The following is a 230686-nucleotide window of genomic DNA, read 5'->3' as shown; positions in this document are numbered from 1 at the left end:
AAGGCTCTCATGATTTAACTTTTTTCCAGACTTCGGTTCTACCGATAATTGATATGCCAATATATCCACGGATGTTGAGATCACCGTTTCCTTTCTGGCTGATGTTGCAGCTATAGGTCTTGCCAGACTTTGGATCATAGATTTTGCCATCGCTCCATTTGCCATCCTCATAGACGAAGTCCTTTAAGATCTCAAGGCCTATCACAGATTTTGTGCGCAGGCTTTCGTCGGGATTCCGAAGGTCCGTTTTAGTATTCCCTTTTTCATCCTTAGGATTTTTAAGCCAGACGATCTTGCCATAGAATTTCTCATTTTTTTTGTAGATGTCGACATGGGCTTCACCGGAGGAGTTCACCCAGCGACCAACAATGGCATCCTTAGCCTGCGCAAAGCAGGACAGCGTGATGGTAACGAATAACAATAGGAGCGTAATCTTTTTCATGTAATTGATCTAAAGCGTTTAGTTGGATGTAATATAAATTAAAGAAAGATATGAAAAAAAATATTATGGTCAATTTGGTACCGGCAGCGCAAACCAAAAGGTTGAACCCATTCCAAGCACACTTTCCACATCAATCTCGCCGCCATGCACATTAATGATCTCAGCACAGATGTACAATCCAAGCCCAAGACCTGGCAACTTGTTCATATCAGGAGATTTAACACGAACAAAACGGGTGAATACCGACTTCTTCATATCATCAGGTATGCCCATGCCCTGATCCTTTATCCTGATGTACACACGGCTATCGATTTGTTCACAGCTTACATGAACGCTGGCTTTTCCTGGTGAATACTTCACCGCATTACTTAAGAGATTTAAGATTACCTGTTCTATACGGGATTCATCCCCGTTGACCATTACTTTACCTGACGGTAAACTACAATCTAGGAAAGCTTCAGGTTCTGCAGCTTTAAATCCTTCAACACAATCGTGCAAACAACGGACAATATCAAAAGGCTCCATGTGGCAATTTAGTGCACCTGCCTTAATCCGCGTGGATTCCAGGAGATCATTGATCAAGGATACCAATTTATCCAGTTGAAAGTTCATCTTCGACACCAGGGCCATAAACTCTGGCAGCGCCTTTCCTTCAGGCTCAGCTGAGGCAATTTCCGGCATCTTGATTTTCATCTCCGCGAGTTGGAGGTAGGCTTTTAGCACCGTCACTGGAGCTTTAAGCTCATGAGTTGCCATATGTACAAAATCTTCATGGATCTTCTCACGTTCCTGAATTTCCTGCTTAGCTTTCAATGCTTCATTATACTGAATGGCACAGCGCTGTTCATTTCGGTGAAAACGATGCAACAAAGCAGTGAGAAAGATACACTGACAGAAGTAAAGCAGCACCTGTAAAAAGCTGAACACCCGGATCAACTCCTCTCCTTTCATCCAGAAGAAGTGCAGTAGCAAGGCGAAGGCAGTTGTTATTACCGTACCAATGAATGCGCCACGGATACCACCATAACAAGTTGTGAGGGTAAGAATTACGAAAAATACCAGAAAGGGCGGAGAACCGGAATCGAGCACACTGACCTTAAACCAGGTACCCAAGGCACACAAAATTATCGGCATAAGCCAGATCAGCCAGACAGGCCGTTTAGCTATTCTACCGTTATCCCAGATCTTTTGATATGAATATGCAAGCCATCTTTCAAGAGCTTTAGTGATATTCATAATCTTTTCCCTTTGGGAGTAGGTTATTGATGTGATAAACCAGCGTTGAGAATTCAATTGGTTTGGCCACGAACAGGTCACAGCCATAATCTCCTAAAGACTGTATGATGCGGTCATAGGCTGACAGCAGGATCACCGGTATATGTTGGGTGGTCAGGTCATTCTTTAACACGGAACACAATTCACCACCATTAACATCATTCATCAGGTAATCCATGATGATCAGGTCAGGGTGATGAATTGTTATCAATTCATTGATGTCGTAAGTTGGCGCTGAGGTTACAACCTCAAACCCATTGAGGGATAGGATTTCTTTCATGACGCCAAGAAGATCCTTGTCGTCATCAAGAACTAAGATTCTACTCATAGATTAGATTTCTAGAATAATTATATTACAAAATTACGGCTGTTGCGGTTAAGACTTAACAGTAATTGTACGATAATATAAAGCGGTATTTACTTGAAATCAGCCATTTAATTAATTATACCATTCAGAACAGCATAGCGGATTAGCGCAGCAGTGTTTTTTGAACCGGTTTTCTCAATCAAACTTTGTCTGTGACCTTCTATGGTACGTTTACTTAGAAATAGTTTTTCAGACATTTCACTATTGGTAAGTCCGTCGGCAATAAGATGTAAAACTTCAATCTCACGCATAGAGAACTCAATATTGGAAACATTTTCGGAAACTGAGTTAACACTCTTCTGGCTCAGTTTTTCGAGCATCTTAATGGAGAGCTCGGAGCATAGATACTTCCCTCCTGCTTTTACATGTTTCAGTGAGAAGATCATTTCGTCTGCACTGACACTTTTCAGCAGGTAACCTGATGCACCTTCCTGGAAGGCCTGGGACACATACTTGTCGTTGTCATGCATCGACAAAATCACCACCTTGATGTCTGGTTTTAAATTGTGAGCTTCTTTAATCAGTGAAATGCCATCAAGCTCCGGCATATTAATATCAGCAAGAATCACATCAATTCCTTCGTTACCGGAAATAAAGTCTAAAGCTTCCTTTCCATTGGTGGCCTCGCCGGCTACATGGATCTCTTTATCGGAACCCAGTAACATCTTAATGCCGTTACGAACTATGTTGTGATCTTCTGCTAATAAAACTTGTATCATTCTTTGTTTAATTTATTCTTTTTTTCCTGCGGAGCGCTAATTAACCTCTCTATAACAAAGAAAGTTATTAATTGTGCGGTAAATTATCATATTTTATTCTAATTTCTATAATTGTTCCCAAACTTGAGCTCTGAAGTTCCATTTCACCATTTAAAAGAAAGATCCTGTTTTTAATACTTCTAAGTCCGGAACCGTTTAACAATGAGCGCTCTACTTTGACACCAAAACCCTTCCCATTATCTTTAAAGGTCAAATTTAGCCAACCGTCTTTTTCAAACATTTTTATTTCTGCCAGGCTCGCCTCTGCATGTTTCATGCAATTATTAATCAACTCCTGAATAATACGGAAAAGGTAAAGTTGCTTCTCGTCGTTAAGGCTGCTGAAATCCGCATTGATGTCTGTGACAATCTTAAATCCTGGAATACTTAGCCGGTTTCCGAGCTCCTGTATACCGGCAGCGAAGCCGAAATCGCGAAGTACAGAGGGGGTAAGCTCATAGGACATTTCCCGGGTTTCGCGAATGACCTGGTCCAACAGCAGGTTCACATTTTTAAACTCTGTGTTCATATTGTGGCTGCGCTGAATGTTTTGCAGGTTGATCTTTATACCATAAAGAATCTGACAGATACTGTCGTGCAAGGCGCTGCTGATCTGCAGGCGTTCCTTCTCCTGGGCATTGAATGTAGCCGATAGGATGTTTCGCTGATTTTCTTCCTGCAGCCTTACCGCCTCCTTAGCAAGATTTGTTTTTTCTGTGATATCCATGATGATACCTGCGAAATAAGACTGTTCATCTAACCCTTGGATTTCGTTACCCTGAGCGTAAATGACCTTATGTTTCCCATTTCTGGTGATAATTTCAAATTCGATATCCAGTTTGCCAAACGGGGCCGCCGTAAAATCAAAAACCTGGGTGACCCGGCTCCGATCTTTTGGATGAATAAAGGAGAGGAAATTTCGAATGCGGCCATCGAAAGTACCTGGTTCGATTTCAAAGATGGAATTGCTGTATTCATCCAGGAAAATGCGTTGGCGTTTGAAGTTCATAGTCCATGTACCCGTGTCTGAAGCATTCAGGGTCATGGCTAAACGGTGACTTGTATCTAAAAGCTTTTGCTGGGCCTCCCGGCTTTCAGTATTATCGGCCACTGTGATGTAGAACTGCAGTTTTTCCGTAACAGGGTCTAGAATTGCCACCCCTTCAAGGCGTGCATAGAATGCATACTTTTGCTCTGGAAACAGGCTGAGTTCAACGTATTGTCGCTGCTGGGAATTGGCAACTTTATCCAGGAACTTGCTGAATGCACTGAGGTTGTTGCCCTCGAAAAAACTATGAAAACGTCTATTGAATAATGCTTTTCGCTGAACCTTAAGCAGGTCCGCCCCAGTTTGATTGGCCTCGGATATAAAGCCGATACTATCCAGAATGAAAAAGCCCACTGGCGCGTGGTTAAAGAAGCCCGCAAGTTTTGCCCGTTCGGCTTCAAGTAGCTGGTACGACACTTTTAGCTCTTCGTTCTGCATCTCCAGCTCCAGCTGAAATATCTGTAGTTCATTGAGTAATACAGAAATTTCATAATCGGAAATGTTGGTGTCTGCACCCTCAGGTGTGCCTTTAGAAGTTTCAATCCGCTTATTTAAAAGTTCAATAACCTGTTCCCTGTTATTTATAGTCCTATCCAATGTGATGGTATTAAATTTTAAATAGATCCCCCGTCATGTTAATCTAAATTTATACTATAAAACGCAATCCAACAAATGGATGTAGTATTTGCCTTTTTTTTGAGAAATTAAACATTCGATTCAGCGAATAAATCTTCCCACAAATTTACACCTTACTTTTGGAAGGACTTAATATACAGTGCGTAAACACGTATTTCACCATTGAAATGCTGTATTTTCACCAAGATTTCTAAGGCCTGCTATGGATTTCCTTTTTCCATATCTTTACCCATCTTATGCCCGGATCAGATTTAATAACATTTCAGCATTGCAGTGTTGATCACTGTGAAATACTTCATAGCATAGCGGTACAATCTTATCATGAACATTATTCAGACATCTGGGAAGATCAGGGTCAAGCATATTTAGCACGTTTTTACACCAGGGACATCTTTGAGAATGAACTCCAAAAATCCACTGCGGCTTACTATCTTATTTATCATTTAGCAACGCCGGTTGGCTATCTTAAGCTCCGGGAGAATCGACTTGCACCCTACAGTCCCGAAGATTGCCTTGAATTGAACAAGATCTATTTGTTACAGGCACATACCGGAAAAGGTATTGGCCACCATGCCCTTCAATTCGTCTTTGATCAGGCCAAGGCCAAAAGCAAGCGTATAATCTGGATGAACGTTATGGCGGAGAGTAAGGCTAGAAAGTTTTATGAGCATTACGGTTTTAAATGTAGCCATCAGGTTTCGTTAGACTACCCACACATGAAGGCTGGGCGAAATGTGCTTTCCACCTTTAAGTTGGAGATCGCAAAATTTTAAATAAATAACACAGAATCCTGTAAAACTGGCACCGCCGATATACTTAATTTTGGGGAAATATAATTGTTATGGGATCAACGAAAGACATCAATACGCTGAATTTACCAGTACTTGGTATGTCCTGTGCAGGCTGCGCACAGAGTGTAGAACAAAGCCTGACCAAGTTGGCAGGTGTGGAGGAAGCTGCTGTAAACTATGCCAACCAGAGTCTTAAAGTCACCTACAACCCTAAATACATTGAGCCTGAATTGCTGCAAAAGGCGGTTCAGGATGCCGGATATGACCTCATACTGGATGATCATAATGGCGCAGTGAAACAAGAGGAGCTACAGCAACAAAATTACAGAGACCTTAAACGACGATTGATTTATGCTGCGGCACTTACCTTGCCGATTGTCATCATCGGTATGTTTATGATGAATTTGGCCTATGCCAATTACATTATGTTTGTGCTTAGTACACCGGTACTGTTCCTTTTCGGGCAGTCATTCTTTAGCAACGCCTATAAACAGGCGCTGCATGGGCGGGCAAATATGGACACTTTAGTTGCTTTAAGTACTGGAACCGCCTATATCTTCAGTACTTTCAACACCTTCTACCCTTCCTTCTGGCATGAACGAGGTCTACATCCGCACGTCTATTTTGAAGCTGCAGCGGTCGTAATCGTATTTATCATGCTGGGCAAAGTACTGGAATCTGGCGCAAAAGCCAACACCTCCACGGCAATCAAGAAGCTGATGGGTCTACAGCCAAAAACATTGATACTGATAGAAGCAGGTGCGGAACGGGAAATCAATATTGATCAGGTAAAACCAGGCGACGTTGTGCTGGTTCGCCCCGGACAGCAGGTTCCGGTAGACGGACAGCTGCTTGAGGGCAGTTCCTATGTTGATGAGAGTATGATCACTGGGGAGCCTGTCGCGGTGGCCAAGCGGAAAGATGATCGTGTATTCGCTGGCACCATCAACCAGAAGGGCAGCTTCCGTATGATCGCTGCTAAAGTGGGTTCAGAAACCATGTTGGCACAGATTATCAGGCTTGTGCAGGAAGCACAAGGTTCAAAGGCACCAATCCAGAAACTTGTCGACAAAATAGCGGGTATCTTCGTCCCCGTTGTTTTGGGAATCGCCTTACTTACCCTGTTTTTGTGGATGATCCTCGGTGGAGACAATGCCCTAACCCAAGGCATACTTGCTATGGTAACGGTGTTGGTAATTGCCTGTCCTTGCGCACTCGGACTAGCCACGCCTACAGCGCTGATGGTTGGAATTGGTAAAGGTGCTGAACATGGCATCCTGATCAAAAATGCTGAAGCGCTGGAACTCGGACTCAAAGTGAATGCGTTAATTTTCGACAAGACCGGAACAATTACGCAGGGTACTCCGGAGGTTTCCAAGCTATACTATCTTGAACATGCCAAGGGACAGGAGGCCGAACTCAATGAAGTGCTGCTTGCCCTCGAAAAGCAATCAGAGCACCCGCTTGCAGGTGCCATTGTGCAGTTCCTGCAACCTTTAAGTACAGAAAACATCCGCATTGAAGATTTTCAGAGTGTTACCGGAAAAGGGGTTTTTGGAAGCTACCATGGGACAAAATATTTCGTTGGAAACCGCAAGCTGCTGCAGGAAAATAATATTTCGCTGGACGACGTACTGGTTGAACAAGAAACTTCGCTACAAGAAGCTGCTCAAACGCTGATTTATTTTGCAGATGCGCAGCAACTGCTAGGTTTTGCCTGTATTGCGGACCAGATTAAGCCAAATTCAGCAGCGGCAATTGCAGCCTTGAAGCGTCAGCATATTGAGCTGTACATGCTGACGGGAGATAACGAACAAACTGCCGCCGCGGTAGCCCGAGAAGTTGGTTTGGAGCACTTCAAAGCAAATATGCTCCCGGAAGATAAGGCAAGCTTTGTGCAGGTACTGCAAGGCCAGGGTAAGACCGTGGCAATGATTGGTGATGGTATAAATGACAGTCAGGCGCTGGCATTGGCCGACTTTTCCATTGCCATGGGCAAAGGATCAGACATCGCCATTGATGTAGCAAATATTACCTTGGTGCGGTCAGATTTAATGCAGGTGCCACGTGCGCTACAACTATCTAAACAGACGGTTAAAACCATCCGGCAGAACTTGTTCTGGGCATTTATCTACAATCTTATTGGCATCCCAATTGCGGCCGGAATACTTTACCCCGCATACGGCTTTTTACTGAACCCAATGATTGCAGGAGCTGCAATGGCGCTAAGCTCGGTATCTGTAGTTGCCAATAGCCTTCGACTTAAACTCGTTAAATTATAACTTTAATTCTAACAACATGGAAACATATAAATTTAAAACAAACATCAAATGTGGTAATTGTGTAGCAACAGTAACTCCTTTCCTTAATGGAATTACAGAAGTGGAAGATTGGGAAGTTGACACAAAGAATCCTGATAAAACATTAACCATAAAAAGCAGCACCGCGGTTGATACTTCGAAGGTTATTGCTGAGCTGAACAAAGCTGGCTACCAGGCTGAGACAATCCTATTAGCGATTATGATCTTACACATCAAAAATATGGTTTGTGACCGATGTATCATGGTTGTTCGACAGCAACTTGAACAACTGGGATTTGAGGTTCTGAACATTTCACTTGGCCAGGTTCAAATTGAGCCGGAGCCAAGTGAAAAACAATTGCTGGATATAGGCGCATCGCTTGATCTTTTAGGCTTTGAACTTATCGATAGCGAGAAAAACAAGCTTGTTGCTCAGATACGAAACATCATTATTGAAATTGTGCACCATAATAGTGATGGAGCTGAAATCAACATGAACTATTCGGCGCTACTCAGCGAGCGACTTCACAAAGATTATAGCTACCTGAGTCGTTTATTCTCTGAGCATGAAAACAGAACAATTGAAAAGTTTATCATCCAGCAAAAAATTGAAAAGGTAAAAGAACTCCTGGAGTATGGTGAACTGAACATGAATGAAATCGCACTGCAAATGGGCTATAGCAGTAGCGCACACTTATCCACACAATTTAAGAATGTGACCGGTATGTCTCCCAGCACTTACAAACAGGAACGCAAAGTAGAGCGTCAGGCGCTGGATAAAATTTAGAAATCAAAGATATCACCTAAGAATGACTTCTTTTTATATCCATGACGTTTCTCATAATCGCTGTCCCTACCGCCCCGCTGATACTTGTCGTAATCTTTGTCATAGTTCTCCTTTTTAGAATAATGATCCGCAGAACGATCAATGATCTTTTCTAGTTCTCCACGGTCGAGCCAAATGCCTCGACAGTTCGGACAATAATCGATCTCTATACCGGTTTTCTCGCTCATTAACAAAGTTTCACTACAGGAAGGGCATTTCATAGGCTTGTATCTTATGTTTCCTAAATAACTAAAAATTCTTGGATTTATTGTCTATAAACAAACCTTTGCCAGTTTTTTTCAGCGATTAAGCTGGCAGTTTAAAGCTGAACGAAGTCTGTTCATCTGTGGAATCTACGCTCAGTATACCACCATGGGCAATTGCAATTTGCGAGGCGATATAAAGTCCAAGACCTAGCCCCTGCTGATCCTTTTTTACCTTTCCTCGGGAAAAAGGCTGGAAGAGTTGTTTAAGCGCGGCATCGGGGATTTTCGATCCACGGTTGGTAACGGACAGCATAAACGATCCCTCTCTGCTATCAGCCAGAACATCTATCGGAGCAGTTTTATCACCGTGTGTCAGGGCATTCCCCAGAAGATTGGAGAATAGCTGTGAGATGCGTCTGGCGTCACAATTTACAGGAGTTTTCAGGTGTGCCTCAAAGTTTATCTGACATTCAGGCCAGCTGGTCTGTAGTTCGGTGATCACCTGATTTAATGGATCTTCAAGGTACTCCATTTGCATTTCTAAAGTAATGCCCTCTCCGAGCCTTCCTCGGGCAAAGTCAAGCACATTTTCAATCAGACCATTAATCCGATAGGAGCTGTTTTTAACAATCCTGGCAAGCTTGGTTAATCTATCATCAAGCGGCATCTTTAGCATGAGCTGTGCGCTGCTGGTTATTGCGCCAAGGGGATTCCTTAAATCATGGCCCAGAATCGCAATGAATTGATCTCGCAATTCGGCGATCTTTCTTTCCTCGGCAAGCTCTTTCTGCGAGGTATCGACCTGTTGGGCGGCACTTAAGTAGAAGGATATCAAGTCTGCATAGAGGCTGAACATTTCAAATACCTGCGTTTTGTCTAACTGTGCAGGTTTAGGATCTATGGCACAAAGAGTGCCGAAGAAAGCGCCGTCTTTCCGGTAAATGGGTATGGAAACGTAACTTTCAAATCCATACATCTTCGGCGTATGATGGTTGCAAAACTCCGCGTCCTGCGAAACATGATTAATGATAATGGCCTTATCATTCTGCCGGATCTCATTGCAGATTGTCGTTTCAGGTACCAGTTGTCCTCCAGGTTGCAGACCGAAATTGATCTTATCGTTCACACTACAGGCAATCCATTGCTCTGAGGTCACCCGCGCCACAGCAGCAAAGCCCATACCCGTGCTTTTACAAATTACTTCAAGAATGTTGGGAATTGCAGGGATATTCTGCACGGCATTGATATCTGCGAGGAGGTCTGGCCGGAGGTTGTTCATATTTCAACTTATTTCCCACAAATATAAGGTATGTGGTTAAATGCGAATATAATATCTCAGTTACGTAAAGGAAGTTAGTGGTTTAAAAACGCTAAAACACCAAAAGCCACCAACTTGGCGGCTCTTGGTGTCGGCTTATTTTATTGACTGATTTTAGCGGCGAAACCGCCGTTTCTTACCATTTTGATATGGATGGTTTCACCCGCTTTTACAGGACGCTCCTGTTTTCTGTAGTCCATTGCTTGTCGGCCGGCATTGATGCCGTCCTCAAACGAAATCATGTTAAAGGTTTGGTTTGCTTTCAGAAAGTCAAGTTTAAGGTCAAACTCGCGTGTAGCTTGCTGGTTATTGGTCATACCCCCGATATACCACTGCGCTCCTTTTCGTTTGGCTACAATGGCATATTGCCCTGCTGCTGCTGCGAGTACACGAGTTTCATCCCAGGTCACCGGCACGTCCGTAATAAAGCTGGTACAATCTGCATTTTTGTAATATAAGGTTGGGTTATCCGCCAACATCTGCAATCCACTTTCGAAGATCACAAACAGGGCCATCTGATAAGCCCGTGTGCCGATGCTTGCGGCGTTGGGCCTTTTTGCGCTGTAAACTTCAGGCTGCATGCTCAGCATGGCACCAGGCGTATAATCCATTGGTCCAACGGCATTGCGCATAAACGGGAAATAGACACTATTGTCAGGTTTGGCCCCACCCATCTGTTCCATGCCCCTTACGCCCTCATAGGAAAGTACGTTTGGGTACTTGTATTCCAGCCCTGCGGGTTTGAATGACCCGTGGAAGTCCACAAACAGCTTATGTTTCGCCGCTTCTTTGGCCACCCGTTCATAATAATTTACCATCCACTGATCGCTGCGATCCATAAAGTCTATCTTCAGCCCTTTTACCCCCCAATCGCTGAAGGTCTTAAATAGATCAAAGTTGTTTTCAACCGTAAGCCAGGTCAGCCATAAAATGATGCCTACATTCTTTTGTTTACCATAGGCTAATAATTCCTGCAGATCCACCTCCGGATTAGGTTCAAAAGGATTTTTGGTATCCTTAGCCCAACCTTCATCCATAATGATGTATTTGATGCCATACTTTGCTGCAAAATCAATGTAGTACTTGTAGGTTGCCAGATTATACCCCGACACAAAGTTGACGTCCGGCCCGTAAGGCGAGGCATCATTCCACCACTCCCAGCTTACCTGTCCGGGCTCGATCCAGGCTGGGTCTTTGATCAGGCTTGCTGCGGCAAGCTTGTTCGTCATGGTATTGGTAATGAGCTGTCCATCGTTCTCCGTAACAACCAAATAGCGCCAGGGAAAACTTCTTGTACCAGTTGTTTTGGCAATGTAATCTGCTTCCTTCAAGATCTTCTGACTGCGGTCTCCCTCCGCTTCAACTTCAAGCGGCACCTTCGGAAAGGTTGACTGCATGCCGTTGTGGCCAGTGCCTTTCAGAAACATCGCAGGATAATCTTCCAGATCGGATTCTGATATTAGAACCTTATGCTTGTTTCGGGTATCAATAAGCACGGGTAAAGTTGACATCTTGTCTGTTGCTTTCCATTCGGTTGATGTGAGGTGGGTATAGGATTCTTCGTACGCAGTTTTAAATCCGCTTGCTTGCTGTAAATGCAACTGATAAGCTGCAGGGAACTGCACCGACAGTTCCTCGTCCATGACTTCAACCATGCCTTTTTTCCTGGTAATGAACCGGTAAGCGATCCCCTCATCATAGGCGCGGAATTCTACAGAATAGTCGTTCGCAAAATCTAATCTAAGCAGATTATACTGATCACTTATGGTAGAGGATTTCAGGGGCACTACAGGTCTCAAGGCCTTCTTCACCGAAGTGGTACTTTGCTTCCGGAGCTTTGGTTTAACGCCCAAGGTTGCACCTTTCAACTGAAGTGCTATCCTGGCTGCAGAAATCAATGGCTTACCGGCATAAGATACCGCATAAGAAATGTCATTTGTAAGTTCAATTTCTGCACTGAGCTTACCATTCGGGGATTTGAGCTCAAGTTTTTGAGCTACCGACAGCTTACAGACGAGCATCAGCATCGTAAATAGGAAGGGTTTCATTCTTTTGTTATTCATAGTTGTTGTTTAAATATATTCAATTGATTAAGACCAAACACTCGCTACCAACCAGGATTTTGTACAAGAAGGCTGTTTTTTAGGATCTCATCATTTGGAATTGGCCAGAGATAATCACGTTGTCTGAAGGTTCGGTCAGCGACCGTGGTGAGCTGATAGAAAGCCGATCCATCAGCATACATGTTCATCCCTCGGACTGGCTCATTGTCAGTTTCCATCGCAATTTTCCACCTATGGCAATCGAAGTAACGCACACTTTCAAAGGATAGTTCTACCTGACGCTCTCTGCGGATGATACTGCGCATAATAGACTGGTCTGTGGATACCGGGATCTGTCCTGATGCATTTCCGTAGGCAGGCACTCCGGCACGTTTTCTGATCAGATTCAGATAAGTAAGGATGTCCGGATTTCCAGGTTCATATTCATTCAGCGCTTCCGCATAATCCAGATAAATTTGCCCAAGCCGAAGCAACATGGATCCACGGGAGTTTGCATTGTTAGTTACGTCCTTACGAGCTGTATAACCCGTAGGTGAAATGTCTGATGAACTTTGACTTCTGCCGGAGTTTCCTGAAAATTCCATATTTGTAACTACCTCGCGATTGTTACTGCCTTGGTACAACCAGTAGCTATTGTTATAAGTAATGCCAACGTAGAACCGTGGCTCCCGGTTAGCCCATTGTGCAAAGGTACTGCGGGCTTTGATATCAAACGGAGCTTTAAATTCTACAAAACCAGCTTGTTGGTAACCCGAGCCGGGTACGTCAATCGCAAGCCCATTGCCCATAAAATATGCATCAACCATCTTTTGAGTCGCCCCAAGTGCACCAAAGCCCTGGACCTCAGTCGTGTAACCTTTATGCAGCGGCGTCTTATCGTGCCAGCTATACACGCCAGAATTTGAACGCCCGAAAATCCACTCTTTGTTCCAGTTCAGTAAGGAAATATCTCTGCATGAAAGATATGCAGCAATAAAGGGATCACCATTCTGAACAGAATATAGATCATAAGTACTGGGTACGAATTCATCTATAAAGGCCTTTGCAGCATCAGCTGCAAGCTTCCATTTATTCGGTTCGTAAGTTTGACTGATCAAAGGAATACCAGCTTTGTTTACCAGTGAAGCCATGTCCGTATTGCCATTGAACAATGGGCTGGCAGCTAGCAGCAATGCCTGTTCTTTATAGGCCTTCACAATGCCTTTTGTCATTCGTCCATATTCATCATTGATGGGTTGCAATGGCAAATCCGCATATGCGGCATCCAGTTCCATTACCACAAAATTTACGCATTCCTCAAAGGTATTGCGCTCCACAAGCAACTCAGACAAAGGTGCGTCCGGACTTGTCACTTTATTGATCAGCGGAACGGGCCCGTACATCCTAATTAACCAGAAGTAATACAAAGCTCGAAGAGCCTTGGCCTCGGCCTTGTACCTTGTCTTCAAAGCATCATTCACCTCTACCGGGTTAGCAGCATCTATTTTGTCGATGAAATCTGTTGCACTCCGTATGGATTTATAATAATCTGTCCAGAAATCTGAAACAGGGCCATCGGTCGATGCCCAGGTACTCTGATTCATATTCCTTGAATAATTGAAATCCCAGTTATACATCGCTTCATCCGAAGAAGCAATCCATGGCCCGGAGTGGTCACTGTTGATGTAGCGTTGCATCAACTCGTTGGGAATATTGGAATAAATGCTGGCAAGATACTCATCGACATACTTCTTTGAAGTAAAGATATCGTCCATGGTCAACCGATCATCTGGCACCTGATCCAGGTATTTTTTACAGGATGGGGAGACAGTCACGCCGATGACCATCAAAATCATTACTAATATTTTTTTCATACTAAATGTAAATTTTAGATAAGCTCAAATCACAATAATTAAAAGTTCGCCTGAACACCGAGTGATAGGGTTCTGGTGTTCGGATACGAAGCACCATTGCCGGTGTTTAACTCCGGATCCCAAAGCTTAAACTTACTCCAATAGAGGACGTTCACGCCTTGCGCATAGATCCTTGCTGTTTTTACGCCGATACTCTTCAGAGTTCCGGAGGCCAGGTTATACCCGAAGTCCAATGTTTTCAACCTTAAGAAATCTACATCCTTGATCCACCAACTGCTGGTTGCAGCATTATTCCGGTTAGCTGAATTACCGAACGCTAAGCGTGGATACAGCGGGCTCTGCAGCGGATTTGCTTCTGTCCAGCGGTCTGTCGCTGCTGCGAACAAGTTGCTGCGCTCACCACCATTGCTGTTGTTGAATGGAATTATGCCATCACCCGTGAGGAGGCGCTGTGCCCCGGCTGTGCCCTGAAAGAATGCACCAAAGTAAAACCCTTTGTAGGAAACATTAAATCCGAGCCCATACACCCAGTTGGGAACATCACCATTGCCAATCTTAGTGATGTCGTTGGCATCTACTTTACCGTCTCCGTTTAAATCCTTATACCTGATATCTCCTACACGCTGTGTGCCTAGTACCGCCTGGCTCGCGTGATTATCAATTTCCTCCTGAGATTGAAACAAACCATCCGCTACATAACCAAAAGTTGCCAGGTAGTTCTTGCCTCGTCTCTCCATGTATGGGAAAGGCTGTACTGGATCATCATTCTCAATAACTTTGTCTTTGTTGTATGAAAATGTACCGTTTAAGGTCCAGCTGGTTTGGCCAATCTGAAAAGGTGCAAGATCAACGGTTCCGTCGAAGCCACGGTTTTCAATCACACCCAAGTTTCCGTAAGGATAATTTTGTAGGCCCAGATAATTTGGTAAACTTCTCCTTTGCAGGAATACCCCTTTGCGGTGCTCTTTAAAGTAATCTACTGTAATGGAAAGCTTAGATTTCAAGGTTTTAAACTCCAATCCAAGATCCTGCTTGTGTGACTCTGACCATACCACGTTCGCACCATAGTCCTGAACAATCACACCGGCGTAATTTGTATTGTTCTGGCCATTACCGAAGTTATAGCCATAATCGCCGTTTTCATTGATGATCGTAAGATACCCGAAGCGGCGTCCGCCACTTCCGGAACCTACCCAGCCGTTTGAATAGCGTAGTTTGAAAAAGGGCAGTACACCAGTGAGGGGTTTAAAGAACGATTCATTAGATACTACCCAGCCAATACCCAGCGAGGGGAAAAAGCCATATCGCTCCTCAGGCGCAAAATTTTCCGAGCCGTTGTAGCCAAAATTGAACTCACCAAAATACTTCTCTTTCCAGGAATAAGTTGATCTTCCCGCTATTCCCTGTGTTCTAATCGGTAATGAAGAGGTAAGATCACCTGCGAAAGCAGTTGTATTGCTGGTTTGATTATAAAGCAACATTCCACTAACATTATGCTCCCCAAAAGCTCGATCATAGCTAATAGCACCTTCAACATAGTATTTTCTGTCACCACTATTCGAGCGAGTATAATTGAGTTGGTCCGAACCATTTGCAAGCACAACAGTTCTAAGGTTTCCATCCTCATCATACGGGTCGCCCTTATCTATGCCGTAAAGTGTCCTGTTTCTGGTCCTGCCAATAGTATGTGCGTTCCAGGTATCAAATGAGAATAAAGCTCGTGCAGAGAGTCCTTTCAGCACAAACCCAAGATCCTGATTGATGGCTGCATTGGAATATAGCTGGCTTTGAAAAGTATTGGTATAACCGGTCTGGGTTATTTGGGCATAAGGATTCGGCTGATAGTCGCGGGATGAATTAATTCCTGGAACAAGGTTCCCAGGTAACATCACCGGGTACAATACCGGATTGGTCTGCATGATGCTGTTGAATGCGGTTTGCGGCCCCACACCTGGCATATTGGTGTTGGTAATATAGCCTTGTATGCCCAGGGAGAACTTGGTGGTTTTGGTCCAGTTCATGTCGACATTTGACGTGAAGTTATACCTCCTGAAACGGGCATCGGCCTTGTAACGCTGAAGGTTGTCCGTTTCCAGCAAACTGGTTTCATCGTAATATGCCAACGAGGAATAATATTGTGTGCTTTCAGAACCACCACGCGCGCTAAAATTGAAGCGTCTATTTACCGACTGATCTTTGAAAATCGTGTTCATCCAGTCTACGTTAGGATATAGGTTCGGATCTACTCCGTTTAGGGTGTTGGCAATGTATTCAGCTGAATAATCCGGCTGTGAACCAGAAGCGATCAACGCTTCATTACGCAACGTCATATATTGCTCAGCATTTGCCAGTTCCGGTGTTTTCGTAAAAGAAACAAAGCCTTGATTGTAGTTGAATGACAGGGATGTCGCTCCTGTGCGGCCTTTTTTAGTAGTAATCAAAATCACGCCATTTGCACCCAGCGCACCGTAAACGGCTGTAGCAGAAGCATCTTTTAACACAGTAAAAGATGCGATATCCTCTGGATCAAAGGCATTAAGGTTCCTGCCTTGCACGCCGTCTACAATGATTAATGGACCGGCGGCGTTTAAAGAATTAAAGGTTGAAATACCGCGAATCCAAACATCTGCAGTATTACTTCCTGGTAAACCTGTACGTTGTACACCCACTACGCCAGCAATCCGCCCAGCTAAAGAGGCGCTAAGGTTTGCGACCGGCGACTTTAGGTTTTCAACATTAACGGATGACTGTGCACCCACCAAGCTCACCTTCTTTTGCTGACCATATCCGACAATTGCAACTTCGTTCAAGCTGTTGTCAGCAGCCTTTAGTACAACATTAAAATCTATTATGTTGTTAATTTTAAGTAAATGATCCAGGTAACCTACATAACTTATCCGAACTGAATCGCCTCGGCTGGCAAGCACGCTGAATTTACCATCACTATTCGTCACTGCGGTTGCACTCGTTTGTAGGTTTTTGACACTTACTCCGGGAAGGGGGAGATTTAATTCGTCTTTGACGGTACCGGTGATCTTGATCTGACCTTCCTGAGCCCGACCGGCATTTGCTGCTATGAAAAGCATCAGGAATAAAAATGCGGTCTTGAAATTTCTTTTTTTAGTAGTTGACTTGTCTGGAACAGGAGCGCTACACTTCATGGCTTTTAGTTAGAATTTTAAACATCTTGTTGATTGGTTAAGTATTTAATTGACTGTAGCTGATAAAATTATGGGGATACTATATCGATTTTGTTAATGAAAACTTAACGGATTGTTAATAGGATCAAACAGTTGCTGGATTTCAGTAATTTTAGGCGATGACTGATTTGAAAAAGCACCAGATTGTTGCTTTGTTAAGCTTTATTACACTTGTGGCAGTATTATTCTACCTGACATACAACACCTATGTACTGGAAGACCAGCAATACCGCTCATATGAGAAGACATTCCTGTCTGAAGAATTCAAGGAGTTAACCAGCCACGAAAACATATATCCTGGAGGGTATAAGATTGTAAGTACGCATTTGGAGAAAAACATGCGCGATTTAGAGCGCCAATATCAGAAACATCATTCGCTACGCAATCCATTTACCGACTCCGTATTGAAGAGTTTGTTCTTCCAACTACAAACGCATAGTCCAATGGATTCCATTTTCAAGGCTGTGAAAAAGAAATATCAGCTCCATGACAATCTTGAATATCTACTCATAATCAACGGCATCAAACTTCGATTTGGCCCAGGAGTGGTCACAACCTTATATGAACCTAAAGCTGAATACCCCTTTCTTGACGATCAAAGGCAATTAGATTTAGGCTATATGTTAGATGGAGCCCTGGCAAGCCCTTTACCTCAGAATAGATGTTTTAGCATTTCTCTGGGTTCCTCCCTGCAGTACTCCTATGATTTAAGCTTCGCGATTTATGTCGATAGTAATAATCGGCAGCTTGAAATTTTAAAGTCAGCCTCGCCTATTCTGCTGCTTACGCTCTTTGCGCTTTCGGCAGTAATCTTTATCTATTATGTCACTTTTAAAAACTGGATCCAACAGAAAAAGCTAACGGAAATGAAGTCCGATTTCATTAACAGCATTACCCATGAATTTCATACACCAATCGCTACCATCATGGTGGCAAATAAGAGCTTGGAGAATGAGCGGGTACTTGCCAATAAAACCAGCGTTAAAGAACTTACTGAAGTAATCTCCCGCCAGTCTAAGCGTCTTGAAATGCTCTTTGGACAAGTACTTGACATCACCAAAATCGACAGTATGACCATTGAAAAAGAAAAAACCGATGTCGTGGTACTACTTAAGGAGGTTCTCCAGAGTTATAAGTTGAAAGTTTCTCAGGAACAGGCCAATATCAAACTGTTGGATATCACTGAAGAAGCACAGGTGGTATGCTTGAATGAGTTCTGGTTTACCACCATGTTGTTTAACATATTTGACAATGCAATAAAATACAACGATAAAGCTGAAAAAACAATCTATATTCAACTGACTAAAAATGACGGTGGTCTCCAGCTCATGATTGCCGACAATGGCATCGGAATGGAAAAATCGGCAGTAAACAATATCTTCGATAAGTTTTACCGAGCAAACAAAAAAGAAATGATGCATGTAAGCGGGCTCGGCTTAGGACTCTATTACGCGCAGCAATGTATTCGTATTCATAACTGGAAAATGCTTGTAAATAGCCAGGTTGGCACCGGAAGTGAATTTATAATATTTATCCCTGATGAATTCAGAACAGAAGACTAAACTCTTATACATCGAGGATGAAGTCGATCTAGGCAACGTCACCCGGAGATACCTTGAACTCATGAATTTCGAGGTAGAATGGTGTACAACGGCGAAAAAGGCCTTAGAGCTATACAACACTGCGCCCATGGCTTATCAGTTAATGATTATTGATATTCAATTACCCGACATGGATGGCTTTGAACTTGCAGAAAAATGCATCCCCATAAACGAGGATGCCTATTTTCTGTTTTTAACTGCCCGCAAAGAGAAGTCAGACCGGCTAAAAGGATTACAAATTGGTGCTATGGATTATATTACGAAGCCATTCGACGTGGACGAGCTTGTTTTACGTATTCAGAATATCGTACGCCGCCAACAGCAGCATTCCAGGCAAAAGATGGAAAGAACGCTGTCTAACGCTCATGTTCGTATTGGAGATATGCTCTTGAACAAAGATCTACTCACTTTATCCATAAAAGAAGCAAACTCAATACAACTAACACAAAGAGAAGCCGAACTTCTAGAGTACCTGAATAATCACCAGAACATGATTATAAAAAGATCAGATATTCTGATGCAGGTTTGGGGAGAAAATGACTATTTCCGTGGCCGCAGTTTGGATGTCTTTATTTCTAGATTAAGAAAGCTGCTTCGTTCCTCCCGCGGTGTGAGGATTGAAAACGTCTACGGAATAGGCTTTATCTTTTCGGTGAAAGCTTGATGCTGCCAAGGAAGGTAGATCTGGCAAAGGAGAAGTTGTACCCGGAAGCAGAGTACGCACCCACTATAATCTCAACTAAACTCAACTAACGTTGTCTGACAAAAACCGGTCTAACGGCTTGTATACGGCATTTCAGGACAAAACTAAATTATCTCAAGGTATTGGAATAAACAAAAAAGTGTCCTCATATTTGTACCCACAAAAAGCTGATCTACCATGGCAACTCCAAAATTTCACTTGAGAACATCAGGTGATAAAAACATCAAGTCCGAAACATCAAAGGATGTAGCTAAGTATCCCATCGACATGCTTTACTCATTTGGTGGTCTAAGATTGAAATACTACACCAAGGTAAGCATTGAAAAAAAGTTCTTCAGACCCGAGTGCAATACTAGTGACAAAATAAAGCCAGTCAAAACCAACGCCCCCTACGCAGACCTTCTGAATACACGCCTACTAAGTATGGCGTTAGATGCAGTTAAGATTGTAAATGAAACAAGGGGGAGCGATTTAAGCAAAGAGTATGTACGTGATCAGCTTGACCTAATTTACAAACCAAAGCAGGCAGAACTAAAGACAGACACCGGGATGTCAGATGACTTCATATCCTATTTTGAGCAGTTCATTGATGATTGTAAAACAGGGAGAAGACTTATTACTAAAGCAGGCAGGGAAAATGGCAAAAGATACAAACATAATGCGATTAAAAACTATGGAGTGACCCTATCAGCCATCAGAAGATACATGCACGCTCATCGCATAAAAACAATGACTTTCAATGACATAAATAGGAGTTTCTATGAAAAGTTCCGAAGTTATTGCTACACTGTTGAAAACAAGGAAGTCAGCACCTTTGGTGGCTACATCAAAGATATCAAGTCACTGATGAATGAACTTAAACCCGAAAAATATAGGGCTCAGGACTTCGTAATTCCAAGTTATGAAAGTGATACAATCTACTTGAGTTTTGATCAAATTAGGCTTATAGAAGAGCTTGATTTATCTGACAGATCCAAGTATATATCCAGAAACATTATAGCACGGGATAAGCAGGGTAAAGCGATCATAGATGAAAAGGGTAACCGAAGTCTGACAACAGAAAAGATCTCGTACAGCGTTTTAGAGAAAACAAGAGATTTGTTTCTTGTAGGTTGTTATACAGGACTAAGGTTCGGTAACTTTTCCGACCTTCGAAATGAAAACATTGAGAGGAACGTAATCAGAGTTGAACAAAAGAAAACCGGAGCGAAAGTGACCATTCCGATTATGAAAGGTCTCAAGCCCATCTTAGCAAAATATCCTGAGGGTCTTCCGACCTTATCGAACCAGAAATTCAACGAATACATCAAGTTTGTCGCTCAGCAAGCAGGACTTACCGATATGACAAAAGTCAAGAGCACCAAAGGTAACCAAGATAGCTGGGATAAGTACCCACTTCACAGTTTGATTTCCAGCCATACCTGCAGACGCAGCTATGCTACCAATCTATTCAAAGCCGGAGTTCCTCCAATGCTGATCATGTCTGCAACTGGACATAGTTCAGAAAAGAGCTTTCTCAAGTATATACGAGCAACAAACGAAGAAAGGGCTCACCTGCTTGCGAACTTTTTGGATAACATAGGACTATAAATCTTCCATTTGTTTTCTTTATAAACTAAGAAATCATGTTGCCACGATGATCACCTTAACGCAGGCTTGAAGTGCAGACAGTTGTTTGAGTTCCCAATCGATAAAGGAAAAAATGAGGTGCATCGATCGTGGTCAGCAGGTACATCGAACCTGTTGCTCCTGAAACGGCGTTCTTAGTGAGCATATTGATAAGACATGTAATCCTTTGTACCGGCTAGGACTGCAGAGACCGGGTTATTCAGATGGATTTTCAAGCTGCCTCAATGATTCGAAGGTGTTCACGGTAATTACCGTTTATGCTTTTAAAAGTTCTTATAACGTACGCCAAGCTAAAGACATATTTGTAGACCTATTCTACGTATAAAAGTTTTACCTATACAAGATAATCAATAATCTACTTCGACCGTCTTTGGACCGATCTTGATTAACAACGGCTTTCCTGTAATCGAAATTTTAGTTCCGTTAACGATGAATGTCGGCAAGTCATCGCCTTCAGCAACGTTTTCATCCTTTGTTGGACGTTGACCTCTAAAATCTGGAAAGGAAGTGCCTTCCCGCTTCATAATACCTTTATAATGATGAACAGTTGAGACAGAAATTTTTAAAGCTGTCGCTACATCTTGAGGAAGAACTCCGTTAATCGACATCTCTTTGATACTTCTTACTACCTCTTCAGGAAGACCTTTTTTGCTCATTTCATACTTAATTATAGATAGTGCAAATATAAGCATTTACATGAAATAACATCCAGTACACTAATTTACCTCGTTAAAACACAGACCAATACATTCATCAACTCAAAAAACAACCTCTATTTTTATAGAACTCACATAATAAAGATCTATATTTGTACATCAAAAAACAACAAGATGTACAATCCATTCACTACAATCACCGACAGATTAGATGCAATAGAGTTGAAATTAGACCAACTAATATCAAATATGCATTTACACCATGAGAATAGTCACCCTATCTCTCAAGATGAACTACTCTTTAACACAAAAGAGCTTTCTGAGTACCTGCGTTGCAGTATTCAAACTATTCACAACTTAAAAGATCAAGGTTACCTCCCCTACTACAAACTTTCTCGAATCATCTACTTTAAAAAATCAGAGATCGACAAAGTGGCTCAAGTCAAAATAAGACCGAGTGTTAAATCTAAGTCCTCGGAACATACTTTTTACAAGAACTAGTTACTAAATCAACTTATTCGAAAATCCATTAAAATCACCACAGCACTTATTATGATTAAGATTAAACCCCTATTAACAATAGATGTATCCTATATAGGAACTTTGCCAATTCCTCGTGAGCAAGTGAATAACGCCTACCCAGTTCAGTTGCTCTTTGACAAAGACACGGATAATCTTCTTGATCCAGGCAGTTCATTAAAAAAATGCCTGATCTACGCAACTGACGACCATCTGGTTTATAAGGAGATAGGATCTACAATGGCCATCGAAATTCCACTCGAGGCTTTCGACGCACAAAGTTTTTTAACCGGCGGGATTGAAGTATCGTTTTGGCTCCAAATGATGGAAGTTGAATCATTGGACTTCCCCTCAAGGATGTATCATTTAGCCGATCTATTAACAAAAGAGCGACCCAATTTTGAGTGGAATTTATACTTCCAGTTGGAACAGTTTGAGAAAAAAAGAGCAGAATTTAAACTCCGGCAAACGCTCCATAGCGGCGGTCAGTGGACATCAGCGTGCGAAAGGATTGTCCAAAGCCACCTTCTCAGAGGTGAAATTGATGTCACCTTTGAATCAACAGTTCAAAGTAAATTGGAGTATTGGGATCAGAGTTCCCTTGCTTCTTACCTCGCCCAGAACCAAGGACCTCTTACTTGATGTCCAAATTGGAGCTGAGATATACAAACAAAGCTAAGCGATGTTTTAGCTTTGTTTGCTCGAAACATACCACATATTTTGAGCTTGAACTTCATTCTCAAACTCCCACACAATCTTGTAGTTCACACAAGTAACTAGAAAAATTCCCTGTTTCCTAACACTGGAAGCATTCTCCCTTCTTTCAATGTTACTTAAAGCCACGAAGATTCATAGTAATGAAATCCCGAGTCTCTTCATAACGAATCGTAAGCAGGTAGCAACCCAGGGCGGGGAACAGCATTTTTGATACAAGCTAAGATTAGACACCATCAAGAAATGAACGACCAGACAACCATCTACATGATGTTGATGGAACATTTTTTAAAGACGTTTTAAATAGAACTGTGTAGTGTCCAGGTTGAAGAGTAAAACTGGAGAACAACCGTTTTGTACTCACTCTTTTGACAACACAATTCCTTACACTAAATGCTAGTCTCCGTACTGCAACGTCGAAACAGAACATCTGCATTTTCCGGTAGAATTCGAACTACAATTTCAACCGCTCAACGAAAACCTTTTAAATCACGCCAGGCAAGTTCAACACCAGCATATCTTCTCTTCCAAGGCTTAATTCAGGTCGATACAGCCGCATAAAAGTCTTCTAATAGTTCAGCCAACAACCCCCGCGAAGACGACGCAAAAGCTTTACCGGTGTACTTTTTTCCTAAGCCATAACCAAATCCAATTTAAGTATCTGCTCCACTCAACAATCCTTTTAAAGTTCCAAATAACACTGCAGCTATGAATCTGCTATTGGATTCAACTGCCAGCTAAACAGTATACGAACCTTTCTATATTTCAATCTACAGCATGTCCTGTTCTAAAGTCAGTTTAGGATTAAACGTCAAAATTGTAAGGTTTTCTAGAAAGAAACAGCGGGCCACCTGCATTGGTGATGCTGGTCCAGTCATATCAGTATACCAGCCAATAAAACGGTATTCAACAAGCCGTAAGCTTACCAGGATCTCCAGGATCTTGTACCCACCTACCAGAAAAGCACTTAAACAATCCGGGTTTACTTACCTAGGTATTTGGGAACACTATCGCAAGAAGTATCCTGATGAATATGGCCACACGCAATTCAAAGAACATCTTCAAAAAGCATTCGCTTTTCAGCATACCTCTTTTCAAATGAAGAAGATCATGAGAGAGAAATTACTTATTGACTATGCAGGAGACAGGTTATTGCTCACTGACAAACAGGAGCAACCAGGCCAGCAGAACTGTTCATCGCTGTGCTTGCTGGAAGTGGCTACACCTCTATGTGGAGGCAAGCGAAAATCAGCAAAAAGTACCCCTTCTAAACAGTGTTCGCCGTAGCCTGAAGTTCAGTGGGCGTACCCAAGCTGATTGTAACATTCAATCTAAAGTCAGCCGTAACACGAGCATACCGATGTCATCACCAGACCCACTGAGTGGGCAAAAGCTTCATCGCTTCAGCGCTTGGTCATCAGACTTTCGCAACAGACTCTAAGATAGCCTATTATAATACATCAAAGCTCTTTACATTCTTGCATGATGCAAAGGCAACCGACTCCTTATATAAAGAAATTGCTCGCATAGAAAAGCAGGATCTACTCATCCTGGATGACAACGGGTTGCAGAATCTAATCAAGCTACAAACAGACTTCAATTATAAAGCGATCTCAAAGGTATTTCCTCGGTCAGCGATGTGAACAAGAAATATTGTACATGCACCGATCCAAGTTAGCCCCTGAGATTTACAAGAGTACAAAAACTTTAAAGTTCCTCCTTAGAAGTCATAGAGAGCCTCTCTGAGCGGTCTTTACACGTTGGATGAATAATTCTGATTTCTGATTAAGAAACAAATCTGATGTACAGCAAGATCAGAGAATCTCACACATACCATAAAATGTTAGTAACTTATGACTAAAATAAAGACGAAATGTGAAAAATTTCAACTAACTTTGATTAGCTAGACTAACGTAGTTTTCGAAACGAGCGTTTCTAACGACGGTCTCTCCTCTCGAAAACCTCTGATTACAACGAGAGATTACAAACGAGAGTACAATCCTTTACAGCAGTTTCAGACCCTGTATAAGGTAGCTCACACGGAAGATTCTCTCAATTTCAACCTCGAAGATACGCGCGAGAGAAAGACACAATCGTTGAGGCTGTCAAACTTGCCGGTCGGACGCTCTGTGAAGCTCCCTCCTTCTCTCTGAAGCGTACCTCCTCTTTGAAGGGCCCTCAACGAATACCATTGCATTTCGTTATAAAACTTCTTTTCCATCTTTGTCATTTCTGAATAAGGTACTTAGCGTTTACAATCACTGGAGCGTTAATGGATAGCAATAGATGAGGGATGAACGCGTGTACTTTGAAGGTAAGAGACTAAGTCCGCACACACCTGGAAGATTGAAAAATCTTGGTAACGACTAACATTCTAGAAGGGAAGATCCTCGTTATCTCTGAGTACATCTGGATTGTCCGCTACTGCGCTATTTGGTAAAGGAAGATTATTGACAATAAACAAATTCAGTATGTCGTTCCTATCCATGAACATGATTTGACTTCTTTTTGAAGCATCAAGCTTCCCTCCCAGCCAATTTCGCGCGGACTTGGTAATCTCCCCACCTGCGACGATGAATGCATGGTCCACCAGCACCTTTTTGCCTAATTCGGGATCAAAAATTTCATGGCCAAGCATCATACAAACTTGATTGTGTACCTCTGCTACATTATTGTTTGATCCTTTGCTTACTCCAGATGCATCTAGCTTTCCCTTTTTTACTTGTACGCCAAAATACAAAATGTGCTGTGTAGGTAGCGTAAACCTCATCCAGATATACTTCCCGTACTCGAGGGCCTTGTCTTTATGTCCTGCGAAGGAAATCCTATGAAATCCCACCTGTCTAAATAAAGGAATTAATATCTCCTCAATGAGTTCATCTTCGGTACTCCTTTCTAGATAAGTTATTAGCAATTCCTGTTTTTTCTGCTCTGACTTCGATAAAGGGCGATGAGGATTTGACTCAGGTGAAAAATTCAAACCCACTTTCGGAATAATACTTATCTTGGATATGCCCTGGTAATCCAGGTGACGAATAGGCAACGAGAATCTTACATCCAACATTTGCTCCCATCGATCAAGGCTTGGCTTTATCTCCACAAATTTAGGCACATCCAACCTGACGTATATTGTATAATAGTAAACTCCCCCATTCCAATTGTCGTAACCCGTCTGTTCAACCGATAGATCCGCTGAATTCAAGAGTGATACGACGTCGTCGTCTCCTTCGGCCCTGGCGAGCTGCTTGACAGTCTCGATGAGCGATTTAAAATCCTGGCTATTGTCTAAATTCATAAGGTAGATTGATAACCCATTTAAGTGCCTCCTGTACTTTTGTTTTTATAGTCGGTAAATAAACATTTACAGCCAACCACAAGAAACCGCCAGCCTTTACTTCGATCTTTAACTTGAGCTGTAGGTAAGACATTGTTCAATATACAACATTCTTTATATTCGCATGTAAAACCGTTATATGAACGCGCTAATAGAAGGAACTACTATAAATCACATTGTATGCGAGAACTTTCATGACAAGAGTGCGGGAAGAATACGTGTAAGGCCAATTCATGGTCAAAATTTACCATTAGACCTAATGATTGAATGTAGCGAAGAAGAAAGGAAAAAGCACCCATTAGGAACTCGCTTTAATGCCTACGATTTACGTGTCTGTAGAAAGCCAAGTGGAAAGCTTTACCTTCGAGCTAAAGGTCAAATGATCTACAAAGTATAGTTTAACTGATGTCTCTCATGCCTTGAAGATGTGACAAACATCGTAGCCAGTAATTCTTTGTAGAACTTTGAATTCCCTAATATTGCCTGATTAAATTTTTGTACTATAACAATCAATGTCTGAAGATCAAAAGAAACAACTGGAGCAGCAGCTCTGGAATATAGCTAATACCCTACGTGGCAAGATGGATGCCGATGAATTCCGGGATTACATATTAGGATTCATCTTTTATAAATATCTCAGTGAGAAGATGCTCATCTATGCGGATGAGATTCTTGAAGAAGATGGCATCAAATACACCAGCCTGGATGAAAGTACAGAAGACGGCAAAGCCTACTTGCAAGCCGTTCATGATGAAGCAATAGATAAGTTAGGATACTTCTTGAAGCCATCGGAGCTATTCAGTGAAGTTGCCAGACGTGGTAATGCCAAGGCAGCGGACGAGGATGGGAATGGCCGAAGTAACTTCATCCTTGAAGATCTCACCAGAATCCTCCACAACATTGAACAAAGTACCATGGGTACCGACAGCGAGGATGATTTCGACAACCTGTTTGAAGATCTCGACCTTACTTCAACCAAGCTAGGTCGTACAGAGAGCGCTAAGAACGAACTGATCTCTAAAGTGCTTGCTCACTTAGATAAGATTGACTTCAAGCTTGAAGATGCGAACTCTGATGTACTTGGGGATGCGTACGAATACCTTATTGGGCAGTTTGCTAGTGGAGCTGGAAAGAAAGCCGGTGAATTCTATACGCCTCAACAGGTATCTACAGTGCTTGCTAAGATCGTTGCAACAGGTAAGACAAGACTAAAATCAGTGTACGATCCTACTTGCGGATCGGGTTCGTTGCTTCTACGAGTAGCTAAGGAAGTAGAGCAAGTCTCCAGCTTTTATGGACAGGAGCTAAACAGAACTACGTATAACCTTGCCAGGATGAACATGATCTTGCATGATGTTCATTATAGAAAGTTCAATATTAAACAAGAAGATACGCTGGTACATCCCCAGCACCTTGATCTTCGTTTTGAGGCGATCGTAGCCAATCCACCGTTCTCGGCCCAATGGAGTGCGAGCACGCTGTTCATGAGCGATGACCGGTTTAGCCAGTATGGTAAGTTAGCGCCTTCAAGCAAGGCGGACTTCGCGTTTGTACAGCACATGATTCACCATTTAGCTGAGAATGGAACAATGGCTGTTGTATTACCGCATGGGGTTCTATTCAGAGGCGGAGCAGAAGGACATATCCGTAAGTTCCTGATCAAAGACAGAAACTATCTTGATGCAGTGATTGGCTTGCCTGCAAACATCTTTTATGGTACTAGTATTCCAACCTGTATTCTGGTGTTCAAGAAATGCCGTAAAGTGGACGATGACATCTTGTTTATCGATGCTAGTCAGCAGTTTGGCAAGGCAGGGAACCAGAATGTGTTGCGTACTGAGGACATTGACCAGATCATAAGCACTTATCGCGACCGAGCAGTTACACCAAAATACAGCTATGCAGGAACACTGAAGGAAGTTGAAGAGAATGATTATAACTTGAACATCCCCAGGTATGTGGATACTTTTGAAGCGCACGAGGCGATCGATCTCGAACAGATTGCAGCAAAGTTGAAGGCCGTTGAAACCGAAGTGCGAGTCGCTGATAGTGTGATTGCAGCCTATTGTAAGGAGTTGGGTATTAGTAATCCGTGTTAGATGAATAACAAAATAGAAGACGTGCCGAAACTCAGGTTTCCAGGCTTTGAAGAGAAGTGGAAAATAGATAATATTGGTGCACATGTAGAGATTATCTCCGGAGTTCCGATCAAAGGCGAAGATATCTCCGAGAACCCTAGCGGAACTCCGATCTTAAGAGGTGTTAACATCACAGAGGGATATATACGGCATAGTAGAGATATCGACAGGTTCTACATGGAAAGCATTGACCCAATTAACAAGTTTATTGTGCAAGAAGGTGATTTAGTTATCCCCATGGATGGATCCAAGGTAGGAAGAAATTATGCGATGGTGTCCAAAGGAGAAGAAAATGCCGTTTTGATACAGCGGGTTGCTAGATTACGATCGAAATCCATGTCCTGCTTGCCATTCATTTATCAACATATCAGTTCTGCCGAGTTTCAAAAGTATGTCGACGAGGTAAACACCAGTTCCGGAATTCCTCACATTAGCTTAAAGCAGCTACAACAGTTTAAAGTTGCGTTTCCAACGCTTTTTGAACAACAAAAAATAGCTACTTTCCTAACTTCAGTAGACGATAAGATTCAGCAGCTCAGCAAGAAGAAAGCGTTGCTGGAGCAATACAAAAAAGGTGTGATGCAGCAGATATTCAATCAGGAGATTCGGTTTAAGGATGAGAATGGTGCGGAGTACCCCGAATGGGTGGAAAAACAGATTGGGGACTTATTGACTTTCAGATATGGTAAGGATCAGAAACGAGTGGCGAACGTTAACGGTATTTACCCGATATTTGGCACAGGTGGTGAAATTGGAAGAAGCAATCGTTTCTTATATAGTAAGCCCTCTGTGTTGCTTGGTCGAAAAGGGACGATTGACAAACCCAGATATATAAATACTCCTTTTTGGACAGTTGATACGTTATTCTATACTGAGATTAAAGATGATGTCGAGCCAAAGTGGGTATTCTACATGTTTGAAACAATAAACTGGTATCAATACAATGAAGCTTCGGGCGTTCCAAGTCTAAGTGTCTCTACGATTAGCAAGATTAAATTCAATGTACCATGTCATGAAGAACAAACCAAAATAGCGAACTTTTTGTCCTCTTTGGATGATAAAATCAAGCACGTTGACCAGCAGGTTGAATTCACTAAACAGTACAAGAAAGGACTTTTACAGCAAATGTTTGTTTAACTTATTCCCTGAAGTGACACAAAGCTTGAAATTAGAGATGGAAAACAGCTTTCTAAGCGTTACGTTTGTATTAACAGTACCCGCTTGCACACCATTAGAACTGCAAGCGGGTCATTCTTTGTAATGCTATGGCCGACAAACCCGCATACGCCGTAGCAGATCAGATATTATTGCTCGATCACAGAGCGATCCTTAGCAATTTGTCCATCTGGCTTGAAGTACTTAACTACCTCAGAAATATCATCACTGACTACTCCGGGCTTTGGAACAGGATCATAATTTCGACCAAATATCCAACCGTCCCGATTTACAAGCCCGGCTTCTTAAATGGTTGGGACAAGCAACCCCTTAAAAGATAATGACGACGCAATCAGAACAGGTCCTTGAAGAAAACCTATTAAAACAGCTTGCGGCTTTGGGTCATGAGCGGGTTACCATCAAGGATGAACCAGCCCTAACGGCAAATCTACAATCACAGCTACAGAAACACAATCGTACCACCTTTTCATCTGCAGAGTTCGCAAAGGTGCTAAACCATTTAAACAAGTACACCAGTGTGTTTGAGCGGGCAAAGATACTAAGAGACAAGTATGCGCTACCTAAGGACGATGGAACGATAGCATATATTGAGTTTATAAATCAGGATCATTGGTGTAAGAACGAGTTCCAGGTTACGAACCAGGTAACCGTAGAAGGGACTTACAAGAACCGGTACGATGTTACCATTCTAATTAATGGGTTGCCGATTGTTCAAATCGAACTTAAACGGCGTGGACTTGAACTAAAAGAAGCTTTCAACCAGGTAAACCGTTATCACCGCCATTCCTACGGTGCTTCTAATGGCCTATTCCTTTACGTGCAGTTGTTCGTGATCAGTAATGGTGTGAATACCAAGTACTATGCAAACAACCGGGTGCAGGACCTTAGCTTCAAGCAGACATTCTACTGGGCAGATCCCGATAACCGCAACATCACCCAGCTTGAAGCATTTACCCAGGTGTTCCTCGAGCCTTGTCATTTGGCTAAGATGGTGACCAGGTATATGGTGCTTAATGAGACTTACAAGGTATTGATGGCACTTCGTCCATACCAATACTATGCGGTAGAAGCCTTAGTTGACCGGGTAATGCACAGTAAGAAGAACGGCTACATCTGGCATACTACCGGATCCGGTAAAACGCTGACTTCTTTCAAAACGAGCCAGTTGCTAATGAATATTCCCAAGGTGCATAAAGTTGTATTTGTCGTGGATCGTAGGGATCTGGATTATCAGACCAATAAAGAGTTCAATAGCTTTAGCAAGGGTAGCGTTGACGAAACGGACGATACGCAGTCGCTCGTTACTAAGTTCACTGACGAGACCAAGCTCATCATCACGACCATTCAAAAACTGAACAATGCAGTGTTTAACAAACGCTATTTAAGTAGGATGGAGCCGCTGAAGGACAAGCGTATAATCTTCATCTTCGATGAGTGTCATAGAAGTCAATTCGGGGATACCCACAAACGCATCAAGGCTTTCTTCAACAATCACCAGATGTTTGGATTTACTGGCACCCCAATCTTTGCTGACAACGCGATGTCCAATGGTGCTGGCAAAAGGACTACTCGTGATCTATTTGAAGAATGCCTGCATAAATATGTCATCACTGACGCCATTAAGGACGACAACGTGTTAAAGTTCTCCATAGAATATGTTGGGCGATACAAGGACAAGCTGGATAAACCCACCTATGTAGATATTCCTGTAGAGGACATTGACACGCAGGAATTACTGGAAAGTCCGAAGCGGCTGGAAAAGATCGCAGATTACATTATCAATAATCATAACCGTAAAACCCACAGCAGGGCCTTTACCGCGATGTTCTGTGTAAGTAGCATAGATGCGCTCATCAAGTATTATGACTTATTTAAAGCCAGCAAACAGCAGGGGAAACATAACTTGCGCATTGCCACGATCTTCTCATACGGCGCAAACGAAAATGATAAAGATGCGGAGGGCTTGCTGGTTGAAGAGGATTTGTTTCCCATGGCTGCAGAACCTTCTGGTTCCTATAAGTCTCTTCATAGTCGTGATGCATTGGAAAGCTACATCGCCGACTACAACACCATGTTTGAGACAAGCTTTAGTACAAGGGACAGTCACTCCTTCTACCTGTACTACAACGATATTGCTAAACGTGTAAAAGAGCGGCAAGTAGACTTGTTGCTGGTTGTAAACATGTTCCTTACCGGATTTGATAGTAAGACGCTAAATACGCTTTATGTAGATAAGAACTTGAAGCACCATGGACTTATTCAAGCTTTCTCCCGGACCAATCGGATTCTCAACGAGCTGAAGTCACAGGGCAATATTGTATGTTTCCGAAACCTAAAGGGCGCGACGGATGATGCCATAGCCTTATTTTCCAATAAAGATGCAAAAGACATCATCATCATGGAGCCGTATGAGGACTATGTGGCTAAGTTCAATGAGGCATACGCTAAACTGTTAAAGATAGCGCCAACGGTTGACAGTGTAACGGATCTGATTAGTGAGCGTGATAAATTGGCCTTCGTACAAGCCTTCCGTGAACTAATGCGAGTTAACAATGTGCTGACCAGCTTTGCGGACTTTAATCCGGAGCACATTGAGATGGAGCACCAAGAGTTTGAAGATTACAAGAGTAAATACCTGGATCTCTATGAAGCATCCAAGGGGCCTGGCAAGGAAAAGGTCTCTATACTTGATGATGTAGACTTTGAGCTAGAGCTAATTCATCGTGATGAAATCAATGTGGATTACATACTTGCGCTGCTTGCCAAGCTTCCAGAAGCTGATGACGATACAAAGAAGCAGCGTCAGAAACAAATCACGGATATCATAGAAGGAAGTGTTCAATTACGAAGTAAGAAGGAGCTGATCCAGAAGTTTATCGCGGAGAACATGCCTCATATTACAAACGCTTACGATGTGACACCAACATTTGCCGCCTTCTGGGACAAAGAGCGTGTTGATGCATTTGAACAGCTTGTAGCAGAGGAACGCTTGAAGCCAAACGAACTTCAGGGTGTTATTGAGAACTACCTCTACACCGAGCAGGAGCCACTAGGTGACGAGATTGTGAATATGCTTGAAGAAAAGCCTAAGATCCTGACAAGGAGAAACACGATAGACCGAGTGCTAGAGAAAGTTAAGAAGTTTGTTAACACTTTCTTTGACGGTGTAAATAATAAGGCTGCTTAGGATAAAATTGATGTAAGTGTTATAACCTTTAAACTCGCTCTCATGAACAAACTCTTAGTTACCATCTGCCTTGCTATCGTCCTTTTAGCTTGCAAGTCCAACTCCAAGTCTGGTGAAGGCTCATCTGCTGCCTCATGGCACAGTATTGACGAGGAAGCACCAAGTAGTGGCTATCCGGATGGGGAATATTGCGCTACGGTTGAATATTACAATTCGGAAACAGGAACATCCTCCACTTATAACTTAACGGTTCATGTTGAAGATGGTGAGCTAACACAAATTGATTGGCCCAATGGTGGATGGTTAGACAGTTCACATTTCGCTCCGCCGGATGTTGAGGAAGATGGATCCTGTAGTTTCAGTACCTATGATGGTAAAGATTACTCTATCCAAATCAATGAAGAAGGTGGCTGTTCTGGAAACTTCGGATCTCCAGAGGATGATGAGGAAGCGGAAGCACAGCGTCTTGAAGAGGAAGAACAGCGCCAGCAGGATCAGGATGATGAAGAGGAACGTTTAGAGGAGGAGCGACAAGAGGACGCCGAGCGCCAGAGAGAACTTGAAGAGGAACGGCAAAAAGAGGAAGAAGAGCGCAACACTGAAGAGAATCTGGCGTTCTCTCCAGCCGCAACCCGGCGTATAAACACTGCTCCGGTTCAGTATTGAAGATTGACTTATTCTAGCGAGCAAATGACATATAAGCTGGTGGCTTGAAGGAAAAGAGATGCCTGAATTGGCTTGCAAGTATTCGTGAGTTGAAACAAGAGTCACCGAGCTGCAGTTCTCTGTCGATCGTCCTAACTTTTAATTTCGTCTTCAATTATAATTTTCATTACCATCGCGTGCCCAAGTAAGAATGGACACTGTTGAGACATTAGGATAAACCTACAATGTTTAACATACCCCAGCCAAACTTTAAAGGTGTAAAGATGGGGACTTCTTGAGCCCCCAACCCTACTAAAGTTTGATGGTCAACCCTTCTGGAGGAATAACTAAACCTTCTCCGGAAATCAGAAGACCGGCTTTTGGACTTGCTGCGAATCCGACATCGATGAAAACCTTTACACACCCATCTTCACCCCGAGTGATCTTAGCGTACTTATCAGTTTCAGAAAACTCGTAAACATACTTAAAGATCCTCTCCTCTCCTGGAGTCCATTTGCGGATCTTAACTACTAATGTTAAAGGTTCTGACTCTGACGGTAATTTAATCAATTGTTTTTTACGGTGTTGATCATCTTCGAATTGTTTTTTTTTCATTCTCTTAAGTTTACAGGACTTAGACCACCTAAATTCTGACTTTAAGGGGGGTACCGGAGGTTCTCGGGAGGGATGGGGGTTCGATGGAGGGTGTTCATCACTACCTCGAACACAACCAAAAAATTTGAGGTAAAAAAAATTAAGCGGCCGTCTAGTAAAGGTTCTGAAACTTTGATTTTATGCGAGAAAGAGGTGATTGCATGGTATGTTTTAGGGGATAAAATGAGATATTAAATCCTACCAAGTTCTATTTCTCCGGCAATCATAGCCATTTATTATACTAGCGCAGCTAAAGACATTTTCACTGAACGGAACTAGCTAAGTACCTATATTGTCGTACCTGTCACTGACACTCCCACATGAATAACTAAAGTCCGTAGAGTTTGTATTTATCATTTGACGTAATCCTTTTTGTTTAAGTTCACTATTAAACTCAGAATCAGAACGAACCATCTTTTCTACGATGAGATCGGCGACTGAACACACCATGCCGAAATCGATTGAATCCTATGTGTTGTTAAAAGCAACCACTTTTGAAATATCACCTCCATGCGGCTATCAATTTTTTTTAGTAAGTGTCACTTTTTGCGCTTTCTGGTCATCTGTTCATCGAGCACAATCTTAGTAATGACCTTCGGTCGTTCGAGCTTTCTGAAATTTCCGCGGAATAGCTCGGAATCCTCTCTTTTCTCTTCCTGCAATACCTCCGGTTCAATCGGCTCTACAATCTCCTGTTCACCCAGCTCCTCCTGCTCCGAAATCGGAGACATAGAACCAGCTTCATTCTTAGATACTCGCCTTACATCGAATGCAACTAGACCTTCTGGCCGAAAGCCTATCCTACAGGTTACATCGGAGGTCTCATCTTTCATCTGAGTATAGTTACCTTCTTTGGGAACGAAAAATGCCTCTAACCCACATTCGAGGGTGATCGTTCCTTCCTGTCTGGCATTGATCGTCGCAACCGTTCCTTTTACGCGCTGAAACATATCTTCATCAGTATCCCTCACGTCCCTGTGGTTTATCAGCGCATCCAGTCCCTGGCCGTAGCCTAGGTGTTCAAACACGAATTTCTTATTGAACGAGTTGTTGCGGCTCTGTTCATTGTAGTATTCGCAATTAGCACGAACCGCCGGGCTGAAAGAATCTCCAGCCGAAATCAACTCCATGGCATAGAGTATATAGAGATAAAAGGCAGCTTCGGTTCGCAAGATTCTCGACTCTCCGGCTCTTTCGTGCCATTCTCTGAATCTTGCGATGAGTTCGTCCCGGTTTGTATCAGTATTCGAAAATCTTACCAGTTTAAACCATAGCTTAAAGCTCAACACATGTGACGGATCCTGGAGAATATTATCACTGAGCATTTTTTTGATGGTCAGCTCCTCCTCTGTCTTCAGTCTACTCCATGCCTCATCGATCTTCCGTTTGTTACCCTGAACCTTGGCCATCAGAATCGCATAGATTACCATAATGCGCATATGGGGCCGATATCCACGTTCGACAGTGTCGATCATGGATTTGTATACCTCGATTGATCCACGGAAGTTACCGAGCAGCTCCAATGCCCTCGCCTCACCTTTGCGAAGGTGCTGCCTAGTTTTGATGATCCGGTTGGAGAGCCCAAGGGTCTCCTCGTTTTCCATTAGCGACTTGGTCATCTCGATTAGTCGCTGAATTTCGGAATACTGTTCCATATACCATCGCTTTTCGGGCGAATTAAGAAAGTTCCACCTATTGTCGATGCCCGACAGGTCACGGCCGTAATCAATCACTTCCATAAGCATCTGAAGGTGAGCGACATAACCATGTACATTGGAGTTATTTATGCGCACACTTTCATTAAAATGTCGCGAACCAATTTCGGCTAGCTCCTTAAGGCGGCTTTCGATAATCAACGACGACCCGTTTTGTTTGAAGTGCCTGAACAGAAATTTTATCTCTCTACTTTTACACATACCTGCAATGTGGTGAAGGTTGTAGTCTGTCCTGCCGTCTGATGTATCCAATGCATCACTAATCAGCTCTTCAGCTTTTCGGAATTCACTCCATTCTTCGGCCTTCTCAAAGATGAAACGTCCCAACTGTCCCTGGAAGTGGCTTTCATCCGGATAGGCTTCCAAGAGCGCATTCAGTACTTCGAGCTGAAGATCCTTAGCCCCGATGTCAGACATCAACCTAGAGAACTTCTCCTGTCCGTTTCCGGGCTGCTCTCCATGGTCCGGCATGTCATCTCCACGATTGAAAAAGACAGATTTGAGAAGATCCCTCGTCTCGTCAACAAGATACTCGTTGCTCGCTCTGATATCCTCTATGAACTTCTTAGCGTATGAATTGATGTAGTCTTTCCATTGGTCTTTCTTTCCCATGCCAAGGACTTGGGAAAGTACAATCTCAGCAAATTTGGAAAATCTCGGGCGCCAATATTCACCTGGTTCCTGGCGCTGGAGGTCAATCTGCTGTACCAGCATCTTCTGAATATACCTTTTTTCCTTTGGCAGATGTTTTAACTCGGATAAAAGCCCTGACTTGAAAAGCGAACGGAACACATGGTGAGAAAGCCCCTTTTGTGAATAATAGTAAACAAAACAGACATATACCAGAAATGTTACGTGACTTTCTGGCATCTCTTCTATATATGAGTCAACATATTGACCAAGCCGTTCACTGTTGAACTCTTCCTGGTTAATGGAAAGTGTGAACTCGATGACTTCTAGCTCCGATGGCTGCCGCTTCCCCTGCATTAACAGACTTGCCTCTCCCTCAGGCCCAAATAGTCTGACCAGATTGATAAACTGATCCATTTCAAGCTTGTCAGCCATTGAATCGTTCACAAAAAAGGTAAAGTCCCTAGTTCTGTCTACCTGCAGGGATCTTCTGATGTAAAGAAATACAACATTGAGCTTCCTTGAATTACATTCCCTAATCAGCTCGTCCATAGTCACCTGATCAATCACCGAAGCCTCAACAATAGCTAAAACGGTCTGGTTAACCTTGTCCAAAAAAGTCGAAAGCGACTGAAAAATTCTTGCGCTGCTCCTAGAAATCATCACGACAGGGAACTGACCTCGAAAATCGAATGCGACACGATGCGCCAGAACAGTTCCACCAGCACCGGGTTTATGCACCAGATCATATCTGCGGGAACGTTTTGTGGATCCGAGCAATGATCGGATAGAGTTAGAGAGCTCCTGGTAGCGATGGCGCTTAACGTCGGTTCCAACGGCAAGCTCATGCCAGTTGATATCCTCTCCTTTTAAAAAAGCAGGCATCTTGTTGGCGTCATTGAAGGGCTTTTCGTTGTATATGGACTGATAGATCACGTTAATGCCATCGTCAGCCAATCGGTGAAAGATATCGGTAACGTCGATCGTATCCTGCTCCTGCTCCTTTGTCCTGCCGGGAACCATAAAACGCTGATCATCGGCTTGCGGCTGTTCGAGAAACTCCTGCAGTCTTCCAACAAATGCCTGGGCGCTCATCTGGGCTACTGTCACGTTAAATCCCAACTCAGAATAACTTCGAAATTCATCGGCCGCGTTTTCATCTGCCGTGATAAATATATGTCTTGCCAAGTCGAGCGGCAGACCGACATTGTCCCAAATCTTTATCAGTTCTTGGATATAGCTCAGGTCGTCCCACAAGTAAATAAACACATATGGGTGCACTTCCCTTGAAAAAAACTCCTTCATCATTTCCTGCATGAACTTGTGGTACTGAAGCGTGCGCCACCCTGCTTTGTTCCGGCTGATAATCTCTGGGATAGTCGAGATCCCATTCGCAAACATCCAGTTTGTACTTCCAGGACCGCCATTGCCTACCATATTCCGCTGTCCCCTGTTCTTTAGGGTAAGGTTGACAATACTTTTATTTTCTAGGTTCTCATAGCATGACTGAAGGCCATTGATCTTAGTGGAGGAGTCAAAGTCAAGTACTACCGACCAGTCTACCCGCAAAAGTGGGCCTAGCCAAGTATTGTCAGCACCTGTAATTTGCGGCGGTGAAACGAGGATATACCGGTTTATTCTATCGAAGTTATCGGTAAGTCGGCATACCTCTGCCCATGGATCATCCTCTAAGCCAACACCGCTTCCCGCTGCAGTGTCCCCATCGAAGGCGGCTTGGAGTTCAACACTTTCCGCCTGGCCAAACTTGGCCGAAAGAAATCGGGAAAGCAGCCTGATATCAGCTATACAGGAGTTTGAAATACCCGGGTAGTCAATCGGGTCATTGGGATTATGCGCGGCCGGGTGTGTACGCCTTAACCGATTAATCGCAGCTCTTATGCTGTTGTCGGCCAACGATCGTCGGTTCATAAGAGAGAACATCTCCGAATATGACATATTCTCTCCTGTGCCAGGCTCATTTCCATCTTGGTCCAAAATCCCCTTTATCATGCCATGCCCAATCTCTTCACCGTATTCCTCCAGAATGAATATTTTCATGAATGCCTCAACCGCACTACGGAAGTCGAAAATGGCGTATTTATGATTGTTGTTGTTATGGCAACCTAGCCCTGAAAGGAGGGACTCCTTGAACTCGCGGTATTTTCTGGCAATTAATAGGCTCATCGGCGATTATATCTTTACTTTAAAAATCAACAGGTAAAAATACCATGGTTATTCGGGAATGTCTAACAATTTCACGGTCTTTTAAGAAGAATAGCAACTTCAAACCCCTCATTGCTAGTCAACCCGATTAACAAGCTGCGCAAATGAAACTGCAGGAATTTCCTAGGCTCAATGTTTATCATATATTGTTTGAATTTATGGAAAAATGTCAATGAGTATAGTGAGTTAATACTAGATTGTACAAAAGCAATGTTGCTCCTTTATCACTATTCCCTCAATTTTGATCAGGAAAAAGACTAAGAGTAAAAGCTGTGTACTCTCCTCCACCCAACCAATGCTACCTTTCGTCACTATCAAGAACTCATTCCATTAAGCAAAAAGTAATCTTTTAATTTTAGATAATGAGTGAATGATAATTCAAAATGGTAATCCATAACTTTAAGATCGATGATTAAAATGCTGGATTTTAATAGCTAATCGTCAACTGCTGTAATGATTGGATACGGTCTACCCTAAAGTTTCTGTTTGCTTGACGCAGTAGGCAAAATCCCGAGAGGTAGTTAACTTCCAGAGCTCCTTCTTTAATCTGGACAAGTTGAAAGTTAGTAATGGTACGATAGCTAATCTGATCATTGCGGCTCTTATATTTTATCCGTATACAGCCCCTATCTTTTGCGGCATCATTTATCGCCATACCAATTTCGTTCAAAATATATTCAGGTGTCGCCGAGGAAGGATTCTTGAGGATATCAAAAGTTGGAACCTGATTTACAAAGGGCTTTAGGGCTATTTTAAGATCGCTTTCGTTGACTATTGGAAACTCCTCTATCCTATTCAATAGGTAATCATACCCGCGGAGAAAATATTTTCCTGCCCTATTATTAACGTTAACTGGCTTTACAAGTGAGAGTTTTCCCCGAGACAGAAGTGTTAAATATGCTTCATTTTCAATAGTAGTACTTACAAGATCAATCAAATCTACGTCCACATCAGGTATGAGTTCAAATGCTTCGAGTGGGAAAGTAGATTCAGAAACCTTATCAGAGGAAGGATCGAAATACGATAAAGTGAGATCCCAAAAAGGTACCTGACGAATTTCCTTTCCTGTTTTGGTCCGCAACGGGCTCTTGCTCGTGTGTTTCCCGATATTAACAACTTGCATTACTGGACTTAGGTACGATAAGAGCGCATTGATTGTTGTACTGGACTTGCTAACGCCGAAATCATCTTGATAATTTAACGAGGACTTTCTTTTCCCCATTTCCAATGGAGCGCACTTTAAGGCTATGATGTCGCCTCTCTTCAATGTTGGTGCACAAATGGTTGAGACGGTGCCGACAATTAGCTTCAGATCACCTTCAATGACAGATAGTTCAACAAATCTGTACTGCTTTACCGAAAAATATAGGCACTTATATTTGAACGTTTCGAGGTGGCACTCTTTTCCGATAGCTTTCTGCTTTTCCCGGTAAATCTCTGTAACGACCAATAATGGAGGGACGGTAAGATGGTCCCCACTAATCACAATATCGGTAGAATTTTGCAGGTAGGGATGGGTCTTGAGCGCAACAATATCTCCAATGCTAAATAATTTAGATTCCATCTCTAAACATAAAAAATTATTGAAACATATTTCCTATATTCGTGATAGTCTTGCAACGAGAGGGCTGTAAACATTTAGTTAGGTTACAAAATTACAAATTTGGATAAAATTTGAGATTTACTGTCTATCTGAAACAGGGTAGCAGGTAAGAGATTGCCATGAATGAGCTCTATTTGACCAGATAGGGTCTTCACGACTTCACATACTCTCCAGAGTAGCAGAAGAAATGAATGAACTATTACCTGTTCAGGAGTGCTTATTAAGCATACCTCTAATATACGCAGAATAATTGAGATTATCAATACCATCTTATGTGTTGTTGTTACTTTGTTAATTGCCTTGTATATTACATTGGAAAAATTAAGTGACTCAGTTATTGGGTGCTGGCCTTAACAATCATTAAGTATGTTTATCATTAGAAAACCCGTTACACTACGTTGCAAGACTATTTTATGATCCCTCCTTTCAAAGAGCGGCCTGCTTGGATGAAAAGCAGGGGCTACCTACACATTACCCCAAAAATTGACGTCTTTAAGAAATACATAGAGATATACGAAAAGGTTCAGAGTGACTACTTTGTTGCAAGGCACGGCTTTTTTCCGCTAATCCACTCTGTGATTAAGGAAAGAAAATATAAGAAGCTGCCAGGAAATACCAGCTTGAGGGGGCATAAGTATTTGAAGGATGGAAAGTGGCTAAGTACAGCTAAATCAAGACCACTTCATTATGCCACCCACATCGATAGCATGATCTTTGGCTATTATGCTGAAATGCTTCTAAAATTGTACGAAGAGGAGTTAGAAACAGTTCCAGGCCTCTCGGATTGCATTATTGCTTATCGGAAGATTCCGGTAGAGAGTGACTCTGAGGATGAGGTCGAAGAAGAGGGTAAGAGTACTGCGCACTTTGCAAGTGAAGCCTTTCAGGAAATCCAAAGGCGAGCGCTCAACGACTGTGTTGTTTTAATGTTCGATATTAAGAGCTTTTTTAGCCAGTTGAACCATGATAAATTAAAACAGGCATGGTGCAGGCTGCTAAAGGTCGACCGGCTGAACTCGGCGCACTTCAATGTTTTCAATGCGGCAACAGATTTCAGATACATACTAAAGGATGATTTACGCTTGAAATCGAATGTGCGGGGTCGCCGGAATGGATTTGATGAAAAAAAACTTGCGGCAATCAGGAAAATACATGGTAAGGAAGCTTTTTTTGCTAATGAGCTGGATTTTCGTGAGTCAATCAAGAACAGGGAATTTAAAATATTCAAGCACCCCTTCGTTAAAGACAAAGTTCCAGTTGGTATACCCCAAGGTCTTCCGATCAGCGCGGTGCTGGCCAACCTCTACCTTTTTGAATTTGACAAGTTAATTTTGCAGATGGTAGTAAATACCCGTAGTGGATTCTACCGCAGATATTCTGATGATATCTTGATTATCTGCTCACCTGAGCAGGCTGAGGAGATTGAGCAACTTGTTCTAAGGGAAATTTTGGAAAGCAAGGTAGAGATCAGTACAGACAAAACTGAAAAGTTCCTGTTTAAGCGCTTCCAACGAAGCCCTAATAAAAACAGGACGACCTCAATTTTAATGACAGCGCAAAAATCAACAATTGGTAAGCCGCTGACCTATCTTGGATTTGAGTTCTATGGGGACAAGACCCTAATAAAGTCTGCCAATTTAGCCAAATTCTATCGACGGATGGTTTACGCCGTGAAAAAGAAGGCATCTCGGGCGATCAGGATAAGTTCCAAAAATGGCACGGATCCGATTATATTCAGGAATCGACTGAAAAGGGTTTACAGCGAGCTCGGACTTGATTCACCAAAGAGACAAATCACTAGAAAACAGCTGATTAGAAATCGTCAAGGTTTTTATACCTTAAAAGTTAAGAAGAAGGTCAAAAAAAATAATAGCAACTACTTCTCCTACGTTGAACGTTCTGGAGTAACAATGGGGGAGCAAGCTGCAATGAGCCATCAGTTGAGAAACTATAAAAAGATTTTCAACAGTGCAATTTTCAAGCACCTTACCCAGAAATCTTCTTGAAAAACCACAATAAGCTTTGAGGCCTACAGGATTCGTGAATTGTGATTAACTTGATAATGAAAAGATGCACATAGTTACCTAAAAACACGAAAACTGTACCCATATCTGTCCCCAACAAAGAAAAATCCCGCCTAAAACACGATCAAGCGGGATAGTTGTACCCGGAAGCAGATTCGAACTGCCACGCCTTTTCAAGCGCCACCCCCTCAAGATGGTGCGTCTACCAATTTCGCCACCCGGGTATATGGCCGCAAATATAAATCTTTGTACGGGTTTTCAAAATTCTTTCTACGGCTAAACGCTGCGCAATACTGGACGACATACCAGCACACAGAACGATAATGGTTTCAACTTCCCAGTTTCGTACTAAACATCTTCTTAGATATAAGCCTCCAAGCACCTAAAAATGTATGTATTTATACGCAATCACTTGACAATTTCTCAGTGATGAACTATTTTACACAATATTCTCTAATTTTGCCACTGCTAAATATAAACCATGAACGATGCTCTTAATTCTCCAGTATGTCTTAGAAACAATGTAAAGGTTGTCGGAAAAGGTTCCCGGGTACTCATGTTTGGACATGGATTTGGATGCGACCAGAACACCTGGAGATTAATCACCCCTGCTTTCGAAGCGGAATACAAGATTGTGCTCTTCGACTACGTTGGTGCAGGACATTCAGACCTTAGTGCCTACGATGACAAACGTTACAGCAGCCTTGAAGGCTACGCTACAGACGTATTGGAGATCTGTGAAGCCTTAAACCTCCAAAATGTGGTTTTCATCGGCCATTCTGTGAGCAGTATGATCGGCTTGCTTGCCGTTAATATGGCACCGGCGAAGTTTAGCAAACTCGTATTTATCGGTCCTTCACCAAGGTACTTAAACGATGTAAACTATCCGGGAGGCTTAGAACGCGACGAACTCGAAGAGCTGCTCGACATCATGGACAGTAACTACCTCGGCTGGTCCAGCACCCTAGCTGGCCATATTATGGGCAACCCGGACCGCCCGGAGCTTGCCGACGGCCTGGCAACCAGCTTCTGCAGCACAAATCCGGAGATCGCTAAAAAGTTCGCCAGAGTAACCTTCCTCTCCGATAACCGCGAAGATCTTGCAAACCTGAAAGTACCGAGTCTTACCATACAATGCCGGGAAGATTTCCTGACCAATGATGATATTGCCAGCTATATTCAAAAGATTACCCCTGGGAACCAGATTACCTTCCTAGAGTCCAGTGGGCACTGCCCACACTTAAGTGATCCAGATAGCGTGATTCGTGCATTGAAATCATTTCTTCAAAGCTCCTAAGCTTAACATCAGTACCATGACCCAGTTTGACAACTTTGTTAACCCAGAATTTATCTTTAATGAAGCGCCAATAGGGTTCATCTCCTTTGAACCAAGTGGCAATATTGTTAAAGGGAATGGTACATTTTACAGCTGGTTTCAGAAAACAGAAGCAGAACTATCTTCTGAAAACTTCTTCAAACTCTTGACCAAGGGAAGCGCGCTGTACTTTCAAATGGTAATCAACCCATTATTGAACCTCCGAAGTTATAGCAACGAAATCAACCTGACTTTTATCTCAAATGAAGAAAATTTTGATGCGCTATTCAATGGCAAAGCGTATAAGGATGAACAAGGAAAGATAATCCTGATCAATGCTTACCTGTTAAAGATCATTGATCGCAAAAAATACGAAGCAGAGTTGTTGCTGGCTAAACGCATGGCCGAAGAAAGCCTGAACTCTGCTAAAAAAATCATTGATGACAATAATGAGCAGTTCCTTAAAATTGCCATGAACCAGTCGCATATGATAAGGAGGCCCTTAGCAAATATGCTAGGCCTCCTGGCCATTCTTAAAGACGTTAAAATGCCCGACGAGGGCGAAAACCTCATCAAGTTACTCGAATTAAGTGCGGAGGATTTAGACACCCTCATTAAAGAAGTGGTAAAACAAACCCGCACGCCTGAATAACCTACCAAAAGGCAGAATACAGGGCTACAATTAAAGCAAAGATAATTAATGAACCAACCGCAAAAGAGGTGGAGACTTTAAACATCTTAGCATCAATCTCCAGACCCTTCGTTACTACGCCTTTTTTGTGCTCGTAAATACTTATCAGGTACATGCCCAGGATACACAACGCAAACACAATGGCCATCCTGTCCATAAAAGGGATCTCATAAACACCACTTGCATTCGCTACTGCCCAACCGATGCTGTACAAGGGGGACAGGTCCATCCATCCCGGTAAAAACTTGAGCACTACGGAGAAGATAAACCCACCTATGGTCGCAAATAAAGCGGCATTGGATGTGGTCTTCTTCCAGAAGAAACCTAGAATAAACATCGCGAAAATACCCGGAGACACGAATCCGGTGTACTCTTGTATGTATTGGAATCCTTGTTTCCCCTCTCCCATCAACGCGTCACCAACGATCAATGAAAGTACAACCGCCAGCAGCATCGAAACCACCACAGCAACTTTGCCGACATTCACAAGGTTACGCTCAGAGGCAGCTTTATTGAAGGCCTTTTGATAAATATCCAATGTAAAAATAGTTGCAATACTGTTTGCCTTGCCTGCCAGGGAAGCCACAATTGCAGCGGTAAGGGCGGCGAAAGACAAACCTTTAAGGCCGACTGGCAGCAAGCCCAACAGGGCCGGGTACGCTTTATTAGGATCCTGAACCCCTGAAGCGGTTAGCAGGTTTTCACCGCTGATCCCCCCGAGGTCTTCTTTAACAATGTAGTAAACTGCGATACCAGGAATAACTACAATAACCGGCATCAGCATTTTTAGAAATGCCGCAAACAAAAGTCCCGAACGTGCAACAGGCAACGAAGCACCTAAGGCACGCTGGGTGATATACTGATTACAGCCCCAATAGCTGAGATTCGCAATCCACATCCCGCCAATAAGCACGCTTAAACCAGGCAGGTCCATATAGTTCGGGTTGTCTTTGTCAAAGATCAAATGGAAGTGTTCTGAAGCGCCATCGGTCAGCATTGCAAATCCTTTGGTAATGCCCTGATTATCGGAGATCAGGTTTAAAGCCAGGTAAGTTGCTACCAAACCACCAAGTATCAGGAAAAACACCTGGATCACATCTGTATAGCCAATAACTTTCATCCCTCCCAGCGTAATGAAGATCGCGAAGACGGCTAAGGCCAAGATACATAAGGTGATGTTCAGGCCGGAAATCCCACTCACCGCGAGTGCACCCAGGTACAAGATTGACATCAGGTTCACAACAATGTACAACATCAGCCAGAAAACCGCCATGATCATGGCCACCTTTTCATTATACCGCTGACTTAAAAACTGCGGCATGGTGAAGATCTTGTTCTTCAGATAAACTGGCATAAAGAAAATGGCTACAATAATCAGCGTTGCTGCTGCCATCCACTCATACGCAGAAATTGCCAGCCCCAGCTTAAATCCGGAGCCACTCATCCCGATCATCTGCTCGGCCGAAATGTTAGAGGCGATCAAAGAAGCGCCTATCGCCCACCAGGTTAGTGAACCTTCCGCTAGAAAATAGTCTTTGGAATCTTTAGACGCTGATTTCTTTTTGTAGTAGATCCAGAAGCCATAACTGGAAACAATAAGAAAGTAAATGAGAAATACGATGTAATCGTATGTATGTAATCCGCTCATCAATTTAGGAGTATATATTTGAAAATTTGAATATAGCAGGTTTTTTCAAAAATACTTTTGAATTCGATGTACAATTTGGGCAACAAAATATCCGTCAAGAAATCAGACGATATCTTCCTGATCCGGTGGTTTAATGATCATGCGTAATGATTGATCGCGGGAAAGATAAGCTACCGTCCAATTCCAGAAGGTTCGTGCACGATTGCGGTACGTGATCAAAGACATCAAGTGAATAAACAGCCAGACCAGCCATGCGACCAAACCATTCATATGTATCTTCGGCTTCGGCAAATCTACAACAGCTTTTGCACTGCCAATGATCGCCATGGAGCCCTGATCTTTGTACCTGAACACTTCCGGACTCTTCCCGGAAGCCATATTCTTAAAGTTCTTTGCCAGCAGCTTTCCTTGTTGTATTGCCGCCTGTGCAACCTGCGGATGCCCATTCGGGAATTCCGGGTCGGAGAGCATCAGCGCAGTATCTCCAATCGCATAGATATTTTCCGAACCAATCACCTTGTTATATTCATCCACAAGCAATCTTTTTCCACGTCCATACCAGCTCGCCGGTATGCCATCAAAGATCTTTGCCGTCACACCCGCAGCCCAGATAAGGTTTTTCGACTGAATTTGCATACCGTCCGATAAGGTCACCGTATCGCCGTCAAAATCATTTACATGGGTGCTCATAATCAGCTTTACCCCTAACCTGGTAAGTACCTCCATCGTGTCGGTCTGCGACTTTTCGCTCATTGGCGATAGTACGGATTTCCCGCCATCCACCAAATAGACCAGTCCGTTACTGCCGATAAGCTCAGGATAATCTTTGCGAAGTATCCCTTTCTTCATCTCGGCAAACATCCCCGAAATCTCCACCCCGGTTGGTCCACCACCTGCAATAACCATGGTCAGCAATCTGTTCGCCTCCTGTGGATTCTTGCATATAGAAGCCTGCTCCATACGCATCAGCAGTACATTCCGCATGGCGATCGCATCACTCAACGTCTTCATTGGGATTGCGTGCTTCTTGATATTTTCATTCCCAAAGAAGTTGGTTTCCGCTCCGGTCGCAAAAACCAGGTAGTCATAACTCAGTTCGCCATTGTCTAAAACTATTTTATTTTCCTCAGGCAGCACCTGCTTTAACCTTCCAAGCCTAAAAAACAGGTTCTTTTTACCTGCAAACAGCTTGCGAAAAGGATAACTTATACTGGAGGGCTCCAGAAATGCCGTAGCCACCTGATAAACAAGTGGAGGAAAAAAATTATAATTGTTCTTGTCTACTAACGTTACTTTGAAGTTGGGATGCCGGCCTAAACTTTTTGCCAGATTTATGCCAGCAAACCCGCCACCAACTACCACTATATGTTTCTGCATAATTTAATTCTGATTATAATTAAACATTGTTAAAGGTAGATAGTTTACATTTCAGACAATAAGCAAAGCCGGTTCCATGAAAAGCAAAAATCCTCTTATCCCTTTTTTACTCTTTCTCCTGATATTCTTCTTCCTAAACACCTACACATTATCCGGCTTACAATTCTTCAGCGGAAATCCCCTGCTGCCCCTTCTCTTCTGGACATTTGTACTGCTGCTATGCGCTTCCTTAATTATCGCATTCAGGAGGATTCCCAGGCGAGGTATGGATGGCTTCTTCAAGATCATTTCACATGCCTTTTTAATCCTGCTGGTGAGTGAGTTCATCTTTGTACTTTCACTTGCTCCAGGAGATATTTACCGGCTGATCCTGCATCAACCGCGAAATTACGCCTGGGTGGTGTTCGCTTCAGCCATGCTCGCGCTCAGCATACTAACTTTCATATATGGTATGGTACGTGGGAAATATGCCTATCGGGTAATCCGGCATGTACTGGAGTTTGAAGATCTCCCGGAAGCATTTGACGGTTTCACCATTACACAGATCTCAGATGTGCATGCCGGAAGTTTCCAAAACCGTAAGGCCGTAAGTAGAGGCATTGACCTGATCAACAAACAACAAGCTGATCTTTTTGTATTTACAGGTGATCTGGTGAACAACAAGGCTTCGGAAATTGTACCCTGGGTAGACTTGTTTTCAACGATCAGAGCACCCTATGGTCAATTTTCAGTACTTGGTAACCATGACTATGGCGACTATGTAAAGTGGGAAACAGAAGCGAATAAACGAACGAACCTGGAACAGTTGAAGTCATTGCACAAACAGATGGGCTATCGCTTACTGCTGGATGAACATGTGGTCATTGAGAAAGGCGGTCAACGAATTATCCTTGCCGGCGTGGAAAACTGGGGATTGGGCTTCGGCCAGCGGGGCGACCTGAAAAAAGCACTGCAGGGCACACAACCAGATGATTTCAAAATCCTTTTGTCGCATGATCCGACGCATTGGGAATCCGAAATAAAAGTATTACCAGCGAAGATACACCTCACTTTGGCTGGCCATACCCACGGTATGCAGTTCGGACTAGAGGCCTTTGGCATCAAGTGGAGCCCGGTGAAATATCGCTATGCGCATTGGGCAGGTATCAAGGAAGAAAATGGACGCTACTTGAACATCAACCGGGGATTTGGCTTTCTTGGCTTTTCCGGACGTGTTGGAATCTGGCCTGAAATTACGGTGATTGAACTCCGGAAAAAACCCTAACTGCTACGCTTTTCCTCCAGCAACAAGTCTAATGCGTGTTGCATGGTGCCTGCACGAACAAGTTCACCGGAGTTCACGAAAAAGATCTCATCCGCATTTTCAATGGTATTCAGTCGATGCGCAATGATGACCACGGTTGTTTCCTTCGACAGGTTACTTAATATCGCCCCTAACAGTTGCTCGGTGATGGTATCGATGTTTGCAGTAGCTTCATCCAGAATCAGTAACTGTGGATTTCTTAGTACCGCACGCATAAAGGCGATCAATTGCTTTTGTCCCAGGCTGATGTTGTCTGAGCCAGAAGTAACCGCAGTTTCCAAGCCTTCATCGAAAAGGTTCAACAAGGTCTCTAGTCCAGATTGCTTGATCACCTCCTCCAAAGCAGCATTATCAAAATCCTTGTATTTTGGATTGCCGTAAAGAATGTTGTCCCTGACAGAGCCGGTAAACAAAAATGGTTCTTGTAAAATAAACCCGATCTGGCTTGTCCGTTCCGCTGCTGAATAGGTACGGATATCACGGCCATTCAGTAAAACTGTGCCTTGTGTAGGATCGTACAACCTGGCAATTAAAGAAGCGGTAGTCGTCTTCCCCCCACCTGTGGGGCCGATAAGCGCATAAGTCTTGCCCTTTTCCAGCTTAAAGTTAATGTCGTGCAAAATTTCCTTTCCCGACTCATAACCAAAGTGAACATGTTTAAATTCCAGAAGGCTGCATTCCGCAGCAGCTGTTCCCTGGGGTAAGACGGCAAGATCATTTTCCAGGTTTAAAATGGCGGAGATACGATCCCATCCAGCCATGGCCACTTGGAAGTTTGCCCATAGTGCAGCCAACTGCCGCAGCGGATTGTAGAAGTTCGTCGCATAGGAGAAATAACTGACCAACAGTCCTACCGTGAATTCACCATTGCTGATCAGGTAAATGCCATAGGCGAGTACCACAAGCTGTGCCATACCGGAAAACAGGCCATAAACCGGTACAAACACGTTATTGGCCAGGCCCGCCCCAATCGCAGACTTGTAGTTATCCTGATTAGCCTCGTCAAACTTTTTCCTGAAGTAATCGCGGCGGTTGAAGGCAATGATCACTTTGAAATTGTTCAGGCTTTCCTGAATCTCTGCACTCAGGCCACCGACACTCTTCAAATTTTTAGCATTTTTTCTTCTAACCCAGGGCGACACAATGCCTGTAAAAACCAAGATTAGCACTGCAGGTCCTAATGCTGCAGCCCCTAGCCGGGTATTAATCGAAAGCAGAAAAGCCCCGGCACCGATCATGGTCACCATGCTCCCTAAAAACTGCATGAGCGATTGAGAGAAAAACTGATTGATCTTGTCTGTATCATTATTCACCCTGGAGATCAGATCACCAGCTTTGTTCTGGTTAAAGAATGCAACCGGGAGCTCCTGGATCTTGTTGAAAATCGCATTTCGAAGGGTGTATAACATGCGCTGTGCCACACCTCCCATTAACTTAGACTGGAAGTATCCCGTAACAAGCGCTATCAGGTACATCCCCAGTAGCAATCCCGAATAACGGAGTACTCCCTCGAAGTCTTTGGTACGCACATAATGATCGATGGTATAACCGATGATCAAAGGACCGACCAGCAATAACCCGGAATTAACGAGTATGGTGACCAGCGCAAGCACTAAGGTCTTATGCTCTGCGGAGATAAGTTGTAATAGTTTCCTCAGGGCAGCAACTGTAGAGCCTTTCGCCGGTTTGTTGTTGTCCTGATTAAGATTGTAATTCATAATTACTTGTACTCTGTTGTGAAGTATGGATCTGGACGTATTCAGGACTGCTCTTCAATAGCTCCTTGTGGGTTCCTTGTGCAATAATCTCCCCCTGCATCATCACAATGACCTTATCATAGTTTTCTACAGAAGCCACTTTTTGGGTCACAGACAACAAGGTCAGTCCGGGATAGTTCCTGGCGATATTATCCAGGATCTTCTTTTCCGTCAAGGTATCCACCCTCGCCGTAAAATCGTCCAGCAGCAATATCCTGGGGTTGATCGCCAAAGCCCGTGCAAGCATGATGCGCTGCTTTTGCCCGCCGGAAAGGCTTGAACCTCTTTCAGAAACGATGTTATCGAGCTTTTGCGGCAGGGCATCTATGAAGTCCTGCAACTCTGCAGTTTCTATCGCGAGCTTCAATGACTCATCGGTTACGGTGTCGCTAAAGGCTATATTTTCCCGAAGGCTCATATTGAAGATGATACTGTCCTGGAAAACAAAACCTACCTGACGGTAAAATTCTTCCTGGTTGTAGCTTGCAAGTTCATGGTTGTCGAACAATATCCTGCCGGAGCCAGGCTTGATCAAACCTGTCAAGAGATAAAGTAATTGACTTTTGCCCGCAGCGGTAGGTCCGATTATGGCCGTTCTAGACCCCGCTGGAAGCAGAAAGCTGATATGCTCAAGTGCTGGCTTCTGCCCGAAATACAAACTAATATCCTGCATTTCTACGGTGCCGAGCATATCGCCGCTAATCGTACCCTGCACGGGTTCTTCTACACTGTTCAAAACCGCTTCTATCCTACCGTAAGATGCGGTTGCCTGAGCGATAACATTGCTCATAAAGCCAATAACCAGGATTGGAAAGATAAGGATGGCCAGATAACTGTTGAATGCGGCAAATTCTCCGAGGCTCATTGAACCGTTAATTACAAAGTGGCCGCCCAGAACAAGTATGGTTAAGCCAGCAAGATTGGCTACAAAGATGATCAATGGAATAAGCCAGGCAAAAAGTGCCAGAATGGAAAGGGAGATATCGCGTGCCCGGGCATTCGCCTCTACAAATTTATAAGCCTCCAGCTGCTGGGAATTGATGACCCGGATAATTGCCGAGCCCAGAATACTCTCATTAATTACTTTATTCAGCCAGTCAATAACCTCTCTGCTCAGCTTGAATAACACCTTGACCTTACGCAAAACCAGGTAAAATGTAATGCCGATCACTGGAATGATCGTAACGATGGCAAGCCCTAGTTTCCAGTTAATCGACAGCAATAACGCACTTGCCCCAATAATCAGAAAGGCAGAGGAAACCATTGAAACGATGGCCTGTGAAACAAACAACTTAATAGAGTCTACATCAGCCGTGAGGTTTGTCAGCAACTTAGAAGGATTGGTTCTTAAAACAAATGCATGGCTTTGCCGGGAAATTTGATCGGAAAGCCGCGTCCGGAGATCGCGCGCCACGCGCTCAGAAGCATACGTCTGAACAATGCTTTGTGCGTAGGTAAAAACAAAGATCAGGACAATAGCCAGCAGGAACAACAACACGGTACGTTCCATATCAAATGTTCCTGAGGTATAGGTATCTATGCCCTGGGAAATCAGCGTTGGTAAAAGCAGGTTCACCCCGTTGCTGATCAACGCGAACAGCACCAGGCATATAATCAGGTTTCTATAAGGCCCTAAGAGGCTAAAAATATTTGGCTTTTTAACCACTGTCGATTTCTCCATTTGGTCCGTATGCTTTCGTGGTATGATGACCAAAAATACACGAATATTTAACAATAAGAAGAAGATACGGGAACTAAAGGACCCGGAAGAGCGTGTTTAAACAACAGTTTTATATATTAGTGACCGAAACCAAATATAATTGCATGCGTAAACCCTATATTGTTGGAATTGACATCGGTACAGGCAGCACCAAAGCTGTTTCCATGGATTTGGAAGGAAATGTATTGAATGTGTCACAATGTGGATATCCCACCCTAAACCCCGAACCAGGCTATAGTGAACAAAATCCGGAAGATATCTGGAAAGGTTTTAGGGGCTGTATCAAAGACACCATGCAAAAAATGGGCTATGCACCTGAAGCATTCAGCTTAAGTAGTGCCATGCATAGCTTCATACCGGTGGACCAAAATGGAGGGGCGCTGCACAACATGATCACCTGGGCTGATGCCAGAAGTGAAGCGCTGGCGGAAATACTTCGTGAAAGTGCTGAAGCGGAGTTCATTTATAATACCTCCGGAACCCCGATCCATGCCATGTCTCCCTTGAGTAAACTGCTCTGGCTAAAAGGCAGCAACAAGGATCTCTTCGAGCAAAGCCATAAATTTATCTCTATCAAAGAATACATTTGGTTCAAGCTCTTTCGCACCTTCGAAATAGATTATGGTATTGCTTCTGCAACCGGGCTGTTTGATATCATCAAACTGCAATGGAGTCCGGAGATCATGGAGATTGCAAGCATTACAGCCGACAGGCTTTCCACTCCGGTAAACACCAATTTCTCTAGGAAAATTGACGATCCTGAAGTTTTAAGCAGCCTTGGGCTGGATCAGGGAATTTCCGTGGTTATAGGCTCCAGTGATGGCTGCTGCGCCAACCTGGGCAGCGCCGTGACGGACGATTACAAAGCTGCTTTGACTATAGGCACCAGTGCAGCCGTCCGCGTTACGGCAAATGCACCGGTATACAATTTCAAAGCAATGACCTTTAACTACCTGCTCGACGAGCAAACCTACGTCTGCGGTGGTCCGCTGAACAATGGAGGTATTGCCATTGATTGGGCAATAGAGAAATTCCTGAATAAAGTAGAGCCAGACGAAGCGGATTATGAATACTTTTTCAAACAGATAGAGGCGACAGCGGCAGGTTCGGGCGGACTGATCTTTGTCCCCTACCTCACCGGGGAAAGGGCACCAATCTGGGACACTGCCGTAACCGCGAATTTTGTGGGTCTGCAACTGCACCACGGTCAGCAGCACTTTTTCAGGGCTGTACTCGAAGGTGTTTGCATGGCTATCAATGAGGTACTTCTTGCGGTTGAACAGGCCACCATGCCGATCAAACAACTTAATATCAGCGGCGGCTTCCTCAATGCGCCCGTGTGGATGCAGGTACTTGCCAATGTAACCGGCAAAAAGCTGGTTGTGGTTCAGGCCGACGATGCCTCCGCTATTGGCGCAATCATACTTGCGGCCCGGGTGCTACATCCAAATTCGGAATTGGAGGAGAAGCTCTCCCAGGAAACACAAACCATCATGCCCGACTACAGCCAGCATGAGGTGTACAAGAAACTTCAGCCTGTTTACGGCAGGCTTTACGACGACCTGAAAACAGTTATGCATACCCTTAAAAGCTTAGCCCTCTAATATGGATTTCCTTTACGTTCTTGCAGGCATCATCATCTTGCTTATCCTGATCATCAAAAAGATCAACCCCATGCTTGCCCTCCTTATTGCCTCCATTGCGACCGGACTAATGCTAGGCATGCCAATACTTAAGGTGATGACCTCGGTAAACAATGGCATCGGCAGTACGCTGGGCAGTATGACCATGGTCCTTGCACTTGGAGCCATGATTGGTAAACTTGCTGAAGATAGTGGTGCCGCGAAGAGCATCGTGGTGGTTTTAATCAGATTGTTTGGCGCCAAACATATTCAATGGGCTGTATTGATTACCGGGATCCTGGTCGGCATTCCGCTTTTCTACAATGCCGGTTTCGTGGTGCTCATCCCACTCGTATTTGCAATCGCTGGTGCCGCAAAGCTGCCGAAGCTCTACGTCGGTATTCCAATGGCGGCGGCACTTTCTGTTACCCATGGCTATTTACCGCCGCACCCTGGTCCGGTAGCACTTGCCGGTATCTTCCATGCCGACATTGGGAAATTGCTGATTTATGGATTTATCCTCAGCATCCCCATCGCTATAGCAGCTGGAATTTTCTTTCCGCGAATGATCATCAAGAGGGATAAAACCGCCGATCAAGATCAGCTCATTACCTTTGATGACCTGCATCTGCTGCCGCCGGCTTTTAAAAGCTTTATCATTGCGCTGTCACCCATAGTGTTGATCACCGCAGGTACATTGGGTACACTAGCCTTTGCAGATGGACCTGCCAGGGCCTTCTTCATCTTTATATCCGACCCTACCATTGCATTATTGATTGCCTTGTTCATCACCTTGCTGATGCTAAACCTTCCTATCGCTAAAGCAATGGACTCCTGCACCGAAGGGGTTAAAGGCGTTGCGATGATCCTACTGATCATTGCGGCCGGCGGTGCATTTAAACAGATATTGGTAGACAGCGGTATCGGAGACGATGTAAAGACCCTTGCGAACAGCATCAATGCTTCACCACTCTTCCTGGGATGGCTAATCGCTGCATTACTGCGGGTAACACTTGGCTCGGCGACGGTTGCCGCACTTACAGCCTCTGGCATGGTGGTGCCGTTGGTTGTTGCAGGTGCATCACCAGAGCTGATGGTGTTGGCTGTAGGTGCGGGTAGTCTGATGTTTTCACACGTCAATGATACGGGTTTCTGGATGTTTAAAGAGTATTTCGGACTCAGTCTTAAGGAAACATTTAAAACTTGGACCCTTATGGAAACCATCGTTTCGGTACTCGGCATTGTCGGTGTTCTGATCTTGAACTACTTCATTTACTAACGTATCAAACTGAATAGATTGGCCGATTTGGCCTTAAAATTGCTCAATAACAGCCGTAAAGCGCAAAAACAGCCTTTATCTATATCAAAGATGAAAGACAACTCAAAAGTGATTGTAAATCTTTTAGCGGGAGTGGCTGTAGGTGCAGCCTTAGGAATTTTGTTCGCGCCAACGAAAGGCAGAAATTCACGCCGTAAGATAGATCTCTTTTTTACCAACTTCAGCGATACCCTGATCGACAATGCAGAAAACCAGTACAACCTGCTGGATAACTTCAAGGATGGACTGAAATACGCCGTTCGTGAACGTCTTGAACAACAACGCGCCAAGCTTATTGGCAAATAGCCTATGAACCTTTCTTTACTAAACAAAACTGCTGTTATCTGTGGAAGCTCACAAGGAATCGGTTTTGCCGCCGCAGTTGAACTCGCCGAACTTGGTGCAAACTGCATATTGATCGCCAGGAATGAGGCAAGCCTCCAGCAAGCGTTAACAAAAATCCCAGCAGCATCAGGTCAGCAACACCAATATAAGGTGGCGGAATTTTCAAATACGCATGCCGTGCAGAAAGTCATTGAAGAAATCGTAAGCGACCAGCCTGTTCATATACTGGTGAACAATTCCGGAGGACCGAAGGCAGGTCCGATAGAAAACGCCGCCTTGGATGAATTTACAGCGGCTTTCCAGCAACATTTGATCAATAATCAGCTCTTGGTAAATGCTGTACTTCCTGGTATGCGCGAGGCTAACTATGGCCGCATCATCAATGTGATATCGACTTCTATCAAAACACCCCTTGCTGGTCTGGGCGTTTCGAATACCATCAGAGCTGCAGTTGCCGCCTGGGCGAAAACCTTGGCAAATGAAATTGGTGCTTATAACATTACCGTGAATAATATACTTCCTGGCCTTACGGAAACTGCACGACTTAGCAGCCTGGTTGCCGGGACAGCAGCAAAAGAAAATAAGAGTGAAGCCGAAGTTGAAGCGGCATTAAAAGCAAGCATACCATTGAAACGATTTGGTCAGGCTTCAGAGTTGGCCAACGTTATCGCCTTTCTAGCAAGTCCGGCGGCAGCCTATGTACATGGGGTTAGTATACCAGTTGATGGTGGAAGAACACCTAGCCTGGCCTAACCGCTGAGGAAATAAAAAAAGCTTAAGAAAACAGTGCGGGATTCAAAGGACAGTTTTTACAACGCTTGCCCTTTTTATACTTTTCACAGCACTTTTTCTTAAGCTTCTTTATTTTTAAATCTTTAAGGATCTCCTTGGTAAGGACCTTTTTCAATTCCTTCTTGGAATCCTTTTTTTCAGATTTATCTTTCTTTGACAAAATCGTTCTGGTTATTCAGCCTCACTGGTATATTCAATTTTACCAACATGCTTATCAATTTCCCATCTTCCGGTACCTTCTTCGCCAATAACTTCGAACAGCTCCAGCGCACGTCTGGCTTTATATTCTTCCTCACGTTGCTCTTTGAAGAACCAGTTCAGGAATTCAAGAGTCACAAAATCAGATTCTTTATAACAGCGAGCTGCGATGTTCTTAATAGACTGTGTAATGTTAACTTCTTGTTCCAATGCTTCTTCAAAAACCTCTCTAAAGCTGTTAAATTCATTCTTGATATTGGTAATTTCAGGAGAAATTGCTACACCACCCATGTCAAGTACATATTTATAGAACTTCAATTGATGCATTCGCTCTTCCTCTGCTTGTTTGAAGAAGTAATCTGCTGAATAATCAAATCCATTGCGATTACACCATGAAGCCATTGCAAGATATAGTGATGATGAGTGTGCTTCTTTTTTTATCTGTTGGTTTAGCAATACTTCTACATCTGCAGAAAGCAAGCATTTAATGCGCATGATATCTTTCATATTCCTTGTGTTTAAAACTGATTTAAACCAAAAATAGTGCTACAAATCTATTAACACATTTTTATTAGAAATATGGAAGCAGTCTAAAGAAGATTAAGCAATTACGCGGTGTAACCGGTCCTGGATAATGTGATTTAGTTCCAGCATTACAAAAGTACCTTGCAGCAGATCCTTAATGGCAATGATCTCCATCAACGACAACACATAACAATGGTCGCAGGCACAAATGAAGATGATTTCAAGATCCCCAGACTTATCATTGCTCAGGAGCAAGGCCTCAATATCAATGTTATAAACTGCCTTTTTTAGCTTTAAGATGTTACGATAATCAAAACGTGCAATTTTCCCCGCAAAATCAATAAACCAGCATTTCTCCTCATCGGATTGATAGATGGTTCCGGAAGTATTTCCGTACACTTTATTCCAGTTTAAAGAAGGGACGTATGTATTTGGCTTCATTAAATGTGATTATGTACAAATGTTAGCATTATTTAGATTTAATCCAAACTAAAGATCAATTATCTGGAATTCTATTCGTAACAATTCTAATTAAGAAAAGCGCGAGGTAAAAAACGCCGTTCCTACCAGCCGCACTATTTCTTACGATATGATAAGATCTCGCTGTCTTACAAGCCGTAAATTTGAATATCAAAACAAAACAACATGGAAAATCAAATCTTAGGCATTCATCACATCACCGCTATTGCGGGGAAAGCCAAAACCAATTATGATTTTTACACCAAGGTACTTGGGCTTCGTTTCATTAAAAAGACAGTGAATTTTGATGATCCAAATACCTATCATTTCTATTACGGCAATGAAGAAGGAACACCGGGCACCATTCTAACCTTCTTCCCTTGGGAAGGGATCCAGGCTGGGCGTAGAGGTACCAGACAGGTCACTGAGATTGGGTACAGCGTTCCTGCTGGTAGCCTGGAATTCTGGCAAAGGCGCCTTGATGATCACCACGTCATATACAATAAGGTTGCAGAGAAATTCGGGGAGCAGTATCTCACCTTCCTTGATCCGGACGGCTTGAAGTTTGAGCTTACCGTTGCAAAGCAGCAGGATACCAGAGTGCCATGGACTACAGCTGACGTTTCGGCGGCACATGCCATCCGCGGCTTTCACCACATTACCATTACCAGCAATAAGATTGAAAAAACTGCTGCTGTCTTAACTGAACTTCTGGGCTACCAATTACAGGAACAAGTGGTGAACCGGTCCAGATTCGTTACAGATACAGTTGCGGAAGCTGCTATAGTCGATCTTGTGGAAGCACCTGGTGAAGCAGCTGGACTTGTCGCAGGCGGTTCTGTACACCATGTGGCCTTCCGGGTAAAGGACGAAGCAACGCTTATGTACTACCGGAATAAAATCAGCGCCATGGGTTTAAACATCACGGAAAAAATTGACCGAAACTATTTCTATTCGCTCTACTTCCGCGAACCTGGAGGTGTACTCTTTGAGCTTGCGACAGACAACCCGGGCTTTATGATCGATGAAAGCAAGGAGGAACTAGGCCAACATCTGCTGTTACCGGCACAATATGAAGAACACCGGTCTGCTATTGAAGCGGTCTTGCCAAAGCTCGACTAACACAATTTTCAAACGATCTTAAATGAGTAAAATGGAAGTTAAAAATAATCAGTATGCTGCAGCGGGAACCCCGCTGGCAACGGCTAAAAGTGCATTGATCATGATCCATGGTCGTGGTGCGAGTGCTACGGGCATATTGCCACTGGCCGCCGAACTTCAGCTGCCCGAACATACCGCGGTGTTTGCACCGCAGGCGCCCGGGAATACGTGGTATCCGGCAAGTTTCATTGCACCGCTGGCGTTCAATCAACCGGCACTGGATCTGGCACTCGCCTCGATACACCGCCTCGTAGCGGAAATAACTGCCGCCGGCATTCCGAAACGCAACATTTACTTTCTGGGTTTCTCCCAGGGTGCTTGCCTGAGCTTGGAGTATGTCAGCAGAAATGCCGAACGTTATGCAGGTGTGGTTGCGTTTACCGGCGGACTGATTGGTGAAGTTTTGGAACAAACCACCTATATGGGTGATTTTGCGCAAACACCGATCCTGATCTCTACCAGTAACCCCGATCATCATGTGCCGCTTAAACGCGTCAAAGACTCTGGTTGCCTGTTAGAAAGGATGAATGCCAGGATTACAGTGGTTGCTTACCCCAACAAACCACACAACATCACTGACGAGGAAATTGAGCTTGCAAACAAGGTGATTTTTCAGACGCCTATTCAGCACGTTTAAATATACAAGTACAGCAAAAAAGGCCAACACTTAAATGTTGGCCTTTTTTAATGATTGGGTATGCAGCTTAATGACTTAGATCCGGCTGAAAAAGTGCAAAACACTCATTTGCAATTTCAAGCTCTTCATTCGTCTTCGCTACAAGTATTTTGACCTTTGCATTAGGCTGATTGACTTCAAAGATCTGTCCGCCAGCAACTTTATTCTGCTCTTCGTCGAACGCTATGCCCAGGTATTCCAGTGCTTCGCAAACCATGGCCCGCATAACCCTGTCATTCTCTCCTACGCCGCCGGTAAACACCACCGCGTCTATGCCGTTCAATACCGCCGCATAAGCACCGATAAACTTCTTGATCCGGTAAGCATACAACTTTAGGGCAAGTGCGGCCTCTTCCGAACCCTGGTCCGCAAGCTTATGAACGTCACGCAGGTCGTTTGAACCGGCCATACCTAGTAGCCCCGCCCCTTTATTTAATAAATTACTCACCTGAGCCACGGTAAACTGCTCCTGATCAATGAGGTGAAACACCACCGATGGGTCAATATCGCCCGAACGGGTGCCCATAACGAGTCCACTCAAAGGCCCGAACCCCATGCTGGTTTCTATAGACTTTCCTGCTTTGACCGCGGCTACACTACAGCCGTTGCCCAGATGCAAGGTGATTAACCGCGCATCCGGATTGCCAAGATATGCCATTGCTTGCTTGGATACGTTTTTGTGGCTGGTACCATGAAAGCCATAAACCCGAACACCATAATCCTCGTAATACGACTTTGGAATCGCATAACGATACGCGTAATCTGGCAAGGTATGATGAAACGCAGTGTCAAAGACAGCAACCTGCTTCGCTTTAGGAAAGGTTTGTTCAGCAACTTCAATGCAGGTATAACTTACCTGATTATGCAGCGGGGCAAGTGAAAATAAGGCTTTGATCTGTTCTTTTACCTCCGGCGTGATTTCCGTGGCACGACAGAACTTCTCCCCACCGTGTACCACGCGGTGCCCCACCAGATCAACATCGTCAGGGCCATGTATGATCCCTTTCGCACTTAAAGCATTCAACACTTCTTTGAGCGCCTCACCATGGTTTGTTACCGTAGAACCCGGCAGACCGATTCTTTCCACTAAACCCGTGGTCAGGGGGTCGGTAGCAGGCATATTAAAAAATTGATATTTTAAGGAGCTGCTTCCTGAGTTAATCACAAGGATCTTCATCTAACTATTATATTATACTTCCTGGCATTGAATTGCAGTAATGACAACGGTATTAAAAATGTCATCCACGGTACAACCCCTGCTTAAATCGTTAATTGGCTTATTTAATCCCTGCAACATTGGCCCTATAGCCAATGCACCGGTTTCTCTTTGAACTGCCTTATACGTGTTGTTACCGGTATTTAAATCCGGAAAAATCAGCACACTTGCTTTTCCGGCAACTTCAGAGCCTGGAAGCTTCTGCTGTCCTACAGCGGGATCTACAGCCGCATCATATTGTATAGGCCCTTCAATCTTCAGATCCGGCCTTCTTTCGCGTACAATGTTTGTCGCCTCACGTACACGTTCAACGTCCTCTCCTGCACCGGAACTTCCGGAAGAATAAGACAACATCGCAATTCTCGGCTCAATGCCAAACCGGATGCTGCTCTCCGCAGAAGAAATTGCAATCTCTGCCAACTCCGTTGCTGTTGGATTCGGGTTTACCGCACAATCCCCGAATACGGCGACACGCTCAGGTAAACACATGAAAAACACCGAAGAAACGACAGACACCCCTGGACGCGTTTTAATAAACTGCAAGGCTGGTCTGATCGTGTGTTGCGTAGTATGTACCGCCCCAGACACCATACCATCCGCATGCCCTTTATACACCATCATGGTGCCGAAATAGGAAACGTCGGTCATCATATCCGTAGCCATCTCCAGATTTACATTCTTATTTTTCCTCAATTCATAAAGCGTCTGTACGTAGTCGTCATAGTGCTCTGAAGTTTTTGGATTTACAATATGAATGGTACTTAAATCCAAGTTCAGGCCCAGTCTTTTCAGCGATAACCCTATTTCTGTCGGATCTCCAAGAATGGTCAATTCTACCAGATCCTGGCTCATGATCCTGGCCGCAGCTTTCAATATCCTGTCGTCATTACCTTCTGGTAATACAATATGTTTTTTAATGCTTTTCGCTCTTTTAACCAGTTGATACTGGAACATATGGGGTGTGATGCCTTCCGGAGTAAAGGTGATGATCTTATCATCCAATGCCTTCAGATCCACATATTTCTCGAACACCTGTATGGCAAGCTGAATCTTCTTCTTATTGTCTTTTGTAATTCTGGAGTGGATATGCCCAATCGCATTGCTGGTTTCGAAAGTCCCCGTTTTTACGCTGATGATCGGCATCACCGTTTGCAGACCTTCTATCAACTTCATAACCGGTTGGTCCGGAATACTGCCAACTGTTAACACAATCCCAGCGACTTTAGGGTAATTTGTCGACTGATTGGCCTGTAAAGCACCAATAATAATGTCACCACGGTCGCCTGGAGTCACAATCAACACATTTTCCTTGATGTGGTTCAGAAAATTAGGGAGCATCATTGCGCCGGTCACAAAGTTGTCGACCTGGTTAGACATCAGCTCTTCCCCAAATAAGACGTTTCCGTTTAGTGCTTCTGTGATCTCCTGCATGGTCGGACTTTGTAATCCGCTTTCCATCGGGATCACCGTTAACATGATATCTGCAGGAAGTTGTGCAAGCAGCAACTGCTTAACATCTTCCACATTTTCCTGCTTCACCATATTTACCACCATCCCAAGCACTTGCACATCGCGGGAGGAAAAATTCCGGAAGATGTTGACCGCGGTGTTTACCACCTGGGCCGTAGATTTATGTTCACCAGTAACTACAATTAGCACCGGTGCGGCCAGGTTTTTAGCTATAAGCACATTCGACTCAAACTCGAAAGCGGTGCCCTCACCAAGGAAGTCACTGCCTTCAATTACCGTAAACTCATAGTTTTCTTCTGCCTTTTTATATTTGCTGATGATCGTGTCGATGATCTCACTGCTATTCTCCGTTTGTGGCTGGTGCAATACTTGTTGGCCAGTAAACGCAAAAGTGTCGCTGTAATTAATTGGTAAATTAAAGAAATCTAAAATTGCTTCTATGTGTTGTTCTTTGTGGTCAGCATCTTCCTGCGTGATGATGGGTTTGAAGTAACCAACCTTCTGCGTTTTTGAAAGAAGCATGTTGATTAAGCCAAAGGCGATGACTGATTTTCCGGTATAAGGTTCTGCGGAAGCTATAAAAATGTTCTTAGTCATGAGAAGATGTTTATAGTGGGCAATATGCACTTTTTTTGCCATTCCGGCCAGTTTAAAGGAGGTATTTCCCGGCAGCAGGCATTATTAGGTTCAAATTACAATGTTTTGCAATACTGTTAATATATTTACCGATTCTTGGCGCATGCTTTGATAATGGCGTGTAAGGATAAAGAAAATTGATTGAATGGATAACACTGAAACTCCCGTCGTACCGGAGCAGGTTGATAAAAAACCCGGAATTTTTTCGAGGATGTTTATCACCCTGGCTGAGGTATACAGCTTTATTGCCCGGTTCTTTAAAGAAGCATTCTTACCACCCTTTGAGGGCAAAGAGCTACTGCGACAATGCTTCGAGATTGGGTACCGCTCTGCCCTGCTGATTTCAACCACAGGCTTCATCACTGGAGTTGTATTTACCAAACAGTCCAGGCCCTCACTGGCAGAATTTGGCGCAACATCCTGGCTTCCCTCCCTTGTGGGTATCGCGCTGTTGCGAACACTTGCACCCCTTTTAACCGGACTAATTGCTGCTGGTAAAGTGGGTTCCAGCATCGGAGCGGAACTCGGCTCCATGCGCGTAACCGAACAGATCGATGCCATGGAAGTCTCGGCAACCAACCCTTTTAAATTTCTGGTTGCAACCCGCGTACTTGCCGCCACCATCACCATCCCCATTCTTACCTTCTATACCGGATTGATCGGCATGCTTGGTGCGCTCCTGAACGTTGCTATGTTTGAAGAAACCAGTGCTAAACTGTTCTTCCAGTCCTCTCTAGAACAAATTACCTTTCTGGATATAACGGCATCAACAGTGAAGGCCATCCTCTTTGGATTCACCATTGGGGTTGTGGGCTGCTACCAGGGCTATAATTCCTCCAAAGGCACCGAAGGCGTGGGAAAAGCCGCCAACTCTGCTGTAGTTATTTCCATGTTCCTGATCTTCATTGAGGAAGTGATCTCTGTTCAGTTCTTTGGTTTATTCAGATCCTAATCCGCAGTTATGACATCAAGACCGATTACAGATACTAACCTGGAAAAGGTTATCGAAATAAAAGGATTAACCAAGTCTTTCGGAAATTTTCATGTACTCCGGGGAGTAGATCTAAACCTTCACCGTGGTGAAAACCTTGTTGTACTTGGAAAATCCGGAACTGGAAAATCAGTGTTGATCAAGATTATTATAGGTCTCTTGAAGCCCGACAATGGCATGGTGAAGGTTTTGGGTAACAACGTCGATGAGATCAGCTATAAGGAATTACTCGCTTTGCGCCTCGACGTAGGCTTTTCCTTCCAGAACAGCGCACTATATGATAGTATGACCGTTCGGGAGAACTTGGAGTTTCCGCTGGTACGTAACCGCAAAGGTATTACCAGAGCTGAAGTAAATCGTGCTGTGGAGGGCACCCTGGATGCCGTGGGGTTACTGCAGGCCATCAATCAGATGCCTTCAGAATTATCCGGTGGGCAGCGCAAGCGCATTGGTATAGCACGTACGCTGATCCTGCAGCCTAAAATTATGCTGTATGATGAACCTACAGCAGGTTTGGATCCAATAACCTGCCTGGAGATCAACAGCCTGATCAACGAAGTACAGGAACGGTATAAAACCAGTTCCATAATTATTACCCATGATTTAACCTGCGCAAGAGCGGTGGGTAACCGCGTGGCCATGCTGTTGGACGGACAGTTCCAAAGGCAAGGTACTTTCGATGAGGTTTTTGACACAAATGATGAAAGGGTAAAACCTTTTTACGATTACAACTTTATAAAATAATAGCATGGCACAATCAGATAACCGTAAACAGATCACCACAGGCGTATTCATATTCGTAGGCCTGGTGATTTTTGTACTGGCAATTTTCACCTTAGGCGGGCAGCGTAAAACCTTTGTTAAAAGCTTTACTTTGAACGTCGTATTTTCAGACATCCAGGGTTTAAAAGCCGGTAATAACGTATGGTATTCAGGTGTTAAGGTCGGTACGATCAAGAAGATCCAATTCTATGGCAAGTCGGAAGTGCAGGTATTCCTTAGCGTCGAAGAAGAAGCACACAAGTATATTCATAAGAATGCAACTGCGAGCATAAGTTCTGATGGACTGATCGGAAACAAGATCATTGTAATTAACGGAGGTGATCCGAAATATCCCTTCATTGAAGATGGTGACCGCCTGCAGGTGGCTACAACACTTTCCACAGACGACATCATGAAGACCTTCCAGGTGAACAACAAAAACCTGGTTGACATCACCGGTGATTTCAAAACCCTTGCAAGGGGCCTTGTAGAAGGAAAAGGTTCTGCCGGTGCACTGCTGTCTGATGAGAAAATTGCCAACAACTTCCGGAAGATTGTTAGCAACCTCGAACGTACCACCGCTTCTACTGACCGTATGGCCAGAGAGCTGGATCAGTTCAGCAACACCTTAAACACTAAAGGCGGCCTTGCGGATAAACTTCTAACAGATACGGCTGTGTTTGCGCAATTAAGCCGCTCAGTTAATGAGCTGCAACGAACAGCGCGTGCTGCAGCTGAAATGACACAAAATCTAAATGCGGCATCTGCTAAGTTGAACCAATCTGACAACGCTGCTGGTCTTCTACTCAATGATAAGCAAACGGCTGATCAGGTTCGATCCATTATGACAAACCTGGAAACAAGTTCTAAGAAACTCGATGAGGATCTGGAAGCCTTACAAAGCAATTTCCTTTTCCGCGGATTCTTTAAAAAACGTGCTAAAGAAGAAGCTAAGGCAGCCAAAGCACAACAGTAAGGCATTTTTTTCCAAACCATTCGATATGCAGGTTGTTCTAAAATAAAAACAAGCAATCGTTATGGCAAAGCAAACAGATGGTGCAAAAGGCACTACAACAAGCGAAGAGAAAAAAGATACGAAGAAAGCCAAAGGCACCGAGCCTAAAGATGTCATTTCTTCGAAGGATGCTAAACCGGTAAAAGTCACCAAGAAAGAAAAGTAATAAGCACAAGCCCTGGTCATCTGAATGAACCAGGGCTTGTTCGTAATACCCCTCTCCTGCATCTCCAGCCAACTACGCCACCGCGAAACACCCGGCATCTTTGCCGCTGCATGTTGCAATTAAATTCAAGCATTAGAAACAACAGACCAGCACCGGACGCATAGCTGCAACACAGCTTACACACAGATTGCGTGGGTGAGGTGTGCTTGAGGTGTGGGTAAGGTGTGGCTGAGCTGTGCGAAAAGTACAAACAAAATAAAAGCCGGTCAACTTGGTTGACCGGCTTTTTAATTGAACCGTCGGTTCGTGTATTTAGAATCGCATAAATGCGGCGACTTTACTGTCTGCGGGCATTTTTTCCTGCTCCAGCACGTGCACTGCACCTCCATTCTTCAAGGTTTTGATCGCAGCCTTATTCAACAGGCAGGTATCTCCTTCCTGTTTTTCTTCGTGGATCACCAACTCGTTGGAGGCCTCGTCAAAGGTGCCCCAGATGTGTGCATCTTTCACGATGAACAAGTCAGAGATCTGGCTGTAAAAACTTGCAGGGATCACATCTTCTGGAATGGAAGATGTTAATTCTGTCGTTGAATTATCGTAGTAGGTTTTCAATGCCTTGCGTACATTCTCCTTAAAGAACGGTGCTGCAATTTCACGCACCTTCTGGTATACCGAATTCTTATCTTCGTGGTCGAAGTTACCGGTAAGACTTTGCTCAACAACATTATACTTGGAGATCTGGCGGTATAAGCCTGTGATCTGCTCGGTTCCGGCAAGGATTAGCGGTGCAGACTCCTGCGAAAGCAGTTCCGTCCACAACGTTTGATTCACCTCTTTTAGGTATTGGATCACCCATTCCGTTTCATCTGCAAGCCCAGGTCCATGTCCGTGAAAGTTCGCGCCGGAAATGGCACCTCTTCCCGCACCAGCACCAGCCCTGCGCATGGTTTGTTGCGTATCTTTCTCTTCGAAGTGAATCACATCATCCATACCGTTAGGCAGACCTTCAACTTCCAATAGTTCTATACCATAGGCATCACCACGGAAGATCTTCGCGTCCTTCTTGCTTAGCATCAGCAGGAAAAAGTATGCGTCGTCAGTCATGAGTGGCAGCAACGGCAGGATATTGAACGAAGAGTTTACAAACAATTCCTCTTTCAATGGCATAGGTGTTTTGATGACCTTACAAAATCCTTCCGCAAGAAATAAAGCCAATCCTTGCGACTGCGTATTCCAGAATTCGCGATTATCTACCAGCGCTAAGCCTTCTTTTAAAATCTGTTCAACAGCAGCCTGGCTCTTCCCTTTTTCCGTTAAGATTCGTTTGGCTTGCTGCAGGTTATTCTTTAATAACAATGCATCGTGTTTCTCATTTACTTCTACACCCGAACGATGCGCGGGTATGTAGATAGACACACAGATATCCGCTTCAAAGCCAGTTATCTCCGTGATGTCTTCCTTTAATAATACTCCCATAGATCCTAGTTATTAGCGTCGTCGTTGTAATCTACCCCTTTATTAACATTCCTGTTCACGTGTCTCATCTGAATGAGCGCTTCCTGACTGTCCGTATCTGAGATATATTTTTCCGTAATTTCATTCTCCTTATCAGGATCAATTGCCGCGAAGGCATCTTTCAATCCAGCTGTTTCATTTCCTTTACCTGAAGGTTTGCCCTTTGGAGGTACAAAACTTCCATTATTGTTTTTAGCCATAGGTTTGAATTTTAGTTTTATTAAGGTATTGTTATCTTAATAATGATTCCCGGCTAAAAATTGTTTGTAAAAATAAATCTTAGAAACGCATGCGCAGGCCAATACCAAGCTTAAATACGTCTTTAATCGACACCTCAGGCACATTCTGAAAGAAATTTACCAGATACCATTCATTACTATTGAACTCGGAATAGAGACTTAAAGACTTCAAACCAGCGGCTTTGATAAACTTGGGCTCAGAGAATTCAATTTCATTGCTGAAGGATAAATGCGGGCGCAGCGCTTCCGACCAGTAGTAATATCCTTTCGGCCAATTGTCTTTGGAGAACTTAAATTGCAGATCCTTATGCGCCGTATAGCTCAGGAAAAACCCTGGATTAAATGGATAAATGGTGCCAAGCTTATTTACTTTAATCATAAAAGGTTTGTAAGCGAATTTGGCGGTAATGATATGCAGTTCCCCCCCTTTGGATGCGGGTACATAGCCATACAGCAGGTCCAGATTCCCACGTTCATTTTTGAACAACTTATAACCTGCGCCGGCACTTAAGTAACCGATACTCCCGGCATGTTGCAGGATCAATTCATCAGGTACAAGAAACTGTTGCGCATTTGACCGGAGTCCGGTAAGTAAAAAGAGGATGATCAGGGATGGAATCTTAATAAAATACGCGTTCATGAGTCAGTTTGTTGTTAATTACAGTTACCACGATGAATTCTTTGCTCTCGATGGAGCCGGTTACGACATACCGGAAGGAATCTTCAGGCGCAGAGGTAAGGTAAGTATGGGTATGCCCGTACAGGGCAGCAAGAAAGTTAGGGGTTTGTTCAAATTGCCTTGTATATTGTGGCACGAGTTTTTGGTCAAAGTCGTCCGACAGCGGCGGCACATGGCCAACGGTAATATAGGATTGTACGCCGGCGCCAGGCTGAAGTTGCTGCGCAAGCCAAGCTATATCGGGTACACGACCGTCATACCTATACTCGCGACTATTAGTATCATGGCAAATGAACTTTGTGCCTTTATATACGAAGCTAAAGTTCAGCTCGCCAAACATCCGTTGATAAGATTCCCTGCCCCGCCCGGTTAAGTCATGGTTCCCGATCACGGTGATCACCGGCACCTGTGCTTTCTTCATCCGGTCGGCATAGGCCTCCATCTCCTGAAAACTGCCGAACTCGGTGATATCACCTGCAACGAGGACAAAATCTAAATTGTCAATTGAATTTACTTTTTCAATAAAACCGGGAATTTCATTATACGAACGTTGCGTGTCACCCGAAAGAATGAACTTCAACGTATCATTTGTCGGTTGAACTGACATCAGCCTGCTTATGGCAGTTTTATTAAGATCAGTAGGCGAATTACGGTCAAAGGTCTGGTTTGGACTGTATTCAAAGGCGTTACAACCGGATAGCATTCCTGACAGAAGGAGTAAATTAGTAAAAATCTTCATACTTGCTTGAAAGAAGTTGAGATGACCAAAAACAATGCCTTTTGCGCTTACAGCCTGTCACATGGAAGCAAGGAATACGAAACTAAAATGTAACTTGTTTATAAATTTAAAACTATGAAGATTGCCGTTTTCAGTACTTACACCTATGATGAAGTTTATTTGAGCAGGTTTAACACCGGACATGAGCTAAACTTTTTTGTATTGCCTTTAAATGAACAAACCGTGGCATTAACGAAAGGATACGACGCTGTTTGTATTTTCGTAAATGATACGGTGAACAACGCGGTTGTGAAAGCATTACACGAAAATGGTGTTCAGTTGATCGTGTTACGCTGTGCGGGTTTCAATAACGTTGATGTTGCTGCAGCAGCAAAGCTGGGAATCCCGGTCGTCCGGGTACCCGCCTATTCTCCCGAAGCTGTTGCTGAGCATGCCATGGCGCTGATCCTGACATTGAACCGTAAGACACACAAAGCCTATAACCGTGTCCGTGAAGGGAACTTCTCCCTAGAAAAACTGATGGGCTTCAACCTGCATGGCCGGAAAGTTGCCGTTATTGGCACGGGAAACATCGGCAAAGCGTTCTGTAACATCCTTCGTGGTTTTGGATGTAAGATCTGCGCTTATGACATCTATCCAGATCCGGAGCTTATTGCCGCTGGCGTGATCTATGACAGCCTGGAAGCAACGCTTGCCGAGGCCGACATCGTTTCACTACACTGCCCTTTGATGGACAGCACGCACCAGATGATCAATGCAGACACGCTACGGCTGTTCAAAAAAGGTGCAATGCTGATCAATACCAGTCGTGGTGGGCTGATCAATACCATGGACGTGATATCGGCCTTGAAATACGGGCAGTTGGGTTATCTCGGACTGGACGTGTATGAACAGGAAGGCAAATTGTTCTTTCAGGACTATTCCGAAGATATCATTCAGGATGATGTCATCCTGCGTCTGATCTCTTTTCCGAATGTGCTGATTACCGCTCATCAAGGCTTTTTTACGCAGGAAGCTATGGAGCAGATCGCAGGCACTACTTTTCATAACATCGATGCCTTTGCTGCCAAGGCGACCTTACATAATCAAATTAAAACAGGATAAATACAAATTAACAAAGCAAGATATGTTAAGTAGAAATGAGATTTTCGGCTATACGCCAGATGAGAAATATGCAGGGTCAGTAGCATATTTCTCCATGGAATTTGCCATCGATCAGGCACTAAAAACCTATAGTGGCGGCCTGGGCTTTTTAGCAGGCTCGCATTTACGCAGCGCTTACGAACTGCGTCAGAACCTGGTAGGTATAGGTATGCTCTGGAAGTATGGGTACTATGATCAGGTGAGAACACGTGATGCGCTGATGAAACCCGAATTTGTGGAAAAGCAGTATTCTTTTTTAACTGATACCGGTATAGTACTCACGGTTCCGGTACATGATTATCCGGTGAAGGTTAAGGTCTATCTGCTAAAGCCGGAAGTGTTTAATTCCGCACCGCTGTTCTTGTTATCAACTGATATCCCGGAGAATGATGAAATGTCCCGCAGCATCACCTATCATTTATATGATGGCAATGAAACAACAAGAATCGCACAAAGCATTGTACTGGGCATCGGTGGCGCCATGTTGCTGGACGAGCTGAATATGACGCCGGAGGTCTATCACATGAACGAGGGCCATGCAGTATCCTTAGGTTTTTACCTCTATGCGAAGCATAAAAGCCTGGAGGAGATCAGAAAACGAGTGGTTTTTACGACCCATACGCCAGAGATGGCAGGCAATGAATCGCACCGCTTCAGTTTGCTTAAAGAGATGTCGTTTTTCTATCACCTGCAGGAGCATGAAGCTAAATATATTCTGGGCATGGAAGGTGAAGACTTCAATTACACGCTTGCCGCGTTGAAGTTTGCACGCAAAGCTAACGGGGTGTCCAAACTACATGGCGAAGTAGCACGGCAAATGTGGAGCAGTAATCCAGGGGTCTGTGAAATTACATCCATTACCAACGCGCAGAACAAGAATTTCTGGACCGATCCGGAAATGCAAGCAGCCATAGAGGCTTCTGATGCTACAGCCATCCGTTCCCGAAAGCAGGCACTTAAAAAACAACTGTTTAAGATTGTCGCAGATCAGACGGGGAAACTTTTTGATGAGCAGGTACTGACCATTGTCTGGGCAAGGCGGTTTGCCGCTTATAAACGTGCAGACCTGGTGATGCAAGACTGGGAAAGGTTTGCGCGCCTGGTTTCCAATACCACTTACCCGGTACAGTTTATATGGGCCGGTAAACCCTACCCTGGCGATTATGGCTCCATAGCCCTTTTCAATCACATCATGTCCCGCGCGAAACCACTTGCGAACTGTGCGGTACTCACGGGCTATGAACTTTCACTTTCTGATGCCTTAAAGAAAGGTGCCGATGTCTGGTTGAATAATCCAAGAATGTACCGCGAGGCCTCTGGAACCAGTGGTATGACCGCAGCAATGAATGGCACCATAAATTTATCGATGCCCGACGGTTGGGTACCCGAGTTCGCGGTAGATAAACAGAATGCCTTCGTTATCGAAACACTAAGCGATCAATCTGCTCCTGAAGAGGTGGACCGCTTCGAAAACAACGCTTTGATGACGCTACTTGAAAGGGAAATTTTGCCCATGTACTATAAGGATCAGAAAAAATGGGTAGAAATACTTGAAAATTCGGCTAAAAGTGTGATACCGGGCTTTGAATCGGCTAGAATGGCACAGGAATACTATGAAAATTTGTATAAAAGCTAATTTTGTTTCTCAAATCTTCACATTACAAGAATATATCACTTTATAAGGCGGAACAAATATTGCAATATTAGTGTTGTGAGCAGACAAAACACAGGATTTCACCAGGTTAGGAAATTTTTGGGGAACTTGTGTGTATATTCAAGAAACAAACTGTGTAGTTTTTAAGACGGTTGAACAAAGAATACACAATAATCTTCTCACAACATTTTAGAACAGTAATCAAATTCGTTTATATGGATATACATCACGGAGAAATCATTGAAAAAGTAGTTAGAAGAAACGGTCACTCTATAACAGATGTGGCGAGATTGACAAACGTAAACCGAAGATCAGTGTATAACTGGTTTAACCAGCCAAGGCTGAAACCCGAGATCATTTATAAAATCGGGTGTGTTATAAACCACGACTTTTCGAAGGAATTACCACAGCTATTTACCCCTGAAGATTTTGAAAAAGGATTTAAGGAGCATTCTCCGGTTGAGAAACGAGCAGAAGAACAAAAGGATATCTGGAAGGATAAGTATATTGATCTGATGGAACGCTATAACGCACTACTTGCAGAGTGCAATATGGAACGGGAGATCAATAATATTCTGAACCCGGTTAGCTAGTTTAGCCAAAAAAAAGAGACTGGTGCTTAGGGCATACCAGTCTCTTTTTTTGTTTGTGGCTTGAACCATCCATAAGTATGGCTAAACTTCAGCACGATAACAGCTAAAGGCGGCAGCTTTAGGGAAAGCGAGTGTGTTTGGCGGTTATATGGAATTGCTGAGGTTTCCAGTTCATTGACGTTCCTCAGGTCACTACCACCATAATACAGGTTGTCAGAATTGAAGATTTCCTTATAGTAACCCATCTTCGGCACCCCTAGTCTATAATTCTTCCAGACCACAGGGCTAAAATTGGCAACGAATATCAGGGTGTCCTGCTCATTTTTTCCTTTACGTGTCCAGGAGATCACAGATCTTTCCGCATCATCGGCATTGATCCATTCAAAACCTTCTGATGCAAAATTAGCTTCATACAATGCGGGATGGTCCTGGTAAAGTTTATTCAGATCTTTAACCACGCGCTGAATACCTTGATGATCTGGATTGTTGTTCTCATGCCAGTCCAGGCTGAAATCATGTCGCCATTCATGTCTTTGCGCAAACTCTCCGCCCATAAAGATCATCTTTGCACCTGGATGCCCAAACATGTAGGCATACAGTAAGCGAAGATTAGCAAACTGCTGCCAGTTATCCCCCGGCATTTTATTGATCAGAGAGCCTTTTCCATATACCACTTCATCATGCGACAAAGGCAAAGTAAATTTCTCAGAAAACGCGTACATCATGCTGAAAGTAAGCTGTCCATGATGATACTTTCTATAGACGGTGTCCGTTTGCAGGTAGCCGAGGGTATCGTGCATCCAGCCCATCATCCATTTCATGTCGAAGCCCAGTCCACCTTGCGAAACTGGATGTGTGACCCCGGGCCAGGAAGTAGATTCTTCCGCAACGGTGAAAACATCGCTGTATTCTGTATGGATCACCTGGTTGAGCTCCTGTAGAAAACTGATCGAATCCAAATTCTCCCTGCCTCCATGGATATTCGGAATCCACTCACCTGGTTCGCGGGAGTAATCCAGGTATAACATGGAAGCTACCGCATCCACCCGCAGTCCATCAATATGATACTTCTCCAGCCAGAACATGGCGTTGGAGATCAGAAATGCGCGAACCTCATGTCTGCTTAGGTTGAAGATAAAGCTCTTCCAGTCTGGATGAAAGCCTTTTCTTGGATCGTCCCATTCATAAAGATGTGTACCATCGAAATACCCGGGACCGTGTTCATCAGTAGGAAAATGTGAGGGTACCCAATCCAGGATCACTCCGATACCGGCCTGATGCAATTTATCGATCAGGTACATAAAATCCTGCGTGGTGCCATATCGGCTACTTGGTGCATAAAAACCCACCACCTGGTATCCCCAGGAACCATAAAACGGATGTTCCATAACGGGCATGAATTCGACATGTGTGAAATTCATATACTGGCAATAGGCTGGCAGTTGTTCAGCCAGTTCCCGGTAAGTCAGAAATGCATTGGGTTTCTCCTTATCCATTCGCCGCCAGGATCCCAGATGAACTTCATAGATTGATATAGGCTTACTCAATGGCTTTTCCATTTTTCTTTTTGCCATCCATGCCTCGTCGTTCCATTCATAACTCAGGTCCCAGGTAACACTTGCTGTGTGTGGTGGCGTTTCCCAGTGAAAAGCATATGGATCGCCCTTTTCCACCTCATAGCCAGAGTGCGACTGGATGAAGTACTTATAGTATTCGGCCGGACCAAGTCCTGGTATAAAACATTCCCAAATTCCAGAGCTATCCCAACGCACAGACATCGGGTGACTGCTACGGTTCCAGCCATTAAAGTTCCCGACAACACTTACCTGTTTTGCATTGGGCGCCCAAACGGCAAAGTAGGTGCCTTGGCTACCCGCATGTTCCACTACATGTGATCCGAGTTTGTTAAACAGCTTGTGATGCTTTCCTGCTTTAAACAACTGAATGTCCTCATCGGAAAACAAAGAAAACCAAGCCGGTGCTTCCACCGGCACATTGCTTTTTACCGCTTTTATCTTCGCCATACCTCTATACTTAAACTGCTACTACGCTCCTATTCTTTTCCACAATTGCCTTGATTCCGCGCAATGGTACAATGACCCAGTCCGGGCGGTTGTTTAATTCATAATTTAACTCGTAAATCGCCTTTTGCAACAAATAGGTTTGCAACAAGGTTTCAAGATCAGCGGCGTTATCTGGTACAATCGCTGCTGTGCCAACTTTGGCCATGTAAGATTTGATGAAGAAACCGCTCATATAATGATACCATTGCTCAACATAAGGTAATAACACGGTAATATCTTCTTTACGAATCTGGTTGTCCAGGAACAAGCTACCAAATGCCGCATAATGGAATGACCGGATCATACCAGCGACATCGCGGAGGGCCGAATACTTCAATCGGCGTTCACTGTAACTTCTGGATGGTTCACCTTCAAAGTCTAATATCAAGAAGTCTTTACCGGTAAATAAAACCTGTCCAAGGTGAAAATCGCCGTGAATCCTGATCTTGTTAACATCTATCTTGCGGCTATAAACCTGCTTTAATATGCTGAGTATCTCGTTTTTCATGCTGAGCACCTCTTCTGCCTCTGCACGGATCTCTGGGTTCAGCGACTTCAGGTTCTTACTCAGGCTGGAGAATGCTACCCTTACCAATGACTGTAAGGAAGAGAACAGCGAGCGCTGATAGTGTAGTGAGAAAGGCTCGGGCGTGAAAGCTGGATTTTCAGTATCCAGTGCAAGCGCAAGATGCATCTCAGCGGTCCGCTGCCCCAGAAGGTGACAATTCTCGGCAACGTTCGCTTCCAGCAACTCCTGAATGGCAGGGGGAACTTCCTCAAATACTGCCGGTGCGGACAGGGAGCCGACTAGATCCGGCATCACAAAGCCTGCATCGGTATTAGAGAGTATCTTTTCATTGAAATCATCAAGCCTGTCGAGCATATACGCCCAACCGTCACTAGTACTTTTCACCATCTCCTGCATCATACCCAATACCATGGTCTCCTTGCCGAACTTCCATTCGATGGCCCCGATATATCCAGGTGTATGTTTGAAACCTGCCGTTTCACTCAAGTGGCGACTAAGCTCTACATCAGGGTTGATTGCACGGTCTACTTTCCGGTATATCTTGAGGTAGAAGGTGTTATCATAGGTGATTGAAGTGTTGCTCTGCTCCGCGGAGATTACACGGGGTTTGGTTTTTGGATTTTCCTGCACATGCTTTCGAAGCGTCTTGTTGCCGTGGAATATCAACTCCGAGCGGTTTTGCGGCACATGATGGTTACTCGCCATGTTGGTCAATATGCTTTGCTGCAGATCAATACCATATATGGCGTCGTACAATACCGCTTCTTCACCATCAAGGTCAAGGAAGGCGATAACCGATTGCGGACAATTATCCTGAAGTTTGTAGGAGAACTGCCCTAAGCCACAGGCTACGGGAATCTGGTACATATCGGGTAGCCCATCACGGTAAGAGACCTCGAGCAGCAGCACGAATGCGCTATCTTCCTGCATTGGCACAATGGCATGATCAATGATTTTCACGTTTTCCATCCCCCTGCCCTTACCGCCGAACCAACGTAAGCGCATCATGTACTTAGGCAAGATTTCGGTTTCCAGCTGTGCAAGGATCTCAGGTTTAAGCAGGTCTTTCCACTTATTCATCTTTATGGTATGGATCTGCACGTCATTTTCCAGCTCCGGATGTACTTTCTCTAAAATAAAGCTTTGCGTAGCGTAGGCGCCGAGTGTAAAGAAATATGGAATATCCTCCCGGATCAAGGGAAAACGATTACGGCTTAAGATTTCTACGGGAACATACCCTTTGAACGTATCAAGGTCAAGTTCTGCCACCTGTGCAAATCGCGAAAGGTTAGCAACAATAAGCATGGTTTCATCCTCAAAGCTGCGGGTGAAAGCAAAAACCTTTGCATTTTCACTCTGAACAAACTTCATATCGCCGCGGCTAAGTGCCTTATATTTTTTCCGTGTGCTGATCACCCGCTTCATCCACCACAGCAGCGAAGAGGTATTGCGGGATTGCAGTTCTACGTTCACAGATTCATAATGAAACTGTGGATCCAAAATCAGGGGCAGGTACAGCTGTTGCGGGTTAGCCTCAGAGAAGCCGGCATTGCGGTCGGAATGCCATTGCATTGGTGTGCGCACGCCATCCCGGTCCCCTAGGTAGAAGTTATCTCCCATACCGATCTCATCACCATAATAGATCACTGGCGTACCAGGAAGTGTAAACAACAGGGAGTTCATCAGTTCGATCTTACGGCGGTTGTTTTCCAGCAGGGGTGCCAGGCGGTGCCTGATACCAAGGTTGATTCTTGCTTTAGGATCTTTTACATAAACCTTATACATGTAATCACGCTCCTCGTCGGTAACCATTTCCAGGGTGAGCTCATCGTGGTTCCTGAGGAATATCCCCCACTGGCAATTCTCCGGGATGGCTGGCGTCTGATCGTAGATATCAGTTATAGGGTATTTATCTTCCATCTGTAAAGCCATGAACATCCTTGGCATCAATGGGAAGTGATAGTTCATCTGACACTCGTCGCCATCGCCAAAGTATGCTGCTGAATCTTCGGGCCACATGTTTGCCTCCGCAAGTAACAGCGTACCCGGGTAATGGTCATCAACATATTTACGAAGCTTCTTAAGGAAGGCGTGGGTCTCTGGCAAATTTTCGCAGTTGGTTCCATTACGTTCAAATAGGTATGGCACAGCATCGAGCCGGAAACCATCAACACCCATTTTGCACCAGTAGTCCATGATCTTGATAACTTCCTGCTGCACGGCAGAGTTATCGAAGTTCAAGTCGGGCTGATGGTGGAAAAACCTGTGCCAGAAGTATTGCTTCGCCACTGGATCCCAGGTCCAGTTGGAGGTTTCATAATCCTGAAAAATGATCCTTGCATCCTTGAAATTCGTCGGGTCATCTGTCCAGACGTAATAGTCGCGGTAATTGGAGCCCTTTGGAGCCTTTCTCGCACGTTGGAACCAGGGATGCTGGTCGGAGGTATGATTGATGACCAGCTCGGTAATTACCCGTAAGCCTCTTTTATGTGCTTCTTTTAGAAAAGTTTTAAATTGTTTGATATCCCCGTAGGAGGGGTTGATGTTGTAATAATCGGCAATGTCGTAGCCATCATCACGTAATGGTGATGGATAAAAAGGAAGGAGCCAGATCGCAGTGACACCAAGATCTGCCAGGTAAGGAATTTTTTCAATAAGGCCTTTAAAGTCGCCTATACCATCACAATTCCCATCGCGGAAAGCCTTGATGTGGAGTTCATAGATGATTGCGTCTTTGTACCAAAGGAGGTTTTCGTCAATCCGGTTATTTTTTTCAGCCATGGTTGTATATGCTTATTGTTCTATTCTAAAGATGTGTGCAGGCATCAGGTATGGGTTTAGCTCCACATACTGCCACTCGCCCTGCCAATGGTATTCGTCGCCACTAAGGAGATCATGCACCCGGTAGGTCGTTCCCGGACTGATTCCAATTATCGCTTCCGGTATTCTGACCATTGCAGCATGGGTATTCCAGAAGTCCATGTTCACTACTACAATAAGCCTGTTCTTCGTTATTGCATCAACTTTAACATAACAGAGGATCTGATCGCTACTGGTCTCTGCAAACTCGATATTCCAGGTACTTTGAAGTGCAGGATTCTCTTTACGGATCTTATTTATCCGGATCATGATTTCTCTGATGCGGGTGTATTTATCCCAATCCCAGTGCTGGATTTCGTATTTCTCATTATCCACATATTCCTCCTTGGCGCCATGGGGGGTGTTAATCCCGAACTCATAGACCGGACCATAAACGCCGTAACTGGAAGAAAGCGTTGCGGCGAGGATCAGCCGGGTGATGTGCGCATTTTCGCCACCCGAGATCAATGCAGGCGGCAGGATATCGGGGGTATTCGGCCAGAAGTTCGGCCGGAAATAATATCTCATCTCCGTCTTCGTCAACTCAGTTAAATACTCCTCCATTTCCTTTTTGGAATTCCGCCAGGTAAAGTAGGTGTATGACTGGTTGAAGCCCGCTTTTGCAAGGCGCTCCATTACACGTGGCCGGGTGAAAGCTTCTGCGAGGAATAAGACCTCAGGATGTTTGTTCCGCACTTCGCCGATCGTCCATTCCCAGAAACGGAAAGCCTTGGTATGTGGATTATCAATGCGGAATATGGTTACACCCGCATCTACCCAATATTCAATCACACTCTTAAGCTCCTCCCAAAGGTTTTCCCAATCGTCAGTTTCGAAGTTAAATGGCAAGATGTCTTCGTACTTTTTCGGCGGATTCTCGGCATATTGAACCGTCCCGTCAGGACGCCAGATAAACCACTGGGGATGTTCCTTGACGTAAGGGTGGTCTGGAGCACACTGAAAGGCAATATCCATGGCGATCTCAATGGCCATCCCCTTTGCAGCTACGACCAGCTTTTTGAAATCATTGAGGGTGCCGAGTTGGGGATGTATCGCCTTATGCCCCCCCTTTCGATTGCCGATCGCCCAGGGCGACCCAGGATCGTCCTTTGTCGCAATGAGGGAGTTATTTTTGCCTTTACGGTTTTTTTCGCCGATTGGATGTATGGGCGGGAAGTATAAAACATCGAAACCCATCTGTGCCACCCGCGGCAATAAAGCGATCACATCTTTGAAAGTTCCGTGGCGCCCAGGTTCTTTCGCTGCAGAACGGGGAAACAGCTCGTACCAGGTGCTAAAGGCAGCCTTTTTACGTTCAATTTCGATCTGATAGACCTGCGAAGAGCTGATGATATCTGCCGGTCGATAAGGATACATTAAGGCTGCAAGTTCATTATCCAGGGCAAGCTCCAGGGCTGCGGCAGGTGTTTCTGCCTGAGCGATGCGGGCTGCCCAATTTTGGAGGGCTGTTTGTTGCTCCGGCAATACTGCAGCCGCCTTTTTAAGCAGAATCAACCCGATCTCCAGCTCCACGTCAATGTCCTGACCAGCATCAAACTTCTTCTTCAATCCTTTTTTCCAGTTCGTATAATGATCCTCCCAGCCTTCTATCCAGAAGCTATGCTTCCCGATCGCAGTGAAGGTGTGTTCAACCGTCCAGAAATCATTGATCTGAAAGACCATGGGGACTTCGGTGACCTCATTTACGGCTGCGTTACTGATATATAAGCTTGCTGAAATGGCATCGTGCCCGTCTCCAAAAACATCTGCTGAAAATGTGATGGTGTCGCCAATGACTGCCTTCGCCGGGTAGCTGCCCGCTTCAACGACAGGCTTTACATTATTGATAATAACTCTTGTTTTACCGCTTGCTTTTATCATTTACTGAAAATTGGTTACTATATAAATCCGATACCCAGTTGAATGTTTTACAAAGACCAGAAATCTTAACTAAACCGAATTAATACGATTAACCAGCAGGTTTTTAGTTGGTTAACAACGTATCAGAATTCGTATTTATAACGCCAGCCTGCGTGCTCAACTTCAATTACGGTGCTTTATTCAGGAAATTGTCATCTCTCACAATGTTTGGTTATATCGGGAAAAAGCGATATACCTTTGTGCCATGGATCAGGTAGACATCTTCAAAGCGCTTTCAAATAAAACCAGGCTGCAGATCTTAGCCTGGCTTAAAGCGCCTGAGATCAACTTTGCGGAACAAACTGAGGCTGGCTTTGCGTACGGCGTTTGTGTAGGACAGATACAGAAAAAGGCAGGCCTGACACAATCGACAGTGTCTGAGTATCTTGCTATGCTGCAGCGTGCCGGCTTGGTTAGCTCCGTCAGGGTTGGGCAATGGACGTATTACCGCCGTGATGAAGCGGGGATCAAAACCTTGATGGATCGCATTAACAAAGAACTTTAATAAAGCATAAACAACAACACACGTATGAATAACGATAGCTTGTTCAAACCTTTTCGTTTGAAATCTTTGAATATCAAAAACAGAATTGTCATGGCACCCATGACGCGTTCTTTCTCACCGGAAGGTGTGCCCACAGCGGATGTGGCGGCATACTATAGCAGAAGAGCAGCAGGACAAGTTGGCCTGATCCTCTCTGAGGGTACCGTCATTGACCGTGCTGCCGCTTCCAACGATCCTGCAGTACCACATTTCTATGGCGCAGCAGCCTTGGATGGATGGAAGCAGGTTATTGATTCGGTGCATACTGAAGGTGGACAGATGGGTCCACAGATCTGGCACATGGGCATCATGGATAACCATCCTTCCGGCTGGTTGCCATCAACACCATTTGAAGGTCCTTCAGGTTTAAACCGTCCGGATTTCAACAACGGCAACACCATGACCGATGCCGACATTGCGGATACGATTGCTGCCTTTGGCCGTGCAGCAGCAGATGCAAAAAGACTGGGCTTTGACTGCGTGGAAATTCATGGTGCCCATGGTTATTTGATTGACCAGTTTTTCTGGAATGCAACCAACAAACGTACCGACATCTATGGCGGCAAAACACTTGCTGAGCGCAGTAGATTTGCGACAGAGGTGATTAAAGAAGTCCGGAAATCGGTGGGCGAAGATTTTGCCCTGATTATCCGTTTATCACAATTTAAGCCTTCGGCATACCATAATAAACTTGCAGCAACACCTGAAGAAATGGAGCAATGGCTGAACCCAATGGCAGATGCCGGTGTAGACATTTTTCACTGCTCACAACGCCGCTTCTGGGAACCTGAATTCGAAGGATCAGATTTGAACTTTGCAGGCTGGGCGAAAAAAGTTACCGGCAAAGCGACCATTACCGTAGGTTCGGTAGGTTTAACCGGGGAGTTCCTGGCTGCATTCGCAGGAGAAAGCTCCGCACCATCATCATTGGATGAATTATTACGCAGAATGGATCGAGGTGACTTTGACCTCGTTGGTGTGGGACGTGCTATACTCGCTGACCCGAACTGGACGGAAAAGGTAAAGGATCACCGTACCGCTGAGTTGATAGGATTTACTAAGGAGGCATTAGCACAGCTGCTATAGCACAACAACGATAATGATGCGCTATTCGACTGGATAGCGCATTTTTTATGCAATAGTTTTATCTTTGACTATGAAGAAAATTAAGTCTATACTACTATTCGTATGCATGGCAGCTGGTTTAGCAGCTTGTAAAAAGAATTCCAGCAATGACAACTTTGATGTAGTTGCGCAATTTAATGCAGATACAACCGCCATCCGCGCTTACATCGTTACAAACAGCATCCCAGCAACAAAACATGAATCTGGCGTTTTTTACCAGATCATCACCCCTGGCACCGGATCGGTAGAATACAAGCCAAGTACCACTGTGACCGCGCACTATTCTGGTCGTGTTTTAGGAAATACAGCAACGTTTGACTCTACGGAAGGTAAAGCTCCCGCTGCATTTCCTTTAGGTGGAGTGATTTCAGGCTGGCAGATTGGTGTACCGCTGATCCAAAAAGGTGGTACGATCAGGTTGATCATTCCTTCTTATCATGGGTACGGAAACCGTGCCACTGGATCAATTCCTGCGAACTCCATCCTGGACTTTAACATCACCCTGGTTGACGTTAACTAATCCAAAAGAACAAATCAGAAAATTATGGCCACTTATCCGGAGTTAGAACAGCTCCGGATAAGTTGTCTTAAGCGCCTTTACGGCAATCTCTATAAGCTGCAGGTTTTGCAGTTGATGTCCATGCTGCACTTCCACATTGATGTAAGGAATTTTATTTTGCATGGCATAAAGCGAAAGCGAGCCATCATCAGCCGCATCCCGGCTCTGTAACACCACGTTAACATCCTCTTTCTTTAAAGCATTAAATAACTTTAAATCAGTTACCAGGATCAGATCGTCCGGGTCCATATTAAAGTTAATATGCAGGGAATCTGCAACCAGCTCCAACTCATGTCCTTTCAGGTAGGAGTTAATGCCGAAAGCGCCGTCAGTATTGTTATGCAAGGTAAAAATGTAATCCGGCTTACCGGGATTGTAGAAATTTAAGATCATTTCAGCAGCCGTATTCAGGCTTGCACTCACATCGTCGTTAACAGCACCATAAAACTCCAAGCCCTCCATTACACCATAGCTCGAATAAATTTTGTTCGGATCAATTTGGTACTGCAGGCCTTGATAATTGATGTTGTAATTGCGCAGGTCACCATATTGAGAATCAAAAACACTACCTCCACTAAACCTGATGTATTCAAATGCGGCTTTCACCCCGGTATCCTCATTGTCGTGAATGACGAGGAAGTTTATATTGGGTTTGCCATAGCTGTATTTAACTACCTTTAATGGTAAAGAATACATGTCCACAAACAGCGTATCCATCTTCATGCCTTCAAATACCGGAGGGTGTTGTGCATGAACCAGGCCAGGGAAGGAAAGGAGAATACTAAGCGTTAAAAGGCGAGGTAAGTTGATTAAAAGCTTATAGATCATTCATTCACAGGATAAGTGTCATCATTGTTGTTGCTACCTGAATGCCTCAACAGGCGCAAGCGATAGCAGTTCATAGCAGTGTCGCCAAGCTGTGCCACGAGTTTATAGTTGGCGATGGCGCCCACAGCGGCCCCTATTACTGGCACCAGTTGTGCCATTTTTGCCAGATCGATATAGTCGCGGTATTCCTGTTGAAAACTGCGCCAGTTAAAATCCTCAGCATGTTCAGGCAGTGTTTGTGCAAAGTCCTCCCAGGTATCTATCATTTTATAGACTTCATTGCGCCGCTGTTGGCTGGAGAAAGCGAGTTGAAAAATGTAGAGGATATACAAGCGCTCGCGGTAGTCTTTTACGTCGAAGCCGTACAGTGCAGCGATATCAAATAGCAGCTTCATCTTCAAGCCGATGAGTACCGGAAAATCTGCAAGCCCCATCAGTAGTCCACCAGCTCCGGTTACTGCACCTTCCAGCGACGCGGTTTTCTGATAGAAAGCAATTTGATTTTTGATGTAGGCTTCTCGATATACCAATGAACCATTTGTCATTTTCCGGCCAGTGGTGTATTCAGCGCCAAAAAGCACAGCCTTGAATAGTTTCTCCATGTTGAGGGTAATTGCTTTGTGCACTTTCTCGGGGATATATCCATTGATCTTATCCTGAACCTTCTTCGACAGACGATCTGTAAAGGAAGGCGCACTGGTCATTTTACGATGCCAAAACAAAACTTCGGTACGTACCTGATCCTCGTAGCTGTTTAAATGATGATGCTGCATATTTAAGCCATTAAGCTATGTAATATTTTTATCTTACCCATTTACAGGCCAAATAATTTTGTTACTTAGGTGATAAATCCTTCAAATTTCATGCAAAGAAGAAACTTTTTGAAGTCAGGCTCCCTTGCTGCGCTCAGCTTGGGTACCCTGACCAGCTCATCCTGCAGCATTCTTGTTGAGGAAAGCAACAATTCTAATAAACCAACCAAACTTCCGGGCGACTTCGAGCTTAATGAAGCCAGTATAAAGCTGTTGCAGGAGAAAATGGCAGATAAGTCTTTAACTGCCCACACGATCACCAGCTTATATCTGGATCGTATCGCCGCCATTGACAAAAAAGGTCCCGCACTAAACTCAGTGATTGAGCTAAACCCTGATGCCTTAGAGATCGCTGAACAGCTGGATAAAGAGCGTGCCCAGGGGAAGGTCAGAAGCATGATGCACGGCATCCCCGTACTGATCAAAGACAATATCGATACTGCGGATAAGATGCATACCAGCGCAGCTGCGCTTGCACTTTCGGATAACATCGCCAGCCAGGATGCACACATTGTTAAGCTACTGCGTGAAGCTGGCGCGGTGATCCTAGGAAAAACAAACCTCAGTGAATGGGCAAACTTTCGCTCCTCAGATTCGACAAGCGGCTGGAGCAGCCGCGGCGGACAAACAAAAAATCCCTACATACTGAACCGTAATCCAAGTGGTTCAAGTGCAGGCTCCGGTACTGCCGTTGCTGCAAACCTCTGTGCCATTGCTATAGGTACGGAAACAGACGGTTCTATTGTATCCCCGAGTTCTGTGTGCGGTGGTGTAGGCATCAAGCCAACGGTGGGATTGTGGAGCAGAAGTGGTATCATTCCCATCTCCAAAACACAGGACAGTGCCGGCCCGATGGCGCGGAATGTCAGCGATGCAGCGATACTGTTGGGAGCGCTTACGGCTGAAGATCCTAAAGATCCTTACACAAATTCGGCTCGCGGAAAGAGACATCAGGATTATACGCAGTTTCTGAATCTTGATGGGCTGAAAGGCAAGCGATTGGGTCTGGAGCGGTCAGCCATAACGGCAGGAAACGTCGCGGCCCAGCAGCTGCTGCAAACCGCTGTAGACCTGATGCGCAGTAAGGGTGCTACGATTATTGAGATCGACCTGCTTAAGGAATTACGATCTCTCGGGAATGCAGAATACACCGTCTTGCTGTATGAGTTTAAAGCCGGCGTAAATGACTATTTAAGTCATGCAAACTCCGCCATGAAAAGCCTGGCAGACGTTATCGCTTATAATAAAAACAACGAAGCTAAGGCAATGCCCTTTTTTAAGCAGGAAACACTTGAGCTGGCGCAGTCGAAAGGCGGATTAGACAATAAGGAATATCTGGATGCGCTAAAGAAGTCAAATCTGGAAAGTCGCAAAATCATCGATGGCTTGATGGACAAACATCAACTGAACGCTATTATTGGTCCCACTAATGGATTTGCAGTATGTATCGATCTGGTTAATGGTGACTATGGGAATGGTTTTTCGTTCTCCTCTCCTGCTGCGAAAGCCGGCTATCCGCATATCACCGTACCCATGGGCAGCTGGCACGATCTACCGATGGGTATCTCATTTTTTGGGAAGGCTTTTACGGAGCCAGAACTGATCAGCATCGCCTATGCCTACGAGCAGGCAAGTATGAAACGCACTGCCCCCAAATATATTCCGGCCTTATTTGGTTAAAACCAATGGAGGCTGCTTTTGTTAGGTTAAAAAATTGTTAAGCATGAATGATGAATTTCTGCATTACCCGGCTGCGCCAATAGCTTTGAAGATGGCTGTGTCGCTTGGCATCGGGATGCTCATTGGAATGGAACGTAAATGGTCTAACAAGGAGATGGGCATCCGCTCGTTTTCGATGGTAGCCATGTTGGGTATGCTCTCTTCTGTTATCGGTACAAACTTCGTAATTGCCTCTTTAGCCGGCGTGCTGCTGCTGGTTTTACTGAACAATGGTCGGAACATTCTGGTGGACCGCACTTTAGAGATTACAACATCCGTTGCGCTCATTGTGACCTATGTGCTGGGCGTGCTGGTGGGCTTGGGTCATATATTTCTGCCCGTTGCAGGGTCCATCGCGATTATGATGCTCCTGGCATGGAAGGCAGAATTGAATAAGTTTGCTGGGGGCCTGAAACCCGCTGAAGTTCGCAGTGCAGTACTGCTGGGGCTGATCGGCTTCGTGATCTATCCGATTATGCCCGACCGCTATGTCGACCCATGGGAGCTTTTCAATCCAGGTGATGCCTGGGTCAGCGTTATCGCGATATCCGGCATTGGATTTCTAAACTACTTTTTGCTTCGTGTATTCAGCACGAACGGACTTTATCTGGGCGCCATATTTGGTGGACTGGTAAACAGTACGGCTACCCTTGCGGAAACCAGCCAGCGCGTACAGCAGGCTGGTCTGACTTCCCGGATAAGTACCCTTTGCCTGTTAACGACCATCGCAATGTTTGCACGCAATCTTATTCTGCTGTTAATTTTCTCCCCACTTTCCATCACCTCAACGCTCCTGCCGATCCTGGCGATGTCTGTGGTATCCGGATTATGGATATGGAAGGATTATACGGAGGAAAAGTCAGATCCAAATAAAGTACCAGCATTACAACTCGCCTCCCCGATTTCACTGATGAATGTGCTGACCTTCGGATTGATCTTCGTTATTATCGCCATCGGCGGCACATTGCTTACGAAGCTATTCGGAAACTACGGCATCATGGCTACGGGCTTTTTTGGTGGATTTGTAAGCAGTGCCAGCACAACAGCTGCCGCTGCTACCATGGCCAGCCACGAGAAGATCAGTGCTGCGCTTGCCGGAAGTGTCACTATTGTCACTTCACTCACAAGTGCCTTAGTAAGCTTACCGATTGTCTGGAAGATCATAAAGGACCGGGCAGCTGTTAAAAAACTAACCTTTCAGCTTTGTACTGTACTCGCTATCGGTATTGCAGTTGTGATGCTCGACAGGTACTTCGAGTTTTCAGAACAACTGATCAACTTCAACCCCGACATGTTCAATAAACAGGCAGCGCGTTAGCTATTTCTGCTTTTTCAACAACAGGAAGCCTAATGCAGAAGTTAGCACGAAAGCGGCTGCAAGGTATTTTTGATGTGCTCTTGGCCGCCCAGGCAAACCCCAACCACCGAAAACGGAATTGCCAAAGGCAAGGGTATTAAACAGGTTCCCATTGGTTTTGCCAGCCTGCTTTGCCTGTTTCAGATAGGTGGCAATTACTGCTTTGGTAACTGTGGTGGTTATACCTGGAAATAATCCATAGGCCAATCGAATAACGCTCGATACGCTGCCGATCATCAATTCGGATTTCGGATTTTCGGCAAGTTTCACAATCGCCATTGCCAATCTTCTTGGATCGTATACAGGCGGCGCTGGCTTAAGCGCTTTTCCGGTGTAGTTTGCTGCGTGTTGAATGCCCGGTGAATCCAGAAAGGCAGGATAGGCATCACAAACATGAATATTAGGGGAGCCGCTTAACTCAGCTTTGAGCGCTGAGGAAAAACCCCGGATGCCGAACTTACTGGCAGAATAGCCGACCCCATAAGGTACAGGCATAAAGCCGCCAATGGAGATGTTGTTGATTAAAGTACCATATTGCTGTTTTTTGAAGTACGGCATTACCGCATGAGCCCCATAGATATAGCCGAGCAGATTGGTTCGTACGACTTGTTCAGTCACTTCAATAGGCGTTTCTGTGAACGCTCCCACCGCAAGTACACCTGCATTGTTCACCCAAACATCTATTTTACCCCCGAAGTCATCCGCTTCGCTGGCCAGGTTGATCAATGCAGTGGGTTCCGTTACGTCGGTGACCACACATTTAACGGCTGCACCAAGCACTCGACACTCCTCAGCGGTCTCTTCCATGGCGGTTAGATTTCGCGATGCAAGCACCAGCTTGTGCCCTCCTGTTGCGAATTCAAGTGCAATAGCTCTACCGGCGCCACTGGAGGCACCAGTAATGACAATTGTTTTTTGATCTAGCATAATAAAGGTTTTGTTTATACAACTTATGCAAGCGCATTATGTTTTTGTCTATTTGAATTTGCGCCAAACTGATTAGGGTCACAAAAAATTAACACGAGGGTCATTCCTGCTTACACCGATTTTCACGATCTTTAGCTAAGCAACAGGAATAAAGAGGATTAAATAAAATGTTATGAAAAAGATTATAGTATTTACAGACTTCTCGGAACGCGCGGCGCATGCCGGTGAATATGCCTTCCAGCTTAGCCATGAACTGCAGGCCAACATTATCCTTTACCATGCCTATCTGAATCCTGCTTCACAACCTTATGCCGCACAGGTTGCCTGGCCCATGGAAAATGCTGGGGCGCTGGAAATAACCAGCAGAAAAGAGCTGGCGCTTGCTGCCTCCAAACTCAGCAAGACTTCAAGCCTTAGCGCCGCCACGGGCTTTACTCCAAAAATAGAAACGCGTTGTGACGAGGGAGAGATCGCCGATCATATAGATGAACTGCTTAGTGATCGAGACATCGTCCTTTTTGTCATGGCTAATCATAGAAAAGGCTTTAGCAGCCTGATTACGGGCAATCACATGAAGAAACTACTGGAACAATCGAAAGTTCCCGTGCTGGTTGTTCCGCAAGCCGCTGCTTTTAAGGGCATCCAAAAAATTGCATTTGCAACAGATCTGCAACTGCAAGATATAGAAGCTCTGCATTCACTGTGCAGCCTTGGCAGACATAGAGAGGCAAGTATCATGCTTGCACATGTATCTTCGGAAAGTGAACAAGAACAGGGCAAGGAAAAACGGGATCAGGTGCAGCAATTTTTATGCGCGGTAAGCAGTAAGATCAACTATCCCCACATTTACTACCGCCACGTGCAGGATGCCCAGGTATCCTCAGGCTTGAAATGGGTATCTGAACATGTTAGCTTTGACCTGCTCGTGATGGTACATCATCAAAAGCACTTTTTGCAGCGTCTATTTAGCAGTAGCAACACACATGAGGTTGCCAATGACATGAGCATTCCGCTGCTTGTATACCCTTATCCCGCCGAACATTATCCGGTATTCTGATTATTTAATGGAATGCGCAAACTGGGATGGGCGCATATTGGTAAGCTGGTAAAAGGTATTGCTAAAAGCAGCGATACTTTGATACCCGGTGCGATAAGCGATTTCACTCAAGGTGAGTTCCGTCTGAAGCATCAGCTCTACAGCTTTCACCATCCTGAGTTGCTTTAAGTATTGTAAAAAGGAGATGCTAAGTTCCGCCTGAAAGATCCTGGAGAGCGTACGTTCGCTTAAGGAAAATTCTTTACTGATTCTGGTTAAACTAATCTCCTCTCCGACATGGGCTTCCATGTACTTCAGTATCGGCACCAGGCGCTCGTTTCTCGTCACTGGTAATACCGTATGCAGGTGATTATTGCTAATTTCCGGCAGGATATTGAACAAGGCCTTCAGGAATGGATAGTATTTGTTTGTCTTGCCGATCTCCCATTCGAAGTGTTCAGTAAACAAGAGCATTTCAAGTAAAAGTGTGTCTACTGGGTAAATGCCCATCTGCTGGTAAAAAACTTCCTCGGTGTCGAGTTCAAAATACACCGTCCGGATGGCAGTCGCTGAACTTCTAACGGTTAGAAAATGCAGAAGTCCTGGAGGTATCCAGATGTAATGTCTTGCAGGTATCACCAGGATCTTTCCCTGAACATGAACATAGGCAATTCCCCCATCTACGTAAGTTAACTGCCCTTTGGTATGCTGATGGACTGGGAAGCGGCGTTCCAGCTTTTCATGTAATACAAAGATTGCATCCGGTGTCGCATCTATATACCGTAAATATTCTTCTGAATTCCGGACAACCTCAACTTGGCTCATTTGATATAATTTTAGGCAAATTACATAAAGTGCAGCAAAAGGCATAGCGGTACCTTTGTGTTGTTATTATGAAGAACATTTTTTCAATCCCCAGGTACTTTGCATTTACCTGTTTTTTAACCTTGCTTGGATTTGCAGAAGCTCATGGGCAGCATACTCCCGATAATGCCATTACCTTAACCATCAACCAGGTATGGGAAAAGGCCACCGCAGAAAATAAGATCATCAAGATGCAGGATTTGGACGTCGCAGTCAGCGCCGAAAAGATCCTGGATGCGAAAGCAGAGCGCCTGCCAGAGATTAGTACAGAGGCCGAATACGGCAAAGTCAGTAATTTTCCACTCTTTGTCGATGGTTTATTGCATAAGCCCGAATTGCTGCCCGTTGAACATACATTTTATAAAGTTGGTGGCGACGCTTACTTGAACTTGTACAACGGTCACAAAACCGGCACGAACATCACACGCCAGCAAATTTTGCATGAGATCCATTCGGAACGGAGGAACCAAACGGTTTCTGAAATCAAGCTGCAAGCGGCAGCCTACTACCTCGATTTACAACGTAGTATTGCTTTCAAGGCTTTGATGGAAAAGAATATTGAAGATCAGGAGCGTCAGCTTAAAGAAATCCGTCAGCTACTGATTAACGGCGTTGTCCTAAAGAGTGATGTGTTAAGGGCAGAGTTACAGCTTTCCAGACAAAACCTCAGCCTTAACCAGATTAATAATGACATCGCTATTGCTCGTCAGAAACTAAATATTCTCATGGGAGAACCTGATGCTCAACACACTTCACCAGTGGAGCTGTCGGCTATGCAGGAGCTTCCTGTTAAGAACTATGAGGAATATCTCCGGGAAGCAATGGCCAGATCATATCAGAACAAGATCTCTGAAGAAGAAACCCGTTTAAGCAAACTGGAGTTAAAAGATGTAAAAGCAAACGTTAACCCAAAACTAGGCCTCTTCGCTAACTATGCCTACTCCTATCCACAGATACAGTTCTACCCGTATAGCAACTACCTATATGGACTGGGAACAGCAGGGATCAAGGCCAGCTTTTCCGTTGACGCTTTGTATCACAACAAACACAAGGTTAAGGCAGCACAGCTTGAGCTAAAAACACAGGAGCTGGAGCACCACCATACCCAGGATCAGATCAGGCAAAGGGTAAATGAAGGATATCTGCGGTACAATGAATCCTTGAACAGGATCAAGGTCGCGGAGACCAATGTCATTCAGGCCCGGGAAAATGCGAGGATTGTAAATAATACCTACTTCAACCAATTATCATTAGTTACAGACCTGTTGGAATCCAACACACAGCTACTCCAGACGCAGTTTGACCTTGCTGCAGCGCGGATCGCGGCACAACTACAATACTATCAATTACAAAACATTATAGGCAATCTCTAAATATGACGACAAATACTGACCATTCCCGCACAGATAAGCTAATCACCCGTGTTACGGCCTGGATTGCCGGAATTATCTTGCTGGTTTTAATGATCTGGGGCATTTTTAGCCTTTGGGATCTTTACCGATACGAGGAAACCAATGATGCACAGGTGCAGGAATATATCAACCCGGTCACTTCCAGAGTCGGGGGATTCATCAGGGAGATCCGGTTCGAAGAAAATCAGGACCTTAACAAGGGCGATACCTTGCTAATCATTGACAACAGTGAATATGAATTACAACAGCAGCAAGCCGAGGCGGAACTCGCCAATGCCAGAGCGCAGCTCGAAGTTTTGAAAAGCCATGTGGAAAGCAGTTCAAGCAGTGCGCAGGTGAATGAGTCGCAGATCATTGCTGCTAAGGCGAAGTTACACCATGAGGAACAGGAATTTGCACGCTACAAGAAGCTGTATGATGTGGAATCTGCCACCAGGCAGCAACTTGAAAATGTACAAACCGCCCTTGAAGTGGCACGTGCAAACTACCAGACAGCACTAAAGAACTACGAAGCAGACAAACTAAAGGTGAAAGACACGAAAGTGCAGACCGCGGTGGCTGAATCGGAGATAAAACGCCGGGAAGCCATGCTGAACCGCAACAAACTTGATGTTGGTTACACCGTGGTTACGGCACCATACAACTGCAAAATGGGACGGAGAACCATCCAACCGGGACAGATGGTTCAGGCTGGACAAACCTTGGCCTACATTGTAAATCAGGAAGCCGGCAAGTGGGTGGTGGCAAACTTCAAAGAAACACAGCTGCGCCACATGCATGTAGGCGAAATGGCGGAGATCAAAACGGATGCCTACCCCGGTAAAGTATTCAAGGGTAAAATCGAATCACTATCGCCGGCAACGGGTTCAAGTTTCTCGCTGCTGCCACCGGATAATTCTACAGGCAACTTCGTGAAGATTGTACAACGTGTGCCGGTAAGAATCCGTCTGGTAGATGAACCGGCTGAGATCGCCGTGCTACGCTCGGGCATGAATGCCGAAGTGCTGATCCGTAAAGAGAACTAATATGGCAAGGGGTTCATCAGAAGAAATAAAAGACTGGGTACCTGGTTGGCTGACCAAGATCACACTTTTCATGGTAATCCTGCCAAGTATGGGGCTGTTTGGCCTCTCGAGTGCCAACAGCAATGCCGCAGCTGGATTTTATGGGTTTGAACCAGCAGATGTTCAATACTCGATGATTGTCTTTTATGCTGCAGTAACAAGCTTCTTTGCGCTAGAGCGCCGGTTTTTCAATTACATCGCCGTAAAGGAATATCTTTTGTTGGGCGCAGTCATCCAGGTTGCAGCCAGTTACATCTGCTATATCACCCAGAACCTTCACACACTATTTATCTTCCGCTTCATTCAGGGGATGGCCAACTGTTCGATCACAAGCATCTGTCTTACCCTGGTTTTCAGGCAACTCAAGGGGGAACGAGCCAGGGAAATTGGCTACTCGGTGTTCTATGGCATGTTGCTTTGTGTATCACAGATCAGCATGATGCTGACCTCACCGGTCTTGGAGAGCTTTGACTTCAACATCCTGTACAAAGGCATTATGTTCCTGTTTGTCCCAGGCACAATCTTGTTGTATAGCATTCTTAAAAATGTAAGACTCAGCGATAAATCACATTTGTACAAGCTTGATTGGCCAAGTTTCGTGATTTATGCATCCTTACTGCTGCTTATTGGATACATCCTGATCTATGGACAACAATACTACTGGTTTGAGGATAAGCGAATTTTCCTGGCCACGGGCGGCGTGGTAGTTTCCCTTGTTTTACACCTGTTAAGACAGCGCCATTTAAAACGACCGTACATGAGTCTGGAGGTATTCAATTACCGGAACTTCAAGGTCGGTGCAATCCTGATCTTTATACTCTATATCTGCAGAGGAACAATAAACGTGACAAACAGCTATTTTGCGACCGTGATGGGTATGGATCCCATCCATGTGGCGTATATGCTACTGTCAAATTCTCTTGGTATTATCTTAAGCGCTTTTGTCACCTCACGTCTAGTGGTGCTGAAGAAGCCGATGCGCTTCATATGGATTGCAGGGTTTGGCTTTCTGTTAATTTTTCATCTTTGGATGCGAATGTCTTTCACCATACAGGCGAATGACTGGTCCTACTTGCTTCCATTGTTTATACAAGGCCTCGGTGCCGGTACGTTGATGGCACCACTGATCTTGTATATGGTATCGACAGTACCTGCGCATCTCGGCGGCATGGCTTCTGCGTCAGGCGTTTTTTTTAGATACCTCGGTTTTTGTTGCAGCATTGCAATCATCAATTATTACGGCTTGCTGAAACAAAGCGTGCATCTGGATCGGTTTAGTCAGCATGTCAGCGCATTAGATCCAGCAGCCCTGCAGAAACTGGCTGGGTATAAACAGGCTTTTCTAGCGAAAGGGATAGATCCTGAACAGGCAAATAAACTCGCCAATGCCATGCTAAGCAGGACCATGCAAGTTCAAAGTCAGCTTCGATATGCCATGGATTACTACGAACTGATCAGTTGGTGTATCCTGGTAATCATTTTACTGATCGCGATCTACCCTTATCTAAACCGTACCATTGTAAACGTAAAATCCAATCAACCCGCTCCCGCCTCTTTTTAATTTACACAAACTATTTTCTAAGCCAGCAGTTTTATGCTTGTATAACGCCGATAAAACAGCCTGCTATGAAAATACAGAAAACACTAATTTACAGTTCGATTTTTGCAATCGGATTAGCTGCTTGTGGTGGTGGCAATACGCCATCCAATGTTACCGCGCCAGGTGACGAAAAATCATCAAAGGATAAGGTTCTGAACACTGGTGCAGACCTGATGCAGGATAAATCACCATTGAAAAAGTTCAATGCCTATCTGGATGGTTTCCACTTTTACAATGGCAACATCAACGCACAAATGGAGGCACATCATTATGTGAACCAGCTGAACGAAGATGTTTATCAGGCGATCATCTTCGACGGAAATGAGGGTAGTCCCAAGATTATGGGGATAGAGTACATCATCACGCCAAAGTTGTTCAAAACACTTACGGAAGAGGAAAAGAAGTTATGGCACTCACATGTTCACGAGGTGAAATCGGGCACGCTCATCGCGCCGGGCATTCCCGAAGTCGCAGAGAAGGAGCTGATGGAAAAGCTGGTTAACACCTACGGCAAAACGATCCACACCTGGCATACGGATCAGGAGCGAACACTTCCTGTGGGCTCGCCCATGATCATGATGGGATTCACCAAAGATGGTCAGATCAACAAGGAACTCGTGGATGCCAGGGATAGGCGGTTTAACGTGTCGACTGCAGAAAAACGTAAAAACCGGGAAGATATCAAAGCATTACCGATAGATCCAATGGCAAATGCCTGGGAAAAAGGCGAGATCAGGCAATTTGTCATTTCTAAAAAGGCGGATAGTGCTGTACACAAACATCAGGGGAAGCCGGTCCAGCCGCAACACCATTAATACGCCATGTACTGCTGATAAACTTCCTGCATAAAAGATTTTCCTGCAATAACTTCAGGGGCTTCAACGCTGCTTTTGTTGTTGCCGATAACCTGATTACTGACCGCATCGTACCCAATGGTATCTTTTGGTGTTATAAATCCGAAACCATGGTCCCAGTTGAAGAAGGCAAATTGCTTCGTATCGGGATTTAGAAGATCCTTGCTCCAGGTAAAAGCACTTGCATCCATACCGAGCTGTGTTAACAAGGTGTTTGCGATGTCGGTCTGTCCGCCAATATGGTGGATGGTTTGGCCCTTGAATTCCTTTTTAACTGCAGGTCCAAAGAACAACAGTGGAATGCGATAACGCTGTGGATCAAATATTTCCAGGTCAGTGCGCGGCAGAAAATGACCATGGTCAGCTACTACAACAAACAAGGTTTTTGGGTACCAGGACTGCGTTTTTGCAAAATCTACAAAGGCGCCAAGACAAGAATCAGCATAGAACGCAGTGCTACGGAATTTATCCTCGTTACTGGCACCTTTGAAATGCGGTGGAACAGGTAATCCGAAAGGTTCGTGATTGGTTAGCGTGAGCATTGTTGCAAAAAATGGTTGCCGCTCCCCGGCAAGCTCCTGCCCCATACGTTGGTAAACTGGTCCATCAAATGCACCCCAGCTAGAATTCAGGTACTTCTTGTCGAAGCTGCTTTTTTCGATAATTTTTTTGATGTCGTGGCTTAACAGGTAAGACTTCATGTTTGCAAAGCGAGACTCCCCTCCATAGAAAAAGGGTGTCGAATAGCCGTATTTTTGAAAGACCTGGCTGAGCGTTGGTAGTCTTGCCTGCTTACTGTTCTCCTTCATTATACTTCGCGAAGCCTGGGCTGGAAAGGCGCTTAAAATAGAAACAACACCTTTGTCGGTTCGGCCTGCCGAGGAATAAATTTGATCAAAGAAGACCCCTTCCTGCTTCAGGCGCTCAATAGCATTGGATATGCCGGGCTCTCCGCCTAATGATTCGACTACGTTTGCCGTATGGCTTTCCATGATGATCAGGACTACATTGGGCCGCTCTGTAGATAAGATCTTCATGCCGGCACTATCTGGTTTATGATAATACTGCTTGACGTTCTCCCTGGCTACTTCAGCCTCAAAGTATCTAAAAGGATTTTTGGTGTTGTACTTCGCGTTCTTAATATCGGTGGCTAATCCCCACTCTGTATTTACAGCCGCAATATTCAAGGTTTGGTTGCTGGAGTAGTAAGCCATGCTTTCATTCATTGGCGCATCCTGCAGGCCACCCCGAATGGCTATGACCGTTAGGCCGATGAACAATAAGGTGATTAGCGCCTTGCCAAACATGTGCCCTTTTCTGTTTATCGTCCAGCTTATCACCTTTGTGGAGAGTAAAACTCCGGTAGCTATCAACGCAACGAGTATCAAAAGGCTCAGAAATAAGGGAGAGGAGCCACTGCTGGCCATGGCCTCTGCTGGAGAATTTATCGCAAATTCAAAGGCACGATAATTCACCTTAGTACCCCATTCACGATATATATTGAAATTAACAACCGTCAATAATGAACAAATCACCAGGAATGTCCAGGTGTAATACTTCAAAAAGCGGGTTGATAGTCGCAGTTTAGGGATATACCAGGTTACCAGGAAGAATAACAAAGGAATAGCACATAAATATCCTGCCATGGATGCATCCATCCATAGGCCATACTTAAATGCAGGAGCAATTTCCGCAAAGGGCTCGGCAGAAAGCTTGTTGAGGTTGTACAAGATGAATACCAGGCGTTCCAGGAAAAAGAAAATCAGCCAGAAACAGAAATACCTGAGTAAGGTCCAAACGGTCTTCAATAACATATTGAAGCAAACCTAGAAAATTTTACTTAGAAATTTTCATCATCCGTGTCCAATTCGGCGGCATTGAACCAGGCGCTTAGGCAGGAGAAAATCACAAGGATCGTTAATATAATTAAGAGAATTTCCATAATGCTGACAAAAAATGAATGGGCAACGAACTTAGGTATTAAGAACGTGAAAATATGAGAAAAGTTCACATCTCTTCACATTTTATTTTAACCACCTTTGCCAACTGTGGCTTCATTTCAGCTTAAAGACCTTTTTACTTCAATTTTTAAGCTTGGGGCTTTACTGAATTAACCTGCGGCTTTACCGAATTAAGCGGCAGGAAAGCGCCTCTAATGGGAGCAATAAAAGTGTAGCGAATAATTAAATGTCATGCGAAACAAATATTTTTAATGCTAGACTCTATTTCCTGTTCTGCTTTATGAAACGTAAAATATTAAGAACATAGCTGGAAGATACCTGTTACCCATATGTTCGTATATCGATCATATCAACCTTTAAATAGCCCATGGAACATATCCATTTAAAAATATTCAAGAACAGATTTACCGAACAATTTCCCGGTGATCATTCCGGAAGTACCAAACCGCGGCAAACACCTGGCCAGCTCTACAGCAGTACAAAGCCGACTGCAGTAGCACAGCCCCAACTGATTGGGTGGTCGACCGAACTTGCTGCCGAGCTAGGCATCGCAGAACCCGATGAGCAAGATGTTGCTATCCTTGGCGGGAACCTGACTACACCTTCCATGCATTCCTATGCTGCTTGCTATGCTGGTCATCAATTTGGCAACTGGGCTGGACAACTCGGCGATGGGCGCGCAATCACCCTTAGTGAATGGGAAAGTCCTGATGGTAAAAGTTGGGAGCTACAGCTGAAAGGTGCCGGGCCAACGGCTTACTCGCGTCGTGCTGATGGAAGAGCAGTGCTTCGTTCTTCTGTGAGAGAGTTTTTGATGAGCGAGGCGATGTTTCACCTTGGCGTTCCTACAACCAGGGCGCTAAGCTTGGTTTCTACCGGCGACAAAGTGGTCCGTGACATGTTTTACAATGGGAATCCGCAGTATGAGCCCGGTGCAATCGTTGCAAGGATGGCACCTAGCTTTCTGCGCTTTGGGAACTTCGAAATGCTTGCCGCAAGGCAGGAACTGGATCAGTTGAAAGCCTTAACAGACTGGACAATTTCAAACTACTATCCTCACCTAAGCGGTGAAAACAGCATATTGGACTGGATGGCCGAAGTTGTGGATCGTACGGCAAGTATGATTGTTGAATGGATGCGGGTAGGATTTGTGCATGGTGTTATGAACACCGATAACATGTCTATCCTGGGCCTCACCATAGACTATGGGCCATATGGATTTGTGGACAACTACGATCCGAACTTCACCCCCAATACCACAGACCTTCCTGGAAGAAGGTATGCTTTTGGCAAACAAGCATCAATCGCCTACTGGAATTTGGGTTGTCTGGCAAACGCCATCGCGCCAATCGTAGAAGACACTCAAAAGTTGGTAGCGGTAATTGAAGCTTACGAAGACATTTTCTGGTCGAAATATAGTTTGATGATGTCCAAGAAGCTTGGTTTGGATGAACTTGTGCCTGAAGACCATACCCTGCTGCAGGAACTCGAAAAAATGCTGATCTCGATCCAACCGGATATGACGATCTTCTATCAGCTATTGATTAGCCTGCCACCGGATATGACGGACACGGATGCACTGATAGCGCATTTTCAGGCTGCCTTCTATCAGGAAGAATTATTTCCTGCAGAACGTAATGGCTTTCAGCAATTTATTTCTTTATACCAGGCACGGATCAGCACCAATAGCATATCTGATGAAGCGCGGATCGAAAAGATGAAAGCAGCAAACCCTCGCTTTATACTCCGGAACTATCTTCTGCATATGGCCATTACGGATCTTGAGAAAGGCGATGACAAGCTGTTCCACAGCCTGCAACAGGCAATCAAAGATCCTTATTCTACTCAGGCAGACCAGTTCTTTAAGATCCGACCAACATGGGCTAACGAACAGCCAGGGTGTTCCATGTTGTCTTGCAGTTCATAATCAATTAATCATAATGCACTTGAAACAAGATTTTTCCTTCAGTTCTATTTTAGATAACGACTTCTATAAATTCACCATGCAACAGGGCGTGGTACGACTTTTTCCGGATGCGAAAGCAAAGTATGGTTTTATCAATCGCGGCAATCACGTCTTCCCGGAGGGGTTTGCAACAGTACTTCGTGAAGCGGTTGACCAAATGGCTAAGCTAAAGTTAAGTCGACAGGAAAAGCATTTCCTTCAGGTTACCTGCCCCTACCTGGACGCGGTTTACCTGGACTTTCTGGAGGGTTACCGGTATAACCCGGAAGAAGTACACATAAAACAATCTGGAGGTACGCTCGAAATTGATATTGAAGGTAATTGGTACAGGACCATTCTTTGGGAGGTGCCATTGATGTCCTTGATCTGTGAATTGTACTACCGCATGACTGATTTGCAACGTGTTCCCGAGGAAGAAGTGGTCAGTCGTACAAGGGAGAAAATCGAAAACTATAAAAAGCTTGGTGTAACCGTGGCAGACTTTGGCACAAGAAGGCGTCACTCCTATGCGGTGCATCGCTTAGTGCTACAGGCACTGTCAGAGTTCGGACAAGGTTCATTCATAGGGACCAGCAATGTCCATCTTGCAATGTTACACAACACTAAACCTATCGGGACACATGCCCATGAGTGGTTCATGTTCCATGCGGCACGCTATGGTTTTAAAATGGCAAATGCCATGGGTCTGGAACACTGGGTTGAGGTTTATCGTGGCGACCTCGGAATTGCACTTTCTGATACCTATACAACCGATGTTTTCTTTAGCCAGTTCGACAAAATGTTCTCCAAATTGTTTGATGGTGTACGACATGACAGTGGAGACCCGCTTGAGTTTGCCGATAAGGTAGTAGCCCATTACCAGAAAATGGGCATCGACCCAAGGAGCAAAACCATCATTTTCTCCGACTCACTCAACTATGATAAAGTTGCAGCCATTGCCGATTACTGCCGGGATAAAGTAGGCATGTCCTTCGGCATCGGCACAAGCCTTACCAATGACGTCGGACTAACACCAATGAACATCGTGATCAAGATGACTGCAGCGCTTCCTAAAGATGGCGCCTGGACGGAAGTTGTTAAACTTTCCGATGAACATGGTAAATATACCGGAAGCAAGGAGGTCATCGCCTTGGCAAAAACACTACTAAGTATTCACTAATTAAGCCCTGTTATGCTGAAAGAGATTGAAGTTACCAGCATTGAAGCATATCTGAAGATCATCAAAGAAAGTAAGGAAACAAATGCTGAGCAGACCCATGCCGTTGATTTTCTATTCAGGGGACAGACCTTGGACTATCCCTTGATCCCCAAAATCTGCCGGCTGAAGGCCAAGGGGGATCTCCTGGAAACGGAGAATTTACTGCTACAGGAATTTAAAAGGACCAATCCTTTGTTGATTGAACAACATCGCCCAATGGACGATTGGGATTATCTGACCCTTGGTCAACATTTTGGGCTTCCAACGCGGCTGCTCGATTGGTCCAACAACGCCCTTACCGCACTCTGGTTCGCAACGGCAGAAAACTACGGTCCAAATGAAGAGCAAAATCCACCATATGCTGTCGTATGGATCCTGATGGCTGAAGCCAAGGATTTTAGTCTGAATATCGCCGAAGTAACGCCTTTCGATGTAAAAGAAACCAAGATCTTCAGGCCAAGGATCATCAAGCAACGTATCAATAACCAGTCTGGGGTGTTCAGCATCCATTCTACTGAGGAGATGCTCCAGATGCGCTATATGAACGAAATTGATTCCTTTGATCAGAAGTTGATCAAAGTAAAGATCCCCGCAGGCCATGTTCGCGAGATCCGTACAGACCTGGATACCCTCGGCGTGAATGCCTTTACCATATTCCCCGAACTCGAAGGTTTGTGTAATTACCTGCAATGGCGTTATTTTGAATAATTCCAAACTATGCATTGAGCATGTATTTCTTAGGTGATTGAAAAACATTTATTCATCTTCAAGTGTAAAAGAACCAGATAAAACTTTACTATGGAAAAGGAAAATGCTACCCCTAATCCGCGCCGGGACTTCCTAAAAAAATCGAGCCTGATCACTGCGGTGGCGCTCACCCCAGCCGCTGCGATTAAGGCTGCTGATAACCAACTGGACGAGCGGATTGCGCAAGCAATTGAAAACGTACCCTGCAGCATCGAAATCAACGGCACTAAACACAATTTAAAGATCGACCCACGCATTACCTTGCTTGATCTATTGCGCGAGCGACTACACCTCACTGGTACTAAGAAAGGCTGTGACTACGGTCAATGTGGAGCCTGCACGGTACACGTTGACGGACAACGTGTAAATTCCTGTCTTACCTTAGCCGTAATGAATGATGGAAAAAAGGTCACCACGATAGAGGGTTTGGCAACAGGTGAGCAACTTCACCCGATGCAAGCTGCATTTCTTAAGCACGATGGCTTTCAATGCGGCTATTGCACCCCTGGACAGATCATGTCTGCGGTAGCCTGTATTCGTGAGGGACATGCTGATAATGAAGATGAAATCCGGGAATTCATGAGTGGTAATATCTGCCGCTGTGGCGCCTACCCTAACATCGTTGCCGCCATTCAGGAGGTTAAGAAAGGAGGCAAAAACGTATGAAGCAATTCCAGTATATCCGGTCGGTCAGCCAGAAAGCTGCGCTGAGCGCAATCGCTCAAGAGCCTACTGCTAAATTCATTGCCGGAGGCACCAACTTACTCGACCTGATGAAGCGTCATGTGATGACACCCGAACGTCTGGTCGATATCAACAAACTTCCGCTTCGCGAGATCAAAGAGGAAAACAAGCGTTTAAGCATTGGAGCGCTGGCACTGAACAGTACAGTTGCTGAGCAGTCGACCGTAATGAAGCGTTTTCCGCTCCTCTCCCAAGCCTTGAATGCAGGTGCTTCTGCACAGCTCCGCAATATGGCGACTGTTGGTGGCAATCTGATGCAACGTACCCGCTGCCCCTATTTTTATGATACCGCGACGCCCTGCAACAAGCGGGAACCTGGAAGCGGATGTAGTGCACTGAAAGGATTTAACCGTATGCACGCCATATTCGGTGCAAGCGAACACTGCATCGCTGTAAACCCAAGCGATATGAACGTCGCCCTGATTGCACTTGATGCTTCGGTGCATGTATCCGGTCCAAAAGGAGACCGCATTATACAGATGCAGGATTTCCATAGGCTACCAGGTGAGCAGCCTAAAAAGGATACGATTCTGGACAAGAACGAGCTTATCACTGCAGTGAGTATCCCCGCTTCAACGCTGACGCACAATCACTACCTTAAAGTGCGGGATCGCAGCTCCTATGCATTCGCATTGGTGTCCGTTGCGGCAGGGCTGGAAATCGAAGGTAAAAATATCCGGCAAGCGCGTCTGGCATTGGGTGGTGTGGCACATAAACCATGGAGGCTTAAAGAAGCAGAGCAGAGTCTAGCCGGCAAGCCTGCATCCCTCGAGAGCTTCCAACAAGCTGCCGAAATCGCCATGCGCGGTGCAAAAGGATATGGAGACAATGACTTCAAGCTTAAACTTGCACCAAATACAATTGTCGAAGCTTTAAAGATTGCTTCCCGCATATAACCATTCATCAAATACCATAATCTTATGAATACACTATTTAAAGCGGATGAACCCCTTCAACGGGTGGATGGCAGATTGAAGGTAACAGGTGCCGCCAAATATGCCGCTGAATATGTTCTGCCAGACTGCAAATACGCGGTTCTGGTAACCAGCAGTATCGCTAAAGGCCGGATCAAATCACTCGACACCAAGGCCGCAGCCAATGCGCCGGGTGTCATCGCCGTGATATCATATCAGAATGCCATTCGTCCGCCAGGTTACCCCGCGGACAATGAACATCCTACGGAGCCACCGACTGGTGGACAGCCGCACCGGGTGTTCTACGACAATAAAATTTACTTCAACGGGCAGCCAATTGCCATGGTGGTGGCCGACACCTTCGAACGTGCTACCTATGCCGCACACCTGGTGAAAGCACAGTACACGGTTGAAGAGCATCTGACCGACCTGAACAAGAACCTGGATAAAGGTGTGCTTCCTCAATCTGCAAAGAAGAACCCTAAATCACCTCTTGCTGATTATGATCGCGGTGTAGTTGATGGCTATAAAACTGCAGCGGTAAAGCTGGAGATGGAGTATGAGCATCCTGCGGAGATGCATAATCCTATGGAGCTGCAGGCCATTGTAGCGCATTGGGAAGCAGATGATAAACTTACCCTTTATGATAAGGTACAGGGTACACAGCCCACCCAGCAGAATTTCGCCAAGGAGTGGAAGCTTTCGCCAGAAAATGTGAAGGTTATTGCGCCTTTTGTGGGCGGTGCATTTGGAAACGCCCTGCATAATTGGCCACATGAGACCGCAGCAATTATGGCCGCCAAGATGATCAAAAAGCCGGTAAAATTGATGCTTACCCGCGAGCAGATGTTCTACATGGTGGGCTATCGTCCACGTACCTATCAGCGCATCGGCATTGGTGCAAACCGGGATGGCAAACTCGTCGGGATCAGCCATTTTTCCATAGGGCAGACTTCAAGCTATGAAGAATTTACCGAAAGTGTATTACAGCAAACCCGCATGATGTATACTGCGCCTAATGTAACCACCAGATACCGCATATTGCCGATGGATGTGAGTACACCAATCTGGATGCGCGGTCCGGGAGAAGCTACAGGTGCTTTCGCATTGGAAAGCGCTATCGATGAAATTGCCTATGAGCTGAATATTGATCCACTGGAATTAAGAATTCTTAATCATACGGATCAGGATCCTGAAAAGAATATGCCTTGGTCGTCCAAATATCTGAAAGAGTGTTTTAAGCTTGGCGCCGAAGCGATTGGCTGGGACAAACGTCCTTTGAAAGCCGGTACACTCAGCGATGGTCCCTGGAAGATCGGCTATGGCATGGCCGTAGGTACATTTGGAGCAAACCGCAGAAGTGCTAAAGTGCGGGCAAAGTTGTTCGCGAACGGTGCGATGCTGCTGCAGAGTGCCGTAACCGATATCGGTCCAGGTACCGGAACAGCAATGGTCGAGATTGCCACCGACGCCATTGGTATTCCTGCAGACCAGATCACTTTTGAGTTGGGCAATTCGCAATTCCCAACGGCAGGTAATCAAGGTGGCTCGTCCACGGTTAACAGTGTCGGCTCAGCGGTACTTGCTGTCTGCAACGTATTGAAGGAAAAGCTGGTTGCTCTGGCTGCAGAAAATATCCCTGATTTTAAAGGCGCCACCCTGGAGCAGGTAAGCTTTGTAAACGGCGGCCTGCAACTTAAAGGTAAAAATGCCAAAACATCCATCGCCGAACTGATGAAAAAGAGTGGATCTGCAGATCTGGACCTCATCGAAGAAGCTAAGCCGGGAGAGGAAGCCGGGAAATACTCGAAATACTCCTATTCTGTACATTTTGTTCAGGTACATGTACATTCCGTTACCGGAAGAGTTAAAGTTACGAAAGCCGTTACCTGCGCCGATGCCGGAAAGATCATCAATCAGAAAACTGCAGGCAACCAGATGATTGGCGGCGTAACCGGAGGTATAGGCATGGCGCTACATGAAGATGCTGTCATGGATCATCGCTTTGGCAGATACATGACTAAAGACCTGGCCGATTACCATGTACCGGTTCATGCAGATGTACCACACGTCGAGGTTAAGTTTGTGGATAAACCAGATTATATCGTCGACCCGATGGGTACCAAAGGTATTGGGGAGATTGCAATCATCGGGGTTGCTCCTGCCATCGCGAATGCGATCTTCAATGCTACTGGAAAGCGTATCAGACAGCTGCCGATCACACCAGATAAGCTGATTTGATACAGGTTAAATAACCTGTATCAAATCGCCACCTTCAAATTCTTTTAATCTCCCAAAAGAATTTGAAGGTAAATTTAAGTCCCGAAGCAGTTGCTCGAACGCTTCAGATGATTCTTCTGTAACTGCAACCAGTAAACCGCCACTTGTTTGTGGATCCGCCAGCACATAACGCTGCTCATCAGTAAGCGTTCCAATTTTATGTCCATAGCTGTTCCAGTTACGCTGGGTTCCGCCGGGGAAACACTTTTGTTCCAGATAAAAACCTAAAGATCCAATTACTGGTACTTTATCAAATGCAATCTCCGCAGCCAGATTACTGCCTGCACACATCTCTGACAGGTGGCCCAACAGGCCGAATCCGGTCACATCAGTCATCGCCTTTACACCTTCTAGTTCTGCAAACTTGGCACCTGGGCTATTTAAAGTAACCATACTCTTTAAAGCAATGGCAGCGTCTTCGGCCTTTAGAATACCCTTCTTCTGGGCGGTAGACAGGATTCCAACACCCAGCGCCTTAGTTAGATAGAGTTTACAGCCAGCTGTTGCTGTCGAATTCTGTTTCAACTGGTTGATGTTCACCATGCCATTAACTGCCAGACCAAATACAGGTTCAGGACAGTCAATGCTATGACCCCCGGCCAGTGTTATTCCTGCTTCAGCGCAAATTGAACGTGCACCTTCAAGCACTTTCTGCGCCACTTCTGGTGGCAGTTTATCAATCGGCCAACCCAATATTGCAATTGCTAAAACCGGCTTTCCGCCCATAGCATAAACATCGCTGATGGCATTGGCAGAAGCGATACGCCCGAAATCGAATGGGTCATCAACAATCGGCATGAAGAAGTCGGTAGTTGAAATCAATGCCGTCCCATTACCGAGGTCGAGAACGGCCGCATCATCTCTTTTATCGTTACCCACCAGCAGGCGTGCATCCGGTGCTGCAGCGAGCGGACTATGCAGGATCTTGTCCAGAATTGCAGGGCTGATCTTGCAACCGCAACCAGCACCGTGGGAATATTGTGTGAGTTTTATTGTAGAAAGTTCCATGTTTTAAGATAGGCTTTGCTGTGGAAGTGCCCCAGCAAAGGATTTTAGTTCGTTTGCAGTGCTTTGTATATCGCCCCTGCGCTCAAATGGATGTAGTTGTTCAGGATTTCTTTTTGCAAGACCCCTGCGGTAGTTCTTATCATAGTATACCAGTAGCAGTCGGATAAAATCTGCCATCCGATCTTCTCTGATGGCCTCTATGGCGTGCTTAGTCTGTTCCGGCCCAAGCCGCTTCCGCACGCGTTCAGTACACTCGATCAAAAAGTCTTTGTCGAGGCAGCCGTATTCTTTAACCAAGAATTCAAGTCTGCACTCCTCAGAAACGAGAAGGTTGATAAGCATGGAACTGCGCATATTGCTCCAGAAAGCGCCTGGAATAATCCGCTTGCCGATGGTGAGGCTTTCATCCTCCACCCATATGGGTTTGGCAGCATCCAGCTGATAGAGTTCAAAAGCAAAGTTGTTCTCAAATTGTTCCTGTGTAGGCTGAATGAGCTTGTTCATCGATCCGAAAGTCGAGCCCTGGTGTTGTGCCAGATCTTCCAGATCTATAACCTGCTCAGCTTGGGCGCGCAATTCCCGAAGGATCTGGGTCTTACCCGAGCCGGTCATTCCACCGAGGACAATCAGGTTAAAGGGCTTTTCGAATTGAGCGAGCGCCCACCTGCGATAGCTCTTATAACCGCCGGCAATCGTATAAACCTCAAAGCCATACAAGCCCAGTACCCAGGCCATTGCGCCGCTACGCATTCCGCCGCGCCAGCAATGTACTGCAATACGCTTGTCCGGTGCGATTTTCAAGGCCTCCCGGATAAACCCCGACCACTTAGGCCCGGTTAGGTCGAGTCCCAGCAGTATCGCTTGCTCCCGACTTTGCTGTTTATAGGTTGTACCCACCTGCACCCGTTCCTCATTGCTGAAAATAGGTAAATTGAATGCGCCGGGCACATGGCCCTGCGCAAATTCCAATGGTGTCCGTACATCAAGAAGCGGAATATTTAGCTTGAAGTATTCCTCGAAATCAATTGCCTTTGTCATTCAACAGCTTTTGTTCGAATATACCGCAAATATATCGCTAAACCATATCCTCCAGGCCATACTGCTTCAGCACATCTGCAGGTACGCCTTCCCAACGATTGGGTTTATTCCCGGCATAGCCAATATCCTTCACACCCATCTCGCTGGTGAAAAATCCGGAGGCGGTCAGGTCACGCATCAGGTTGAAGAATCCGGCGCCTTGCAACATGCCTGGTTTAAGCTTGTTCGGATAAGCAATATCATCAACAATGTTGATGCGTTGTTCCGGACTTGCATCAGCGAATGATTTCTCAAAACGCTGCAATGATTGCAGATCAAGCCAGCGCAATCCACCACGCATTGGCGTTTGGTAACTTGGAATATCCTTAACAATAAACTCTATAAATTCCGGCACCTTAGCATCTGTCGCAGAGCCCGACTTCTCATCCTTCGGAATGATAATGTCCGCCAGGATACCTATAGTGGTCATTTCATGTTCATTAAAGAACTTAGCTTCCTGTAAGCGCTTGTCGCGCTCAATTTCAAAATCCTGCCGTCCAGGTTGTTTGGTACTATCCATTCCGGCAGCTTGCTCTTTTTCCGGGCCAGACTTACAGGCTTCCAGCAGAACGGCAGAGCTTATAGCGGTAAGGCCCAGGGCCTTGAGCGAATCACGTCTATTCATGACTTAACAATTTAAATCTGCATTAATGTAAATAACCTATCCTACGTTTAACTTTTTCTTCTGCGCAAGGATATACTCAGCCGTACGCATGGAAAGTGCAAGAATGGTCCAGGTTGCATTCTTGTCTCCTTGTTGCACAAAAGGTGCAGCATCAACCACAAACAAGTTTTTGCAGTCGTGCGCCTGGCAGTACTTGTTCAGCGCAGACTTTTTAGGGTCGTTACCCATCCTTACGGTACCCACTTCGTGAATGATCTTTCCTGGCGCTTCCAGGCCGTAGTTGGTGTCTGCTCCCGGTAGTGGAGAGGTGATGATCGCACCCATTCCATGCATAATCTCTTTGAAGGTCTCCTGCATGTGTTTGGCTTGCTTCACCTCTTCCGGCGCCCACTTGTAATGAAACCGCAGCACCGGAATTCCGTATTTATCAACGGTTTTTGGATCAATCTCACAGTAATTGCTTTCGCGTGCGATAGCGGTACCACGGCCCGCCATACCTACGCCCGTGCCGTAAAAACGTCTGTAGTCATCCTTTAATGATGCACCGTAACCACCGGCTTCTTTCATCTTCCCGTCTCTTCCCGGTATCAGTCCGTTCATGCCTTGCATACCTCCGCCGAAGCCGTAGGATGGCATGTGCATGCCACCACCATATTCAATATGATAACCTCTAGGGAAATCCAGGCTCTTGTTGTTCAGCCACCATGGCGAGTAGATGTGTACACTACCTACCCCATCCTCATTGTAACGCTTACGGTCCATTAACTGCGGCAGAAAGCCACTTAAACTTGCACCAGTAGAATCATGCAGGTATTTACCAACAACACCAGAGCTATTCGCAATACCATCCGGGTGAGCTGAAGATTTGGAGTTCATCAGTAACCTCGCCGACTCACAAGCACTGGCGCCCAGAATCACAACTTTACCCCTAACCTGGTGCTCCTGCATATCTCTGGTATTTACATAAGATACCCCTGTTGCTAAGCCGCTTTTATCGGTAAGTACCTCACGAACCATTGCATTTGTGATCAAAGTCAGGTTACCGGTCTTTACTGCCGGGATAACAAGACAAGAAGAAGCAGAGAAATCGGCATATACCTTACAGGCCCTGCCGCATTGTCCACAGAAAAAGCATGAACCGCGATCTTTATTGCCCGGCAGTGCTTCCGTTAACACGGAACCCCGGCCTGGGATTACCGTTACGCCGGCTTTCTTTGCGCCTTTGCGAATGAAATATTCATGTAATCTAGGTTTCGGCGGTGGAAGGAAAATGCCATCAGGTTCATTTTCGATACCCTCTACCGTACCATAAACGCCAATGAGGCGGTCTACTTTATCGTAAAAAGGTTTAAGGTCGTCATATGTGATGGGCCAGCTGTCCGTCAGGCCATCTTTAGGTTGGAAATCCTCCGGACCCATTCTCAGCGAAATGCGACCCCAGTGATTTGTTCGTCCGCCGAGCATCCTCGATCTGAACCAGGCAAATTCCGAATCATCTTTCTGGGTATATGGCTCGCCATCCAGTACCCAGCCGCCGTAAGAGGCATCGAAGTCGCCGAAGGGCCGGGTGGTACTAGCACCACGTCTGGGAGATTCCCATGGCCATTTCAATTGTTGTGCATCCGTACGCGGATCAAAGTGATCACCCGCTTCAAGCATCAGCACTTTCTGTCCGGCATGTGCCAGCACATAGGCTGCCATCCCTCCGCCGGCACCAGACCCAATCACAATCGCGTCGTATTCAGTGTCTGATTTCTTTATTTGAAAATCTTTCATGTCACACTATGTATTTTAAGGTTTACATTGGTTTGTGGCTGTAATTTAAAGATAATATCGACACGATGAAGCGATTACAACAATATTGATACGAATTTACTAAAACGTTTTCGCAGCAAGTGGAGGCATAATCCAGGTAAAATGCAAATGTCTGAGCTTCGCTAGCGCAGTAGCATTGCACAAGCTAATTCCTAAAGTTCTGCGTGATCATCAAACCATAGAACCCACCATCCTGAATGCCGATGCCTACCCTGCAGAAAGTACCATTCAAAATGTTCGCCCGATGCCCCGGCGATTTCATGAGGCCATCATGTGCAATCGCCAGGGATTGCGCCAGAGCCAGGTTTTCACCAGCCGTAAGAAAGGACACATTTTCTTTTGCCATACGATCGAAAGGGTCAAGTCCCTCAGGGCTATGATGAGAAAAATAGCCCCTAGAAAACATGTCCATAGAATGCTTTCTGGCAACTACCCGCATTTCCGGATCCGCTTTCAAAAGCTGCAGGCCCATCAGCTTACGCTCTTTGTTGATCAGCACCAGCATTTCAGCCTCTAGCGCTGCATTAGGCTTTGAATCTGTAACCTTAAACGGCAATTTGATAGTTTCCTCAGCCTTAACATGTGGTGGATGTTTAATAAAGTGCTGCCCACCAGAAAATACGCTGGTAAGCTTCTGTCCCAGCCAACTGATTTCGGATACCAAGGGACCTGCAATCCCGCTTGATTGTACATGCGCGGGAATTCTGCTATTCAATGGAAGCAATAGCAGCAAGGTTGCAAAAAAAGCCGCCCACAAACTTCCATTCACCAATCCCGGAAGCAGGCCAAAAAACCTGTTATAGGCGTTTGTATGTACCGATGCCGGTATATATCTGAAAAGCTGAACGGCGATTGAATCAAGGATGAATTTAAACAGGATCGCAGAGAAGATGAATGCGAAAGGTCTTGACCATACCACCTCCGACCCGATGAGCATTTGAAGCCCGGTGTTAATCAGATCATTTGAAATAAAGGCCAGCACCAAACTGCCTAACCAGCAAATAAGGTCTGCTGTGCTCCACAAAAATCCTTTCTGTATAGCAACATAAACAGGCACAAGCAAGCTAACGATTAAAAGAAGGTCGATGTAATTCATAAATCTTTGTTTATCCAGGCTGAGGCGAGAAACACTGAGAAATAATGCAATAAGTTTTGTGTAATTACGTGAAATACTATCACCATTCTTTCTATTACGCATTAAACATCAAATTACCTGCGTAAAATCACAGGCGTTTTCATAGACCTTACCATTAACTTTCTTAAATCCGTATCCCCTTGCCGCTCATCTAAAATAACAAATATTTAATTGCAGGCCTTCAAGATTAAGGCAGCAGCGCATAACCTGACACTGATCAAGCGTAAATTGAAGAAAAACTTCAAATCTAAGGCTTTTAGAATAGGCATAAAAAAAGCCGGCTAAGCCGGCTTCCCTTATCTTACTTCGCCATCGAGTGTTGATGTTCGTGATATCTATGGTGTAAACTTTCGCTGTTTGTCATCACTCCGGATGCAACCGCAAAGAGTCCCATGATCACGTGAAACAGATAGGTTTCGCCGCTGAATCCAAATACCCAGGGAGAAATTAACAGGAAGATTCCAAGCATGATGTCGGCATAAAGATGTATCTGCATCGGAATCACTTTAACCATCCCTGTTTCATAATTTGTCATAAGCGACATCGCAAAGATCAGGATACCAGCGCCAATGGAGATAGATTTTGCAGGTTCCACATCGCTAAAAGCAAATAGCCAGGGTGCTGCGATCAATAAGATCGCTGATCCATAATCTAATGCACCGTGCATTTTTCTACTAATGATTTTCATAGCCTTAGTTCATTAATTTAAAAACTTGTTAATTAGGCAATTAGCAACAAAAACCAGGCAACAGCGCGTCAAAATTAAACATTGCGTAGATGTTACCCGCACTTTCAGGTATTTGTTTAAGCTACGCTCGTAAATACCATATTAAGTTACACAACAGCCTTCAATCATGATTAAGGCAGTTCCTTTTGGCCTCAGCTTCAGCTATATAGATCTGGGTATTAATATTTTATTAACCTTGGAAAACTTAAAGTATTAAGGGTACTTTTTTTTGTGTTTTAGGGGTTTTCCTTGTAAAATTTTCATTATGGTTCAACTAAATTTGGTTAACCTATATTTTTTGTTTAAAACCTATGATTATGTTCAGACTTGTTTATTTTGATCCTGCCCAAGGATATGGAACATTTGATTCCCACCGTTACAACCAAATTATGGACACCGACAACCACCTGAAACAGGAAGGTAAAGAGGTCATCTGCATTGTTGATTATGATCAGAAATTGATTGATCATAAAAGTCCTGACTATAGGGACCATCGTGATAACATCGACAATTATATTTTCGACTATGAATTTCTAAACAGTTAGCGCGGCCCGTACTGTTCAGAGATCATTCATTTCAATGGCACGCGCTTACCGCTTTTTGCAGACGCTTTTGCAGCTTCCAGAATCCGGACTACAATCAAATTATTTTCAAGCGAGGAGAGATCGTCTTTAGCAGTGATCTGCTTACTGAGCAAGGCTGAAAGGTAGTTAAGATGATTACGGAATGTCTCGGGCAATGGCGCTGCAGTCTTGGTGCTGTACGGCGCTTGTTCCTTTTCCTTAATCCGCAAGGTTTGCGGGTCTACTGCCTGTATGTAACCGGTCTCACCGAATACTTCCATGTCCTTTATTGCGAAAGGCCAATTCCAGGAGGCTTCGATGATACCGGTTGCAGCTGGATATTCGAGCAGAATGGTCGCGTCGTCATCCACCTTTGGGTAAACATCTTTCTTAATCTGGCGTGTAATCGCTGTTACCGCAATCGGAGCCTGACCATCCATGAGCCAGGTCATTAGATTTGCGCCATAACAGCCGAAGTCTACGATGGCACCCCCGCCGTTTTTAACCGGGTCGGTAAGCCAGCTCAGAAACTCCTTGCTCACGTTGATTTCTTTGGGTCCCTGATGGCCATCATGAACGACCATTTTCCGGATTGATCCGATTTCTCTATCTTCTTTGATTCGTTTATAAGCTTCCTGGTTGCTGGAATACCAGGTCGTTTCATAATTGGTAAGCAGCTGAATATGATGCTGTCTGGCCAGTGCGGCCATACGCTCAGCATCCTTCACGGTTGTTGCAAGTGGCTTTTCAACCATTACCGAAATTCCAAGTGGCGCTGCCGCTTCAACTACCGCAAGATGGTCGCTAATGGCATTATACGCCAGAACCACCTCAGGTTTTCGTCTTTTAAGAAGCAAGGAAAGATCTGCATTAAACAAGGAATCATGAAGTTTGTACCTGGTTTTAAACCTGCTGATCAGATTAGCATCGGATTCTGCAATACCTACGATGTTCACTTCCCCCTTTTCGAAACTGTTCATGATCAGGTACACGTGGTCGTGGTTTAATCCTGCAACTACAACATTGAGTTTGTTTTGTCCATGCACATTCATTGTGAAGCAAATTAATAGTAAGCAGCAAATTGCCGCTAATCCTGATCGTACCTTACCTGACCTCATAATACTGGTTTATTCCAGCAATTTAGTGATTCCGGCGCATTAACTATGCTTTATTCCGGGCTTGTTTTGTTCTATAGCTAAAAATATGTAAGCTTACGCAAGAATTATATGATGCTGATGATCCCCAATTTTTTAAGACCTAAACCCACCGCGACACACTTTTTACCCTACCTGTGCTTATGCCTGCTGTCTGCTGGTTCCAGCCATGCCCAGGTTAAACAAGCTGATCCTTTTAAAGGTTATGAACATCTCTTTACGCCTCCAAACCACTACCAGGCGAAACTAATTGAAACAAAGCCGGAGATCGACGGTGATTTAACAGATGAAGTCTGGAAAGACATCCCCTGGAGCAGTGCCTTTGTTGACATCGAAGGCGCGAAAAAACCAGCAGCAGCGCTGATGACCAGGTGTAAGATGATCTGGGACAAAGAATTCCTCTATATTGCTGCAACGCTTGATGAACCACATGTATGGGCGAATATGAAGGAACACGACGACATCATCTTCTATGACAATGATTTCGAGGTTTTTATAGATCCAGACGGCGACAGCCAGAACTACTTTGAAATTGAACTCAATGCCTTAAATACCACTTGGGACCTCTTCTTAGCCAAACCTTACCGGAACATGGGCCATGCGCTATTTAACTGGGAAGCCAAAGGAATGAAAACCGCGGTGAAAGTGGATGGTACAATCAATAATGCTGCTGATGTTGATAAAGGATGGACGGTAGAAATGGCCATCCCTTATCGGGCACTGCAAATCGGCGACCAAATTAAAACGCCAAAACCAGGAGATATCTGGCGCATAAACTTCTCCAGAGTAGAGTGGGACACAGAAGTGGTCGCAGGCAAATACCTAAAAAAGAAAGATGCTAATGGGAAAACACGCCCCGAACATAACTGGGTTTGGTCACCACAAGGGGTCATTAACATGCACCTCCCTGAACGCTGGGGTTATCTGCACTTCGGAACAGGCACTAACGCTGTTAAGCAGCTGCCCTTTGATGAACAGCTCAAAAAATATCTTTGGCTCGGCTATTACAAGCAGGTTGATCATTTGAAAAAGAATGGCCGCTATACCGAGAACCTGAGCGAACTGGGGCTCTCCAGTACCTATCAGATCCAAGGAAAAACCTTTAGTCTTTCGATGGAAGGCGGCCGCAGGCAATTCCTACTGCTGATAAAATCCGGAAACAAAACCCTAAGCATAAATCAGGATGGAATGCTGTAAATTTAAATACATCAAATTACAAGGATGGTAAATCAACTTTTAAATGTCGGCTGGACTATAGTTGGATTTTTCCCGGTAGGTTACTTCTGGTTCCTGCAGGGCATACACTGGCCATTCTATGTTTTATTACTGCTCAGCGTCGCTAGCTGCTTTTTCCCGGAAGCCATCTACCGAAAGTTAGACGTTAGTAAAAATCAACGGGTTTACCGGCGATTGGGTGTCAAATTTATTCGCAGGTTTGCGCAAGACGGAGACTTCCAGGCGGGTAACGGCATTGGTATTAAAAACTACCTTAAAAAGATCCAGATGTTTGAACGTTATCATTTCTGCTGTTTGATTTTCTTCCAGGCCAGCAGCGTGTATGCATGTTATAACGAACAGTATATACTGGCCTTTACCATCTTCATTTGCAACATTATCTATAACGTTTATCCCATCTTGCTGCAGCAGTATAACCGCATAAGGATCGTTAAATTTCTCAGGCAGCATAACCTTTAGATGTAAAATTGCCATGCTTGGTTGATCTTTTCTGAAATTTTGACATCTATGCTGGCTTTGCACCATTTTTGATCCAGAACAAAAAAGCAATGTTGCTTAGATATAGACTTTAAACACACACAAATAAAGATAGAGATATGGGACTTATGGGATATTATCTTATTGCCGGCATCATGTTCCTGGTGGGCATGATTGTCAGCAACAGGCTGAAAAGCAAATTTACCGAATACAGCCAGATCGGCTTACGAAACGGTCTAAGTGGCCGTGAAATTGCCGAGAAAATGCTTCATGATAATGGCATATATGATGTACGGGTACTGTCTACACCTGGCGAACTAACAGACCACTACAATCCTGCGAATAAGACGGTGAACTTAAGCCCCGATGTATATGCCGGGCGAAGTGTATCGGCAGCTGCAGTGGCGGCTCATGAGTGCGGCCATGCCGTACAACATGCCACGGCGTACAGCATGTTGCAATTCAGAAGTGCAATCGTGCCCCTGGTGAACATTAGTTCACAGCTGTCACAATGGGTAATACTGGCGGGTCTCGGCCTGATGTTCGGCCGTTCCAATCCCACCATTCTTTTAATTGGAATTTTACTATTTGCGGTAACCACATTATTTACCCTGATCACCCTTCCGGTAGAATATGATGCCAGTAACCGTGCGTTGGCATGGTTGGAGAACAACGGCATGACCACTGCGGCAGAACATGATAAAGCTGCTGATGCTTTGAAGTGGGCGGCAAGGACATACCTTGTTGCAGCGATAAGTTCCGTAGCAACACTGTTGTATTACATCCTCTTGTTTTTAAACGCACGAGACCGGGATTAATCTCGGACTGCAGAGCAGGGTGAATACTTTAGAATGAAAAAAGCGGATCATGGATCCGCTTTTTTCATTCTATGGCTGGCATTTGCTTGTATCAAATATTTTTAACTATTTTTAAGTGCTAACCTAATAAACCAATGCATATGAACTCAAACACCCGCAGGTCCTTCCTTAAAAATCTGGGCATGCTGTCCGCAGCCGCCGGCCTGTCTCCTTTGTTACCTTTTGATGCCTTCTCCCTGGAAAAGAAAGCATTTTTCGAAATTTCCCTTGCAGAATGGTCTTTTCACAAAGCCTTGTTCGCAAAAAAGATGACGAACCTGGAATTTCCTATGAAAGCAAAGAAGGATTTTGGCATCAACATCGTTGAATATGTAAGTCCGTTTTTTGACAAGAAAGAATCCGATCAGGCCTACCTTAAAGAGTTATTAACCATTACTAAAGGCGAAGGCATACGAAACCACTTGATCATGATTGATGGTGAAGGTATGTTGGGCGATCTGGATGAAAAGGCAAGACAGCAGGCGGTTGAGAAGCACCACAAGTGGGTTGCTGCAGCCAAGTACCTTGGTTGCAATAGTATCCGTGTTAATGCGGCCGGAAATGGTACTGCCGATGAGGTAAAAACTGCTGTTGTGGACGGACTTGGCCGATTAGCAGAGTTTGGAAAACAACACAAGATCAACATCATAGTGGAAAATCATGGAGGCTATTCCTCCGATGGCAGCTGGCTGGCATCCGTAATGAAACAAGTGAATAATCCATACTGCGGTACACTGCCTGACTTTGGTAATTTCCGCATCAGCAAAGACAAAGAATACGACAAGTATCAAGGCGTAAAAGACCTGCTTCCCTACGCCAAGGGCATCAGTGCTAAAGCCTTTAACTTCGATGCAAAAGGCAATGAAGACACCATAGATTTTGATCGTATGTTCAAAATTATCAGCGAGGGTAAATGGAGCGGAATCGTAGGTATAGAATATGAAGGTACAAAGCTTTCCGAAGAAGAAGGTATCCGCAAGACCGTAGAACTGCTACGCCGCATCCAACAGCAATACGCCTAAATCAAACTGGGGAATCGCCCGCTAAGGGCACATCCTTATAAGCCTGATACCTCCCATGAGGGTCAGGCTTATAATATATTCTCAAGGTAGATACCATAAACCGGACATCATTCTCCACCAGGTACCCTTCCGCCATCTTTTTCATACTTTCAAAGTCATCTGCCGTAAACCCACACCAGGCACGTCCAAGCGTAAGGTGAGGATGGAAATCACCTACCCTTTCTTGTTTAGCTGCTACAGGTTCAAAACCCTTTAAGGCAGGGATCAATTCGGCATGCAACTTCAACAGGCCAGCAGATTCCACCCGGACAAACATCACACCCTTTCCAAAGGTACCTGTTCCAGGCAGCAACACCTCAAAGGGCGCTGCTGCTGCAGCTTGCCGCTCCACAACCTGCAACCAACCCCGCTCCGGCGATGGAACAACCGGCGGACGCAAAGTAATATGTGGCTCCAGCCGGTTATCTCCGTGTTGCGTTTGTATGTCAAGTAATTTCTGGTATATATCCTCCGGTGGAACAATTCCTATAAAATACTTCATGATAGGTCCTCCTAGTTTTCTGCAGCATAACGTTCCAACACCGCTAACAAGTGGTCGTATTCTGCCTGCCAGACGTTCTGCAAATTTTTAAAATGCGTACTAAGCTCCTGATTCAATTCAGATAGCAAGATCTTGCCCGCTTTATATTGCGCCTGCGCCAGCGTGATGTTCTCGGTTGATAAGCGCTCGATAGCTCTGGCGTTTTCAAGGGCTTTTTCCGCCTGCACGATATTTAGCGCTTGCTGCTGGAAATTGGCCGCCTCCATCGCTGCCTCTTCACGATACTGAGAGGTTATCAGCTGATTCTGCAGGCCAAGTTGCTTTTTCTTCAATGCCCGGTCTATGTTTTCAGAAATTGGAAGCCGTACACCTACATTAACGTAGCTATTGCCAAACCAGTTATTGTTGTTCCATAACGACAAGGTATTGTTATAAAACTGGCTCCCATAGAAAGCATTCAGGGTCAAGGACGGTAAAGCCTCTTTTTTCAATGATTGAAGTTGCAACGCGATCTTCTGCTGTTCTATTTGTATCTGCTCCAGTTGAACATTCCTCGCGTCTACTTTTAACTTAGCAACAATATCTGGTATGGAGCTCGAGAGTTGTGTAAATCCTCGTGTATCTGCATATTTAGACAATTCGATATTCGCCACTTCAAGCACCCGGAAAGCTTCATGCAGCTGTGTCTGTCTGTTAATAAGTTCCTGTTTGGCTTTGTTAAGTTCTATCAAAGTCGTGCGGCCAGCCTTCTGCCGGGCCTGCGTGATGTCAAGGATTTCCGCATACCTGAGGGAGTCTTCAACGGCCTCAAAATACTGTCTGGAGGAGATCACCACCTTTGCATAAGCAGATGTAACCTGTTTTTTCCAGTCCTGTAAGGTTTGATCATAATCGAGTGTAGCTGCTTTACGTTCCAGTTCCGCCGTTTTCAGTGCGAGCTTCTGTTGTGGATTAAAGAGATCCATACTAAACTGAATACCAGCTTTAGCGGACCAGTCTGTGGCAAACTTTAAAGGCAGGATCTCACCGGGTGTAGCATTCGGATTGAAGGCTATTGCAGGTACCGGTGTGGAAGGCGTGATCAGATTGCGCTGCAGATTTGCTTCGCCATAGATCAGTGGTAAGCGCCCGAGCTGCTCCGCTTTGATGCTCAGAGTGGCCAGAGATACATTGGTATTCGCCTGTCTGAGTTTTTCATAAGAACTTGCCTGCGCCCAGAGCGAGTCAATGGAAAGCCCTTGTGCATAAGCGCCTAAACTGCCACAAACGGCTAATATGGTAAGGACTATTCGATTCATAATTAAAATACAGATGCTGGTTCCAGTTTGGAGATCTTACGAACAGCGAACAGCGAGCCGCCGATGGAAATCAGCAAGGTTAATCCAAAAAGGAACGCAATAAACAGTATACTGAAGTCAATAAATAATCCGCTGTTCTTAACACCTTGTTGGAATCCGAGCAGTAGCACCATGGCTATGAGAAATCCAAACACGGCATATAAGAAAGCCTGGGTAACAATAAGCCGGTTTACATAGTCCTTTTTTGCACCAATTGCCTTCAACGTACCGTAATCTTTTATACGATCCAGCGCTGAAGAATATAGTGTCAGGCCAATAATGAAAAAACCGCTGATCATCGCAAATACCACCAGCGTACCAAAGCTCATGCCCATGTTGGAGGATATTAGTATCTCCTTCACCGTCGAGTTCCTCAACTTTTCTACGTCCCATGCCCTCAATTTAGGATATAGGCTATTGATTCGGGCAATGACCGCTGCTTTGTCTACCCCCTCCTGAAGTCTTACAGATACAATGCTTACCGTAGAAGGATCTAAATTTCCATAGAAGCGGGCATTCTCGATGGTGGTATACATAAAATCGCCCCCAAAAGCCTGGGCCTTTTTGGTGATGAGTTTTATCCGCGCGCTTTTACCATTGATCTCGATGGGTTTATTTAAATAGAGATCTGTCTTCCAGGAAGATGCATTGAAGAACTCAGCAGACAAAGCTTCCGGTGTAGCAAGGTCGGCAAGCTTACCTTCAAAGATGCGTTCCTGTCTGGGCCCGGTGATAAACATCGGTGCTTCACTGCCCACCAGGCTCACGCCTGCAGTTTTGCCATCGAGAAAGGAGGCCTGACAATTGACGATTAAAATTGGATAGGTTTGTTCAACCCCTTTTATGCTGCGCAGCTCCTGTACATAACGCTGATCAATCCGGTTCAGCACATTAACATTCTCGGTTTGATTTTCGATCACCCAAATGTCGCGCTCATCAAGATTGGCATTACTCACAAGATTGCCCATCAGCCCCATCAAAAAGCCAAGCAGTCCCAGCTGCTGACCTATTAAAAAGATGCTGATCACAATGGCAGTGACGATCCCGATGCTCTTCGAGCGATCAAACTTTATGAATTTCCAGGCCAGCAGGATCATAATCAGTTCAACATAATTTTACATTCAACCTTATCATTGATCAGCAGCGGACGTTCAGATTTGGTGATCTTCACCGTCATGCGCCGAACCCGCCTGTCTGTACCCTCCCCAATCTGTTCGTACAAAATGGACTTGTCCTGGAGCGAGGCACCTACGAAGCTGATCTGACCTTCGGCTATTGGATTTGGATTGCTGGTTGGATAGATCAGTACCCGCTGTCCAAGTTTTATTTTCGAGGCATATAGTTCATCTACTTCACATTCCGCAACCAGTTCTCCTGCAGGTGCAAGTTCAGCAAAGGCCTTATTGGCTTCAAGCACCTGCCCCGCTTTGGCATCCATATTCAGAATAATGCCCGCTGTAGGCGCCTTGATCCTTCGATCCTTCAGGTTCAGCGCCGACAGTTGCTGTCGCTGCCGCAGCTCATTCAGCGATTGTTGATTGGCGCGCTGGGTTTGTTTAACCTGAGCTACTTTTTGCAGTTGCTGCTCATAATTGATGTAGTCTGTATTCAAAACCTCTTGTGTTTCTGCCCCTTTTTCAGCCAGCGACTTGCTGGTCTGGTATTTTGCTGATAGTTCCTGAAGCTTAAGTTCGGCGATGCGTACCTCATAAGCATCCGCAGCATTGCTGGCAAGCTGCGCCGCAACTTGGGCCTGGCTTTCTGATGCGGCAAGCTGTTCCTGCGCCGCGCCAAGTTGCAGAATTAGATCACCCTTCTTTACGCTGTCGCCCGCTTTCACCTGGATGGCTTCAATAGTCCCGCTTATGGTGGCCGACAAGCTGATAATGCCATCTCTAGGCAGGATTTTACCGACGCTAATGACCTCCCTGGCTTCTGCAACAACCTGCTCAGGCTTCAGCGGAGCCGCCTGTTTTTTGTCGCCAGCACCGCAGGCACTTAACAGCATCATCAGCGCAAATAAGGTATTACTTGTATTCCTCTTCATTCGAAATTGTATTAGATACTTTGCCTTCCTCCACATAAATGATGCGATCGGCAAATTTGCGTAATCTTAAATCATGTGTCACAATAATAACCGCTTTTCCTTCCTGCGCCAGATCCTTAAGCTCCTCCATGATCACGGCGGCACTCTTCGCATCCAGTGAGGCTGTAGGTTCATCACACAACACAATTGGTGGATTGGTGACCAAAGCTCTGGCTATCGCCACACGCTGTTTTTGGCCACCGCTAAGCTTTTTAGGAAGATTGTTCATGCGGTCCAGCAAGCCTACCTTCTCTAGTGCGCGCTTAGCGCGTGCCCTTACTTCGTCTTTGGGCAAACGCTGAAGCACCATGGGCTGCATCACGTTTTCCAGCGCATTTAGTGGTTCGAGCAGGTTGAATTGCTGAAAGACAAACCCGATCTGATCAAGCCGAATGGCAGCAAGTTCATTTTCCCTGAGGTCCGTTACTTTCCGGTCTAAAAAGTATACTTCACCCGCTGTTGGATAAATCACGCATCCTATAATGGAGAGCAGGGTTGTTTTTCCAGAGCCCGAGGGGCCCATAATCAAGGTAAGTTCACCTTTTCTAAGCTCCAGGTCCGTTTGATCCAGCGCCGTGATCGTCGTGTCGCCAGTTTTATAGATCTTATTTACGCCTTTTAAGGATATTATGGTCTCCTGCATTGAGTGCTTAACAAATATTTAGCAATTAAGGTTGGTAATTTAGCGGTTTTATAATGATAAATTTGGTTTATGAACCGATTAGACCGGCTGTCCGCGATTTTGATCCAGCTGCAATCCCGAAAAGTAGTTAAGGCACAAGATCTTGCATCGCGATACGACATCAGCCTTCGTACCGTATACCGCGACATGCGTTCGCTTGAGGAAGCTGGGGTGCCCATCATCGGTGAGGCCGGCGTAGGCTACTCCCTTGCCGCAGGTTACCGCCTGCCGCCTGTAATGTTCAGCCGCGAAGAAGCTACAGCTTTTCTCACCGCGGAGAAACTCGTCAGCAGCCTTACTGATGCCGCGAACAGCGCCAGCTATCGCGCTGCACTGGATAAGATCAGGGCGGTGCTGCGCAGTACCGAACAAAACTACCTTGAACATATTGATACCCGCATTGAGGTACTTGAAAGCAGACGACCAGCAAACCATCCTGGCGAAAATGCCATGCAGACCATTCTAAAAGCAATTGCTGAACGTCGGCTGTTGGAAATCGACTATTTCGCCTATTACCGCCAGGAACATACGAACAGGCAGGTTGAACCCATCGGGGTCTTCTTTCTGGATAACTTCTGGCACTTGATTGCCTGGTGCCGTAGTCGAAAAGCCATTCGTGACTTTCGGTTCGACCGGATCTTAAACATACGCTTGCTGGAACTTCAGTTTGATGATATACACGAGCCCTTCATGAACTATGTAAGAAGCCTTTACCGGGAGATGGCGCTGCAGCCAGTGCAAATTAGCTTAGATCAGCATGCCTATATTCATCTGGGAGAACAAAAATATTATCAAGGATTCGTATCGGAAGAAATTACACCTGAAGGTGTAATCATGGACTTCATGACGATGTCATTAGAGGGATTTGCGCGTTGGTACATGAGCTTTTCTGATTGTGCAACCATCCTTAGCCCAAATGCCCTAATTGAAAAAGTAAAAACAATCCATACCGCTGCAGAAAAAAAAATTCAACAAATGCAATGCTGCTGACATAGGGTTGTCACCACCAATTTGCTTCTTTGTCTAAAACTAATCAACAAGCATATGTCAACACTTAAAGAATTTCTAAAAGAACTTGATGAGGAATCAATTGTAACCCGTAAAATGCTGGAGCGTGTTCCTGATGATAAATTGGACTGGCAGCCACATGTTAAAAGCATGAAAATAAAAGATCTTGCGGGCCACGTCGCGGAGCTCACAGGTTGGATGAGCCTGGCTTTTGTAAGTGAGGAAATGGATTTTGCCGCGACACCCTATAGTCCACCGGTATGGAATAACAACGCTGAATTACTTGCCCTGTTTGAAAAAGAACTTGCAGGTGCAAGGGAACATTTGATGACTGCAAAAGAAGAAGATCTGGATCCACAATGGACCTTGAGGAACGGCGATGCGATCTATATGTCCATCACCAAACGAGAATTGGTAAGACATTCTATGAGCCAGATCATTCATCACCGTGCCCAATTGGGTGTTTACCTGCGACTATTGGATATTCCAATACCAGGAAGCTACGGTCCTAGCGCGGACGAGCAGTAGGCATATAAATCTGCCTGACTGAACTACTTTTGATCCAAAAGGATTATTTAGTTCAACCAGGCAGATTTACATTATTGTGCTGACATAAAATCGAATGCACCTTTCCGCAAATGAACACCATACTCCAACCAGGCTTTCATGCAGGCCAGAAAATTTGCCCAACCCTCCGTATTACCTTTAAGCCATTTGATGTCTGCTGTTTGTTCAGATGAGGGCTTTTCCGTTACGGTTACAACACTCGCATTTCCTCCAATGGGCTGGAGATTGATCTCCACCAGGGTCTCCCCCACTTCAGTGTCCCAGTAAAAAGCAACATATGTCTCTGGTTTCACTTCCTTTACCCGCACGGTAAACCCTTCTTCAAATTCAGGGAAATGCCAAAATGGCTCCGCACCGGTTTCCATGCGCATGGATCCTTTAGAGATGAAGTAATTTGACATCTCTGCTGGTTCTACAATTGCCTGGAAAACCACGGATGCCGGTTTTAAGATTTGAATTTTTGTTTTGATTGATAGTTCCTGATCTTTCATCGCGTAAAAGTTGTTACTTGGGAAAGCCCGGGCTTGATTTGATTTCATCAATCTGCCCGGTATGTCTTGCCATATGACCTGCAATGTACAAAAAGGCATGATATCCGTCTGTGGGTCCAAAGGGACTATCGCTGATGTGGTTGCGCAGGTCTGCAATGGGACGGGTATTTAAATAATCAAACACCAACTTCCTGCTATCCTTAAGCTCTTCAAGGGCCTGTGAAACATCACTATACTTGCCTTTACCGGTCAGTGCCTCTGGTGCCTTAACTTTATGGCTACGATCGCTCATGCCTTTGATTACCTCTTCATCACTAACCTTAACATCTTTCCGGCGTTTAGGGCTTGCTGGTGCCTCCATGGTTTTTTTGGCTTCCTCAAACAGCCCTTTCTCTGTCAGCACAATGTGCTCCAGACATTCGTTGATCGACCATTTATCCGCTGCCGGTTTGAAATTCAGTTGTTCACTCGTAAGTCCCGAGGTACTTTCTTCAAGTTTCGCATAAGTCTGCATGAAGTAGTCGTTCAGGAAAGCTTTGTCATTTTCCTTCGTTGACGCTGCTGCAGCAACGTTTACCTGTTTTGCTTGCTGTGCACATACTCCGGTAACGACCGGAGCAAGCAGCAGAAGAATTAATATCTTTTTCATGTCGTATTATTGAGATTCATAAAGTTGACTGGCTTCCTCGGAGACATTCGTCGCAGCCGGTGTTGTCTCGTACATAATCATCCAGTACACACCATATTTATCCTTGAAGGAACCGAAGTAATCGCCCCAGAACATATCTGCCATCGGCATTTCCACCTCACCTCCGGCCGAAAGCCCATTGAATATGCGGTCCGCCTCATCACGGCTGTCTGGTGATAGCGCGATGTAATTGTTGTTTCCAAAAGTCAGCTGCTGTCCTAGTGACTCCAGGCAATCGGATGCCATGAGGAATTGTCCATCACCGATAGGAATAGACACATGCATCGCCATATTGCGCTCAGCTTCCGACAACTTATCTGCACCTGGCGCATCATCCATCTTCATCACCCGGAGTTCACCACCTAAAATGGACTGATAAAAGCGGAATGCTTCTTCCGCATTACCGTAGAAATTTAAATAAGGATTTAGTTTCATGATCTTGTTGTTTAGAGGTTTACAGTTGATTAATAACTCCAAAGCTAAGATGAAACAGATTCAGATCACTTGTCTTAAGACAAGAAATCCAGGCAATTATTCAGGCAAATCTCAGGATATAAAACTGCTCGGCGATAATTCTATGGCATCAGAGGCTTGCCTTACAGCGCTCCTTTCGAATACGGCTAAGCGAAGAATCCGTGATACCAAGATAGCTGGCAATAAACTTTAAGGGTGCCTGTTGAAGGATTTGTGGATGTTGCGCTTCGAGCCGCAAGTACCGCTCCGTGGCCGATTCGGTGATCATCGCTATGGTACGTTGCTTCAACTCGAAAAGACTCCCGGACATCCAGGCTCTCCCCCATTCATTTAGCCCCTTAATCGAGTGATATAGCTCCTGGAAGGTCTCCAGGTCAATCCGATAACATTCGCAGTCCGTAAGCACCTGAAAATATTCTTCTGAAGGTACCCGGGTAAACAGTGATACCACGTCAATGGCGATTTCATTTTTACCAATAAAACCCGTAGTAATGTCATTCCCACTGTAATCATATACAAACGAACGTATCAGTCCTGTCTCGACACAGAAGTAGGCATTCGCTATTTGCCCCTTCTTAAGCAAAAAGTCGCCTTTTTTGAACGATATAGGCTTATGAGCATCTATAATCACCTGCAAATCGCGGGGTGTTAGAAGCGGATGCTGGTACAAGGATCTTAAAGCTAAAGCCATAACCTTAAGGTAAGAAAAAACCAGGGAATGTCTGCCTAAAAAGATGGGGTTTTTACAAGCGAATCGCCATTGTTTCCCTTACAGCAAACATTGGAGCATGAAAATTAGTTATTAATGGGCATCAAATTGCTAAACATAAATGGCCCAATCTGAAAAACAAAAAGCGGAAGCTCAGGAATTTTATCTGGAGGTTTTAAGAATTCTTAATGAAAACGAGTTAAACTATATGCTAGGTGGGGGCTTTGCAATGTACAACTACACCGGCATTGTAAGAGATTCTAAAGACCTGGATATCTTCTGCAAACCATCCGAATATCCGAAGATCCTGAAAGTTGTAGCCGAGCAGGGTTATGAAACGGAACTGACAGATATCCGCTGGCTGGCAAAAATCCATAAGAACGGTGAGTACATCGATATCATTTTCGACACCGTAAATAACATCTGCACGGTAGATGATTCCTGGTATGAACACGCTATGGAAGGGGAATATGCAGGGGTTCCAGTAAAGTTTCTTCCATTGGAAGAGCTGATCTGGTGTAAATTGTATGTGCAAAACCGGGAGCGATATGATGGCTCCGACATCAACCATATGCTGCTGAAACAAGGTAAGGACATGGATTGGAAACGCTTGTTGTTCCGGATGGACCAGCACTGGCACTTGTTACTTGCACAGCTCCTGATCTTCCAATTTGTTTATCCGGCAGACTATATGGATATCGTTCCCAAATGGCTTTTTGATGAACTTATAGACCGTGCGAAGGAACAGTATGACATTCCTTTTTCCACAGAAAAGGTTTGCAGAGGCCCTATAATTGACCAGACTCAATATGAAGTCGACATCAAGTTATGGAACTATAAAGTGAGTACAATAAAAACCACATGATGATGGAAGAAACAGCAGAAAACAAGATACGAATTGCAGCAATGGCAGATATCCACGTTAAGGAAACGGACAAAGGCCGGTTTGCCGATTGCTTCAAGGAAATTTCCGGTAAGGCTGATGTGCTGATCATTGCCGGAGACCTCACAGACACTGGAGATGAAGGTGAAGCAGCCATTCTGATTGAAGAATTGAAACAATGTAGCATCCCTGTGCTTGGCGTGCTCGGTAACCACGACTATGAGAAAGGCCGGCATAAACTTATCCGGCAAATGCTGCAGGATAGCGGAATGACCATATTGGATGGAGAGTCAATTGTCGTTAAAGGTGTTGGCTTTGCCGGAGTGAAAGGGTTCGGTGGGGGTTTCGACAAATACATGTTATCAATGTTTGGCGAAGGCGCCATGAAAGCTTTCGTTCAGGAAGCCGTTGATGAAGCGCTGCATCTGGAGCGTGCTCTGGCGAAGCTGGACCAACAACATGAAAATATTAAAAAGATTGCAATCCTGCACTATGCCCCGATTTTCCAGACCATCGTTGGCGAGCCGGAAGTGATCTATCCTTTTCTTGGTTCTTCACGCCTTGCGGAGCCATTATCAAGACAAAACGTGATCGCTGCTTTCCATGGCCACGCCCATGCTGGAACCCTTGAGGGGGAAGCGCCAGGCGGTGTCAAGGTTTTTAACGTCGCACTGCCGATCTTACGAAAACATGGCTATCCTTGTGGGTATTACACCTTTGAAGTATAGTTTTGATATATCATAGGTATACCGGAGCGCATAAACACGCTCCGGTATACAAAAACGCTAAAGGTTGTTCTTCGCTAAAAAGGCAAGTTCTGCCTCGCTAAAATGTTCATCATCTATCGCAGGTGCGGTACCATAGCCTTCCACCTTCGGCAGGCTTTTGCCTGGCTCTCCCATGTACCAAACCAGTTGATTATTTCTGCCAAGCAAAATCGTCATTGTCCTCGACGCCGGCAACTCAAGCCTGGTCTCAGGATCAACTATTGGTTTTGCAATGTCCATTGCTACTGGTTTAGACAAGGACGTGGTAAGCATAAAAAAGGTGATCAGCAAGAATGCAAGATCCACCATAGCAGTAAGATCCACTTTTGGTACTGCTTTTCTGTTAGAGGAAGTCGTTAGTTCAGCCATGATAGGTATTTATTTCAGGATGACTTAATCTCGGGGATTCCACAAATTGCTACGACAATTACAGGTTAAAAGTCATAACACCCTTAAAAACTGGGGATTAAAAAGGCATGTAGCAAGGGTTGACCGGGTGTTCACCCGCCCCTAGCCGGTTCAAGGGCGGCTCAAGGCCGGGTTGAGGGCGGCTTAGGGCCGGGTCGACCCCAAAGCCGATGCATCGCCTGGCCCCAGCTGTTCCTACTTATGTTGCAACAGCTGCAACACTTCATTCCAAATCTTTTCATCTACTGGAATGCCTTTGCCCTGGTTCTCCAGGCGCGTTTTCAAGGTATGCTCACCTGGATAACTTACCGGACTTTCGGCATCTTCAGGTGTACTGCTCTTGGTGTATGTGATGATCTGTTCCGTCAACTTTTCGCAAAGATCTGGATCCTCCGGTTTTATGCAGATAAATACCTGGGAGATCCCGTATTCCTTCCCGGCCGCTGTAATCTCCGCGGTAGAACGTCCTCCACTAAGAATGGTTGCTAAAAGATCCAGCATTAAAGACAGGCCGGACCCCTTCCAGAATCCAACCGGGAGCAGGCGCTGAGACTGAATAATTGCACCAGGATCGGTACTCAGCTGACCTTGCTGGTCATACCCACCGGCAAGCGGCAACGCATTCCCTTGAGACTGGTATTGAAGTAACTTGCCGAAGGAGAATTGAGACATGGCCATATCCAGTACAACATGCCCTTGCTTGCGGGGCACAGCAATGACCAAGGGATTATTACCTAGCCTGGGATCTGTACCAGCCCAGGGGGGCATATTGGCAATCGTATTGGTGAAACAGATGCCAATGTAACCACGCTCCGCAGCCTGCCAGCCATAGGTCCCGCCCCGCATCCAGTGACTGGTGTTCCTGATGGCGACACAGCCGATCCCCGACTGTTCAGCTAAAGCTATCGCCCGCCCCATGCAATGTTTCCCGTTTAACATGCCAGGCGCCAGTTTTCCGTCCCATTGTTCAATAAGACTATTTTTGCTGATCAGCACTGGTTCGGCTTTACTGTCAACTAAACCTTGTCGCACCATTTCAACAAAGACGGGGAAACGGTTCAACCCGTGTGTGTAAACGCCGTCACAGCTATTTTCAGTAAAGATTGTCGCACAAGCATTAGCTTTTTCTACCGGAAAACCGGCTTGCTGTAAAACGGAAGAAAAGGTTTCCCTCATCTTGTCGGCTGATATTCTCAACATTGTTCCAGAGTAGTTTCTAAGAAAGATAACAGTTGATAGGTAAAGATTCAATACACATATATTTCACACATTTTCTCAAACATGAGGACAGCTGTAGCTAAGAATGTGAAAGTTGGAGGGCTAAGTAGCCTGAGAGATGCGATACATCGATTTAGATGCGCGGGCTAAATAGGCAGTATTAACAAAGGATGTTGAGCAGCGAATCGGATAGTTCGGCTTCAACATTTGAAAATTCTGGGGAGCTATTTTTAATTAAGCCATTTTCCAGAATACAGAAGATCTTAAAGGCGGATCCCTTCGTGCTGTCAACAAATGCAGCAGCATCCATGTTGTGCAGTTTTAACTGCTGGAGCTGATTGAATGTGTTGTAGTAAAAAACTTCAGTCATTGTTAAAAAATTAATAATCGATCTTAAAACCAGATCTATACCTGTGGAAACATTCCCCGAATTGGGGATATATTCTGCCCCGGGTTGACCCTCAATTCTGCCTATAAGCTCGATTAAAGGTTTTCAGAGCCGGTTACCTGGACAGCTGGTCTATTTCAATACGTATGGTGCAATGATCGGCCCAGCTTCGAGGACATCTCCATTTAGTTCAGCATACTTAACAGAAGAATATTGCCGAAAATGCAGGAAAAAGGCTATTTTTTTACTATTTTGGGGCTCATCTGCAACAAAAACCCCAAAAAATGCTATTTACTGTACTATCAGGATTAATAACATCGGGCCTTTTAATTCCCTTCGGAAAGTTCTTCCGGACAAAATGGTGTGCCGTTTTAATTTTACTTCCGCTGGCCATATTTTGTTATCTCTTACAACAAGTTCCATTGATGGCCAACGGCGAGGTTGTCTATGAACACTACCAATGGGTGCCATCATTGAACATCAACTTCGACCTTCGCTTAGATGGGCTTTCCATGATATTTGGATTGTTAATCTCAGGAATAGGGACGCTGATCTTCTTGTATGCCAGCGCATACCTCAAAGGACATCAATATCTGGATCGCTTTTTTGCATACCTCTGCTTGTTCATGGCTTCCATGCTGGGCATTGTCCTGTCCGACAATATACTGCTGCTATTTATATTCTGGGAACTAACCAGCATTAGTTCGTTCTTCCTGATCGGTTTTAATAACGACAATGCAGATTCGCGAAAGAGTGCTTTAACGGCCTTAAGTATCACCGGTCTCGGCGGTTTTTTCCTGCTTACCGGCATGATCCTGATCGGCAACATCGCTGGTACCTTTAGCATTTCAGAATTAATTCGATCAGCGGATCTCCTAAAGGGACACGAGTTGTATCCCCTGGCTATCGCTATGGTTTTTGTTGGAGCTTTTACCAAATCTGCCCAGTTCCCTTTTCATTTCTGGCTGCCCGGCGCCATGAAAGCACCTACACCGGTATCGGCTTACCTGCATTCCGCGACCATGGTGAAAGCAGGCATATTTCTGCTCGCACGTTTTACACCTATTCTGGGCGGTACGCCAGCCTGGTCCTATACGCTGATGATATTTGGTGGTTTTACAATGATATATGCTGCAGTACATGCTTTGTTCAGAACAGACTTAAAGAGTATCCTCGCTTATTCAACCATTGCTGCACTTGGGATTCTTACCTTTCTGATTGGCCTTGGCACCGAAGTAGCTTTGATTGCCGCGATTACATTCATTGTTGTACATGCGCTTTATAAAGCTACCTTGTTTATGACCACGGGAATTATAGATCACGAAACGGGCACCAGGGAGCTTACAAAACTAGCCGGACTGAGAAAGGTACTCCTACCCGTATTTATTGCAGCTTTGCTTGCAGCACTCTCCAGCGCCGGAATGCCCTTGCTTTTCGGATTTATATCCAAAGATCTCATTTATGAGGCAACATTACATGCAGATCAGCAGCTCAGCATCTATCTGACCATTGCCGCGATCATCACCAATGTGTGTTTAGTTGCTGCAGGATTTATGGCTGGGATTAAGCCATTTATGGGTGCACTGCCGGAGAACTATAATAAAGTTCATCTACCCCCAAAAGCCATGTGGATACCGCCACTAATCCTGGCACTTCTGGGATTGATCTTCGGGCTGCTGCCACAGCTTGCCGGCACGCAACTGGTCACCGCAGCGCTGCAAACCGTCAAGGCTGGCACTGAGCCGGTAAACTTGAAACTATGGCATGGCTTCAATATGGTACTGACGCTGAGCCTCGTCACACTGGCTGCTGGAACCTTGGTATACCTGTTTAATAAGGCTGACGAGAAGAAGCTGGCATTACTAAACCCACTTCAGGCCTTTGCGCCCCAGGCGTTTTTTGGAAAGCTCGGTGATTGGTTCATTGATCTTTCAGAATGGTATACCAATATTATGCATAATGGCTTTCTAAGATCGTATCTACTGAAAATCATCCTCTTTGCAGAATTACTGCTTGCCTACGAATTGCTCATTGGCGGACCGATCTATATTGATTACAGTAAGCTATCCGCAATTAGCGTTTACGAAGCGGTAAATGTTTTTATTTTAATGGCAGCGGTAATCCTGACGGTAACGACATCTTCCAGACTAACAGCGGTGGTAGGCACAAGTGTAATTGGCTATGCCATTTGTCTGATGTTTGTGTATTACAGCGCACCAGATCTTGCCATGACGCAGTTTACCATTGATACCTTAACCGTGGTCCTGTTTGTATTCGTGCTATTTAACTTGCCGCCTTTCATCAATCAGGCAAATAACCGGGTTGTCATCCGGGATACCGTCGTCGCCTTAGGTTTTGGAATTATCCTCTCGATCATCGCGATCCGGGTGTTACAGGTACCAACGGACATCTCGATCAGTAAATACTATGGTGACTTCGCTTATACGCTTGCCAAGGGTAAAAATGTGGTGAATGTGATCCTTGTTGATTTTCGCGGTTTTGACACCATGTTCGAGATTGTGGTGCTCAGCATTGCAGCGCTTGGCGTTTATAGTTTAATTAAATTGAGGTTAACATCTTCAGAGAAAGAATAATATGAGAAGTGCAATACTACAAACAGCATCGAGGTATTTGCTACCCATTCTGCTGCTATTTTCGTTTTTCCTGCTCTTAAGGGGGCACTACTATCCTGGTGGCGGTTTCGTAGGAGGCCTAGTCGCTTCCATCGCTTTTGTGCTGCATAGCTTTGCTCATGGAACCATCAATACGATGAAGATCCTCGGTTATAAGCCACTTGCACTGATTCCCCTGGGGCTCGGGATCGCGGCCCTGGCCATGTTTGCACCCGTGTTCTTTGGCTATCCGGTTATGACAGGCTTGTGGTTTGAAGAACCTATCCCGGTCATTGGGATGTTGGGCTCTGCACTGTTTTTCGATCTTGGTGTGTACCTGGTTGTTATCGGTGTGGTATTAACCATTTTGTTCACGATTTCACTGCATACACATTAATATGGAGTTACTTTTAGTCTTTATCATCGGTGTGCTGTATTCCGCTGGCGTGTACCTGATCCTGAGAAGAAGTATGGTACGCCTCCTGCTGGGGATTATGCTCCTTGGTAATGGCACCAATCTGCTGATCTTCTTATTAGGAAATATCACGAAAGGCAAGCCGCCGATCATCAGAGCTGATTTAAAAGTGTTTGAAGATATTTATGCCGATCCCGTACCGCAGGCGCTAATTCTTACGGCCATTGTAATCAGTTTTGGATTAACCTCCTTTGCAATTGTACTATTAAAGCGGGTCTATGCTTTGATTAGCTCAGACGACCTGGATGACCTAAATACCCCGGAAGAAGAAGATTTATGATTGATAACCAGATAATAGCAACTGTACTGATTCACCTGTTCACGGCTATACTTCAACTTGCCTTTTGGACCAGAACCGTTACGCAGCGTGCCTTGAGTATCGCAGGCGCGGCCATAGGCTTAGTATTTTCAGTGAGTCTGTTTATCAAAGTTTATAACGGTGAAATCCTGATGATGAATGCCGCGAATTGGCAGGCACCCTTTGGTATTGTGTTCGTAGCGGATCTGTTTAGCAGCACACTTGTACTATTGACCTCCATTGCTGCACTTGCCGTTTCCATCTTTTCGTCTGTAGGTGTTGGAAAACCGAGGATGCTCTACGGCTATTTCCCGATTTTTCATTTCCTGATCATGGGGCTTAATGGTGCATTCCTTACTGGCGATATCTTCAACCTTTACGTTTGGTTCGAAGTGATCATTATTGCATCGTTTGTTCTGCTGACGCTTGGTGGGAGAAAGGAACAGCTGGAAGGTGCAGTGAAATACATGGCTTTAAATATCCTGGCTTCGACCTTTTTCCTGACTGGTATTGGCATTTTGTATGGTATTACCGGAACCTTAAATATGGCAGATTTGTCGCTGAAAATACCGCTGGTTGAGGACCAATCCATTGTAAACCTTACAGCGATGTTCTTTATTATAGGGTTCGGGATCAAGTCAGCTGTATTCCCCTTATATTTCTGGCTTCCCTCCTCCTATCATACACCACCTTCGGCGGTTGCCGCGACCTTCGGTGGCTTGCTTACCAAGGTAGGTCTTTACGCGATGTTCAGGGTTTTTACATTGATCTTCATACCTAATGATTTTCTACGGACGGTATTAATCGTTCTGGCCATTTTAACCATTCTTACCGGCGCATTTGGCGCAATCATCAAACACGATATCCGCAGGCTTTTCTCTTACCTGATTGTCTGCCATATCGGATTTATCGTAGGTGGTTTAGGCCTTTACACGAAAATCGCCTTCATGGGTGCCGTCTTTTACCTGATTCATGATATTATGGTAAAAACGAACTTATTCCTGATCTCAGGGTTGATCCGCCAACTAAGAGGTACACTGGACACCGCAAAACTCGGTGGGCTGTACTCGGAATACCCGAAAATATCATTGTTAATAGCGTTGGTATTATTTTCTCTTGTCGGCATTCCACCATTATCAGGATTCTGGCCTAAAATTTACCTGTTTGAAGCTGGCTTCAATGCAAACAACTACTTTTTCATCGCCAGCTTAATCCTGGCCAGCTTTATCACCTTATATGTTATTGCTAAACTCTGGGCGGAGGTGTTTTGGAAGGAGGCCTCCAAAACCGATCCGCTGACCGATACCTTTGTTACACTTGGTTTACTCAGAAAAATACTCCTGGTCCTCCCTATAGGGATTCTTGCCGCCGTTACACTTTTTATCGGCTTAAATGCAGAATTCATTATTCAGGTTGTCGACCGGATATCAAATGAAATGTTGGACACAACTCCTTACATCAAGGCGGTTTTAGGAAAATAGAAAGCTATGATGAAACACTTTTTGATGAACCTGCTGCTATCCTTCATTTGGGTCGCACTTACCGGTTCGATGTACTACTCTAATTTTCTGTTCGGATTTCTGCTCGGCTTTTTCATCCTGTGGGTCATGAACAGGCATGAAGAAGACCGGCGTTATTTCAACAAGGTACCTAAGACGATTGGCTTCGTCCTTTATTTCCTGTATGAAATGCTGGCAGCAAACGTTCAGGTGGCTTATGATGTAATCACGCCGAAATACTTTTTTAAACCAGGCATTATTCGCTATCCCCTGGAAGCTACAACAGATATAGAGATCAACCTTTTATCAACCATGATCTCGATGACACCAGGTACCTTAATTCTGGACATCAGTGAAGACAAAAAGTCGCTCTTCATCCATGTAATGTATCTCAAAGACCGAGAACATTTTATTGCCCAAATCAAGAAAGGTTTTGAACATAGACTATTAGAAATTTTACGATGACATTAAATACTTACTTCGATTACGTGATCTTCCCGATCTTAATCATTTCGATTATTCTGGTGATGATACGTCTGTATAAAGGGCCACAGGTTGTGGACCGGGTAATTGCACTGGACCTGATCATCACCGCAGGTATTGCTTTGATTACAGTTTATAGCATCCGTTCTATGGAGTCGGTGTTGCTCGATGTTGCAATGATCTTTGCCCTGATTGCCTTCCTGGGTACCATAGCATTTTCGTTTTACCTGGATAAACAAATTAAAAAATGACAGATCTGCTAACAGCCATATTCAGCACGATTGGTGCACTGGCGATACTCTTTGCTTCCATCGGCATTCTACGTATGCCGGATTTCTACCTTCGGCTGTCCGTAACGGTAAAGGCCTCTACCCTTGGGGTGGGCTTGCTTTTAATTTGTGCTGCATTCACCTTTTCGGATGTTTCGGTAACCACCAAAGCAATGGCGATCATCTTCTTTCTCATTTTAACGGCACCCGTTGCTGCCCACATGATTGGCAAAACCGCATACCATACTGGCGTATCGATCTGGAAGGGTACAATTATTGATGAATTAAGTGGGTTTTATGAGAAAAAAGATCCGGAATCTGGGGAGAAGACTGAGCTTGAACAGCAAGGTAAGCGACCAGAGGGTACTTAGCCTCATCTAACTGTCAAAATGGTATTACATTTAACAATACAGCCCTAAGATTTATAACTTTGCCGCGTATGTTATTCAAATTTTTCCATTTTATCGGGTTATTTGCATATCTGAACATCATTGTTTACGAAGCTGGCTTTAGTGCAGTAAGTAAAGATACGACGTTGGACGGCCACTCTATTGTAGAGTATTTTGTGGACGACCTGTTAAATTTGCCTAAAGCTAACATTCAAGACATCAAAGTTCCCAATGAGGAATATCGCTTGGTAAAAGCAGCAACACCGGTGATAGGTGCCATCGCTTTTGTCCTCTGCTTCTTTTTATACCGACAGTTTCAAACTACAAAAGTAACTGATCATCCTTTTTACCGGGCGAGAAGCTTCTGCCTGCCTGGCTACTATTCCTTTCTTTTCCGGCTTAAGCCCTTCTAGCATTTCTGCTGCTAAAGTATTGTCGTGCTGCGCTGTTTTTGTTTCAAAAGCTTAGTGTATGCTTTTGCCGTTTATCGGCGCCTTAACCTGTTTTCGACACCAGGAACCCCTGTTTCTATATTATATAATTTAATTAATTCATCTAATTAACATGAAAGTTAACCTTTTAGCGAATTTCCTTTTTTTAAGCACCATTGCCTTTGTGGGCTGCACTGTACAGAGCGAAGAAAACGCGGAAACCGCAGCACCCAAGTCGGTACCTGTAACTGCAGTAGCCAAGTTAGACACCGTAATTTATAACGAGTACATCGCCGATATACAGGCTGTAAAGAATGTTGAGGTCAGATCCCGTTTAGCTGGCTTCTTGGATAAGATCTACGTTGAAGAAGGCGCGGAAGTAAAAGAAGGTCAGGTGTTGTTTAAAATAAATGATGAAGAATATAAAGCGGAATATGCGAAGGCAGAAGCAGCGCTGAACAATGCTATTGCAGATGCCAAGACGGTACAACTGGAAAAAGCTAGAACCAAGATCCTGGTCGACAACAACATTGTGTCTAAAACCGATATGGACCTTGCGGCTGCCAAACAAAAAGCGGCAGAATCCCGGGTAGCTGAAGCACGATCCGTACTACAGCATGCCAAAACCAGGCTGGCGAATACCCTGATCCGTGCACCATTTTCCGGCCGAATAGACAGAATTCCACTTAAAGCCGGAAGTTTGCTGGAAGAAGGTTCACTACTGACTTCAGTATCTGACCTGACCGCAGTTAATGTTTATTTTGATATCTCGGAAAAAGAGTACTTGAACATCGTTTCCGACTCGAGCTACAACAAAAACAAGTTTAACAAACGTGTCAAACTGGCACTTGCAAATGGACAGATATATCCATATCAGGGCGATGCCGTGTTTGCGGAGAGTGAGTTTGCCCAGAATACTGGTTCGCTTTCCTTGAAAGCGCGTTTTCCAAATCCATCAGGCCTGCTTAAACACGGCGCTTCCGGAAAGATCAGTGTACCTATGGAAACCGGTGAATTGCTTGCGGTACATCAGAAATCAGTGTTCGAGATTCAGGACAGAACTTATGTCTATGTACTTCAAGAGGACAACACCATTAAAATGACGCCGTTTAAGGCCGGTCAACGTGTTGGACACTTCTACACCGTTGTAGATGGTTTAAGTACAAACGACAAAGTGGTTTTTGAGGGAAGTCAGAACTTGCGTGACGGGTTAAAGGTGGCGCCGAAGACGATGAGTATGCCCCAAAGCACCATGATCGCGAAGAACTAAGGTCCCTACAATCAACAAATCTTTGATGTGAGCCTCAATTGCAGGCTCCACTAAAATTACTATGCACAATTATGTTTGAAACATTCATAAAAAGACCAGTTTTATCGCTGATCATATCGCTCTTTATTACCCTACTGGGTGTACTGGCGTTATTTACCTTGCCTGTAACCCAGTTCCCCGACATTGTGCCGCCTTCGGTAGTTGTGACTGCAAATTATACAGGTGCCAATGCTGAAGTAAGTACGAATGCTGTAGCCATTCCGCTGGAGCGGGCCATCAATGGTGTAGCGGGAATGACGTATATGAACTCGGTATCCACCAACAACGGTACCACCCTGATTCAGGTATTCTTTAAAGTAGGAACCGACCCGGATATCGCGGCAGTAAACGTCCAGAACCGTGTGACCACCGTACTGGATGAACTTCCCGAAGAAGTAATTAAGGCCGGGGTAACCACAGAAAAGGAAGTTAACAGTATGTTGATGTACCTGAACATCTACAGTGACGATAAAACAGCCGATGAGCGTTTTATATACAACTTCACCGACATCAACATTCTAAAGGAACTTAAGCGTATTGAAGGGGTGGGATTTGCGCAGATCATGGGCCTAAGGGATTATGCCATGCGGGTTTGGCTAAAACCGGACCGCCTTGCCGCCTATCAGATTTCAAGCGATGATGTGGTTGCCGCATTGAGAAAGCAAAATGTGGAAGCTGCACCGGGCCAAACAGGTATCGGCTCGGACAAGTCCATCAACATGCAGCAATATGTACTTCGTTATCCTGGTAAGTTTACGGAGGCTGAAGAATATAAAAACATTCCAATCCGGGCAAATGCAGATGGATCGATCATCCGGATCAAGGATATCGCCGATGTAGAGTTCGGCTCGTTAGATTATGAAATGGTATCCAAGACGGATGGTCGCCCTTCCGCATCCATCATGATGAAGCAGCTGCCTGGTTCAAACGCACAGGACGTTATTAAAAATGTGAAAGACCGTATGGCGGAGCTCAAGGAAAGCTCCTTCCCTCCGGGCATGAAATACACCATGGGTTATGATGTTTCACGTTTCCTTGATGCTTCCATCTCCAGTGTATTGATGACCTTGCTGGAAGCATTTATTCTGGTGTTTATCGTCGTTTACATCTTCCTGCAGGATTTCCGTTCCACCTTGATACCGGCGCTTGCCGTTCCGGTGTGTTTGGTGGGTGCATTGTTCTTTATGCAGATGCTGGGCTTCTCGATCAACCTATTGACCCTTTTCGCACTCGTGCTGGCCATCGGTATCGTGGTGGATAACGCTATCGTAGTTGTAGAGGCGGTGTATGCCAAAATGGAAGAAGAACACATGCAACCTATGGAAGCAACACTTTCGGCAATGAGCGAAGTGGGTAAACCCGTAGTTGCGATCACGCTGGTGATGTCGGCGGTATTCGTGCCGGTGGCCTTCCTTTCCGGTCCGGTTGGTATTTTCTATCGCCAGTTCTCGCTAACGCTGGCTTCAGCAATTGTAATTTCAGGTATCAATGCCTTGACCCTTACGCCCGCTTTATGTGCCATTATCCTGCGTTCGCCGCATGATAACCCTGCTGCAAAGGGTTTTATGGCCAAGTTGTTTAGTGGCTTCAATAAGGGATATAACCGAACATCAGGTGGCTACCAAAGTCTGATCGGCAGAATTGCCGGCCGTAGAGTATTGACTTTCGGACTATTAATCGGGTTCTTTGTGGCAACCTGGGGTATGGCAAGTGTGCTGCCGTCAGGCTTTATTCCGACAGAAGATCAGGGAATGATTTATGTAAACGTAAATACGCCGCCAGGTGCAACGGTAGATCGTACGGAAGCGGTGTTGAATGAAATAGATGCGATCAGTCGTAAGATGAAATCCGTAGAAACGGTTTCTACACTTGCAGGTTATAGTCTGGTTAATGAGGTTTCCGGCGCTTCCTATGGTATGGGCATGATCAACCTTGTAGGTTGGGGCGACCGTGATCAGTCCGTAACCGATGTGATTGCGGAGCTTAAAAAAGCGACTTCGCATATCATGGATGCCGAAATAGAGTTCTTTCCTCCCCCTACTGTTCCCGGCTTCGGTAACTCTTCCGGTATCGAGATGCGTATTCTGGATAAAACCGGACAGGATGACCTAAATAAAACTGCTGTGGTGCTGGACAAGTTCATGGCAGATCTAACTGCTACGCCGGAGCTCGCCAGTGTGTCGAGTACGTTTGACGTTAGCTTTCCGCAGTATCTGATCAAGGTTGACTATGATCAGGCGGCTAAAAAAGGTATCAGTGTGGAGAATGCGATGAATACTTTGCAGACGCTGATGGGAAGTTTCTATGCGACGAACTTTATCCGTTACGGACAGATGTATAAAGTGATGGTTCAAGCCGGACCAAATTACCGCGAGAAACCAGAAGACGTACTTAAGCTGTTCATCAAAAATGATGCAGGGGAAATGCTGCCGTTTTCGGCTTTCATAACCATGGAACGGGTTTACGGACCGGAGCAGATCACCCGTTATAACATGTACTCTTCAGCAATGTTGACCGGTGAGGCTGCAGCAGGCTTCAGTAGTGGTCAGGCCATTGAAGCTGCAGAAAAGGTTGCTGCCGGATTGCCGCAAGGTTATGAGATTGAATGGTCTGGTATGACCCGCGAGCAGATCCTGTCGGGTAACCAGGCGGTTTATGTATTTGCACTCTGTCTGGTGTTCGTTTACATGATCCTTGCTGCGCAATATGAAAGCTTCCTGTTGCCACTTCCAGTGCTGCTTTCACTTCCTGCGGGTGTATTTGGTGCCTTCCTGTTCCTTAAAGTATTTGGTCTGGAGAACAACATATATGCACAGGTAGCCTTGGTGATGCTTATCGGCTTGCTGGCGAAGAATGCGATTCTGATCGTGGAGTTTGCAATATTAAAACAGAAAGAAGGCATGAGCTATCTTCAGGCCGCAATTCAAGGTTCGGTAGCACGTTTGCGTCCGATCCTGATGACTTCCTTCGCGTTTGCAGCGGGATTGATCCCCTTGATGCTGGCCAGCGGCGCAGGTGCATTGGGTAACCGTTCCATTGGTACCGCTGCAGTTGGTGGTATGGTTATCGGTACCATTGCTGGTGTTATTGTAATTCCGGGGCTTTATGTTCTTTTCTCTTCATTTATGAAAAAGAAAAAATCTGCTCCAGGGGATGGACCCGATGGCAACCATGATTCCGATTCAGGTTCCGGAGGTTCCGGTCCAGATCATGATCCGGACCACGGCCCTGTAGCAGTGCGGAGAAAAACGGCTGTAGAGCTGGTTGCCCTGCCGCTGGTTGGATTTATCCTATTTTTAAGCAGTTGTTCGACAAAGAAGGACCTGCCCGAATATAAACATCGCGACGTTCCTCAGGCATTTCAGCAGCGTCTGGATACCAACACCGTGGCTAATCAAACCTGGAAGACCTTCTTTAAGGATGAACATCTGGCGGCATTGATTGATACGGCACTTGCGAATAATCCGGATATGAAGCAAACGCTGCACCGTATAGAAATTGCGGCAGCTAATCTGAAAATTCGTAAGCGGGCTGCCCTACCTAATCTGGACCTGTCTGTAGAAGCTGGATTAAGGAAATATGGATTTTACACCATGGATGGAATTGGTAACTATGACACCAATTTCTCCGATAATCTGAAGGAAGACGAGCGTTTGCCAGATCCCCTGCCCGACTATTTTGTCGGGCTGAGGACAGCCTGGGAGCTGGATCTATGGGGTAAGCTGAAGAACAGGAAACAGGCGGCATTGAACAAATTTCTGGCATCCTATGAAGGTCAGAAGCTGGTGCAGACCGAATTGGTAAGCAATATTGCCGCAGCTTATTTTGAGCTGCTGACTTTAGATGAAGAACTTGAAATCATCAACAGGAACATCGCTTTACAGCAGCGTAGCCTGAAAATCATTGAAGTACAGAAATCTGCCGGTGCGGCAACCGAGCTTGGTGTGCAGCAATTTAAAGCGGTTCTGGCCAATTCCAGGGCAAGGCAGCAGGAAGTACTGCAACAGATCAGCATTATGGAGAATCACCTGAACTTCCTTTCCGGCAAGTTTAACACTGCCATCGTAAGGAAAGCTAACGGACTGGAGCATATTGCGCTGAGCGATTCACTGGCGAGTGGTACACCGATACAAATGCTTGCCTTGCGACCAGATATCCGTCAGGCGGGCTTGGAGTTGATCGCCTCAACGAAAGATGCAAAAGCTGCAAAACTGGCCTTTTTACCTGCAGTTGTCCTTGCGCCATATGTTGGTTTTCAGTCTTTTGACTTGGGTAAATTCTTTAACACCCCAGCATCGGTGGCTTATGGTTTACTGGGAGGAATTACAGCGCCGATTTTTAGTCAGCAACGACTAAAGGCCGAATATGCCAGCTATGCGGCGAGTTATGGCATTGCCTTTCAGGAATACGAAAAGGTGGTATTAAAAGCCTACAAAGAAGTGCAGGATGCCCTGAAGTCAGAAGATTATATCAAACAAAAAAGAACGCACATAACAGATGAGGTGCAAGCGCTGAACGCATCTGTAAAGGCCTCGAACGATCTTTTCCTGGCCGGTCGCGTAACATACCTGGATATCCTGAATACACAACGTAGTGTATTGGATGCAGAGCTTAAAGAAGCACAGGCAAAGAAAGAGCAGGTGCTAAATCATATTTCCTTATACAAAGCCCTTGGAGGCGGTTGGAAATAAAACGCTAGTTAGGTTGGTTGAAAACATGGGTGCTTGCTTTTGCAGGTGCCCTGTTTTGTTTATACCCTATCATGCCCAACCGGTATGATGCTTTCTTGTTTTTTGAGGAGACAAGGGCACTGAAGCCGCTTCCAGTCTTACCAAAAAACGAACCACCGGATACTTATCCTTCAGGTTACTGATTATGAAGACAGCAGGTGACGGAGATACAGGCTTGGATTATCTAAAAACGATTTGGTCAGGTTATAGTGGTCGGTCTTCTGATAGGTTGTTTCCTCAACGCCCTCGCTGCTGAACTCATATATTGTTGCACCCGGATAACATATTAGCATTGGCGAGTGGGTTGCAATAATAAACTGTGCACGGCCACTTTGTTCAAGTTGATTTATCACAGCCATAAAAGCGAGGATTCTTGCGGGCGACAAAGCTGCTTCCGGCTCATCAAGAATATAGATCCCCGCATCAAAATGGTTGTTAAATAGTGAAAGGAATGATTCCCCATGGGACTGTTTATGCAGAGAACGCCCGCCATAAGCTTTTAAAATCGCCGGATCGGCACTTGCAAGATCATCTACATAAGAAGCGAAATTAAAGAAGCTTTCTGCTCGCATGAAAAAGCCATTAGTTATTCTGCGAGGTGACCATGACAGTCGAAGGTATTCCGCTAATATAGATTCGTAGATTCGGTTGCCACTTAGATTATGATTTCGGTTACCTCCCCGGAGGCTAAATCCACAATGCGAGGCAATGCCTTCCAGTAAAGTAGATTTTCCCGATCCATTCTCGCCAACAAAGAAGGTGACATTACTCTTCAGCTGAAGCTGTATTCCTGAGCTTAGACTCGGTATGTTTTTAAGATAATTGTCATCCTGAATTTGGGAAAGCGATATCTGGGATAAAAATGGCATGCGCAGTAAGGATTGGTATCTGGTTACAAAGTACAACCTTATGCGCAGACATCCCTAAGGGTATAGGCAAAAAAAAACATCCGCCTAAAAAGACGGATGTTTACCAATTTATGAAGGAAATCTAATTAGCTGATCTTAACATTAATTGCGTTTAAGCCTTTTTTACCTTGCTCAACGTCGTAGCTTACTGAATCGTTTTCACGAATGTTATCCATTAAGCCTGAAGAATGAACAAAAATTTCGGCGTCACCATTAGCTGGCACGATAAATCCAAAACCTTTTGTCTCATTGAAGAATTTTACTGTTCCTTGTTGCATTATATTGTACTTTAAATATATACAAATGTAATAAAAATATTTAAACATTAGTAAAATTACAACCTAATTTTTAAAATATAGTTAAATTATAGCCTGATGAAATTAAATTACCTCTGTGCATCCTGAAGTTACGGCATCCGACGATAGTTTATCTCAGTTGCTCTTTCCTCTGCCCCACCCGGTTCAATATTGTAAGCTGTTATGAGTATCTGATCGTCACTTTTGACCTCAATAGTTGTTCTCCAGCCCCATGGTTCCGGCATACCTCCGCCTCCGTAGCTACCTAAAACAGAATGTCCTGCCGGAGTTGCATCTCCTTCAGAGAACATTATGCCTGTTCCCATGTGGAAGCTATCAACCCAGGCTGTCTGATATCGCTCATACGGGAAGCTGTAGCCGATGATTGCCAAGCCTTCCAGCGGTTTACCTTGTAAACTACTTTGATATTGGTGGAGCAAGAAGCGGCCACCTAAAATCGAAGTGATCGTACCCTTAACGGGGGATTCGTCTGCGAGCAGGTCTTTCTCGAACCAGGTTCGCGATGTGCCTTCCCAGCTGCCGCACAGCTTTCCGAGCTGATGATGAGGGCCATCTTCCAATGACATCTCAAATTTGCTTTTTTTAGGTTCCATATAGGATAAGGTGAAGTTTCGTATTCATCTTCTTAATGAATGCAATTTGGTTGCATCACCAAGTTAAAGAAGAAAGTTGAACTACCCATGGTTTATAGAAATTCAGCAGCTTGACAAGGGGGCGTTTATAAGTCGACGACACCTCCGCCCAAGGCCCGGTATAGTTCCACAGCAGCGATCAACTGCGATGTTTTGATTTCGGCCAAGGCCAGTTCACTTTGCAGGAAGTTACTTTGTGCGGTTATGACCTCCAGATATGTCGCCATTCCGTTTTTGAACAAAAGGTTTGCATTTGAAACCGCTTGCTGTAAGGTTACAACCCGTCTGGAAGAAATTTCATACTGCTGTTGCAGCTTCTGGATTCTCGTCAATTCATCCGATACCTCAGCCGTTGCATTGAGCACCGTTTGTCTGAACTGAATCACTACCCGCTCGCGATCAACTTTCGCCAGTTCATACTGTGTTTTCAGTTGGCGGCGTTGGAAGATTGGTTGCGTGATGCCCCCCGATACCACACCAAATAAAGAGGCTGGAACTTTAAACCAGTTACTTGCTTTAAATGCATTTAAGCCACCGTTTGCGGTGATGCTTAAGGTTGGATATAGATCAGCCTTGGTGATGCCTACCGTTGCATTTGCCATATCTAAAGCCAACTCCGCACTTTTAACATCCGGCCTGGCACTTACCATGGCGGCTGGATAACCGCTTGGTAGTTCAACAGGCGCTTTAATGTTGTTCAGGCTGGTTTGCCGTTCTATCGCTGAGGGCAGCTTTCCAGTAAGTACACTCAGCGCATTCTCCTGGATGGTGATGGCTTGTTCCAGCTGCGGAATCAGCTGTGCTGCGACGAGTTGCTGCGCCTCTGCCTGCTGAATGGCCAAGGAGGTAACCTGGCCAGCATCATACTGCATTTTGATGATCCGGAGTGTGCTGTCGCTCAACTGAAGGTTTCTTTTGGCGACGTTCATTTGCGCATCCATCATCATCAACTGGTAGAAACCTTGTGCCACATTGGCCACAATCCTGGTTTGTAAAGCCTTTCTGACTTCTGCGGTTTGCAGATAGCCAGCAAGGGCAGATTTCTGTTGATTTTTAATCTTGCGCCAAATGTCTGCTTCCCAACTTAAGCCGAGACCTGCATTGAAATCTTCAATGTGCCTGGTACCCAGAAACTGGCTGGTGCTCAATCCATTTAAGCTGTTGTCTGATGGCCGGTTGGAACTTGCGGTGATCTGCATATTGATCACCGGCAGGTTGCCCAAGCGTGATTGTTTGAACAGCAGTTCCGAAGCTTCTATATTCTTCATTGCGAGCTGCAGGTCGTAGTTTCGGATCAAAGCGGTATCAATCAGCCGTTGAATATCGGGCTCCCTGATGAAGGCTTTCAGTGGCAGCGCAGCGATACTGCTGGAATCTTTGGGCTGAGCGCCACGGAAGGTCTCCGGTATCGCGGTTGTGGGTACCGGGACATCCTTAGACACCTTACAACCCGCAATCAAGGCGCTGAATAAAAGGAGATAGAATATGGTTTTATGCGTTTTCATGAACAAGTTCTTTAACGTGATTTTCACTGGTTGGAACAACTACTTTAATTTTTGAGACCTTTTCCTGCAAATACTGGAAGAAGATGAAGAGTACAGGGATGAAGAATAATCCAAGCACGACGCCAAATACCATTCCTCCGGCGGCGCCGATACTGATCGAGTGATTACCCAGGGCAGACGGCCCTTTCGCGTTCATCATCGGGATCATACCCACGATAAATGCAAGTGAGGTCATGATGATCGGTCGGAGGCGGAGTTTAGCAGCTTCAATAGCGGCAGCAGACAGCGATTTGCCCGCACGTCGGCGTTGGACGGCAAATTCGACAATCAGGATGGCGTTTTTAGCCAGCAAGCCGATCAACATCACCAGCGCAACCTGCACATAGATGTTATTCGCGATTCCAGTGAGGCCGATGGCAACGAATACGCCGAGGATACCAGCCGGGATCGAAAGCACAACCGCCAGAGGCAATATGTAGCTCTCATATTGAGCTGCTAACAGGAAGTACACAAAGATCAAGCAGAGCGTAAAAATGATCACCGACTGACCACCAGAAGAAATCTCTTCCTTGGTTAGTCCGGTAAACTCATACGAATAGCCGAAAGGCAGCTGTTTTTGGGCTACTTCTTCTACTGCGCGGATTGCGTCACCCGAACTATATCCTGGTTTTGGAATCGCATTGATGCCTATAGAGTTGAACAGGTTGTACCTGGATACATTCTCCGGTCCATAAACCCGCTTTAACTTCACGATCGTATTTATGGGCACCATATCACCTTGATTGTTTTTGACAAAAACACCATCCATAGAGCCTGGCTCTACCCTGTCGGCTTTATCGGCCTGCACCATCACACGGTAGTACTTACCGAAACGGTTGAAATCAGAGGCTTGTGAACTTCCAAAATAGGTCTGCATGGTTTGTAATACATCTTTAACACGGACACCGAGCTGGTCCGCTTTTTCGTCATCAACCTGCAGCTCAAGCTGTGGATAGTCTGACCGGAATGAAGTGAATGCAACAGCGATCTCCGGGCGCTTCATCAGCTCGCCGATAAACTTGCTACTGATTCCGCTGAACTTATCCAGACTGCCACCGGTACGATCCTGAAGCACCATATCCAAGCCGTCTACATTACTAAAGCCGGGAACAGTCGGGAAGGTGAACACAAAGAAGCTGGCACCTTTAATGGTCGCGAGTTTTCCACGCACTTCATCCATGATCTCGTTGATGTCCTTCAGCTTACCTCGCTCAGCTGTTGGCTTAAGCAGGATAAAAGATACGCCCATGGAAGGACTTGAAGATTGCGTTAGAATATTGAAGCCTGATAATCCCATCAAGGTTTTCTTGGACTCCATGTCGCCCAGTTTGTCCTCAAGCTCCTTAATGGCTTTGGTGGTCCGGTCTAAAGAAGCACCTACAGGCATAGACAAGGAAATGGCGATAAAACCCTGATCCTCTGAAGGGATAAATCCTGAAGGTGTTCTTTTAACCAAAATCCCCGTGATCAGCATGACGACCAGCAAACCTGCAACGCTAACCCACTTGTAACGAATCAGAAAACGTAAGGAGCCCAGGTATTTATTGGTGAGTTTTTCAAATCCTGAGTTGAAGCCAATGAAGAACTTCTCTTTGAAGGATTTCTTCGCCATCGTTCCGTTGGAGTGGCTGTGATTTTCTTTTAAAAACAGCGCGGTTAATGCGGGGCTCAGGGTAAGGGCATTCACCGCGGAAATCACAATGGCTATCGCCAGCGTAAAGGCAAACTGGCGGTAGAAAACACCTGTAGAACCTTCCATGAAACCTACCGGTAAGAACACCGCCGACATCACCAGGGTTATGGAGATAATTGCACCTGTGATTTCCCGCATGGCGGAGATGGTTGCCGCTTTAGGAGCAAGGTTTGAATGTTCCATCTTGGCATGCACCGCCTCGACAACCACAATGGCGTCATCGACGACAATACCAATGGCTAACACGAGTGCAAACAATGTGAGCAGGTTGATGGAGAAACCAAATAACTGCATGAAAAAGAAGGTTCCCAGGATGGCCACCGGTACCGCAATTGCTGGAATCAAGGTAGACCGGAAGTCTTGCAGGAAGATAAACACCACAATAAACACGAGGATAAATGCCTCGATAAGCGTCGCTTTCACCTGATTGATCGAAATATCCAGTGAATCCTTAGTGTTGTACAGGATCAGGTGTTTCACGCCTTTGGGAAAGTCTTTAGAGGCTTTTTCCATCAGCTTGGCGATGGCAATCTGGATTTCATTGGAGTTGGAACCGGATAATTGCATCACGGCAATATTGATCCCCGGCTTTCCATTCACCCTGGTAAAGTTGCTATAGGTATATGTTCCGAATTCTACGCGGGCTACATCTTTTAACCTCAGGATGGAGCCATCTGCATTTGTTTTTACGGCAATATTTTCATAGTCACCAGGTTTGTTCAGCTTACCCTTGTACTTGATCACGTATTCAAAGGACGCTGTACTACTTTCACCAAATTTACCCGGCGCAGCTTCAAGACTTTTGTCCTGAATTGCAGCCATAACTTCATTGGGCGTGAGCTGATAAGTTGCCATTTGCGCAGGATTCAGCCATACTCGCATAGAGTAATCTTTATTTCCACCAAAGATGATGGACTGCCCTACCCCCGGAATCCTTTTAATCTCCGGAATAATATTGATCTGGGCATAGTTGGCAAGAAAGGCCTGATCGTAGTTTTCAGTATCTTCTGCAAACATGTCAACGACCATAATCAAGCTGTTCTGCTGCTTTGATGTGGTAATCCCTGCTTGTACCACCTCCGCAGGAAGCTGGCTGGTGGCCTGGGAAACCCGGTTTTGCACGTTCACGGCTGCCTGATCGGGATCGGTGCCCAGCTTGAAGTAAACGGTAATGACCAAAGAACCATCATTACTGGCGGTGGAACTCATGTAACTCATGTTCTCGACGCCGTTAATAGATTCTTCTAATGATGGCGCTACCGAGCGCAATACGGTTTCCGCATTTGCACCTGGATAAAGGGCCATCACCTGCACCGCGGGCGGCGCAATGTCAGGAAATTGCTGCAAAGGCAGTTTAGTGAGGCCAATCACTCCAAGAATGACCAGTAGAATGGAGATCACAGTAGCCAGTACTGGTCGCTCAATAAATTTCTTAAACATCTTTAACGTATTATTTTATATTAGCTGCAGTTAAGTCTTTTGATTGCTCGGGCTGGATAAGCTCGCCTTCTTTCAGGTTTTCCATTCCTTTTAGCACGATCCTGTCGCCGGCTTTAATGCCATTTCTGACCAGGTAATTTGTACCGCTGGTACCAAGTACGGTGATGGGTTGTTTGCTTACTTTGTTTTCTTTATCTACCGAAAAGATGAATATCTTGTCCTGGATTTCTACTGTTGCCTCCTGGGGCACGGAAAGTGCATTTTCGTGAGTCATGATCAGCTGGATCTTGCCAGTGTTTCCAGAGCGCAACAGCCCATCCTCATTCGGGAAAGTAGCTCTTAGCGTGATTGCGCCGGTTTGCTTGTCGAACTGTCCGTCTATCATGTCAAGTTTACCTTTTTTCGGATATACAGTATTGTCGGCAAGTAATAGCGAGACACCAGGAATGTTTCGGATACGCTCTGCTACAGTTTTACCCGCATATCTTTCATTAAAGTTGATGAAATCGTCTTCGCTCAAGGAAAAGTAAACATGTACCTCATGGGCGTCAGACAAACGGGTAAGTGGCACAGGATCGTCGGCTCCAACTAAACTTCCCTGTTTTTTAGGAAGTCTGCCGACGTAGCCGGTAACTGGCGCTTTTATCAGCGTGTAGCCAAGGTTGATCTCTGCTGTGGCAATACCTGCCTTTGCCTGTTCAACACTCGCCAACGCAGCAGCATGTGCAGCTTTAGCACTTTTTAATTGGAAGTCCGAGACCACCTTGTTGGCAACTAGCGGCGTGAGCTTATCAATTTCGAGCTGCGCATTCTGTGCCGCGGCTTTGGCCGACTGCAAGGTTGCCTTTGCATTGTTCAAAGCCTCTCGAAATGGTAATTCATTGATCTTAAATAAAGGTTGACCTTTTTGGACCAGCGCACCTTCATTCACAAAGACCTTTTCTATGGAGCCGGATACCTGGGGGCGAATTTCAAGATCCACCGCCCCTTCGATTAAGGCTGGGTATTCGAGCAGTGTATTTTCAGAGCTGCTATTGATGGTTAAAACAGGTAGCGCCTGAACAACCGGACTGGAGACTTGAAGCTTCTCCTGTCGCTGACAGGCAAATAGCACTAAGGCGATAGCCAGGCTAAAGACTTTCATAACGTTATTAGATCGTTTAACAGCGTTAGATGGTGGGGTGCAGTTAAGGTGATTTTCCATGATTTTAAAGTTAAATTGTTGGTGAGATAACGGTTATAGGTAATCTAACACCGTTAAGTGAAGCTTTTAAAAAGAGGGTTCAATGATTGAACCCTAAATTTTTATTCGTTTATATATTTGATAATTCCTTTGATGGCGTCTTGTAGTATTTGTTGATTCATTTCTTGTCCCCTGCCCCGGTTAACCAGGTTTATGGATATCAAACCGTGTATCACAGACCAAAAGGTGTAGAACTTCCTAAATACCAGATCTTTGTCAGGTTCCTCTGCCGTCATCACTTCTTTGATCTTCTCAAAGAACAGGTTGAGCGATAGTTCTGCCTCGGGAAACTCATTCTTTCGATAACAGCAATTCATTTCCACGCCATACATGAGCTGATATAATTCTTTATGTTCAAATGCAAAGTTCCAGTAAGCAATCCACATGGTTTCGAGTTGCTTTACAGGGTCTGCATCCTTCTCCATAGATTTCTTGACCTCTTGTCCCAGGATCACGTATCCCTTGCGGGTAAGTTCAAAAAGGATTCCTTCCTTATTTTCAAAATACTCGTAGATGATGGGTGCAGTATATTCTATCTTGTCAGCGATTTTTCGCATACTTAAAGCCTGCCATCCATCTTCTTTTACAATCTCTAGGGCTGCATCCAGGATGTTATTTCTGGTTTCTTCCTTTAATCTTGCAATCCGCTCTTTACTTCCCATATTTCAATCTGTTATATCATTTAACAGTGTTAGACAAATGTAGAACCGTTTTTGCAAATAACAATCATCCATTTGTCAAGACTATTTTGGTGCTTATACAAAATACCAATGCACAGACAATTCGAAGGATTCAAACAGGATTTGAGATCAAATGTTAGGTCAGGCTTTTGATACGCTTCAGCATCGCGTGATCTAATCTGCTGCAGGATAATGCATTAAGTCATATGTTTTTATTAAGTTAGTATCATACAAGCCAGATATGAATTTTAGAACCTTGATCTTATTAGCACTGACCATCTTTTCCCTGGGTCAGGTAAAAGCGCAGCAGAAACTAGACACCAGCTTATTCAATTCCGATGGCGGTGCAACAATCACACAGAATGGGCCATTGATTGAACTCACCTGGCCGGCAGGAAAAGACACCAGGGGCAAAATACAGTTGGATATGTCTGCTAGCAGTCCCTTGTTTAAGTACATTGGTCTAAGTTCCAAATCTAAGTTCCACACTGTCGCTGAAGATCTAGATCCATCATTTCTGTTGAGCATTGGAAAACGGGATCTCTTGTCACAGAACAGCTGGAATATTTTTTTTGACAAGGTGCCCGCCCGCCCGCATGCTACCTACCCGGTGGTATTAAAGAAAGATTCAATTTCAGTAAAAACGACTGGCAGCCGGACGGTTGTCTCTTTAGGGAGCCTGAAAGCGGACCGCTTTTCTGGTAAGCTGGAGCTTACGTTCTACAATGGCAGTCCGCTGTTTAATATAGCTGCGGTAATGTCTACGGAGGCTGACGCCACGGCAATCGTCTATGATGCAGGATTGGTAAGCCGGTCAAAGAAATGGGAAAAACTAACCTGGGTGAATACCGGTGATCAGTTCGCTACCGCAGCAGTCAACTATGCGGATTCTGCCCGGAACCTGGCCCTGAAGTATCGTACGATTGCTGCACAGCGCAAGAGCGGTGCTTTGGCTATCTTTCCTCCGCCACATCAGTATTTCTATCCACTTGATGAGGCGTTCAATTTGAAATTTATCTGGCATGGCGCCAATTATCGCGGGCTGGTCGACGGTTATGGCATGGGCATCAGGCAGGAACTGGAAGGTGACAGACGTTTTGTTCCATGGTTCAACGCACCTCCGGGAACGAAACAGCGGCTTAACTTTTTCTGCCTGCTCGGAAATTCAGGCAGTGGGGATGTGCTTGAAGCAGTGAAAAAGTTTACCAATGCGGATCGTTACGCTAGCCTTCCGGGATTTAAAACCATGTCCAGCCACTTTCATAATGAATTTATCATGAATGTTGTGCTCGCCGGCAAAGCTGTTCCAGAGAAGCCGGAGTTTGTAGATGTATTTAAACGCCTTGGTGTGGATATGGTTCATTTGGGGGAGTTTCACTATACCGCACATCCCAAGGGGCCGGATTCGCTCCGTCTGAAAGAACTGAAAACGTTGTTCGAGCAATGCGAACGTTTATCTGATGACCGTTTTCTGCTGATGCCTGGTGAGGAGCCAAATGAATTTTTCGGGGGACACTGGCTTCAAATATTTCCCAAGCCGGTATATTGGGTAATGGCCCGGGCGAAAGGCGTACCGTACGTTCAGGAGCAACCAGGTTTTGGGAAGGTGTACCATATTGGGGATAAATACGATATGCTCCGGTTGCTTAAGGATGAACATGGGCTTGCCTGGACGGCACACGCACGCACAAAGGGCTCGGTGAACACACCTGATATTTACAACCACGAAGAGTTTTTCAAGTCTGATCGCTTTATGGGCGCTGCCTGGAAAGCTATGCCGGCTGATCTTTCTCAACCGCGACTCGGCAACCGTGTGCTCGACCTTTTAGATGATATGAACAACTGGGGAGAAAAGAAGACCGTAATAGCCGAGGCTGACCTTTTTACCATCACACAGGAAAACGAGATGTACGCCCACATGAATGTAAACTACATGATGATGGACAAGCTTCCTAAATTCAGCGAAGGCTGGAAGCCTGTGGTCGAAGCGATGCAACGGGGTAAATTCTTCAGCAGTACCGGAGAGGTTTTGATGCATGAACTGCAGGTAAACGGCAAGCTTTCCGGTGAGACGCTGAAGCTGAATGCAGATGCTACAGCTGATATACGGCTAAAACTCAGCTGGACCTTCCCAATGAACTTTGTCGAGATCATTTCCGGCGACGGAGAGAAAGTTTACAGGGAAAAGGTAGACCTGACAAATACCGAGGCCTACGGAACAAAAACCTTTGCTCTTAGACCTGAACTGAAGGGCCGCAAATGGTTGCGTGTGGAAGCCTGGGATTGTGCAGCAAACGGGGCATTTAGCCAGACGTTTTATCTGGAGCCGTAGATCCTGCTTTCTATGTCAGCCACCTTCTCACCAGGCAGGTCACAGATTTACCATGCTGATAGATAACATGCCTGAACAAATTCCGCATGCGCGTCAAAACAGTCGCATTTATCTCTAATAGTATTATTAGCATCCAGTACACAAATGATATGATCGCCTCGCTCTATCAATAGATCATAGTTTGTCTGTAGATCTCGTTTTGAATTGATGTCAGCCGATTTGTACCCCTGCTCCAGGTCTAAGTATAACAGTCTTTGCATGTGGAGTTTGTTTAGTTTAAAACCAGTTTTTTGTGTAGCGGATGCCACGTTGTTGTAATTGCGGAGAGATCCTTGGACGGCCGTTCTAAATTTAATAGCATGTTGTAATCAGGACGTTTACCGGTTCTAAACAGCTGGAGGAGCTTTCCGAGCATGGTACTAGGGTAAGATGCCCTAAGCAGCTGCAAGTGTAGCTCATATGATCTACACATGAAAGAGGCTTTTAAAGTTTCAATTTCAAAAACACAGATCACTTGAGCATCGCATGCGGCAAGTTCAGCGACTTTGCGTGGGAGGTTGTGCTTTGTTTCTACGTCAGATACGCGGTAGCCACGGTCTTCCTTATAATAGATTATTCGTTGCATGGTTTTCACTTGGCATATAGACTATACGTACCAAGGACCTTGAAGGTTTTCAGCGAGAATAGTTTTGAGAAGCATTTACTCGAATTTGCTCAGGAATAAAAGATTCTTGAGAAAATGGGTGTGTTGATATGAGAAGCAAAAAGCACAGTCCGTCTGACGCTCTTCAAAGAGGCTCTACAAGCTCTTATTGCAACAGCAAATTGATCTTTTGGTATATGGGTCTCGTAGGTTCGAAATCAACCAATTTCCTGTATATAAATTCGTATGTCGTATAAAAGACAAAGGCCTCTGAATCATTGATTCAAAGGCCTTTTAGTGTTTCCACTGTACCCAGCGCCGGAGTCGAACCGGCACGGTTTCCCACAGGTGTTTGAGACCAGCGCGTCTACCAATTCCGCCAGCTGGGCATTTGCTTGTTAGCGGGATGCAAATCTATTCATTGTCTCCCAAACTTCCAAGATTAATTTTCATTATCTTCTTTTAATTTTTTATCCACCCAGAATGGTGCGAAAGGTAAAAATGACGAAAGCAGGAACATCGCTGCTTTACTTGCCTTCCATCTGCTTTCCTGCCAGGTCATTAGCCAGAAAACGATATACAAGACAAACAGCAGTCCATGCGCCCAACCTGTATATTTCACCGCTAGCGGCATGTCTGCCCAATACTTCAATGGCATCGCGATAAACAATAAAAGGATGTAAGAAATCCCTTCTGCAACGGCTACTTTTCTGAAAATGGCGGAAGTATGCATCATATCTATTTGATTTTGGCCAGGCTTTCCCTGATCCGGTATAAGTATTTACTTCTGTAATAAAGATCTTTGATCGCCAGCAATGTTGCTTCCTGCGCAGCAGGATCTTGCTGGTCGTAAGAAGCTGCAAGCGATGCGGATTCCTGGTTCAGTGAAGCTTCAATGTTGTCTATTTCCTGCTTCACCTGCGACAAGCGCTCCGGATCTGGATCAAACTGCAAGTCCATCAAAGCTTCATTTACCTCCATCATCTCCATCAGGAAGCTTTGCGGAAGTTTATAGTTCTCCCCTTCTTCCAGCAAGCCTTTCAACGATAGTATATAATGAACTCGCTTCTGTGGATCATTAAGCACCTGAAAAGCTTTGTTGTTTAATGTCGACAGCTCCAGTACCTCCTGCTGTTTTTCTTCACCTTCATTGATAAAGAAATCCGGGTGGTACTTTTTACTCAGTTCATAAAACTTCTGCTTCACGAGCTTCAAATCGGGGTTGAAGCTAAGCGGAAGGCCGTATAATTCAAAGTAATCCATAAACGGTGCTACTTAATAAAATTCTTAAAGATATCGTTGCCGAGCACAAAGACCATGAGCGATAGCAAAATCACAAAGCCGACCATCTGTGCACGTTCCATGAATTTGTCGCCCAGCGGCTTTCCTTTTACCATCTCCACTAAAAGGAATACCACGTGTCCGCCATCCAATGCCGGGATCGGCAATAAGTTCATGAATGCTAAGGCAACCGAAATGAATGCGGTAGATGCCCAGAATCGAGCCCAAACCCACTCACCACCGTAAACCTTGCGTGCAATATCCACAGGTCCGGAGAATGCCTTATTCGCCTTTATCTGACCTGTAAATACCTTACCAATACCTTTTGCATTGTCGCTGAAAGTTTTCCAGGCTTGTGTAGCACCGATAGGCAATGCTTCCAACAAGCCATATTTGATAGTTTCTTGTTTAATTTCACTTACACGGAATCCAATGCCCACCATACCGGATGTATCAGCCGGCACATTCAAAGCCAATGTCTCCGCACCGCGTTTTACGTCGAAAACCATGGGCTTCCCTTTAGACTTCTTTATCTGTTCAACAACTTCGGTACTAAATTTAACAGGAACATCATTGATGGCAGTTATCACGTCACCCTTCTGCACCCCTGCTTTAGCCGCAGGTCTACCGGTCATAATGGAGTCCACAGTAGAACTAATCAGCGGTACGCGGTCTACAAAGGCCTCAATGCCCTCGTCCGATATGTCGTTCAGGATGTTTTCAGGAACCTTTACGTACAATGTTTTGTTCCCACGCAGAATGGTTAATGTAGTGTTGCTCAATAACACTTTCGAAGAAGTAATCTCTTCGAAGCGGATTACCTTTTTACCGTTGATGGCAAGCACCCTATCCCCTTTTTGTAGTCCAATACTTTGTCCTACTACACCGGGATTGATGCCACTATGGTTGGAATTGTTCGAAATATAAGTTTCTCCGTATTTGAACGTCAGCATCCAGAAGATGAAAATACCGACAATCACGTTTACGACCACACCACCGAGCATCACGATCAATCGCTGCCAGGCCGGTTTAGAGCGGAACTCCCAAGGTTGTGCAGGTTGTGCCATCTGCTCAGTGTCCATCGACTCGTCGATCATACCTGCAATCTTCACATAGCCCCCAAGTGGCAGCCAACCGATTCCGTATTCACAATCGCCTTTTTTAAAGCTGAAAAGCTTAACGTTCCAGGCATCAAAGAATAGGTAGAATTTCTCGACCTTGATGCCGAAGGCCCTTGCCGCCAGGAAGTGACCCAGTTCGTGTAAAATTACTAATATCGATAGTCCCAGTAAAAGCTGGGCGGTCATAATCAGTCCATTCATATATTACTTAATGTTTTTATTTATGATGAGATAAAATCTATTTTGTTACCAGTTGACCGGCAAATATACGGGTATGCTGGTCCGTTTCTAAATAATTGTTCAGGGTAGGCGCTGCAATGAATTGTACATCACTCATACAACGTGCAATAACATCGCTCATTTCCAAAAAGCCGATCCTGTCTTCCAGGAATGCATTCACCACCACTTCATTGGCTGCGTTGACGATGCAGGGCATATTACCACCCTGGTTCATCGCCTGATAAGCGAGTTCCAGATTACGAAATGCCGTCCTATCCGGCTGCTGAAACGTAAGCTCCGGGTAATCCATAAAGTTAAAGCGAGGGAAGTTCGTTTGTACCCGTGCCGGATAAGCCATCGCATAGTGAATCGGCAGTTTCATATCAGGCAGCCCCATTTGCGCCTTCATCGAACCGTCAGTAAACTGCACCAGCGAGTGGATAATCGATTGAGGATGTATGATCACGTCGATCTGATCTTCTTTCAGGTCGAATAACCACTTGGCTTCGATCACTTCCAATCCCTTATTCATCATGGATGCAGAATCAATCGTGATTTTAGCGCCCATCACCCAGTTCGGGTGTTTTAGAGCAGCCTCTTTGGTCACAGATGCCAGAAATGAAAGATCTTTACCCCGGAACGGGCCACCTGAAGCGGTCAAGTAAATCTTTTCCACAGCATCTCCTGCTTCTCCCACCAGGCACTGATAGATGGCGGAATGCTCAGAATCGACGGGAACAATATTAACACCATGATCCTTCGCCAACTGGGTGATCAGCTGCCCAGCCACAACTAACGTCTCCTTATTGGCAAGACCGATATCTTTTTTTGCTTTGATTGCTGCTATAGTCGGCTTTAATCCTACAGCCCCCATAATTGCAGTTACTACGAAGTCTGCGCTATCCAGGCTGGCTGCTTCCTCTAATGCCGCCTCACCAGCAAGCACCTTTATGGCAGTACCTTCAAGTGCCGTCCGCACCTGCTGAAATTTTGATTCATCGCAGATCACAACCAATTCCGGCCGGTATTTCATGGCCTGCGCAATCAACAGCTTTGCATTCTTCTGCGCTGTTAGCGCAACAACTTTATATAACGAAGGATTAGCCTCAATAACTTCCAACGTTTGTGTCCCCACAGACCCAGTAGAGCCCAGTATCGATATATTCTTCAATGATATTCTGTTAAATTGTAAAGCTACTCAAACGATCCGCAATCTGTCTGTCGTTAGACAGCCGAGGCACCTTATTCTGGCCGCCAAGTTTACCTGCAGCACGCATGTAGTCTACAAATGCATTTTTATTTAATGACCGGATCAAGAGCGGTTGCAATACCTTCCCCGTGATCAGATCATGGTAATATATGTTTTTCTTTTGAAGTGCCTCATCCACTTTCCTGCTAAAAGCAGTTAAATCCTTTGGTGCAGTTCCAAATTCCACAAACCACTCGTGATATGGCAAGCCTCCTTCCGGTGGCGTAATCTGTGGCGCTACGGTAAATTCGGTGATGCTAACTCCTTCCTGTTCAGCTACACTCCATAGTGCCTGTTCTACTTCTTCTCCGATCACATGTTCACCGAAAGCTGAAATAAAATGTTTGATCCTTCCAGTCACCAGGATCTTATACGGATGTTTAGATACAAACTTCACCGTATCACCAATGCTATATCCCCAAAGTCCCGCATTCGTATTCAAGATCAAGGCGTAGTTCCTGTCCAGCTCCACCTCTTCCAAGCTTAAACGTGTCGGACGCTCATTATAATATTCCTCAGCAGGAATAAATTCATAGAACATCCCTGCATCAGCCAATAATAACAGACTTTTATCCTGCTGACTATCTTGATAAGCAATAAAGCCTTCTGAAGCCGGATAGGTTTCGATCGAGTCGATCTTCCTCCCAATACTACCCTCAATCTTTGCACGGTAGGGTTCATAATTTACCCCCCCATATACGAAGAGCTGCAGGTTTTTGAATATATCCTTGATCTTCTTACCACCACTCTTTTCCGTTAAACGGTCGAAGTACATCTGCACCCAGGGTGGAATACCGGAGATCAAGGTCATATCCTCCTGAATCGTTTCGTCTACAATGGCGTCAACTTTAGTTTCCCAGTCCTCAATGCAGTTCGTTTTGTACGACGGCATCCGGTTTCGCTGCAAATAAGCAGGCACCAGGTTAGCTACAATCCCTGATAGACGGCCAACTTTGATCCCATTTTTTATGCTCATCACCGGGCTACCTTGCAGAAAGATCATCTTCCCGTTGACAAAGTCAGCTTTCCCGGTTTCATGTATATAGGTCAACAGAGCATTGCGTGCAGCTTTGAGATGCTCCGGCATGGACTCCCTGGAAATTGGAATATATTTAGCGCCAGAAGTTGTCCCGGATGTTTTAGCGAAGTATTCCGGCTTGCCCTTCCACATGATGTTTGGCTCCCCTGCAACCACACGGTCAATATAGGGTCTTAGTGCTTCATAGTCCCGCACAGGCACCTGTTGCTTGAAATCGGCATAGGTCTTTATGGATGAGAAATTGTGATCCTTGCCAAAAGCAGTATCAGACGCTTCGCTGATGAGCTGCTGAAAAACCTTTTGTTGAGCCGCTGCTGCGTTATTTTTCCATTTGTTTATGCCTCGTACGATGAAGGCAGCAAAGGGTTTACTTAATGCCGCTTTTAATCCCATAATTTGCTAAACAATATTGTGAATGATGTCTGGTTCTTCGTTCCCATCGTATTCAGCCATCATCTTACGATAAACAATCGTTAATGCCACGCTGGAAAGCGGAACAATGATGAAGGAGCTCAGGCTGATGACCAGCAATGATATCACCGACCAGTGAAGATAGTTAAAAACCAAAGAGAGCAGGTGAAAAAAGCCAAGCACCAGTAACAGTAACAAGATCTTGGTAAAATTACCTCGGGTGGTGGCCAAACTGTATTTTATCGCCTGGAAAGGCTTAGCCTGCCTATCAATAATGAAAAATTGAAAAAATGAAATCCTGATGAAGGTGATGAAGATTGCCACAATGGCAATAGCAACGGAGACATTGGTCACTACCCTGCCAGCTGCAGCGAGGTCGCTGACCAAACCCATTTTTACGGCGTAACGCAAGATGGGATCAAGAATAAATAACACTGGGTAAAGCAAGACACCCACGAATACGATACAAAGTGCGAAGTAAAATGTAGCTATCAAGAAACGAATGATCTGTACGCGGGTAGGTAAAGTGCTTACAATAGTGATCTGTTCGTTCTCATTATCCAACAAATGGAGAATGTACTTAAACAAGGATAGATTTATCGTACAGTATAGCACGATAAAAAGGAACACCATCAGGATCCGCAAGCCAATGTTTACATCCTTTAAAAAGAAGGCCATTAAACTCGAGGTCGTAAAAGTAATGAAGATTAAAAAGCACAAGGTCGCGAGCGAGAAGTAGTTGTCGTAAGTAACACGCCAGGCTTTCCCGATTACCTCATTAACCGTAAAGGTGCTTTCTTTTAAAAAATTAATCATGCCGATTTTAAAACTACTCTTTTAACAAAATCCTGTATAAAGCCCATCCCATAAGCACCCAGCTGAATGAACGCTGCAATGATGCTTAAAAAAGCCACATGTACAGACCTATTCACCTGCCAGGAATGACAAAATATCAAAAAGAAAAATAAAAATATACCCGCATCACAAAGATAAGCTAATGGCGGATATATAAAATGGAGAACTATTGTCAGCAATATACCCACCGTAAACACTGCCGGAAAAAAATGCACCAGCTTAAGCTCTGAAGGGAAATGTTTATAGATGTTGATCCTGGCCCTGCCAAAGAAATGCAGCTGTTTATAAAACTGCGCAAAACTTGTTCGACGTTTATGATAGACCTTTGCCGCAGGAATCAGCCCGATCTTGAAACCATGCTCTTGGATACGGATACTATATTCGATGTCCTCCCCAAGCCTGGTCAGAATAAATCCCCCAACTTTTTCCCAAACTGCTCTGGAAACCCCCATGTTAAAGCTTCTGGGATGAAACTGGCCGATGTGTTTAGCATTACCCCGGATGCCCCCTGTGGTGAAAGGTGAGGTCATTGCATAGCTGATGGCCTTTTGTACCGGTGTAAAACTATCATGAGCAGCGTCAGGGCCTCCGTAAGCATCCAGGCCCTGGGCCAGTAAATAATCTTTTACGATCTCCAGGTAGTCTTCGGGAATCAGACAGTCTGAATCGAAAATTACAAAGTAATCGCCTTTTGCACGCTCAAAACCATAGTTCCGGGTAAAGCCTTGTCCTTCGTTTGCTTTTACGTAGTATTTAAGATCAAGCTTGTTGCTATACTTTTCAACAACAGCTTTAGCGTCGTTTACAGATCCGTCCTCAATTACCAGCACTTCAAACTGCGTGTAAGACTGCCGGGTTAAAGTAAACAGCAGCTCATCAATCTCCTGTGGACGATTATATAAAGGTATAATGATAGAAAAAAACATTAGCGCAGCTCTTTTTCTATTAAGTATTGATTTCGCTCAGGTGCATTTCTTGTCACCAGCTCCGCAACGAAACCCGTCAGGAACATTTGTGAACCGACAATGATGGCCACTAAGGCAATGTAAAATAAAGGCTGATCGGTAACCTCCCGTTTATACGGCAGGTGCACAGCGATATGGTAAAGTTTAACGCCAATCATCCATAAGGCCATAAAGATCCCCAGGAAAAAAGACAGAACTCCAAGCGAACCAAAGAAGTGCATTGGTCGCTTTCCAAATTTACCAACAAAGAAGATCGATAAGAGATCCAGGAAGCCATTGATAAAACGGCTCATCCCAAATTTGGTTACCCCGTATTTACGTGCGCGGTGCTCCACAACCTGCTCGCCAATCCTCGTGAAACCCGCCCATTTGGCAATTACCGGAATATAACGGTGCATTTCCCCGTAAACTTCAATCGTTTTGATCACATCTTTTCGATAAGCTTTAAGACCACAGTTAAAATCATTCAGCGCAATGCCAGACATTTTCCGGGTTGCGGCATTAAACAACTTTGTAGGTATCGTTTTAGTGATCGGGTCATACCGTTTCTTCTTCCAACCAGAAATAAGGTCAAACTTTTCTTCCTTAATACGGCGGAAAAGCTCAGGAATTTCATCCGGGCTGTCTTGCAAATCGGCATCCATGGTGATGATAACATCACCCGCTGCAGCCTCGAAAGCTACGTTTAGTGCTGCCGACTTTCCATAGTTACGTCGAAACTTAATACCCTTAACTTCAGGCTGCGTAATTCTGAGCGATTCGATGATGTTCCATGAGGCATCTGTACTCCCATCATCCACGAACAGGATCTCATACGAAAAACCATTTTCAGCCATCACCCGGGCAATCCAGACCGTTAGTTCTGATAAAGATTCTTCTTCATTATATAAGGGAATAACAACAGATATGTCCATGTGTGCTCTAGTACGCTTAATCTGGTCGCAAATTTTGTCAAATTAAATGACATTCTTCTGAATGCTTAAAACATTGACACGAAAATGTTCCATAAAAAAGCCAATACCGTCCGACCGATTTCATCGACCCAAACAGTATTGGCTTAAAAAATTATGATTTCTATTCCTCAGTTTTAAAGAATATTGGACGCTCTTTTTTAAAGATTGCAGCAAAAATCAGTGCACCGATAAAATATAAGGTCGCGGAAATACCGAAGCCAACAATGATTTGCGAAAAGTTCGGATTTAAGGTCTTATCTAGTTCAGTAGACATTTTACTCATCTCTTCATCCAGTTTCGCAGCATCCAGACCAACACTCTTATAGGTAGACTCTACACTGGACATCATCGTCTCTTTCATTTTTATCGCATACTCCGGTTCAATGTACTTACTGAAAATGATGGTAAAAAAGTATGAAAGGGCTGTAGAAACGAGGAACATGATAAAGATGTTTAACAGTGCCTGTGAAAAATTCCAGTATCCTCCAGCATGTTTACGTAGATCCAGGCAAAAGAAAACCGCCAGACCTATACCAACTAAAAAGGTGATGGTTGAGCCGATCCATGAACCCATAAGCTCTGGTGCAATGTAATAAATGACCAAAAACAACACGATACTGATCGCGCCCCAAATAAGTCCATTCTTCAGGGCAGCACTTCTTACCGCACTGGTATTGATCGTTGTAGTTTCCATGTTTAACAGCGTTTTTATTTAATTACTAAATTCTATTTTCGTTAAAATTAGCAATTAAGCTGTAAACCGCAACATCAAAAGCAGGATTTGCGCTATTTTCTTCCAACTCTTTTAAGGCCTCCGGTGTTGCCCGTGGCTGATGGAAGAAACTCATGAAAGGAACAAACAGCTCCTCCATCTCTTCACCAAGATCGATCATGCCTGCATGACTGCAGATATCCTCGATGCTGCTCTCAACCAGCTGCTGATTGCTGATCAGATCTTCATAAATATGAAACTCATCCTGGAACTCGTCCTCTTCAACCAACAAAAACTCTTTCAGGAAGTCATTGAGTTCAGGCTTAATTTTCTCGTCATGACACTCGTTGATGTACAGCAGCAAATTCAGCAACTCCGTACCACGATCAATGGTTTCTTCTTCAATGTTCGCCCACTCATCGGTTTCCAGGTAATCTTCTTCCAATTTCTTAATGTCACTTGCAAAGAAGTTGATCATTAATAAGTCAAAGAAAACCTCGCGAAGTTCCTCGAATGCAGGATATTCATCGAATGCGGCATCAAACTCTTCAACTTTCTCAAGAAAACCAAGATCCTTACTGAACACCTCAACAAGGTTTTCTTCCAGTTTAACCGAATCTTCACCCGATTGTGCCGCAAATTTATCCAGTGCGGCGACAAGTGCGCTTTTTACATTACTATCCATAAGTTTCAAGTTTATTGTTGTTGTATACCAGCTTCACTTTTCCGCTAAGCTGTTGATTTAATAGGGCTGAATTCTTAGACTTGCTTTTATTACTATCCTGGTTATATAACCAGGTCTCTTTCAAACTGTAAACACTGAAATTGGCCTTTTCACCAACTTCAATTTTAGGAACTTCAAGATTCAATACCTTTCTTGGTGCAATTGCCAGCTTCTCGGCAATCTGCTGTGCATCCAGACCTGCTTTCACTAAAAATGGCAAAGCCGTTTGTAGCCCAAGCATGCCGTAGGCTGCAATTTCAAACTCCACGTCCTTATGCTCTATTTCATGTGGACGATGTTGACTGGTTACGGCATCAATCGTGCCGTCTTTCAACCCCGCTAAAAGTGCTTTGACATCGCTCTTACCTCTTAACGGTGGTTTAACCTTATAATTGCTGTCAAAATCGTTTAACTTGTCTTCAGTAAACACCAGGTGATGTGCCGCAACGTCGCAGGTCACCTTCGCGCCGTCACGTTTTGCGCGTTTTATTAAAGCAACAGATCCGGCCGTCGATATTGTACTAATATGTATTGGTGTATCGTGATATGCCGAAAGGAACAAATCACGTGAGATCTGCATTTGTTCTGCCAGGGCAGGAATTCCTTTCATACCAAGCAAAACGCTGGTGCGACTTTCGTTCACCTGAGCCTTACCTGCTATTGCTTTATTCTCCGGATAAACCATCAGGAGCGCATCAACACCCTTTGCATATTGAAGCGCACGGCTCATAAAGCCATCATCAGCTACAGGTTTATTGCCATCAGAAAAAGCAACTGCGCCTGCTTGTTGCATATCGTAAAGCTCCGCAAGCTCCTTTCCTTCCAGGTTCCTGCTAATTGCTCCAATCGGATGGACATCAACCAAACGATCTTTCGAACGGTTCAAAATGTACTCTACTTCTGCTTTGGAATGCACAACAGGTTCAGCGTGCGGCAAAACGGCAATGCCAGTAAAACCTCCAGCTGCGGCAGCAGCCATTGCAGTTTGAATATCTTCCCTGGTTTCTAAACCAGGATCACCAACTGCGCAATTCAGATCAAAAAATCCCGGACTAATGTAACATCCAGTTCCATCAAAAACCTCGTCACCGGCTTCAGGGCTCAAGCTTTCGCCTATCGCTACAAGCTTACCTTCTTCTACACGTACATCACAAGTGCTTTGATTAAACTGACTATTGGGGTCGGCAATAGTTACGCCTGTGATTACAAGTTTCATATTGTTTTTTTAAACAAAAATAAGGATTTAAATGGAATCTGTTTGGCTTATTCTTAGCTAAGGCCTCTAGAACCGCTTTTTCAATGTATCATTTCTTAAACATACCATCAATCCTGGTGTTTCCATGTTAAACTTACATTAACGATACAATTTTTGAAGCTGATATTCTTTATTTTATTTCCAAGCGTATATATTTGCCGCATCCCAACATGCATTTGCAGATTGAACGGACGAAATAAATGAGAAAACACTTGAACCACCACTTACATTTGCACCATCGCCAGTTATGGCGATAGATATGTAATGTTTTGTACTTCAAGACTAGTTTCCGAAAATTTTATTTTTATTCCATTCATTCAATATAAGCAAATTGAAAACACTCAAAATAGCTATCCAGAAGTCGGGTAGGTTAAACGAAAAATCTGTAGAGATCCTTAAAAATTGTGGTTTATCATTCGAAAACTACAAGAGTTCCCTTATCTCAACCGTTAGTAATTTCCCTTTAGAAATCCTCTTTTTAAGAGATGACGATATCCCCGAATATGTTCAGGATGGCATTGCCGATCTCGGTATTGTTGGTGAAAATGTGATCACAGAATCTGGTGCACAGGTATCGTATTTACAGAAGTTATCTTTTGGAAAATGTACCCTTAAAATTGCCGTTCCGAACAATAGTGACATCACTGAAATCTCGGAATTAGAAGGCAAGGCCATCGCCACTTCCTACCCGGTTATTCTAGAAAAATATCTTCTCGAAAATAATGTAAATGCTCAGGTCAGAACCATCTCAGGATCGGTAGAAATTGGTCCTGGTTTAGGACTAAGTGATGCCATTTGTGACATCGTTTCCACCGGTGGAACTTTAAAAAGTAATGGGCTGAAACCATTTGCTGAAGTGATGAAATCTGAGGCGGTTTTAATCGGCAGGGAAGGTGCAGAATTTGAGCCTGAGGTGCTTGAATTATTACAGCGTGTTCGTTCCGTTTTGAGAGCAAAAGAAACTAAATACGTTGTATTAAATGTTGCCAAAACAAACCTGGAAAAAGTTGTTGCGCTACTTCCGGGCGTGAAGAGTCCGACAGTAGTTCCATTGTTCGACGAAGGTTGGGTGGCCTTACACTCCGTGATTGCTGAACAGGATTTCTGGGAAAAGATTAATGCGCTTAAGGCTGCAGGTGCCGAAGGTATTGTTGTAATGCCAATGGAAAAGATCATCGTCTAAATGGGTACAAACGCCTAAACACCTCAATTTTGATATTAACCTTTAGTTAATTCCTAAATATAAAACATTGAAAGTCTACACATTAAAAGACCTGTCTAAACAAGACATTCAGAACATCTGCTTACGACAACTGGAGGATGACGGTAGCATCAAAGCGCGGGTTTCAGCAATTGTAAACCAGGTAAAACAGGATGGAGATGCAGCATTGAAAACCTTCTCCCTTCAGTTTGACAAGGTTGATCTTACTAAGCTATACCTGGACAAAACGGAACTCGCGGAAATTGCATCAGCTATCCCGGAAGACGTCAAAACAGCTATTGATACCGCATACAGCAACATCAAACACTTTCACGCGGCACAAATACATAAAGAAGCCCCAATAGAAACGATGCCCGGTGTAACTTGCTGGCGTGAAAATCGCCCGATTGAACGTGTAGGCCTCTATATACCGGGTGGTACAGCAGTTCTACCAAGCACCTTCCTCATGTTGGGCATTCCAGCAAAGCTTGCGGGTTGTAAGGAAATCATCGTATGTTCTCCGCCTCAACAAGACGGAAAAACGAACAGCTACCTGGCCTATTGTGCCATGCTGCTGGGTATCGACAGGATATATCTTGCAGGAGGTGCTCAGGCCGTTGCTGCTATGGCTTACGGAACGGAAAGCATCCCGAAAGTTGACAAGATCTTTGGTCCGGGAAACAGATATGTGACCCAGGCGAAGCAGTTAATCCAGGGCACAACGCTGACGGCCATTGACATGCCGGCGGGACCTTCCGAAGTTTTAGTGCTCGCAGACGAGACTGCCAATCCGTCATACGTCGCTTCCGACCTCCTTGCTCAGGCAGAACATGGCCTTGATAGTCAGTCTGTATTGGTTGCTACCTCAAGTAAAATTATAGCTAATACAATCGCTGAACTGGAAAAGCAGATTGCTGTGCTCCCACGTAGGACCATTGCGGAAAAGGCGATCCAAAACTCTTATGCCGTGCTGGTGGACGACCTAAACGCAGGTATGGACTTCAGTAATGTCTATGCTCCTGAACACCTTATTCTGGCTACCTCGGCATATGAAACGATAGTTCCCCTCATCATAAATGCAGGCTCTGTATTCCTTGGCAACTTAACGCCGGAAAGTGCTGGAGACTATGCCTCAGGCACCAACCATACCCTACCCACAAGTGGTTATGCAAAAGCCTATTCGGGGGTTTCAATTGATTCTTTTATTAAGAAGATCACTTTCCAACTTATTGATAAAACAGGTTTAAATAACATTGGCAATACTGTTGAGACGCTTGCAGAAGCAGAAGGCCTGCAGGCACACAAAAATGCCATCACCATTCGTTTAAATTCAGAAAATGGATATTAACAGTTTACAGCGGGAAAACATAAAGAACCTGCGCCCCTACTCTACTGCCCGCGATGAGTATAAAGGCAAGGCTAGCATTTATCTTGATGCCAATGAGAATAGCTTCGGATCACCACTGCCTGCAGATTACAACCGGTACCCCGATCCACTGCAGCTCGACCTTAAAGATGCTATTAGTAAGATCAAGGGTGTACCCATTGAAAACACCTTCTTAGGTAACGGAAGTGATGAGGCAATTGACCTGCTGTACCGCGCCTTTTGCGAACCCGGAAAAGACAACGTTATTATCCTTCCACCAACTTACGGAATGTACGAGGTTTCGGCCAATATAAACAATGTTGAAGTACGCAAAGTGAACTTGCTTCCGAACTTCCAATTGGACCTAGATGGTATTGCTGAAGCGATCGATTCGAACACCAAAGTGATCTTTATTTGTTCGCCAAATAATCCAACCGGAAATTCAATTATCAGAACGGATATTGAAACTGTTTTAGCGAATTTCCAGGGCTTAGTTGTGATCGATGAAGCGTACATTAATTATGCAAAACAAAGGAGTTTTATTAAGGAATTAACCGAGTATCCAAACCTGGTTGTAATGCAGACTTTTTCCAAAGCATGGGGCCTTGCTGCACTACGTTTAGGGATGGCATTTGCTGCCCGCCCAACCATCGACATTTTGAATAAAGTTAAACCTCCTTACAACATTAACCAGGCAACACAGGACCTTGCATTAGCTGCATTGCAAAACGTAAATCAGGTTAACGAATGGATCAAGGTTACCGTAGAAGAACGTGACCATTTAAGTACTGCATTAACCGGACTTGAAATTGTAAATAAAGTTTATCCTTCTGATGCCAACTTTGTGCTCGCCGAGGTGACCGACGCAACCGGAATATACAACTACCTGGTGAACCAGGGCATCATCATCCGGGACCGCTCCAAAGTGACTTTATGCGAAGGATGCCTGAGAATTTCTATCGGCACACCTGCAGAAAACCAAACCTTAGTTACTGCCTTAAAAAACTATCAAGCTTAAACCGCGATAAACCGAATTAACCAACAAATGAAAAAAGTATTATTTATAGATCGCGATGGTACGCTGATCCTGGAGCCAGAAGATGAACAGATCGATTCCTTTCAGAAGCTGAAGTTCTATCCAAAAGCACTGTACTATCTATCTAAAATCGCCAATGAATTGGATTATTCACTGGTGATGGTGACCAATCAGGATGGTCTGGGTACAGATTCGCACCCGGAGGCCAACTTCTGGCCCGTGCACCAGTTCATTTTAGATACCTTCGAAGCTGAAGGCGTACAATTTGAGGAAGTCATCATTGACCGGACCTTTGCACATGAAAATGCAATTACCAGAAAGCCAAATACCGGATTGCTCCAGCATTTCTTCGCCGAGGGCTTCAATTTGAAGGAATCTTTTGTGATCGGCGACCGCCTTAATGATGTGATCCTTGCGAAAAACCTGGGTTCGAAAGCCATTTGGTTGCGCAATAACGATCTTCTCGGCCAGAATGAGCTGCTTGAAAAAGCAGAAAGTCTGCAGGAAGTTATTGCACTGGAAACGCAGGACTGGGCGGACATTTACACCATGTTACGTGCAGGCACCCGTACCGTGCATCATGAACGCAACACTAATGAGACGAAGATCAGCATCGATATTGACCTTGACGGCACCGGAAAAGCATCCATCCATACCGGACTGAACTTCTTCGACCATATGCTGGATCAGATCGCCCGCCACGGCAGCATCGACCTTAACATTAAAACTGATGGCGACCTGCACATCGACGAACACCATACCATTGAAGATACTGGCATTGCCTTAGGCGAGGCATTTGCAAAGGCCATCGGCAATAAGCTGGGTTTAGAGCGGTACGGCTTTTGTTTGCCAATGGACGACTGCCTGGCACAAGCTGCGATTGATTTTGGTGGCAGAAGCTGGATTGTCTGGGATGCAGATTTCAAACGCGAGAAGGTTGGAGATGTACCAACAGAGATGTTTTACCACTTCTTCAAGTCCTTCAGTGATGCAGCAAAATGCAACCTGAACATCAAAGCGGAAGGTCAGAATGAACACCACAAGATTGAGGCAATCTTCAAGGCTTTCGCAAAAGCGATAAAAATGGCCATCAAACGGGATCCAGAAAAATTAGTACTACCAAGCACAAAAGGCGTTTTGTAAATGATTGGAATTGTAAATTATGGTGCAGGGAATATTTTTTCACTCACCTCAGCACTTAAGCGACTAGACATCCAATATGGTATGATCAATGAAGCGGCAGACTTCGAGCAGTATAGCCACATCATCATTCCTGGAGTTGGCCATGCAGGCGCAGCCATGAAAAAACTCGAAGAAACCGGCCTCGTAGAGGTTATAAAAGCACAAACGAAGCCTGTTTTGGGCATTTGCGTAGGTATGCAACTGCTAACGGAACACTCTGAAGAGGGCGACGCAAAACTCATGAACATCGTGCCGGTCAGAACCAGGCTTTTTGACAAAGCCGGAAACATTAAAATACCACATATGGGCTGGAATAATGTATCTCCAAAAAACAATAAATTGTTCGAAGGTGTTGAGGATCAGGCACAATTTTATTTCGTACATTCCTACTTTATTGAATACAATCCTACATTTGATATTGCTACAGCAGAGTACGGAGCACCTTTCTCCGCCAGCATTCAAAGGGATAATTTTTATGGCGTGCAGTTTCACCCCGAAAAATCCGGCGCAGCCGGAGAACTTGTATTAAAGAACTTTTCAAAAATTTAAAGATAAAATGTATATAATTCCAGCAATTGATATTTTAGATGGCAAGGTTGTCCGTCTCAGAGAAGGTGATTACAACCAGAAAACAGTATACGACGTTTCCATCGCTGACATGATTGAAATGTACCATTCCAACGGTACCGAATATATACATATTATCGATCTCAATGGCGCCAAAGGCGACTTCAGTAATCAGGAGACCCTTTTTGAAATCATCCGCAGAACAGAGATGAAAGTACAGTACGGTGGTGGTATCCGTACCATTGACCAAGTAACTAAACTGCTCGATGCGGGCATACACCGCGTGATCGTGGGTACACAGGCCATCACCAATCCAAATTTCCTTTCCGAGCTAAGTGAGGAAGTAGGCAAAAAGTACGACTATGCCAACCGCATCGTTGTTGCCATCGACGTTCTGGACGAGGTGATCAAGTACTCGGGCTGGATGGAAAGCTCTCCAATTAAACTGCTGGATTACGTTGATAAGTGTTTGTCACTTGGCTTCTTCCGCTTTCTATGTACCGACATCAATAAAGATGGTAAGTTAGGCGGAGCGGCAGTAGATCTTTACAAAAAGCTTTTAGATCACTCTCCATTCATTAAGCTGATCGCTTCGGGCGGAATCAGTTCTATGGCCGACATTGAGGAACTTGCCAAATACAACATTCGCTCTTGTGTGGTTGGTAAAGCGATTTACGAGAACCGGATCAGCATTGACGAGATCAAACAATGGAACCTTAAAGCGCTGTCCTCATTGTAAATATGCTGAGTAAAAGAATTATCCCCTGCCTGGATGTAAAAGACGGCAGAACAGTGAAAGGCGTAAACTTTGTAAATCTTAGCGATGCCGGCGACCCGGTGGAGCTTGCCTGGCAATATGGCCAGCAAGGTGCTGATGAACTGGTATTCCTGGACATTACCGCCACACATGAACGCCGTAAGACCATGATTGAAATGGTAAAAGCTGTGGCCAGCCAGCTAAACATCCCTTTTACCATCGGTGGCGGCATCACCTCAGTCGCAGATGCCGAAGCGCTACTGAGTGCCGGCGCTGATAAGATCAGCATCAACTCCGCAGCAGTAAACAATCCCCTGTTAATTGAACAACTCGCAAGCGCCTTTGGCGTACAGTTCGTTGTGGTAGCGGTAGACACGAAATTTGTAGAGGGTAAAAATCTGGTGCACCTGAATGGCGGCCGCAAGGTTACAGAACTGGAAACGGAATCCTGGATCAAACAAGCAGAATCCATGGGTGCAGGAGAAATCCTGCTGACCTCCATGGACCATGATGGTACTAAGAACGGCTTTGACTGTGGACTACTGGCTACTGTTTGCAGCAGTGTTAACATTCCGGTTATCGCATCCGGTGGTGCTGGCAACAAGCAACATTTCGTAGATGTATTTAAACAGACTGGCGTAGATGCTGCCCTGGCGGCTTCGGTCTTCCATTTCGGAGAGATCGCTATACCAGATCTGAAACAAGAATTAAAAAAGAACGGCATACCGGTAAGGTTATGAATATAGATTTTGAAAAAAGTAATGGCCTTGTACCTGTAGTTATACAGGATGTACAGACCTTAGAAGTGTTGATGCTGGGTTACATGAACGAGGAAGCATGGACCAAAACACAAAACGAGGGTGTTGTAACCTTCTTCTCCCGCACTAAAAACAGACTGTGGACCAAAGGTGAAAGCAGCGGAAACTTCCTGCATGTAAAAGAGACTTACCTGGATTGTGATAACGATACCCTATTGATTAAGGTAACCCCTGTTGGACCTACCTGTCATACCGGTAACCGTAGCTGTTTTAATACGCCTTACAACCAGAACTTCATCTTTCAGTTGCAGAACATCATTGCAGATCGTTATGCAAACCCCTCAGAAGAATCTTACGTAAACAGCCTGCGGAAAAAAGGCATCAACAAAATTGCCCAGAAAGTTGGTGAAGAAGGTGTTGAAACCGTAATCGCTGCATTAGCAGAAACGGATTTTGATTTTGTAAATGAAAGCTCTGACTTAATCTTTCACCTGCTCGTGTTATTACAGGAAAAAGGCAAGACACTAGAAGATATTGCGTTAAACCTGGAAAGCAGACATAAAAAGTAACATGCTGGTACTCGAAGAAACCCTTGTTGGCCACTCAAACCCAATTTACGCTCTGAGCAGTGCTGTTGATCCAGACCGCTTTTATAGCGCCGGTAATGATAAAGGTGTTGTAGAATGGTCGCTAAGCAGCATGACCTATGTAAAAATACTCCTGCCTGTGCAAAGCTCCGTTTATGCTTTGCACAGGTTCAATGATCTTTTATTCATTGGCCAACGCAGTGGTACCATCCTGGTTTACAACACCCAAACCGCACAACTGCTGGCCAGATTAGACCATCATAAAAAAGGTGTTTTCGACATCAAGACGATCCCTTCTAAAAACGAATTGATCAGTACGGGTGAAGAAGGTAATGTGGTGATCTGGTCTTTATCAGAATTCAGCTTCTTATATGAGTTCCCGGTTATCAATAATACCCTGCGTGTTGTTGAGCTTAGTAAAGACGAAAAGATCATCGCCATCGGCGCAAAAGACGGATTGATCAGGCTGTATAATTCGGAGGACTATTCACTATTCAAAGTGCTAGAAGGCCATACCCTTCCGATAACATCGATCCAATTTGATCCTACAGGTACGTACATGATCTCCGGCAGTCGCGATGCACAGCTTAAGGTCTGGAGCCTCTTAGATTTCGAGCTGCAGAAAAACATCCCTGCACACCTTTTCAGCATTTACAGCATTGTGTTCCACCCTACGCTGCCCTATTTCGCAAGTTGCAGTCAGGACAAGAGCATCAAACTTTGGAGCAGCCGTGATTTCAGGCTTGTCAAAATTTTGAGCAATGAAAAGAATACCGGCGGGCACTTTCACTCCATTAACCACATGATCTGGAGTGCAGATGGAAAATACCTGATTTCCACCGGAGACGACAGACACATCATGATCTGGCGTATGGAGGACTAGTCATGTTCGCAAAGCATTATGCAGGCTTAAAGAAAACGCTTGATGATGCGGAGTTTATGGGTGTAGCGTTTTAGTTCCTTGTTGAAAATGCCTTGATCATCAATCGGATCTATTCGTACCTGTCCGGAAGCATGTATAATCTCCTTTTGATTCAGGAGAATACCGACATGGATAATTCGACCTTCATCATTGTCAAAGAAAGCCACGTCACCAGCTTGCACCTCCGGCAGAAAATGAACGGTTTCGCCTTGCAGTGCCTGCTGTGAAGCATCGCGTTGGAGCTTGATACCAGCTAATTTATACACGATCTGTACGAAGCCGGAGCAGTCAATTCCAAACAATGTCCGCCCGCCCCACAGATAAGGCGCATGCTGGAAAAACAAAGCGCCAGTGATTACGCGCTCAAGCCGCTGATCCGGGTTTGGCTGCAAGGGTTCAAAATCGACTTTGTAAGTTGTATCACCAATCTTGCAAGAGCCTTGCTCATAGGCCGGGAGATTACTACCCGCAGCCAGGTAGATCTTGCTGCCATCTTCGAGCAAGATGCTGTTTATGGGCGCTGCAGGAGCCAAATACTGGTGCTCAGCGGTGGCAGCAGCCTCATCTGTGCCGATAGTAGTCAACTGCTTAAAATCCATGAAACCTTCATAGCCGTCAAACAAGTTCCGCACCTTGAGCCATTTATCCAATACTTCAAGAATGATCACCTGATCTCCAAAAAGTAGTTGCGAGACAATTTCTGCCTGATCCTTCGGAGCAGATCTTAAAGGGGCAATCGACACCCGACAGATTCCAAATTCATTTTCCATTCCGGGTATAAAACTAGTGAAAGCCTGGTAAAAACGTACATTAAACATTATATAGATGGAAATTGTTATAGGTGTACAAACCAAAAACCAGCAGATATGAATGTTAAGAAAGTACTAATTGCAGTAGATAACAGCACCGCCTCGGAGAAGGCAGCGCGTGTAGGCTACGAAATCGCACAAACATTCGGTGCTGAAGTAGCTTTGGTAAATGTTATTGAACCCCTTCCCGCAAACGTAAATCCTGATATGACACTGGCACCAGTGTTTTTGGAAACTTATGATAATAGTGAAGACAATAGCCACATCCTGCTTAAGGAAATGGAAGACAAATACGGCAATGGAATTCCTACCACCTATTTCAGTGTGATGGATAGTGCCGCTCATGGTATCATTCAGCAATCCGAAGAGTGGGGCTCCCACCTGATCGTTATTGGTACTTATGGCCGTACAGGCTTATACCATTTTCTGATGGGCAGCGTTGCTGAGCATGTAGCAAGAAAATCTGCCTGTCCGGTACTCATTGTACCAAACAAGGCAGATGTCTAGCCCCGGCGCTGTTCCAGCTTCGGATCAAACGCACATCAACCGCACATCAAACCCAGATGAAAGGCACAACGACCGCAGGAATCATGTGGCTTTCATCTGCCTTTGATCTGCGGTTTATAACGGGCTGTTGTGTGTTTTTATCAAATGAGACAACTGAGCTCCTTACCAGACGTAAGTCGCAACCGCACCTGCCGGCAGGCTGGCTTGGGCTACTTTCCCCTTATGTTTAATATTAAAGCTGCTGGCTGCCGAAGCAGTATTTACAACAATTAACACCGTTTTTCCATCTGGCCTTTTAAACGCTACATTATCCAGTTTATCAACCAGGTTAGATGCAATTCGTACAGATCCCGCCGGCACAAACTTGCTGGCATGACCAATAATGTAGTAAGCGACATTTCTGCTAACTCCATCACCTATGGTTAGTGCGCCTAAGCAACTGGTACATCCTCCAACCGTGTGTGGCTTGTACTGCGGATCGGCAGCCAGGTTCCACTCCAGCACATTTTTGCTCCAGTTCCTGGTTGCACCGATGATCAAAGTGGATACATGCCATTTCAAGTCTTCAGGGAAGTTTGAAGGACCACCAACCCACTGTTCTGTGAAGTACAGGTTCTTGTCTGGAAAAGCTTCATGAACGGTTGATAGTGCCTCTATTTTACCGCCGTATAAGTGGAAAGCCGAACCATCAACGTATTTAGCCGCTTCAGGATCTTTAAGAATGGTGATCGGGTAGTCCGGCCTGTCTGCATTATGATCATACACGATGATTTTAGTTTTTATCCCAGCTGATTTAAATGCAGGTCCCAAAGCGGTCTTGATAAAGTTTGCCTGATCCTGTGCTTCCATATACATGCTTGGTACGTTGCCGGGATGTAAAGGCTCATTCTGAATGGTAATGGCGTCGATAATGATGCCTTCAGCTTTCATAGCGTGGATGTATTTTACGAAATACTTCGCATAGGATTTATAGAATTCAGGCTTGAGGCTTCCCCCTTTGAAGCTATTGTTATCTTTCATCCATGTTGGTGGCGACCATGGAGAACCCATGATCTTTATTGCCGGATTTATGGCCACAATTCTTTTCAGGACAGGAAGGAAATCCGTTTGTTCCATTGCTAAGGAGAACTTCTCCTGATTAGGATCGGTTTGCCCTTCAGGTAGATCATTGTAACTGAAAGGTGCTGCGCTCAGATCAGACGCCCCTATACTAATGCGTAAATAACTTACACCAATGCCGTTATTCTTCGTGGAGAACAGCTCTTTTAACAGGGAATCTTTAGCGGCCTCTGGGAGCTTGTTAATCAACGTGGCACTACCGCCGGTAAGGGTATAACCAAAGCCATCTATAGACTGGTATGTTTGCTTGTCATTGATTTCAATCACTGGCCCGGCAGTCGCAGTCGCTGCTGATGTAAATGACAAGCCTTGGTTCTGTCTTGCAAGCAAAGATTTCTGATCTCCAGTGGTTAACCAAATACCGGTCTCTGCATTAGTAGAAGCGCTATTTATCATTTTTGTACCGGAGCAAGCAACTAACATGGCGCCAGCCAGCAAAGCTGTATACGGCAGCGCCTTTATACTTTCGAACTTTTTTATGTTCATATTTTAGGGGATTTATGTTTTTAAACAAGGTTGATTAGAAGGGCCTAAATGATAAAGGCTGATTGCTCAGCCCTTACCCTTTCTAAATTCTATCTCATGTTTGGATTTCTGTCGACTTCAGTTTGTGGGATTGGCCAAAGTAATTTCGCTTCAGTAACATTGTAGTTCAGCGGATTACCGTTGCCATCCTTTTGTGCATTCATGACGGTGACTGCACGTCCGGTTCTAACCAGGTCAAACCAGCGGTGCCCTTCGAAGGCTAGTTCGAGTCTGCGTTCTTTTTCAATTGCCAGTCGCATGGAGGCCTGATCGGCTGCAGCAGTTGCAGGCAGGTTTACGCGGCTCCGGATTTGATCTACCAGCTGTTTAGCTTGAGCCCATCCACCGGCAGACAGCTCATTTTGTGCTTCTGCTTTCAGCAACAGAATATCTGCCAGACGTAGAATGTAAGTGTCTGTCTTATCATCTGCGCGGTACTTATTAATGTGTGGATACGTTTTTGGATCCTTCCAGTAGTCATCATCCCAGCCAATACCATCGGTGAAGATGCTTGAGCTTTTGCGAACCTGGTCCTGCTCTGCATCAAAGGTATTCACCAGGTCGTTGGTTGGTGTATTGAACTTCTTCCAACCCGCGCCAAAGAGTTGGCTAGGCATCCAGTTACCGTGTGCGCCACCCCATCCATCATATTGCATTTCCCAGATTGCCTCTGAATTATTGTCGTGCTGCGAATCCCAAAGCTGATCGTAATTAGCCATTAAAGCATAACCATTATTGATCGTCGCATCCGCGTGTTCCAACACTTTCGCCCAATCCGGGTTTGCCTGTGTAGCATAAACCTTGGCAAGCAGCGCATTTGCAACACCTTTCGTGATGATGCCTTTGTTGGCGGATGTTGCACGTGCATGTGCCACACCATACTCCAGATCTTCCTTTATCTGTGCGTAGATCGCTTCTACAGAGGCTTTGGCGGGTTGAAATTCTGCATCCGTGGATGGAATTTTCAATACTAATGGTACTGAGCCCCACAATCTTACGAGGTTGAAGTACATGTAAGCACGCATGGTTCTTGCCTCTGCAAGGATCTGCTCACGTCGTCCGTCTTCATCCAGTTTAGGGTCCTGAATGTTGGGTACGTTGTCGGTTACCAGATTACAGTTCTTAATATCGCTGTACAGCGAGTTCCAGTCGCGGCTGATATTCCCGTTCGTAGCGTTAACAGTGAAAAGATCAATCTGTATGTTGGCTGGGTTATCCCCTCCTGCATAGGCATTGTCTGCCATCGCATCACCATTTACCAAAAAATCGTTGATGTGATAGTCGTTGTACATGCCATCATATACACCCTGAATGAGTTTTTCGGCTGCCGCTGCGTCTGCAAAGGCTATATCCGGCGTTACCTGACTAATCGGTTGTTTATCCAGGAAATCTTTTTTGCAGCTTGCAAAGCTAATCGTAACTGCAGCTGCTGCTATAATTGAGTATTGTCTGAGTTTCATTTTTGTTTGAATTAAAATCCAACATTTACGCCAAACAGGAATGTTCTGGCTTGCGGGTATGTTCCGTAATCAATACCCATAGATGGGCTATTGCCGCTGTATTGCTGCACTTCTGGGTCAAAACCGTCGTATTTGGTGAAGGTAAGCAGGTTGTATCCAGTTGCAAATACCGTTAATTTGCTCATGTTCCATTTGCCAAGGGTGGCTTTACCAAAGTTATAAGACAGCGTGGCAGTCTTTAAACGTAAGTAAGAGCCATCTTCTACGTATCTGCTTGATGTACGTGAGTTGTCGGTATTTCCGCGGTCTGCTTTTGGAATATTGGTTACCTGCCCTGGTGTTGTCCAGCGGTTTAATACGGTTGCAAGTTGGTTTTTGGAGTCATATAAACCTTCCAGTTCTATACGCGAGGCATTGAAAATGTCGTTGCCCTGAACGCCTTGAAAGAATAATGATAATGCAACAGGCCCGTAACTCAAGTTATTATTGATCCCGTAGGTAAATTTAGGCTGCGCATTACCGATAAAAGTACGGTCACCTGCATCAACGCTGCCGTTACCATTAAGATCTGCATATTCTGCAGCACCTGTTTGTGGATTTACACCGGTAAACTGATAGCCATAGAACGATCCCAGTGGTCTACCAACTTCAACCCGAATGGCATCATCGCGCTCGTAAACGCCTCCGAAGTTTATTGAGCTAAGTGAATTACCAAGGCTGGTCACCTTGTTTTTGTTGATGGAAAAGTTTAAATCAGTTGTCCAGCTGAATTTCTCGCGTTCAAAATTCTTCGTAGACAATACAAACTCCAGTCCCTTGTTCTCCATAGAGCCAACGTTTCTCGCCTGACTGCCGAAACCGGTTGCCTGTGGCAAAGGAACATTGATCAAAAGATCATTAGTTTTCTTCAAGTAGGCGTCTGCGGTAAAGGTAATCCTGGAGTTAAACATGCTTAGATCCAAGCCGATGTTGGTCTGTGTAGTTTTCTCCCAGGAAATATTCCTGTTTTCCAGCTGTGAAAAGTTGTATGAGCCCTGTGGTGTAGGCTGATACAATGCCAGGTAGGCATAATCTCCGATACCTTCATCATTACCAACTTTACCCCAGCTACCCCTGATCTTTAGATCATTGATCACTTTCGAGTCCATCATGAAGTTCTCGGCGGAAATGCGCCAGCCTGCAGATACTGAAGGGAAGTAACCATAGCGGTTTTCCTTAGCAAATCTTGAAGATCCATCTGCACGCATGTTAGAACTAAACAAATACTTGTTTGCATAAGCATAGGTGATACGTGCTAAATAAGAACGCTTGGTCCATTGCGCAAAGGCTGGTAGTTGTGGAAGTATAGACGTTCCATCCTGCAATAGGTTTTTGTTCGCATCTAAAAACCGGGTAACTTCATATGGATAGAACTTATAATCCGAAGATTGCAGGGTCATACCACCGGTAGCGGTAAATGCATGTTGTGCGAAGTTTTTGGTATAGTTTAGAATATTCTCGTTCAACCATACTTTATCATAGGCCTGATTGTCCCGGTAAATACCTTGCTGTACCCGTCCGTAGTCCGTGGAAAATGGATCAAGGAAGTAGCTGTAAAAGTTGTTGCTGTTATTAGTGCTGATGCTGGATTTGAAATAGAAATCATCCGTAAAATTCACCTGCGCGGAGAATGCGCCCAGAAAACGGAAGTTCCTTGTGGCATTTTTTGCAGCATACGCATTGGCAATCGGGTTCTCCCAGCCCCCGGCATTTGGATTACCGGCATACTGTCCATTTTCATTGAAGACCCCAATGTTCGGCGGAGTTGTCAAAGCTGACAAGATCGTTCCACCACGTGCTACACCTGCATTATCACTTACATCAATTGACTTTCTTGAGGTCAAAGATGCGGAACCGGTTAGCGTTAACCACTTTGTTAGTTTCTGCGAACCATTAAAGTTGGCGGTATATTTATCAAGCACAGCTGGTGCAACAGTACCCTGGTCACGTTGATATCCGGTAGAGAAATAATACTGGCCGCCTTTGATTCCGCCGGCAAGTGAAAGCTGATAGCTATGCTGTTTTCCAGTACCGAAAGTCAGGTCCTGCCAATCCGTTTGTTGGTTTCCGATACTTTGGTAACCAAGCTCCTCCATTAATGCACCGTACTGTGCGCTATTCAGGACTTTTTGTTGCTGCCACAGGTTAGAAAAACCGGTAAATGCATTGAACCCAACCTGCAGTTTTCCTGCGGTGCCCTTTTTAGTGGTGATCAGAATTACCCCGTTTGCACCGCTTGAGCCATAAATCGCCGCTGCAGACGCATCCTTCAGGATCGTCATCGTTTCTATATCGTTCGGGTTAAGGAAATCTGCATTCCTCGAGGTTACCCCGTCAATAACATACAGCGGACTGTTGGAAGCGGTGATAGAAGTATTACCACGAATACTTACCGCTACTCCAGCACCGGGCTTACCCGACTGCGAAGTAATTTGTACACCCGCTGCTTTACCCTGAATGGCTTGCAATGGATTGGTAACCGGCTGGTTTTGGATGTCTTTAGATGATACAGAAACAACTGCGGTGGTAATGTCCTTTTTTGTTGTTGTTCCGTAACCGATCACGACAACTTCATCAAGCTGATTATCGTCTTCTGATAGTACGACGTTCATCGACGTTTTTCCTGCTACAGGTTGCTCGATGGTTGTGTAACCGATAAATGAAAATGTTAGTGTTGCTTCGGCTGGTGCCGATAATGTGAATCTTCCTTCGGCGGAAGTTACGGTGCCTCTTTGTGCACCTTTGATCTGAATAGATACTCCAGGTAGTGCAATTCCCTGCTTGTCTTTTACGCTCCCGTTAATTGTAATCTCCTGTGCAATCGCGATTGAGAAACCATACAGTAGAAAAACAACAAACAGCGCAATCTTCTTTGTCATCATTGCTTTTGTAGTTTATAATTGGATGCTGTAAAGTTGAAGCTATTTCAGCTCATATCAAAGCAAACCAAGTAAAATACTTTGTGTAACTTATTGATAAACAAGCTATTGTAAAAATTTGATACGCTTTAGTACCGCAGCGCGATTTTTGGGTTATCGCTGAATATCAGCCTCAAAGACCAATATAGGGGTGCTGTTATTTGATGTCCTGATACGCTTCTATACCCCAGTAAATTTTTCCACGCTATCGGACAAAGACAGCAGGTTTAATCCAGAATGAGCTGGCTCCAGCCTTGTTTACCGGATCTTTTAAGAATGGTTTTCTTCTCTTCCATGGCTGTTTTTACTCGTGAACTGTAAGTCCAGCATGTACTTTGGCGCATATTCAACACCTCCGAGATCTTATGTGATGAGGTCTTCCCCTTGGTTGTGTAAATCAGATAAACCATGTAAAAAGCTTTGTTGATCGGAATCCTGGTGTTGTGAAATATACTATATGAGGTCACAGATTCCTCGTACCCACATTTGCTGCATCTTCGGCTATAAGGCGCGTGACCAGTATAGAACTGGGTATGCTTACACTTTCTACAGGCATAACCATTCTTCCATTTTAAATCTGCCAAGAACTGGTAACAGGTTTCTTTATCGGGATAGATGCGGCTAAACTCCTCGAAGTCCATTTCGGCCGACATGACCCGGGCGCGGGTTACCTTTTCTACATTGGTATTTAAGGCCTGGTTATCCATCTCCAGCAGCACGTTCATCCGGCTGATGTCTTCGGCTTGCTTTTTCAGTAGCGTGTTCATCTCCTCCAGTTCTGCATTTTTGGCTTCAATAATCAGCGACTTATGGGATACCTCCTGGGTCCGTGCAGCGACCTTAGATTCGAGCTCCCGGTTTATCTTGTCTTTTAACAACCTTAGCTGGTCCGCTATCGCAAAGGAGAAGAGCACCATTTCAGCGACGAAGGAAAAGCTTAAGCTGTAGTAGCTTACTACACCGAAATTCAGCCATCCATAACCAAGCATGATCAGGAATTTCAAACTAAAGCCAATGAACAAGACGCTATAGCCCAGAACAAAAAACCGTGCGGCTTGATAGCCCTTCAGGTAAACGTAGATACCTGCGAAAAACGCGAGGCTAAGTGGTACAACCTCCAGGAATTTAAAGCTGAATAAAGCATGGTCGAAGAACAGGCAGTATAGAAAGAACAGGAGTCTTAAACCTACCGCAGCGATAATTATTCTGTTGATCTTCGGCGCTTTCACATTTAAATGCAGTAGCTGTCGGGTAAATAGCAGCGCAAATACACTCGTACTGCAAAGTGCTACCGCATACGCGATCTGGTTGAATTCGGGGTGATTGGGCCAAAGGTACTGGTAAGCGATCCCGTCAGTGCTCATTTCATAAACACCGACGCTTAGGATATAGAGCACATAGTACAAGTACTCTCGTTGCTTCATGGAGATGAATAGTACCAGATTATACAAGCTGAACACGAGGATCATGCCATAGAAAACACCAAAAAACAGGTACTCATTGAGCGCATAAGCGATGAAGAAATCCACCGAACGAAGCACAACGATTGCATCAGCAATTTGGGAGGACCTAATTTTTATATAATAAGTGTTTATCTCCTGGCCTGAATTCTCAATGGGTATTTCAAAGTTCTTGTGCTTCAACCTGCGTTCGGCGAAAGGGTATTGATCTCCAAGTACCGTTTCCCGATATCCTCCCGCAGGTTCTGGCATGTACACGCTTATCGCGTCAATGGTCTGGTCGAAGAATTCAAGCAGGTAGTGTTTCTCCGCAGCAGGATTGCTCTTGATCTTAATTTTAAACCAATAGTTCGAGCTTAAGTTCAGGGTTTGCGGCGTACTTGCGCTGCTTGCTTTGAACCGGCCTTCATGATCGGCCCGGCGAATCTGATCGATGCCCAGACTACCCGAGGGGTCTTCAAGCATCTCTATTTCCTTGTAGGTGAATATATGCTGGTTTACATCATCCCGGATCACTACAGGTGTTTGTGCAGCAGCGGAGGAGCATGCAAGTATAATCAGGAACAGGAAAAGAAAGCCTTCGCGGCAATGCTTCAAATCAATTTGGATCATGGGGAAGTCCAAAGTTAAGCATTTAGCCAGAGCAGGGCATAAAAAAAGCCACTACAATTACTGTAGCGGCCTTGTATGAATATAGATAAACATTATCCTTCCTGGTGCAACCAAGCTTTCTTTTCTAGCAATTCAGTCTCCGTTTCACGAACGTCTTCATCATCTACACAGCAGTCTACCGGGCAAACTGCAGCACATTGAGGCTCATCATGGAAACCTTTACACTCTGTACACTTATCGGAAACAATGTAATAGTACTCGTCCGAAATTGCCTCCTGAACGGCATCTGCATCTACCTGGGTTGTACCGAAGTCGATAATTCCTTTCAGGTTGGTACCATCGGAGAACCTCCATGCAGAACCGGCATCATAAATTGCATTATTCGGGCATTCCGGCTCACATGCTCCGCAGTTTATACACTCATCTGTTATTTTAATAGCCATGTCTTCTTTTATATCTATGCTAAGTTTACCTTTGCGGTGCAAATATAACAATCTACTTTTAATTTACCGGAGATATGCCATTCCTTAGCGCTGAAAAATTAATAATTGCTTTCACGAAACTGGGCGCCTTTATGGCTGCACCAGATCCTGCCTTTAATGCAGTGATCGAAGGTTCAAGCAATCATAATGCCTGGTTCACGCCAGAGGAAGTAAAAAGAGCGGTACTGTCCCTCGGTAACATGCTCAACAACAACGATCTTGAGAAATGGTTTGAGCACATTGTTATTTCTGAAACGCCGAAAAAGGTAGGTTTAGTACTTGCCGGAAATATCCCGCTGGTTGGCTTTCATGATGTACTTTCCGTATTAGCTACTGGAAACGTCGCATTGATAAAGCTTTCCTCCTCAGATGATAAGCTGTTACCTGCCCTGTTGAAGGTCCTGGTTAGCTTTGAGCCAGCGTTGCAGCAGCAGATTCAGTATACGGAACGTTTGAAAGATTTTGATGCCATCATTGCAACCGGCAGCAACAACTCGTCCAGGTATTTTGATTATTACTTCGGTAAGGTTCCCAACATCATTCGTAAAAACCGGAATAGCGTCGCGGTACTAACAGGCCAGGAAAGTACAGCATCTATTGCGCGGCTCGGGCACGACATATTCGACTATTTTGGTTTGGGCTGCAGGAATGTTTCCAAGATCTACATTCCCGAAGGTTATGAGATCAAGCATTTCTTTGAGCCGCTGGAGACCTTTCAGCCGATCATCAATCATTTTAAGTACAACAACAATTACGACTATAATAAATCCATTTACCTGGTTAACCAGGTGCTGCACTACGACAATGGCTTTTTACTTTTGAAGGAAGATACGAGCATGAGCTCCCCTCTGGCGGTATTGTACTTTGAGCAATATAAGAACCTTGAGGATGTAACAGCAAGTTTAATCGGGCAGCAGGATCAAATTCAATGTGTGGTTTCAGAGGCAGCACTAAATTTGAACATTGCAGTGCTACCCTTCGGGCAAAGTCAGTCGCCAAAGCTTTGGGACTACGCAGACAACGTCAATACCATAGAATTTCTGAAATCGCTATCGGTTGACTAACGTGGTGTACAGCTGCAGAGCTACTTCTTTGCGGTAAGCTCCGCACGGATATCTTTTACAAAGGAAATGGAAACCTGGGCAACTTCAGAAGCTTGCTCATCCGACATACCCAACTGGGTAATCAGGCTAAGCACAAGCTTCTTCTTCTGCTCTTCCTGCCCCACTTCTTCTCCTTTTTCGAGGCCACCTGGTGCAACCTTTTTAATTGTTCTGATCAGTCCCATGTTATTTATCTTTTTGATAAGTTCGTTATCTAAAGAACAGCCATTTTAGATGATTATTGTCATCAGGCCTGCCTTACTGCCATCTTCTATTTTCAAACGACAATTGTCGGCATGGAACATTAAAGTTCCCCGCATTGGCTTGCTTCTTCGAAATTACATAATGTACGGCTATTTTCCGCCAGGGAAGCGTGGCTTGCAGGAATTTCAATTGTAAATACTATTTTTGAACAAAATGTATATTATTAAAGTAAAAGGCATCGCCAAAATTCCGGATTATGTGCAGTTGAGGGATGATAAGTTTACCTTGCTGGCATATTTCAGGCTAGACCGTCCGGACAAATCCCTGGAGAAACTCGGCCTTACCGATAAGATACCTTATATAATGAGTGAGATCAATGATTTGCCTTTTGGTGAGATCAAGAAAATAGATATTTAAGCATGGCAGGAAACGCAGTTATAAATCTAAAGAACGTTGATGTTTATCAACAGAAACACCTGGTACTAACCAATGTAAACCTGAATATCGATAAAGGTGAGTTTGTGTTCCTCATTGGCCAAACTGGATCCGGAAAGAGTAGTTTGCTGAAGATCATCTATGGCGACCTGCATATCGGTAATGGTGAAGGCAGTGTAGCGGGGTTTGATTTGAAAAAGCTTGCCATCCGTGATGTACCTTATCTACGCAGAAAGCTTGGCATTGTGTTCCAGGATTTCCAGTTGCTTACCGATCGTACGATTGAAAAGAACCTGGAGTTTGTGCTGAAATCTACCGGCTGGACCGATAAAAACCTGATTCAGGAGCGCATTAAGGATGTGCTGGAGAAGGTAGGCTTAAGGTCGAAGATCCGCAAAATGCCGCATGAGATTTCGGGAGGTGAGCAACAGCGCGTGGTAATTGCCCGTGCATTGCTGAACAACCCGGAGATCATCCTTGCCGATGAGCCTACAGGAAACCTTGACCCGGATACTTCTGAAGAAATTGTGATGCTGCTGAAGCAGATCAGTCAAAGCGGAACCGCGGTTTTGATGGCTACACACGATTACCACATTATACGCACCTTCCCTTCACGGATCATTAAATGTGAAAGCGGTGTGGTTCACGAAGATGCTACCATCAGCTAAAACCAAAGCTGACATAATTATTCCTTTTCAGCCATAATGATCAGCAATTTTCAGGAACGCTGACAGCATGGCTGATATTCTTTCATTGGCAAACCTTTTGAGTTTACCACCAAAAATTCTATTCTACCATGTTTAGCAAGAAGAAAAAGAACGATAACGATACCACGAATATGGAAAATAAGGCCGAAGAGCAAGTAACAAACGAACAGACTACTGCAGCGCAAACCAATGCAGAAGAACAAAGCGGAGCAGATACAGGTGCTGAAGAGACCAAAAATGAAGCTGCGCCAGAACTATCTGTAGAAGAAAAACTTAGACAGGAAAATGCTGCGCTGAATGATAAATATCTGAGATTATTTGCCGAGTTTGACAACTACAAACGCAGGACGCAAAAAGAGCGTATCGAGTTATTGCAAACCGCCGGAAAAGACGTTATTGTATCACTACTTACTATTCTGGATGATTTTGACCGTGCAAACAAAGCTGCGGAAACTGCGGTTGAAGTTGGCCCGATCAAAGAAGGTGTACAATTGGTACATAACAAATTAATAAGCGTTTTAAGCCAAAAGGGCTTAAAAGTAATGGAGAGTATCAACACACCGTTTGATACCGATTTACACGAAGCAATCACAAAAATTCCCGCTCCAAGTGAAGAACTTAAGGGCAAAGTAATAGATGAACTTGAAAAGGGATATACTTTGAATGACAAAGTGATCCGTTTTGCTAAAGTTGTTGTAGGTAGTTAAAATTATGAGTAAGAGAGATTATTACGATATTCTTGGTGTTTCCAAAAGTTCTTCGGCAGACGAGATCAAAAAGGCCTACCGGAAACTTGCCATTAAATATCACCCGGATAAAAACCCGAACGATAAATCCGCAGAGGATAAGTTCAAGGAAGCTGCTGAAGCTTATGAAGTGCTTAGCAATCCGGAAAAGAAACAGCGTTATGACCACTATGGCCATGCAGGTGTAGGTTCTTCTGCGGCTAGTGGCGGTGGCTACGGTGGTGGCGGCATGAACATGGAGGATATCTTCAGCCAGTTTGGAGATATTTTCGGTGGCGGTGGCGGCAGTCCTTTCGAGAGCTTTTTCGGCGGACAGCAGCAATCACGAGGCGGCCGACGTGTTGCCAAGGGATCAAACCTTAGAATTAAAGTTAAACTGACACTGGAGGAAATTGCCAACGGTGCAGAGAAAAAGATAAAAGTAAACAAACAGGTTACTTGTAAGACCTGTGATGGCAGTGGCGCTAAGGACCGTAACTCGGTAAGCACTTGTAGTACCTGCGGTGGTAGCGGTGCGGTAAGAAGAGTTACCAACACCATTCTTGGCCAGATGCAAACCTCTTCTACCTGCCCTACTTGTAATGGTAGCGGTAGTCAGATTACCAATAAGTGTAACTCCTGCCATGGTGAAGGTACTGTTAGAGGGGAAGAAACCATCACCATTAACATCCCAGCGGGTGTAAGTGACGGTATGCAGTTAAGCATGAGCGGTAAAGGTAATGCCGGTCCTAACGGCGGTATTCCAGGCGATCTGATCATTCTTATCGAAGAGATTCCACACGAAACGCTTAAACGTGAAGGAAACAACATCGTTTATGATCTTCACATCAGCATTATCGATGCAGCACTGGGCTTCAGCGCTGAAGTACCGACCATTGATGGTAAGGCAAAAATCAAGATCGAGCCAGGTACACAAAGTGGTAAGCTTTTACGCCTAAAAGGAAAAGGTATTCCAGAAATAAACTCTTACCAACGTGGTGATGAGATTATCCATGTGAACATCTGGACACCGAAAGCGTTGAGCAGTGAAGAGAGAGATCTTTTGGAAAAATTAAGAAGCTCTCCTAACTTCAAACCACAGCCAGGTAAAAACGATAAAAGCTTCTTCGAGAAGATGAAAGAATACTTTGAATAATTAATTTTTTATTTTTTTTTCTGAAAGCCATCCATAGTGATGGCTTTTTTTGTGGCGTGTTGATAAGGTCTGTTGATAATTATTAATGGATCAGCCTGTAACTTTTAGCAGTTCTTACTTACTAACGTATTATTATATCTAAATTAATAACATGCTTAGCGTAAGAAACATTGTTAAACAGTATGCCAGCCACCGGGCATTAGATGAGGTAAGCCTCGAAGTACCGGAAGGAAAGATCTTCGGCCTGTTAGGCCCGAATGGTGCAGGCAAAACTTCCCTCATCCGGATCATTACACAAATTACCGGCCCCGACAGCGGTGAAGTATTCTTTAATGGACAGCGCCTGAATGCTGACCATATTGCTCAGATAGGCTATTTGCCTGAAGAACGTGGGTTGTATAAGAAGATGGAGATTGGTGAACAAGTTCTTTACCTGGCGAAATTAAAGGGGCTGAGCACTCAGGAAGCTACTAAACGCATCAAGTACTGGTTTGAGAAACTGGAGATGCAGGATTGGTGGAAAAAAAAGGTGGAAGACCTGAGTAAAGGCATGCAGCAGAAAGTGCAATTTGTTGCTACAGTGCTTCATCAGCCTGAGCTGATCATTCTGGATGAGCCATTCTCTGGCTTTGATCCTGTAAACGCAGACATTATTAAAAATGAGATCCTGGAGCTGAATAAGCAAGGTGCGACGTTCATCTTCTCCACCCACCGCATGGAGTCTGTAGAAGAGCTGTGTGACCATATCGCTTTGATACATCGTTCAAAGAAAATTTTAGACGGCTCTGTAGGCGATATCAAGTCAACCTACAGGAGCAATACTTATTGGGTGGAATACGAAGGTGACTATAGTTTAACCCAGGCAGACCCAATATTCTCTGTACTGGAAAGCCAACAACTCGGCAATACAACCAGAATAAAGATTCAGCTTCGCCCTGGGCAATCTGCTAATCAGGTGCTCCTCGCACTGCTTCCTCATGTGAGCATTCAACGCCTGGATGAAGTAATCCCTACCATGAACGACATATTTATTGATAAAGTTAAAAACGTAAACTAATGGCCACAAACAAGACCTTACTAATTATCGAACGTGAATATATGTCGAGGGTTAAAAAGAAGTCATTTATTGTAATGACTTTACTTGGCCCGCTTATCATCGCATTATTCTATGGCTTAATCATTTACTTTTCCATTCAGGGTGTCTCCGGCACATCAGATAAGATTGCTGTGGTGAATGAAAACAAGACGATTACAGAAAAGCTGAAGTCGAACAAGAACATTCAGTATGCCTACGTTTCGACCCCACTTGCTGATATGAAAAAATCGGTAAAGAATTCCGGCTACGATTATATCCTATACATTCCTGATTTTCCGCTGGACAAGCCTGAGGGCGTTCAGATCCTTGGTGAAAAGCAAGCGGGCATGAACCTCAGCGGACGGGTATCCGACCACATTGAAGAGCTGATCCGCAATCAGAAGCTGAAAGCCTCCGGCCTCCAACAGGCAGATCTGGATAACCTTAAATCCTCGGTGAACATTAGTGTTAAGAAAATTGCTGAAACCGGTGAAGAGGAGGATTCCAGTGCAGGTGTAAGCACGATCATAGCTTACGTTTCGGGAATCCTGATGTTTATTTTTATTATGCTTTACGGGATCCAGGTCATGCGGGGCGTTATTGAAGAGAAAACAAGCCGGATTATTGAGGTGATGATCTCTTCAGTGAAACCTTTTCAGCTGATGTTGGGTAAGATTGTCGGCATTGCATTGGTTGGCCTGACCCAGTTTTTATTGTGGATCGTGTTGACCACTGCAATTTCAACTGCGGTGATTAAGGTTTTCGTATCAGACGAGGATTTAAAGCAAACCACCATGGTGCAGAACGATGGTGGTAAAGTTACCTCAGCTGCCGCAGTTAAGGATAGCCCTTTTGGCGATATCCAGAAGAGTATGGCAAACCTGGAAGTTGGAAAGATCGTGGTGGTATTCTTATTCTTCTTCTTTGGAGGTTACCTGTTCTACAGCGCCCTGTATGCCGCCATCGGCTCTGCCGTAGACAATGAGACGGAAACCCAACAGTTTATGATGCCCGTCATGATGCCACTGTTCCTGGGCTACGCTTTGTCTTTAAGTGTGGTGACCAATGATCCTTACGGTTCGATTGCCTTCTGGTTGTCGATGATTCCTTTTACCTCTCCTATCGCCATGATGGTGCGATTACCTTATGGTGTGCCGGACTGGCAACTGGCTTTGTCCATGGCAATTCTGGTTGTTGGCTTTATTGGCACGGTTTGGGTTGCATCCAAGATCTACCGCGTCGGTATTCTGATGTATGGTAAAAAGACAAACTTCAAAGAGATGGTAAAATGGTTTACCTATAAAAATTAATTCATGAGAGCAGCTGTTATAGATCTTGGCACAAACACCTTCCACCTCATTATCGCTGATCTGGAGGCTGGAAACGGAGAACTGATCTATAAAACCACTGTTCCAGTGAAGTTGGGAGAAGGTAGGATCAATGAAAACATTATTATCCCTGCGGCCTTCGAACGAGGGCTGGCAGCGCTGGAAGCTTTCGCAGCAACAATCAAATCACACGAGGTGGATGTAGTGAAAGCTACAGCCACCTCTGCTGTACGTAGCGCTTCCAATGGGAAGGCCTTCGTTGAAGCAGCCCTTGAAAGATCCGGCATTGCCATTGATGTAATCGATGGAGATACTGAAGCAGCCCTGATCTACAAGGGGGTGCAGGCGACCGGGCTGATCACAGCGACGAGTTTGGTCATTGATATCGGTGGTGGTAGTACAGAGTTCATCCTTTGTACGCCGACTGAAGTGATCTGGAAAAAAAGCTATAATATCGGTGCTGCACGTTTGATGCAGGCATATTTTAAGTCAGACCCGATCAGTGAAGACGAAAAATCTGCCATTTATCACCATTTGGCAGCACTAACGGCTGAGCTGCTGCAACAGTGTGAGCAGCACAGGCCTCAGAAACTCATCGGCTCGGCAGGTGCCTTTGAATCCTTCGCCGGCATGCTGATGATTCAGAACAACAGGCCCGCGAATGATATTGCCTCTGGAGAGATCAACTTCATGCAGTATCTGCAGCTGGCTGGTCGGCTGATTGACTCTACACATGAACAGCGCTTACATATGGAGGGGCTTATTCCGCTCCGGGTAGACATGATCGTGATCGCAGCGCTACTGGTGAACTTTGTGCTCGAAAACACGCGCATCAGACAGCTTAGCCTTTCCACATACGACCTGAAAATGGGGGTTCTCGCTAGGCTGAAAGAGGATTACAACTTAGACAATTCTGTATAAAGTTTTTCTGTTGGCAGTCCCATGACATTGGTGTAGGATCCTACGATCTTCTCTACCCCAATCATGCCAATCCAGTCCTGTACGCCGTAAGCACCAGCTTTATCAAAGGGGTTGTAATGGTTCACGTAATAGTTGATCTGCGCAGTATTCAAGGGCCGGAAATAAACTTCCGTTACATCAAAGAAGGTGTGTAATGCGCCCTTATAGGCCAGGCTTACACCGGTAAACACCTCATGCATGTTTCCAGAAAGCTTAGTGATCATCTCCACTGCATGTGCCGCATCTGTAGGTTTTCCAAGGATTTCATTTTGAAAGGAAACAATGGTATCTGCAGTAATCACAACGGCTTTCAGTTGGTCGGGAAGAAAGGCTTTAGCTTTCTGCTCACTGATATATTGTGCAACCTGATGTGGTTTTAAGCCTTCAGGGTAACTTTCATCGATATCTTTAAGCAGTACCTCAAAATCAAGATCCATAAGCTTTAAAAGCTCATGACGACGTGGTGATTTTGAAGCAAGTATAATTGGATGATTTTGAACAAGCATAGTTTTTAAGTTTTTGCTAAAATAAGAAAAGCGGCTGTAAGCCGCTTTCATAATGATAATAATGTCTTTTATATTGCTGAATCTGCTGCCGAGGGATTAGGGTCGAACCACTTCCCCTGAATTTTGAGTACCTTTTCAATGACATCTCTAACGGCAGTTTTACCGCCATTATAAGGGGAAATGTAGGTTGAAAGCGCCTTAATCTCCTCTACCGCATCCGCCGGACAAGTTGGTAGGCCCACAAGCTTCATGATCTTGTAGTCAGGGATATCATCCCCCATATACAACACTTCTGCGGGTTGAAGCTGGTACTGCGCTAAGATCTGTTCGAAAACAGCTACTTTATCAGACACTCCAAGATAGATATTCTTGATGCCCAGGCCTTCGAAGCGTTTTTGCATGGCCTCACCACTCCCTCCGGAAATGATGCAGACATGATAGCCCTTTTTAACCGCAAGCTGAAGGGCATAGCCATCCTTAATGTTAAAGCTGCGCAGAAACTCTCCGGTATTTGAAGCCAGGATATCCCCGGTCGTTAACACACCGTCAACATCAAAAATCAGCGTCGTGATATCCTGTAGCTTCTGCAGAAACATTAGTCCTGGTTATCGCGCCATTCGTACACCCATGCCGACTGGATTTGCTCCAGATGACCTTCATTGCTTTCTTCTCTTGTACCTTTGAAGTTCGGCAAGGTAAGTACCCATTCCAATAGTTCAGTGAACCGTACACGGTAGATTTTACCTTCATTAAATTCATCTCCGAACTTTTCATAAAGTTCTTGTGCGATGTCTTCATAATCGTTCCAATAAATTGGAAGCGCAAATTTATCCTGCATATTCGTTTATTTAAATTTGATTAGTGACCAAGGAATTCCGACTGATCCGGAATGGTAACGGAGATATCTCCTGATAAAACTACACACTGACAACCCAATCTGGAGGTGATCCTCGGGCGAACAGCTCTGTCAATAAAATCCTCTTCCTTGTCTGAGATTTCCTGAATATTATCCATACCAGCAGTTACATATACATGGCAGGTACTGCAACCGCAAACACCGCCACAGTTGTGTTGTAATTGGATTCCGTTGTCCAGGCAAACGTCAAGAACGTTTTCACCTCCGGCGATCGGAAGCTCCACAGGTTCTTTAGTTTTATCTTCGAAGTTTATTTTTAATTTATAAATGCTCATAATCGTGTTCAAAAATAAGAAGCGTAAACCGCAATATTGTTATAGGTGCGTCTTTTTAATACTTTCACTTAAAGTTTTGTAGATCTCCTGCAGGTCCGGGCGATCATCTAAAAGCCGCAAATGTTTTACCATAGTCTCCTGATCCCCTCTAACTGCAGGGCCGGTCTGGACGTCGAAAGGCACAGCATTCTCTATCTTGCGGGCAGTCTCGACAATCAAAGGTTTCAATATCTCGAAGTCAAGACCACGCGCTTGCAAAAGGGCATGCCCTAGATGATATAGGTGATTGCTGAAATTACAAGCGAACACTGCGGCAAGATGTAGAACTTTGCGCTGTTCTGAATCCACCTGATAATGAGTCGTACTAATTAGAGTTGCGGCAGCTTCTAACACCTGCATGGCAGTGGTGGAATTTGCCTCCAGGCACATGGGGGTATCAGATAGGTCGAGTGCTTTTTGCTTAGAGAATGTTTGCAGAGGATAGAAAACGCCTTTGTTTTCAATTCCTTGAAGTACATCTATGGCGGTAGCACCAGAAGTATGTGCCACCACACCATGAAGGTGCTGCAAGAACGGCACGAGATCTTGAATGACATCGTCTTTCACGGCAATGAGATACAAGTCCGCATTGCGGTCTAATGAAGAAAGATCATCAATTGCTGGTGCATGCAGCTGTTCGGCCAGGTGCTCCGCATTAGCCTTGCTCCTGCTCCAAACCTGCGTAATCTGCTGTCCTGATGCGCTGAAAGCTAATCCCAAGTGGGTAGCGACATTTCCCGATCCCAGAAAAACAATCTTCATTTGATGTACATTAATTTAAAAAACAAAACCTGCAGCTTCATACTGCAGGTCCTGATTAGTTTGTGGTAAGTTCTTTTTTCCTCCTGATGATCGACAGCATAAAGCCAACAACCATCACAATAGTACCCACCCAATATAAGTTGATGTAAGGGAACTCAATAGATTTAAATACAACCCAGTCTTTTGCTTGCTGTGGTTTTTCATAAACCTGAAGTTCAACCGTATTCTGTTCCGGTATGATCTTGGTAAATCTTACCCGAATACCGAGTTCATCAATATTCCTGGCGAAGTCGAAGGTGTTATTCCCTTTAACCAGGAATATCGGCTCAGCTTTATAGATCTTTCCATTTAAGTTGATTTCGATAGGCAGTCCTACGGCAACATCTTCCTTAGCAAGCACCAACTGTTTAGCCGTAGGCTTGAAGTTCAACGGCTTCACCGTAAGAATACCACTGCTGGTATGAACGGTGTCACCTGGCTTAACGCTCAGAATTCGAGGTGCCTTATAGTTCTCTTCAGGCGAGTGCCCTTCGTGATCTTCATGCTCTTCCTTCTCCGCAGGTGCACTGGTGATGTGTGTGTAAATGTCTGAAGTCAGGTAATGCTTGGTATCTGGCGAGGCGATCAGGCCCATCTTTTCGTTCGACTGAACGTGTGGGTTCAAATCGAAATCTTCTTTGATCTCACCAGTCTTAGGATCAATAACCTTAAAGTTTAACTTATAGTAGGTATTCGGTGCTATGGTGCTATCGCTAACATAAGTAACCGTGTAGCGGCCCATGGTTTTAGGCTCATTCTTATAAAGCACCATGTTTTCGCCAGGCTTTTCGGCCTTTTCAAAGTCCTTCACCGGGATGAAGTTACTTGCGTTAAGTGATATCGGCTGACTGGTTGCCGAAGCTACCAATGCGCCCACCAATAGTAGCGCAAAGCCCATGTGGGCAACTGCTGCACCAACAAGCTTGCCTTTACCACCGAAGCCCACAACCAGGATCTTCGCATTCGAAAGAATGGCAAATACACATGAAAAGGTCAGTAAGATGTACATAAGGTTGGTATAAATACCCGCGATGTACACATACACTCCAGTAACAACAACCGCGAATACTATGCTACCGACCAAATTGCTATAGAACTTCCTGGCATTGGTGCGTTTGTATTTGAGGAACTGTGAAAATCCGGAGATAACCGTGATCAGAATGGCAAATGGTGCCTGCCACTGGTTATAGTATTTAATAGGATCAATTGGTGGCGCGAAGTTGGTACCAAAAACCTTGTTGAATACCGGTACTGAGGTGGTGAAGATCACCTGAATACAAGCCACGGTTACAACAAGTGCACCAATGAACATCCAGAACTCCCGTGAATAAGTCTCTTCATCTTTATTCGTGATCGGCAATTCCTTCCATCGTAGCGCCATAAAGATCACCGGGATGGCAAGGAACACCACGTTGTAAAGAATCAGGTGCCCGAACATCCCCAGGTCAGTAAAGGAGTGTACAGAAGTTTCACCCAGAATACCACTTCTGGTCAGGAAAGAAGCATATAGTACCAGAATAAAGCTTAATACAACCAGCGTAATCGCGGTAAAGAAAGCGTGTCCCGTGTTTTTAAATGCGATTAGCACGTGAACCCCTGCAATCAGCATCAGCCATGGAATAAGCGAAGCATTCTCCACCGGATCCCAGGCCCAGAATCCACCAAAGTTCAGCGCTTCATAGGCCCAAAATGAACCCATGATAATCCCTGCGCCAAGAATCATTACTGCGAACAACGACCAAGGTAGCGCTGGTTTAACCCAGTCCTTATACCTGCGCTGCCATAAACCGGCAACGGCATAAGCAAAGGGAACAACCATACTCGCAAAGCCAAGGAACAAGGTAGGCGGGTGAATAACCATCCAGTAGTTCTGAAGCAAGGGGTTTAATCCGCGGCCATCAGTTATAAATTTCAAATAATTTTTAAAGTTTTCCGGATCAGCGAAGACTACCGGTGCCATCGCTTTCAGATCTACGGCATCACGCAAAAGGATGAAAGGTGAACTACCAACACGGGTACCCAGGATATCTACTCCGAGCAACATAGAGGTTAAAAACACCTGTGAAAACGCAACAATGGTCATCACCCCATTTTCCCAGCTCCTTGCTTTCCAGATCAGGATTAATCCAAGCAATGATTGCCAGAATGCCCAAAGCCAGAAACTACCCTCCTGTCCTTCCCAGAAAGCCGATACAATGTAATACACCGGCAGTGCTTTAGAAGAGTGGAAGTAAACGTAATAGTATTCGTTATAATGATTTAAGATCAGGTAAAACAAAGTTGCACCGATAGCGATAATACTCACCATGTTGGTGATGAAACCAAGGCGACCTAGCCTGGTCCAGGAATTATTATCTAGTTCTTTGTTTGTAGTCGCAAAAAAGTAGGAGATGGTTGAAAATAAAGAAGCGGCAAAAGCAAGGACAATAAAAAACTGTCCGACTTTCCCGGGGAGGAGGGTTTCTCCAATAAATTGTGTATCCATTAAGGGCTTTAGTATTTTGAATCTATTGAGGTTGTTCTACAGTTCCATCTTGCTTTACTTCAACAAGATTGTCATTATATTTTGAAGGACATTTCATCAGAATTTTAGAAGCATAGAACGTATCTTTCTCCATCTTTCCAATCAGCACGAGTTTCTCGGAACGCTCGAAATCCTGAGGTTTAGTGCCATTATAAACAACTTTGTTCACTGCACCTTTCTCATCTTTCATATAGAATGCAAAATGATTCGCATCTTTCTCCGCATCGTAGTACATGCCTTTCTCTTTTTCCCAATAACCCATTACATGGAATTCACGGGATTCCTTTGCTGCATCCTGAAAAGTTGAATAACTGCTGGTATCAGCATTCAAACTCACCAAAAAACAAACACATAAAGCAATTGTGATTAAACCTATAATTGCACTTTTTTTCATGGTATAAATAAGATTTAAAGCTTCTCACAAAGATAAAAATTAAACCCACCTATTAGACCGCCGCTTTCTGCTATTCATGTTCTTGACGATATATTGATAGTTCTCTGACAATGGATTGGGGTTTTATGTAAGCAAACTGCAGTTTTAAAAAATATTATTCTAAGTATTGGGTTTTAATCATCAAAGGCATGGATTTTTGCATTCTCAATACCTTCGGTTTTGACACACGTCTGATGTATGGCTCCCAGCCATGACGTTTATAGTAATCCTGATGCTCCATCTCCGCCGGGTAAAACTTATCCAGCTGTATCAATTCAGTAACGATCATATTTCCAAACCTCGTGCTGTCCAAGACCTTTCTCAAAGCAAGCAATGCTTTATACTCTTGCTCATTGCGGTAAAAAGCTATGGAACGATAGTCGGAGCCAATATCGGGACCTTGTCGATTCAACTGTGTTGGATCATGCGCCTCGAAAAAGGCATTCGCCAGCTGTTCAAAGCTGATCACCTTTGGATCATAGTATACCTGCACCGCCTCTGCATGCCCTGTCGTTCCCGATAACACTTCATCGTAGCTTGGATTTGCAGTGCTACCACCGGCATAACCACTAATTGCTTTATTAACGCCTTTAAGCTGAATCATACACTCCTGCATGGCCCAAAAACATCCGCCGGCAAAGGTTGCCACCTGCTCCTTAGCTTGAGGCTCAGGAAGCACCGCAAAACCATCCAGCTCCTGGATCTCCTGCATGCTGGAGCTTGTGCAGGACAAAAAGATGCTGAGCAGCAACACAACAAAAAGCGGAGTTCTGATTTTCATATCCTTCGTTTGTTATATATACGCCACTGTCGCTGAAAACGTATGTTTCTGATCTTCAAACAAAAGTCATATAAACGACAAAGCCGCAGCAGTTTGAAACTGTTGCGGCTTTCCATATGATTTATTTCAGCTTACGGCCAAATACCAAGGTTCATGTAGGAAACGGCGATCTTGTCAATAGAACCAACAAAAGCAGCCATTCTTAAGGTATCAACACCAGGCTTAACCTTTAAAGTCTCTCTGATCTCGTGGTAAGAATGGATCATGGTGTCCTCAAGACCAGAGTTTACCAACTCCATCTCAGAAGCTCCTTTTACTAACATTGAGCGGTGTTCTGCAGGAATGCTCTTTCCAGTTAAGCTTTCAAGAGTATTAATCAGATTCGCATTTGAGTTTTCCGCATAACGGTTTTCCATACGACCAAAAGCAACGTGTGAAAGGTTTTTCAACCACTCGAAATATGAAACGGTTACACCACCAGCGTTGCAGTACATATCTGGAATAATAATACCACCCATTGCAGTGAAGATCTCTTCCGCACCTGGCGTAGTTGGTCCGTTTGCACCTTCAGCAATGATCTTTGCTTTGATGTTTCTGATGTTTGCTTCTGTGATCTGGTTTTCCAAAGCCGCTGGCACAAGGATGTCACATGGCTGTTCTAAACCTTCCATCGAGTTTTTAAACTCCGTAGCGCCTTTAAAGCCAAGGATTGAACCGGTTAACTTACGGTGAGCAAATACCTCATCGATGTTAAATCCATTCTCGTTGTAAATTGCGCCTTCAAACTCGCAAAGACCTACGATTGTTGCGCCCATTTCAGAAAGGAATTTCGCAGAGTGGTAACCCACATTTCCTAATCCCTGAACAATTACACGTTTATCACCAAGACCTGCTTTCAAGCCAAGCTTAGCCATATCTTCACCTACGCTTACACATTCTCTGATTGCAAAAGCAACACCGCGACCGGTAGCTTCCTTACGCCCACGGATACCGTGCAATGCAATCGGTTTACCCGTAACACAGCCTAACGCGTCCAGAGAACCTGGATTCATGGTCATATAGGTGTCGGCGATCCAGCTCATTTCACGCTCCCCTGTTCCGTAATCCGGTGCAGGAACGTCAATACCAGGACCAATGAAGTTCTTTTTTATTAATTCTGTAGTATACCTACGGGTGATGTTCTCCAGCTCACTTACCGTATAATTTTTCGGATTGATCCGGATACCACCTTTTGCACCACCAAAAGGAACGTTTACGATGGCACATTTATAAGTCATCAATGCAGCTAATGCCATCACTTCATCCTCATTCACCATTTCACTGTAACGGATACCACCTTTAGTAGGGCTCATGTGGTGAGAGTGCTCCACACGCCAGGCATCAATAACTTCAAAACCATTTCCCCTTCTAATTGGAAACTGGAAACGATATACACTGTTGCAAGCTTTAATTTGATTCAGTAGACCTTCCGGATGGGAGGTGAATTTTGCGGCGTTGTCAAAATTCGCACATACGTCTGTAAAGAAGTTTGTTTCGTTTGCTAGATTAGCCATTATTTGTTTTTTATGTTTTTCGTTAGTTTACCTCATTAAGGCTGCAAAATTGCATTAAAAAATATCATTTATGCAAATGGCCATGAGCTTAGTGTATTCGTCACACCTAAGCATTTAGTCGTACAAAACAAGGATTTAAGAGGATAGAATTAGTTTTTCGGATCAGAATATTTTTCTAATTTTTTTAATCTTCTGTCGATTGAAAATAAAAATAAGATCAAACCGATGAGGATTATAGCCGCACATGCCACGACCACGTAGATTTTACCTGAAGCATAAATACTTTCTTCCAGGGAAGATGATGCGCCCTGCGCAAATATCTGAAGGCTTACTGTTAACATTAACAGTGTGAATAATATTTTTTTCATGATTATAGCGTCGTCGTTTTATCTAGTGCACGTACCCGGAATTTAAGCGTGTATATCCAGTATCCAATCAGGATCCAGCCCAGACATGCAGGATAGAAAACCGTACGCATACGACTGTCCAGGTCATAGGAATTAAAGCCAGGGTTCCCGCCATTCCCCGGGTGCAGCGAATCAGACAATCTTGGTAAAACAAAAAGCAGCACCACCATCATTGGAAATGCAAATATGTTATAGATGGCCGAAATTTTAGCACGCTTTTGTTCCTCATCAATGGCGTTGCGAAGTACCAGGTAAGCAAAATACAGCAGCAAAGCAATTGCAGCAAAGTTTTGCTTGACGTCAAAGCTCCATGCCTGCCCCCAGGTGTACTTTGCCCATACCGCGCCTGTCACAATTCCAAGAACGCCAAAGACAATCCCCACGTTCACACTCTCCACCGCTTTCAAGTCGTTTGTAGGATTGCTGGATAACAGATATTTGATGCTGTGAAAAACCGAAACGCCAAACAAAATAATCATACTGAACCACATCGGAACATGGAAATACAAATTCCGGATACTTTCATGTAGTATGGGCAACTTCGGTACACTATTCAAAAAGCCGGCAACGGTGGCATACAATACCAACACAGAACCCAAAACTTTCCACCAGTCTTTATACATGGATAACAGATTTTAATCGCGCCAAAGGTAAGGAAATAACAGTAAAGAAACGGCGCAGACCAGTACATTAATGACTAGTAGCATACCAATTTCATCTATGCTAACGCTCCGGTCTAAGCCGTCAATGGCGTTTTTCGTTAGTTTGATCAACACAATCAGCACCGGAATGATCACCGGAAAGCTCAGTATGGCCATCAACATTCCACCATTTCCAGCCTTGGAAGAAATCGCGGAGATCATGGTAAATATGCTCGAAAAGCTTAAACTGCCCAATATCGTGGCAAGGAAATAAAGGCCGAGATCCGCGGGCACGTAGCCAAACACCATGATGTAGAATCCGAGTGCAATGACCGTGAGCAGCATCATCAGCAAAATGTTATACAACGTTTTGGAAATAATAAGCGCAAGCGGACTGGCAATGGTGTAAATATAAAGTTGCCTTCCCTTACTTTCCTGCAAAAAGCTCTTTGACACCGCATTTATGGAGGCAAAAAGCATGATGATCCAGAACAGCGCATTCCAGGTTACCGGGTTAGCGCTAACGCGCGACAGGAAACACACGAATATGGTCGACACCACGTACAACAGCACACCGTTCAACGCATATTTCGAGCGCCATTCTAAAAGCAACTCCTTTTTTACCAAAAACTTTACCTGATCAAATAACGTCATCAATAAAGCAATCTAAACCGACACTGCGTTTGCCGGAGGAAACACCTTTTTAGGACTCCGCACCGTAATCAGCGCTAAAGCACCTGCCAGGATTACAAACCAACCCCATTTGTATTTCACCACACCTGCGGCGAAGTTGATGGCTTTTTTAAAATGAATGAAACTGAAGGCGTCGTGAGATTTGAAATACACGCCCGCAAGCGTCACCAATACAAGCGTAACGCCCAGCCATCCACATATACGCATCAGCCTGGATCTCTCCATGAAGGATGCAGCAAACGCAACCAGCACTACAAGGTAGAATATGGTTGCTATGGAAACATCAAGATCGAAATAGTTCCGGTTGCCGATGATCGGAAGGTGAACCAGGGGGCACATACCCCCTACCGCCATAAGCGCTGCTCCAACAACCCCTTGAATTTTCATACTAGCCTTGCGTATTGATACCCATTTTATCTGCAAAATGCGCACAGTAATCACGCAGATCCTCAACAATTAACTGCTCTCCAGTTGCTTTAAGGAAGGTATCACCCATTGTTTGCAGGGTCTCGTAGAAGAAACGCTTCATTTCATCTACCGGCATATCCTTCGTCCAAAGGTCAATACGCAAAGAGTTCTTGTAGTTATGATCCCATAAAGCCAGCATCATAGATTTTACAGGCATCTGCTCTTTATTCTCTGCATCAGTAGACTCCCATAAAAGGTTCTCAGGCACATTATTGTCGTCCAGCTCTACGGTAATTTTAATTTCAGCTTTTTTCATCGATTCTATTATTATCAGGCAAATGCATTCGCCTGCGGTTTATGTTATGGTTTTATTAGCTATTCAGCACACTTAACTTCAGTATAAATACAAAAACAAGCGTAAAAATAATGAAAGCACATTCGATCACCCAAAGGTTCAAGGTTGAGGGAATGAACTTTCTGAAGATCTGATCAGAAAGAAATGATATCACAACAGCCAGAAAACAAACTGCTATCCACAGTCCGTTCACCTGGTGATCAATGCCGTTGGTTATTTCAGGCTTACCGAAAATAAGCAGGCCAGCCATTACCAGACTTAAGGCAGTTACAATATTCAGCGGCGTCAGTTTAAAATTCAAGTCCTTTACCTTTTAGTTTTCTTTCTTTTCCAGGCTGGTGTTTTATCGGTTTTCTTCTTTACCTCGAAAACACGTTTTTTCTCATGAAAAGCACCTTTAAAATCCGGATCTTCTTTTCTCTTTTGAGCATCAATTTCCCTTGCCATCGCCTGGCGCTCTTCGTAAGGCGTCTCTTCCACAAATACTTCCGGTGGAAGTGGCATAACCGGGATGGTCTGTCGTATTAACTTCTCAATCTTCCGGATGTAATACTTTTCGGCTTCTGTATAAAATGTTAATGCCTCACCCGTTGCCAGAGCACGCCCGGTACGACCAATGCGGTGTACATAATCTTCTATAATTATGGGCACGTCAAAGTTTATGACGTGACTTACGTCAGAGACATCTATTCCTCTGGAGGCCACATCTGTAGCTACAAGCACGCGGATATTGCCCTCTTTAAATGCACTAATGGAATTGATCCGGGTGTTCTGCCCTTTGTTCGCGTGAATTACACGAACGTTCTCCGCACCAAAACGGCGGCTGATAAATGCAAAAATGGAATCTGCAACAACCTTGGTTTTACAGAAAATGATCAATCGTTTAACCGCGTCATCGTTCTTCAGCAAATGCTGCAGCAAGTTTATCTTAGTTTTGAAGTTCGGAACTTCATAAAAGGTCTGTGTAATGGTTGCTGCAGGCGTTGCACGCTCTGCCGCCTCTATAACCGTCGGATTTTTCAGGAAATCACCTGCAATCTTCTGCACCAGATCACTCATGGTCGCAGAGAAAAGTAAATTCTGCCGCTTTCTTGGCACAATTTCGAGAATCCGGTGGATGGAGCTAATAAAGCCCATATCCATCATCTTGTCGGCCTCATCAAGTACCAGGAAACGCAGACTTTGTGTGTTAATGTGTCCTGCAAGATAGATATCCAGAAATCTTCCTGGAGTAGCAATGATAATATCCACGCCGGCTTTCACCTGTTCAATCTGGGTCTTTGGACCGATACCGCCATAAACCACCACAGCCCGCAAGTCAGTATATTTTGCAAACATCTTTACATGATCTGCAATCTGCATGGCAAGCTCACGTGTTGGCGAAAGGATCAGTGCACGCGGATTTTCTCCCTGTGCATATTTCAGTTGCATCAGCATTGGCAGCAGGTAGGCGGCTGTTTTTCCAGTGCCGGTTTCTGCAATACCAAAGATATCCTGTCCGGATAATACCGGAGCAATGGCCTTTTCCTGAATCGGCGTAGCTACGGTAAAACCGGCATCTTCTACAGCATTTAAAATCTGTCGGTTGAGTTTAAACTCTTCGAATTTTTTGGACATTCGGCAAATATAGGCATTAAAATAGCTGTGCGAGGCCTTCGGCCAACTATTATACATTTTGACCTCTGGCAGACTTCCAGCAGGCAACATCCGCCTTTTGCAGCACCTGCTGTTCTACGGCTTAGCTTTGCTCCAGGAATGGCAGCGCAATACACATGGAATCCGCCTCCGAATGGAAAAACGATTCAATCTTATCAACGGTCCGCTCGGTAGCCAGGTTCGTGTTGAAATATTGGATCACAGATGCTTTCATGGATTGCACTTGCTCCTGACTCATGGCCAGGGCGCTCTGTATAGCTTCATCAAGTGATTCATAACTGGTATAAGTGATGCAGTTTTTCAGATGTTCTAACGGTGGATAGAATAACTCGTTATATTGCAGAATAGGTATCGTTCCAACAGCCATAGCTTCAAACGCATTATGAGACCAGGGCATTCTTACTCCTGGCAGGCAGAGATAAAAATCCGATTTACTTAAAATGGACAACCAGTCGTCATCTGGAGTTCTGGCTTCACTAATGATAAACTTATGTCTTGCTGTTTTAGCACTCAAAACACCATACAGGTGTTCTTTACTGCCTGATCGTAAGATTGCCGGATCTTCTGCATATTTAGCATCAATGTGGTCGAGTACTTCAACCCTGGAGATTGTACCTGCAAATTTCTCCTTCAGAATGGATTTACTATATAACTTGCGTTCGAAGTTGCCGGCAAAAATAATTCGGGCACACCTACTCTGCTTTCGGTATATGGCAAAATCCGAGGCCTTTAAATACTGTTGGTAAAACCTCGGGTGAAGCGTGTAGGGCATGTAGTACGCGTCTATTTTATCCCTGATCAATGCATATCCATAGGTAAACTTAATCAGCTTCTTCCTTTGGCCTCCTTCATGAAGCACAACGGTGTCTTCTTCCTCCTCCGTATTGCGAACCAATTTGAAACCCTGATCCAGCAGCATTTTCTTGTACGGTGCATCGTCAGCAAAGAACCCTTCATTAACCCGGAGCACCGGCTCAAAGCCACTGAATTTGAAAACCTGACAAAGGATAAATGAATACCGGCCCATATCCTTGTTCAGGATACGGTTCGAAAAGGTGATCACCGCGGTTTTATGATCCGCATTAGGCGGCACCTTGCCTTTTGTTTGGGAAAAGTATTTTAAAAGCCGTGTAAGCTTGCTCGGAATGTTTTTAAGTTTACGCTCAATGTACATCGTAAGATCTAATTTCGTCTGCTGCGCATATAAGGTAGAAAATATTCTGTAAAAAAAAACGGTTGACCGGTGCTTAGCCGGGTCCGTTCACAATCAATCGCCTATTTAAATACTTCAATAAAAATACTTTATTAGTTTATTTACTGCAGCATACATCAACATAGTTTCAAAAATGATACACTATTCAGTTTTAACAGGCCATGTAAAATGTGCATCATTTTGATAAGCCATTTTTTCGCGGATAACCAGAAATAGTCAACAAATGAATACAAATATCTTTAGCCTAAGCGGGAAACTCTTAAGTTTGAAGCAATGAACACGATCCTCCTAAAAAACGCGACGCTCGTAAATGAAAACCAGGTTTTTGTTTCTGATGTACTCCTGAAAGCTGGAAGAATAGAAAAGATTGCCAGCACTATCGAATATGCGGGTGCTATGGAAATCAATGCCGAGGGATTACACCTGCTGCCTGGCATGATCGATGACCAGGTACACTTCCGTGAGCCGGGTTTAACACACAAAGCTGATATCTTTTCAGAAAGCATGGCGGCCGTTGCCGGTGGCATCACCTCCTTTATGGAAATGCCAAATACGGTGCCCAGTACTTTGACACAGGAACTGCTAACAGACAAGTACAGCATTGCTGCCGAAGTGTCGCTTGCAAATTATTCCTTTTATATGGGCGCCTCCAACAACAACCTGGAAGAAGTGTTAAAAACAGATCCCAAAAATGTATGCGGCATTAAAGTTTTTATGGGTTCCAGTACTGGAAATATGCTGGTGGATAATGAAAAAGTATTGGAAAACATCTTCCGCGAGGCACCGATGCTTGTTGCTACCCATTGCGAAGATGAGGCAACCATACAGCGTAATCTGGCGGCCTTTAAATCACAATACAGCGATCAGCTAACGATAGACATGCACCCCAAGATCAGAAGTGAAGAAGCCTGTTATCTTTCCTCCTCTTTAGCGGTATCGCTTGCTAAAAAGTACAATACCCGACTACACATCCTGCACATCTCCACTGCCAGGGAAGTTGCCCTGTTCGATAATACACTTCCTCTTCAAGAGAAGCGGATTACTGCTGAGGCATGTGTGCATCACCTGTGGTTTGATGACCGGGATTATGCAAATAAAGGCAATTGGATCAAGTGGAATCCTGCAATCAAGACTGAAGCAGATAAGAATGGTGTACTTGCCGGACTGCTGAACGATCATATCGACGTTGTCGCAACCGATCACGCACCCCACACCATTGAGGAGAAAGAACAGCCCTACAGTTCCGCACCTTCTGGCGGACCCCTGGTGCAACATGCATTGCCTGCGTTGCTAGAAATGTACCACCAGGGCAAGATCTCCCTTCAAAAAATCGTGGAAAAAACCGCCCATAATGTTGCAACCTGTTTCAACATCAAAGAAAGAGGCTTCATACGTGAAGGATACTGGGCCGACCTGGTATTGGTAAACCTGAATGATCCCTTCAAGGTAACCCGTCAGAATGTGCTTTATAAATGCGGCTGGTCTCCTTTTGAAGATCAGACGTTCCAGTCGGAAGTTGTCCACACTTTCGTTTCTGGAAATCTGGCCTACTCAAATGGTAAGTTTACGACCAATGAAACTGGCAAGCGTCTGGAGTTTATTCGCTAAACCCTAACATTAATAACGATCAGAAATAGGAATGCGTGCAGGAAAGCAAAGCCTTAAACGACAATTGATGATAAACGGCCTCTTGGCCATTTTAATCTTTTTCATCGGCTTAAACAGCAACATTGTAGAGCAGCTCTATTCCGGGTTTTTCTACAAATATCTCTCGCTGGTGCTAAGGAGCATCAGCGGCCTGTTTCCTTTTTCGTTGGGTGACATACTCTATGTGCTGTTCATAGGTTTCATTTTATACCGTGCGTTCAACTACATCAGGAAATTACAAACTGCCAGGCCCAGGCGACCCATGCTTCTTGCAGCGCCACTGCATTTGTTAAACTTCAGTTTAATCCTATACATTGCCTTCAAACTGCTCTGGGGCTTGAATTACGCCAGACCTTCCATTGCAGAACAACTCAAGATCGGTAATGAAAAATATAGCCCTGAGCAATTAACCGCCCTGGCAAAATTTTTAATCAGACAGATCAACGGCATACAAGTCGAGCGCTTAAAGCAACAGGATCCCGAATCACAACATTACACGACTGCAGCGTTGGAGCATCTGGCTGCTTCCGCATACCAGGAAATGCATGCTAAAGCCCCATTCTTCAGCTATCGTCAACCCGCATTGAAAAAAGTCTTAAACACTTGGGCAATTACAAAAATAGGGCTTGAAGGCTACTACAATCCCCTATCCGGGGAGGCCAATGTTAACATGAGGATTCCGGCACACGGGCTTCCCTTTGTTGCTTGCCATGAAATTGCACACCAACTTGGTGTTGGACGTGAAGATGAAGCAAACCTGGTCGGCTATCTCGTTGCATCGAACAGTAAAGATCTGAATTTTAAATATTCAGCAACCTATAGTGTACTCCGCAACGTCCTGTTTGAGGTCCGGATTAAGTTGCCAGAGGAATACGAAGAACTTGCCGCAAGCATCAATGAAGAAACTAAACTGGATTTTAAGCGTGACCGGGATTTTTGGATGAAATACAACAGCGACATGTATGCTTACATGGATGTTGCCCTAGACAGCTTTTTAAAGTTAAACAATCAACAAAAAGGCATTAACAGCTACCAGGACATTGTGATCTGGGTATACAACCTGCACAAACACGAATTATAACACAGGTAATCCATCGGCACGAGACCGGATCACCATCATGATCCTCGCAATACTTGCTGCCCGCAATTTCGCGTTTTCTGCAACTTCTCCGGCAAAGAGGGCATCCAGCGTTTCGTTGAACAGGGAGAGCCAGCGATCAAAATGCCGCTGCTCAACAGGTAACTGCAGGTGTTTAGGCATGGGATCATCCTTGTACTTCCTGGTATATAGTAATATTGTAGACCAGAAATCGACCATCCTGTTCAGATGCGGCGCCCAGTTGTCCTTTATGATCGGTTCGAAAATAGGACCCAGCAAGTCGTCTGCACGCACTTTGGCATAAAAGGTATGCACGAGGAGGGCAACATCATCCTCATCGCTAATATCATTTCTTTGTTCCATATCCATCTCAGCTCAAGTCTACAAAGCTACGAACTTAAACCCCATTTATGATCTGAATTGCTTTCTCCAGAAGTTCGTCTTTCCCCTCTTTGATCCCCTGGATCGTTGGTTTGATTTCATAATCGATCCGAATGCCTTTGCGTTGAGTCTCCGTACCATCAGGATACAAAACGCCGATTCCAGAAATCATGGTCGAAATTCCGCCCGGCAGCGTAATCGCAGACACATTACCATCAGCTGCAGCGGTCGTACTACCGATAACGGTTACGTTTGGTGAGCTTTGAAAGGCCATCGTTGTATATTCTGCCTGGCTCTGTGTAAGCTCATTTACAATTACCACCACCTTGCCTTTGTATTCATTACTTGCAGGGGTAGACAGTTCTTTTCTAATCCTGAATGTACCCGGACGCATAAGGTCGACCGTCGTAAATTTCACAAACGAACTATTGCTTTTAGCATTATCGTCCTGGGCTTTTGTCTTGATAAATGGCACGAAGGTAAAAGGCATGAACTCCGATGGATAGCAACGCATATCTACTACAATCCCTTTGGTATCCTTAAAGGCTTCCTTGATTGCCGGCAGATCTTTGTTTTTATATTTTCCCGGGAATATATACGCAATTCCACCATTCATTACTTTGTAAGCAGCTGCACTTGGATCAGGGTCTACATCCAGCGCATAGTTGAGCTTGGTTCTCGCTAAGGTTTCGATAGCTACTTTTTGTTGGCGACCAGCGCTAACGACATCCAGTTGCATCTGACTATTATTGCTGCGCAGCAGGTACGTCCTCGGTAAATCACGCAACTGAGTCGCATAATTTGAAGCGGCTGTGATTGGCAGGAACTTTTGGATCAGCTTTTCTACCGGCACACCATCAATGTTTGTGATTACATCGCCAATTTTAAACTTTTGCTTTACCCCTAGCGTATCTGCATAGTACCCGGTCACCACCAGCTTATCTTCTACAAATTTCGCCCGGATTGGTAGCCCAAACTTGCCTCTGTAATCCTCAAGTTCAAGATGTCTGGACCAGATATTCGCATGAGTATCATGGATACTGCTGATTAGCCTCAATGTAGTTAACAGATAATCCTGTTTACGCTGGGCATTTACAAAGTCCGGAATGAAGGATTCAAGTTTATCTTCCCAGCTCCCGTCAATAAGGTGCTTATAGGGGAAGAAATAATTGATCATGTTCCAATATCTGAATAGGCTAAGCAGGCGCATACCGGCATCTGGTAAATCCAGATTGGCATAGGCATTTTCATGCTTGAAAACAGGGTTTTCAACATTTGGAACGAGCTCAAGGTAGTAATTCTTCTTGCTTGCCGGATTCGCAGCAATATGCTTCAGTTTCGCGGCTAACGTGGCATTCAGCACCTTACCATCGAACATACTACCATAATCTGGCCGCTGCGCGGCGTCCTTGTTGGCTGCCAAAGCACAATCCTTGCAAACTGCAGCGGCGCCGAACTTGTCCACCCAGGACAATAAAACCCGGTTTAGTTCTGCATCTGTTTTTGCATTAACCACTGCAGGCATAACCCGGAACAATTCAGCGTCCATGTTAAAGTCACCTGAAGCAACTGCAGGATGATGGTACTTTAGCAATCCCCAGACTTCAGCTAGAATTTTAAGGTTGCTTATACGTTGCTTATTCAATGCAATCTTATCTATGCCCGAGTGATTTGCATAGGCTGTATCCAGTTGTGCTTTTGCCAGTTTTACTTCTTTTAAACGGGCCTGTTCTACTGGCTTTCCATCAATATATAGCTTCAAGCCATCAATCCACATCTTACCCTTGCCTACCAATAAGCCACCTGCTACAATTCGAATGGCCTCCTCATCGTTATAAGGTAACTTAATACTGAATTCATTCCAGTCATTCGTACCCGCAACTGCCTTGTCGGCCATGTTGTTAAACTGCAGCACACCATCATCTTTATCTACACTCAACCATAAACCGGCGAACCCATCGGTAACTTGCTGAGTCTTTATAAAGCCCTTAAGTTCAACATTTTGTCCTTTAAAGGTCTTAGGAATATTGAAACTCGTTGCTACATATCCTTCAGTACCGCTGCTGGTAATGGAGATCGAATATTTGCCGTCCTTTTTCTCCGTGCTGTCTAGCGCCACTGGAAATTTCTTTGCGTGCTCGGGTGATGTTGGAAACAACCAGCCAACCGGCTGATGATTTGCATTTAGGTTTTCCATACTCCCATTAAAATCAACCCGGTTCTGTGCGCAGCCGATGAAGCAGATCGCAGAAAATAGCAGTGCAAGTAATGATTGTCTCATGTTGGATAGCGTTAATAAAGATTTGTGGAAATATAAGATTAAAAGACAATAATTCACAACGCTGCATTGCACCGCCTTCGGCACTTTTACCCGGTTTAAAGCCCAAAACATTACAGCGCTAAAACAAATAAAGCCTAAAACATTTCTAAATTTGCAGTTATGGCAAAGATATCCATCAACCTGGCTACAGGTTCTTTACAAAAGGAAGAGATTATTGTTGGTATAGACTTAGGTACAACCAACAGTTTGGTTGCGTTTATCAACCCTGAAAATAATCCACAGGTCATCAATGACACAGGTAAAGGTTTATTGGTACCATCTGTTGTACATTTCAATGCCAATGGCGATGCTGTTGTTGGTAATGAAGCCAAATCTTTCCTGATCAGTGATCCTGCGAACACGATATTTTCCGTGAAGCGACTGCTTGGTCGTTCTTACAAGGACGTTGCAGCTCACCAGGACACTTTTTCTTATAAAATTATAGACGACGATACAGAATCACTGGTAAAAATCCAGGCCGGCAATAAGTTTTATACGCCCATTGAATTATCCGGATTGATCCTTAAAGAATTGAAAGACCGGGCAGAACACGCCTTGAAAACACCGGTAAACCGGGCTGTGATCACGGTGCCTGCTTATTTCAATGATAGTCAGCGTCAGGCAACACGTGATGCTGGGAAACTTGCAGGGCTTGATGTGCTAAGAATTGTAAATGAGCCTACCGCAGCAAGCTTAGCTTACGGTATCGGACTTGACCCGGCACAAACAAAGACCATTGCTGTCTACGATCTGGGTGGTGGTACCTTCGACGTGTCGATCCTTGCGATCCAGAATGGTATTTTCGAGGTGCTTGCAACGAATGGAAATACTTTCCTTGGAGGTGATGACTTCGACCGTGCAATTGTACACTACTGGATAGAGCAGAACAAAATCAGTGCTGAAGCCTTAGCGGCAGATGCCGGATTGATGCAGACACTTCGTCTGAAAGCAGAAGCAGCAAAGATTGCCCTTAGTACTCAAAACATTTACAATGAAAAGCTCGAACTAACCAACGACCAACCTGGTGAAATCTGGTGCAGTATCACCAGAATCAAGTTCGAGGAACTCATCGCCGCCAAAGTACAGGAAACCATTGATTCTTGTCAACAAGCGCTAACGGATGCAAAGCTAAGTATCGCTGATATTGATGAGGTGGTTATGGTTGGTGGTTCAACAAGAACACCATACGTGAAGCAACAAGTTGCTGCTTTCTTCGGCTCAACACCACATGATCAGATTAACCCAGATGAAGTGGTTGCACTTGGTGCGGCTATTCAAGCAGACATCCTTGCTGGTAACCGCTCCGATATCTTACTGCTTGACGTAACACCACTTTCGCTGGGTATCGAAACGATGGGTGGATTGATGGATGTTATTATTCCAAGAAATTCAAAAGTGCCAACGAAGGCTGGCCGCCAATATACAACCTCTCTGGATGGACAAGTGAACATGAAAATTTCTGTGTTCCAGGGTGAACGTGATTTGGTTTCTGAAAACAGGAAATTGGCAGAATTTGACCTTAAAGGTATTCCATCAATGCCTGCTGGATTCCCGAAGGTAGACATCAACTTCATGCTTAATGCCGATGGTATCCTGACGGTGCAGGCGATAGAGCTACGCTCGGGTGTAAAGCAGGAGATTGACATCACGCCATCTTACGGGCTGTCTGACGAAACCGTTGAGCAGATGCTGATTGATTCCATTACGCACGCAAAAAGCGATGTAGAACAGCGCATGCTGATCGAAGCCAGAAGCGAAGGTGAACAGTTGGTGTATACAGCCGAACGTTTCATTGAGAAGAATGGATTCGTGCTAACAGAAACTGAAAAATCGGAGACCTTAAAATATATTGCCGCTTTGAAGGATGCACTTGCTACTGCAGAGAAAGACAACATACTGAAAAAGGCAGACGAGTTGAACGAGTTCACCCGTCCATTTGCAGAACGTCTGATGGACATTGCAGTTTCTCAAGCGATGAAAGGCAAAAGCATAGAATAAATTAACAGCAACCTTGTTGCCTGATATATACTGGCGTAAATGAAAAGATCTTTTATTTACGCCATTTTTATGTTCGCCTGGTTGACGCTAAGCAGCTGGGGATTTTTTGCGCATATGCAGATCAACCAGCTTGCAGTTTATACCCTGCCGCAAGGCCTCAGCAGGTTCTATAAGAACAACATGAAGTATATTCGTGACCATGCTGTTGACCCCGACAAACGGCGGTATTCAGACTCTTTAGAGGCGCCAAGGCATTACCTTGATGTTGAGGTTTATGAAGAAAGCATTGACAGTATTCCATTTAAATGGGAAGATGCACTGGCGAAATATGGCCGGGCAAGGCTACAAGAAAGCGGTACCCTACCCTGGCAGATACAGATCAGCTACTACAAACTGGTTAATGCCTTCAAAGCCCGTGATTCCATCCGGATTCTCCTGTATTCCGCCTATCTCGGCCATTACCTGGGCGATGCACACGTGCCCCTCCATACAACAGAGAACCATAATGGCCAGCTAAGCAATCAGTCTGGAATTCATGCATTCTGGGAAAGCCGGCTGCCAGAACTTTTCGCAAAGGACTACAACTTTCTGGTTGGCCGGGCGAGTTACATAGACAATCCGCTTAAAGCAGCCTGGAAAATCGTAAAGCATAGTCATGGGCTCGTCGACAGTACGTTATCGCTGGAGCAGGAGCTTAAGAAAGCTACTCCCGCATTCAGCCGCTACAGCTACTCCAAAAGAAAAGGTCAGGTGTTAAAACAATACTCCGCGCAGTACTCCAGGGCCTATAACCTGAAACTAAATCACATGGTTGAAAAGCAAATGCGATCCTCGATCAAAGCTGTCGGCGATTTCTGGTTCTCTGCATGGGTAGATGCGGGACAACCAAAAATGGAAAACATGATCAAAGTACCTGACTCCGAACTGGAAAGACAGCACGAAGAAAGACTTAACAACAAGTACGAAGGCGGAAAGATTATCGGACGAGAAAACTAAACTTCCGTAACTTTCTTCTTGCTGAATTTAGATTTCAAAGCTGCAAATATCGCAGGGAAGAAAGTTACTACGGCAATCACAAGAATCACAATATCAAAATTCTTCTTTACCACTGGAATCTGGCCTAAAAGGTACCCTGCCAATAGCAAACTGGCGATCCAGGTTACCCCACCAATCACATTATACATGGTAAACCGGCCAAAAGGCATCTTTGCAACACCTGCAACAAAAGGTGCTATGGTGCGGAAAATTGGAAGAAAACGGCTAAAGATTATGGCTTTACCACCATGTTTCTCAAAGAACTCATGAGACTGGTAGTAATATTCCAGTTTGAGGATTTTGTTTTCTGCTTTGAAGACCTTCACGCCGAGCAGACTGCCTAGTTTGTAGTTCAAGGTGTTCCCCAATATAGCAGCTACAATTAAGATTACAAGCATCACCCAGATACTCAAGCCGGTTTTCTCACCAGCGATCAAAGTTCCCATAGCAAACAGCAGGGAGTCTCCAGGAAGAAACGGTGTAACGACAAATCCGGTTTCCGCAAAAATGATCAGAAACAGTATCAAATAAGTCCAGGTCTGGTATTCGCTAATAATGATTTCGAGGTGCTTATCTATATGCAGCAGGAAATCGACAAACTGTGATAAAAATTCCAAAATAATCTTTTTTGTCAAAAATATAAATTTACGTGTGATTCCGGCCCACTTTATTCTTTTTATCGGCTTTCTTACTTTTCCGTAACAAACCTGTGTGTTATTGACTGCAGGGGTTCTCGGTTTTTGTGTCAGACAAGGTTTAGGTTGACAAGGGGTTAACAAGGGGTTGACAGGGGGTTGACAAGGCCCTTACCCGGCAATGATCTTGTCAACCCCCTGCCAAGCCCGGGCAAGCACCATGTTTACTCCAAGGCCACATTGAGTCGAGCCGGTATGCTGTCCGGCAATGAGATATCTCATAATCTACTGTTGATCGTCGGCGAATATGGGCTGTACTTTGATGGAAAGCTGTTTAAGGTCGGTGAATTCTATATGCCTAGAATAAAGGCCAAATACGAGTCACAGGGTAAAATTAAGCTTAAAGTTGAACATGGCCTGGCAGCGAATAGAAAAGAAGCTGAGATCACCGTTGATCTTGATAAAGTCACTTTAAACTAAAAAAGCCCGGTTTTTCAACCAGGCCTTCTCTTGTATCCGTTTAGGAATTAATTATAGCTGTTTAGCATAACTGGCATAACCAGCATCAGCACATCTTCATTTTCGTCATTGGTTTGTGGGATCAGTAAACCCGCACGATTTGGTGTAGATAACTCTAAGGTTACCTCTTCACCCGATAAGTTGCTAAGCATCTCAATCAGGAATCGTGCATTGAAGCCAATTTCAAGGTCTTCACCTTCATATTGACAGCTTAGGCGCTCATGTGCTTCATTTGCAAAGTCAAGATCTTCAGAAGAGATGTTCAACTCGCTGCCGCTGATCTTCAATCGTACCTGGTGTGTTGTTTTGTTAGCGAAAATCACAACCCTTCTCAAAGTGTTTAAGAATAATGCACGATCAATGATCAGCTTATTAGGATTGTTAGCAGGAATAACCGCTTCGTAATCTGGATAGCGCTCATCAATTAAACGGCAAACCAGATTAATATTCTCAAACTTGAAGAAAGCACTAGTGGCATTGTAGTCAACCGAAACGCTAACCTCGGTATTTGGTAAAGCAGCTTTCAATAGCGTTAATGCTTTTTTAGGTAATATGAAAGAAGCTGTCTTATCAGCTTTGCTGTCTTTACGTCTGTATCTTACCAGCTTATGCGCATCCGTAGCTACGAAAGTGATGTGCTGGTCCGAAAGCTGACAAAACACGCCAGTCATCGCTGGACGAAGTTCGTCATTACTCACGGCGAATATGGTTTTGGTAATCGCCTCGGTCAATACCGCAGCTGGAAGTTCAACAGAAGAAGCATTCTCTACCACTGGGATCTTCGGGAAATCGTCGCCGTTTTCACCGCTCAATTTGTACTTACCGTCACCTGCACTGATTTCAATAACAAAGGAGTTATCATCAATATTGAAAGCAATAGGTTGATCTGGAAGTGTTTTTAAGGTATCTAACAAGATCTTGGCCGGGATAGCAACTTTTCCGCCTTCTTTAGCTTCAACCGGTAGAGCGGTGGTCATACTGGTTTGTAAATCAGTAGCAGAAATGGTCAGGTTGCCGTCGCTGATTTCAAAAAGGAAGTTCTCCAGAATTGGCAAAACAGTACTGCTGCTTGAGGCACCATTTACTGTTTGTAAATGTTTAAGTAAAGTAGATGTGGATACAATAAATCTCATAGTATGATCTTGTAAATCTCAAAAATATACAATTTTACCTTGTATACTTATATTTGCGATAATAATGTTGAAAAATGCCGAATAATATCAACAGCCCTATCGGAAGCAGTACATTCATTATCTGCCAGGTTAACTTTTCGGTCCTGAGCCGTGTTTTATCAAGTAGTCTGACCTTAACATCTTTGTTTCTCAGCGCAATTAAGTTATCCTCACTCGACAGATAATCAGCAATATTCAGCAACAATGCCTTGTTACCAAAATTCTGCTGTGTAAAGCGGTCAAAGCCTAGCGGAAAGACCGAATTGTCCGTTGCACTTACCTGATTTTTAAAGATATCGCCGTCGCCAATCACGATCATACGTGTTGTTTTGCTTCTTTGGAAATTTCCATAGGAGCTAGTGATGCCTTCTGGAAGCGCCCTGTTATAGAATACCGATGGGAAGTTACCCTCCATCAACACTCCTACCGGTTTAGCAGTACTGGCATAATCTCTAGGGTCTGGTTGCTCTGCCACCATCTGTAAAGATAAAAGCTTGGGTGTACTGTGCAGTTTGTTGTATGGTGAGGTCGATAATATGGTTGTTTTACTTATACCTTTAACACCTATGGTGTCAATGGTGCTCACAAACTCAGCCCTTACACCATCAATATTCTTGACGAGTGCTGATGAAGTATCCGGCAACAGGATTGGATAATACAGCCATGGTGCCATTTGAATCTGATTTTGATTTCCGTCGCCCATCGCTAATGGGATCTCAGCACAATTTGCATCCGCAACCAGATTGTAATTGATCCTCGCGCCGTAAATAAACAGCATATCATCAAGGTTCAACGCTTTGTTAAATGCCAGCTGTTCGGTTTTACCGCGAAGGCTATCCAAATCTGCACTTACCTGATCGATGCTCCAAACCAGACTACCGCCTTTCATAACAAAGTAGTCGAGCTTGTATTTCTCTGCTTCAGTAAAAGGTTGCTGGGGTTTGGTTATGAAAAGAATCTTTAAGCGATCGAGCCCGGCCTTGTCGATAACCTTCAGGTCTACACGTCCCGCTTCATAGGTGGTCGATAATGATTTTAAGGCATCACTAAGCTGAAGATCCGAAAGCTCCCCATTTCCTTCCGTAAAACCTATTCTTGGATTCTCCCCGGTTACCACTTTCTTAATTGCTGAGGTAAAGGTGTATTCCAGGTTTTGTATGGAGCTGTTGATGTTATCTTCATAACTTCCCGCGGCATCCATATTCTGGAGCAGCTTCACTGGTAACTGCCGTCCTTCACAAGAGACCACTGCCATCGGGAATATCGTTTTCTGTGCAAAGCCATTGTCATTCTTGATATTCAAGGTAGTTGGCTCTACGCCGACACTATAAAGTCTACGAATTACAGTATCCTGTTCATTCAGTGGTAATCCAGAAATCGGATCGCTGAACACCACATTTATTTTAACATTTGCAAGTGCCTTATAGTCGTTCAGGAGATCTGATGTGGCAAGCTTCAGCCGCTTAAAGGCGGCAGGTAAATCACCATCCAGGAACACGGTGACGTTGATCTCCTGTTGGGCTTCGCGGAGAATGGCCTCCGTTTTCGGGTTCAAAGTATACCGTTTTTCTTTGGTGAAATCAAAACGTGTATAGATGTACTGTGAGGCAAGATTTAAAAGCACCAGTAAAAGCAGGCCAGCCAGCAGCTTAAAGCCTCTATTTTTGAATACTACCATTTACGTCCTCCTATCACAAACCGTGTTAATAGTAAAAAGAAGCTTACCATGGAAAGAAAATAGATCGCATCCCGGGTATCCAATACGCCCCGACTGATGGACTGATAATGTTCATTCACACTTAGAAATACAAAGAAATCCTGCAAAACAGCAAGTACTTCCATCCTGGCCATGGCATCGAAACCATTATACATGATGAAACAAAGGAACACTGCAATTGCGAATGCGATAACCTGGTTTTTGGTCACCGAAGAGGCAAATACGCCAACTGCGGTAAAAGAAGCACCAAGGAACAATAGTCCGATATATGATCCGATTATGGCACCGGTATCTACATTACCCGAGGGCATGGCGAGATTTGAAATGCTATAATAATAGATGAAAGTAGGTATCAATGCGCAAAATACCAGCACCAGACACGCAAAGTACTTTGCCAAGATGATCTGCCAATCCGTTAGCGGCCTGGTTGCCAACAGGATGTAGGTACCCTCCCGTCGTTCTTCAGCGAATGAGCGCATACTGATTGCGGGAATGAGGAACATGAATAGAAATGGTGCGAGGCTAAAGAAGCCCGTAAGTTCTGCGTAGCCATAATCCAGCATTGAGGTATCTGGAAAAAACCACAGCAGCAATCCTGCCGCCAACAGGAAAATCCCTATGGTAATATATGCCATCAGGGAATTTAGCAAGCTAAATAATTCTCTTTTAAATACTGCGTACATGCAATTTCAGGGTTGCCGAGGTTTAAAAATTAATGGTCACGAAGTAAGCTTTCTGAAGATGTCCTCCAGGGAATTGGTGTTATGACTGGCCTTTAATGCTTCAATTGTCGCATTAGCAACAATCCGGCCTTTATTAATGATGATCACCTCATCACAAACAGCTTCCACTTCCTGCATAATGTGTGTAGAAAGAATAACGGTTTTATCTTTTCCAAGCGTCCTGATCAAGGCCCGGATCTCCGTAAGTTGATTCGGATCAAGGCCTGAAGTCGGCTCGTCCAGGATCAGCACTTTTGGATCGTGAATGATAGCTTGTGCTAGTCCTACCCGCTGTTTATAACCTTTAGACAGCATGGCAATCTTCTTGAACTGCTCTACTTCCAGGCCTACAGCTTTTATGGTTTCCTGCACCTTAAGCGCCGGGTGTTTTAAGCCATAGGTATTCGCAACAAACAGCAGAAATTCTTTAACATACATGTCTGCATACAAGGGTGTTTGTTCTGGTAAATAGCCCATGATGCGCTTTACCTCGAGCGACTGGGTCTGCACATCTAAACCGCAGAGTTCTGCTGTACCTGAAGTCGGCTGTAAGTATCCTGCAAGCATTTTCATGGTGGTTGACTTACCCGCACCGTTTGGCCCCAAGAATCCAATAATCTTCCCGGCAGCTGCAGAAAAGCTGATGTTGTCTACCGATTTCTGCGTCTCATAATGTTTCGATAAAGCCTGAACCTTTATACTCACTTACTTGATCTTAAGATATTTAGTGCTTAACTTTTTGTCTGCACGGTACTGATCCAGCGCTCTGCCAGACTGCAGGATTTCATCCGTTGATAGAATATCAGCGCCATCAGCAATAAGCTTGTAATATACCTGTTTATTCGGGTTGGCTGCAGCGCTGCGGTCTAAGTTGCCCATAGTTCCAAGAATGCAGCTGATACCTTTACTGTGCAGATATTTATAGACCGCTTTATCTGGCGCGGATACGCCTACAAAGGCCACGATCCGGTTGTTGGGCACACCCATACGGTTTAATCTTTCCAAATCTTCCTTTCCTCGTACCGAAGCAGAGATCATCAGGTCCGGCGCGAGTTTATGTACCTCAGCGGCCTGGTTTGCATTGTAAGTAATGATAATGGAGTTGCTTTCTGACTTCGTTTGTCGTACCGCATCTATGATCCTGCTATATGGAACACCCTTTTTGATGTCGATCGTAAAGATCACTTTGTTTTTCCCCCAGGTAAGCACCTCTGACAGGGTAGGAATTTTGAAGTCAGTAACGGTACCTTCATCATCCTTCAAGCGGATCTGCTGAAGTGCTTCATAGGTGTAGTTTCCAATTGGCCCCGTTCCGGTGGTGGTACGATCCAGTTTATCATCGTGCATAATCACCAATGCAGAATCTTTGCTTAAAGCAACATCAAACTCCACCACAACCGGCTGATAGGTAATTGCATTTTCAAAGGTTTCTATACAGTTCTCCGGAAAACCTTTCATCGGACCTCCACGGTGTACACTAATCAAAGGATACGTTCCTTTTTTAGCATTTAGAAAATCACGAAGTTCTGTGGTATTATTGAAGGAGAGTAGATGTTTTTGCTGAGCCCCTGCAGTAAGTGATAGAAAGCAGGCTGCAATCACCAAAAGATTGAATCGTTTCATGTCCAAAAGTAACCCCAACTTTCTATATTTGCAATATTATGGCTAAAACTAATCACGACGAACAATTTAAAAATGTAATATCACATGCCAAGGAATACGGATTTGTATTCCAGAGCAGCGAGATTTATGATGGGCTGAGTGCTGTATATGATTACGGGCAACTGGGTGCTGAATTAAAGAACAACATTAAAACGTATTGGTGGAAAGCCATGGTACAGATGCATGAAAATATTGTGGGGATCGACTCTGCGATTTTTATGCATCCAAAAGTATGGAAAGCCAGCGGTCACGTGGACGGTTTTAACGACCCCATGATTGACAACAAAGACTCTAAAAAACGATACCGTGCGGATCAATTACTGGAAGATAAAATTGCCAGATATGAAAAGGACGGCAAAACTGATAAAGCTGCACAATTACAGGCTGACATGGACGCTGCTTTAGCAGCAGACGATCTGGAACAGTTAAAAACGCTTATTGAAGCGCACGAAATTGTTTGCCCGGTAAGCGGCACCAGGAACTGGACCGAGGTACGTCAGTTTAACCTGATGTTCAGCACGCAGTTCGGTGCAATGGCGGAGGGTTCTGATGAAGTATATTTACGTCCGGAAACAGCTCAAGGTATTTTCGTAAACTTCCTTAACGTGCAGAAAACTGGTCGTATGAAGATCCCTTTTGGTATTGCCCAGATCGGAAAAGCCTTCCGTAATGAAGTCATTGCACGTCAGTTCATCATGCGTATGCGTGAGTTTGAACAAATGGAAATGCAATTCTTCGTCCGCCCGGGTGAAGACAAAAAGTGGTTCGAATACTGGAAAGAAGCACGTCTGAAATGGCACCTGGCACTTGGATCAAATGAGGCACAATATCGCTATCATGATCATGCTAAACTTGCGCATTATGCTAACGCCGCAACAGATATTGAATTTGAATTCCCATTTGGCTTTAAAGAAGTTGAGGGTATTCACAGCCGTACGGATTTTGATTTAACCCAGCACCAGGAGTACTCGGGTAAGAAAATGCAGTACTTCGACAACGATCTGAATGAAGAAGGTAAGCCATATGGCAACTATGTGCCATATGTTATTGAAACTTCCATTGGCCTTGACCGCATGTTCCTTTTAACCTTGATCAATGCCTTAGAGGAACAAGATCTAAGTGAGGGTGATAAGAAAGATAGCCGCACCTTATTGCGCCTGCACCCTTGTTTGGCACCGGTGAAAGTTGCCATCTTCCCGCTGACCAAAAAAGACGGCTTGCCGGATAAAGCCAGAGAGATCATGAACAGCTTGAAATTTGATTTTAATTGCATTTACGAGGAGAAAGATGCGATCGGTAAGCGTTACCGCAGACAAGATGCGATTGGTACGCCTTTCTGTTTAACGGTAGACCACCAGACATTAGAAGACAACACTGTTACGATCCGCCACCGGGATACCATGGAGCAACAACGAATAGAGATTAAAGACCTTCAGGAAATCATTTCCAACAAAGTAAGTTGGAAAAACCTGCTTAGATAATTAGCAAAGCCCTGGCAAACCCTGCCGGGGCTTGTTTGTTATACCCCTTTAACATTCCAGATGGTTGCGAAGCTGATCAGGTTCATATTTTTTGGCAATTATTTTATCGGCCTGCTTGCAATAGCGCTAACCATAGAATCCGCTTTGCAATTGGGGATGCCATTCAATTCAACAGCTTACTATATCCTGATTTTCTGCGCGCCAGTAGTTTACTATACACATGCCTATATGGGGGCTACACGATTTAGCCGTTCTTCAAACCCCAGAGTAGCCTGGTTTATCAAACATCAACAATACCTTCGATGGAGCCAGTGGGTACTTTCTGCAGTGGCATTACTAGCTTTTCTCTATCTATTTATAACGAACAGCAGTGCAATCCTAAGCCTACCCTGGTTCTACTGGGCGGGAGTCAGTTTCATGCTTATTGTAGCTTTTTTGTATTACGGGCTGCTACCTGCTTACTTTTTTAACCTTAATTTACGAAATACAGGCTGGCTTAAACCTTTTATCATAGGCTTCATCTGGGCCTGCACCGCAAATGTGTTACCGCTGATTCTGTTGAAAATCGAATCGGGTATGGCTTTTCCAGTGAGTGAATTATGGCTTTGGTTGTTTGTCAAGAATTGGATGTTCTGCACGGTAAATGCGATCATGTTCGACATCAAAGATTATGAGATTGATGCCAATAAAGAGTTGAAAACCTTCGTTGTGCGATTTGGAATTCATAGAACGATCTTTTTTATCCTTATTCCCCTGCTAGCAATTGGAATATTGAGTTTGCTCGCTTTTACAAGTTATGAACGCTTCCCTGTTAAGCAGGTGTTGATGAACCTCATTCCGTTTGTGCTCACACTGCTAGTGGCATTTTCATTGCATCTTAAAAAACCAATACTGTATTACCTCATTGTTATTGACGGTCTTATTTTACTGAAAGCCTGTTGTGGAATTATCGGTGCCAGCATATGAGAACAAACAACTACGATGCCGTTGCGGGTGCCTACGATTTTCTAAGTAGACTGGTGTTCTTCAAAGCTCAGGTAAATGCACAAATCGACCAACTTCAGTACATTCCGGCAGGTTCATCGGTACTGATCGTAGGTGGCGGGACAGGCTGGATTCTCGAGGAAATCGCGAAAGTCCATCACGCTGGCTTGAAGATCGTCTATGTAGAACTATCCGATAAGATGCTGGAATTGGCAAAAAAGAGAAGCTGTGGATCTAATCAGATTTCATTCGTGCGCAGTGACATTGAGCATTATATTAATTCCCATTTGTTTGATGTCATACATACCGCATTCTTGTTCGACAACTTCGGAGAAAGCCGGGCGACCCGCGTCTTTCAACGACTTGTAAACCAGCTAAAAGTGGAGGGTATTTGGTTATATACAGATTTCAAGATTGAAGCTGGAGTGGGTTCAGGTTGGAAACAGGCGTTGCTACGTCTGATGTATAGTTTTTTCAACATCATTGCACATGTAGAAGCAAAAAAACTGCCGGCGATGGAGCGACTATTCAGCAAGTCCGCATGTGGGGTTATTGCCCGCAAGCAGTACTACAAGGGCTTTATTGAATCAATTATTTTTCAGAAATCCCAGAAATTGCCTACCTTCATGGAAAATTTAGAATCATGAGCAACACAGATTTAGCCCTTCTTTTTGGAATTTGCAGTATCATCATCTTTATTACTGCCTTGTATTTAACATTTGTGAAGAATAGAGTACGCTAGTTCCTGAGGAATTAATGGAAGAAACAAGAGGCATCATCCTGCTCAATCCTGAAGAGCAGCGTGTACTTGGTACGCTGTTGGAAAAGAGCAGGACAACACCGGACTATTATCCGATGACCATTAATTCCCTTACGGCAGCCTGCAATCAAAAAACTTCGAGGAATCCCGTTGTAAACTACGATGAGGAAACCGTTACGCTTACCCTTAACGCTTTAAAGATTAAGGGATTGGCGAGTACCGTTACTGCATCTGGTAGCAGAACAGTTAAATGGAAACACAATCTCGCAATATATTACCCCCTTTTACCTTCAGACCTTGCTATTATTTGCCTGCTGCTACTGCGCGGACCACTTACACCAGGTGAGATCAACACCAGCGCTGGCAGGCTTTATGAGTTCGAGACCATTGAACAAGTGCAGGAAAACCTTCAGCGGCTTGCAAGTGCTGAGCCTGCTTTTATAAAGCAATTGCCGAAACGGCCGGGCCAAAAGGAAGCACGATTCCTGCAGCTGTTTGGCGGGGATAAACCGGACGAGATCTTTGAGCCAGCAACGGAATCAAATAGCCCAGTCGCTAATGATCTGGAAGAACGCCTTGCTAAACTGGAAACAGAAGTTGCTGCGATGAAAGCAATTCTTGATCAGCTTCTATAAAGATCAATAAACTTTAGGATACAAATTGAGTCTTAAATGATGGGCAGTGTATTAAATACTGCCGATTTACGTTTAGGGAACATGAAATCTATTCTTTTCGCTTTTTTATTTGCCTTTCCAGCCTACGCCAGTGCCAGTCATACCGGCGACTCCACGATAAAATCCAAACATCTCTCCTATTATTCTGAAGAACCAGCCGCAGCCAAATGGAGCACAGCGGAATTGGAACGCGCCAACACCGCTAAAAACGTAAAGTACCTGAGTGCAGAAGAAAAGAAGATCATATTCTACATGAACCTGGTGCGGATGGATGGAAAGCGTTTTTTTGACACCTACTTCCAGCAATATATCGACGAACACAACCTGAAGATGAAACAGTACAGCAATTACCGTGAAGTTCGGGTAAGTCGTAATGACCCCTATTATCGTGGCTTGGAGCAGGATCTACGAGACATCAAGAACCTGGGCCTGTTATATCCCGATGAGACTTTGACCTATGTAGCGCAGCAACACGGCAAAGACATGAACAAACACAACCTTGCGGGTCACAACTCTTCCGATGGGCGGACCATGGTGGATCGCATTAGAAAGTACTATCCCAACAACGGCATGGCTGAGAACCTCGCCTTTGGCTTTTCCTCTGCATTGGCAAACGTCAGTTTATTGTTGTTGGATAAAGGTGTTCCCGACCTCGGGCACCGCAAGAATATCCTGAATAGAACGTTGGGGATCAATATTGTAGGCGTAAGCATTCAACCGCACCCGCATTACAAATACTCGGCTACAATCGACTTTGTCGCGGTCAGAAACCTGAAGATTCCAGAATAAAAATTCCGAATTGCTATGAAATTTGCCTGCAATGGCTACTTTCGTGCAGAATTAAATTATGCGTAAAGCGATATTAAGCCTGATAGACTTCTTTTATCCTCCATTTTCGCGATGGATTCCACAGCACACCTTTAGATACCTGGCGACAGGAGGATCTACTTTTGCCGCGGGAATTGTCATTTACTATCTAGTATATAACTTCGTGCTGCATCAACAGGATATCCGGGTAGCCGGACTGCTGGTTACTGCCCCTATTGCAGCCTTGGCTATTGAGTCCATAATCACGTTTTTCATTGGATTCCTGTTGAATAAATACCTTGTCTTTACGCAGTCCAATCTAAAAGGTCGGGTACAGCTCTTCCGTTATGGCTCTATCGTCGTTACGAATATCATGCTTAACTATGCTTTTATTAAGGTCATGGTTGAGGCATTTGGGTTTTACCCGACGATTGCTAAGATTGTAACCTCAATAATTCTTGCTGTTTTCAGTTACTTCTCTCAAAAACATTTTTCTTTCCGGGTAAAGAAATAGAGCTGGCCTGATCAATTCTATTTTTTACTTGTGTTCCTTTGATTTAGCCCCTATATTAGGCGCAATCCCAATTTTAGATAGTGATGAGCGATTTTAATGACTTCAACAATCCACAGGTAAGGAATTTACCCAGGCATTTAAGACAGTTTATTGTAGAGCAGCATTACGAGAAATATACGCCAATTGATCAGGCGGTATGGCGGTACGTAATGCGTAAAAACTACAGTTATTTAAAAGACGTTGCCTATTATCCATATATCAAGGGACTTCAACGTGCAGGTTTGAGCATTGAGCACATCCCTGACCTTCAAACCATGAATGATAACCTGGCCAAACTGGGCTGGGGTGCTGTCACTGTGGACGGCTTCATTCCGCCTGCCGCTTTCATGGAGTACCAGGCGTATCGTGTGCTGGTCATTGCTGCAGATATCAGGCAGCTGAACCACATTGAGTACACCCCCGCCCCTGACATCATTCATGAATCCGCAGGACATGCACCGATCATTGCAGATGCAGCATACAACAGTTATTTGAGTTATTTCGGCTCAATTGGCGCCAAAGCGATGTTTTCTGCCAAGGATTTTGAGCTGTATGAAGCGATCAGACATTTGTCGATACTCAAGGAAGCGGTCAATGTAAGCGAAGAAGAGATTGCCGCAGCGGAAAAACATCTGAACGACGTGGCGGAGAATATGGGTGAGCCATCCGAAATGGCCCTACTGGGAAGGTTGCACTGGTGGACGGTAGAATATGGTCTGATCGGTACCCTGGAAGACCCAAAAATTTACGGTGCCGGATTACTTTCTTCGATCGGTGAAAGCGCAAGCTGTATGTCTGACGAGGTAAAGAAGATTTGGTACACTATAGATACCGTAAACTACCAGTACGATATTACGAAAACCCAGCCACAACTGTTTGTGACGGAAAGTTTCCAAAATCTGATCGACGTGCTGGAACAATATGCAGACACCATGGCGTTTCGCCGTGGCGGTGCGGAAAGCGTACAAAAAGCAATTGATTGTAAGAATCCGGCAACAGCCGTTTACAGTTCCGGCTTGCAGGTGACGGGTATATTTACCGAAATGAAAACCAATGCCGAAGGTGAACTTACATTTGTGAAAACCTCCGGCCCTTCTGCTCTAGCTTTTGAAAACAAGCAGTTGCCAGGCCATGATAAGGTTTACCATAAAGATGGGTTTTCTTCACCGGTTGGACGCCTGAAAGGAAGCATCACGCCTCTCGAGAATTATGATACTGCAGCGCTGGTGGCAGCAAACATTATTGTAGGGCAAACCTGCGCATTGGAGTTTGAAAGTGGAATCCGGGTTGAGGGCGAAATCGAGAAGATCCTTAAGCCAGGCACTAAAATACTGCTTATCAGTTTCAAGGATTGCAGGGTAACGGATGCGTCCGGAACAGTTCTGTTTCAGCCTGACTGGGGTATGTACGACATGGCTGTGGGAGAGAAAATTGTCTCCGTGTTTAATGGAGCTGCAGATAAAGATGCTTACGAAGAAATTACCTACGTGAGTCAGAAGCAGACACACAAAATCCAGTACGACGAGGCTATGCAAAAGTTGCATCAACTTTACCGATCGGTAAGAGCTATTCGCGAGTCCGACAAGAACCATCAGCAACTGCCAGAAATCTTCAAGACGCTAACGTTAGAATATCCTGATGACTGGCTTTGTGGGCTGGAGATACTTGAAATTCTGGACCACAAGAAGCTCTTTCCTGAACTGGAATCGGAGATCCGGGAATGGCTGGTGGAAAAAGCTGAACACGAACCTGAACACAGAAAACTGATCGTCGACGGGCTGCATGTAATTGCAAATCCGGTGACTCAACTGATTATACAAGAATAGACTAATGAATATAATATTAACTGGTGCAAGCAGCGGGATAGGCTTTGAAGCAGCACTTGAACTTTCCCTCAGTAACGACAACAAAATTGTTTGTATTGCCCGTTCGGCAGATAAGCTACGCAAACTGCTCGAGATTGCACGTGGCATCAATCCCGATTGCACCATTTATCCGGTAGAATTTGATATTGTAATGGATGACTATGCCGCTCTTGTTCCATTTTTAAAGGAAAGACTTGGGCATGTCGACATCCTGATCAATAACGCAGGTGCATTGATAAATAAACCTTTTCTGGAAACTACAGGGCAGGACTTAGCGGACATGTATCAAAGCAATGTACTGGGTCATTTTAACATGATCAAGCATATCCTGCCTTTGATGCAAAGTGGAGGACATATTGTAAATATTGGCAGTATGGGTGGGTATCAGGGAAGCGTTAAGTTCCCGGGACTTGCTGCCTATTCGGCCAGTAAATCCGCACTACATACGCTTACCGAATGCCTCGCCTTTGAGCTGGCTGATACCGGCATAAAAATTAACTGTCTTGCTTTAGGTTCTGCGCAAACGGAAATGCTTGAAGCAGCTTTCCCAGGCTATGAATCGCCGGTTATGGCATTTGAGATGGGTAAATATGTCGCTGATTTTGCAAGAACGGGGCACAAGTTTTTTAATGGTAAGGTGTTGCCCGTAGCAGTGACAACACCTTAGAATGACAGTCGACTAGTCGAGTAACACAATTTTTAAGGCATCGGATACACGCCCTTGCCTTAAAAATTCTTTTGCCAGGCCATGAAGTTCACGCATTCTGGTACTTGCGTCGCCGATGGTGGCATCCAATACTTCTTTAACCGCAGCATCGCTGCGCATGTCATCAATTTCTTCAGGTGTAGGTAGTTGCTCCACATTTCCTAACATCCCGAGATCGTTTCCGCTGAGTTCTCTGGAGTTACGAACATCATGCGGTAATGCATCAACCCCAATGCCGAGTGTGGTAAGCGGTTTAGCAACTTTGAACAAATTGTCTGGAGTAACCCGGCAGTACCAGTCGCCACCCAGTCTGGCTACCAGATCTATCTTCTCCTGGTCGATCTTTCCACTTTCATCCAGAATTTCTTCCTTGATGTGCATCAGCTTAACCTCTGCTACAATTAAGTTCCCCGCTCCTGCCTGATCACCGAGCGAAATAACCTGTGTAACCAGGCATTCCATTTGTACCGGAGCTTCCATCACCCTAGGTGGTTGTACAAGTTGTGAAGCCTGCATGGTAAACCCAGCCTTTTCAAACTCGTTAACGCCCTTGGCATACTCCGTACTGGAAAGGCTCATTTGCTGCACCATATCGTAGTTGACGATATTGATCACGCATTCCCGGACTTCTAGAATGTTCTCCAGCGTATGTTTAGTAGTGTTATCACGAACGCGCCGGGCTGGTGAGAACACACATACTGGTGGATTAGTGCTGAACATGTTAAAAAAGCTGAAGGGGCTCAGGTTGATATTCCCAGCTGCATCTACCGTGGATGCAAAGCAGATTGGCCTCGGCGCAATGGCATACTGCATGTAATTTTGCAATTGCGCCGGACTCAATTCTGAAACATTTATCGTCAGCATTATTTTTTTAGCGCAAGTATAGAAAAATCGGTATCTACCCTGCTTATGGTGTTGCTCAAGATACCCAGGCCGGTAACCGTCATTTCCACGATATCTCCCTCTTGTAACCATTGTGGCTTGTAATCGGGATTCTCAAGCAAACCTGTGCCATTCAATTCCAGAAAACAACCTGTGCCAACGGTTCCTGATCCGATGACATCCCCCGGCAAAATATCTACGCCGTAAGCACAGCGCTCAATGATCTCGGCGAAGGTCCAGTCCATATCGGCCATATTACCTTTAGATACCGCTACCCCATTTACGGTACATGCCATTTCCAGGTTGTAAGCATTTCCAACATGACCAGCTTTAGGCGTTGTTCGATATGGCTCGAGCTCATCTGGTGTAACCAGCCATGGACCAATCACGGTCGAGAAGTCTTTTCCTTTTGCCGGCCCGAGGTTAAGCAGCATTTCTTCCATTTGCAGGGTGCGCGCGCTCATATCGTTCATGATCATATATCCCGCGATGTAGCGGTCAGCTTCTGCTGCCTTGATGTTTCTGCCTTTAGCACCAATAACTACTGCCACTTCCAACTCAAAATCAAGCTTTTGAAAATGATCGGGCATGCATGAAATTTCACCTGGCCCCTGAATGGCGTTATGGTTAGTGAAGTAGAAAATTGGATATTGATCGAATTCGGCGATCATGCCAACACCACGGTTTCGGCGGGCAGCCGCAACATGTTGGCGGAAAGCATAAGCATCTCTGCAAGATGTTGGGTGTGGCACTGGCGCAAGGAGCTCATAGAAAACCTCTTCCTTAGCTTCTAGCTCTGCAGCCTTAATCTGCTGATCTATCTTCTTGGCCCGTTCCATCATGACATCGCCTTCAGCTAAAAAGGCATTCATCTCATCAGGAATCTGCTTATCGCAGGAATGCAGGTTATAGATATGTCCGTTTACATAAACACCCAGGTGCTCCCGGTCTTCCGTCTTATAAGAAACAAGCTTCATACGCTATAGGTTTAGGTTTTTAGATTTGGATAAAGCTAAGCAGATGTTCTTAAATTTAAAGAAATAAAGTATTTTATATCTTTTGGATGGGATTTCATGAAATTATTTGTCAACTTTAAATAACAATACATACTTTAGCATAGCAGATGAATAAGCGACTACATAGCCTAGAACAGATTTCCCGCCAGGTGTTGGCTGGTTTCCGGTATGCTATGCTTTCCAAGCTGATCTTTGCACAATACTCCTTTTAAGCGTTATTACGGCTTACCAATAACGGATTTCTGATCGTTATATCCTTTTCTAACCAAATTCATGTATTATGCCCATTTACCACACTTTAGGAACTATTCCTCATAAACGCCATACCGTATTTCGAAAACCTAATGGGGAACTTTATGCAGAAGAACTTGTTTCCACGGAAGGATTTTCCAGTTTGTACTCTCTGGTTTATCACTGCCACCCGCCGACCATTGTAAAAGCGTTAGGTGAGCCGTATTCAGTGGAGCCTAAAATCGCCCGGGAAAAACACCTTAAACATACCAGTTTGATCGGCTTCAACATCAAACCAGAAGACGACTACCTGCAGAGCCGAAAACCTGTACTGGTGAATAGCGACCTGCACATCAGCCTTGCTGCACCACGTAAATCCATGACGGATTACTTTTATAAAAACAGTCAGGCAGACGAGGTGGTCTTTATCCATGAGGGCCGTGGAACCCTCAAAACTGGTTTTGGAAAGATCAGATTTGAGTATGGCGATTATCTGGTGATCCCACGGGGAACGATACACCAGTTTGAATTTGAGACGGAAAGCAACCGTCTGTTTATTGTTGAGAGTTTTAGCCCCATACGCAGTCCTAAGAGATACCGGAATGAATACGGACAGTTGATGGAACATTCACCATTTTGTGAAAGGGATATTAAACGTCCTGTGGATATGGAGACTTTTGATGAGTTTGGAGACTTTAAAGTGTTGATCAAAAAGCAGGGACTGATGTATCCATACACGTACGGCACACATCCGTTTGACTTTATCGGTTGGGACGGCTTTCATTATCCATGGGCATTTTCGATCCATGACTTCGAGCCGATCACTGGTCGCCTGCACCAGCCACCACCCGTTCACCAGACATTTGAAGGACACAATTTCGTAATATGCTCCTTTGTACCCAGGAAATATGACTATCATCCGCTCTCCATACCAGCACCTTACAACCACAGCAACGTGGATAGTGACGAAGTTTTGTATTATGTGGATGGGGATTTTATGAGTCGCAAGAGTGTGGTTAAAGGGCAAATCACATTGCACCCCGGCGGAATTCCGCATGGCCCTCATCCTGGTACAGTGGAAAAATCGATAGGAAAAGAGAAAACAGAAGAGTTAGCCGTGATGATTGATCCTTTCAGACCATTGATGCTTACTGAAGATGCGGTAAATATAGAGGATGAAAGCTATCATAAAAGCTGGCAAATAAACGTCGAATAATTAACGAATACAACCAAATATAAAGTTATGTCAACACAAACATTTGCAGAGAAAATCGCCAAGGCGCCGGATTTTTTACCGATCCATGGTACTGATTATATTGAACTGTATGTTGGTAATGCAAAACAGGCTGCACATTATTATAAGACTGCCTTCGGCTTTCAGTCGCTTGCTTACGCCGGTCCGGAAACGGGTGTTAAGGAGTATGCTTCCTACGTATTGCAACAGGGTAAGATCCGTCTGGTACTTACTACAGCATTGAAGTCGGATCACAAGATCGCAGAACATGTCAGGAGACATGGGGATGGCGTTAAAGTATTGGCCCTTTGGGTTGAGGACGCCTATAGTGCCTTTGAGGAGACTACTAAGCGCGGTGCCAAGCCTTATCTGGAGCCCGTAACCATCAAGGATGAATTCGGCACAGTGAAGATGTCTGGCATTTACACTTATGGCGAAACCGTACACATGTTTGTTGAACGTAAGGAATACACCGGCCCGTTCATGCCAGGTTATCGCGCATGGAACAGCGAGTATAATCCCGAGGAGGCTGGCTTACTTTACATTGACCACTGCGTGGGAAATGTGGGCTGGAACAGGATGAATGAAACCGTAAAGTGGTATGAAGAGGTCATGGGTTTTGTAAACATCCTTTCTTTTGACGACAAGCAGATCAATACAGAATATTCTGCACTGATGAGTAAGGTGATGAGCAATGGAAATGGATACTCGAAATTTCCAATCAACGAACCTGCTGAAGGCAAAAAGAAATCGCAGATTGAAGAATATTTGGAGTTCTATGAAGGCGAAGGCGTTCAGCATATTGCGGTAGCAACTAAGAATATTCTGCATACCGTGCAGACCTTGAAGGCCCGGGGTGTAGAGTTTTTGAGTGCGCCACCTGAAGCCTATTATGAAATGATGCCGACCAGGGTTGGGGAAATAGATGAAGAGGTGGAACAGCTTAAAGCCTTAGGCATATTGGTGGATCGTGATGAAGAAGGCTACCTGCTTCAAATATTTACGAAACCGATTGAAGACCGACCAACTTTGTTTTTTGAAATCATTCAGCGTAAGGGTGCACAATCTTTTGGTGCCGGGAACTTCAAAGCACTATTTGAATCGCTGGAACGCGAGCAGGAGTTGCGAGGAAATTTATAGCAGCTCATTATAGCATAGCCCGGCGGTTTAACCTCCGGGCTATTTTGATTTAGCGGTAAAATAAAGAAGGCGACTCACCGCTGAGCCACCTTCCCTATAAGCATTTATTAATGTTTTCTTTTTAGAATGAACCTGGATATCTGTTCAGACCTGCTTCAATGAAACCCCTGTAAGCCCATTTCGCTTTGTAGTCTTTTCCGAATAATAATGGATAGTCGTGATCAGCGTTTACATATCCTTTATTGAAATACGAAGTTTTATCTGATACACCCCAGGTGGTGATACCCCATTGTTGCGCTTTAGGAACAGTATTCAGGTAACCTGCAACAATCTCTTTGAACTTAGCGCCTTGTGCCCTTGCCATTGCATCGCTAAGCGGGAAGGTTTTCGGCATGCCATATTTCACAGAGATGTCCAACTCAGAAATATGTATCAATAATCCCTTATCTGCTGCCAATTTTAAATTGTTGTTTATAAGCTTGGTTTCCATCCGCAATACTGTGTGCAATTGAAAGCCCATACCATGAATGGTAACACCTTGTTTCCTGGCTTCATCTACAATATTCAAAAGCTCCTGCATTTTCTTGCCACCATACTCCTGGCCATAGTCATTCAAGAAAAGTTTGGCTTTTGGATCCGCTGCCTGAGCGTATTTGAAGGCTTTGATTACCCAGTCCTTACCAAGCTTACGGTACCAGATGCTGTTGGTATAAACACCACCTTCTTTAACTGGCTCATTTACAACATCCCAAGATTGTACACGACCTTTGAAGTGTGTCATAACAGTGGTGATGTGGTCCTTCATCAATTTCTCCCAAGCTGCTTTATCACCTTGAAAATTCTTAACCCATTGCGGTTCATTTCCATCATGTGCCCAAAGCAAGGTGTGGCCATGAACTTTCATGTTGTTCTTTTCTGCAAAGGCTACAATTGCGTCCGCTTTTGCAAAAGTATACTTGTCAATTGACGGGTGCACAGCACCCCATTTAAAGTTACTTTCAGAACTTAGTCTGGAGAAGTCTTTAACTAAGGTTTTAGCATACAAAGGATCATCAAGTAACTCTTTTACTACTGCCGCACCAATCGGAAACTTGAAGGTTCCTTTTAAAGTATGGTCTTTTAAGTGGTAGCTGCCTTTCTCTGCGGTTTCTCCCAGGTCATCTGTGGAAACTACGGTTTCACTTTGATTTACGGACTCCTGTGGTGCAAAATCCTCATCTGCGGATTTCTTACATGCGGTGAAAGTGGTTGCGAATAAAGCTAGTGCTAATGCTGCTGCTTTGAATTTGTTGTTTGTGATTGGGCTGGTAGACCTCATTTTGTGTGATTTTATAGGGTGATGTTTTTGTTGTTGTTTGACAATGCAATATTACGCAACATTTTGGGATTTATACCATATTTAAAAATATTTATACGGTATATACACCTTTTGGCTACGTATTTGATTACTGTAAGCCCCTAAAAAATACACTAAGCCCCCAGCATCCCCCACCAAAGCAGCACAAAACAACCAAATACCATCCATAAAAACCAATACTTATGGTTAAGCATCCTTAACTAAAAGCCGCCAGAATTATCATCCAACTAACTAAAAATTAATAGATTAACCAACACCCCGCCATAATCAAAAACTGAGGAGATTACAACCAGCACATATGCGGTTTAACGCAGACCTACACTATCATCCGGAGGAAAAAATTTAAAAATATTTTCACGAACCCAAGAAAACCAGCCAAAAACAGCCAAAAAC

At 44.6% G+C, this 230686-nt stretch carries 212 protein-coding genes and 2 tRNA genes (1 of these 214 cut by a window edge); 101 read left to right on the top strand and 113 right to left on the bottom strand.

Going from position 1 to position 230686, the window contains the following annotated elements; all coding sequences use genetic code 11:
- From AC5WJX_RS01070 to AC5WJX_RS01045, 6 genes are all read right to left on the bottom strand, one after another.
- Positions 1-11, bottom strand: the 5' portion of a protein-coding gene (locus AC5WJX_RS01070; RefSeq protein ID WP_494482988.1) for a WD40/YVTN/BNR-like repeat-containing protein. The gene continues 1006 nt to the left of window position 1, outside the view; only the first 11 of its 1017 coding nucleotides appear in the window; the start codon lies at positions 9-11; its stop codon lies beyond the left edge, outside the window.
- The gene (locus AC5WJX_RS01065) at positions 8-442 is read right to left on the bottom strand and encodes a DUF2147 domain-containing protein (protein WP_494482987.1); all 435 of its coding nucleotides are present in this window, start codon (positions 440-442) and stop codon (positions 8-10) included. Before AC5WJX_RS01065 ends, AC5WJX_RS01070 begins: the two co-directional genes overlap by 4 nt.
- 69 nt (positions 443-511) lie before the next feature.
- Positions 512-1678, bottom strand: coding sequence for a sensor histidine kinase (locus AC5WJX_RS01060; RefSeq protein WP_494482986.1), 1167 nt, complete (start codon positions 1676-1678; stop codon positions 512-514).
- The gene (locus AC5WJX_RS01055) at positions 1665-2045 is read right to left on the bottom strand and encodes a response regulator (RefSeq protein ID WP_494482985.1); all 381 of its coding nucleotides are present in this window, start codon (positions 2043-2045) and stop codon (positions 1665-1667) included. The genes AC5WJX_RS01060 and AC5WJX_RS01055 overlap by 14 nt, the downstream gene beginning before the upstream one ends.
- Positions 2046-2152: 107 nt before the next feature.
- Positions 2153-2803 carry a response regulator gene (locus AC5WJX_RS01050; protein WP_440429956.1) on the bottom strand — a complete coding sequence of 217 codons (651 nt, stop codon included), beginning with the start codon at positions 2801-2803 and terminating at the stop codon, positions 2153-2155.
- A gap of 67 nt (positions 2804-2870) precedes the next feature.
- Positions 2871-4487 carry a PAS domain-containing sensor histidine kinase gene (locus AC5WJX_RS01045; RefSeq protein WP_494482984.1) on the bottom strand — a complete coding sequence of 539 codons (1617 nt, stop codon included), beginning with the start codon at positions 4485-4487 and terminating at the stop codon, positions 2871-2873.
- Positions 4488-4762: 275 nt separating this feature from the next.
- Here AC5WJX_RS01045 and AC5WJX_RS01040 point away from each other — a divergent pair, with 275 nt between their 5' ends.
- The 3 genes from AC5WJX_RS01040 (at position 4763) to AC5WJX_RS01030 (ending at position 8404) form a co-directional block, all read left to right on the top strand.
- Positions 4763-5299, top strand: coding sequence for a GNAT family N-acetyltransferase (locus AC5WJX_RS01040; protein WP_494482983.1), 537 nt, complete (start codon positions 4763-4765; stop codon positions 5297-5299).
- A gap of 68 nt (positions 5300-5367) precedes the next feature.
- On the top strand, positions 5368-7599 hold the full coding sequence (locus AC5WJX_RS01035; RefSeq protein ID WP_494482982.1) for a heavy metal translocating P-type ATPase: 2232 nt from the start codon (positions 5368-5370) through the stop codon (positions 7597-7599).
- A gap of 16 nt (positions 7600-7615) precedes the next feature.
- Positions 7616-8404, top strand: a complete 789-nt coding sequence (locus AC5WJX_RS01030) for an AraC family transcriptional regulator (RefSeq protein ID WP_494482981.1) — start codon at positions 7616-7618, stop codon at positions 8402-8404.
- Here the strand turns inward: AC5WJX_RS01030 and AC5WJX_RS01025 are convergent.
- The 5 genes from AC5WJX_RS01025 to AC5WJX_RS01005 form a co-directional block, all read right to left on the bottom strand.
- A complete protein-coding gene (locus AC5WJX_RS01025; protein WP_494482980.1) occupies positions 8401-8664 on the bottom strand; it encodes a TFIIB-type zinc ribbon-containing protein in 264 nt (87 codons plus the stop codon). The two genes, AC5WJX_RS01030 and AC5WJX_RS01025, sit on opposite strands and share 4 nt — an antisense overlap.
- An 85-nt stretch (positions 8665-8749) precedes the next feature.
- A complete protein-coding gene (locus tag AC5WJX_RS01020) occupies positions 8750-9928 on the bottom strand; it encodes a GAF domain-containing sensor histidine kinase (RefSeq protein ID WP_494482979.1) in 1179 nt (392 codons plus the stop codon).
- A gap of 140 nt (positions 9929-10068) precedes the next feature.
- Complete coding sequence (locus AC5WJX_RS01015) at positions 10069-12030, bottom strand: glycoside hydrolase family 97 protein (protein ID WP_494482978.1); 1962 nt, start codon at positions 12028-12030, stop codon at positions 10069-10071.
- A 44-nt stretch (positions 12031-12074) separates the two neighbouring features.
- Positions 12075-13883: a RagB/SusD family nutrient uptake outer membrane protein gene (locus AC5WJX_RS01010; RefSeq protein ID WP_494482977.1), complete on the bottom strand. Its 1809-nt coding sequence runs from the start codon at positions 13881-13883 to the stop codon at positions 12075-12077.
- Positions 13884-13921: 38 nt separating this feature from the next.
- Positions 13922-17044 (bottom strand): SusC/RagA family TonB-linked outer membrane protein, encoded by a 3123-nt coding sequence (locus AC5WJX_RS01005; protein WP_494482976.1) that lies wholly within the window; start codon positions 17042-17044, stop codon positions 13922-13924.
- 158 nt (positions 17045-17202) lie between these two features.
- Here AC5WJX_RS01005 and AC5WJX_RS01000 point away from each other — a divergent pair, with 158 nt between their 5' ends.
- The 3 genes from AC5WJX_RS01000 (at position 17203) to AC5WJX_RS00990 (ending at position 20977) form a co-directional block, all read left to right on the top strand.
- Positions 17203-18645, top strand: a complete 1443-nt coding sequence (locus AC5WJX_RS01000; RefSeq protein ID WP_494482975.1) for a sensor histidine kinase — start codon at positions 17203-17205, stop codon at positions 18643-18645.
- The gene (locus AC5WJX_RS00995; protein WP_494482974.1) at positions 18623-19348 is read left to right on the top strand and encodes a response regulator transcription factor; all 726 of its coding nucleotides are present in this window, start codon (positions 18623-18625) and stop codon (positions 19346-19348) included. Before AC5WJX_RS01000 ends, AC5WJX_RS00995 begins: the two co-directional genes overlap by 23 nt.
- Positions 19349-19564: 216 nt before the next feature.
- Positions 19565-20977 carry a site-specific integrase gene (locus AC5WJX_RS00990; RefSeq protein WP_494482973.1) on the top strand — a complete coding sequence of 471 codons (1413 nt, stop codon included), beginning with the start codon at positions 19565-19567 and terminating at the stop codon, positions 20975-20977.
- A 386-nt stretch (positions 20978-21363) separates the two neighbouring features.
- Here AC5WJX_RS00990 and AC5WJX_RS00985 read toward each other — a convergent pair whose 3' ends face one another.
- Entirely contained in the window at positions 21364-21672 is a 309-nt protein-coding gene (locus AC5WJX_RS00985) for a hypothetical protein (RefSeq protein WP_494482972.1), read from the bottom strand.
- 174 nt (positions 21673-21846) lie between these two features.
- On the opposite strand from AC5WJX_RS00985, the gene AC5WJX_RS00980 reads away from it, so the two are divergent.
- From AC5WJX_RS00980 to AC5WJX_RS00965, 4 genes are all read left to right on the top strand, one after another.
- Positions 21847-22173 carry a helix-turn-helix domain-containing protein gene (locus tag AC5WJX_RS00980; protein ID WP_494482971.1) on the top strand — a complete coding sequence of 109 codons (327 nt, stop codon included), beginning with the start codon at positions 21847-21849 and terminating at the stop codon, positions 22171-22173.
- A 51-nt stretch (positions 22174-22224) separates the two neighbouring features.
- Complete coding sequence (locus AC5WJX_RS00975) at positions 22225-22833, top strand: hypothetical protein (protein WP_494482970.1); 609 nt, start codon at positions 22225-22227, stop codon at positions 22831-22833.
- Between the two features lie 849 nt (positions 22834-23682).
- Positions 23683-24192, top strand: coding sequence for a hypothetical protein (locus tag AC5WJX_RS00970; protein WP_494482969.1), 510 nt, complete (start codon positions 23683-23685; stop codon positions 24190-24192).
- A gap of 95 nt (positions 24193-24287) precedes the next feature.
- Positions 24288-24548, top strand: coding sequence for an ATP-binding protein (locus AC5WJX_RS00965; RefSeq protein WP_494482968.1), 261 nt, complete (start codon positions 24288-24290; stop codon positions 24546-24548).
- A 731-nt stretch (positions 24549-25279) separates the two neighbouring features.
- Here AC5WJX_RS00965 and AC5WJX_RS00960 read toward each other — a convergent pair.
- Complete coding sequence (locus tag AC5WJX_RS00960; protein WP_494482967.1) at positions 25280-26200, bottom strand: hypothetical protein; 921 nt, start codon at positions 26198-26200, stop codon at positions 25280-25282.
- A gap of 551 nt (positions 26201-26751) precedes the next feature.
- Here AC5WJX_RS00960 and AC5WJX_RS00955 point away from each other — a divergent pair.
- The 5 genes from AC5WJX_RS00955 (at position 26752) to AC5WJX_RS00935 (ending at position 33406) form a co-directional block, all read left to right on the top strand.
- Complete coding sequence (locus AC5WJX_RS00955; RefSeq protein ID WP_494482966.1) at positions 26752-28338, top strand: type I restriction-modification system subunit M; 1587 nt, start codon at positions 26752-26754, stop codon at positions 28336-28338.
- A complete protein-coding gene (locus tag AC5WJX_RS00950) occupies positions 28339-29514 on the top strand; it encodes a restriction endonuclease subunit S (RefSeq protein WP_494482965.1) in 1176 nt (391 codons plus the stop codon).
- Positions 29515-29642: 128 nt separating this feature from the next.
- The gene (locus tag AC5WJX_RS00945) at positions 29643-29873 is read left to right on the top strand and encodes a hypothetical protein (RefSeq protein WP_494482964.1); all 231 of its coding nucleotides are present in this window, start codon (positions 29643-29645) and stop codon (positions 29871-29873) included.
- The gene (locus AC5WJX_RS00940) at positions 29873-32740 is read left to right on the top strand and encodes a type I restriction endonuclease subunit R (protein WP_494482963.1); all 2868 of its coding nucleotides are present in this window, start codon (positions 29873-29875) and stop codon (positions 32738-32740) included. Before AC5WJX_RS00945 ends, AC5WJX_RS00940 begins: the two co-directional genes overlap by 1 nt.
- A 42-nt stretch (positions 32741-32782) precedes the next feature.
- Entirely contained in the window at positions 32783-33406 is a 624-nt protein-coding gene (locus AC5WJX_RS00935; RefSeq protein WP_494482962.1) for a hypothetical protein, read from the top strand.
- Between the two features lie 291 nt (positions 33407-33697).
- Here AC5WJX_RS00935 and AC5WJX_RS00930 read toward each other — a convergent pair whose 3' ends face one another.
- The 3 genes from AC5WJX_RS00930 to AC5WJX_RS00920 form a co-directional block, all read right to left on the bottom strand.
- A complete protein-coding gene (locus AC5WJX_RS00930) occupies positions 33698-34000 on the bottom strand; it encodes a hypothetical protein (RefSeq protein WP_494482961.1) in 303 nt (100 codons plus the stop codon).
- Positions 34001-34578: 578 nt separating this feature from the next.
- Complete coding sequence (locus AC5WJX_RS00925) at positions 34579-38568, bottom strand: hypothetical protein (protein ID WP_494482960.1); 3990 nt, start codon at positions 38566-38568, stop codon at positions 34579-34581.
- Between the two features lie 466 nt (positions 38569-39034).
- Positions 39035-40171 (bottom strand): WYL domain-containing protein, encoded by a 1137-nt coding sequence (locus tag AC5WJX_RS00920; RefSeq protein WP_494482959.1) that lies wholly within the window; start codon positions 40169-40171, stop codon positions 39035-39037.
- Positions 40172-40785: 614 nt separating this feature from the next.
- Here AC5WJX_RS00920 and AC5WJX_RS00915 point away from each other — a divergent pair.
- The gene (locus AC5WJX_RS00915; protein WP_494482958.1) at positions 40786-42216 is read left to right on the top strand and encodes a reverse transcriptase domain-containing protein; all 1431 of its coding nucleotides are present in this window, start codon (positions 40786-40788) and stop codon (positions 42214-42216) included.
- A 158-nt stretch (positions 42217-42374) separates the two neighbouring features.
- On the opposite strand, the gene AC5WJX_RS00910 is transcribed toward AC5WJX_RS00915, so the two are convergent.
- A tRNA-Leu gene (locus tag AC5WJX_RS00910) sits at positions 42375-42458 on the bottom strand.
- A 257-nt stretch (positions 42459-42715) separates the two neighbouring features.
- Between AC5WJX_RS00910 and AC5WJX_RS00905 the strand changes: the two genes are divergently transcribed.
- The gene (locus AC5WJX_RS00905) at positions 42716-43531 is read left to right on the top strand and encodes an alpha/beta fold hydrolase (RefSeq protein WP_494482957.1); all 816 of its coding nucleotides are present in this window, start codon (positions 42716-42718) and stop codon (positions 43529-43531) included.
- Between the two features lie 16 nt (positions 43532-43547).
- Complete coding sequence (locus AC5WJX_RS00900; protein ID WP_494482956.1) at positions 43548-44201, top strand: hypothetical protein; 654 nt, start codon at positions 43548-43550, stop codon at positions 44199-44201.
- Between the two features lies 1 nt (position 44202).
- Here AC5WJX_RS00900 and AC5WJX_RS00895 read toward each other — a convergent pair whose 3' ends face one another.
- Positions 44203-45888 (bottom strand): sodium:solute symporter family transporter, encoded by a 1686-nt coding sequence (locus tag AC5WJX_RS00895; protein WP_440429974.1) that lies wholly within the window; start codon positions 45886-45888, stop codon positions 44203-44205.
- 102 nt (positions 45889-45990) lie between these two features.
- On the bottom strand, positions 45991-47265 hold the full coding sequence (locus AC5WJX_RS00890; protein ID WP_494482955.1) for an NAD(P)/FAD-dependent oxidoreductase: 1275 nt from the start codon (positions 47263-47265) through the stop codon (positions 45991-45993).
- Positions 47266-47341: 76 nt separating this feature from the next.
- On the opposite strand from AC5WJX_RS00890, the gene AC5WJX_RS00885 reads away from it, so the two are divergent.
- A complete protein-coding gene (locus tag AC5WJX_RS00885) occupies positions 47342-48529 on the top strand; it encodes a metallophosphoesterase (RefSeq protein ID WP_494482954.1) in 1188 nt (395 codons plus the stop codon).
- Here the strand turns inward: AC5WJX_RS00885 and AC5WJX_RS00880 are convergent.
- Together AC5WJX_RS00880 and AC5WJX_RS00875 are read right to left on the bottom strand one after the other, a co-directional pair.
- Positions 48526-50286 (bottom strand): ABC transporter ATP-binding protein, encoded by a 1761-nt coding sequence (locus AC5WJX_RS00880; protein WP_494482953.1) that lies wholly within the window; start codon positions 50284-50286, stop codon positions 48526-48528. The genes AC5WJX_RS00885 and AC5WJX_RS00880 overlap by 4 nt on opposite strands.
- Positions 50270-52006, bottom strand: a complete 1737-nt coding sequence (locus AC5WJX_RS00875; protein WP_494482952.1) for an ABC transporter ATP-binding protein — start codon at positions 52004-52006, stop codon at positions 50270-50272. Before AC5WJX_RS00875 ends, AC5WJX_RS00880 begins: the two co-directional genes overlap by 17 nt.
- Before the next feature lie 143 nt (positions 52007-52149).
- Here AC5WJX_RS00875 and AC5WJX_RS00870 point away from each other — a divergent pair, with 143 nt between their 5' ends.
- From AC5WJX_RS00870 to AC5WJX_RS00855, 4 genes are all read left to right on the top strand, one after another.
- Positions 52150-53649: a gluconokinase gene (locus AC5WJX_RS00870; protein ID WP_494482951.1), complete on the top strand. Its 1500-nt coding sequence runs from the start codon at positions 52150-52152 to the stop codon at positions 53647-53649.
- Between the two features lies 1 nt (position 53650).
- The gene (locus AC5WJX_RS00865) at positions 53651-54946 is read left to right on the top strand and encodes a GntT/GntP/DsdX family permease (protein ID WP_494482950.1); all 1296 of its coding nucleotides are present in this window, start codon (positions 53651-53653) and stop codon (positions 54944-54946) included.
- A 90-nt stretch (positions 54947-55036) separates the two neighbouring features.
- Positions 55037-55291, top strand: a complete 255-nt coding sequence (locus AC5WJX_RS00860) for a YtxH domain-containing protein (RefSeq protein WP_440429982.1) — start codon at positions 55037-55039, stop codon at positions 55289-55291.
- Between the two features lie 3 nt (positions 55292-55294).
- A complete protein-coding gene (locus AC5WJX_RS00855) occupies positions 55295-56083 on the top strand; it encodes an SDR family oxidoreductase (RefSeq protein ID WP_494482949.1) in 789 nt (262 codons plus the stop codon).
- A 22-nt stretch (positions 56084-56105) separates the two neighbouring features.
- Here the strand turns inward: AC5WJX_RS00855 and AC5WJX_RS00850 are convergent, their stop codons facing one another.
- From AC5WJX_RS00850 to AC5WJX_RS00840, 3 genes are all read right to left on the bottom strand, one after another.
- Positions 56106-56282, bottom strand: coding sequence for a hypothetical protein (locus AC5WJX_RS00850; RefSeq protein ID WP_494482948.1), 177 nt, complete (start codon positions 56280-56282; stop codon positions 56106-56108).
- A gap of 11 nt (positions 56283-56293) precedes the next feature.
- A complete protein-coding gene (locus tag AC5WJX_RS00845) occupies positions 56294-56827 on the bottom strand; it encodes a ferritin (RefSeq protein WP_440429984.1) in 534 nt (177 codons plus the stop codon).
- 93 nt (positions 56828-56920) lie between these two features.
- Positions 56921-57286 carry a hypothetical protein gene (locus AC5WJX_RS00840; RefSeq protein WP_440429985.1) on the bottom strand — a complete coding sequence of 122 codons (366 nt, stop codon included), beginning with the start codon at positions 57284-57286 and terminating at the stop codon, positions 56921-56923.
- A gap of 204 nt (positions 57287-57490) precedes the next feature.
- Here AC5WJX_RS00840 and AC5WJX_RS00835 point away from each other — a divergent pair, with 204 nt between their 5' ends.
- A complete protein-coding gene (locus AC5WJX_RS00835) occupies positions 57491-58426 on the top strand; it encodes a ring-cleaving dioxygenase (protein WP_494482947.1) in 936 nt (311 codons plus the stop codon).
- A 22-nt stretch (positions 58427-58448) separates the two neighbouring features.
- Complete coding sequence (locus AC5WJX_RS00830) at positions 58449-59102, top strand: alpha/beta hydrolase (RefSeq protein ID WP_494482946.1); 654 nt, start codon at positions 58449-58451, stop codon at positions 59100-59102.
- Between the two features lie 67 nt (positions 59103-59169).
- On the opposite strand, the gene AC5WJX_RS00825 is transcribed toward AC5WJX_RS00830, so the two are convergent.
- Together AC5WJX_RS00825 and pta are read right to left on the bottom strand one after the other, a co-directional pair.
- Positions 59170-60318 carry an acetate/propionate family kinase gene (locus AC5WJX_RS00825; protein WP_494482945.1) on the bottom strand — a complete coding sequence of 383 codons (1149 nt, stop codon included), beginning with the start codon at positions 60316-60318 and terminating at the stop codon, positions 59170-59172.
- A 12-nt stretch (positions 60319-60330) separates the two neighbouring features.
- The gene (pta, locus tag AC5WJX_RS00820; protein ID WP_494482944.1) at positions 60331-62424 is read right to left on the bottom strand and encodes a phosphate acetyltransferase; all 2094 of its coding nucleotides are present in this window, start codon (positions 62422-62424) and stop codon (positions 60331-60333) included.
- A gap of 184 nt (positions 62425-62608) precedes the next feature.
- Between pta and AC5WJX_RS00815 the strand changes: the two genes are divergently transcribed.
- The 4 genes from AC5WJX_RS00815 to AC5WJX_RS00800 all read left to right on the top strand — a co-directional run bounded on the left by AC5WJX_RS00815 (position 62609) and on the right by AC5WJX_RS00800 (position 65397).
- The gene (locus AC5WJX_RS00815) at positions 62609-63415 is read left to right on the top strand and encodes an MlaE family ABC transporter permease (RefSeq protein WP_494482943.1); all 807 of its coding nucleotides are present in this window, start codon (positions 62609-62611) and stop codon (positions 63413-63415) included.
- Between the two features lie 9 nt (positions 63416-63424).
- Entirely contained in the window at positions 63425-64198 is a 774-nt protein-coding gene (locus tag AC5WJX_RS00810; protein ID WP_440429993.1) for an ABC transporter ATP-binding protein, read from the top strand.
- A 4-nt stretch (positions 64199-64202) separates the two neighbouring features.
- Positions 64203-65192, top strand: a complete 990-nt coding sequence (locus AC5WJX_RS00805) for an MlaD family protein (protein ID WP_494482942.1) — start codon at positions 64203-64205, stop codon at positions 65190-65192.
- Between the two features lie 61 nt (positions 65193-65253).
- Positions 65254-65397, top strand: coding sequence for a hypothetical protein (locus AC5WJX_RS00800; protein WP_494482941.1), 144 nt, complete (start codon positions 65254-65256; stop codon positions 65395-65397).
- A gap of 312 nt (positions 65398-65709) precedes the next feature.
- On the opposite strand, the gene AC5WJX_RS00795 is transcribed toward AC5WJX_RS00800, so the two are convergent.
- The 4 genes from AC5WJX_RS00795 to AC5WJX_RS00780 all read right to left on the bottom strand — a co-directional run bounded on the left by AC5WJX_RS00795 (position 65710) and on the right by AC5WJX_RS00780 (position 68569).
- The gene (locus AC5WJX_RS00795; RefSeq protein ID WP_494482940.1) at positions 65710-66873 is read right to left on the bottom strand and encodes a baeRF7 domain-containing protein; all 1164 of its coding nucleotides are present in this window, start codon (positions 66871-66873) and stop codon (positions 65710-65712) included.
- Positions 66874-66878: 5 nt separating this feature from the next.
- Complete coding sequence (locus AC5WJX_RS00790) at positions 66879-67112, bottom strand: hypothetical protein (protein WP_440429997.1); 234 nt, start codon at positions 67110-67112, stop codon at positions 66879-66881.
- A 79-nt stretch (positions 67113-67191) separates the two neighbouring features.
- Complete coding sequence (locus AC5WJX_RS00785) at positions 67192-67791, bottom strand: hypothetical protein (protein WP_494482939.1); 600 nt, start codon at positions 67789-67791, stop codon at positions 67192-67194.
- On the bottom strand, positions 67772-68569 hold the full coding sequence (locus AC5WJX_RS00780; protein WP_494482938.1) for a metallophosphoesterase family protein: 798 nt from the start codon (positions 68567-68569) through the stop codon (positions 67772-67774). The genes AC5WJX_RS00785 and AC5WJX_RS00780 overlap by 20 nt, the downstream gene beginning before the upstream one ends.
- A gap of 114 nt (positions 68570-68683) precedes the next feature.
- Between AC5WJX_RS00780 and AC5WJX_RS00775 the strand changes: the two genes are divergently transcribed.
- The 3 genes from AC5WJX_RS00775 (at position 68684) to AC5WJX_RS00765 (ending at position 71959) form a co-directional block, all read left to right on the top strand.
- Positions 68684-69673, top strand: coding sequence for a 2-hydroxyacid dehydrogenase (locus tag AC5WJX_RS00775; protein WP_494482937.1), 990 nt, complete (start codon positions 68684-68686; stop codon positions 69671-69673).
- 22 nt (positions 69674-69695) lie between these two features.
- Positions 69696-71348: an alpha-glucan family phosphorylase gene (gene glgP / locus AC5WJX_RS00770; RefSeq protein ID WP_494482936.1), complete on the top strand. Its 1653-nt coding sequence runs from the start codon at positions 69696-69698 to the stop codon at positions 71346-71348.
- Between the two features lie 233 nt (positions 71349-71581).
- Positions 71582-71959, top strand: a complete 378-nt coding sequence (locus AC5WJX_RS00765; protein ID WP_494482935.1) for a hypothetical protein — start codon at positions 71582-71584, stop codon at positions 71957-71959.
- Positions 71960-71985: 26 nt separating this feature from the next.
- Here AC5WJX_RS00765 and glgB read toward each other — a convergent pair whose 3' ends face one another.
- Genes glgB through AC5WJX_RS00750 form a run of 3 tightly spaced genes read right to left on the bottom strand, consistent with a single transcriptional unit; the run spans position 71986 to position 79291 of the window.
- The gene (glgB, locus tag AC5WJX_RS00760; RefSeq protein WP_494482934.1) at positions 71986-73983 is read right to left on the bottom strand and encodes a 1,4-alpha-glucan branching protein GlgB; all 1998 of its coding nucleotides are present in this window, start codon (positions 73981-73983) and stop codon (positions 71986-71988) included.
- 10 nt (positions 73984-73993) lie between these two features.
- Positions 73994-77332 carry a maltose alpha-D-glucosyltransferase gene (gene treS, locus AC5WJX_RS00755; protein ID WP_494482933.1) on the bottom strand — a complete coding sequence of 1113 codons (3339 nt, stop codon included), beginning with the start codon at positions 77330-77332 and terminating at the stop codon, positions 73994-73996.
- Positions 77333-77344: 12 nt separating this feature from the next.
- Positions 77345-79291, bottom strand: a complete 1947-nt coding sequence (locus tag AC5WJX_RS00750) for an alpha-1,4-glucan--maltose-1-phosphate maltosyltransferase (RefSeq protein WP_494482932.1) — start codon at positions 79289-79291, stop codon at positions 77345-77347.
- Between the two features lie 244 nt (positions 79292-79535).
- On the opposite strand from AC5WJX_RS00750, the gene AC5WJX_RS00745 reads away from it, so the two are divergent.
- The 3 genes from AC5WJX_RS00745 (at position 79536) to AC5WJX_RS00735 (ending at position 81519) form a co-directional block, all read left to right on the top strand.
- On the top strand, positions 79536-79835 hold the full coding sequence (locus AC5WJX_RS00745) for an ArsR/SmtB family transcription factor (RefSeq protein WP_494482931.1): 300 nt from the start codon (positions 79536-79538) through the stop codon (positions 79833-79835).
- A 24-nt stretch (positions 79836-79859) separates the two neighbouring features.
- Positions 79860-80960 (top strand): NADH:flavin oxidoreductase, encoded by a 1101-nt coding sequence (locus AC5WJX_RS00740; RefSeq protein ID WP_494482930.1) that lies wholly within the window; start codon positions 79860-79862, stop codon positions 80958-80960.
- 70 nt (positions 80961-81030) lie between these two features.
- Entirely contained in the window at positions 81031-81519 is a 489-nt protein-coding gene (locus AC5WJX_RS00735) for an FKBP-type peptidyl-prolyl cis-trans isomerase (RefSeq protein WP_494482929.1), read from the top strand.
- Positions 81520-81561: 42 nt separating this feature from the next.
- On the opposite strand, the gene AC5WJX_RS00730 is transcribed toward AC5WJX_RS00735, so the two are convergent.
- Both AC5WJX_RS00730 and AC5WJX_RS00725 read right to left on the bottom strand, forming a co-directional pair.
- The gene (locus tag AC5WJX_RS00730; protein ID WP_494482928.1) at positions 81562-82386 is read right to left on the bottom strand and encodes a hypothetical protein; all 825 of its coding nucleotides are present in this window, start codon (positions 82384-82386) and stop codon (positions 81562-81564) included.
- Positions 82383-83159: an EcsC family protein gene (locus tag AC5WJX_RS00725; protein WP_494482927.1), complete on the bottom strand. Its 777-nt coding sequence runs from the start codon at positions 83157-83159 to the stop codon at positions 82383-82385. Before AC5WJX_RS00725 ends, AC5WJX_RS00730 begins: the two co-directional genes overlap by 4 nt.
- Positions 83160-83249: 90 nt before the next feature.
- Between AC5WJX_RS00725 and AC5WJX_RS00720 the strand changes: the two genes are divergently transcribed.
- Both AC5WJX_RS00720 and AC5WJX_RS00715 read left to right on the top strand, forming a co-directional pair.
- Positions 83250-84878: an amidase gene (locus AC5WJX_RS00720; protein WP_494482926.1), complete on the top strand. Its 1629-nt coding sequence runs from the start codon at positions 83250-83252 to the stop codon at positions 84876-84878.
- A gap of 43 nt (positions 84879-84921) precedes the next feature.
- Positions 84922-86235, top strand: coding sequence for an MgtC/SapB family protein (locus AC5WJX_RS00715; RefSeq protein ID WP_440430016.1), 1314 nt, complete (start codon positions 84922-84924; stop codon positions 86233-86235).
- Here the strand turns inward: AC5WJX_RS00715 and AC5WJX_RS00710 are convergent, their stop codons facing one another.
- The gene (locus tag AC5WJX_RS00710) at positions 86236-87201 is read right to left on the bottom strand and encodes an SDR family oxidoreductase (RefSeq protein ID WP_494482925.1); all 966 of its coding nucleotides are present in this window, start codon (positions 87199-87201) and stop codon (positions 86236-86238) included.
- Positions 87202-87373: 172 nt separating this feature from the next.
- On the opposite strand from AC5WJX_RS00710, the gene AC5WJX_RS00705 reads away from it, so the two are divergent.
- Positions 87374-88258 carry a universal stress protein gene (locus AC5WJX_RS00705; protein ID WP_494482924.1) on the top strand — a complete coding sequence of 295 codons (885 nt, stop codon included), beginning with the start codon at positions 87374-87376 and terminating at the stop codon, positions 88256-88258.
- Here AC5WJX_RS00705 and AC5WJX_RS00700 read toward each other — a convergent pair whose 3' ends face one another.
- The gene (locus tag AC5WJX_RS00700; RefSeq protein ID WP_494482923.1) at positions 88259-89062 is read right to left on the bottom strand and encodes a helix-turn-helix domain-containing protein; all 804 of its coding nucleotides are present in this window, start codon (positions 89060-89062) and stop codon (positions 88259-88261) included. It abuts the gene before it with no gap.
- A 68-nt stretch (positions 89063-89130) separates the two neighbouring features.
- Here AC5WJX_RS00700 and AC5WJX_RS00695 point away from each other — a divergent pair, with 68 nt between their 5' ends.
- The 4 genes from AC5WJX_RS00695 to AC5WJX_RS00680 all read left to right on the top strand — a co-directional run bounded on the left by AC5WJX_RS00695 (position 89131) and on the right by AC5WJX_RS00680 (position 93992).
- Entirely contained in the window at positions 89131-90474 is a 1344-nt protein-coding gene (locus AC5WJX_RS00695; RefSeq protein ID WP_494482922.1) for a TolC family protein, read from the top strand.
- 2 nt (positions 90475-90476) lie between these two features.
- Positions 90477-91538, top strand: a complete 1062-nt coding sequence (locus tag AC5WJX_RS00690) for an HlyD family secretion protein (RefSeq protein ID WP_494482921.1) — start codon at positions 90477-90479, stop codon at positions 91536-91538.
- Position 91539: 1 nt separating this feature from the next.
- On the top strand, positions 91540-93138 hold the full coding sequence (locus tag AC5WJX_RS00685) for an MFS transporter (RefSeq protein ID WP_494482920.1): 1599 nt from the start codon (positions 91540-91542) through the stop codon (positions 93136-93138).
- Between the two features lie 65 nt (positions 93139-93203).
- Positions 93204-93992 carry an OBAP family protein gene (locus AC5WJX_RS00680; protein WP_494482919.1) on the top strand — a complete coding sequence of 263 codons (789 nt, stop codon included), beginning with the start codon at positions 93204-93206 and terminating at the stop codon, positions 93990-93992.
- Here the strand turns inward: AC5WJX_RS00680 and AC5WJX_RS00675 are convergent.
- Complete coding sequence (locus tag AC5WJX_RS00675) at positions 93989-95845, bottom strand: LTA synthase family protein (protein WP_494482918.1); 1857 nt, start codon at positions 95843-95845, stop codon at positions 93989-93991. The two genes, AC5WJX_RS00680 and AC5WJX_RS00675, sit on opposite strands and share 4 nt — an antisense overlap.
- 514 nt (positions 95846-96359) lie before the next feature.
- Between AC5WJX_RS00675 and AC5WJX_RS00670 the strand changes: the two genes are divergently transcribed.
- The 6 genes from AC5WJX_RS00670 to AC5WJX_RS00645 all read left to right on the top strand — a co-directional run bounded on the left by AC5WJX_RS00670 (position 96360) and on the right by AC5WJX_RS00645 (position 103802).
- Positions 96360-97919: a protein adenylyltransferase SelO gene (locus tag AC5WJX_RS00670; RefSeq protein WP_494482917.1), complete on the top strand. Its 1560-nt coding sequence runs from the start codon at positions 96360-96362 to the stop codon at positions 97917-97919.
- A 19-nt stretch (positions 97920-97938) separates the two neighbouring features.
- A complete protein-coding gene (gene pncB, locus AC5WJX_RS00665) occupies positions 97939-99117 on the top strand; it encodes a nicotinate phosphoribosyltransferase (RefSeq protein ID WP_494482916.1) in 1179 nt (392 codons plus the stop codon).
- A 12-nt stretch (positions 99118-99129) separates the two neighbouring features.
- Entirely contained in the window at positions 99130-99864 is a 735-nt protein-coding gene (locus AC5WJX_RS00660) for an FRG domain-containing protein (protein WP_494482915.1), read from the top strand.
- 90 nt (positions 99865-99954) lie between these two features.
- Positions 99955-100569, top strand: coding sequence for a (2Fe-2S)-binding protein (locus tag AC5WJX_RS00655; protein ID WP_440430030.1), 615 nt, complete (start codon positions 99955-99957; stop codon positions 100567-100569).
- A complete protein-coding gene (locus AC5WJX_RS00650; protein ID WP_494482914.1) occupies positions 100566-101543 on the top strand; it encodes an FAD binding domain-containing protein in 978 nt (325 codons plus the stop codon). The genes AC5WJX_RS00655 and AC5WJX_RS00650 overlap by 4 nt, the downstream gene beginning before the upstream one ends.
- Positions 101544-101567: 24 nt before the next feature.
- Complete coding sequence (locus AC5WJX_RS00645) at positions 101568-103802, top strand: xanthine dehydrogenase family protein molybdopterin-binding subunit (protein ID WP_494482913.1); 2235 nt, start codon at positions 101568-101570, stop codon at positions 103800-103802.
- Positions 103803-103808: 6 nt separating this feature from the next.
- On the opposite strand, the gene selD is transcribed toward AC5WJX_RS00645, so the two are convergent.
- The 6 genes from selD to AC5WJX_RS00615 form a co-directional block, all read right to left on the bottom strand.
- Complete coding sequence (gene selD / locus AC5WJX_RS00640; RefSeq protein ID WP_494482912.1) at positions 103809-104849, bottom strand: selenide, water dikinase SelD; 1041 nt, start codon at positions 104847-104849, stop codon at positions 103809-103811.
- 3 nt (positions 104850-104852) lie between these two features.
- Positions 104853-105887, bottom strand: a complete 1035-nt coding sequence (mnmH, locus tag AC5WJX_RS00635) for a tRNA 2-selenouridine(34) synthase MnmH (RefSeq protein WP_494482911.1) — start codon at positions 105885-105887, stop codon at positions 104853-104855.
- 37 nt (positions 105888-105924) lie between these two features.
- On the bottom strand, positions 105925-106551 hold the full coding sequence (locus AC5WJX_RS00630) for a gluconate 2-dehydrogenase subunit 3 family protein (RefSeq protein WP_440430035.1): 627 nt from the start codon (positions 106549-106551) through the stop codon (positions 105925-105927).
- A 36-nt stretch (positions 106552-106587) separates the two neighbouring features.
- The gene (locus AC5WJX_RS00625; RefSeq protein WP_494482910.1) at positions 106588-108327 is read right to left on the bottom strand and encodes a GMC family oxidoreductase; all 1740 of its coding nucleotides are present in this window, start codon (positions 108325-108327) and stop codon (positions 106588-106590) included.
- A gap of 184 nt (positions 108328-108511) precedes the next feature.
- Complete coding sequence (locus AC5WJX_RS00620; RefSeq protein WP_494482909.1) at positions 108512-109462, bottom strand: CvpA family protein; 951 nt, start codon at positions 109460-109462, stop codon at positions 108512-108514.
- 340 nt (positions 109463-109802) lie between these two features.
- Positions 109803-110189 (bottom strand): SPW repeat protein, encoded by a 387-nt coding sequence (locus AC5WJX_RS00615; RefSeq protein WP_494482908.1) that lies wholly within the window; start codon positions 110187-110189, stop codon positions 109803-109805.
- 356 nt (positions 110190-110545) lie between these two features.
- Here AC5WJX_RS00615 and AC5WJX_RS00610 point away from each other — a divergent pair, with 356 nt between their 5' ends.
- Complete coding sequence (locus tag AC5WJX_RS00610; protein WP_494482907.1) at positions 110546-110773, top strand: hypothetical protein; 228 nt, start codon at positions 110546-110548, stop codon at positions 110771-110773.
- 26 nt (positions 110774-110799) lie between these two features.
- On the opposite strand, the gene AC5WJX_RS00605 is transcribed toward AC5WJX_RS00610, so the two are convergent.
- Positions 110800-111843, bottom strand: a complete 1044-nt coding sequence (locus AC5WJX_RS00605) for a Gfo/Idh/MocA family protein (protein WP_494482906.1) — start codon at positions 111841-111843, stop codon at positions 110800-110802.
- A 183-nt stretch (positions 111844-112026) separates the two neighbouring features.
- Here AC5WJX_RS00605 and AC5WJX_RS00600 point away from each other — a divergent pair, with 183 nt between their 5' ends.
- The 4 genes from AC5WJX_RS00600 (at position 112027) to AC5WJX_RS00585 (ending at position 115537) form a co-directional block, all read left to right on the top strand.
- Positions 112027-113142, top strand: a complete 1116-nt coding sequence (locus AC5WJX_RS00600; RefSeq protein WP_494482905.1) for a carbohydrate-binding family 9-like protein — start codon at positions 112027-112029, stop codon at positions 113140-113142.
- A gap of 24 nt (positions 113143-113166) precedes the next feature.
- On the top strand, positions 113167-113640 hold the full coding sequence (locus AC5WJX_RS00595; RefSeq protein ID WP_494482904.1) for a glycosyl-4,4'-diaponeurosporenoate acyltransferase CrtO family protein: 474 nt from the start codon (positions 113167-113169) through the stop codon (positions 113638-113640).
- 137 nt (positions 113641-113777) lie between these two features.
- Positions 113778-114476, top strand: a complete 699-nt coding sequence (locus AC5WJX_RS00590) for a zinc metallopeptidase (RefSeq protein ID WP_494482903.1) — start codon at positions 113778-113780, stop codon at positions 114474-114476.
- Between the two features lie 140 nt (positions 114477-114616).
- Complete coding sequence (locus AC5WJX_RS00585) at positions 114617-115537, top strand: TIM barrel protein (protein WP_494482902.1); 921 nt, start codon at positions 114617-114619, stop codon at positions 115535-115537.
- 1 nt (position 115538) lies between these two features.
- Here the strand turns inward: AC5WJX_RS00585 and AC5WJX_RS00580 are convergent, their stop codons facing one another.
- Genes AC5WJX_RS00580 through AC5WJX_RS00560 form a run of 5 tightly spaced genes read right to left on the bottom strand, consistent with a single transcriptional unit; the run spans position 115539 to position 120144 of the window.
- The gene (locus tag AC5WJX_RS00580) at positions 115539-116078 is read right to left on the bottom strand and encodes a 2'-5' RNA ligase family protein (RefSeq protein ID WP_494482901.1); all 540 of its coding nucleotides are present in this window, start codon (positions 116076-116078) and stop codon (positions 115539-115541) included.
- A gap of 11 nt (positions 116079-116089) precedes the next feature.
- Complete coding sequence (locus AC5WJX_RS00575) at positions 116090-117376, bottom strand: TolC family protein (protein WP_494482900.1); 1287 nt, start codon at positions 117374-117376, stop codon at positions 116090-116092.
- Between the two features lie 2 nt (positions 117377-117378).
- Positions 117379-118512 carry an ABC transporter permease gene (locus tag AC5WJX_RS00570; protein WP_494482899.1) on the bottom strand — a complete coding sequence of 378 codons (1134 nt, stop codon included), beginning with the start codon at positions 118510-118512 and terminating at the stop codon, positions 117379-117381.
- A gap of 2 nt (positions 118513-118514) precedes the next feature.
- Positions 118515-119462, bottom strand: a complete 948-nt coding sequence (locus AC5WJX_RS00565) for an HlyD family secretion protein (RefSeq protein ID WP_494482898.1) — start codon at positions 119460-119462, stop codon at positions 118515-118517.
- Complete coding sequence (locus tag AC5WJX_RS00560) at positions 119443-120144, bottom strand: ABC transporter ATP-binding protein (protein WP_440430055.1); 702 nt, start codon at positions 120142-120144, stop codon at positions 119443-119445. The genes AC5WJX_RS00565 and AC5WJX_RS00560 overlap by 20 nt, the downstream gene beginning before the upstream one ends.
- A 69-nt stretch (positions 120145-120213) precedes the next feature.
- On the opposite strand from AC5WJX_RS00560, the gene AC5WJX_RS00555 reads away from it, so the two are divergent.
- Positions 120214-121173: a helix-turn-helix transcriptional regulator gene (locus AC5WJX_RS00555; RefSeq protein WP_494482897.1), complete on the top strand. Its 960-nt coding sequence runs from the start codon at positions 120214-120216 to the stop codon at positions 121171-121173.
- A gap of 54 nt (positions 121174-121227) precedes the next feature.
- Positions 121228-121719, top strand: a complete 492-nt coding sequence (locus tag AC5WJX_RS00550; protein ID WP_440430059.1) for a DinB family protein — start codon at positions 121228-121230, stop codon at positions 121717-121719.
- 71 nt (positions 121720-121790) lie between these two features.
- Here AC5WJX_RS00550 and AC5WJX_RS00545 read toward each other — a convergent pair whose 3' ends face one another.
- The 4 genes from AC5WJX_RS00545 to AC5WJX_RS00530 all read right to left on the bottom strand — a co-directional run bounded on the left by AC5WJX_RS00545 (position 121791) and on the right by AC5WJX_RS00530 (position 124102).
- On the bottom strand, positions 121791-122297 hold the full coding sequence (locus AC5WJX_RS00545) for an SRPBCC domain-containing protein (RefSeq protein WP_494482896.1): 507 nt from the start codon (positions 122295-122297) through the stop codon (positions 121791-121793).
- The gene (locus AC5WJX_RS00540) at positions 122263-122898 is read right to left on the bottom strand and encodes a DinB family protein (protein WP_494482895.1); all 636 of its coding nucleotides are present in this window, start codon (positions 122896-122898) and stop codon (positions 122263-122265) included. The genes AC5WJX_RS00545 and AC5WJX_RS00540 overlap by 35 nt, the downstream gene beginning before the upstream one ends.
- 6 nt (positions 122899-122904) lie before the next feature.
- Positions 122905-123372: a VOC family protein gene (locus tag AC5WJX_RS00535; protein ID WP_494482894.1), complete on the bottom strand. Its 468-nt coding sequence runs from the start codon at positions 123370-123372 to the stop codon at positions 122905-122907.
- Positions 123373-123520: 148 nt separating this feature from the next.
- Complete coding sequence (locus AC5WJX_RS00530; RefSeq protein WP_494482893.1) at positions 123521-124102, bottom strand: Crp/Fnr family transcriptional regulator; 582 nt, start codon at positions 124100-124102, stop codon at positions 123521-123523.
- Positions 124103-124241: 139 nt separating this feature from the next.
- Here AC5WJX_RS00530 and AC5WJX_RS00525 point away from each other — a divergent pair, with 139 nt between their 5' ends.
- Both AC5WJX_RS00525 and AC5WJX_RS00520 read left to right on the top strand, forming a co-directional pair.
- The gene (locus tag AC5WJX_RS00525; RefSeq protein ID WP_494482892.1) at positions 124242-124985 is read left to right on the top strand and encodes a nucleotidyltransferase; all 744 of its coding nucleotides are present in this window, start codon (positions 124242-124244) and stop codon (positions 124983-124985) included.
- A complete protein-coding gene (locus AC5WJX_RS00520; RefSeq protein WP_440430068.1) occupies positions 124982-125731 on the top strand; it encodes a metallophosphoesterase family protein in 750 nt (249 codons plus the stop codon). The genes AC5WJX_RS00525 and AC5WJX_RS00520 overlap by 4 nt, the downstream gene beginning before the upstream one ends.
- Positions 125732-125788: 57 nt before the next feature.
- Here AC5WJX_RS00520 and AC5WJX_RS00515 read toward each other — a convergent pair whose 3' ends face one another.
- From AC5WJX_RS00515 to AC5WJX_RS00505, 3 genes are all read right to left on the bottom strand, one after another.
- Positions 125789-126139 carry an ExbD/TolR family protein gene (locus AC5WJX_RS00515; RefSeq protein ID WP_494482891.1) on the bottom strand — a complete coding sequence of 117 codons (351 nt, stop codon included), beginning with the start codon at positions 126137-126139 and terminating at the stop codon, positions 125789-125791.
- 234 nt (positions 126140-126373) lie between these two features.
- Positions 126374-127378 (bottom strand): 3-dehydro-L-gulonate 2-dehydrogenase, encoded by a 1005-nt coding sequence (gene yiaK, locus AC5WJX_RS00510; protein ID WP_494482890.1) that lies wholly within the window; start codon positions 127376-127378, stop codon positions 126374-126376.
- Between the two features lie 178 nt (positions 127379-127556).
- Entirely contained in the window at positions 127557-127766 is a 210-nt protein-coding gene (locus AC5WJX_RS00505; protein ID WP_440430071.1) for a hypothetical protein, read from the bottom strand.
- Between the two features lie 302 nt (positions 127767-128068).
- Here AC5WJX_RS00505 and AC5WJX_RS00500 point away from each other — a divergent pair, with 302 nt between their 5' ends.
- The 10 genes from AC5WJX_RS00500 to AC5WJX_RS00455 all read left to right on the top strand — a co-directional run bounded on the left by AC5WJX_RS00500 (position 128069) and on the right by AC5WJX_RS00455 (position 140240).
- Positions 128069-130378: a putative monovalent cation/H+ antiporter subunit A gene (locus AC5WJX_RS00500; protein WP_494482889.1), complete on the top strand. Its 2310-nt coding sequence runs from the start codon at positions 128069-128071 to the stop codon at positions 130376-130378.
- A gap of 1 nt (position 130379) precedes the next feature.
- Positions 130380-130793: a Na+/H+ antiporter subunit B gene (locus AC5WJX_RS00495; protein WP_440430073.1), complete on the top strand. Its 414-nt coding sequence runs from the start codon at positions 130380-130382 to the stop codon at positions 130791-130793.
- 1 nt (position 130794) lies between these two features.
- The gene (locus AC5WJX_RS00490) at positions 130795-131151 is read left to right on the top strand and encodes a Na+/H+ antiporter subunit C (protein WP_440430075.1); all 357 of its coding nucleotides are present in this window, start codon (positions 130795-130797) and stop codon (positions 131149-131151) included.
- Entirely contained in the window at positions 131148-132650 is a 1503-nt protein-coding gene (locus tag AC5WJX_RS00485; RefSeq protein WP_440430076.1) for a proton-conducting transporter transmembrane domain-containing protein, read from the top strand. The genes AC5WJX_RS00490 and AC5WJX_RS00485 overlap by 4 nt, the downstream gene beginning before the upstream one ends.
- Positions 132651-132656: 6 nt before the next feature.
- Positions 132657-133133 carry a Na+/H+ antiporter subunit E gene (locus AC5WJX_RS00480; RefSeq protein WP_440430078.1) on the top strand — a complete coding sequence of 159 codons (477 nt, stop codon included), beginning with the start codon at positions 132657-132659 and terminating at the stop codon, positions 133131-133133.
- On the top strand, positions 133130-133402 hold the full coding sequence (locus AC5WJX_RS00475) for a monovalent cation/H+ antiporter complex subunit F (protein WP_440430080.1): 273 nt from the start codon (positions 133130-133132) through the stop codon (positions 133400-133402). Before AC5WJX_RS00480 ends, AC5WJX_RS00475 begins: the two co-directional genes overlap by 4 nt.
- The gene (gene mnhG / locus AC5WJX_RS00470) at positions 133399-133791 is read left to right on the top strand and encodes a monovalent cation/H(+) antiporter subunit G (protein WP_494482888.1); all 393 of its coding nucleotides are present in this window, start codon (positions 133399-133401) and stop codon (positions 133789-133791) included. Before AC5WJX_RS00475 ends, mnhG begins: the two co-directional genes overlap by 4 nt.
- Positions 133792-133859: 68 nt before the next feature.
- A complete protein-coding gene (locus AC5WJX_RS00465) occupies positions 133860-134222 on the top strand; it encodes a hypothetical protein (protein ID WP_440430084.1) in 363 nt (120 codons plus the stop codon).
- 151 nt (positions 134223-134373) lie between these two features.
- Positions 134374-135510, top strand: coding sequence for an efflux RND transporter periplasmic adaptor subunit (locus tag AC5WJX_RS00460; RefSeq protein ID WP_494482887.1), 1137 nt, complete (start codon positions 134374-134376; stop codon positions 135508-135510).
- Positions 135511-135581: 71 nt separating this feature from the next.
- Entirely contained in the window at positions 135582-140240 is a 4659-nt protein-coding gene (locus AC5WJX_RS00455; protein WP_494482886.1) for an efflux RND transporter permease subunit, read from the top strand.
- 182 nt (positions 140241-140422) lie between these two features.
- On the opposite strand, the gene AC5WJX_RS00450 is transcribed toward AC5WJX_RS00455, so the two are convergent.
- From AC5WJX_RS00450 to AC5WJX_RS00420, 7 genes are all read right to left on the bottom strand, one after another.
- On the bottom strand, positions 140423-141148 hold the full coding sequence (locus AC5WJX_RS00450) for an AAA family ATPase (RefSeq protein WP_494482885.1): 726 nt from the start codon (positions 141146-141148) through the stop codon (positions 140423-140425).
- A 125-nt stretch (positions 141149-141273) separates the two neighbouring features.
- Complete coding sequence (locus AC5WJX_RS00445; RefSeq protein WP_188625056.1) at positions 141274-141465, bottom strand: cold-shock protein; 192 nt, start codon at positions 141463-141465, stop codon at positions 141274-141276.
- A 128-nt stretch (positions 141466-141593) separates the two neighbouring features.
- Positions 141594-142097, bottom strand: a complete 504-nt coding sequence (locus AC5WJX_RS00440; RefSeq protein WP_494482884.1) for a DUF1579 domain-containing protein — start codon at positions 142095-142097, stop codon at positions 141594-141596.
- Positions 142098-142222: 125 nt separating this feature from the next.
- On the bottom strand, positions 142223-143641 hold the full coding sequence (locus AC5WJX_RS00435; RefSeq protein ID WP_494482883.1) for an efflux transporter outer membrane subunit: 1419 nt from the start codon (positions 143639-143641) through the stop codon (positions 142223-142225).
- Positions 143628-146813 carry an efflux RND transporter permease subunit gene (locus tag AC5WJX_RS00430; protein WP_494482882.1) on the bottom strand — a complete coding sequence of 1062 codons (3186 nt, stop codon included), beginning with the start codon at positions 146811-146813 and terminating at the stop codon, positions 143628-143630. The genes AC5WJX_RS00435 and AC5WJX_RS00430 overlap by 14 nt, the downstream gene beginning before the upstream one ends.
- Before the next feature lie 10 nt (positions 146814-146823).
- A complete protein-coding gene (locus tag AC5WJX_RS00425) occupies positions 146824-148017 on the bottom strand; it encodes an efflux RND transporter periplasmic adaptor subunit (RefSeq protein WP_494482881.1) in 1194 nt (397 codons plus the stop codon).
- Positions 148018-148118: 101 nt separating this feature from the next.
- A complete protein-coding gene (locus AC5WJX_RS00420; protein WP_440430099.1) occupies positions 148119-148718 on the bottom strand; it encodes a TetR/AcrR family transcriptional regulator in 600 nt (199 codons plus the stop codon).
- A 259-nt stretch (positions 148719-148977) separates the two neighbouring features.
- Between AC5WJX_RS00420 and AC5WJX_RS00415 the strand changes: the two genes are divergently transcribed.
- Positions 148978-151068, top strand: coding sequence for a CehA/McbA family metallohydrolase domain-containing protein (locus AC5WJX_RS00415; RefSeq protein ID WP_494482880.1), 2091 nt, complete (start codon positions 148978-148980; stop codon positions 151066-151068).
- Between the two features lie 47 nt (positions 151069-151115).
- Here AC5WJX_RS00415 and AC5WJX_RS00410 read toward each other — a convergent pair whose 3' ends face one another.
- The 14 genes from AC5WJX_RS00410 to AC5WJX_RS00345 form a co-directional block, all read right to left on the bottom strand.
- Entirely contained in the window at positions 151116-151328 is a 213-nt protein-coding gene (locus AC5WJX_RS00410) for a hypothetical protein (protein WP_494482879.1), read from the bottom strand.
- Between the two features lie 11 nt (positions 151329-151339).
- A complete protein-coding gene (locus AC5WJX_RS00405; RefSeq protein WP_494482878.1) occupies positions 151340-151693 on the bottom strand; it encodes a hypothetical protein in 354 nt (117 codons plus the stop codon).
- A gap of 327 nt (positions 151694-152020) precedes the next feature.
- A tRNA-Leu gene (locus tag AC5WJX_RS00400) sits at positions 152021-152100 on the bottom strand.
- A gap of 53 nt (positions 152101-152153) precedes the next feature.
- On the bottom strand, positions 152154-152447 hold the full coding sequence (locus tag AC5WJX_RS00395) for a DUF3817 domain-containing protein (RefSeq protein ID WP_440430102.1): 294 nt from the start codon (positions 152445-152447) through the stop codon (positions 152154-152156).
- A gap of 2 nt (positions 152448-152449) precedes the next feature.
- The gene (gene hscB, locus AC5WJX_RS00390) at positions 152450-152974 is read right to left on the bottom strand and encodes a Fe-S protein assembly co-chaperone HscB (RefSeq protein ID WP_440430103.1); all 525 of its coding nucleotides are present in this window, start codon (positions 152972-152974) and stop codon (positions 152450-152452) included.
- An 8-nt stretch (positions 152975-152982) separates the two neighbouring features.
- Positions 152983-154314, bottom strand: coding sequence for an RIP metalloprotease RseP (rseP, locus tag AC5WJX_RS00385; RefSeq protein ID WP_494482877.1), 1332 nt, complete (start codon positions 154312-154314; stop codon positions 152983-152985).
- Between the two features lie 37 nt (positions 154315-154351).
- A complete protein-coding gene (locus AC5WJX_RS00380; RefSeq protein ID WP_494482876.1) occupies positions 154352-155503 on the bottom strand; it encodes a 1-deoxy-D-xylulose-5-phosphate reductoisomerase in 1152 nt (383 codons plus the stop codon).
- Positions 155504-155513: 10 nt separating this feature from the next.
- Positions 155514-157013, bottom strand: a complete 1500-nt coding sequence (locus tag AC5WJX_RS00375) for a GH3 auxin-responsive promoter family protein (protein ID WP_494482875.1) — start codon at positions 157011-157013, stop codon at positions 155514-155516.
- 6 nt (positions 157014-157019) lie between these two features.
- Complete coding sequence (locus tag AC5WJX_RS00370; RefSeq protein ID WP_440430107.1) at positions 157020-157847, bottom strand: hypothetical protein; 828 nt, start codon at positions 157845-157847, stop codon at positions 157020-157022.
- Complete coding sequence (locus AC5WJX_RS00365; protein WP_494482874.1) at positions 157844-158812, bottom strand: glycosyltransferase; 969 nt, start codon at positions 158810-158812, stop codon at positions 157844-157846. Before AC5WJX_RS00365 ends, AC5WJX_RS00370 begins: the two co-directional genes overlap by 4 nt.
- Positions 158812-159765, bottom strand: a complete 954-nt coding sequence (locus tag AC5WJX_RS00360) for a glycosyltransferase family 2 protein (RefSeq protein ID WP_494482873.1) — start codon at positions 159763-159765, stop codon at positions 158812-158814. The genes AC5WJX_RS00365 and AC5WJX_RS00360 overlap by 1 nt, the downstream gene beginning before the upstream one ends.
- Before the next feature lie 160 nt (positions 159766-159925).
- On the bottom strand, positions 159926-160498 hold the full coding sequence (locus tag AC5WJX_RS00355; protein WP_494482872.1) for a DUF4199 domain-containing protein: 573 nt from the start codon (positions 160496-160498) through the stop codon (positions 159926-159928).
- Positions 160499-160523: 25 nt separating this feature from the next.
- Entirely contained in the window at positions 160524-161201 is a 678-nt protein-coding gene (locus AC5WJX_RS00350) for a hypothetical protein (protein ID WP_494482871.1), read from the bottom strand.
- The gene (locus AC5WJX_RS00345) at positions 161194-162456 is read right to left on the bottom strand and encodes a dihydroorotase (protein ID WP_494482870.1); all 1263 of its coding nucleotides are present in this window, start codon (positions 162454-162456) and stop codon (positions 161194-161196) included. The genes AC5WJX_RS00350 and AC5WJX_RS00345 overlap by 8 nt, the downstream gene beginning before the upstream one ends.
- 370 nt (positions 162457-162826) lie before the next feature.
- Here AC5WJX_RS00345 and hisG point away from each other — a divergent pair, with 370 nt between their 5' ends.
- The 9 genes from hisG (at position 162827) to AC5WJX_RS00300 (ending at position 170832) form a co-directional block, all read left to right on the top strand.
- The gene (gene hisG / locus AC5WJX_RS00340; RefSeq protein WP_440430113.1) at positions 162827-163678 is read left to right on the top strand and encodes an ATP phosphoribosyltransferase; all 852 of its coding nucleotides are present in this window, start codon (positions 162827-162829) and stop codon (positions 163676-163678) included.
- A 67-nt stretch (positions 163679-163745) separates the two neighbouring features.
- The gene (gene hisD / locus AC5WJX_RS00335; RefSeq protein WP_494482869.1) at positions 163746-165044 is read left to right on the top strand and encodes a histidinol dehydrogenase; all 1299 of its coding nucleotides are present in this window, start codon (positions 163746-163748) and stop codon (positions 165042-165044) included.
- Positions 165034-166080, top strand: a complete 1047-nt coding sequence (hisC, locus tag AC5WJX_RS00330; protein WP_494482868.1) for a histidinol-phosphate transaminase — start codon at positions 165034-165036, stop codon at positions 166078-166080. Before hisD ends, hisC begins: the two co-directional genes overlap by 11 nt.
- Before the next feature lie 27 nt (positions 166081-166107).
- The gene (hisB, locus tag AC5WJX_RS00325; RefSeq protein ID WP_494482867.1) at positions 166108-167241 is read left to right on the top strand and encodes a bifunctional histidinol-phosphatase/imidazoleglycerol-phosphate dehydratase HisB; all 1134 of its coding nucleotides are present in this window, start codon (positions 166108-166110) and stop codon (positions 167239-167241) included.
- Positions 167242-167829, top strand: coding sequence for an imidazole glycerol phosphate synthase subunit HisH (gene hisH / locus AC5WJX_RS00320; RefSeq protein WP_440430117.1), 588 nt, complete (start codon positions 167242-167244; stop codon positions 167827-167829).
- A 7-nt stretch (positions 167830-167836) separates the two neighbouring features.
- On the top strand, positions 167837-168586 hold the full coding sequence (hisA, locus tag AC5WJX_RS00315) for a 1-(5-phosphoribosyl)-5-[(5-phosphoribosylamino)methylideneamino]imidazole-4-carboxamide isomerase (protein WP_494482866.1): 750 nt from the start codon (positions 167837-167839) through the stop codon (positions 168584-168586).
- A gap of 2 nt (positions 168587-168588) precedes the next feature.
- Positions 168589-169344, top strand: a complete 756-nt coding sequence (gene hisF, locus AC5WJX_RS00310) for an imidazole glycerol phosphate synthase subunit HisF (protein ID WP_494482865.1) — start codon at positions 168589-168591, stop codon at positions 169342-169344.
- Complete coding sequence (gene hisIE / locus AC5WJX_RS00305) at positions 169341-169931, top strand: bifunctional phosphoribosyl-AMP cyclohydrolase/phosphoribosyl-ATP diphosphatase HisIE (protein WP_494482864.1); 591 nt, start codon at positions 169341-169343, stop codon at positions 169929-169931. The genes hisF and hisIE overlap by 4 nt, the downstream gene beginning before the upstream one ends.
- Before the next feature lies 1 nt (position 169932).
- Positions 169933-170832: a WD40 repeat domain-containing protein gene (locus AC5WJX_RS00300; protein ID WP_494482863.1), complete on the top strand. Its 900-nt coding sequence runs from the start codon at positions 169933-169935 to the stop codon at positions 170830-170832.
- 26 nt (positions 170833-170858) lie between these two features.
- Here the strand turns inward: AC5WJX_RS00300 and AC5WJX_RS00295 are convergent, their stop codons facing one another.
- A complete protein-coding gene (locus AC5WJX_RS00295; protein WP_494482862.1) occupies positions 170859-171641 on the bottom strand; it encodes a C40 family peptidase in 783 nt (260 codons plus the stop codon).
- Between the two features lie 96 nt (positions 171642-171737).
- Between AC5WJX_RS00295 and AC5WJX_RS00290 the strand changes: the two genes are divergently transcribed.
- Positions 171738-172187: a universal stress protein gene (locus AC5WJX_RS00290; protein ID WP_494482861.1), complete on the top strand. Its 450-nt coding sequence runs from the start codon at positions 171738-171740 to the stop codon at positions 172185-172187.
- Positions 172188-172349: 162 nt separating this feature from the next.
- Here the strand turns inward: AC5WJX_RS00290 and AC5WJX_RS00285 are convergent, their stop codons facing one another.
- From AC5WJX_RS00285 to AC5WJX_RS00265, 5 genes are all read right to left on the bottom strand, one after another.
- Positions 172350-173792: a glycoside hydrolase family 30 protein gene (locus AC5WJX_RS00285; RefSeq protein ID WP_494482860.1), complete on the bottom strand. Its 1443-nt coding sequence runs from the start codon at positions 173790-173792 to the stop codon at positions 172350-172352.
- 89 nt (positions 173793-173881) lie between these two features.
- On the bottom strand, positions 173882-175291 hold the full coding sequence (locus tag AC5WJX_RS00280) for a RagB/SusD family nutrient uptake outer membrane protein (protein ID WP_494482859.1): 1410 nt from the start codon (positions 175289-175291) through the stop codon (positions 173882-173884).
- Positions 175292-175302: 11 nt separating this feature from the next.
- Positions 175303-178212, bottom strand: coding sequence for a SusC/RagA family TonB-linked outer membrane protein (locus AC5WJX_RS00275; RefSeq protein ID WP_494482858.1), 2910 nt, complete (start codon positions 178210-178212; stop codon positions 175303-175305).
- Positions 178213-178475: 263 nt separating this feature from the next.
- Complete coding sequence (locus AC5WJX_RS00270) at positions 178476-180320, bottom strand: 7TM diverse intracellular signaling domain-containing protein (protein WP_494482857.1); 1845 nt, start codon at positions 180318-180320, stop codon at positions 178476-178478.
- A gap of 92 nt (positions 180321-180412) precedes the next feature.
- The gene (locus tag AC5WJX_RS00265) at positions 180413-180763 is read right to left on the bottom strand and encodes a 4Fe-4S dicluster domain-containing protein (RefSeq protein WP_440430129.1); all 351 of its coding nucleotides are present in this window, start codon (positions 180761-180763) and stop codon (positions 180413-180415) included.
- 74 nt (positions 180764-180837) lie between these two features.
- On the opposite strand from AC5WJX_RS00265, the gene AC5WJX_RS00260 reads away from it, so the two are divergent.
- The gene (locus tag AC5WJX_RS00260; RefSeq protein ID WP_494482856.1) at positions 180838-181866 is read left to right on the top strand and encodes an acyl-CoA reductase; all 1029 of its coding nucleotides are present in this window, start codon (positions 180838-180840) and stop codon (positions 181864-181866) included.
- A gap of 20 nt (positions 181867-181886) precedes the next feature.
- Here the strand turns inward: AC5WJX_RS00260 and AC5WJX_RS00255 are convergent, their stop codons facing one another.
- The gene (locus tag AC5WJX_RS00255) at positions 181887-182090 is read right to left on the bottom strand and encodes a hypothetical protein (protein ID WP_440430131.1); all 204 of its coding nucleotides are present in this window, start codon (positions 182088-182090) and stop codon (positions 181887-181889) included.
- A gap of 232 nt (positions 182091-182322) precedes the next feature.
- Between AC5WJX_RS00255 and AC5WJX_RS00250 the strand changes: the two genes are divergently transcribed.
- From AC5WJX_RS00250 to AC5WJX_RS00220, 7 genes are all read left to right on the top strand, one after another.
- Positions 182323-182526: a fructose-6-phosphate aldolase gene (locus tag AC5WJX_RS00250; RefSeq protein ID WP_440430132.1), complete on the top strand. Its 204-nt coding sequence runs from the start codon at positions 182323-182325 to the stop codon at positions 182524-182526.
- A 2-nt stretch (positions 182527-182528) separates the two neighbouring features.
- Positions 182529-183212 carry a cell division ATP-binding protein FtsE gene (locus AC5WJX_RS00245; protein ID WP_440430133.1) on the top strand — a complete coding sequence of 228 codons (684 nt, stop codon included), beginning with the start codon at positions 182529-182531 and terminating at the stop codon, positions 183210-183212.
- Positions 183213-183340: 128 nt separating this feature from the next.
- A complete protein-coding gene (locus AC5WJX_RS00240) occupies positions 183341-183958 on the top strand; it encodes a nucleotide exchange factor GrpE (RefSeq protein WP_440430134.1) in 618 nt (205 codons plus the stop codon).
- A gap of 4 nt (positions 183959-183962) precedes the next feature.
- Positions 183963-185132, top strand: coding sequence for a molecular chaperone DnaJ (gene dnaJ, locus AC5WJX_RS00235; RefSeq protein ID WP_494482855.1), 1170 nt, complete (start codon positions 183963-183965; stop codon positions 185130-185132).
- Between the two features lie 151 nt (positions 185133-185283).
- On the top strand, positions 185284-186189 hold the full coding sequence (locus AC5WJX_RS00230) for an ABC transporter ATP-binding protein (protein ID WP_494482854.1): 906 nt from the start codon (positions 185284-185286) through the stop codon (positions 186187-186189).
- The gene (locus tag AC5WJX_RS00225) at positions 186189-187517 is read left to right on the top strand and encodes an ABC transporter permease (RefSeq protein WP_494482853.1); all 1329 of its coding nucleotides are present in this window, start codon (positions 186189-186191) and stop codon (positions 187515-187517) included. The genes AC5WJX_RS00230 and AC5WJX_RS00225 overlap by 1 nt, the downstream gene beginning before the upstream one ends.
- 3 nt (positions 187518-187520) lie before the next feature.
- On the top strand, positions 187521-188456 hold the full coding sequence (locus tag AC5WJX_RS00220) for a Ppx/GppA phosphatase family protein (protein ID WP_494482852.1): 936 nt from the start codon (positions 187521-187523) through the stop codon (positions 188454-188456).
- On the opposite strand, the gene AC5WJX_RS00215 is transcribed toward AC5WJX_RS00220, so the two are convergent.
- The 17 genes from AC5WJX_RS00215 to AC5WJX_RS00135 all read right to left on the bottom strand — a co-directional run bounded on the left by AC5WJX_RS00215 (position 188432) and on the right by AC5WJX_RS00135 (position 201657).
- Entirely contained in the window at positions 188432-189001 is a 570-nt protein-coding gene (locus tag AC5WJX_RS00215) for a Maf family nucleotide pyrophosphatase (RefSeq protein ID WP_494482851.1), read from the bottom strand. The genes AC5WJX_RS00220 and AC5WJX_RS00215 overlap by 25 nt on opposite strands.
- 68 nt (positions 189002-189069) lie before the next feature.
- Positions 189070-189597, bottom strand: a complete 528-nt coding sequence (locus tag AC5WJX_RS00210; protein WP_494482850.1) for a KdsC family phosphatase — start codon at positions 189595-189597, stop codon at positions 189070-189072.
- The gene (gene iscX, locus AC5WJX_RS00205; RefSeq protein ID WP_440430141.1) at positions 189597-189839 is read right to left on the bottom strand and encodes a Fe-S cluster assembly protein IscX; all 243 of its coding nucleotides are present in this window, start codon (positions 189837-189839) and stop codon (positions 189597-189599) included. The genes AC5WJX_RS00210 and iscX overlap by 1 nt, the downstream gene beginning before the upstream one ends.
- 20 nt (positions 189840-189859) lie before the next feature.
- A complete protein-coding gene (locus tag AC5WJX_RS00200; RefSeq protein ID WP_440430142.1) occupies positions 189860-190192 on the bottom strand; it encodes a 2Fe-2S iron-sulfur cluster-binding protein in 333 nt (110 codons plus the stop codon).
- A gap of 39 nt (positions 190193-190231) precedes the next feature.
- Complete coding sequence (locus AC5WJX_RS00195) at positions 190232-190993, bottom strand: Rossmann-like and DUF2520 domain-containing protein (protein ID WP_494482849.1); 762 nt, start codon at positions 190991-190993, stop codon at positions 190232-190234.
- A 55-nt stretch (positions 190994-191048) separates the two neighbouring features.
- Positions 191049-193517, bottom strand: a complete 2469-nt coding sequence (locus tag AC5WJX_RS00190) for a heme lyase CcmF/NrfE family subunit (RefSeq protein ID WP_494482848.1) — start codon at positions 193515-193517, stop codon at positions 191049-191051.
- A gap of 22 nt (positions 193518-193539) precedes the next feature.
- Positions 193540-193950 (bottom strand): cytochrome c maturation protein CcmE domain-containing protein, encoded by a 411-nt coding sequence (locus AC5WJX_RS00185; RefSeq protein WP_440430145.1) that lies wholly within the window; start codon positions 193948-193950, stop codon positions 193540-193542.
- A gap of 154 nt (positions 193951-194104) precedes the next feature.
- Entirely contained in the window at positions 194105-194770 is a 666-nt protein-coding gene (gene msrA, locus AC5WJX_RS00180) for a peptide-methionine (S)-S-oxide reductase MsrA (RefSeq protein ID WP_494482847.1), read from the bottom strand.
- A gap of 131 nt (positions 194771-194901) precedes the next feature.
- Positions 194902-196323 (bottom strand): Glu/Leu/Phe/Val family dehydrogenase, encoded by a 1422-nt coding sequence (locus AC5WJX_RS00175; protein WP_494482846.1) that lies wholly within the window; start codon positions 196321-196323, stop codon positions 194902-194904.
- A gap of 149 nt (positions 196324-196472) precedes the next feature.
- The gene (locus tag AC5WJX_RS00170) at positions 196473-196691 is read right to left on the bottom strand and encodes a CcmD family protein (protein WP_440430148.1); all 219 of its coding nucleotides are present in this window, start codon (positions 196689-196691) and stop codon (positions 196473-196475) included.
- Positions 196692-196693: 2 nt separating this feature from the next.
- Positions 196694-197353 (bottom strand): cytochrome c biogenesis protein CcsA, encoded by a 660-nt coding sequence (ccsA, locus tag AC5WJX_RS00165; protein ID WP_440430149.1) that lies wholly within the window; start codon positions 197351-197353, stop codon positions 196694-196696.
- A 12-nt stretch (positions 197354-197365) separates the two neighbouring features.
- Positions 197366-198025 (bottom strand): heme exporter protein CcmB, encoded by a 660-nt coding sequence (locus AC5WJX_RS00160; protein WP_440430150.1) that lies wholly within the window; start codon positions 198023-198025, stop codon positions 197366-197368.
- A 12-nt stretch (positions 198026-198037) separates the two neighbouring features.
- Positions 198038-198451 carry a hypothetical protein gene (locus AC5WJX_RS00155; protein ID WP_494482845.1) on the bottom strand — a complete coding sequence of 138 codons (414 nt, stop codon included), beginning with the start codon at positions 198449-198451 and terminating at the stop codon, positions 198038-198040.
- A 1-nt stretch (position 198452) separates the two neighbouring features.
- Positions 198453-198788, bottom strand: coding sequence for a gliding motility protein GldC (gene gldC, locus AC5WJX_RS00150; protein WP_440430152.1), 336 nt, complete (start codon positions 198786-198788; stop codon positions 198453-198455).
- A 55-nt stretch (positions 198789-198843) separates the two neighbouring features.
- Complete coding sequence (locus AC5WJX_RS00145; RefSeq protein WP_494482844.1) at positions 198844-199128, bottom strand: hypothetical protein; 285 nt, start codon at positions 199126-199128, stop codon at positions 198844-198846.
- Positions 199129-199133: 5 nt separating this feature from the next.
- Complete coding sequence (locus tag AC5WJX_RS00140) at positions 199134-200444, bottom strand: DEAD/DEAH box helicase (protein ID WP_494482843.1); 1311 nt, start codon at positions 200442-200444, stop codon at positions 199134-199136.
- A 121-nt stretch (positions 200445-200565) separates the two neighbouring features.
- Positions 200566-201657: a hypothetical protein gene (locus AC5WJX_RS00135; protein ID WP_494482842.1), complete on the bottom strand. Its 1092-nt coding sequence runs from the start codon at positions 201655-201657 to the stop codon at positions 200566-200568.
- 312 nt (positions 201658-201969) lie between these two features.
- Between AC5WJX_RS00135 and AC5WJX_RS00130 the strand changes: the two genes are divergently transcribed.
- Complete coding sequence (locus AC5WJX_RS00130) at positions 201970-203304, top strand: dihydroorotase (protein WP_494482841.1); 1335 nt, start codon at positions 201970-201972, stop codon at positions 203302-203304.
- A gap of 67 nt (positions 203305-203371) precedes the next feature.
- Positions 203372-204424, top strand: coding sequence for a DUF3810 domain-containing protein (locus AC5WJX_RS00125; protein ID WP_494482840.1), 1053 nt, complete (start codon positions 203372-203374; stop codon positions 204422-204424).
- Here AC5WJX_RS00125 and AC5WJX_RS00120 read toward each other — a convergent pair.
- Positions 204419-204805, bottom strand: coding sequence for a group III truncated hemoglobin (locus AC5WJX_RS00120; RefSeq protein ID WP_494482839.1), 387 nt, complete (start codon positions 204803-204805; stop codon positions 204419-204421). The genes AC5WJX_RS00125 and AC5WJX_RS00120 overlap by 6 nt on opposite strands.
- A 34-nt stretch (positions 204806-204839) precedes the next feature.
- Entirely contained in the window at positions 204840-207104 is a 2265-nt protein-coding gene (locus AC5WJX_RS00115) for a S41 family peptidase (RefSeq protein ID WP_494482838.1), read from the bottom strand.
- A 159-nt stretch (positions 207105-207263) separates the two neighbouring features.
- Here AC5WJX_RS00115 and dnaK point away from each other — a divergent pair, with 159 nt between their 5' ends.
- Positions 207264-209141, top strand: coding sequence for a molecular chaperone DnaK (dnaK, locus tag AC5WJX_RS00110; RefSeq protein ID WP_494482837.1), 1878 nt, complete (start codon positions 207264-207266; stop codon positions 209139-209141).
- A gap of 39 nt (positions 209142-209180) precedes the next feature.
- Complete coding sequence (locus tag AC5WJX_RS00105) at positions 209181-210137, top strand: zinc dependent phospholipase C family protein (protein ID WP_494482836.1); 957 nt, start codon at positions 209181-209183, stop codon at positions 210135-210137.
- Here the strand turns inward: AC5WJX_RS00105 and AC5WJX_RS00100 are convergent.
- Positions 210134-210793 carry a VTT domain-containing protein gene (locus AC5WJX_RS00100; protein ID WP_494482835.1) on the bottom strand — a complete coding sequence of 220 codons (660 nt, stop codon included), beginning with the start codon at positions 210791-210793 and terminating at the stop codon, positions 210134-210136. The two genes, AC5WJX_RS00105 and AC5WJX_RS00100, sit on opposite strands and share 4 nt — an antisense overlap.
- Before the next feature lie 309 nt (positions 210794-211102).
- Between AC5WJX_RS00100 and AC5WJX_RS00095 the strand changes: the two genes are divergently transcribed.
- Positions 211103-211291, top strand: coding sequence for a hypothetical protein (locus AC5WJX_RS00095; RefSeq protein WP_494482834.1), 189 nt, complete (start codon positions 211103-211105; stop codon positions 211289-211291).
- Positions 211292-211338: 47 nt separating this feature from the next.
- On the opposite strand, the gene dnaN is transcribed toward AC5WJX_RS00095, so the two are convergent.
- The 5 genes from dnaN to AC5WJX_RS00070 are packed head-to-tail and all read right to left on the bottom strand — an operon-like array spanning position 211339 to position 216564.
- Positions 211339-212463 (bottom strand): DNA polymerase III subunit beta, encoded by a 1125-nt coding sequence (gene dnaN / locus AC5WJX_RS00090; RefSeq protein WP_440430164.1) that lies wholly within the window; start codon positions 212461-212463, stop codon positions 211339-211341.
- Positions 212464-212497: 34 nt separating this feature from the next.
- Complete coding sequence (gene gldG, locus AC5WJX_RS00085) at positions 212498-214180, bottom strand: gliding motility-associated ABC transporter substrate-binding protein GldG (protein ID WP_440430165.1); 1683 nt, start codon at positions 214178-214180, stop codon at positions 212498-212500.
- Complete coding sequence (gene gldF / locus AC5WJX_RS00080; protein WP_440430166.1) at positions 214174-214902, bottom strand: gliding motility-associated ABC transporter permease subunit GldF; 729 nt, start codon at positions 214900-214902, stop codon at positions 214174-214176. Before gldF ends, gldG begins: the two co-directional genes overlap by 7 nt.
- Positions 214903-214938: 36 nt before the next feature.
- Entirely contained in the window at positions 214939-215646 is a 708-nt protein-coding gene (locus AC5WJX_RS00075) for an ATP-binding cassette domain-containing protein (protein WP_440430167.1), read from the bottom strand.
- On the bottom strand, positions 215647-216564 hold the full coding sequence (locus AC5WJX_RS00070) for a glycerophosphodiester phosphodiesterase family protein (RefSeq protein WP_440430168.1): 918 nt from the start codon (positions 216562-216564) through the stop codon (positions 215647-215649).
- Positions 216565-216602: 38 nt separating this feature from the next.
- Between AC5WJX_RS00070 and AC5WJX_RS00065 the strand changes: the two genes are divergently transcribed.
- The 8 genes from AC5WJX_RS00065 to AC5WJX_RS00030 all read left to right on the top strand — a co-directional run bounded on the left by AC5WJX_RS00065 (position 216603) and on the right by AC5WJX_RS00030 (position 224394).
- Positions 216603-218084 carry a glycine--tRNA ligase gene (locus AC5WJX_RS00065; protein ID WP_440430169.1) on the top strand — a complete coding sequence of 494 codons (1482 nt, stop codon included), beginning with the start codon at positions 216603-216605 and terminating at the stop codon, positions 218082-218084.
- 60 nt (positions 218085-218144) lie between these two features.
- Positions 218145-219050, top strand: a complete 906-nt coding sequence (locus tag AC5WJX_RS00060; protein ID WP_494482833.1) for a UbiA prenyltransferase family protein — start codon at positions 218145-218147, stop codon at positions 219048-219050.
- Complete coding sequence (locus AC5WJX_RS00055) at positions 219047-219715, top strand: class I SAM-dependent methyltransferase (RefSeq protein ID WP_494482832.1); 669 nt, start codon at positions 219047-219049, stop codon at positions 219713-219715. Before AC5WJX_RS00060 ends, AC5WJX_RS00055 begins: the two co-directional genes overlap by 4 nt.
- Before the next feature lie 109 nt (positions 219716-219824).
- Positions 219825-220463, top strand: coding sequence for a YceH family protein (locus AC5WJX_RS00050; protein ID WP_494482831.1), 639 nt, complete (start codon positions 219825-219827; stop codon positions 220461-220463).
- Positions 220464-220499: 36 nt separating this feature from the next.
- A complete protein-coding gene (locus AC5WJX_RS00045) occupies positions 220500-221291 on the top strand; it encodes a CAP domain-containing protein (protein ID WP_494482830.1) in 792 nt (263 codons plus the stop codon).
- A 58-nt stretch (positions 221292-221349) separates the two neighbouring features.
- Positions 221350-221823, top strand: coding sequence for a GtrA family protein (locus AC5WJX_RS00040; protein WP_494482829.1), 474 nt, complete (start codon positions 221350-221352; stop codon positions 221821-221823).
- Positions 221824-221906: 83 nt separating this feature from the next.
- Positions 221907-223688 (top strand): aromatic amino acid hydroxylase, encoded by a 1782-nt coding sequence (locus tag AC5WJX_RS00035; protein WP_494482828.1) that lies wholly within the window; start codon positions 221907-221909, stop codon positions 223686-223688.
- 4 nt (positions 223689-223692) lie between these two features.
- On the top strand, positions 223693-224394 hold the full coding sequence (locus tag AC5WJX_RS00030) for an SDR family NAD(P)-dependent oxidoreductase (protein ID WP_440430176.1): 702 nt from the start codon (positions 223693-223695) through the stop codon (positions 224392-224394).
- 12 nt (positions 224395-224406) lie between these two features.
- Here AC5WJX_RS00030 and AC5WJX_RS00025 read toward each other — a convergent pair whose 3' ends face one another.
- A complete protein-coding gene (locus AC5WJX_RS00025; RefSeq protein WP_494482827.1) occupies positions 224407-225297 on the bottom strand; it encodes a flavin reductase family protein in 891 nt (296 codons plus the stop codon).
- On the bottom strand, positions 225297-226292 hold the full coding sequence (locus tag AC5WJX_RS00020) for a fumarylacetoacetate hydrolase family protein (protein WP_494482826.1): 996 nt from the start codon (positions 226290-226292) through the stop codon (positions 225297-225299). The genes AC5WJX_RS00025 and AC5WJX_RS00020 overlap by 1 nt, the downstream gene beginning before the upstream one ends.
- 319 nt (positions 226293-226611) lie before the next feature.
- Between AC5WJX_RS00020 and AC5WJX_RS00015 the strand changes: the two genes are divergently transcribed.
- Together AC5WJX_RS00015 and hppD are read left to right on the top strand one after the other, a co-directional pair.
- Positions 226612-227778 (top strand): homogentisate 1,2-dioxygenase, encoded by a 1167-nt coding sequence (locus AC5WJX_RS00015; protein WP_494482825.1) that lies wholly within the window; start codon positions 226612-226614, stop codon positions 227776-227778.
- A 27-nt stretch (positions 227779-227805) separates the two neighbouring features.
- The gene (gene hppD / locus AC5WJX_RS00010) at positions 227806-228936 is read left to right on the top strand and encodes a 4-hydroxyphenylpyruvate dioxygenase (RefSeq protein ID WP_494482824.1); all 1131 of its coding nucleotides are present in this window, start codon (positions 227806-227808) and stop codon (positions 228934-228936) included.
- A gap of 121 nt (positions 228937-229057) precedes the next feature.
- Here the strand turns inward: hppD and AC5WJX_RS00005 are convergent, their stop codons facing one another.
- Positions 229058-230254 carry an endo-1,4-beta-xylanase gene (locus AC5WJX_RS00005; protein WP_494482823.1) on the bottom strand — a complete coding sequence of 399 codons (1197 nt, stop codon included), beginning with the start codon at positions 230252-230254 and terminating at the stop codon, positions 229058-229060.
- Between the last annotated feature and the right edge of the window lie 432 nt (positions 230255-230686).

The organism is Pedobacter sp. NEAU-ZC8 (assembly GCF_059278965.1).
This window is presented reverse-complemented; position numbering and strand designations above follow the sequence as displayed.

Bases quoted from the DNA above. Each gene is read 5' to 3' on its own strand.
- AC5WJX_RS01065 (WP_494482987.1), bottom strand. From the start codon at position 442: ATGAAAAAGATTACGCTCCTATTGTTATTCGTTACCATCACGCTGTCC.
- AC5WJX_RS01060 (WP_494482986.1), bottom strand. From the start codon at position 1,678: ATGAATATCACTAAAGCTCTTGAAAGATGGCTTGCATATTCATATCAA.
- AC5WJX_RS01055 (WP_494482985.1), bottom strand. From the start codon at position 2,045: ATGAGTAGAATCTTAGTTCTTGATGACGACAAGGATCTTCTTGGCGTC.
- AC5WJX_RS01050 (WP_440429956.1), bottom strand. From the start codon at position 2,803: ATGATACAAGTTTTATTAGCAGAAGATCACAACATAGTTCGTAACGGC.
- AC5WJX_RS01040 (WP_494482983.1), top strand. From the start codon at position 4,763: ATGCCCGGATCAGATTTAATAACATTTCAGCATTGCAGTGTTGATCAC.
- AC5WJX_RS01035 (WP_494482982.1), top strand. From the start codon at position 5,368: ATGGGATCAACGAAAGACATCAATACGCTGAATTTACCAGTACTTGGT.
- AC5WJX_RS01030 (WP_494482981.1), top strand. From the start codon at position 7,616: ATGGAAACATATAAATTTAAAACAAACATCAAATGTGGTAATTGTGTA.
- AC5WJX_RS01025 (WP_494482980.1), bottom strand. From the start codon at position 8,664: ATGAAATGCCCTTCCTGTAGTGAAACTTTGTTAATGAGCGAGAAAACC.
- AC5WJX_RS01020 (WP_494482979.1), bottom strand. From the start codon at position 9,928: ATGAACAACCTCCGGCCAGACCTCCTCGCAGATATCAATGCCGTGCAG.
- AC5WJX_RS01015 (WP_494482978.1), bottom strand. From the start codon at position 12,030: ATGAATAACAAAAGAATGAAACCCTTCCTATTTACGATGCTGATGCTC.
- AC5WJX_RS01010 (WP_494482977.1), bottom strand. From the start codon at position 13,883: ATGAAAAAAATATTAGTAATGATTTTGATGGTCATCGGCGTGACTGTC.
- AC5WJX_RS01005 (WP_494482976.1), bottom strand. From the start codon at position 17,044: ATGAAGTGTAGCGCTCCTGTTCCAGACAAGTCAACTACTAAAAAAAGA.
- AC5WJX_RS01000 (WP_494482975.1), top strand. From the start codon at position 17,203: ATGACTGATTTGAAAAAGCACCAGATTGTTGCTTTGTTAAGCTTTATT.
- AC5WJX_RS00995 (WP_494482974.1), top strand. From the start codon at position 18,623: ATGAATTCAGAACAGAAGACTAAACTCTTATACATCGAGGATGAAGTC.
- AC5WJX_RS00990 (WP_494482973.1), top strand. From the start codon at position 19,565: ATGGCAACTCCAAAATTTCACTTGAGAACATCAGGTGATAAAAACATC.
- AC5WJX_RS00985 (WP_494482972.1), bottom strand. From the start codon at position 21,672: ATGAGCAAAAAAGGTCTTCCTGAAGAGGTAGTAAGAAGTATCAAAGAG.
- AC5WJX_RS00980 (WP_494482971.1), top strand. From the start codon at position 21,847: ATGTACAATCCATTCACTACAATCACCGACAGATTAGATGCAATAGAG.
- AC5WJX_RS00975 (WP_494482970.1), top strand. From the start codon at position 22,225: ATGATTAAGATTAAACCCCTATTAACAATAGATGTATCCTATATAGGA.
- AC5WJX_RS00970 (WP_494482969.1), top strand. From the start codon at position 23,683: ATGTCCTGTTCTAAAGTCAGTTTAGGATTAAACGTCAAAATTGTAAGG.
- AC5WJX_RS00960 (WP_494482967.1), bottom strand. From the start codon at position 26,200: ATGAATTTAGACAATAGCCAGGATTTTAAATCGCTCATCGAGACTGTC.
- AC5WJX_RS00955 (WP_494482966.1), top strand. From the start codon at position 26,752: ATGTCTGAAGATCAAAAGAAACAACTGGAGCAGCAGCTCTGGAATATA.
- AC5WJX_RS00950 (WP_494482965.1), top strand. From the start codon at position 28,339: ATGAATAACAAAATAGAAGACGTGCCGAAACTCAGGTTTCCAGGCTTT.
- AC5WJX_RS00945 (WP_494482964.1), top strand. From the start codon at position 29,643: ATGGCCGACAAACCCGCATACGCCGTAGCAGATCAGATATTATTGCTC.
- AC5WJX_RS00940 (WP_494482963.1), top strand. From the start codon at position 29,873: ATGACGACGCAATCAGAACAGGTCCTTGAAGAAAACCTATTAAAACAG.
- AC5WJX_RS00935 (WP_494482962.1), top strand. From the start codon at position 32,783: ATGAACAAACTCTTAGTTACCATCTGCCTTGCTATCGTCCTTTTAGCT.
- AC5WJX_RS00930 (WP_494482961.1), bottom strand. From the start codon at position 34,000: ATGAAAAAAAAACAATTCGAAGATGATCAACACCGTAAAAAACAATTG.
- AC5WJX_RS00925 (WP_494482960.1), bottom strand. From the start codon at position 38,568: ATGAGCCTATTAATTGCCAGAAAATACCGCGAGTTCAAGGAGTCCCTC.
- AC5WJX_RS00920 (WP_494482959.1), bottom strand. From the start codon at position 40,171: ATGGAATCTAAATTATTTAGCATTGGAGATATTGTTGCGCTCAAGACC.
- AC5WJX_RS00905 (WP_494482957.1), top strand. From the start codon at position 42,716: ATGAACGATGCTCTTAATTCTCCAGTATGTCTTAGAAACAATGTAAAG.
- AC5WJX_RS00900 (WP_494482956.1), top strand. From the start codon at position 43,548: ATGACCCAGTTTGACAACTTTGTTAACCCAGAATTTATCTTTAATGAA.
- AC5WJX_RS00895 (WP_440429974.1), bottom strand. From the start codon at position 45,888: ATGAGCGGATTACATACATACGATTACATCGTATTTCTCATTTACTTT.
- AC5WJX_RS00890 (WP_494482955.1), bottom strand. From the start codon at position 47,265: ATGCAGAAACATATAGTGGTAGTTGGTGGCGGGTTTGCTGGCATAAAT.
- AC5WJX_RS00885 (WP_494482954.1), top strand. From the start codon at position 47,342: ATGAAAAGCAAAAATCCTCTTATCCCTTTTTTACTCTTTCTCCTGATA.
- AC5WJX_RS00880 (WP_494482953.1), bottom strand. From the start codon at position 50,286: ATGAATTACAATCTTAATCAGGACAACAACAAACCGGCGAAAGGCTCT.
- AC5WJX_RS00875 (WP_494482952.1), bottom strand. From the start codon at position 52,006: ATGGAGAAATCGACAGTGGTTAAAAAGCCAAATATTTTTAGCCTCTTA.
- AC5WJX_RS00870 (WP_494482951.1), top strand. From the start codon at position 52,150: ATGCGTAAACCCTATATTGTTGGAATTGACATCGGTACAGGCAGCACC.
- AC5WJX_RS00865 (WP_494482950.1), top strand. From the start codon at position 53,651: ATGGATTTCCTTTACGTTCTTGCAGGCATCATCATCTTGCTTATCCTG.
- AC5WJX_RS00860 (WP_440429982.1), top strand. From the start codon at position 55,037: ATGAAAGACAACTCAAAAGTGATTGTAAATCTTTTAGCGGGAGTGGCT.
- AC5WJX_RS00855 (WP_494482949.1), top strand. From the start codon at position 55,295: ATGAACCTTTCTTTACTAAACAAAACTGCTGTTATCTGTGGAAGCTCA.
- AC5WJX_RS00845 (WP_440429984.1), bottom strand. From the start codon at position 56,827: ATGAAAGATATCATGCGCATTAAATGCTTGCTTTCTGCAGATGTAGAA.
- AC5WJX_RS00840 (WP_440429985.1), bottom strand. From the start codon at position 57,286: ATGAAGCCAAATACATACGTCCCTTCTTTAAACTGGAATAAAGTGTAC.
- AC5WJX_RS00835 (WP_494482947.1), top strand. From the start codon at position 57,491: ATGGAAAATCAAATCTTAGGCATTCATCACATCACCGCTATTGCGGGG.
- AC5WJX_RS00830 (WP_494482946.1), top strand. From the start codon at position 58,449: ATGAGTAAAATGGAAGTTAAAAATAATCAGTATGCTGCAGCGGGAACC.
- AC5WJX_RS00825 (WP_494482945.1), bottom strand. From the start codon at position 60,318: ATGAAGATCCTTGTGATTAACTCAGGAAGCAGCTCCTTAAAATATCAA.
- pta (WP_494482944.1), bottom strand. From the start codon at position 62,424: ATGACTAAGAACATTTTTATAGCTTCCGCAGAACCTTATACCGGAAAA.
- AC5WJX_RS00815 (WP_494482943.1), top strand. From the start codon at position 62,609: ATGGATAACACTGAAACTCCCGTCGTACCGGAGCAGGTTGATAAAAAA.
- AC5WJX_RS00810 (WP_440429993.1), top strand. From the start codon at position 63,425: ATGACATCAAGACCGATTACAGATACTAACCTGGAAAAGGTTATCGAA.
- AC5WJX_RS00805 (WP_494482942.1), top strand. From the start codon at position 64,203: ATGGCACAATCAGATAACCGTAAACAGATCACCACAGGCGTATTCATA.
- AC5WJX_RS00800 (WP_494482941.1), top strand. From the start codon at position 65,254: ATGGCAAAGCAAACAGATGGTGCAAAAGGCACTACAACAAGCGAAGAG.
- AC5WJX_RS00795 (WP_494482940.1), bottom strand. From the start codon at position 66,873: ATGGGAGTATTATTAAAGGAAGACATCACGGAGATAACTGGCTTTGAA.
- AC5WJX_RS00790 (WP_440429997.1), bottom strand. From the start codon at position 67,112: ATGGCTAAAAACAATAATGGAAGTTTTGTACCTCCAAAGGGCAAACCT.
- AC5WJX_RS00785 (WP_494482939.1), bottom strand. From the start codon at position 67,791: ATGAACGCGTATTTTATTAAGATTCCATCCCTGATCATCCTCTTTTTA.
- AC5WJX_RS00780 (WP_494482938.1), bottom strand. From the start codon at position 68,569: ATGAAGATTTTTACTAATTTACTCCTTCTGTCAGGAATGCTATCCGGT.
- AC5WJX_RS00775 (WP_494482937.1), top strand. From the start codon at position 68,684: ATGAAGATTGCCGTTTTCAGTACTTACACCTATGATGAAGTTTATTTG.
- glgP (WP_494482936.1), top strand. From the start codon at position 69,696: ATGTTAAGTAGAAATGAGATTTTCGGCTATACGCCAGATGAGAAATAT.
- AC5WJX_RS00765 (WP_494482935.1), top strand. From the start codon at position 71,582: ATGGATATACATCACGGAGAAATCATTGAAAAAGTAGTTAGAAGAAAC.
- glgB (WP_494482934.1), bottom strand. From the start codon at position 73,983: ATGGCGAAGATAAAAGCGGTAAAAAGCAATGTGCCGGTGGAAGCACCG.
- treS (WP_494482933.1), bottom strand. From the start codon at position 77,332: ATGGCTGAAAAAAATAACCGGATTGACGAAAACCTCCTTTGGTACAAA.
- AC5WJX_RS00750 (WP_494482932.1), bottom strand. From the start codon at position 79,291: ATGATAAAAGCAAGCGGTAAAACAAGAGTTATTATCAATAATGTAAAG.
- AC5WJX_RS00745 (WP_494482931.1), top strand. From the start codon at position 79,536: ATGGATCAGGTAGACATCTTCAAAGCGCTTTCAAATAAAACCAGGCTG.
- AC5WJX_RS00740 (WP_494482930.1), top strand. From the start codon at position 79,860: ATGAATAACGATAGCTTGTTCAAACCTTTTCGTTTGAAATCTTTGAAT.
- AC5WJX_RS00735 (WP_494482929.1), top strand. From the start codon at position 81,031: ATGAAGAAAATTAAGTCTATACTACTATTCGTATGCATGGCAGCTGGT.
- AC5WJX_RS00730 (WP_494482928.1), bottom strand. From the start codon at position 82,386: ATGATCTATAAGCTTTTAATCAACTTACCTCGCCTTTTAACGCTTAGT.
- AC5WJX_RS00725 (WP_494482927.1), bottom strand. From the start codon at position 83,159: ATGCAGCATCATCATTTAAACAGCTACGAGGATCAGGTACGTACCGAA.
- AC5WJX_RS00720 (WP_494482926.1), top strand. From the start codon at position 83,250: ATGCAAAGAAGAAACTTTTTGAAGTCAGGCTCCCTTGCTGCGCTCAGC.
- AC5WJX_RS00715 (WP_440430016.1), top strand. From the start codon at position 84,922: ATGAATGATGAATTTCTGCATTACCCGGCTGCGCCAATAGCTTTGAAG.
- AC5WJX_RS00710 (WP_494482925.1), bottom strand. From the start codon at position 87,201: ATGCTAGATCAAAAAACAATTGTCATTACTGGTGCCTCCAGTGGCGCC.
- AC5WJX_RS00705 (WP_494482924.1), top strand. From the start codon at position 87,374: ATGAAAAAGATTATAGTATTTACAGACTTCTCGGAACGCGCGGCGCAT.
- AC5WJX_RS00700 (WP_494482923.1), bottom strand. From the start codon at position 89,062: ATGAGCCAAGTTGAGGTTGTCCGGAATTCAGAAGAATATTTACGGTAT.
- AC5WJX_RS00695 (WP_494482922.1), top strand. From the start codon at position 89,131: ATGAAGAACATTTTTTCAATCCCCAGGTACTTTGCATTTACCTGTTTT.
- AC5WJX_RS00690 (WP_494482921.1), top strand. From the start codon at position 90,477: ATGACGACAAATACTGACCATTCCCGCACAGATAAGCTAATCACCCGT.
- AC5WJX_RS00685 (WP_494482920.1), top strand. From the start codon at position 91,540: ATGGCAAGGGGTTCATCAGAAGAAATAAAAGACTGGGTACCTGGTTGG.
- AC5WJX_RS00680 (WP_494482919.1), top strand. From the start codon at position 93,204: ATGAAAATACAGAAAACACTAATTTACAGTTCGATTTTTGCAATCGGA.
- AC5WJX_RS00675 (WP_494482918.1), bottom strand. From the start codon at position 95,845: ATGTTATTGAAGACCGTTTGGACCTTACTCAGGTATTTCTGTTTCTGG.
- AC5WJX_RS00670 (WP_494482917.1), top strand. From the start codon at position 96,360: ATGGAACATATCCATTTAAAAATATTCAAGAACAGATTTACCGAACAA.
- AC5WJX_RS00660 (WP_494482915.1), top strand. From the start codon at position 99,130: ATGCTGAAAGAGATTGAAGTTACCAGCATTGAAGCATATCTGAAGATC.
- AC5WJX_RS00655 (WP_440430030.1), top strand. From the start codon at position 99,955: ATGGAAAAGGAAAATGCTACCCCTAATCCGCGCCGGGACTTCCTAAAA.
- AC5WJX_RS00650 (WP_494482914.1), top strand. From the start codon at position 100,566: ATGAAGCAATTCCAGTATATCCGGTCGGTCAGCCAGAAAGCTGCGCTG.
- AC5WJX_RS00645 (WP_494482913.1), top strand. From the start codon at position 101,568: ATGAATACACTATTTAAAGCGGATGAACCCCTTCAACGGGTGGATGGC.
- selD (WP_494482912.1), bottom strand. From the start codon at position 104,849: ATGGAACTTTCTACAATAAAACTCACACAATATTCCCACGGTGCTGGT.
- mnmH (WP_494482911.1), bottom strand. From the start codon at position 105,887: ATGACAAAGGCAATTGATTTCGAGGAATACTTCAAGCTAAATATTCCG.
- AC5WJX_RS00630 (WP_440430035.1), bottom strand. From the start codon at position 106,551: ATGAATAGACGTGATTCGCTCAAGGCCCTGGGCCTTACCGCTATAAGC.
- AC5WJX_RS00625 (WP_494482910.1), bottom strand. From the start codon at position 108,327: ATGAAAGATTTTCAAATAAAGAAATCAGACACTGAATACGACGCGATT.
- AC5WJX_RS00620 (WP_494482909.1), bottom strand. From the start codon at position 109,462: ATGAATTACATCGACCTTCTTTTAATCGTTAGCTTGCTTGTGCCTGTT.
- AC5WJX_RS00615 (WP_494482908.1), bottom strand. From the start codon at position 110,189: ATGAAAATCATTAGTAGAAAAATGCACGGTGCATTAGATTATGGATCA.
- AC5WJX_RS00610 (WP_494482907.1), top strand. From the start codon at position 110,546: ATGTTCAGACTTGTTTATTTTGATCCTGCCCAAGGATATGGAACATTT.
- AC5WJX_RS00605 (WP_494482906.1), bottom strand. From the start codon at position 111,843: ATGAATGTGCATGGACAAAACAAACTCAATGTTGTAGTTGCAGGATTA.
- AC5WJX_RS00600 (WP_494482905.1), top strand. From the start codon at position 112,027: ATGATCCCCAATTTTTTAAGACCTAAACCCACCGCGACACACTTTTTA.
- AC5WJX_RS00595 (WP_494482904.1), top strand. From the start codon at position 113,167: ATGGTAAATCAACTTTTAAATGTCGGCTGGACTATAGTTGGATTTTTC.
- AC5WJX_RS00590 (WP_494482903.1), top strand. From the start codon at position 113,778: ATGGGACTTATGGGATATTATCTTATTGCCGGCATCATGTTCCTGGTG.
- AC5WJX_RS00585 (WP_494482902.1), top strand. From the start codon at position 114,617: ATGAACTCAAACACCCGCAGGTCCTTCCTTAAAAATCTGGGCATGCTG.
- AC5WJX_RS00580 (WP_494482901.1), bottom strand. From the start codon at position 116,078: ATGAAGTATTTTATAGGAATTGTTCCACCGGAGGATATATACCAGAAA.
- AC5WJX_RS00575 (WP_494482900.1), bottom strand. From the start codon at position 117,376: ATGAATCGAATAGTCCTTACCATATTAGCCGTTTGTGGCAGTTTAGGC.
- AC5WJX_RS00570 (WP_494482899.1), bottom strand. From the start codon at position 118,512: ATGATCCTGCTGGCCTGGAAATTCATAAAGTTTGATCGCTCGAAGAGC.
- AC5WJX_RS00565 (WP_494482898.1), bottom strand. From the start codon at position 119,462: ATGAAGAGGAATACAAGTAATACCTTATTTGCGCTGATGATGCTGTTA.
- AC5WJX_RS00560 (WP_440430055.1), bottom strand. From the start codon at position 120,144: ATGCAGGAGACCATAATATCCTTAAAAGGCGTAAATAAGATCTATAAA.
- AC5WJX_RS00555 (WP_494482897.1), top strand. From the start codon at position 120,214: ATGAACCGATTAGACCGGCTGTCCGCGATTTTGATCCAGCTGCAATCC.
- AC5WJX_RS00550 (WP_440430059.1), top strand. From the start codon at position 121,228: ATGTCAACACTTAAAGAATTTCTAAAAGAACTTGATGAGGAATCAATT.
- AC5WJX_RS00545 (WP_494482896.1), bottom strand. From the start codon at position 122,297: ATGAAATCAAATCAAGCCCGGGCTTTCCCAAGTAACAACTTTTACGCG.
- AC5WJX_RS00540 (WP_494482895.1), bottom strand. From the start codon at position 122,898: ATGAAAAAGATATTAATTCTTCTGCTGCTTGCTCCGGTCGTTACCGGA.
- AC5WJX_RS00535 (WP_494482894.1), bottom strand. From the start codon at position 123,372: ATGAAACTAAATCCTTATTTAAATTTCTACGGTAATGCGGAAGAAGCA.
- AC5WJX_RS00530 (WP_494482893.1), bottom strand. From the start codon at position 124,102: ATGGCTTTAGCTTTAAGATCCTTGTACCAGCATCCGCTTCTAACACCC.
- AC5WJX_RS00525 (WP_494482892.1), top strand. From the start codon at position 124,242: ATGGCCCAATCTGAAAAACAAAAAGCGGAAGCTCAGGAATTTTATCTG.
- AC5WJX_RS00520 (WP_440430068.1), top strand. From the start codon at position 124,982: ATGATGATGGAAGAAACAGCAGAAAACAAGATACGAATTGCAGCAATG.
- AC5WJX_RS00515 (WP_494482891.1), bottom strand. From the start codon at position 126,139: ATGGCTGAACTAACGACTTCCTCTAACAGAAAAGCAGTACCAAAAGTG.
- yiaK (WP_494482890.1), bottom strand. From the start codon at position 127,378: ATGTTGAGAATATCAGCCGACAAGATGAGGGAAACCTTTTCTTCCGTT.
- AC5WJX_RS00505 (WP_440430071.1), bottom strand. From the start codon at position 127,766: ATGACTGAAGTTTTTTACTACAACACATTCAATCAGCTCCAGCAGTTA.
- AC5WJX_RS00500 (WP_494482889.1), top strand. From the start codon at position 128,069: ATGCTATTTACTGTACTATCAGGATTAATAACATCGGGCCTTTTAATT.
- AC5WJX_RS00495 (WP_440430073.1), top strand. From the start codon at position 130,380: ATGAGAAGTGCAATACTACAAACAGCATCGAGGTATTTGCTACCCATT.
- AC5WJX_RS00490 (WP_440430075.1), top strand. From the start codon at position 130,795: ATGGAGTTACTTTTAGTCTTTATCATCGGTGTGCTGTATTCCGCTGGC.
- AC5WJX_RS00485 (WP_440430076.1), top strand. From the start codon at position 131,148: ATGATTGATAACCAGATAATAGCAACTGTACTGATTCACCTGTTCACG.
- AC5WJX_RS00480 (WP_440430078.1), top strand. From the start codon at position 132,657: ATGATGAAACACTTTTTGATGAACCTGCTGCTATCCTTCATTTGGGTC.
- AC5WJX_RS00475 (WP_440430080.1), top strand. From the start codon at position 133,130: ATGACATTAAATACTTACTTCGATTACGTGATCTTCCCGATCTTAATC.
- mnhG (WP_494482888.1), top strand. From the start codon at position 133,399: ATGACAGATCTGCTAACAGCCATATTCAGCACGATTGGTGCACTGGCG.
- AC5WJX_RS00465 (WP_440430084.1), top strand. From the start codon at position 133,860: ATGTTATTCAAATTTTTCCATTTTATCGGGTTATTTGCATATCTGAAC.
- AC5WJX_RS00460 (WP_494482887.1), top strand. From the start codon at position 134,374: ATGAAAGTTAACCTTTTAGCGAATTTCCTTTTTTTAAGCACCATTGCC.
- AC5WJX_RS00455 (WP_494482886.1), top strand. From the start codon at position 135,582: ATGTTTGAAACATTCATAAAAAGACCAGTTTTATCGCTGATCATATCG.
- AC5WJX_RS00450 (WP_494482885.1), bottom strand. From the start codon at position 141,148: ATGCCATTTTTATCCCAGATATCGCTTTCCCAAATTCAGGATGACAAT.
- AC5WJX_RS00445 (WP_188625056.1), bottom strand. From the start codon at position 141,465: ATGCAACAAGGAACAGTAAAATTCTTCAATGAGACAAAAGGTTTTGGA.
- AC5WJX_RS00440 (WP_494482884.1), bottom strand. From the start codon at position 142,097: ATGGAACCTAAAAAAAGCAAATTTGAGATGTCATTGGAAGATGGCCCT.
- AC5WJX_RS00435 (WP_494482883.1), bottom strand. From the start codon at position 143,641: ATGAAAACGCATAAAACCATATTCTATCTCCTTTTATTCAGCGCCTTG.
- AC5WJX_RS00430 (WP_494482882.1), bottom strand. From the start codon at position 146,813: ATGTTTAAGAAATTTATTGAGCGACCAGTACTGGCTACTGTGATCTCC.
- AC5WJX_RS00425 (WP_494482881.1), bottom strand. From the start codon at position 148,017: ATGGAAAATCACCTTAACTGCACCCCACCATCTAACGCTGTTAAACGA.
- AC5WJX_RS00420 (WP_440430099.1), bottom strand. From the start codon at position 148,718: ATGGGAAGTAAAGAGCGGATTGCAAGATTAAAGGAAGAAACCAGAAAT.
- AC5WJX_RS00415 (WP_494482880.1), top strand. From the start codon at position 148,978: ATGAATTTTAGAACCTTGATCTTATTAGCACTGACCATCTTTTCCCTG.
- AC5WJX_RS00410 (WP_494482879.1), bottom strand. From the start codon at position 151,328: ATGCAAAGACTGTTATACTTAGACCTGGAGCAGGGGTACAAATCGGCT.
- AC5WJX_RS00405 (WP_494482878.1), bottom strand. From the start codon at position 151,693: ATGCAACGAATAATCTATTATAAGGAAGACCGTGGCTACCGCGTATCT.
- AC5WJX_RS00395 (WP_440430102.1), bottom strand. From the start codon at position 152,447: ATGATGCATACTTCCGCCATTTTCAGAAAAGTAGCCGTTGCAGAAGGG.
- hscB (WP_440430103.1), bottom strand. From the start codon at position 152,974: ATGGATTACTTTGAATTATACGGCCTTCCGCTTAGCTTCAACCCCGAT.
- rseP (WP_494482877.1), bottom strand. From the start codon at position 154,314: ATGAATGGACTGATTATGACCGCCCAGCTTTTACTGGGACTATCGATA.
- AC5WJX_RS00375 (WP_494482875.1), bottom strand. From the start codon at position 157,013: ATGGGATTAAAAGCGGCATTAAGTAAACCCTTTGCTGCCTTCATCGTA.
- AC5WJX_RS00370 (WP_440430107.1), bottom strand. From the start codon at position 157,847: ATGATTAATTTTTTAAAAGAAAGCACCTTTACGGTTAATGAGGTAATC.
- AC5WJX_RS00365 (WP_494482874.1), bottom strand. From the start codon at position 158,812: ATGTTTTTTTCTATCATTATACCTTTATATAATCGTCCACAGGAGATT.
- AC5WJX_RS00360 (WP_494482873.1), bottom strand. From the start codon at position 159,765: ATGGACATATCTGTTGTTATTCCCTTATATAATGAAGAAGAATCTTTA.
- AC5WJX_RS00355 (WP_494482872.1), bottom strand. From the start codon at position 160,498: ATGGAAACTACAACGATCAATACCAGTGCGGTAAGAAGTGCTGCCCTG.
- AC5WJX_RS00350 (WP_494482871.1), bottom strand. From the start codon at position 161,201: ATGGATAGTAATGTAAAAAGCGCACTTGTCGCCGCACTGGATAAATTT.
- AC5WJX_RS00345 (WP_494482870.1), bottom strand. From the start codon at position 162,456: ATGAAACTTGTAATCACAGGCGTAACTATTGCCGACCCCAATAGTCAG.
- hisC (WP_494482868.1), top strand. From the start codon at position 165,034: ATGGATATTAACAGTTTACAGCGGGAAAACATAAAGAACCTGCGCCCC.
- hisB (WP_494482867.1), top strand. From the start codon at position 166,108: ATGAAAAAAGTATTATTTATAGATCGCGATGGTACGCTGATCCTGGAG.
- hisH (WP_440430117.1), top strand. From the start codon at position 167,242: ATGATTGGAATTGTAAATTATGGTGCAGGGAATATTTTTTCACTCACC.
- hisA (WP_494482866.1), top strand. From the start codon at position 167,837: ATGTATATAATTCCAGCAATTGATATTTTAGATGGCAAGGTTGTCCGT.
- hisF (WP_494482865.1), top strand. From the start codon at position 168,589: ATGCTGAGTAAAAGAATTATCCCCTGCCTGGATGTAAAAGACGGCAGA.
- hisIE (WP_494482864.1), top strand. From the start codon at position 169,341: ATGAATATAGATTTTGAAAAAAGTAATGGCCTTGTACCTGTAGTTATA.
- AC5WJX_RS00300 (WP_494482863.1), top strand. From the start codon at position 169,933: ATGCTGGTACTCGAAGAAACCCTTGTTGGCCACTCAAACCCAATTTAC.
- AC5WJX_RS00295 (WP_494482862.1), bottom strand. From the start codon at position 171,641: ATGGAAAATGAATTTGGAATCTGTCGGGTGTCGATTGCCCCTTTAAGA.
- AC5WJX_RS00290 (WP_494482861.1), top strand. From the start codon at position 171,738: ATGAATGTTAAGAAAGTACTAATTGCAGTAGATAACAGCACCGCCTCG.
- AC5WJX_RS00285 (WP_494482860.1), bottom strand. From the start codon at position 173,792: ATGAACATAAAAAAGTTCGAAAGTATAAAGGCGCTGCCGTATACAGCT.
- AC5WJX_RS00280 (WP_494482859.1), bottom strand. From the start codon at position 175,291: ATGAAACTCAGACAATACTCAATTATAGCAGCAGCTGCAGTTACGATT.
- AC5WJX_RS00275 (WP_494482858.1), bottom strand. From the start codon at position 178,212: ATGATGACAAAGAAGATTGCGCTGTTTGTTGTTTTTCTACTGTATGGT.
- AC5WJX_RS00270 (WP_494482857.1), bottom strand. From the start codon at position 180,320: ATGATCCAAATTGATTTGAAGCATTGCCGCGAAGGCTTTCTTTTCCTG.
- AC5WJX_RS00265 (WP_440430129.1), bottom strand. From the start codon at position 180,763: ATGGCTATTAAAATAACAGATGAGTGTATAAACTGCGGAGCATGTGAG.
- AC5WJX_RS00260 (WP_494482856.1), top strand. From the start codon at position 180,838: ATGCCATTCCTTAGCGCTGAAAAATTAATAATTGCTTTCACGAAACTG.
- AC5WJX_RS00255 (WP_440430131.1), bottom strand. From the start codon at position 182,090: ATGGGACTGATCAGAACAATTAAAAAGGTTGCACCAGGTGGCCTCGAA.
- AC5WJX_RS00250 (WP_440430132.1), top strand. From the start codon at position 182,323: ATGTATATTATTAAAGTAAAAGGCATCGCCAAAATTCCGGATTATGTG.
- AC5WJX_RS00245 (WP_440430133.1), top strand. From the start codon at position 182,529: ATGGCAGGAAACGCAGTTATAAATCTAAAGAACGTTGATGTTTATCAA.
- AC5WJX_RS00240 (WP_440430134.1), top strand. From the start codon at position 183,341: ATGTTTAGCAAGAAGAAAAAGAACGATAACGATACCACGAATATGGAA.
- dnaJ (WP_494482855.1), top strand. From the start codon at position 183,963: ATGAGTAAGAGAGATTATTACGATATTCTTGGTGTTTCCAAAAGTTCT.
- AC5WJX_RS00230 (WP_494482854.1), top strand. From the start codon at position 185,284: ATGCTTAGCGTAAGAAACATTGTTAAACAGTATGCCAGCCACCGGGCA.
- AC5WJX_RS00225 (WP_494482853.1), top strand. From the start codon at position 186,189: ATGGCCACAAACAAGACCTTACTAATTATCGAACGTGAATATATGTCG.
- AC5WJX_RS00220 (WP_494482852.1), top strand. From the start codon at position 187,521: ATGAGAGCAGCTGTTATAGATCTTGGCACAAACACCTTCCACCTCATT.
- AC5WJX_RS00215 (WP_494482851.1), bottom strand. From the start codon at position 189,001: ATGCTTGTTCAAAATCATCCAATTATACTTGCTTCAAAATCACCACGT.
- AC5WJX_RS00210 (WP_494482850.1), bottom strand. From the start codon at position 189,597: ATGTTTCTGCAGAAGCTACAGGATATCACGACGCTGATTTTTGATGTT.
- iscX (WP_440430141.1), bottom strand. From the start codon at position 189,839: ATGCAGGATAAATTTGCGCTTCCAATTTATTGGAACGATTATGAAGAC.
- AC5WJX_RS00200 (WP_440430142.1), bottom strand. From the start codon at position 190,192: ATGAGCATTTATAAATTAAAAATAAACTTCGAAGATAAAACTAAAGAA.
- AC5WJX_RS00195 (WP_494482849.1), bottom strand. From the start codon at position 190,993: ATGAAGATTGTTTTTCTGGGATCGGGAAATGTCGCTACCCACTTGGGA.
- AC5WJX_RS00190 (WP_494482848.1), bottom strand. From the start codon at position 193,517: ATGGATACACAATTTATTGGAGAAACCCTCCTCCCCGGGAAAGTCGGA.
- AC5WJX_RS00185 (WP_440430145.1), bottom strand. From the start codon at position 193,950: ATGAAAAAAAGTGCAATTATAGGTTTAATCACAATTGCTTTATGTGTT.
- msrA (WP_494482847.1), bottom strand. From the start codon at position 194,770: ATGAAAATCAGAACTCCGCTTTTTGTTGTGTTGCTGCTCAGCATCTTT.
- AC5WJX_RS00175 (WP_494482846.1), bottom strand. From the start codon at position 196,323: ATGGCTAATCTAGCAAACGAAACAAACTTCTTTACAGACGTATGTGCG.
- AC5WJX_RS00170 (WP_440430148.1), bottom strand. From the start codon at position 196,691: ATGAAAAAAATATTATTCACACTGTTAATGTTAACAGTAAGCCTTCAG.
- ccsA (WP_440430149.1), bottom strand. From the start codon at position 197,353: ATGTATAAAGACTGGTGGAAAGTTTTGGGTTCTGTGTTGGTATTGTAT.
- AC5WJX_RS00160 (WP_440430150.1), bottom strand. From the start codon at position 198,025: ATGACGTTATTTGATCAGGTAAAGTTTTTGGTAAAAAAGGAGTTGCTT.
- AC5WJX_RS00155 (WP_494482845.1), bottom strand. From the start codon at position 198,451: ATGAAAATTCAAGGGGTTGTTGGAGCAGCGCTTATGGCGGTAGGGGGT.
- gldC (WP_440430152.1), bottom strand. From the start codon at position 198,788: ATGAAAAAAGCTGAAATTAAAATTACCGTAGAGCTGGACGACAATAAT.
- AC5WJX_RS00140 (WP_494482843.1), bottom strand. From the start codon at position 200,444: ATGTCCAAAAAATTCGAAGAGTTTAAACTCAACCGACAGATTTTAAAT.
- AC5WJX_RS00135 (WP_494482842.1), bottom strand. From the start codon at position 201,657: ATGTACATTGAGCGTAAACTTAAAAACATTCCGAGCAAGCTTACACGG.
- AC5WJX_RS00130 (WP_494482841.1), top strand. From the start codon at position 201,970: ATGAACACGATCCTCCTAAAAAACGCGACGCTCGTAAATGAAAACCAG.
- AC5WJX_RS00125 (WP_494482840.1), top strand. From the start codon at position 203,372: ATGATAAACGGCCTCTTGGCCATTTTAATCTTTTTCATCGGCTTAAAC.
- AC5WJX_RS00120 (WP_494482839.1), bottom strand. From the start codon at position 204,805: ATGGAACAAAGAAATGATATTAGCGATGAGGATGATGTTGCCCTCCTC.
- AC5WJX_RS00115 (WP_494482838.1), bottom strand. From the start codon at position 207,104: ATGAGACAATCATTACTTGCACTGCTATTTTCTGCGATCTGCTTCATC.
- dnaK (WP_494482837.1), top strand. From the start codon at position 207,264: ATGGCAAAGATATCCATCAACCTGGCTACAGGTTCTTTACAAAAGGAA.
- AC5WJX_RS00105 (WP_494482836.1), top strand. From the start codon at position 209,181: ATGAAAAGATCTTTTATTTACGCCATTTTTATGTTCGCCTGGTTGACG.
- dnaN (WP_440430164.1), bottom strand. From the start codon at position 212,463: ATGAGATTTATTGTATCCACATCTACTTTACTTAAACATTTACAAACA.
- gldG (WP_440430165.1), bottom strand. From the start codon at position 214,180: ATGGTAGTATTCAAAAATAGAGGCTTTAAGCTGCTGGCTGGCCTGCTT.
- gldF (WP_440430166.1), bottom strand. From the start codon at position 214,902: ATGTACGCAGTATTTAAAAGAGAATTATTTAGCTTGCTAAATTCCCTG.
- AC5WJX_RS00070 (WP_440430168.1), bottom strand. From the start codon at position 216,564: ATGAAACGATTCAATCTTTTGGTGATTGCAGCCTGCTTTCTATCACTT.
- AC5WJX_RS00065 (WP_440430169.1), top strand. From the start codon at position 216,603: ATGGCTAAAACTAATCACGACGAACAATTTAAAAATGTAATATCACAT.
- AC5WJX_RS00060 (WP_494482833.1), top strand. From the start codon at position 218,145: ATGGTTGCGAAGCTGATCAGGTTCATATTTTTTGGCAATTATTTTATC.
- AC5WJX_RS00055 (WP_494482832.1), top strand. From the start codon at position 219,047: ATGAGAACAAACAACTACGATGCCGTTGCGGGTGCCTACGATTTTCTA.
- AC5WJX_RS00050 (WP_494482831.1), top strand. From the start codon at position 219,825: ATGGAAGAAACAAGAGGCATCATCCTGCTCAATCCTGAAGAGCAGCGT.
- AC5WJX_RS00045 (WP_494482830.1), top strand. From the start codon at position 220,500: ATGATGGGCAGTGTATTAAATACTGCCGATTTACGTTTAGGGAACATG.
- AC5WJX_RS00040 (WP_494482829.1), top strand. From the start codon at position 221,350: ATGCGTAAAGCGATATTAAGCCTGATAGACTTCTTTTATCCTCCATTT.
- AC5WJX_RS00035 (WP_494482828.1), top strand. From the start codon at position 221,907: ATGAGCGATTTTAATGACTTCAACAATCCACAGGTAAGGAATTTACCC.
- AC5WJX_RS00030 (WP_440430176.1), top strand. From the start codon at position 223,693: ATGAATATAATATTAACTGGTGCAAGCAGCGGGATAGGCTTTGAAGCA.
- AC5WJX_RS00025 (WP_494482827.1), bottom strand. From the start codon at position 225,297: ATGCTGACGATAAATGTTTCAGAATTGAGTCCGGCGCAATTGCAAAAT.
- AC5WJX_RS00020 (WP_494482826.1), bottom strand. From the start codon at position 226,292: ATGAAGCTTGTTTCTTATAAGACGGAAGACCGGGAGCACCTGGGTGTT.
- AC5WJX_RS00015 (WP_494482825.1), top strand. From the start codon at position 226,612: ATGCCCATTTACCACACTTTAGGAACTATTCCTCATAAACGCCATACC.
- hppD (WP_494482824.1), top strand. From the start codon at position 227,806: ATGTCAACACAAACATTTGCAGAGAAAATCGCCAAGGCGCCGGATTTT.
- AC5WJX_RS00005 (WP_494482823.1), bottom strand. From the start codon at position 230,254: ATGAGGTCTACCAGCCCAATCACAAACAACAAATTCAAAGCAGCAGCA.